The sequence below is a fragment of the Flavobacterium sp. CAN_S2 genome (assembly GCF_015752255.1).
Classification (GTDB): domain Bacteria; phylum Bacteroidota; class Bacteroidia; order Flavobacteriales; family Flavobacteriaceae; genus Flavobacterium.
This window is the reverse complement of record NZ_JADOVA010000006.1, coordinates 1-202889: the sequence shown is the minus strand read 5'-3', so window position 1 is coordinate 202889 and position 202889 is coordinate 1. Positions and strand designations below refer to the sequence as shown.

The 202889-nt window shown below is 33.9% G+C and carries 178 protein-coding genes, 1 tRNA gene and 1 pseudogene; 81 read left to right on the top strand and 99 right to left on the bottom strand.

Annotated features, from left to right (window positions below):
• Position 1: 1 nt before the first annotated feature.
• Positions 2-87: transfer RNA gene (locus tag IWX80_RS16410), tRNA-Leu, on the top strand.
• A 294-nt stretch (positions 88-381) separates the two neighbouring features.
• Here the strand turns inward: IWX80_RS16410 and IWX80_RS16405 are convergent.
• Positions 382-1593 carry an aminotransferase class I/II-fold pyridoxal phosphate-dependent enzyme gene (locus tag IWX80_RS16405; RefSeq protein WP_196854396.1) on the bottom strand — a complete coding sequence of 404 codons (1212 nt, stop codon included), beginning with the start codon at positions 1591-1593 and terminating at the stop codon, positions 382-384.
• Between the two features lie 276 nt (positions 1594-1869).
• Here IWX80_RS16405 and IWX80_RS16400 point away from each other — a divergent pair, with 276 nt between their 5' ends.
• Together IWX80_RS16400 and lpdA are read left to right on the top strand one after the other, a co-directional pair.
• Positions 1870-2328, top strand: coding sequence for an Lrp/AsnC family transcriptional regulator (locus IWX80_RS16400; protein ID WP_113634615.1), 459 nt, complete (start codon positions 1870-1872; stop codon positions 2326-2328).
• Positions 2329-2479: 151 nt separating this feature from the next.
• The gene (lpdA, locus tag IWX80_RS16395) at positions 2480-3883 is read left to right on the top strand and encodes a dihydrolipoyl dehydrogenase (RefSeq protein ID WP_196854395.1); all 1404 of its coding nucleotides are present in this window, start codon (positions 2480-2482) and stop codon (positions 3881-3883) included.
• Positions 3884-3964: 81 nt separating this feature from the next.
• On the opposite strand, the gene IWX80_RS16390 is transcribed toward lpdA, so the two are convergent.
• Positions 3965-4345, bottom strand: a complete 381-nt coding sequence (locus IWX80_RS16390; RefSeq protein ID WP_196854394.1) for a DoxX family protein — start codon at positions 4343-4345, stop codon at positions 3965-3967.
• A gap of 38 nt (positions 4346-4383) precedes the next feature.
• A complete protein-coding gene (locus IWX80_RS16385; RefSeq protein ID WP_196854393.1) occupies positions 4384-4788 on the bottom strand; it encodes a VOC family protein in 405 nt (134 codons plus the stop codon).
• A 143-nt stretch (positions 4789-4931) separates the two neighbouring features.
• Here IWX80_RS16385 and IWX80_RS16380 point away from each other — a divergent pair, with 143 nt between their 5' ends.
• Genes IWX80_RS16380 through IWX80_RS16370 form a run of 3 tightly spaced genes read left to right on the top strand, consistent with a single transcriptional unit; the run spans position 4932 to position 9589 of the window.
• The gene (locus IWX80_RS16380; RefSeq protein WP_196854392.1) at positions 4932-6218 is read left to right on the top strand and encodes an anthranilate synthase component I family protein; all 1287 of its coding nucleotides are present in this window, start codon (positions 4932-4934) and stop codon (positions 6216-6218) included.
• A 27-nt stretch (positions 6219-6245) separates the two neighbouring features.
• On the top strand, positions 6246-7556 hold the full coding sequence (gene tilS / locus IWX80_RS16375; RefSeq protein ID WP_196854391.1) for a tRNA lysidine(34) synthetase TilS: 1311 nt from the start codon (positions 6246-6248) through the stop codon (positions 7554-7556).
• A complete protein-coding gene (locus tag IWX80_RS16370) occupies positions 7556-9589 on the top strand; it encodes a protein-disulfide reductase DsbD family protein (RefSeq protein WP_196854390.1) in 2034 nt (677 codons plus the stop codon). Before tilS ends, IWX80_RS16370 begins: the two co-directional genes overlap by 1 nt.
• Before the next feature lie 142 nt (positions 9590-9731).
• Here the strand turns inward: IWX80_RS16370 and IWX80_RS16365 are convergent, their stop codons facing one another.
• On the bottom strand, positions 9732-10805 hold the full coding sequence (locus IWX80_RS16365; RefSeq protein WP_196854389.1) for an alanine/ornithine racemase family PLP-dependent enzyme: 1074 nt from the start codon (positions 10803-10805) through the stop codon (positions 9732-9734).
• 35 nt (positions 10806-10840) lie between these two features.
• Entirely contained in the window at positions 10841-11275 is a 435-nt protein-coding gene (locus IWX80_RS16360) for a GNAT family N-acetyltransferase (protein ID WP_196854388.1), read from the bottom strand.
• A 582-nt stretch (positions 11276-11857) separates the two neighbouring features.
• On the opposite strand from IWX80_RS16360, the gene IWX80_RS16355 reads away from it, so the two are divergent.
• Positions 11858-13705: a CocE/NonD family hydrolase gene (locus IWX80_RS16355; protein WP_196854387.1), complete on the top strand. Its 1848-nt coding sequence runs from the start codon at positions 11858-11860 to the stop codon at positions 13703-13705.
• A gap of 246 nt (positions 13706-13951) precedes the next feature.
• Here the strand turns inward: IWX80_RS16355 and IWX80_RS16350 are convergent, their stop codons facing one another.
• The 4 genes from IWX80_RS16350 to IWX80_RS16335 form a co-directional block, all read right to left on the bottom strand.
• Positions 13952-15268, bottom strand: coding sequence for an ammonium transporter (locus IWX80_RS16350; RefSeq protein ID WP_196854386.1), 1317 nt, complete (start codon positions 15266-15268; stop codon positions 13952-13954).
• A 328-nt stretch (positions 15269-15596) separates the two neighbouring features.
• Complete coding sequence (locus tag IWX80_RS16345; RefSeq protein WP_091171087.1) at positions 15597-15974, bottom strand: PH domain-containing protein; 378 nt, start codon at positions 15972-15974, stop codon at positions 15597-15599.
• Between the two features lie 9 nt (positions 15975-15983).
• Positions 15984-17291 carry an amidohydrolase family protein gene (locus IWX80_RS16340; protein WP_196854385.1) on the bottom strand — a complete coding sequence of 436 codons (1308 nt, stop codon included), beginning with the start codon at positions 17289-17291 and terminating at the stop codon, positions 15984-15986.
• Positions 17292-17363: 72 nt separating this feature from the next.
• Entirely contained in the window at positions 17364-20354 is a 2991-nt protein-coding gene (locus tag IWX80_RS16335) for an amidohydrolase family protein (protein ID WP_196854384.1), read from the bottom strand.
• A gap of 234 nt (positions 20355-20588) precedes the next feature.
• On the opposite strand from IWX80_RS16335, the gene IWX80_RS16330 reads away from it, so the two are divergent.
• Together IWX80_RS16330 and IWX80_RS16325 are read left to right on the top strand one after the other, a co-directional pair.
• A complete protein-coding gene (locus IWX80_RS16330; protein ID WP_196854383.1) occupies positions 20589-22124 on the top strand; it encodes a YifB family Mg chelatase-like AAA ATPase in 1536 nt (511 codons plus the stop codon).
• 157 nt (positions 22125-22281) lie between these two features.
• Positions 22282-22995 (top strand): pseudouridine synthase, encoded by a 714-nt coding sequence (locus IWX80_RS16325; RefSeq protein ID WP_196854382.1) that lies wholly within the window; start codon positions 22282-22284, stop codon positions 22993-22995.
• A gap of 268 nt (positions 22996-23263) precedes the next feature.
• On the opposite strand, the gene IWX80_RS16320 is transcribed toward IWX80_RS16325, so the two are convergent.
• The 10 genes from IWX80_RS16320 to panB all read right to left on the bottom strand — a co-directional run bounded on the left by IWX80_RS16320 (position 23264) and on the right by panB (position 35993).
• Positions 23264-23743 (bottom strand): hypothetical protein, encoded by a 480-nt coding sequence (locus tag IWX80_RS16320; protein WP_196854381.1) that lies wholly within the window; start codon positions 23741-23743, stop codon positions 23264-23266.
• 164 nt (positions 23744-23907) lie between these two features.
• Positions 23908-24534 carry a hypothetical protein gene (locus tag IWX80_RS16315; protein WP_196854380.1) on the bottom strand — a complete coding sequence of 209 codons (627 nt, stop codon included), beginning with the start codon at positions 24532-24534 and terminating at the stop codon, positions 23908-23910.
• A gap of 336 nt (positions 24535-24870) precedes the next feature.
• Complete coding sequence (locus IWX80_RS16310; RefSeq protein ID WP_196854379.1) at positions 24871-26160, bottom strand: DEAD/DEAH box helicase; 1290 nt, start codon at positions 26158-26160, stop codon at positions 24871-24873.
• Between the two features lie 168 nt (positions 26161-26328).
• On the bottom strand, positions 26329-27189 hold the full coding sequence (ypfJ, locus tag IWX80_RS16305) for a KPN_02809 family neutral zinc metallopeptidase (protein ID WP_196854378.1): 861 nt from the start codon (positions 27187-27189) through the stop codon (positions 26329-26331).
• Positions 27190-27274: 85 nt separating this feature from the next.
• Entirely contained in the window at positions 27275-31285 is a 4011-nt protein-coding gene (locus IWX80_RS16300) for a PAS domain S-box protein (protein WP_196854377.1), read from the bottom strand.
• A gap of 143 nt (positions 31286-31428) precedes the next feature.
• Positions 31429-32217: a hypothetical protein gene (locus tag IWX80_RS16295; protein WP_196854376.1), complete on the bottom strand. Its 789-nt coding sequence runs from the start codon at positions 32215-32217 to the stop codon at positions 31429-31431.
• Between the two features lie 20 nt (positions 32218-32237).
• Positions 32238-32975, bottom strand: coding sequence for a nitroreductase family protein (locus tag IWX80_RS16290; RefSeq protein ID WP_196854375.1), 738 nt, complete (start codon positions 32973-32975; stop codon positions 32238-32240).
• Positions 32966-34294 (bottom strand): aldehyde dehydrogenase, encoded by a 1329-nt coding sequence (locus IWX80_RS16285; RefSeq protein ID WP_196854374.1) that lies wholly within the window; start codon positions 34292-34294, stop codon positions 32966-32968. The genes IWX80_RS16290 and IWX80_RS16285 overlap by 10 nt, the downstream gene beginning before the upstream one ends.
• Positions 34295-34455: 161 nt before the next feature.
• On the bottom strand, positions 34456-35145 hold the full coding sequence (locus IWX80_RS16280; RefSeq protein ID WP_196854373.1) for an RluA family pseudouridine synthase: 690 nt from the start codon (positions 35143-35145) through the stop codon (positions 34456-34458).
• 29 nt (positions 35146-35174) lie between these two features.
• The gene (gene panB, locus IWX80_RS16275) at positions 35175-35993 is read right to left on the bottom strand and encodes a 3-methyl-2-oxobutanoate hydroxymethyltransferase (protein ID WP_113634592.1); all 819 of its coding nucleotides are present in this window, start codon (positions 35991-35993) and stop codon (positions 35175-35177) included.
• 101 nt (positions 35994-36094) lie between these two features.
• Between panB and IWX80_RS16270 the strand changes: the two genes are divergently transcribed.
• A complete protein-coding gene (locus IWX80_RS16270; protein ID WP_196854372.1) occupies positions 36095-36538 on the top strand; it encodes a nuclear transport factor 2 family protein in 444 nt (147 codons plus the stop codon).
• A 91-nt stretch (positions 36539-36629) separates the two neighbouring features.
• On the opposite strand, the gene IWX80_RS16265 is transcribed toward IWX80_RS16270, so the two are convergent.
• The gene (locus IWX80_RS16265) at positions 36630-36800 is read right to left on the bottom strand and encodes a hypothetical protein (RefSeq protein WP_196854371.1); all 171 of its coding nucleotides are present in this window, start codon (positions 36798-36800) and stop codon (positions 36630-36632) included.
• 84 nt (positions 36801-36884) lie between these two features.
• The gene (locus tag IWX80_RS16260) at positions 36885-38312 is read right to left on the bottom strand and encodes an L-serine ammonia-lyase (RefSeq protein ID WP_196854370.1); all 1428 of its coding nucleotides are present in this window, start codon (positions 38310-38312) and stop codon (positions 36885-36887) included.
• A 238-nt stretch (positions 38313-38550) separates the two neighbouring features.
• On the opposite strand from IWX80_RS16260, the gene IWX80_RS16255 reads away from it, so the two are divergent.
• Positions 38551-41058 carry a M14 family metallopeptidase gene (locus IWX80_RS16255; protein WP_196854369.1) on the top strand — a complete coding sequence of 836 codons (2508 nt, stop codon included), beginning with the start codon at positions 38551-38553 and terminating at the stop codon, positions 41056-41058.
• Positions 41059-41133: 75 nt separating this feature from the next.
• Here the strand turns inward: IWX80_RS16255 and tamL are convergent, their stop codons facing one another.
• From tamL to IWX80_RS16210, 9 genes are all read right to left on the bottom strand, one after another.
• Complete coding sequence (gene tamL, locus IWX80_RS16250) at positions 41134-43428, bottom strand: translocation and assembly module lipoprotein TamL (RefSeq protein WP_196854368.1); 2295 nt, start codon at positions 43426-43428, stop codon at positions 41134-41136.
• Positions 43421-48424, bottom strand: coding sequence for a translocation/assembly module TamB domain-containing protein (locus tag IWX80_RS16245; protein WP_196854367.1), 5004 nt, complete (start codon positions 48422-48424; stop codon positions 43421-43423). The genes tamL and IWX80_RS16245 overlap by 8 nt, the downstream gene beginning before the upstream one ends.
• 164 nt (positions 48425-48588) lie before the next feature.
• Positions 48589-50268: a Na/Pi cotransporter family protein gene (locus IWX80_RS16240; protein WP_196854366.1), complete on the bottom strand. Its 1680-nt coding sequence runs from the start codon at positions 50266-50268 to the stop codon at positions 48589-48591.
• 166 nt (positions 50269-50434) lie between these two features.
• Positions 50435-51244, bottom strand: coding sequence for an NIPSNAP family protein (locus IWX80_RS16235; protein WP_196854365.1), 810 nt, complete (start codon positions 51242-51244; stop codon positions 50435-50437).
• A 106-nt stretch (positions 51245-51350) separates the two neighbouring features.
• Positions 51351-52481, bottom strand: a complete 1131-nt coding sequence (gene chrA, locus IWX80_RS16230) for a chromate efflux transporter (RefSeq protein WP_196854364.1) — start codon at positions 52479-52481, stop codon at positions 51351-51353.
• 77 nt (positions 52482-52558) lie between these two features.
• Positions 52559-53119 carry a helix-turn-helix domain-containing protein gene (locus IWX80_RS16225; RefSeq protein ID WP_121365023.1) on the bottom strand — a complete coding sequence of 187 codons (561 nt, stop codon included), beginning with the start codon at positions 53117-53119 and terminating at the stop codon, positions 52559-52561.
• A gap of 104 nt (positions 53120-53223) precedes the next feature.
• On the bottom strand, positions 53224-53808 hold the full coding sequence (locus tag IWX80_RS16220; RefSeq protein ID WP_196854363.1) for a cytochrome b/b6 domain-containing protein: 585 nt from the start codon (positions 53806-53808) through the stop codon (positions 53224-53226).
• A 155-nt stretch (positions 53809-53963) separates the two neighbouring features.
• Positions 53964-54278: a hypothetical protein gene (locus IWX80_RS16215; protein ID WP_196854362.1), complete on the bottom strand. Its 315-nt coding sequence runs from the start codon at positions 54276-54278 to the stop codon at positions 53964-53966.
• Positions 54279-54282: 4 nt separating this feature from the next.
• Positions 54283-54720: an acyl-CoA thioesterase gene (locus IWX80_RS16210; RefSeq protein ID WP_196854361.1), complete on the bottom strand. Its 438-nt coding sequence runs from the start codon at positions 54718-54720 to the stop codon at positions 54283-54285.
• A gap of 261 nt (positions 54721-54981) precedes the next feature.
• On the opposite strand from IWX80_RS16210, the gene IWX80_RS16205 reads away from it, so the two are divergent.
• Positions 54982-55362 (top strand): hypothetical protein, encoded by a 381-nt coding sequence (locus tag IWX80_RS16205; RefSeq protein WP_196854360.1) that lies wholly within the window; start codon positions 54982-54984, stop codon positions 55360-55362.
• Positions 55363-55537: 175 nt separating this feature from the next.
• Here the strand turns inward: IWX80_RS16205 and IWX80_RS16200 are convergent, their stop codons facing one another.
• The 6 genes from IWX80_RS16200 to IWX80_RS16175 all read right to left on the bottom strand — a co-directional run bounded on the left by IWX80_RS16200 (position 55538) and on the right by IWX80_RS16175 (position 59976).
• Positions 55538-56437, bottom strand: a complete 900-nt coding sequence (locus tag IWX80_RS16200; RefSeq protein ID WP_196854359.1) for an alpha/beta hydrolase family protein — start codon at positions 56435-56437, stop codon at positions 55538-55540.
• A 173-nt stretch (positions 56438-56610) separates the two neighbouring features.
• A complete protein-coding gene (locus IWX80_RS16195; protein ID WP_196854358.1) occupies positions 56611-57435 on the bottom strand; it encodes a hypothetical protein in 825 nt (274 codons plus the stop codon).
• Positions 57436-57785: 350 nt separating this feature from the next.
• Positions 57786-58259: a hypothetical protein gene (locus IWX80_RS16190; RefSeq protein WP_196854357.1), complete on the bottom strand. Its 474-nt coding sequence runs from the start codon at positions 58257-58259 to the stop codon at positions 57786-57788.
• Positions 58260-58485: 226 nt separating this feature from the next.
• Positions 58486-58884, bottom strand: a complete 399-nt coding sequence (locus IWX80_RS16185; protein WP_196854356.1) for a hypothetical protein — start codon at positions 58882-58884, stop codon at positions 58486-58488.
• 203 nt (positions 58885-59087) lie between these two features.
• Complete coding sequence (locus tag IWX80_RS16180) at positions 59088-59411, bottom strand: hypothetical protein (RefSeq protein WP_196854355.1); 324 nt, start codon at positions 59409-59411, stop codon at positions 59088-59090.
• A 1-nt stretch (position 59412) separates the two neighbouring features.
• Positions 59413-59976 carry a hypothetical protein gene (locus tag IWX80_RS16175; protein ID WP_196854354.1) on the bottom strand — a complete coding sequence of 188 codons (564 nt, stop codon included), beginning with the start codon at positions 59974-59976 and terminating at the stop codon, positions 59413-59415.
• A 481-nt stretch (positions 59977-60457) separates the two neighbouring features.
• On the opposite strand from IWX80_RS16175, the gene dnaK reads away from it, so the two are divergent.
• On the top strand, positions 60458-62344 hold the full coding sequence (gene dnaK / locus IWX80_RS16170) for a molecular chaperone DnaK (protein ID WP_196854353.1): 1887 nt from the start codon (positions 60458-60460) through the stop codon (positions 62342-62344).
• Positions 62345-62433: 89 nt separating this feature from the next.
• Here the strand turns inward: dnaK and IWX80_RS16165 are convergent, their stop codons facing one another.
• Entirely contained in the window at positions 62434-63330 is an 897-nt protein-coding gene (locus IWX80_RS16165; protein ID WP_196854352.1) for a Brp/Blh family beta-carotene 15,15'-dioxygenase, read from the bottom strand.
• A gap of 112 nt (positions 63331-63442) precedes the next feature.
• Between IWX80_RS16165 and IWX80_RS16160 the strand changes: the two genes are divergently transcribed.
• Complete coding sequence (locus IWX80_RS16160; RefSeq protein ID WP_196854351.1) at positions 63443-64168, top strand: bacteriorhodopsin-like; 726 nt, start codon at positions 63443-63445, stop codon at positions 64166-64168.
• Between the two features lie 341 nt (positions 64169-64509).
• Here IWX80_RS16160 and IWX80_RS16155 read toward each other — a convergent pair whose 3' ends face one another.
• The gene (locus tag IWX80_RS16155; RefSeq protein ID WP_196854350.1) at positions 64510-67071 is read right to left on the bottom strand and encodes a zinc-dependent metalloprotease; all 2562 of its coding nucleotides are present in this window, start codon (positions 67069-67071) and stop codon (positions 64510-64512) included.
• A 342-nt stretch (positions 67072-67413) separates the two neighbouring features.
• Here IWX80_RS16155 and corA point away from each other — a divergent pair, with 342 nt between their 5' ends.
• The 12 genes from corA to IWX80_RS16095 all read left to right on the top strand — a co-directional run bounded on the left by corA (position 67414) and on the right by IWX80_RS16095 (position 88797).
• The gene (gene corA, locus IWX80_RS16150; protein ID WP_196854349.1) at positions 67414-68484 is read left to right on the top strand and encodes a magnesium/cobalt transporter CorA; all 1071 of its coding nucleotides are present in this window, start codon (positions 67414-67416) and stop codon (positions 68482-68484) included.
• Between the two features lie 54 nt (positions 68485-68538).
• Positions 68539-70632, top strand: a complete 2094-nt coding sequence (pta, locus tag IWX80_RS16145) for a phosphate acetyltransferase (protein ID WP_196854348.1) — start codon at positions 68539-68541, stop codon at positions 70630-70632.
• Between the two features lie 85 nt (positions 70633-70717).
• Positions 70718-71917 (top strand): acetate/propionate family kinase, encoded by a 1200-nt coding sequence (locus IWX80_RS16140; RefSeq protein ID WP_196854347.1) that lies wholly within the window; start codon positions 70718-70720, stop codon positions 71915-71917.
• Between the two features lie 97 nt (positions 71918-72014).
• Positions 72015-74759, top strand: coding sequence for a helix-turn-helix and ligand-binding sensor domain-containing protein (locus IWX80_RS16135; RefSeq protein WP_334682380.1), 2745 nt, complete (start codon positions 72015-72017; stop codon positions 74757-74759).
• Positions 74760-75001: 242 nt separating this feature from the next.
• Positions 75002-77983 (top strand): SusC/RagA family TonB-linked outer membrane protein, encoded by a 2982-nt coding sequence (locus tag IWX80_RS16130; protein ID WP_196854345.1) that lies wholly within the window; start codon positions 75002-75004, stop codon positions 77981-77983.
• A gap of 4 nt (positions 77984-77987) precedes the next feature.
• Positions 77988-79457, top strand: coding sequence for a RagB/SusD family nutrient uptake outer membrane protein (locus IWX80_RS16125; protein WP_196854344.1), 1470 nt, complete (start codon positions 77988-77990; stop codon positions 79455-79457).
• A gap of 85 nt (positions 79458-79542) precedes the next feature.
• Complete coding sequence (locus tag IWX80_RS16120; protein ID WP_196854343.1) at positions 79543-80925, top strand: glucoamylase family protein; 1383 nt, start codon at positions 79543-79545, stop codon at positions 80923-80925.
• Between the two features lie 55 nt (positions 80926-80980).
• A complete protein-coding gene (locus IWX80_RS16115) occupies positions 80981-81967 on the top strand; it encodes a LamG domain-containing protein (RefSeq protein WP_146779226.1) in 987 nt (328 codons plus the stop codon).
• 65 nt (positions 81968-82032) lie between these two features.
• Positions 82033-82746, top strand: coding sequence for a prolyl oligopeptidase family serine peptidase (locus IWX80_RS16110; RefSeq protein WP_196854342.1), 714 nt, complete (start codon positions 82033-82035; stop codon positions 82744-82746).
• Positions 82736-85036 (top strand): beta-glucosidase BglX, encoded by a 2301-nt coding sequence (gene bglX / locus IWX80_RS16105; RefSeq protein WP_196854341.1) that lies wholly within the window; start codon positions 82736-82738, stop codon positions 85034-85036. Before IWX80_RS16110 ends, bglX begins: the two co-directional genes overlap by 11 nt.
• Before the next feature lie 144 nt (positions 85037-85180).
• Positions 85181-87277, top strand: coding sequence for a glycoside hydrolase family 97 protein (locus IWX80_RS16100; protein ID WP_196854340.1), 2097 nt, complete (start codon positions 85181-85183; stop codon positions 87275-87277).
• A 140-nt stretch (positions 87278-87417) separates the two neighbouring features.
• The gene (locus IWX80_RS16095; RefSeq protein WP_196854339.1) at positions 87418-88797 is read left to right on the top strand and encodes a M28 family peptidase; all 1380 of its coding nucleotides are present in this window, start codon (positions 87418-87420) and stop codon (positions 88795-88797) included.
• Positions 88798-88828: 31 nt separating this feature from the next.
• Here IWX80_RS16095 and IWX80_RS16090 read toward each other — a convergent pair whose 3' ends face one another.
• From IWX80_RS16090 to IWX80_RS16075, 4 genes are all read right to left on the bottom strand, one after another.
• Entirely contained in the window at positions 88829-89923 is a 1095-nt protein-coding gene (locus IWX80_RS16090; RefSeq protein WP_196854338.1) for a PAS domain-containing sensor histidine kinase, read from the bottom strand.
• A 214-nt stretch (positions 89924-90137) separates the two neighbouring features.
• Positions 90138-90983 (bottom strand): hypothetical protein, encoded by an 846-nt coding sequence (locus IWX80_RS16085; protein WP_196854337.1) that lies wholly within the window; start codon positions 90981-90983, stop codon positions 90138-90140.
• Positions 90984-91001: 18 nt separating this feature from the next.
• Positions 91002-91820, bottom strand: a complete 819-nt coding sequence (gene kdsA / locus IWX80_RS16080) for a 3-deoxy-8-phosphooctulonate synthase (RefSeq protein WP_165151358.1) — start codon at positions 91818-91820, stop codon at positions 91002-91004.
• A gap of 211 nt (positions 91821-92031) precedes the next feature.
• The gene (locus IWX80_RS16075) at positions 92032-92481 is read right to left on the bottom strand and encodes a 2-dehydro-3-deoxyphosphooctonate aldolase (RefSeq protein ID WP_196854336.1); all 450 of its coding nucleotides are present in this window, start codon (positions 92479-92481) and stop codon (positions 92032-92034) included.
• Between the two features lie 439 nt (positions 92482-92920).
• On the opposite strand from IWX80_RS16075, the gene IWX80_RS16070 reads away from it, so the two are divergent.
• Positions 92921-93481: a YeeE/YedE family protein gene (locus IWX80_RS16070; RefSeq protein ID WP_196854335.1), complete on the top strand. Its 561-nt coding sequence runs from the start codon at positions 92921-92923 to the stop codon at positions 93479-93481.
• Positions 93482-93516: 35 nt separating this feature from the next.
• The gene (locus IWX80_RS16065) at positions 93517-93933 is read left to right on the top strand and encodes a DUF6691 family protein (protein WP_196854334.1); all 417 of its coding nucleotides are present in this window, start codon (positions 93517-93519) and stop codon (positions 93931-93933) included.
• Between the two features lie 44 nt (positions 93934-93977).
• On the opposite strand, the gene IWX80_RS16060 is transcribed toward IWX80_RS16065, so the two are convergent.
• The 4 genes from IWX80_RS16060 to prmA form a co-directional block, all read right to left on the bottom strand.
• The gene (locus IWX80_RS16060; protein ID WP_196854333.1) at positions 93978-94649 is read right to left on the bottom strand and encodes a lysoplasmalogenase; all 672 of its coding nucleotides are present in this window, start codon (positions 94647-94649) and stop codon (positions 93978-93980) included.
• A 9-nt stretch (positions 94650-94658) separates the two neighbouring features.
• Positions 94659-95930 carry a sterol desaturase family protein gene (locus IWX80_RS16055; protein WP_196854332.1) on the bottom strand — a complete coding sequence of 424 codons (1272 nt, stop codon included), beginning with the start codon at positions 95928-95930 and terminating at the stop codon, positions 94659-94661.
• A 92-nt stretch (positions 95931-96022) separates the two neighbouring features.
• Complete coding sequence (locus tag IWX80_RS16050; RefSeq protein ID WP_196854331.1) at positions 96023-96298, bottom strand: ATP-dependent Clp protease adaptor ClpS; 276 nt, start codon at positions 96296-96298, stop codon at positions 96023-96025.
• A gap of 44 nt (positions 96299-96342) precedes the next feature.
• Positions 96343-97176, bottom strand: coding sequence for a 50S ribosomal protein L11 methyltransferase (prmA, locus tag IWX80_RS16045; protein WP_196854330.1), 834 nt, complete (start codon positions 97174-97176; stop codon positions 96343-96345).
• A gap of 95 nt (positions 97177-97271) precedes the next feature.
• Here prmA and IWX80_RS16040 point away from each other — a divergent pair, with 95 nt between their 5' ends.
• A complete protein-coding gene (locus IWX80_RS16040; protein WP_196854329.1) occupies positions 97272-98495 on the top strand; it encodes a porin in 1224 nt (407 codons plus the stop codon).
• A gap of 56 nt (positions 98496-98551) precedes the next feature.
• Here the strand turns inward: IWX80_RS16040 and tpiA are convergent, their stop codons facing one another.
• From tpiA to IWX80_RS16020, 4 genes are all read right to left on the bottom strand, one after another.
• Positions 98552-99304, bottom strand: coding sequence for a triose-phosphate isomerase (gene tpiA / locus IWX80_RS16035; RefSeq protein ID WP_196854328.1), 753 nt, complete (start codon positions 99302-99304; stop codon positions 98552-98554).
• A 68-nt stretch (positions 99305-99372) separates the two neighbouring features.
• Positions 99373-99870 carry a TlpA family protein disulfide reductase gene (locus IWX80_RS16030; RefSeq protein WP_196854327.1) on the bottom strand — a complete coding sequence of 166 codons (498 nt, stop codon included), beginning with the start codon at positions 99868-99870 and terminating at the stop codon, positions 99373-99375.
• Between the two features lie 231 nt (positions 99871-100101).
• Complete coding sequence (locus IWX80_RS16025; RefSeq protein ID WP_196854326.1) at positions 100102-101202, bottom strand: BT_3928 family protein; 1101 nt, start codon at positions 101200-101202, stop codon at positions 100102-100104.
• 19 nt (positions 101203-101221) lie between these two features.
• Positions 101222-101767: a DUF1599 domain-containing protein gene (locus IWX80_RS16020; RefSeq protein ID WP_196854325.1), complete on the bottom strand. Its 546-nt coding sequence runs from the start codon at positions 101765-101767 to the stop codon at positions 101222-101224.
• A gap of 88 nt (positions 101768-101855) precedes the next feature.
• On the opposite strand from IWX80_RS16020, the gene folP reads away from it, so the two are divergent.
• On the top strand, positions 101856-102680 hold the full coding sequence (gene folP, locus IWX80_RS16015; RefSeq protein WP_196854324.1) for a dihydropteroate synthase: 825 nt from the start codon (positions 101856-101858) through the stop codon (positions 102678-102680).
• Positions 102681-102682: 2 nt separating this feature from the next.
• Positions 102683-103315, top strand: coding sequence for a hypothetical protein (locus IWX80_RS16010; RefSeq protein ID WP_196854323.1), 633 nt, complete (start codon positions 102683-102685; stop codon positions 103313-103315).
• A 32-nt stretch (positions 103316-103347) separates the two neighbouring features.
• Here IWX80_RS16010 and rlmH read toward each other — a convergent pair whose 3' ends face one another.
• The 3 genes from rlmH to IWX80_RS15995 form a co-directional block, all read right to left on the bottom strand.
• Positions 103348-103821, bottom strand: coding sequence for a 23S rRNA (pseudouridine(1915)-N(3))-methyltransferase RlmH (gene rlmH / locus IWX80_RS16005; protein ID WP_114753979.1), 474 nt, complete (start codon positions 103819-103821; stop codon positions 103348-103350).
• Positions 103822-103939: 118 nt separating this feature from the next.
• The gene (locus tag IWX80_RS16000) at positions 103940-104431 is read right to left on the bottom strand and encodes a CIA30 family protein (RefSeq protein WP_196854322.1); all 492 of its coding nucleotides are present in this window, start codon (positions 104429-104431) and stop codon (positions 103940-103942) included.
• A gap of 153 nt (positions 104432-104584) precedes the next feature.
• Positions 104585-105016: a hypothetical protein gene (locus tag IWX80_RS15995; RefSeq protein WP_196854321.1), complete on the bottom strand. Its 432-nt coding sequence runs from the start codon at positions 105014-105016 to the stop codon at positions 104585-104587.
• Between the two features lie 285 nt (positions 105017-105301).
• Here IWX80_RS15995 and nadC point away from each other — a divergent pair, with 285 nt between their 5' ends.
• The 4 genes from nadC (at position 105302) to priA (ending at position 110155) form a co-directional block, all read left to right on the top strand.
• The gene (nadC, locus tag IWX80_RS15990) at positions 105302-106159 is read left to right on the top strand and encodes a carboxylating nicotinate-nucleotide diphosphorylase (RefSeq protein WP_196854320.1); all 858 of its coding nucleotides are present in this window, start codon (positions 105302-105304) and stop codon (positions 106157-106159) included.
• A complete protein-coding gene (locus IWX80_RS15985; protein WP_196854319.1) occupies positions 106156-107064 on the top strand; it encodes a YihY/virulence factor BrkB family protein in 909 nt (302 codons plus the stop codon). Before nadC ends, IWX80_RS15985 begins: the two co-directional genes overlap by 4 nt.
• A gap of 120 nt (positions 107065-107184) precedes the next feature.
• Positions 107185-107613 carry a DUF2147 domain-containing protein gene (locus IWX80_RS15980; RefSeq protein WP_196854318.1) on the top strand — a complete coding sequence of 143 codons (429 nt, stop codon included), beginning with the start codon at positions 107185-107187 and terminating at the stop codon, positions 107611-107613.
• Between the two features lie 76 nt (positions 107614-107689).
• Positions 107690-110155 (top strand): replication restart helicase PriA, encoded by a 2466-nt coding sequence (gene priA, locus IWX80_RS15975; RefSeq protein ID WP_196854317.1) that lies wholly within the window; start codon positions 107690-107692, stop codon positions 110153-110155.
• A gap of 7 nt (positions 110156-110162) precedes the next feature.
• On the opposite strand, the gene IWX80_RS15970 is transcribed toward priA, so the two are convergent.
• Positions 110163-110858, bottom strand: a complete 696-nt coding sequence (locus tag IWX80_RS15970) for a LytR/AlgR family response regulator transcription factor (RefSeq protein WP_113634538.1) — start codon at positions 110856-110858, stop codon at positions 110163-110165.
• A gap of 165 nt (positions 110859-111023) precedes the next feature.
• On the opposite strand from IWX80_RS15970, the gene rpsF reads away from it, so the two are divergent.
• From rpsF to IWX80_RS15940, 6 genes are all read left to right on the top strand, one after another.
• A complete protein-coding gene (rpsF, locus tag IWX80_RS15965; protein ID WP_035671622.1) occupies positions 111024-111365 on the top strand; it encodes a 30S ribosomal protein S6 in 342 nt (113 codons plus the stop codon).
• Positions 111366-111370: 5 nt separating this feature from the next.
• Positions 111371-111667, top strand: a complete 297-nt coding sequence (gene rpsR, locus IWX80_RS15960) for a 30S ribosomal protein S18 (RefSeq protein ID WP_007138295.1) — start codon at positions 111371-111373, stop codon at positions 111665-111667.
• Positions 111668-111732: 65 nt separating this feature from the next.
• Entirely contained in the window at positions 111733-112176 is a 444-nt protein-coding gene (gene rplI, locus IWX80_RS15955; protein ID WP_113634537.1) for a 50S ribosomal protein L9, read from the top strand.
• Positions 112177-112313: 137 nt separating this feature from the next.
• On the top strand, positions 112314-112787 hold the full coding sequence (locus tag IWX80_RS15950; protein ID WP_196854316.1) for a DUF6495 family protein: 474 nt from the start codon (positions 112314-112316) through the stop codon (positions 112785-112787).
• A 75-nt stretch (positions 112788-112862) separates the two neighbouring features.
• Positions 112863-114881 carry an NAD-dependent DNA ligase LigA gene (ligA, locus tag IWX80_RS15945; RefSeq protein ID WP_196854315.1) on the top strand — a complete coding sequence of 673 codons (2019 nt, stop codon included), beginning with the start codon at positions 112863-112865 and terminating at the stop codon, positions 114879-114881.
• A 241-nt stretch (positions 114882-115122) separates the two neighbouring features.
• Positions 115123-115590 carry a hypothetical protein gene (locus tag IWX80_RS15940; protein ID WP_196854314.1) on the top strand — a complete coding sequence of 156 codons (468 nt, stop codon included), beginning with the start codon at positions 115123-115125 and terminating at the stop codon, positions 115588-115590.
• A gap of 31 nt (positions 115591-115621) precedes the next feature.
• Here IWX80_RS15940 and IWX80_RS15935 read toward each other — a convergent pair whose 3' ends face one another.
• Together IWX80_RS15935 and IWX80_RS15930 are read right to left on the bottom strand one after the other, a co-directional pair.
• Positions 115622-116533 carry a bifunctional metallophosphatase/5'-nucleotidase gene (locus tag IWX80_RS15935; RefSeq protein ID WP_196854313.1) on the bottom strand — a complete coding sequence of 304 codons (912 nt, stop codon included), beginning with the start codon at positions 116531-116533 and terminating at the stop codon, positions 115622-115624.
• Positions 116534-116674: 141 nt separating this feature from the next.
• Positions 116675-117454 carry a 5'-nucleotidase C-terminal domain-containing protein gene (locus IWX80_RS15930; protein ID WP_196854312.1) on the bottom strand — a complete coding sequence of 260 codons (780 nt, stop codon included), beginning with the start codon at positions 117452-117454 and terminating at the stop codon, positions 116675-116677.
• 47 nt (positions 117455-117501) lie between these two features.
• Between IWX80_RS15930 and IWX80_RS15925 the strand changes: the two genes are divergently transcribed.
• The 12 genes from IWX80_RS15925 to IWX80_RS15870 all read left to right on the top strand — a co-directional run bounded on the left by IWX80_RS15925 (position 117502) and on the right by IWX80_RS15870 (position 129420).
• Positions 117502-118020, top strand: a complete 519-nt coding sequence (locus IWX80_RS15925; protein WP_196854311.1) for a DUF6913 domain-containing protein — start codon at positions 117502-117504, stop codon at positions 118018-118020.
• A 7-nt stretch (positions 118021-118027) separates the two neighbouring features.
• Positions 118028-118915, top strand: a complete 888-nt coding sequence (gene dapA / locus IWX80_RS15920; protein WP_196854310.1) for a 4-hydroxy-tetrahydrodipicolinate synthase — start codon at positions 118028-118030, stop codon at positions 118913-118915.
• A 128-nt stretch (positions 118916-119043) separates the two neighbouring features.
• Entirely contained in the window at positions 119044-119838 is a 795-nt protein-coding gene (locus IWX80_RS15915) for an outer membrane protein assembly factor BamD (RefSeq protein WP_196854309.1), read from the top strand.
• Positions 119839-119846: 8 nt separating this feature from the next.
• Positions 119847-120164 (top strand): DNA-directed RNA polymerase subunit omega, encoded by a 318-nt coding sequence (locus IWX80_RS15910; RefSeq protein WP_035671643.1) that lies wholly within the window; start codon positions 119847-119849, stop codon positions 120162-120164.
• An 8-nt stretch (positions 120165-120172) separates the two neighbouring features.
• Entirely contained in the window at positions 120173-121390 is a 1218-nt protein-coding gene (gene coaBC / locus IWX80_RS15905; RefSeq protein WP_196854308.1) for a bifunctional phosphopantothenoylcysteine decarboxylase/phosphopantothenate--cysteine ligase CoaBC, read from the top strand.
• 63 nt (positions 121391-121453) lie between these two features.
• Positions 121454-122338 (top strand): type IX secretion system protein PorD, encoded by an 885-nt coding sequence (locus tag IWX80_RS15900; protein WP_196854307.1) that lies wholly within the window; start codon positions 121454-121456, stop codon positions 122336-122338.
• A gap of 53 nt (positions 122339-122391) precedes the next feature.
• Entirely contained in the window at positions 122392-124044 is a 1653-nt protein-coding gene (gene recN / locus IWX80_RS15895) for a DNA repair protein RecN (RefSeq protein WP_196854306.1), read from the top strand.
• Positions 124045-124139: 95 nt separating this feature from the next.
• Positions 124140-125330: an enoyl-ACP reductase FabV gene (gene fabV / locus IWX80_RS15890; protein WP_196854305.1), complete on the top strand. Its 1191-nt coding sequence runs from the start codon at positions 124140-124142 to the stop codon at positions 125328-125330.
• A 127-nt stretch (positions 125331-125457) separates the two neighbouring features.
• Entirely contained in the window at positions 125458-126459 is a 1002-nt protein-coding gene (locus IWX80_RS15885) for a glycosyltransferase (RefSeq protein ID WP_196854304.1), read from the top strand.
• 1 nt (position 126460) lies between these two features.
• Complete coding sequence (gene coaE / locus IWX80_RS15880; RefSeq protein ID WP_196854303.1) at positions 126461-127057, top strand: dephospho-CoA kinase; 597 nt, start codon at positions 126461-126463, stop codon at positions 127055-127057.
• Positions 127058-127116: 59 nt separating this feature from the next.
• Positions 127117-128700, top strand: coding sequence for a sensor histidine kinase (locus IWX80_RS15875; protein ID WP_196854302.1), 1584 nt, complete (start codon positions 127117-127119; stop codon positions 128698-128700).
• Positions 128701-128703: 3 nt separating this feature from the next.
• Positions 128704-129420 carry a response regulator transcription factor gene (locus tag IWX80_RS15870; RefSeq protein ID WP_113634522.1) on the top strand — a complete coding sequence of 239 codons (717 nt, stop codon included), beginning with the start codon at positions 128704-128706 and terminating at the stop codon, positions 129418-129420.
• 55 nt (positions 129421-129475) lie between these two features.
• On the opposite strand, the gene IWX80_RS15865 is transcribed toward IWX80_RS15870, so the two are convergent.
• From IWX80_RS15865 to IWX80_RS15830, 8 genes are all read right to left on the bottom strand, one after another.
• A complete protein-coding gene (locus IWX80_RS15865) occupies positions 129476-130216 on the bottom strand; it encodes an acyl-[acyl-carrier-protein] thioesterase (RefSeq protein ID WP_196854301.1) in 741 nt (246 codons plus the stop codon).
• Between the two features lie 58 nt (positions 130217-130274).
• Complete coding sequence (gene miaA, locus IWX80_RS15860; protein WP_196854300.1) at positions 130275-131192, bottom strand: tRNA (adenosine(37)-N6)-dimethylallyltransferase MiaA; 918 nt, start codon at positions 131190-131192, stop codon at positions 130275-130277.
• Positions 131193-131352: 160 nt separating this feature from the next.
• The gene (locus tag IWX80_RS15855) at positions 131353-132183 is read right to left on the bottom strand and encodes an ion transporter (RefSeq protein ID WP_196854299.1); all 831 of its coding nucleotides are present in this window, start codon (positions 132181-132183) and stop codon (positions 131353-131355) included.
• A 24-nt stretch (positions 132184-132207) separates the two neighbouring features.
• Complete coding sequence (locus IWX80_RS15850) at positions 132208-133569, bottom strand: exonuclease domain-containing protein (RefSeq protein WP_196854298.1); 1362 nt, start codon at positions 133567-133569, stop codon at positions 132208-132210.
• A gap of 93 nt (positions 133570-133662) precedes the next feature.
• Entirely contained in the window at positions 133663-134325 is a 663-nt protein-coding gene (locus IWX80_RS15845; RefSeq protein ID WP_196854297.1) for a YggS family pyridoxal phosphate-dependent enzyme, read from the bottom strand.
• Between the two features lie 23 nt (positions 134326-134348).
• Positions 134349-135569, bottom strand: coding sequence for a DUF1015 domain-containing protein (locus IWX80_RS15840; RefSeq protein ID WP_196854398.1), 1221 nt, complete (start codon positions 135567-135569; stop codon positions 134349-134351).
• A gap of 79 nt (positions 135570-135648) precedes the next feature.
• On the bottom strand, positions 135649-136536 hold the full coding sequence (locus tag IWX80_RS15835) for a 3-hydroxyacyl-CoA dehydrogenase family protein (RefSeq protein ID WP_196854296.1): 888 nt from the start codon (positions 136534-136536) through the stop codon (positions 135649-135651).
• Positions 136537-136618: 82 nt separating this feature from the next.
• Positions 136619-137584 carry a Gfo/Idh/MocA family protein gene (locus IWX80_RS15830; RefSeq protein WP_113634514.1) on the bottom strand — a complete coding sequence of 322 codons (966 nt, stop codon included), beginning with the start codon at positions 137582-137584 and terminating at the stop codon, positions 136619-136621.
• Between the two features lie 144 nt (positions 137585-137728).
• Between IWX80_RS15830 and IWX80_RS15825 the strand changes: the two genes are divergently transcribed.
• Complete coding sequence (locus IWX80_RS15825; RefSeq protein WP_196854295.1) at positions 137729-138370, top strand: protein-L-isoaspartate(D-aspartate) O-methyltransferase; 642 nt, start codon at positions 137729-137731, stop codon at positions 138368-138370.
• A gap of 39 nt (positions 138371-138409) precedes the next feature.
• Here the strand turns inward: IWX80_RS15825 and IWX80_RS15820 are convergent, their stop codons facing one another.
• The 3 genes from IWX80_RS15820 to IWX80_RS15810 form a co-directional block, all read right to left on the bottom strand.
• Positions 138410-139459, bottom strand: coding sequence for a Fic family protein (locus IWX80_RS15820; protein ID WP_196854294.1), 1050 nt, complete (start codon positions 139457-139459; stop codon positions 138410-138412).
• 79 nt (positions 139460-139538) lie between these two features.
• On the bottom strand, positions 139539-139991 hold the full coding sequence (gene smpB, locus IWX80_RS15815) for an SsrA-binding protein SmpB (RefSeq protein ID WP_113634511.1): 453 nt from the start codon (positions 139989-139991) through the stop codon (positions 139539-139541).
• A 40-nt stretch (positions 139992-140031) separates the two neighbouring features.
• A complete protein-coding gene (locus IWX80_RS15810; RefSeq protein ID WP_196854293.1) occupies positions 140032-140517 on the bottom strand; it encodes a SixA phosphatase family protein in 486 nt (161 codons plus the stop codon).
• Positions 140518-140566: 49 nt separating this feature from the next.
• Between IWX80_RS15810 and IWX80_RS15805 the strand changes: the two genes are divergently transcribed.
• Positions 140567-140797, top strand: coding sequence for a VF530 family DNA-binding protein (locus IWX80_RS15805; RefSeq protein ID WP_196854292.1), 231 nt, complete (start codon positions 140567-140569; stop codon positions 140795-140797).
• Between the two features lie 3 nt (positions 140798-140800).
• Here IWX80_RS15805 and IWX80_RS15800 read toward each other — a convergent pair whose 3' ends face one another.
• From IWX80_RS15800 to IWX80_RS15790, 3 genes are all read right to left on the bottom strand, one after another.
• Positions 140801-141352: a DUF3575 domain-containing protein gene (locus IWX80_RS15800; protein WP_196854291.1), complete on the bottom strand. Its 552-nt coding sequence runs from the start codon at positions 141350-141352 to the stop codon at positions 140801-140803.
• Between the two features lie 137 nt (positions 141353-141489).
• Positions 141490-142038 carry a GNAT family N-acetyltransferase gene (locus IWX80_RS15795; protein WP_196854290.1) on the bottom strand — a complete coding sequence of 183 codons (549 nt, stop codon included), beginning with the start codon at positions 142036-142038 and terminating at the stop codon, positions 141490-141492.
• A gap of 15 nt (positions 142039-142053) precedes the next feature.
• Positions 142054-142905: an aldose 1-epimerase family protein gene (locus tag IWX80_RS15790; RefSeq protein ID WP_196854289.1), complete on the bottom strand. Its 852-nt coding sequence runs from the start codon at positions 142903-142905 to the stop codon at positions 142054-142056.
• A 173-nt stretch (positions 142906-143078) separates the two neighbouring features.
• Between IWX80_RS15790 and IWX80_RS15785 the strand changes: the two genes are divergently transcribed.
• The gene (locus IWX80_RS15785) at positions 143079-145346 is read left to right on the top strand and encodes a M1 family metallopeptidase (protein ID WP_196854288.1); all 2268 of its coding nucleotides are present in this window, start codon (positions 143079-143081) and stop codon (positions 145344-145346) included.
• Positions 145347-145433: 87 nt separating this feature from the next.
• On the opposite strand, the gene IWX80_RS15780 is transcribed toward IWX80_RS15785, so the two are convergent.
• Positions 145434-146474 carry an agmatine deiminase family protein gene (locus IWX80_RS15780; RefSeq protein ID WP_196854287.1) on the bottom strand — a complete coding sequence of 347 codons (1041 nt, stop codon included), beginning with the start codon at positions 146472-146474 and terminating at the stop codon, positions 145434-145436.
• 2 nt (positions 146475-146476) lie between these two features.
• On the bottom strand, positions 146477-147364 hold the full coding sequence (locus IWX80_RS15775; protein WP_091170395.1) for a carbon-nitrogen hydrolase: 888 nt from the start codon (positions 147362-147364) through the stop codon (positions 146477-146479).
• Between the two features lie 293 nt (positions 147365-147657).
• Here IWX80_RS15775 and IWX80_RS15770 point away from each other — a divergent pair, with 293 nt between their 5' ends.
• Positions 147658-147939 carry a hypothetical protein gene (locus tag IWX80_RS15770; RefSeq protein WP_196854286.1) on the top strand — a complete coding sequence of 94 codons (282 nt, stop codon included), beginning with the start codon at positions 147658-147660 and terminating at the stop codon, positions 147937-147939.
• Positions 147940-148174: 235 nt separating this feature from the next.
• Here IWX80_RS15770 and IWX80_RS15765 read toward each other — a convergent pair whose 3' ends face one another.
• The 5 genes from IWX80_RS15765 to IWX80_RS15745 all read right to left on the bottom strand — a co-directional run bounded on the left by IWX80_RS15765 (position 148175) and on the right by IWX80_RS15745 (position 152213).
• Positions 148175-148369 carry an FUSC family protein gene (locus tag IWX80_RS15765; protein ID WP_196854285.1) on the bottom strand — a complete coding sequence of 65 codons (195 nt, stop codon included), beginning with the start codon at positions 148367-148369 and terminating at the stop codon, positions 148175-148177.
• A gap of 204 nt (positions 148370-148573) precedes the next feature.
• Entirely contained in the window at positions 148574-149125 is a 552-nt protein-coding gene (locus tag IWX80_RS15760; protein WP_196854284.1) for a MepB family protein, read from the bottom strand.
• 163 nt (positions 149126-149288) lie between these two features.
• A complete protein-coding gene (locus IWX80_RS15755; RefSeq protein ID WP_196854283.1) occupies positions 149289-149912 on the bottom strand; it encodes a hypothetical protein in 624 nt (207 codons plus the stop codon).
• Positions 149913-150067: 155 nt separating this feature from the next.
• The gene (locus tag IWX80_RS15750; RefSeq protein WP_196854282.1) at positions 150068-150850 is read right to left on the bottom strand and encodes a hypothetical protein; all 783 of its coding nucleotides are present in this window, start codon (positions 150848-150850) and stop codon (positions 150068-150070) included.
• Positions 150851-151343: 493 nt separating this feature from the next.
• Positions 151344-152213: a DUF808 domain-containing protein gene (locus tag IWX80_RS15745; protein WP_196854281.1), complete on the bottom strand. Its 870-nt coding sequence runs from the start codon at positions 152211-152213 to the stop codon at positions 151344-151346.
• 199 nt (positions 152214-152412) lie between these two features.
• Here IWX80_RS15745 and IWX80_RS15740 point away from each other — a divergent pair, with 199 nt between their 5' ends.
• Both IWX80_RS15740 and IWX80_RS15735 read left to right on the top strand, forming a co-directional pair.
• Positions 152413-152874 (top strand): OsmC family protein, encoded by a 462-nt coding sequence (locus tag IWX80_RS15740; protein WP_196854280.1) that lies wholly within the window; start codon positions 152413-152415, stop codon positions 152872-152874.
• Positions 152875-153298: 424 nt separating this feature from the next.
• A complete protein-coding gene (locus IWX80_RS15735) occupies positions 153299-153862 on the top strand; it encodes a hypothetical protein (RefSeq protein ID WP_196854279.1) in 564 nt (187 codons plus the stop codon).
• A gap of 88 nt (positions 153863-153950) precedes the next feature.
• On the opposite strand, the gene clpB is transcribed toward IWX80_RS15735, so the two are convergent.
• Positions 153951-156554, bottom strand: a complete 2604-nt coding sequence (gene clpB, locus IWX80_RS15730; RefSeq protein ID WP_196854278.1) for an ATP-dependent chaperone ClpB — start codon at positions 156552-156554, stop codon at positions 153951-153953.
• A gap of 145 nt (positions 156555-156699) precedes the next feature.
• Here clpB and ytxJ point away from each other — a divergent pair, with 145 nt between their 5' ends.
• Complete coding sequence (ytxJ, locus tag IWX80_RS15725) at positions 156700-157089, top strand: bacillithiol system redox-active protein YtxJ (RefSeq protein ID WP_196854277.1); 390 nt, start codon at positions 156700-156702, stop codon at positions 157087-157089.
• 104 nt (positions 157090-157193) lie between these two features.
• Here ytxJ and IWX80_RS15720 read toward each other — a convergent pair.
• Positions 157194-157478 (bottom strand): annotated as a pseudogene (locus IWX80_RS15720) (argininosuccinate lyase); the annotation flags it as partial.
• A gap of 150 nt (positions 157479-157628) precedes the next feature.
• Here IWX80_RS15720 and IWX80_RS15715 point away from each other — a divergent pair.
• Positions 157629-159233 (top strand): energy transducer TonB, encoded by a 1605-nt coding sequence (locus tag IWX80_RS15715; protein ID WP_196854276.1) that lies wholly within the window; start codon positions 157629-157631, stop codon positions 159231-159233.
• An 87-nt stretch (positions 159234-159320) separates the two neighbouring features.
• On the opposite strand, the gene argH is transcribed toward IWX80_RS15715, so the two are convergent.
• From argH to fahA, 12 genes are all read right to left on the bottom strand, one after another.
• Positions 159321-160601, bottom strand: a complete 1281-nt coding sequence (gene argH / locus IWX80_RS15710; protein WP_196854275.1) for an argininosuccinate lyase — start codon at positions 160599-160601, stop codon at positions 159321-159323.
• A 183-nt stretch (positions 160602-160784) separates the two neighbouring features.
• Positions 160785-161855, bottom strand: coding sequence for a M20 family metallo-hydrolase (locus IWX80_RS15705; protein WP_196854274.1), 1071 nt, complete (start codon positions 161853-161855; stop codon positions 160785-160787).
• Positions 161852-162637, bottom strand: coding sequence for an acetylglutamate kinase (gene argB / locus IWX80_RS15700; RefSeq protein WP_196854273.1), 786 nt, complete (start codon positions 162635-162637; stop codon positions 161852-161854). Before argB ends, IWX80_RS15705 begins: the two co-directional genes overlap by 4 nt.
• Positions 162627-163574 (bottom strand): N-acetylornithine carbamoyltransferase, encoded by a 948-nt coding sequence (locus tag IWX80_RS15695; protein ID WP_196854272.1) that lies wholly within the window; start codon positions 163572-163574, stop codon positions 162627-162629. Before IWX80_RS15695 ends, argB begins: the two co-directional genes overlap by 11 nt.
• 73 nt (positions 163575-163647) lie before the next feature.
• On the bottom strand, positions 163648-164418 hold the full coding sequence (gene proB, locus IWX80_RS15690) for a glutamate 5-kinase (protein ID WP_196854271.1): 771 nt from the start codon (positions 164416-164418) through the stop codon (positions 163648-163650).
• Positions 164402-165598 (bottom strand): glutamate-5-semialdehyde dehydrogenase, encoded by a 1197-nt coding sequence (locus tag IWX80_RS15685; RefSeq protein WP_196854270.1) that lies wholly within the window; start codon positions 165596-165598, stop codon positions 164402-164404. The genes proB and IWX80_RS15685 overlap by 17 nt, the downstream gene beginning before the upstream one ends.
• A gap of 163 nt (positions 165599-165761) precedes the next feature.
• Complete coding sequence (locus IWX80_RS15680; protein WP_196854269.1) at positions 165762-166898, bottom strand: aspartate aminotransferase family protein; 1137 nt, start codon at positions 166896-166898, stop codon at positions 165762-165764.
• An 82-nt stretch (positions 166899-166980) separates the two neighbouring features.
• Complete coding sequence (argC, locus tag IWX80_RS15675) at positions 166981-167958, bottom strand: N-acetyl-gamma-glutamyl-phosphate reductase (RefSeq protein ID WP_196854268.1); 978 nt, start codon at positions 167956-167958, stop codon at positions 166981-166983.
• Entirely contained in the window at positions 167951-169144 is a 1194-nt protein-coding gene (locus IWX80_RS15670) for an argininosuccinate synthase (protein ID WP_196854267.1), read from the bottom strand. Before IWX80_RS15670 ends, argC begins: the two co-directional genes overlap by 8 nt.
• Positions 169145-169148: 4 nt before the next feature.
• Positions 169149-169766: a GNAT family N-acetyltransferase gene (locus IWX80_RS15665; RefSeq protein WP_113634484.1), complete on the bottom strand. Its 618-nt coding sequence runs from the start codon at positions 169764-169766 to the stop codon at positions 169149-169151.
• A 473-nt stretch (positions 169767-170239) separates the two neighbouring features.
• Positions 170240-171424: a hypothetical protein gene (locus IWX80_RS15660; RefSeq protein ID WP_196854266.1), complete on the bottom strand. Its 1185-nt coding sequence runs from the start codon at positions 171422-171424 to the stop codon at positions 170240-170242.
• A 153-nt stretch (positions 171425-171577) separates the two neighbouring features.
• Complete coding sequence (gene fahA, locus IWX80_RS15655) at positions 171578-172861, bottom strand: fumarylacetoacetase (RefSeq protein ID WP_196854265.1); 1284 nt, start codon at positions 172859-172861, stop codon at positions 171578-171580.
• A 108-nt stretch (positions 172862-172969) separates the two neighbouring features.
• Between fahA and glyA the strand changes: the two genes are divergently transcribed.
• From glyA to IWX80_RS15620, 7 genes are all read left to right on the top strand, one after another.
• On the top strand, positions 172970-174244 hold the full coding sequence (glyA, locus tag IWX80_RS15650; protein ID WP_113634481.1) for a serine hydroxymethyltransferase: 1275 nt from the start codon (positions 172970-172972) through the stop codon (positions 174242-174244).
• A 160-nt stretch (positions 174245-174404) separates the two neighbouring features.
• Positions 174405-174998 carry a tRNA-(ms[2]io[6]A)-hydroxylase gene (locus IWX80_RS15645; RefSeq protein ID WP_091170678.1) on the top strand — a complete coding sequence of 198 codons (594 nt, stop codon included), beginning with the start codon at positions 174405-174407 and terminating at the stop codon, positions 174996-174998.
• 172 nt (positions 174999-175170) lie between these two features.
• The gene (locus tag IWX80_RS15640; RefSeq protein WP_196854264.1) at positions 175171-175734 is read left to right on the top strand and encodes a helix-turn-helix domain-containing protein; all 564 of its coding nucleotides are present in this window, start codon (positions 175171-175173) and stop codon (positions 175732-175734) included.
• Between the two features lie 24 nt (positions 175735-175758).
• Positions 175759-176211: a response regulator gene (locus IWX80_RS15635; RefSeq protein WP_196854263.1), complete on the top strand. Its 453-nt coding sequence runs from the start codon at positions 175759-175761 to the stop codon at positions 176209-176211.
• Between the two features lie 340 nt (positions 176212-176551).
• A complete protein-coding gene (locus tag IWX80_RS15630; RefSeq protein ID WP_334682378.1) occupies positions 176552-177610 on the top strand; it encodes an efflux RND transporter periplasmic adaptor subunit in 1059 nt (352 codons plus the stop codon).
• Positions 177610-178866: an ABC transporter permease gene (locus IWX80_RS15625; RefSeq protein WP_196854261.1), complete on the top strand. Its 1257-nt coding sequence runs from the start codon at positions 177610-177612 to the stop codon at positions 178864-178866. Before IWX80_RS15630 ends, IWX80_RS15625 begins: the two co-directional genes overlap by 1 nt.
• A gap of 2 nt (positions 178867-178868) precedes the next feature.
• Complete coding sequence (locus IWX80_RS15620; protein WP_196854260.1) at positions 178869-179549, top strand: ABC transporter ATP-binding protein; 681 nt, start codon at positions 178869-178871, stop codon at positions 179547-179549.
• A 4-nt stretch (positions 179550-179553) separates the two neighbouring features.
• On the opposite strand, the gene IWX80_RS15615 is transcribed toward IWX80_RS15620, so the two are convergent.
• The 4 genes from IWX80_RS15615 to IWX80_RS15600 form a co-directional block, all read right to left on the bottom strand.
• Entirely contained in the window at positions 179554-180123 is a 570-nt protein-coding gene (locus tag IWX80_RS15615; RefSeq protein WP_196854259.1) for a pentapeptide repeat-containing protein, read from the bottom strand.
• A 97-nt stretch (positions 180124-180220) separates the two neighbouring features.
• The gene (locus tag IWX80_RS15610) at positions 180221-180655 is read right to left on the bottom strand and encodes a DUF6526 family protein (RefSeq protein WP_196854397.1); all 435 of its coding nucleotides are present in this window, start codon (positions 180653-180655) and stop codon (positions 180221-180223) included.
• A gap of 111 nt (positions 180656-180766) precedes the next feature.
• Complete coding sequence (locus IWX80_RS15605) at positions 180767-182524, bottom strand: adenylate/guanylate cyclase domain-containing protein (protein WP_334682377.1); 1758 nt, start codon at positions 182522-182524, stop codon at positions 180767-180769.
• A 95-nt stretch (positions 182525-182619) separates the two neighbouring features.
• Positions 182620-183063: a hypothetical protein gene (locus tag IWX80_RS15600; RefSeq protein ID WP_196854257.1), complete on the bottom strand. Its 444-nt coding sequence runs from the start codon at positions 183061-183063 to the stop codon at positions 182620-182622.
• 377 nt (positions 183064-183440) lie between these two features.
• Here IWX80_RS15600 and IWX80_RS15595 point away from each other — a divergent pair, with 377 nt between their 5' ends.
• Positions 183441-184322 (top strand): YitT family protein, encoded by an 882-nt coding sequence (locus IWX80_RS15595; protein WP_196854256.1) that lies wholly within the window; start codon positions 183441-183443, stop codon positions 184320-184322.
• A gap of 143 nt (positions 184323-184465) precedes the next feature.
• Positions 184466-185509 carry an NAD(P)-dependent alcohol dehydrogenase gene (locus tag IWX80_RS15590; RefSeq protein ID WP_196854255.1) on the top strand — a complete coding sequence of 348 codons (1044 nt, stop codon included), beginning with the start codon at positions 184466-184468 and terminating at the stop codon, positions 185507-185509.
• 352 nt (positions 185510-185861) lie between these two features.
• Here the strand turns inward: IWX80_RS15590 and IWX80_RS15585 are convergent, their stop codons facing one another.
• From IWX80_RS15585 to dinB, 3 genes are all read right to left on the bottom strand, one after another.
• Complete coding sequence (locus IWX80_RS15585; RefSeq protein WP_196854254.1) at positions 185862-187241, bottom strand: exonuclease domain-containing protein; 1380 nt, start codon at positions 187239-187241, stop codon at positions 185862-185864.
• 75 nt (positions 187242-187316) lie between these two features.
• The gene (locus IWX80_RS15580) at positions 187317-190394 is read right to left on the bottom strand and encodes a DNA polymerase III subunit alpha (RefSeq protein ID WP_196854253.1); all 3078 of its coding nucleotides are present in this window, start codon (positions 190392-190394) and stop codon (positions 187317-187319) included.
• Between the two features lie 3 nt (positions 190395-190397).
• Complete coding sequence (gene dinB / locus IWX80_RS15575; RefSeq protein ID WP_196854252.1) at positions 190398-191579, bottom strand: DNA polymerase IV; 1182 nt, start codon at positions 191577-191579, stop codon at positions 190398-190400.
• 88 nt (positions 191580-191667) lie between these two features.
• Between dinB and IWX80_RS15570 the strand changes: the two genes are divergently transcribed.
• From IWX80_RS15570 to IWX80_RS15555, 4 genes are all read left to right on the top strand, one after another.
• Positions 191668-192450 (top strand): XRE family transcriptional regulator, encoded by a 783-nt coding sequence (locus IWX80_RS15570; RefSeq protein ID WP_196854251.1) that lies wholly within the window; start codon positions 191668-191670, stop codon positions 192448-192450.
• 34 nt (positions 192451-192484) lie between these two features.
• Positions 192485-193528, top strand: coding sequence for a tyrosine-type recombinase/integrase (locus IWX80_RS15565; protein ID WP_196854250.1), 1044 nt, complete (start codon positions 192485-192487; stop codon positions 193526-193528).
• Positions 193529-193691: 163 nt separating this feature from the next.
• A complete protein-coding gene (locus tag IWX80_RS15560) occupies positions 193692-194147 on the top strand; it encodes a hypothetical protein (RefSeq protein WP_196854249.1) in 456 nt (151 codons plus the stop codon).
• A 176-nt stretch (positions 194148-194323) separates the two neighbouring features.
• Positions 194324-194755, top strand: coding sequence for a DMP19 family protein (locus tag IWX80_RS15555; RefSeq protein ID WP_196854248.1), 432 nt, complete (start codon positions 194324-194326; stop codon positions 194753-194755).
• Positions 194756-195030: 275 nt separating this feature from the next.
• On the opposite strand, the gene IWX80_RS15550 is transcribed toward IWX80_RS15555, so the two are convergent.
• Positions 195031-196569, bottom strand: a complete 1539-nt coding sequence (locus tag IWX80_RS15550; RefSeq protein WP_334682376.1) for an IS1182 family transposase — start codon at positions 196567-196569, stop codon at positions 195031-195033.
• A gap of 120 nt (positions 196570-196689) precedes the next feature.
• Here IWX80_RS15550 and IWX80_RS15545 point away from each other — a divergent pair, with 120 nt between their 5' ends.
• The 7 genes from IWX80_RS15545 (at position 196690) to IWX80_RS15515 (ending at position 202521) form a co-directional block, all read left to right on the top strand.
• A complete protein-coding gene (locus IWX80_RS15545; protein WP_196854247.1) occupies positions 196690-198261 on the top strand; it encodes a hypothetical protein in 1572 nt (523 codons plus the stop codon).
• A 165-nt stretch (positions 198262-198426) separates the two neighbouring features.
• Entirely contained in the window at positions 198427-198759 is a 333-nt protein-coding gene (locus IWX80_RS15540) for a hypothetical protein (protein WP_196854246.1), read from the top strand.
• A gap of 128 nt (positions 198760-198887) precedes the next feature.
• Positions 198888-199973: a DUF3800 domain-containing protein gene (locus IWX80_RS15535; RefSeq protein ID WP_196854245.1), complete on the top strand. Its 1086-nt coding sequence runs from the start codon at positions 198888-198890 to the stop codon at positions 199971-199973.
• A 160-nt stretch (positions 199974-200133) separates the two neighbouring features.
• A complete protein-coding gene (locus IWX80_RS15530) occupies positions 200134-200577 on the top strand; it encodes a hypothetical protein (RefSeq protein ID WP_196854244.1) in 444 nt (147 codons plus the stop codon).
• Positions 200578-200740: 163 nt separating this feature from the next.
• A complete protein-coding gene (locus tag IWX80_RS15525; protein ID WP_196854243.1) occupies positions 200741-201253 on the top strand; it encodes a hypothetical protein in 513 nt (170 codons plus the stop codon).
• 216 nt (positions 201254-201469) lie between these two features.
• Positions 201470-202093 (top strand): hypothetical protein, encoded by a 624-nt coding sequence (locus tag IWX80_RS15520; RefSeq protein WP_196854242.1) that lies wholly within the window; start codon positions 201470-201472, stop codon positions 202091-202093.
• Positions 202094-202290: 197 nt separating this feature from the next.
• Complete coding sequence (locus IWX80_RS15515; protein WP_196854241.1) at positions 202291-202521, top strand: hypothetical protein; 231 nt, start codon at positions 202291-202293, stop codon at positions 202519-202521.
• The last annotated feature ends 368 nt before the right edge of the window (positions 202522-202889 follow it).

Below are 202889 nucleotides of genomic sequence, written 5' to 3'. Positions count from 1 at the left end.
TGCTCGGATGGTGAAATTGGTAGACACGCTGGACTTAAAATCCAGTGAACAGCAATGTTCGTGCGGGTTCAAGTCCCGCTCTGAGTACTAAAAAACTTCAGTTGGCTAACGCTAACTGAAGTTTTTTTATTTTTAAGTCTTTTTTTTAATGTTAAAGTGTTAATCCTAAAATCGATTAAGTTTAAAATTTGTAGATCATTAAAAAACGTTTGATAATCTGAACAAGGAAAAATCAATTTATCGTACCCTATAAATTGTGCCCTAAAAATTTAATATATGGATATAGCTGAAATAAAAAATGAATTCTAGTATTGATAATAAAATAACCAAAAAGCAGCTAAATATTTTGCTGCTTCTTGGTTGTTTAGTATTTTTTAATAATTATTTGGATCTTAGTAAATTCAATTCTATCATGCATTTCTTCATCATTTGATACGTTCTTTCAATATCATTATCTAAACCGATTGAGAACCGAATCAAGCCATCAGTCAATCCCATTTCTATTTGTTCTTCCATAGGAATCTCACTGGATGTTGAAGTTCCGGGAGCGCTAAATAAGGTTTTATAGAATCCTAAACTCACGGCAAGATAGCCAAGATTTTTGGCTTGCATCAATTCCATTAACGCATTGGCTTTCTCCAAAGTTCCTACATCCAACGTCATCATTCCGCCAAAACCATATTCATGATTGATCATTCCTGAATATAATTCATGGCTTGGGTGACTTTTCAAACCCGGATAAACCGTTTTCAGTCCGTCTTTTTCAAAACGTTCTGCAAGATACATCGCATTATGGCTGTGTTGTTTCATTCGGATATGTAATGTGCGTAAGTTTTTCATCACACTTGCTGAACGCAAACTGTCCATTGTTGGGCCCAATAACATACTAGCACCGCTATTCACATTTTTTAAACTGTCGATAAATTCTTGTGATGCACAAGTCACACCACCCACAGTATCGCTACTTCCGTTGATGTATTTTGTCAAACTGTGAATCACAATATCAGCACCTAATTTTGCAGGAGAAACGGATAATGGCGAAAAAGTATTATCGACAACCAATTTCAAATTGTGTTTTTTAGCAATTTTTGCCAAGCCTTCAATATCAGCCACTTCTAATAAAGGATTACTCACCGTTTCACAGTACAAAACTTTAGTTTCTGGAGTAATAGCTGCTTCTACAACATCGAGTTTTGTGATGTCAACAAAGGTGGTTTTGATACCAAATCTCGGAGTAAAATTCTTCAAGAAAGCATAGGTTCCGCCATAAATTGTTCTGCTCGAAACGATGTGGTCGCCCGAACCGCATAATTGCAATAGAGTAGGAGTAATTGCTCCCATTCCTGAAGCCGAAACATTAGCCGTTTCTGTTCCTTCCATTGCTGCCAAGGCTTTGTCTAAATATAAATTACTCGGTGAAGAGTGACGGGAGTACAAATAGCATCCTTCCATATTGCCTTCAAAAGTATCGAACATCGTTTTCGCCGATAAAAAAGTATAGGTTGAGGAGTCTGAAATCGATGGATTTACACCACCAAATTCACCAAAGTACTGTAAATCCTGAATGTTGTCTGCGGGATTAAAATTTTTCATAGTTGTTTTTTTTGTTATTTGAAGCTATTCCTGCTATTCGCTTTATCTTTTACTTTTTAAAGAAAAAAGTAAAAGGATGCTGCTGCTATCAGGGCTAGGGGATTCGGTCTTGATTAAATCTATTCAAAATAACAGTGTTATAGATTAATAATCAATACTATTGTTTATTATTAGATTTTAAAACTATAAAAGATAAAAAATGTAATTTAATTTTCTAAATTAGCTTCCTAAATAGGATTTATATAGATTTTATTTCAATTCAAATTCTCAATAAAAATGACATTAGACTTAGTAGATAAAAAGTTGCTTTTTTTATTACAAAAAGACTGTAAAAAAACAACCAAGGAATTGTCCTTAAAACTTAATCTTTCAGTTACTGCCGTTTACGAGCGCATTAAAAAACTGGAAAGAGAAGGTATTATCGATAAATATGTTGTGTTAGTGAATCGTTCAAAAGTCGAAAAAGGTTTTGTTGTTTTTTGTCACCTTAAACTGATTCAGCATACGAAAGAGTTTATCGCTAAATTCGAAAACGAAGTGATACAACTTAAGGAAGTAATTGAATGCCATCATGTAAGTGGAGATTATGATTATATCTTGAAAATAGTAGTAAAAGACATGGAAGCCTATCGAGAATTTTTGGTTACAAAACTCACAACATTGGAGCATATAGGCAGTACTCATAGTACATTCATGATTAGTGAAGTAAAAAACACGACCATTGTTGATATTTAGAATAAACATGGATTTAAAGTGGTATTCAATGGTAAGTAAATGTTAATTACTAAAAATTCGTAACAAAAAACCTTCTGAATTAAACTTTAAACAAAACTTAATTCCTTAATTTTGTGCAACATTTTATAAAAACACCATAAAAAAATATACTATGAGTTCATTTGACGTAGTCATTATAGGTTCTGGACCAGGCGGATATGTATCAGCAATTCGTTGTGCACAATTGGGTTTCAAAACAGCAATTATAGAAAAATATTCCACTCTTGGAGGAACTTGCTTGAATGTAGGTTGTATTCCTTCAAAAGCATTGCTTGCTTCTTCTCATCATTACAGTGAAATTGCTCATTTTGCAGATCACGGTATTGAACTTTCTGGAGAAGTAAAGGTAAACCTTGAAAAAATGATTGCACGCAAACAAGCTGTTGTCGATCAAACCTCCGGTGGTGTGAAATTTTTAATGGACAAAAATAAAATTACAGTTCTGGAAGGATTGGGTTCATTTGTGGATTCTACGCATGTTGCTGTTGCAAAAGCAGATGGAACTTCTGAAACTATCGAAGCTAAAAACATCATAATTGCAACAGGTTCAAAACCATCTTCTTTGCCATTTATCAAAATCGATAAAGAAAGAATTATTACTTCTACAGAAGCTTTGAAACTTAAAGAAGTGCCAAAGCATTTGGTAATTATTGGTGGTGGAGTTATCGGAATCGAATTAGGTCAAGTGTATTTACGATTGGGAGCACAAGTTTCTGTTGTAGAATATTTAGACAGAATCATTCCTGGAATGGACGCTTCATTGTCTAAAGAATTGACTAAGGTATTGAAAAAACAAGGCATGAAATTCTACGTTTCGCACAAAGTGAAATCAGTGGAAAGAAATGGTGAAGGAGTTGTAGTGCAAGCTGAAAATGCAAAAGGAGAAACCATTACGCTGGAAGGAGATTATTCATTAGTTTCTGTAGGACGTCGTCCATACACTGATGGATTAAATGCTGATAAAGCAGGAGTGAAAATCTCAGATAGAGGAATGGTTGAAGTAAACGATCATTTGCAAACTAATATTCCAAATATTTATGCAATTGGAGATGTAGTTCGTGGAGCAATGTTAGCGCACAAAGCTGAAGAAGAAGGAGCTATGGTTGCCGAAATATTAGCAGGTCAAAAACCGCATATTGATTATAACTTGATTCCTGGAGTTGTGTACACTTGGCCAGAAGTGGCTGCTGTTGGACAAACGGAAGAGCAATTGAAAGCAGCTGGTGTTGATTATAAATCAGGAAGTTTTCCTTTCAAAGCTTTAGGTCGTGCTCGTGCAGGTGGAGATTTAGACGGATTTGTAAAAATTCTTGCTGATGCAAAAACGGATGAAGTTTTAGGCGTTCACATGATTGGTGCTCGTTGTGCGGATTTAATTGCTGAAGCAGTTACTGCAATGGAATTTAAAGCATCTGCTGAAGATATTTCTAGAATGTCTCATGCGCATCCAACTTTTGCGGAAGCAATAAAAGAAGCAGCTTTAGCAGCAACTGATAATAGAGCTTTACATGTGTAATTAGTTAATTACATTTTCTATACAATAAAGAAACCCGTTCAATCTAAATTGAGCGGGTTTCTTAGTTTGTAGTATTTTTTTTTAGCCTTTTGCTATAAACAGACCTTTATAATTTTCCCAATGGCTGTAAATTAAAAACAGATTACCTAAAAAGAGAAATACTGCAATGGGTATTCCCTGAGGGGACAAGAAAAAATTAATAAATAATATGTTTAAGGTGATTGGTAGGATTAATAGATTCGCTAATGTAACATAGCGTCCCGTAAGAAACGATAATCCACAAAGGAATTCTATTGATTTTGCTAGAGGCAAGATGTAAGTAGATGCGACTAAACCTATATTGAAAGCTTTGAAGTTTCCTGTAACTTCAGGTTCTGGTGCTAGTTTTAGAAAAAAGCTAACAGAAGCATAAAGTAATATAAGCCCAATTAAAGTACGGATAATAATAATTGCAATTTTCATAGTATATGGTTTTTTAGAGGTTACACATTTGAGAATTATTATTTGGGAATAGTACTTTCATCCATATAGAAAACTTCCCATTGATGACCGTCTAAATCGGCAAAACTATGTCCATACATCCATCCATGATCTTGCGGCTCCATATAAATTGAACCACCGGCATCTACTGCGGTTTTTACCATTTCATCTACTTTTTCTCTACTATCAACATCAATTGCAATTAATACCTCGGTATTTTTATGGGCGTTGCAAATTTCTTTTTTGGTGAAGTCTTTAAATCGTTGCTCAGTAACTAGCATCACAAAAATATTTTCTCCAATAATCATGCAAGTGGCATGTTCATCTGTAAATTGTGGATTGAAGGAAAATCCAAGTGTAGTAAAAAAATCAATCGATTTTTTAAGGCCTTTAACAGCTAAATTGAGGAAAATTTTGGAAGCCATAACGGGAAAGATTTAATGATTTGAAAAATCTAAAACGGATTACGCACTATCAAATTTACAAAAAAAATAAGCTAATTTTAGTAAAATCAGTTATTGAAGGTTTATTTTTTGTTGTAATTTTGAATTTTAAATACCAATACTTTTTGAGAACTTCTATTTACAAGTCTATTTCTGATCCAAAACTGTTTAAAGAACAGCTTTTATTTTGGTCTCAACAGTTTCGAGAAATCATTTATTTGGACAGCAATGATTATCCACAAAATTATTCCAGTTATGATTGTGTTCTTGCCGTTGATGCATTTACTTCAATAAAAACAGATTATCAGAATGCTTTTGAGGATTTAAAACAATATCAGCAAAGTACCAAAGATTGGCTTTTTGGATATTTATCCTATGATTTAAAAAATGATATTGAGCAGTTACAATCTCAGAATTTTGATGGGCTGGATTTTCCGGATTTGTATTTCTTTCAGCCTAAAAAGTTATTTTTATTGAAAGGAAATCAACTTGAAATTCAATATCTCAATATGTGTGACGATGAAGTGGAGTTAGATTTTGAAGAAATTGTCGAAATTCGAAAGTCAAGAGTCGAAATAGAAGCATTAGTAAATATTCAACAACGGATTACGAAAGAGAGTTATCTTGAAAAGGTTTCTAAAGTCTTGGAACACATTCATCAAGGCGATATTTATGAAGCTAATTTTTGTATGGAATTTTTTGCTGAAAACGCAACGATTAATCCTGTAGAAAAATTTATCAAACTCAACGAAATTTCTCAACCTCCGTTCGCCGTTTTTTTTAAAAATAATAAACACTTTTTACTTTCGGCGACACCTGAACGTTATTTAAGGAAAGAAGGAGAACGTATTATTTCGCAACCGATTAAAGGAACCGCAAAACGATTTTTAGATGCAAATGTAGATGAAAAATCGAAAATGCAATTGGCTTTAGACCCAAAAGAACGAGCCGAAAATGTTATGATAACGGATTTAGTGCGGAATGATTTGTCTCGAACGGCACAAAAAGGATCAGTTGAAGTACAAGAGTTATGTAAAATTTACTCTTTTTTGCAAGTACATCAAATGATTTCTACTGTAACGTCAAAATTAGATGCGCAATATTCGGTTGTTGATGTCTTAAAAACCACTTTCCCGATGGGAAGTATGACTGGAGCACCAAAAATTTCGGTGATGAAAATCATTGAGCAGTTGGAAGAAACAAAACGCGGGTTGTATAGCGGTGCCGTTGGTTATTTTACACCAAACGGTGATTTTGATTTCAATGTTGTTATCCGAAGCATTTTATACAATCAAGAAAAACAATACGTTTCTTTTTCAGTTGGAAGCGCCATCACTTCGCAATCCATTCCTGAAAAGGAATATGAGGAATGTTTGCTTAAAGCAAAAGCGATGCGAGAAGTTTTAAGTTAAATCCAAACGAATTAATTAAATTTGAACATGCTACAAAAATTCCAAAACCATCTTCATCATAATTTCCAGTTCTTGAGCGGAAAAAAAATACTTCTTGCCACAAGCGGCGGGAAAGACAGTATGGTAATGTTGCATTTGTTTCAGCAATTGGATTATGAAATAGGAATCGCACATTGTAACTTTCAGTTGCGTGGAATGGAAAGTTTTGAAGATCAAAATTTTGTACAGGAATATGCTTCCGCAAATGATATTCCGGTATTTATAACACAATTTGATACTAAAGCTTTCGCAGAAGATTATAAAGTTTCTACGCAAGTTGCTGCACGCGAGTTGCGTTATAACTGGTTTTATGAATTATTAAAAACTGAAAAATTCGATTACATTCTCACAGCACATCATGCAGATGATAATCTGGAAACGTTCCTAATCAATTTGAGTCGAGGAACAGGATTAGAAGGTTTAACTGGAATTCCAGAGCAAAACGATAGGGTAATTCGTCCGCTTTTGGCATTTAGCCAAGAGGAAATGGAAGAATATGCCAAATTAAATAACATTCAATGGCGCGAAGACAGCAGCAATGCATCGGATAAATACCTTCGGAATAAAATTCGCCATCATCTGGTTCCGATGTTAAAGGAATTGAATCCCAATTTTCTTTCATCGTTTCATAAAACGCAAACCTATTTGCAAGAAGCGCAAGTGATGGTTGAAGATGCTTCGATTATGATTTATCAACAAGTAGCTAAACAAGAGGATGATACTATTTATTTTGATTTAAAAAAATTAAAAAAATTACCCAATTACAAATCGTATTTGCATCAATGGCTGAAAGAATTTGGATTTTCGGCATGGGAAGATATTTATGATTTGGTTGAAAGCCAATCTGGTAAATACGTTTTTTCGCCAGAATATAGATTATTGAAAGACAGAGATTCTTTAATCCTAAGTCCGATAAATTTCGTAAATGAAAAGGAGGAATATTCAATTGATGAAAATCAAAAAGAAGTTAATATTCCCTTAAATCTTACGTTTTGTAAAGTAGCGGACATTAGTTTAACGACGAACTCAGCTATCTTTGTTGACGCTGATAAACTTCAATTTCCTTTGGTTTTGCGTCATTGGAATGAGGGCGATAGTTTTCAACCTTTTGGGATGAATGGTAAATCGAAAAAAGTGAGTAAGCTTTTTAAAGATGAAAAATTATCCTTGCTGGAAAAAGAAAATTCGTGGCTTTTGTGTTCAAATGATCAAATAGTTTGGATTATTGGTCTTCGTCAGGATGAGCGTTTTAGAATAGAGAACACAACAAAGAATATACTTAAAATACAATTAGAATAATGAAGAAACTACTATTTATACTTATTGCTTTTTTGGCTTTTGCCAATGGATATGCCCAAATTCTTGATCCTGCAAAATGGACTACCAAAATAGAAAAGAAATCGGAGAATAATTATATTCTTACTTTTAATGCCATCATAGAAAAAGATTGGCATTTATATTCCCAATTTACAGCTGAAGGAGGATCTTTGCCTTTGGAAATTATTTTCAAAAATCAAAAAGGAAATTTTAATTTAGTTGGCAAAGCCAAAGAAAGCAAAACCACAACTGCTTTCAATGATGTTTTTGAAGTGAACGAAACGTACTTTGAGAAAAAAGCTCAAATTCAACAAGAAATCACGATAACAAACCCAAAGATTACAAAAATTGAAGTCAATTTGAATTATCAGGTTTGTAAAGAAGCGTGTATCAATTTAGAGAAGAGTTTTACGTTTGCCATTCCTGCCACTGCAAAAACAGCAGAAATAACTACTGTAGCATCAGATTTAACTACAATAGACTCAGCAAAAGTAGACACTGCTGTCACAAATACAGATGTAAATAAAGACCAAGTTGTTACTCCTGAAAAAGTTCCTGTTCTGGATACCAAACCTTCCAAGCAAAGAGGATTATGGTCTATTTTCTTTATCGCTTTTTTATCTGGATTTGCAGCGTTGCTTACGCCTTGTGTCTTCCCGATGATTCCTATGACGGTCAGTTTTTTCACGAAACAAAGTAAAACAAAAGCAAAAGGAATTAGAAATGCCATTATTTATGGAATTGCTATCATCTTCATTTATGTGGTTTTAGGATTCTTAGTGACGTGGATTTTTGGTGCGGATGCATTGAATGCGTTGTCTACGAATGTTTGGTTTAATATTATTTTCTTTATTCTGTTAGTTGTTTTTGCGGCGTCATTTTTGGGAGCTTTTGAGATTATGTTGCCAAATTCCTGGGCAAATAAAGTCGATAATCAAGCGGATAGAGGCGGAATAATTGGAATTTTATTCATGGCTTTAGCATTGGCAATTGTATCTTTTTCGTGTACCGGACCTATCGTAGGAACACTTTTGGTTGAAGCTGCTTCTAAAGGCGGAATTGCACCAATTGTTGGAATGTTAGGTTTTTCATTGGCTTTGGCCTTACCTTTTATGTTGTTTGCCATGTTTCCGGGTTGGTTGAATTCATTGCCGAAATCAGGTGGTTGGTTGAATACCGTTAAAGTAGTTTTAGGGTTTTTAGAATTGGCATTGGCATTCAAATTTTTGTCAAATGCGGATTTGGTATTGCAATTGCATTTCTTGGAAAGAGAGGTTTTCTTGGCAATTTGGATTGCTATTTTTGGAACATTGGCCTTTTATTTATTCGGGAAAATTACGCTTCCGCATGATAGCCCGATGAGTCATATATCGGTGGGAAGATTGTCTTTAGGATTAGTGGTTTTGGCCTTTACTATCTATTTGATTCCCGGAATTTGGGGAGCACCATTAAAATTAATTTCTGGTTTTCCACCTCCAATGACGTATAGCGAAAGTCCGTACGGAGTAGGAAACTCAAAAGGTGGTTCCAATGTATCAGCTCAAATTTTGCCGGAAGGTGCACATTTAGGACCGCATGATCTTATCGCTTTTGAAGATTATGAAAAGGGATTGGCTTATGCCAAATCAGTAAACAAACCCATTTTACTTGATTTTACAGGATATGCTTGTGTGAATTGCAGAAAAATGGAAGATTATGTTTGGTCTGATCCTGCGATTCTAAAAATATTACAAGACGAAGTGGTTTTAATCTCTTTGTATGTGGATGACAAAAGAGAATTACCAAAAAGCGAGCAATATGTATCTAAAGAAACGGGTAAAGAAATTGTAAGTGTTGGAAATAAATGGAGTGATTTCCAAATTACAAGATACAAAGCTAACGCGCAACCGTATTACATTGTTATAGATGTAGAAGAAAATATGTTGTCTGATAAACCTGAAAGTTATAACTCGGATATTAATGCTTATAAAGGCTGGTTGAGAGAAGGAATTGATCGCTTTAAAAAGGCTAAATAAAGCGTAGCATCAGGACAAAACAGTAAACGTAAATTGCACTAATTTCTAAGAAGTAATCTTTGGAAATTAGTGCAATTTTTTTTGAATTTAGTGTTTTTTACTAAGTGTAATTGTTATATTTTAACTCTAGACAGGAAATTTTTTATTCAATTATTTTTTCGATATAATCAGAATTTAAAAGATACAAAGCGCCCATATAGCGTATTTGAAAAGCAACTAAGTCTCCAATTTTATACGTCTTTTTAGAATTAGAAATATCGATAACCAACATATCAGAACTGGCATCTACGATAGTAATATCCGTGTCATCAGATTCAATATATTGTGGTTGCATGTCAAGCAAGCCAATATCTAGAATGGCTCTCAGGGAAGTAATTCCCAGATCAGTGACATCATTCATTGAAAACGAATTTCCGGCTACATTCTCTCCTAATTCACCTGTTGGCGTATTCGGCTTTTCAGTAATTTCGATGATTTCAGCATATAATTTGAAAACATCATGGTGCATTCCTTCAATTGTATTTCCAGTAAACAAGTCTTTCCCAAAAAAGAGCGCTTCTCCTATTCGAAAGTGATTTACGGCCATTGGTCGCGCATTTTTTAGGAGCAACGGTATTGTAACCGAAGTTCCTCCGGAGACGAACGGAATACTGATATTGAATTTAGCTTCTATTAATTGCTTGTATAAACTTAATTGAATTAGCTTGTCCTGCGTTGGCATTACGCCGCTGAGGCAATTAAAATTGGTGCCAATTCCAGAGATTTCTATATTTGGCATTTTTAAAATAGTACCATAAAAGGCTATTAATTCTTCTCCCATAACACCTTCACGAAGATCGCCCATTTCAATCATGATTATAATTTTGTGGGTCTTATTTTGCTTCATCGCTTCACCTGAAAGTAGTTGTATGGTATAGATTTCAGTATTAAAACTTATATCTGCATACTTAACAATGCTTTCAATACTTCGTTTTGCAGGTGGTTTTATATAGACGGTTTGAATTTCTGGATCTAATGCTTTAATTTTTTTCAAATTGCTCACTCTTGAATCATGAATTTCCCGAACTCCTAAAGCGATGATTTCTTGAAGGTAAATTTTATTTCCACACAACAGTTTGGAAACTACGCCCCATTCAATATTTTTGGATTTAAATGTTTCATCTAAAAACTGATAGTTTTCCTGTAATTTTTTGCGATATAATTTTATAAATGCCATTTCTGATAATTTAAAACAAGTTGTTTAAGACAGAACTATTTAGTAAGTCTCATTTCTAGGTATTTATTAGTAAAACCTAAACTTTCGTATAATTTTTTGGCAGGATTATGAGGTTCGACATGCAATGCAATATTGCCTTCGGTAATGGATATGGCTTTTTGCATCAATTGTTTTCCCAAACCTTTACCACGCTGGCTGTTGTCTACAGCGATATAAACCAAAATATTTTCTGGAATGTAATCTTTCATTCCAGTATTGTTTAAAATAACAACGCCTACAATTTTTTGATCATCTATTCCCACTACAATATTTCCTCCTTTATTGGGATTCATAACGTAATCAATACATTTTTGAATGTCTTCAATCGTATCGCCGTACTGCTCTAAATGGGTGTGAAGGAATAGTGTTATAATTTGATTGGTGTAGATTTTATCTTCTCCGGTTCTGTTATTAATTTGTTTAAATATCATTTTTAAAGTAATTTATTATTAAATATGAGCAATAATTAAGCTATTGATTTTTCTAAATAGAAAATCAAATAGTATTGTTTTTTCGGTTAGTTATTAGCCTGTAAATGGAATTCTTCCAAAAGGCAAGAGATGCAGAAAACTGCAAAAAAAAGATGATTTTTTCAGAATAATTTCTGAAATAAAGGAATCAAATTTTGGATTAAAACTTCGTAAAAAGAAACTTTATTAACCACAAAAAATAATTTGGTATTTTACAAATATAAGGCAAATTATCTGAAAATAGCTCTTAAAATGGGTAAAATGTGCTTTTTATAAGGAAAAACGATCTTTTTTTTGGTTTTTTTTGTAAATAATTCAAGGCAAAGACAAAGGAATATCTGGCAGAAAAAATTGCTGAATCGAATATATAAATGATGAATTGTTGGTGTGAAAGCGTTGAATAATGAGCTATTATGAAGAGCGTAAATTGCTACTTTTTCATCTCATTAAAGTCAATCTGTGAATTTTAAAAAAGTTGAAATAACGATATTATATTCAGTGAGATTTTTTACCTTTAAAAACTATTTTTAACTCAAAAAATTCATGAAAAAACTACTTAGTATTTCTCTTTTTTTTATTGGAGCATTATTATTTGCCCAAGACAATAAAGCCAATTATGTTTCGGAAAATTACACTAAAAAAGAAGTGCATATAAAGATGCGCGACGGGGCAGAATTATTTACATCAATTTACACTCCCAAAGACGTTTCTAAAAAATATCCGATTATAATGCAAAGAACGCCATATAATTCCGGTCCTTATGGAGAAGGTCAGCTAAAAAGAAGTATTTCTCCAAGCGAAACCATGATGAAAGAAGGATATATCGTAGTCTATCAAGATGTTCGTGGAAGGTTCATGAGTGATGGATTATACGATAATATGCGCGGTTTTATTCCAAATAAAAAAGGAAAAAAAGATACCGATGAAGCTTCTGATACCTATGATACGATAGATTGGTTGGTCAAAAATGTGGCGAATAACAACGGAAATGTTGGAACTTGGGGGATTTCATATCCTGGTTTTTACGCTACATATTCTTTGTTAAGCAATCATCCAGCTTTGAAAGCGGTTTCACCTCAAGCGTGTATTGCCGATTTCTTTTTTGATGATTTTCATCACAATGGAGCATACTTATTGAGTTATTGGAAAGTGACGCCATTATTTGGCCCACAAAAAACAAAGCGTACTACAGAACCTTGGTATAAATTTACGAATACAGGATCAAATGATGATTATCAGTTTTTCTTGGATGCAGGACCATTATCGAATCTAGATAAATATTATGGTAAAGACAATGAGTTTTGGCAACAGCTGAAAGATCATTCCAGTTATGATGATTTTTGGCAAAAACGTGGTATTTTACAACATTTAAAAAATATTAAACCAGCGGTAATGACCGTTGGAGGTTGGTTTGATGCCGAAGATTTATACGGTCCTTTGAATACCTATAGTACGATAGAAAAGAGTAGCAAGAACTACAACACTATCGTTATGGGACCTTGGAGCCATGGTGATTGGGCTAGAAATTCAGCAAAACAAGTGATTGGTAATATTAATTTTGGAGACAGTATTTCCGGTTATTATCAAAAAAACATAGAAGCTAATTTCTTTCGTCATTTCTTAAAAAATAATGGTAAAGGTGAAAATAAATTACCAGAAGCCTATGTTTTTGACACCGGAAGAAAAGAGTGGAAGACCTATGAAACTTGGCCTCCTCAAAATACTGAAAAAGAAGATTTCTTTTTGCAAGGAAATCAATTGACAAAAATGGCGAAACGAAATATTTCTTTTGAAGAATTCATCAGTGACCCAAAAAAACCGGTTCCTTATTCTGAAGATATCAAACAAGCAGGGCTTACACCAAGGAAATATATGACGGATGATCAGCGTTTTGCTGCGAGACGTCCAGATGTGATAGTTTTTGAAACAGAAGTATTGAGTGATGATACCACATTAGCAGGAGATATATTGGCTAAATTACAAGTTTCTACTACAGGAACAGATGCGGACTGGATTGTAAAAGTGGTTGATGTTTTCCCAAATGACGAGCCAGAGACTAAAGATGTTGCTCCTTATTTGAAGATGAGTAATTATCATATGATGGTGCGCAGTGAGGTTATGAGAGGACGTTTCAGAAACAGTTTTTCAAAACCGGAAGCATTTGTTGCTAATGAGAAAACACCAGTGAATATTAAGTTGCAAGATGTTTTTCATACCTTTAAAAAAGGACATAAAATCCAAATTCAGGTTCAAAGTACTTGGTTTCCGTTTATTGATTTGAATCCACAAACATTTGTCGATAATATCTTTTATGCTAAACCAGAAGATTTTCAAAAGCAAACTCATAGAATTTATAATGATTCAAAAATTGAGTTTACTGTCTTAAAATAGATAATCCGTTTACTTAGAAAAAGCATTATATTATATTTAAAAACAAAATCCCAATCTTTAAAAAAGATTGAGATTTTGTTTTTAAAAGATATTGACTAAAACTAGTCTGGCAAAAAATGTTTCTTAAAGATGTTATTTCTTGTCTAAAGATAATTGTACAGACTGCAAAAATCATCCTTCTTTAAATGACTTTAGAGCAAAAAAAAAACTCTCTGAATTCAGAGAGTTTTTTTATCTTAAGATGATTTACAAAAATTCACCATGTTGAGAAATATCTAAACCTAATTCTTCTTTTTCTTCACTTACACGAAGTGGAGTAATTTTATTTACGATAAAGAAAAGGAAATAGGAACCTACAAAAGCAAATATGGAAACAACTACTAAAGCAGTTAATTGATTAATAAATAATGTAGCGTCTCCAAAAATTAGACCTTGATTATCACCAACAACGGAGTTGATTGATTTTGAAGCAAATACTCCAGTTAGAAGCATTCCAACCATTCCGCCCACACCATGACAAGCAAATACGTCTAAAGCATCATCAATTTTTCCTTTGTGGAAACTTCTAACCACTAAATTACTAACGATACTGGCAAAAGCTCCTATGAACATTCCGTGAGGAATACTCACAAATCCTGCGGCAGGAGTAATAGCCACTAAACCTACTACCACACCGATACAAGCTCCCATTGCAGAAAGTTTATGACCAAGAATTTTGTCAAGAAATACCCAAGCCATTCCAGCTGCAGCGGCTGCAACAGTAGTAGTTCCAAGCGCTTGAACCGCTAAACCGTTAGAACCTAAAGCCGATCCGGCATTGAACCCAAACCATCCAAACCATAATAAACCAGTTCCTAATAATACATAAGTGATACGTGCAGGATTAGGTTTTTGTGCTTTTCTTTTTCCTAAGAAAATAGCTCCTGCTAATGCAGCCCATCCAGCACTCATGTGAACTACAGTTCCACCGGCGAAATCTAATACTCCCATTTTAAAGAAAATACCATCTGGGTGCCAAGTCATGTGCGCTAATGGTGTATAAATAAGTAATATAAATAAAACCATAAATAGCAAGTAAGCCCAAAAACGAATTCTTTCAGCAAAAGCACCCGTAATTAAAGCTGGGGTAATTATAGCGAATTTTGCTTGAAACAAAGCAAATAACATAAAAGGGATTGTAGGAGCAAGACTCCATGCTGTATTTGTACCTACACCTTGAAAAAATAAATTCGGGATAGGATTTCCTATAACGCCTCCAACTGTTGGTCCAAATGATAATCCAAAAGCGATAACAACCCATAAAACCGTTACAATTATCATGGCCATAAAACTTTGAAGCATGGTACTGATGACATTTTTTTTACCTACCATTCCACCATAAAAGAAACCTAAACCAGGAGTCATGATTAATACAAGTGCTGTAGCAACAATCATCCAAGCGGTATCGCCAGTGTCAAATTTTACAGCTTCGGCAGGAGCAGGGCTATCTGTTAGAAAATAATTTGAAAAAAGGGTTAATACCAAGATTGTGATTAATATCACACTTAAAATAATTTTTCTCATTGTTTTTTAGTTTTAAATTTCGATAAAAATATAAAAAACCTTAACAACCCCCTTTATAAAAGTAATTGAATGTTTTATTTTTACGATTTAAACAATGTGTACCCCTTTTTATTGTGGGTATAATATAATATGAAGTTAATATTTATAATTTGTTAAAGTTAGGTTAAAGGAATATTATGTTTTGATACCTAAAACCGCCTTTTGTACAAAAAATTAAGAATCCTATTCTGATTTGTCGCCGTCTTTTGTAATGACAAAAGAGATTAAACTAAAAAAGGCACTAATTGCATGGATTTCACTTAGTGCCTTCAAATTATAAATGATGTGTTTATTTTAGCGTATGCATGCTTAAAATTTTATAAACCTCATTGATGTTGTTTCCGCCTTTACCAAATTGTTTCACAATTGGATTATTATCGTGGTTTAACCAAATTTTTAATTCGGCATCCAAATCTAATATTCCCGCACTTTCTTTAGAGAATTTCTTAATGCTGGAATATGGAATCGACATATAATCAACTTTGCTTCCAACCAATTGTTTTTCGACTAAAATCAGCCTTTTGTTGGTGAAAATAAACATATCCCGAATAAGCTTATACGCTTTTTCAATTTTTTCTCCATCAATTAAGATTGGCTCAAATTCATTCGAAACATTTTCAATGTTAACTTCAGATGCATTGCCTAAAATGGCGTTAAATAGTCCCATTATATTAATTTATTTTTGATTGTATTTTGTTTTATATCTGTCGTTCAGCTTTGTTTGATGTGTTTCCAGACTAATCATTCTCCCTTGTATAAAGGCATTAGTCAATTTATTGGTTCTCATATCTAAGGCATCACCTTCGGAAATGAATAATGTAGCATCTTTTCCTTGCTCTAAGGTACCACATTGCGCATCAATTCCTAATATTTTAGCAGTATTTGACGTAATTAGTTGCAATGCTTTTTCTTTATCCATTCCGTAAGCAGCGCATGTTCCTGCTAAAAACGGTAAATTTCTGGTATTCATTCTTTCATGGGCACCGCTATTTTCTAAACCTACCAGAACACCTTTATCGGTTAATAATTTTGCTGCTTTGTATGGTAAATCAATATCATGGTCATCGTTTTCAGGCATATCATGAACTCTTCTTAGCAAGACGCCAATATTGTTTTTTTGTAATAATTCAGCAGCTTTATAAGCTTCATATCCGCCAACAATGACCATTTTTTTAATACCATTTTCTTTGGCAAATTGTACCGCATCTATAATTTGTTTTTCCTCATTGGCATGAACAAACAGCGTTTGACTTCCGTCATACAAACCTTTTGTAGATTCTAAAACTAAATTTCTTTCTTTCGAACTATCGCCTAAATAGGCTTTTGCATTAGATAAAAATCCAGATAATTCTAAAATTTGTTTCGAATAATCTTTATTGGCTTCAATATTTCCAGGTTCAAATCGTGATCCACCTCTTCTAAAAGTAGTGGGGAAATTCACATGAATTCCGTCATTTTCTTTTATAATTGCATCTTTCCAATGCCAAGCATCCAATTGAACAATTGACGAAGAACCAGAGATTGTTCCGCCACGAGGCGTTATTTGAGCCATCAAAATACCGTTTGGTCGTACCGTCTCTATAACTTTAGAATCGGCAGTGTACGCTATAATACTTCTTACATTTGGATTCATAACTCCAATTTCATCTTCATCGTCAGAGGATTTTACGGCATCAATTTCGACAAGTCCCAAGGTGGAATTTGGAGCAATAAATCCGGGATACACATGTTTTCCGCTGGCATCAATTGTCACATCGTATGCTCCTGCGGCTAATCGGATTACTCTGGCATCTGCAACCAAAGTTATTTTCCCGTCCACAAATCCTATGGCACTATTCTCAATTATTTCACCGTTACCCAAGTGTGCTGTGGCATTAAGAATCAAAACAGATTTTGATTGCTTAGCGGCTGGTGTTTGTTGTGCTTTTGCAAGTATTGAGATGCTGCAGACCAACACTAAAAGATATATTTTTTTACTAATCATATTTGTATGTTTTTTTAAAATTGCTTTGCTTTTTTATAAAAGCTCGGTTTTTTTGAAATTCAAATTATTCCGTTATTCTTCCATAGAATCACAGTGATATTCTGTTTTTTCTTTCTTTTTAGGTTCCTGCGTAGTCATCCCTTTATTTTTTTCTTGCAATAACTGACCTATAAGTTCGCTTCTTTCCTTAGCAATTGCTACTCTTTGCGCTTCATCTTTTTGCGCATCGTAATACACAACACCTTCAATTAAGGTTTTTTCAGCTTTTGCATAAATAGATAAAGGATTTGCATTCCATAGTACAATGTCCGCATCTTTGCCCACCTTTATACTTCCTACTTTATCATCTATATGCAATAATTTAGCAGGATTCAATGTCACAAATTTCCATGCATCTTCTTCTGAAACATTACCGTATTTTACTGCTTTTGCTGCTTCTTGATTCAATCTTCGGGACATTTCAGCATCATCAGAGTTGTAGGCAACTACAATTCCTGCATTATGCATAATTGGTCCGTTGAAAGGAATGGCATCATTCACTTCAAATTTATAAGCCCACCAATCTGAGAAAGTAGAAGCTCCAACGCCATGTTCTTTCATTTTATCGGCAACTTTGTAACCTTCAAGAATATGAGTGTAGGTATTAACTCTAAAATCAAATTTTTCAGCTACATTCATCAACATCAAAATTTCAGATTGCACGTAAGAATGGCATGAAATGAAACGTTCTTTGTTTAATATTTCGGCTAATGTTTGTAACTCTAAGTCTACTCTTGGTGCATTTCCTTTTGCTTTTTTACCACTAGCTTTGTATGCTTTCCAAGCTAAGTCATATTCTTTTGCACGTTGGAAATAATCAGTAAAAACTTGTTCAACTCCCATTCTGGTTTGTGGAAAACGAGTAGGGTTTACGTTACCCCAATTGGATTGTTTAACATTTTCACCTAAAGCAAATTTGATGAATCCGGGTTGGTTTTTATATAGCATTTCTTCTGCAGGTGCTCCCCATTTCCATTTTACAATTGCAGAACGTCCACCAATAGGATTAGCTGAACCGTGCAATAATTGAGATGTTGTAACTCCACCGGCTAAATCTCTGTAGATGTTAATGTCTTCTGAATTCACAACATCTTGTATCGTTACTTCGGCACTGGAATTGTGTCCGCCTTCGTTCACACCGTTTGAAATGGCAATGTGTGAATGTTCATCAATGATTCCGCTGGTTAAATGTTTTCCTTTAGCATCAACAATTGTTGCAGATGCATCAGTAATATTTTTCCCAACAGAAGCTATTTTTCCGTTTTTCACCAATACGTCTGTTTCTTCTAAAATACCGTCTTTTTCATTAGTCCAAACAGTAGCATTTTTAAAAAGTATTGTTTCTGCGGTAGGTTTCTTTAGGTTACCAAAAGCAACATTTGGAAATGTTGTTGGGATGATCATGTTGTTTTTTTCAATTTTAGAAGAATCAATCGCTTTTACAAATGGAGCCGTTTTCACTGCTGACCATTTCACTTCATTTCCATTGAATAAAACTGCTTTTCCAGAAAGATTTTGTGTGTCTTCGATGTATCCAATTAATCTGGTGAAGCTCGTTTTAGTAGAATCATTAGGTTTGATTACCGTCGAAATCCAATTATTAGTCATCGTCAGTTTTGACTTTATTTTTTTGGAATCTACTGTTGTGATTTCTGATTTTGGTGCAGTAATCTCCCCATCAATTTTCCATTTGTATTTTTCAGCGTTAATAGTTAAATCATAATTTCCACGGATGTCCTTCGTTGCAATGTCGTTGACAACAAATTTGTTTCCTTGAACCCAGTTTTCATACAGCACTGTTTTTTCTTCAAAAATTTCTCCGGATGTAATCACAAAGTTGGCTAAACTTCCTGTTTTCAAAGTACCCATTTCGTTGCTTTTTCCTAAAAGCGCAGCAGGAATGGTAGTCAAAGCTTCTAATGCTTTAGTTTTATCAAAACCATATTTTATGGCTCTCAAAAGATTAGGTCTGAAATCCTCCATCTTCTTTAACTTGTCTGTTGTCAATGCGAAAACAATTCCATTATCCGATAAAACTTTAAGGTTGGTAGGCGCTTGATTCCAAAAACGCAAATCTTTCAATTCCATTTGGTTCGCTTGGTTCGGATCAGAAACATCATAGGCTTCAGGGAAATTGATTGGAATAATAAATTTCGAATTCGTTTTTTTGATTTCCTCAATGCGTTCAAATTCATTTCCGTTTCCTTTTAAAACGTAATTTAAACCAAATTCCTTCGCAATTTTGGACGCTCTTAAACTGTTTAATTTGTCTTCAGAAGCAAATATTTGAACTAATTTTTCATTATTTGCCATAGCTTCTAATGACAAATCTTTGGTTGTTGAATTTCCTTTTTTGTACCAGTCTAAATCATAATACATTTGGCGTAACAATGCCATCATTCCCATTAATGAACTTGGATAGGATTGATTTGTGGTAACACTTTTAGTAAAAGCAAAATGATTGGTCACTTTATCAGATAGCAATTGATTCTTTTTTTCAAAGTTATTCAAAGCGATTAAAGTTCCTGATCCGCGGGCAATTCCGTCCGGGATATGAGTTCCCACAACACCAAATCCAGCTTTTAATAATTCTTCGGCTTTAGGTTGGTCGTATTTAAATGCTTCGTAGGCATTCAATTCTGAACGAATGCTCTCATTCCAATAAAAACCGGATCTTTTTGTATCATACAAAGGGTTTCTTTCAGTTGTTCCTTTTGGTTTTTCGATTCCAAAACTCGTGTAAATATCAATAAAAGAAGGATAAATGGATCTTCCTTCTAAGTTGATTGTGGTACAATTTTTTGGAATGGAAATGTTAGTTCCAACGCCAATAACTTTTCCGTTTTGAATCAGTAAAGTACCTTTTTCGATAATTTGTGTGGGCGTTACATAAATTTTCGCATTGGTAAAAGCGGTAAAATTGGTGTTTTTGTTTTGAACACTTTCGTTATTCGGAAAGTATTCCTGTGCGTAGGTTTTTGGCAGTAAAAAACTGAAAAAGAGTAGGAGTAAGATTTTTTTCATAGTGTGGTTTCTAATTATTTTCTAAAAGTAGAAAAATGTTAATATTATACCTTAGATTTTTTTAATTTTAACATTTGTTTTTTGCGGAAAATGGAGGGTATTGGGCTGTGCGCCAAAGTATTTAGCGTATTTTTTGAAGATTTTTTTATTATTCTCAATTTTATTGGAACTTATGTAGGATTTCTTATAATAATAAGAAAAGTTTTCTCTAATTTTAGAATCAAATAAACACAGATGCTAGTTAAAGTTTTTGGAAGTGCAGTTTTTGGAGTCGAAGCCACAACGATTACCGTAGAGGTAAATATTGATAAAGGGATTGGTTATCATTTAGTTGGCTTGCCAGATAATGCTATCAAAGAAAGCAGTTACCGAATCGCGGCGGCGCTTAAAAATAATGGGTATGCCATGCCCGGAAAAAAAATTACTATCAATATGGCTCCCGCTGATTTGCGCAAAGAAGGTTCTGCGTATGACTTGACTTTAACCATCGGAATTTTGGTCGCATCTGGGCAAATCAATGCCGAGGACGTTGATAAATACATCATTATGGGGGAACTTTCCCTTGATGGCAGCCTTCAACCAATAAGAGGTGCTCTACCCATTGCCATTAAAGCCAAAGAAGAAGGTTTTAAAGGTTTTTTTCTTCCAAAGCAAAATGTAAAAGAAGCAGCAATTGTTGCCGGATTGGATGTATATGGAATTGAAAATGTTCAGGAAGTAATTGATTTCCTTGAAGGAAAAGGAACGCTGGAACCAACAACAATAGATACGCGAGCCGAATTTTATAAAACATTAGATTTTCCCGAATTCGATTTTAGCGATGTCAAGGGACAAGAAAGCATAAAGCGTTGTATGGAAATTGCCGCTGCCGGAGGACACAATATTATTTTGATTGGACCGCCGGGAGCAGGAAAGACGATGTTAGCCAAACGTTTACCGAGTATTTTGCCGCCGATGACGTTGCGTGAAGCACTTGAAACTACCAAAATTCATAGCGTTGCCGGAAAATTAAAAGAAGTGGGATTGATGAATCAGCGTCCGTTTCGCAGTCCACATCATACTATTTCTAATGTAGCTTTGGTGGGCGGAGGGAGTTATCCGCAACCGGGCGAAATTTCTATGGCGCATAACGGCGTTTTGTTTTTGGATGAGTTGCCAGAATTCAAACGTGATGTTCTCGAAGTTATGCGTCAACCTTTGGAAGATAGAGAAGTGACAATTTCCAGAGCTAAATTTACGGTTACTTATCCGTCCTCGTTTATGCTGGTGGCGAGTATGAATCCAAGTCCAAGTGGTTTTTTCAATGATCCGGATTCGCCGCAAACTTCTTCACCACATGAAATGCAGAGGTATTTGAGTAAAATTTCAGGACCTTTATTGGATAGAATTGATATTCATATTGAAGTGACTCCGGTTCCTTTTGAAAAATTATCGGATGATCAAAAAGCAGAAAGCAGTGTTGATATTCGGAAAAGAGTGACTGCAGCACGAGAAATTCAAACCGAACGCTTTGAACAAATGGAAAACATCCATTACAATGCTCAAATGAATACCAAACACATTCGGGAATATTGCGCTTTGGATGATGTTTCCAAGCAATTATTGAAAACGGCAATGGAACGATTGAATCTTTCTGCGCGGGCCTACGATCGTATTTTGAAAGTAGCACGCACGATCGCTGATCTTGATGCCGCTCCAATTGTGGTTTCCAGTCATATTGCCGAAGCGATTCAATATAGAAGTTTGGATCGAGATGGTTGGTTGGGGTAAATTAGATTTCAGATTTTTGAGTAACGATTTTTGATTTCAGATGTTTCACGGCTGCTAAATTGAGAGTAGGATTGCACTAGAGCGAGAAAAAAGAAAAGTATAGAAATAAATACTTCAAAAAAGAGATTTCGAGAGAAATCTCTTTTATTTTTGCCAAATGTTAGAAATTCTTTACCAAGACGAATATATTATTGCAATTAATAAACCAAGTGGATTGTTAGTCCACAAATCATTTTACGCACGCGATGCAAAAGTTTATGCGATTCAAGAATTGAGAAATCAAATAGGAGGACAGCATGTTTATCCTATTCATCGTTTAGATCGCAAAACATCTGGTGTTTTGTTATTTGCGTTGGACAAGGATGTTTTAAAAATTATGAATGATCGATTTGCCACACGCGAAGTCGAAAAAAAATATTTAGCCATTTTACGTGGTTGGTCACCTGAAGAACTAACGATTGATTATGATTTAACCAATGATGATGGCATCACACAAAATGCGATAACCTACTTTCATCGATTACAAACTACCGAAATTGAGTTAGAATTTAACAATAAATCAACGTCACGATATTGTTTGGTAGAAGCGATTCCTGAAACTGGACGTATGCATCAATTACGAAAACATTTCAAACATATTTTTCATCCCATTTTAGGAAGTCGGCCACATGGTTGTAATAAACAAAATAAATTATGGCTGGAGAATTTTGAACTGAAAGGAATGATGCTTCATGCACATCAGTTAATTTTTAATCATCCTATAACAAATGAACCACTTATCTTGAATGCCAAGATTAATGAAGAGTTTAGCAGAGTAGGTACTATTCTTAATCTAGATCTGAATACGTATGAATCGAATATTAATTTGTAAAATAATGCTTTACATTATTGTTGTATTTGGAATCAACAGTTTTCAGTATAAAGAGGAGTAGATTTTAGATTTTTGATTAACGATTTTTGATTTCAGTTAACTTCTACAAAATCGATAATGCGATTGCGAGCGTCCCGCTCGTGCCTATTATAAATTTATAGTGATTTACTTTTGTTAATGTTCACGAGCGGGACGCTCGCGCTAGCGGTGGCAAAACTTACCGAAAACTTAGCAATGAAGTTTTGCGCGCTGTTACCAGTACTTGCAATTAATTCTTCATTTCGGATATTGAATCAGTAATTTCTTGTTGATTATATTTTCCAGTTAGTATTTTGAAATCACCATTTTTATTAAGAATAACTATTGCTGAGCAAGTTTTATCTTTAGGAAAAAAAATGTTGCGGATGATTTCGTTTTTGTCAACATGAATAGTATTGTTTTTAGACATTTGATTTCTTCCTACGCAGTCAGAATAAACAAATTCTTTTTTAGCATTTTTTAGATCTACATTTTTATAAAATTCACTCCAATAATCAATTGTTTGAGGAATATTTTTTTCATAATCTGAATCTGAAAAATTTATCGGTGTTATGAAGTTAATAACCAATATATTTTCATTATGCCAATTAAACTCTGTTTCAATAGATTTGATTTCTGTCAATGTAAGTTTAACAAAACGAGGAATTGAATTTTGAGCATTTGATTTTAAACCAAAAATTATAAATATTATTAAAATCCATTTCTTCATTTTGAGTTGTTTTTTCTTCTATTTCCTATAACGTTCTTGCGCTACAAGCAGTTTGGGACTAAATTAAGCTCATTATTCGGATTTGCAAAATCTTCCAAATACAAAACCAATTTCAAATTAAGCTTAAAACCCACATTGCTTGTAGCGTGTGTTAGCAACAGATTTTAATAGGTGTATGTATATTGTTGTTCAGGTAAATAAATTTTATTCTTTCCTGCAATATTTTCAATATCCATCATTATACCAAGATACTCATCGTATGTTCTCATAGAACTAAATCTTGATATAAATAATTGTTTTTCTATCGGCTTTATGTAAGGTGCTAAAATTCTAATACGTTGGTCAAAGGTATTGATAGAAGATACTTTGATATGACTTGAAACTAACTGTAAAACCATAACAACATTTATAAAAATAATAAAAAGGATTGGAAGTGTTTTTCTTAGTAAAATCAAAGTTTTATTTTTTTCTTCGGTTTCACATACATTTTCTTTTTCATCAATTTTTTCTTCAAGAAATTGATTATGTTTTGTTACTTTTCTCATTATGGATAAAGTTACAATGGAAGTAAATAAAACTATTAAAATTGTCATTAGTGTTAAAGCGTAATCAGTTTTTCCAACTGCAATTTCTACATAAAGTTTATCGATAAAATAATTACTTATTTTACTACTTAAATAGAAAAATAGATCACTAAGAATTTTCAAAATTGGATCGAGAAGATATAAAAAGATAACACTTCCTATTAAGCTTGTAATAATGCCTATTTTAATTGATTTGTCGATGGTCATATTTAGTTGTTGTTTTTTAATTTGCTGATAACTAGTATATAGGTCTGACAAAATTATAATAAGTCACCCAATTTAGGGTAGATATATATTGCAAGCGTCATACTTAATTATTTCAAATATAACAATTTTTTCTTACAAGTCATCTGGCTATTGTATATTCAAGGGATGAATTTGCAAAATGGTATTGTGAAAGTAAAAACGCTCTTAATAGCCCCGCTATACACTACAATCCTTGTTAGGGCTAGTGTTCAGCCCTAACAAGGATTGTAGTGTATAGCGGGAAATATGCTCTTAAAAAACGAACTCGTTCTGCTCCTAAAAAAGAATATAAATTAATTATCTATTAGAACGTCGGTCATTATTTTGACTCGGGCGTCTTGGACCAAAACTGTTATTGCTGCTTCGGTTTGTGGTGTCTGTTTTTGGTTTTCGCGGTGTTGAATCGCGTTGTTGTCTTCCTTGTCCTTGTTTGATTGGTTCTTTGGAAGCGTTAGGATCGGGTTCGAAACCTTTGATGTTTTCTTTAGGCAAATTCAAACCCACTAATTTTTCGATATCACGTAAAAAAACCGTTTCATCGGGACTGAATAACGAAATAGCTTCACCATTGGCTCCAGCTCTTCCGGTACGACCAATTCGGTGAACGTAATCTTCGGGAATGTTAGGCAATTCAAAATTGACCACATGTGGTAACAATGGAATATCCAGACCTCTAGCCGCAATATCGGTAGCGACTAAAGCGGTCAGGCTTCCGTCTTTGAAACCCGCCAAGGCTTTGGTACGTGCGCCCTGACCTTTATTTCCGTGAATAGCGGCTGCTTTGATTCCGGCACTAATCATGCTTTCTGTCAGTTTATTAGCGCCTTGTTTTGTACGGGTAAAAACTAAAATTTGTTTCCAGTTTCCTTCTGTAATCAATTTAATGATCAGTTCTGTTTTTTTCTCTTTGGCAACAGGATATATTATTTGAGTAATAGCATCCACGGTTGTGTTTTCCGGGGTTGCTTCTACATGAACGGGATGGTGTAAAATGCCCATCGCCAATTTCTTGATGTCTGTTGAGAAGGTTGCCGAAAACATCAAATTTTGTCTTTTTGTAGGCAATACTTTTATAATGCGTTCAATGTCTCGTACGAAACCCATGTCCAGCATACGGTCAGCTTCATCTAAAACTAAGATTTCAACTTTGGCAAGTGATATTAAACCTTGGTTTTGCAAATCGATTAATCGACCTGGAGTGGCCACTAAAATATCGACACCCTGACGCAATTGCGTTACCTGGGGATTCTGGTTTACACCTCCAAAAATTACGGTGCTTTTCAGGTCTAAAAATACACTGTATTCCTTGATGTTGGCTAATATTTGTGCGGCTAATTCTCTTGTTGGTGTCAATATTAAGGCACGAATAGGTCTTTGTCGCAATTGTTGACCCTGTGATAATATTTGTAAAATAGGTAATGTAAAACCGGCTGTTTTTCCTGTTCCTGTTTGTGCCGATGCTAAAACATCTTTACCTTCTAATATTGGGGGAATTGCTTTTTGTTGTATTGGAGAGGGAGTTGTGTACCCTTTTTTGCTGATGGCTTTAAGTAAAGCATCAGATAAACCTAATGAGTAAAATGACATAAATGGTGTTTATAAAGTAAACACTATTATTTAGGTTACTTTTTTAATTGGGCGCAAAGGTACAGTTAATTTTCCGATGTGCTTTTGATTGCCCCGATTTGTTTAAATATAGCCACAAAAAAAATCGGGAATATATCCCGATTTTTTAAATTCTTACTGATTTTAAATTTATCTTATTTCTGCAAAAGTATCGCCTTGATTGATGTCACCGGATTTATAACCTTTCATAAACCAAGCTTTACGTTGTGCCGAAGTTCCGTGTGTAAAAGATTCCGGAACAATGTGTCCTTGTATTTTAGCTTGAATTGCATCATCACCAACCGCGTGAGCCGCACTTAAAGCTTCATCAATATCACCTTCTTCCAAGAAATTATTCATTTTTTGGTTGTAATGTGTCCAAACACCCGCATAAAAATCAGCTTGCAATTCCAGAGCAACCGATAATTTATTGGCTTCGGCCTGGCTTTTTCCTTGTTGCATTTGTCTCATTTTAGCAGAAGTGCCTAATAAGGTTTGCACGTGATGGCCAATTTCATGAGCGATTACATACGCTGTTGCAAAATCGCCACCTTCAGCTCCAAATTTAGTTTTCAGTTCCTCAAAAAATGTTAAATCCATATATACTTTTTGGTCCGCCGGACAATAGAAAGGTCCCGAAGCAGAGGTAGCATTACCGCACTCCGTTTCCACAGCCTGGTTGAACAATACTAAATTTGGTCTTTCATACTGCATGTTATTCTCCTGAAATATTTTTCCCCAAACATCCTCAGTATCTACTAATATAGCTTCTATGAATTTACCCTCTTCAATTTCGGCGGCGGTTAAGTCTCTTTGTTCAGTAGGAGCTCCATTTCCTCCATTCATTTGTTCCAATATTGGCGTAAGCATTTGGACGTTTTCTCCACCAAAAGTATTTAGTAACAATATGATTATACCAATAATTCCACCTCCCACAATTGTTTTTCCACCAGAGGACATTCCTCTTCGGTCTTCAAAATTTTCACTTGAACGTCTGCCACTCCATTTCATAATCTGTTATTTTTTAATTGTTAGTAAACCTTCATGATACAAAATTACATCATTTTAGATATAATTCTTCTTTTTTAAATTTAGGTCATTGTACCCATTTCAAAAATGTTTCTTCAATAATTCCTTTGATTATTGGTTTTGGAATGTAATCATTCATTCCTGCATTAAGACATTTTTCCTTTTCTTCTTTTTCGGTACCCGCAGTAATAGCGATTATAGGTACGTACTGTCCTGATTTCAAATCCCTTATGATTTCTGTCGCTTCGTAACCATTCATTACGGGCATTTGGATATCCATAAAAATAATATCAGGATGAATCGTTTCAAATTGTTCCACTGCTAACTTACCATTTATTGCTTCATAAATTGTGGTAGGTACAGGCAAATTTTTAATAATTGTTTTCAATAATAACATATTCACTTTATTATCCTCCACAATTAATACAGTAACTTTTTTCGCCTGATGATTTGTTTTGACCACTATCTTTTTAATCGACTCAAAATCAGTGTCGAATAAACTGACTGTTGCCGGCGCTTCATTGCTTGTCTTTAATGTTAAATCAAAATAAAATGTGCTGCCTAAATCTATCGTACTTTCTAATTCTAAACGACTGTTCATTAATCCTAATAATTGGTTTGAAATCGTTAAACCAAGTCCTGTACCACCAAATTTTCTTGTCGTGGAACTGTCTTCCTGTGAAAATGCTTTAAATATTTTCTTTTTGTTTTCTTCCAAAATTCCAATTCCGGTATCAATAACCGCAAAGCGAATTGTAGCATTGAAATCATCTATTTTCTCTATCACGGATACTTCTAATTTTATAGCGCCTCTTTCTGTAAATTTCACGGCATTCGCCAATAAATTAATCAAAATTTGTTTCAATCTAACGCTGTCCAGCCAGAAATACTTGGGCATATCTGCTGCAATATTGAGTTGTAGTTTTAAATTTTTTTGATTGGATTCATATAAAATTAAATCAATTACTTGAGCGAGCATTTCATTGATATCATATTTTTCGATGTACAAATCCAGTTTTCCCGCTTCAATTTTGGAAAAATCCAGAATATCATTGATAATGTCTAGCAAGGAGTGTGCCGATTGACTGATGGTAGTCATATATTTATGCTGTGTTACTCCAAGATTAGTTTTCATCAATAAATCCGTAAATCCGATAATTCCGTTTAAAGGCGTCCTAATCTCATGACTCATATTAGCCAGGAACTCTGATTTTGCTTTGTTGGCAGCTTCGGCTAATTCCTTTTCCTGAACTACGGTTTCGGTTTGCTTTCTCTCGGTAATGTCAATGAAAATACCTTCCAAAAAGGCAATTTTGCCATCTTTGTAAATGGTATCTCCAAATTCTTCTACCCAAACGGTATGGTTGTTTTTATGTATAATTCGGTACGTTAAGTGAATGGGGATTTTACTGTCTATTGCATTTTTTTGAGCAGCAATAGTGCTCACTTTATCTTCGGGATGTATTAAATCAATGAAAGATAAGTGATGATTCAGGAATTCTGATTTTGGATAACCGGTCAGTTTTTCAATTTCATCGTTGATGTAAATTTTAGTGTTATTTTCATCATAGTTCGACAAATAAACGGTTCCAGGAATATTATTAGCCAGTAATCTAAATTTCTCTTCGCTTTCATAAATAGCAGTCTCGTTAGTAATGCGTTCAATAGATGACGAAATATTACTGGCTAATGTTTGCAGAATATTAACTTCATCTTCAGACCAGTCTCTTTCGTTTTGGGTGTCATCAAAACCTAAAAAACCATAAAATTTATTTCTCACAAAAATTGGAAACAAGATGATTGAAACTACATCAACATTATTTAATTTATCTCTAAGCGATGGATTTTCGATTTTTGGAATTATCGCTTTGTAAATTTTATTGTTTAAAAGCGGTGTCAATAGTTCCTCAAAAAAGGCATGAGGCAAATTTTGAAGTTTAATATTGTTCTCCGTCAATTTGATATTGTTGATTATCCATCGGTATTTTTGACTTATTAATCCCGTGCTTCCGTCATTTTGATAGTAATAGGCACGATGAGATTTGGTCGCTTGTCCCATAATAATAAGCACATCGGAGAAAATATCGTTGATATCATTACTGTTCAAAAATTTCTCCGTACAAAGCGCCATAGCAGACAAAAGTTCACTTTTGTATTCTAATTTTTTTTCAGTTTCATAGCGGCTGTGTGAAATCATTGTCAAGGAGATAATATCCGATATGGATCTTACAAAATTAATATCTTCATTATCCCAATTTATTTTTGATTTAGTAGCCTCAAGACACAATACTCCAATGAGTTCTCCATTAATAAAAAATGGAATATCTAACATAGACTTGATTTCATATTTTAAAAAATAATTTTCAGTAAATTCTGATAGTCCATATTTGCTGAATACGTCAGGAGCACAAATTTGTTTTCTGCTTTTTATCAGTTCAAAATAGATTGGAAAATTTTCTTTTTTAAGAACAACGCCTCTACTGAAAGAATTAGTTTCTAATTCATATTGATTTTCACACGTTAAGATATCATCGTTATATTTCCAATAACTTACACGATTGCATCTTGTAACTCTAGCAGCAGATTCTATGATTTGCATCACGCTGACATCTAGATTTTTATAATTGCTAAAGTTAGTCGTTGATAATTTTTTAATTGTTTCGTTATATTGTTCTACTTTTTCCTGACGAATTTTATTTTCAGCTTCAATATCTTTAAATTTAGTAATATCTCGGGCAATACCGGAATAAGCGACTACTGTTCCTTGTTCATTTCTACGAATAATCACTTTTTGCGAAACCCACAATTCTTCTCCGTTCTTTTTTAGTAACGGAAATTCAATAGTTGGAAAGTAATTTTCATTTTCTAACAAATTTTGATAAAAATCTCTGATGCTGCTAACATAATCTTTCCGAATGAATTCTGAATAATTCCGATCTATAATTTCGTCATTTTCATAACCTAAAGATTTGATGGTGAATTCATTCACAAATATAAAATTTCCATTAGTATCGACTTCAAAAATGAGATCGATTGCATTTTGAATTAAATTCTTGTACTGATTTTGAATTTGGATTTCATTGGTTACATCCTGCCCAATTCCAATTACTAAATCATTCGAAAATTTCTTATCATTCCATTGGATGTATTTGAATTCACCACTTTTACATTTCAGTTTTCGAATAAATATACGGTCATCTTTAAATGTTTTATGGTATTCTTCACCAAAAAATTCGCTATCTTCAGTGACTTTCCAGTAGCCTAATCCCATAACTTCGTCAACAGAATAGCCTAAAATTGTTTTTACATTTTCACTGCAAAAAACAATTTCGCCTTTTTTGTTAGTGGCCAGAATGAGCGAATTTCCTTTGTTGATAATTTGATTGTTGAAACGCATTTCAACTGCAAGATTCAGTAAGGAAATGTAATGAATGTAGTTTATAATCAAAATTATGAATGAATAGATTCCAAGCGCAATACTGGTTTCTACAGGAATCAATTTTAATAAAAAAATAACCACAAAGAATGTAAAAACTGCGGCTACGAAAAACCAATACAGTTTTGCAGGTTTTAAGATGTTGTATGAAAAGAAAAAGGAAACAATAAAACCTACAATAGGAATTGTATCTGTAGGAGAATAAATCAGATTTCTAGAAATAAAAACGAAGTACAAAAGAAATAAACTGATGAATATTTCTTTGATATATTTAAAAATAATGGCAAATTTTGTGCTTAAAAGGTAGAGAATCAGCAGAAATAAGCCAATACTACAATTAGCTAATAATAAACTTTTAGGTCTGATTTTAAAAATCTCAAAGATGATTTCAATTGCTGGAAGTATGATGCCTAAAAAAAGAAGATACAGCTGGTATTCTTTATTTTTGAAAACTGTTTCCGTACCATTTTCTAATAACTTACTCTTTAAAGTCGATTTTATTTTATAAACTTCATAGATTAAGAACACAAATAAAATGGGGATAGTAATCAATAAAAGATTACTCAGAGGAAAAAAATTATAAGCCCAAAATAAAATAAATTTTGAGTTGAGAATAGTCAGTAGGCTACAGTACCACACCATAGTAAAATTTTTATGAGGTTTCTAAAGAGTAGATTTTGGGCTCTAACTTTTGGTGTTCAATGTAGGGAAAAATTTTAAATAAAAACCAAAACAGATTTGAATTTCTGTTTTGGTCTATATTCAAAAAATGTAATTCTTAATTTTTATATTCTTTCTTGAAATTCAGTTTCGCTTTCATTTTCAAAACCTACAATTTCACTGTAAATGGCATAGTATAAGGAGTACATAAATGGTAATGTGAAAAATATCCCAATACAACATCCTATCAAACCTACCACCACTCCAATTCTCGCAATAACTATCAATCCCAGCAGCATTAATGGTTGTTTAGAAACCAATAGAATGCTGGTTTCTATTGCTTCTACCGCTTTCAAATCCCCAAAAATAATTAACGGAATCATTAATATCGTGAATAACCAGGCAGTTACGGTTACAATAAAACCAAGAGCAGGTATTTGCGCAAAATTAATCAGTGTTGCTATGATAGAACTAGTCATAGAGACCAAGAATGTTGCAATAAAAAGTTCCTTGAAATAGGGAGCTTTAAAAAATTCAAACATAGTGGAGACATGAAATTCTTCATCTCTTTCTGCGCAATAAGCCATTTTTATTAAGCCCGCAGTAAATGGACTAAATAAACTTGAAGTTAGTGCTGAAATTCCTGTAATGATAAGCAGAGTAGGTAAGGCAATTCCTTCCAGTTTTAAATTTTCTGGTTTTAAAAAATCTAATATAACTGGCGCTCCAAATATTGCCATCATTATTCCAAATCCTAAAATACTAAGCAGAAAAAAGAAGACGAAAATTATCAAACCACCATAAAGAGCAATTTTTTTATAATTTTCGAAAGCATGGTTGAAAACATTGCCAAAATCTAAGCTGTAGCCATTCTGTTTTATTTCTGAAATTCTTTTTTGTGTAGTTTTATTCATTTGGTTTATATATTGATTAATTATACTTTAAAATAAGTTTCTTCAAATGGGATTCGGAATCTTTCTCCATAAACACCATTTTCGTCTCTGACACCGCAGCCTAAAATCATATTGATTTCTGCGGAAGCCGGCAAATGTAATATTTTTTTAATTCTCAGCGAATCAAAACCTTCCATGGGACACGTATCATAATTGATTGCTGCCATACTGATCATAAAATTCTGCGCTGCGAGTCCTGCACTTTTGTGAGCAACAATACGCATGTCGCTTTGCCGCGCCTGTCTGTAAATAGGTTTAAATATTCCAATGACTTGAAAAACAACGAACTTTATCATTCCGATAATTCCTAAAAAATCAAAATAAAGTGCCGGAATAATTTTCTGATAATAATTCAATGCAAATTTCTCTCTTTTGGAATATTCTGCTTCAGGCTTATTACCGTATTGATTTTTCAAATAATCAATATTCGATTGCACTCTTTTGCGCCATAAATCCTTCCTTGCAACAACAACTACCAATTGCTGCGCTGTTTTAGATGCGTTTTGGTCAAAACTGGCTTTGGCTATTTTTTGAATTATTTCTGGGGAGACTACGTGATAAAATTCCCAAAGTTGCATATTACTGCTGGTGGGTGCCAAAGTCGCTAATTGAATACATTCTTTTACTTTTTCAGTATCAATAGCTTCATTTTTAAAAACCCGAACCGAGCGTCTGTATTTTATGGCTTCGCTTACTGATTTTTCATTGGCTACATCCATTTTAAGAGTTTTTGAATGGTTTTTAATTTGTCTTTATAAGGTGCATAACGCAGTTGTAAATCTAGCCAAGTTCCTTTTTTTACAATCGATTTTTTATGAGAAAAAATATCAAAACTTAATTTTCCGTGATACGCTCCCATTCCGGAATTTCCAACACCGCCAAAGGGAAGTCGATTGTTTGCCAGATGAATCACGGTGTCATTAATACAACCGCCACCAAACGAATATTTATGGATGACTTCATCGATAAAAGATTTGTTTTGGGAAAATAAATAGAAGGATAATGGTTTTTCGAAGCTCGAAATTATTGTATAAATGTCTGATTTTGTTTCGTAGGAAAGTATCGGAAGTATCGGTCCAAAAATTTCTTCGGTCATAACTAGACTGTCCATTTTAGGTTCATCCAGTAAAGTAGGAGCGAGGTATAGCGAATCTCGGTTTGATTGTCCTCCAAAAAGTATTTTTTGATTTTCCAGCAAACTCAATTGGCGTTGCCAGTTTTTCAGGTTGATAATTCGGGCAAAATCCGGAGATTCTTCTGGATTTGTTCCCAATGCTTTTTCAATTTCCTGAATAAGAAATTTTACCAAAGTATCTTTCATTTTATGGTGTACCAAAATATAATCTGGAGCCACACAGGTTTGTCCGGCGTTTATGATTTTTCCCCAAACAATGCGTCGGGCACTTAATTCTAAATTGGCTGTTTCATCAACAATGCAAGGACTTTTCCCGCCTAATTCTAGCGTTACCGGCGTTAGATTTTCGGCTGCAGCCTTAGCTACTATTTTTCCAACGGCAACACTTCCTGTAAAAAAGATGTAATCCCAGCGTTTGCTTAACAAATTTGCTGCAATAGTGGCGTCTCCAGTAATTACGACAACATCTTTCACCGGAAAAGTTTCAGTGATTATTTTCGCTATAATATTCGACGTATTCGGTGTTAGTTCAGATGGTTTTAAAGTCACTTTATTCCCTGCGGCAACAGCGGCAACAAGGGGACATAAAGCCAATTGAAACGGATAATTCCAAGGAGAAAGGATTAAAACATTGCCATAAGGTTCACTGTATACGTAATCAGAAGAAGGGAAATTTAAAAATGAAGGGAAAACCCTTTTTGGCTTTGCCCAAGAATCGATGTTTTTTATCGTCTCTTTTAAATCACTGATGACGTAATTAGTTTCAGTTAAAACGGCTTCAAAAGCAGGTTTTTTAAAATCATCATACAATGCCTTAATAATTTCCTCTTCATGTTTTGTGATGACATGTAATAATTTTTTAAGAGATTCTTTTCGGTATTTTATGTCAGTTTTGTGATTCATGAGATGATTTTTAAATTAAAAATACATAATTATTAATTTACAGCAACTTTCTTTAGAAGCTAAAATAAAAAAAAAACAGGATTTTATTCCTGTTTTTCTATGGTATAAGTCTGAAAGTTATGTTTTTTGTTACCGTTTTTTGATATATAAACTGCAAGATATTAGACTGCATTCCAAATCACATCATCAGGTGTTGGTGCGATGATTTCTATATTTTCTTTAGTAACAGGATGTACAAAAACTAGTTTACGAGCATGCAAATGTATTCCTCCATCGGGATTACTTCGATCAAAACCGTATTTCAAATCGCCTTTTATAGGTGAACCAATTGCCGAAAGCTGTGCCCTGATTTGATGGTGTCTTCCTGTGTGAAGATTAATTTCCAAAGCAAAATAATTGTTGAGTTCCTGAATGATTTTATAATCTAAACTGGCTAGTTTACTGTCAGGAACTTCTTTTAAATGCGCTTTTGAAGTGTTATTTTTTTCGTTTCTTTTAATATAATGAACCAACTTATCTTGGGAATTTGCAGGTTTATTTTTGACAATACACCAATACGTTTTTTGAGTTTCACGGTTACTGAACAACTCATTCATTCTTGTCAACGCTTTACTGGTTCGGGCAAAAACGACTATTCCGGTTGTTGGGCGATCCAAACGATGTACGACGCCCAGAAACACTTCACCAGGTTTGTTGTATTTGTCTTTTATATATTCTTTAACCACATCAGACAGCGGTTTATCACCCGTTTTATCACCTTGCACAATATCGCCTACACGCTTGTTGACCACAATAAGATGGTTGTCTTCGTGAAGAACTTGCAGGTTATTTTTATTGGAAACTATTTTCATTTTTAAATTCCCCTTTCGGGTTTAGGGGCTTAATATTGTTCGCTGGAATTAGGAAAATCACTTGATTTCACATCGGCAACATATTGACCGATGGCAGTTGTCATTCCTTCGTATAAATTCATATACCTTCTCAAGAAACGCGGACTAAATTCATTATTCATTCCTAACATATCGTGAATTACCAAAACTTGACCGTCAACACCACCACCAGCACCAATACCAATTACCGGAATCGAAATACTTTGGGCTACTTTTTCAGCTAAATGAGCAGGAATTTTTTCCAAAACCAAGGCGAAACAACCTAATCTTTCCAGCAATTTAGCATCTTCAATTAGTTTATGTGCTTCTTCTTCTTCTTTGGCACGAACGGTATACGTTCCAAATTTATATATAGATTGTGGGGTTAAACCCAAATGTCCCATCACTGGAATTCCTGCGTTTAATATTTTCTTGATTGAATCTTTTATTTCTTTTCCGCCTTCCAGTTTTACGGCATGACCGCCGCTTTCCTTCATGATTCGGATGGCAGAACGCAAGGCTTCTTTAGGATCTGATTGATAACTTCCAAAAGGCAAATCCACAACAACCAATGCTCTTTCTATGGCTCTCACCACAGATGAGGCGTGATAAATCATTTGGTCTAACGTAATTGGCAAAGTCGTTTCGTGACCCGCCATCACATTTGAAGCAGAATCACCAACAAGAATCACATCAATTCCGGCAGTATCAACGATTTTTGCCATGGTATAATCGTATGCGGTAAGCATGGAAATTTTCTCTCCATTGGCTTTCATTTCAATCAGTGATTTTGTAGTAATCCTTTTATAATCTTTTTTTGCGACAGACATATTTGTTGTTTTAAGATTGTAAAGGTAATAAAATGTATATTTTTAACTCAAAAATGTAACAGTAATGTTACTTGCAATACCAATTAATTAAAAAAGTAATTATGCGTAAAATAGTAGTAATGATAGTATTGTTTACAACGGCGAATTCTCAAGCTCAAAATCAAGAAATTCAAAAGGTAATTGAAACTTTTTTTGAGGCTTTTCATGCCAAAGATACGCTGAAATTAAAGGTGCTTTGTGACGAAACAATGATGTTACAGTCCATAAGTGAAAATGCAAAAGGAACTAAATTATCCAATGAAAACCCACAAGCTTTTTTTAAATCAATCGGTTCTATTCCTGCTGAAGTGAAGTTTCAGGAAAAAATCATCAGTTATTCTATTCAAGTAGATGGAAGCATGGCACACGCTTGGACACCTTATGAGTTTTTTGTCAATGGAAAATTGAGTCACAAAGGAGTGAATGCTTTTACACTTTTCAAGAAAGATACATCCGAAAAATCTGGATGGAAAATCGTTCACTTGATTGATACTAGAAGAAAGTAGTTTTGGTTTCACTTTTCATGAAATAATGAATTTTGTTTCATGAAAAGTGAAATGATTTCTGCTGGTTTTCAAAAGAATTTAACAAGACAAATTAATAAGTGTCGTCATTCAAATCTGATTCTTTTTCATCAACTTTTTTGTAATCATTGTTCAAGAAATGAGTGTACTTCTTTTTATCTTTTTGATTTTTTCTAATAAGAAATACAATCAAAATAAGCACACAAATGATTACTATACTAACTATTACCCAATTAATTTCCATTATTTTGATTTAAGAATAGGTTTTAAATTTACTGTAAATAGTTGAATTTTAGATTGCTTGTATTTTGAATTTATGTTAATAATTTTAACAATCCGCCATATTCACGGCAATCGCTAATCCGCCTTCGGAAGTTTCTTTGTACTTGTTGTTCATGTCTTTGGCGGTTTGCCACATCGTGTCTACTACTTTGTCTAAAGGTACTTTTGCATTTTTCGGATCGGTTTCCAAAGCTAGTTCAGCAGCATTAATCGCTTTTATGGCACCCATCGTATTTCTTTCAATACATGGAATCTGAACCAAACCTGCAATAGGATCACAAGTCAATCCCAAGTGATGTTCCATTGCAATTTCGGCAGCCATTAAAACTTGTTCGGGAGTTCCGCCCATCAATTCGCATAAAGCCGCTGCCGCCATCGAGGAAGAAACGCCTATTTCTGCCTGACAACCACCCATTGCTGCGGAAATGGTAGAACCTTTCTTGAAAATACTGCCTATTTCTCCGGCAACCATCAGGAATTGTTTGATTTCTTTTTCTCCGGCATTGTGGTTTTCAATTACTAAATAGTACATCAAAACGGCAGGAATTACACCCGCACTTCCGTTTGTTGGAGCCGTAACCACACGTCCTAAAGCAGCGTTTACTTCATTTACCGCAAGGGCAAAACAGGAAACCCATTTCAGGATTTGGCGAAATTTCACTTCTGTTTTTCTGATTTCTTCGAGCCAGGTTTGTGGAGAGTCATAATTAGCTAAACCGATGAGGTTTTGGTGCATATCAAAAGCACGGCGACGGACGTTTAATCCGCCGGGAAGAATCCCTTCAGAATGGCAACCAATGTACATGCATTCCAGCATAGTTTTCCAAATGCGCATCAATTCATGATCAATAACCGCTTCGGTACGCATTGATTTTTCGTTTTCATAAACGATTTCTGATATGGATTTATTCTCTTTTTTGCAAAAATCCAATAGTTCAGCTGCTTTCTCAATTGGATAAGGAAAAGCAAATTTTATTTGTGTTTTCTTCTTGGCGTTGATGCGTTCTTCTTTGACTACAAATCCGCCACCAATTGAATAAAAGGTAGAAACGTATTCGCTGTCATCAATCATATACGCCGTAAAAGTCATTCCATTGGCATGAAAAGGAAGGAAGTTTTTATTGAAAACAATGTCTTGAAGGAAATAAAAAGGAATTGGTTTTTCGTTTCCTAAATTAATTTCGTTTTTAGATTCAATGGATTTGATAATAGCATCAATATTTTCAACGGGAATGTATTCCGGATCTTGCCCGCTTAAACCTAGCATTACGGCTAAATCTGTGGCGTGGCCTTTTCCGGTCAGGGAAAGGGAACCGTATAAATCTATTTTTACCCGATTTACAACAGGAAGTAAATTTTCATTTCTCAATTCACTAAGAAAGCGTTCTGCTGCTCTCCAAGGTCCAAGTGTGTGCGAACTTGAAGGTCCGACACCAATTTTTAGCATATCAAAAACTGAGATACATTCTTCCATTTGTTGTATGAATTTTGTTGTTTGCAAATATAATAGAATGTAGCAATGATACTAATTCAAAACGGAATAATATTGTTTTTTTAATAACGAAAGTTGCTGTATTGTTAGTATTCTTCAACAAAAAATGAATTAATAAAAACTAGAGGTTTGGTAAAATCAATAATTCACTAATCCGAAATTAAGCTTGTGCAATACTTCGTAAATGGCTATTTTTGAAGTATAACTAACCCAAAACAATATGAAAAAGACTGTTTTTTCTTTTTATCTAATGCTAACTTTGGTGCTGAGTGTTCAGGCACAAGTGCAAAGTCCATCCCAGTTTTTACCCAATTACGGGAAACAAATTACCTATTATCATCAGGCCGAAAATTATTTTAAACATCTTACGGAAAAGTCCACTTTTATCAAACATCAAAAGTATGGTGTAACGCCGGAACAAAGGGATTTGAATGTGTATTTTATTTCTAGTCCGCAGAACTTAGCTAATTTGGAACAAATACGAAATAACAATTTAGCAGCTATTGGTTTATCCGAAAATAAATCGCAAATGATTGGTGATAAATTAATTGTATGGTTGAGTTTTAATGTTCACGGAAATGAATTTGCCGGAACCGAAAGTGCCATGACCGTAGCGTACGAATTGGTAAATCCTTCGAATACTGAAACCAAAAAGTGGTTAGAGAATACGATTGTAATCCTTGATCCATGCATCAATCCGGATGGATATTCCAGATACGGGAATTGGTTACGAGAAATTTCAGGAAAAAAAACGCATCCGGAACTGTCAGACAGAGAGCACATGGAAGTTTGGCCAGGCGGGAGATACAATCATTATATTTTTGATTTAAATAGAGATTGGGCTTGGCAAACACAACCGGAAACCCAGCAGCGTATTGCGTTGTATAACCAATGGATGCCTCAAGTTCATACGGATGTACATGAAATGGGATACGATTCTCCGTATTTTTTTCCACCATCAGCGGAACCTTTGCACGAATATATTGAGAAATACCAGAAAGATTTTCACTATACTTTAGGTAAAAATATTTCTAAAAAATTTGATGCTCAAAACTGGATGTACAATACCGGCGAACGTTTTGATTTGTTTTATCCAAGTTATGGCGATACCTATCCTACATACAATGGTGCGGTAGGAATGACGATGGAACAAGGCGGAATAGGCGCGGGGAGAGCAGTTACAATGAGTAACGGAATAACCCTTACAATACAAGACCGATTAACACATCACGCAACGGCAGTTTTGACCGTAGTAGAATCAGCGGCGGCACAAGCGGATGTTTTGCTAAAAGGTTTCAGAGGTTTTATGAATAATTCCCGAAAAACAGTGAAGGGAAATTATAAAATGTACGTGATGAAAAACAATCCGAAATTAATTCAAATGGCGGATTTGTTGAAAAAAAATAATGTAGAATTCAGTTATGCCGATGCCAGTCAAAAAGCATCTGGATTTAATTATAATACTAAAACTGAGAAAGGTTTTACGATTGAACCGAATGATTTAATTGTAAAAGTAGACCAACAAAAAGCTGTTTTTGCGCAGGTACTTTTTGAACCAAATCAAAAGTTGAATGACAGTTTATCCTATGATATTACTTCTTGGGCTTTGCCTTTGGCGTATGGAGTTGAAGGCTATGCGTTGAAAAACAGTTTGGCTATCAAAACAAAAGCATCCATTGAACTGCAAGAAAAAGGAATTCCACAAAATGTATATGCATTTCATATTCCTTGGAATAACAGGATTTCAGCTCAGGTGCTTTCATTATTGCACCAAAATAATATCAAAGTTAGGTCGGCGATGAAAAAAGCTGTTTTTAGCGATGTAATAGTAGAGCCGGGTGGTTTGATTGTCACCAAAGCCGATAATCCAAAAGTAGTAGATTTTGAAAAAACGATTGGAGAACTGATTAAAATAAAAACCGATTATAATTATATAGCTACAGGATTTTCATCTAATTCTAAAGATGTTGGTGGAGAGAATTTCAATTTACTAAAAGCACCGAAAGTCGTATTATTATCAGGAAAAGGAGTTGGTTCTACAGAGTTTGGCGCTACTTGGTATTATATGGAAGAAACTATTGGATATCCGGTGAGCGTAGTTGAGGTAAGCAATTTTAACAGATTAAATTTATTCAATTACAATACGCTTATTATGGCGGATGGATATTATGATTTTTCAGAAGACCAACAAAAGAAAATTGGCGAGTGGATTAAAAACGGTGGAAAAGTGATTGCGATGAATAGTGCGCTTACCCTTTTTGAGGCTAAAGAAGGATATGCGTTGAGCCCTTTTGCAACTGAAGAAGATAAATTAAGTTCTGAGAAAGAGGCTGAAGAAGAGGAATTGAAAGAGCGTTTTCTAGATTTTCAGGATTCAGAGCGCAGGTATATTTCTAAATCGATTCCGGGTGCCATCATCGAAAATCTTCTGAATAAAACACATCCAATGTCTTTTGGTTTAGGCGATAAATATTTCAGTTTAAAAACAGATGACAGACATTATTCATTGTTGAAGAAAGCCACAAATGTTGTTTACGTTCCTAAAGATTATAAAAGCTATGGTTTTGTTGGTAATGAAATCAAAAAGAAATTAAATAATACTGTAAGTTTTGCAGTAGAACCAAAAGGCGACGGATCTGTAATCTATATGGTCGACAATCCATTATTCAGAGGATTCTGGGAAAATGGAAATTTACTGTTTAGCAATGCCTTGTTCTTGGTAGACTAAAACTGGATTATATATTATACAAAAAGAGCACGATGATTTCGTGCTCTTTTTTTGTTTGATCTGAATTGTTTTATTTTAAAATGGATATCCAATCGCTAAATTAAAAACTAAATTTTCTCTTCGCCAAGGACCGCTTCCAAAATCAATTTTATCTAAAACCCAACGATCGCCGTCCGCCAAATATGGTTTTCTTAAAGGAAAGGCAAGATCTGTTCTCAAGATAAGAAAAGAGAAGTCGAAACGCAATCCGGCTCCTGCACCAACAGCGATTTCATTCATGAATTTTTTGGAGAATTTAGCTCCGGGTTTTTCCGTATTTTCATTCAACAACCAGATATTTCCGGCATCTATAAATAAAGCTCCTTTCACTAATCCGTAAATTTTAGCACGGTATTCGGAATTGAATTCCAATTTTATATCACCAGATTGATCGGGCAAAAAAGCATTGGTATTTGTTGATGCGCCATCAAAACTTCCCGGTCCAATAGAACGTGCTCTAAAAGCTCTTAAACTATTGGTTCCACCAATGAAAAACTGCTTGATAAAAGGCAATTCCCGGGAGTTACCGTAAGCAAATCCTGCTCCTGCAATAACTCTGGTGGCAATTTGGGAATCTGGTCCTAACCTGTAATAATGTCTAAAATCATTTTCAATTTTGATAAACTGGCTAAAAGGGACATCAAAAAATTTAACTGGGTCCTTTTTTTCAATGTTTGCTCCCGTAGCTAATCCGGCGATATTACCGGCTAAGTCTATGGTTCCCTTGTAATAAAAAGTATTTTTCTTTCTTCTTTGCAACGTATTAGTGTACGTATAGGAGTAGGTTGGACCAAAAATTAATTGTTTCTCAATTACTTTTTCTAATGATGGATTTACATCGATTTGTTCTTGATACAACTGCGTTACATTTTGAGGACTGGCATACGTAATTTCAGTGATATTCAATAAATGTTCTTTCTGTTCACTCTCTTTCCATAAATATCCAAAAGAGCCTTTGAATGTTTGCAACGAGTATAATTTGGTTCTGTTTTGAAACTCATAACCTAATGTTGCTTTTGTTTTTGGTACAAAACCACTTGGAGAATTGAGATTGAAAGGAGCCACTAATCTTGGCCAAATTAAATTAGCCTCGGTTCCGAAGCGATAGACATTAAATCCATTATTTTGTCCGGAAACTTGTACTTCAACACCTCCAAATGCTGATATCGTAAGCAATTCAGCACCTCTGAAAGCATTTCTGTTACTCCAGTTTAAATTGAGCTCGGTTCCTGTATAATTAGCTGAATTTGTTTTAGCCAATAATTCCAATCGGATTGATTTTTTTGGTAACGGCGTCAAATAATAGTAGGCATCAAGATAATTTCCTGTCGTATCTGAAACCCTAAATTGATTTTTTACAAATTTAAAAGTACCTAAATTTACCAATCGATTCAATGATAAGTTATGATCGGTTCTGTTGTATAAATCTTCTTTTTTAAAATACAGCGCACGGTCAAAAATGCGTGGTTTGAATAATTTCTCCGGATCTATAATCGTTAAATCATTGTACTTTTGGATAGAATCCATGTTGTTTTTTACACTGTCAATCCCAATAGAGTAATTAGGATAAACAATAATTTTATTGATTTTGTATGGTGTCTCTGCCTGACTTGGAGTTTCCTCTTTAACTTTTACAATTAAATCCACTTGATGATCCGCAACGGTACTATCAACCTGTACTTTTAAATAATCGGGGTTAAAGTAGAAAAAACCTTTTTCTTTTAATCGGGCATCAATACGAACTCTCTCTTCTTTGATGGCATCAAGGCTGTATCCTTCCTCTTTTTTTAGCAAACTTCTGCGTCTTGTATTGCGAACGGCTGTCGAAATAATGGAAGAATCTGTAGGGAATTTAACTTCCCTGATTTTGTATTGTTTTGCTGGATTTACCAGATATTCAGCACTTGCTTTTTTTCCTTTTCGTGTAGAATCCGCCGTGGTTTTGGTATTGAAATAACCGCTGTTTTCAGAGAAATTTTGTAAAACACTTTTGTTGTATTCTAAATCTACTGTACTATATAAAACGGGTGGTTCGCCTACTTTATTTTTCAACCAGTAACGCCATCCTTTTTCTTTCTTTGGCGTCCCAGCCAAATTATAAATATACAGTTTTGGCTTTAACCCAAGAATTGAAGAGTTGGGTTTGGGTCTCACAATTTCCTGTAATTGGTTTTTTAGCGCTTTGTTTTCTTTCTTGGAGGTTTGTTTTCCTTCCACTTTTATTTTTGCGCCTGTATACAATAATTCTCCTTCCGGCAAATACTTGGTATTACTGCACGAGGAAATAAACAATCCTAAAAAAAGAAAGTATAATAAAGGAGTTTTATTCATCTGATTTATTTTTTAATTCTTTTTTAGCTTTTTGCTTTGCTTTTTTAGCTTCACTTTTAGCGTATAATTCTTTGAACTTGTTGTAATTCATTGTGATAACAAAGGCGACTCCAGTTTCAACCACTTCTCCCTGAAGTGCGACTTGATATTTATTGACACGATATACTCTGATTTTATACCTTCCATCTTTAGAAAGTTGATAATCCAGCGAAACATCACCTGCAATATTATTTGCGTTCTGATTGGTTTGCTGCGGTCCTTCGATTCCAAAACTACTTCCAACAGTAACTTTCAATCGGTCATTCAGTAATTTCTTTGAAATCCCAACATTCAAGTCGGTTTTATTCTCGCGCTGACCGGTCGTATAATCGTCAGAAGTATTCAAATCAAAATTAAGTTCTACGCCTTCAATTAAATCTCCCGCAAGGTTATTAAGCTGTTGTGATAAAATTTTACTCGCACTTTCTCTCGCTAATGATGAAACATTTGTTCCTCCGGTTTCACTGGCAAATGGGTTTTCTCCAACAAAACGGTTCAATAATAACAAGGCAAAAACCTGCTTGTTCATTTCATCTTGTTGCTGACGCAATTGAGTCAATTTAGCCTGTGTAGTATTAATAATTTCGGTTGAAACACTGTTATTTCCCTCCGGTAAAACAATGTCAAACGAGATTGTAGGTTTCATTAATTCTCCTGTCATTTTTAGACGGGTTTCAAACGGAATTCTTTGTTTGTATGTATTTCTTATTTCGGCAGTAACAGCTCCTAATTGGTCGTTGACTAAATCGATTGGAGCGGCTTCCGTTTTATAAATTGCTGTGATATTGATGTCAGCGCTCGTAGGTTCTCCAGTCCACAAAATATAACTTCCAGACTTGATATCGAATTTCCTTTTGATTCCATTAAAATTCATTTCATAACTTCCCTCAGACAATTCATATCTTCCGGTCAACGTTGTTTTTCCTGAAGGATCAATTCCTCCATTCAATTGCGCTTCTCCTTTTAATTTTAAGAAATCTCCGCTTGCTTTATCGATGTTTAAAGAAAGTTCAGCCTCTTTATCGATTTCAATATTTACAGAGGCATTGATTCCTTTTATCTCCATTTCACTACTGATTTCATCAAGTGCAACGGTGCCTAAAATTTGTGGATTGTCTTGGTCAATGAACTCTACAATTCCTTCTCTGTCTGCTATTGACGGATCAGATTGTGGTAAAACAACAGTAAATTTAGTGTCTTTGTTAATTCTGATATTTCCTTCAACGACAGGATTATCTATCGTTCCGCTTACTTTTAAATGGTTGTCCAGAAACAGTTGACCATAATACAAATCATTGTCTTTCGCTTCCGAATTGACCGCTTGAAAATTATCTGCATCAATAGATAAATCAAATCCAAAATTGCTGAAATTACTACTGTTAATCGCTCCGTTTATTACTAAATCATTGTCTTTCTCGTCTTTTATAGTAAACGTGTCAAAAAGGATAGCATTTTCGGTAAAGGTGATTTTGTCATTCAGAGACTTAAATTTGGCATTAAGTTGCGTGGCTTTGAATCCAATGTCGTTGAATTGTAATTCTCCAATGACTTTTGGCTGCGTTGTATTTCCGGTAATCTTGAAATTCCCTGTTAAAAATCCGGTGCTTTCCGTAATGTTATCTAATGTAAAGCCTTGAATACTTTTCAAATTCAATTTGTCGATATCCAAATTCATATCAAAACGACTTTCATTCGCTTTGTAAAACCCTTCTAAATTCACTTGATTTCCTTGTCCGGTAATGGCAACTTTCGCATCATATTGATTTGCAATCGCATTATTGACTTTGATGCTGATGTTTCCAACGGTGTCTTTTTTGAAAGTGAAATTTTCAATATTCAAATCCGAAGTGAAAAGCGGTGTCTTAGTTATGTTTTTTACAGTTGCATTTCCATTTATTTTTCCACTTAACTGTAAATCTTTCTTCTCTACAAAACTGGTAATCGTATTGATGTCAAAATCCTTAAAATCAATTGCAATTGGAGCATTTTGATTATCCGTTTCAGACTGGATTTTGATGTTACTTCCATCTTTACTCAATTCGAAATTATCGATATAAATTCCTTTTGCGCCAATTCGAATGAGATTGTCTTGCGCAATTTTCCAAGATTCATAGTTCAATAATAAATTGTCCGGACCAAGGCTTACTTCGTTATTTCCATTGGTTGCCTTTAATGTACCAGCAATTAAATAACGCTCTACATCTTTTGCATCTTTCAATTGCAAGATGTAATCCACTAGATTTTTCTCCACTTTTCCAGTAATGCTGGTATGTGGCAATTGAATTTGTTTGTTTTGAATGTCGTCTACTATAAAGCTATACAGCAGCGCTTTGTCTTGAGTATCAATTTTTAAAGTCGCATTTGTAATAGTGTTGGCTCCGTAAACTAATTTTGGAATCGAACCATTCAAAACAATGGAATCGTTTACTGAATTATATTTTCCTGTTATATTTATTGGTTCCAGACTTTTCAGTTCAGGAATAAGTTTCAGTATAATAGGATTGTCTTTTACACTAACTTTAAAATCAAATTGCTGATTTTCAACTGCTATTTTTTTCGAATTTGGGTTGCTGTCATAATATGTCGCAATAGAATTCTTTAGTGCATTTGCAATTTTTGATAACTTATATTTTCCATTAACTTCTGCATCTAAAAATGGAGAATTTACTAGTAAGGTGTTTTTTTTAGAATTGGTTGTTGCTACAATATTTATGGAATCAATTACAAATTGTTCTTTGGAATTGACCACATTTATGCTGTGCGCATTGACGGTTCCGTTGAGATAATCTAAATCAGCTGACTGAATATCAGCATCTATAACGCCTCTTATTTTTAAAGGTCCGGCATGTAGATTCAGCTTTTCTAAATCGGCTATATCGACATTCAGTTTTAATTTTCCCGAAGGATATTTGTCTTTGAAACTTCCGCTGCTCACTAAATCAAAAGTCAAATTAGGATCTTTTGCAACAGCAGTCGCATTAAAGTTTCCATTTCGAATGGCTCCTTTTACATTCAGATTTTTGTATGTGTATTTGTTGTAATATGCTTTTAAAATACTTCCGTTTAACGAAGCCGTTGCGGTTTTAGGATCAAAACCAGTTCCTTTTATATTGGCTTTTAATGTTACTTTTCCAATCGAATCGTTTTTGATAAATTTCCCTAAATCAAAATTAGTAAACTCCGTTTGAGCATCGTATTTCTCATAATTTTTTCTGCGTTGATCAAATGCTGCTTTGATTTTTGCATTTCCAAAACTGCTGACCAAATTCAAATTGGTATTGAAATTAGCAACCGTTCCTTTAAATGTTCCTTTTGCGTTTAATTTTGAAGGCAACTGAATCGTATTTGGAATTGTTCCTTTTGGTAAAAAACCAACAAAATCCTTTGCGCCAGTTTGAAGGTTTTTGATCTTTAAGTCGAAATAAGCTTTGGTCATATCCGGTAATCCGACAATGCTTCCGCTTGCTGCTAATTTTGTAGTTCCAATGCCGCTAATCTCAATAGACGGAAATATGATGTTATTCAGTTTCCCTTTTATGGAGCCATTCAGCAACATTATAGCATTAGGATAGCTCATGAAAGGATTGGTTTTGTTCAAAGTTGGGGCAAAAAGTAAAATGTCTTTAATTCCAATTTTACTTTTCTTTAAAGAGGCGATAAGGCCTAATTCGCCCGGATTTGCAGCCAATGAAGCAATGGATGGATATCCAATTCTGATTTCATCCCTCAATTCCGTTTGTGGAGTTTTTAAATATAATTTCTTAAAAAAGGCATTTTTCTTTCCATAAAAAAACTCAGTAGTTAAGGATTGAATGTTCAAACCGCTTTTGTCTTTTATGCTCAGGGAATTAACTTCTCCGGATATATTTTCGGGATTGTAATTGAGGGCATCTACTTGTAAATTTAAATTGGTAAGATTCAAATGGTTGTAATCAATTCCTTGTTTGGTAGCAGCAACATTATTATTGTCGTAACGGAAATTAACACGTTTGAACTCCGTCGTCTTTATTTTGAATTCCCAATTGCTGGATTCGGTATTTGCAGTTTCTTTTTTTTGTATTATTTTATCTAATTTTCCAAGTGTCAAAGCACCTTCTACGCCCGTTAAATCAAAACTCTCCACGATGGCAAATTGATTGTTTAAATCAATTTTGTCAATTTTGGCAAGCAATTTTTTAACATAGAAATTAGTCTCTAGTTTGGTTTCTTCACTTTGGTAATCCACATCAATTTTTGCCAAATCAATCTCACCCAATTTTAATTTTAGGATGGATTCCGACTCATTTTTTATAACTGCGGCTTTGGTTGCATTAGAAATTTGAACGATGCCCTGTTGTAATCTGAACTTTAATCCATTAATTTTTGCTTTCGGAATTTCAAAGTTCATTTTGTCTAAATCGAAAGTTTTGATGTTGGTTTCAAAGTGATTTAGATTGGCGTACAGATTGTTTTTTGTAACAAAATCATTGTATTTAAATTGGATTCGGTCCAGTTTGATTTTTTCTACGGAAAATTGCATCGGTGGCGAATCTTTTTTCTGTTTCTCAGGCGATGCAAACGCGTCTATGATGTAGTCAAAATTAAAAACAGCTTTTGAATCTCTATTTAAATGAGCCGTAATTCCTTCTAAATGAACAGAATTGATTTCGACTTTATTATTCATTAATTGGAGTAAACTAATATCAACCGAAAGTTTTTCTCCTGCAAAAAGGGTGTCTTTTTTTTGATCTTCAAAATAAACACCTTCAAGAATTACTTTTTTGGGAAGACCAATTTCTATGCGTTTAATGGTAACTTTAGTTTTAATTTTTCCTTCCAGATACGTTACCGCTTTATCTTTAGCGTAATTTTGAACCGATGGAATTTGAATGGCTACAACCAATAGTAAGAACAACAGAAGTATAGATCCTATTATCCAAAGGAAAACTTTTAAACTTATCTTTAAGTATTTTTTCAAATGATGTGTTTTTTTAGCTAAAAATAACCAATTAAATCAGAATTCAATTTCAATCCTAAAAGGAATTACCTGCAAAGGTCGAAAATTGAAAGTAAAATACATTATAAAATACAAAAATAAAGTTGTAAAATTTTTCGGAAAATTTTTCGATTTTTTTGTGAATTTTAGGTTTTATAAATAGGGATTTCATTGAAATTTTGAGCGTTTTTTTCGTCTAATAAAACATCTTTCACGGCCATTAGCATTGCTTTATTTGATGTGAAAAGTTCCCTGTTAAAATTGATAACAGTTGTAATGTCAATACTTTCAACGGTTGTCAGTTGTACTTCTGTATAAAATGTGTTTAATGCTGTTGTATAATTTTTTTGAATCGTGTCAAAAAGCATTTCTAATTCTTCAAAATTAGTGGGTTCTTGTTTAGTCAGAAACGCATTTAATTTGATATATAAATGTTGCGTTTCGTTTTTATGATGCAGGAAAAATTGGTATTTAATATCTTTAGAAGAGCGACTCAGGTTGGTAATATTTGTGCCAATATCTTTCACGCTTTTTACTGCATGCATGGAACTTCGTGCCGCCGAAATTAATTGGCTGAGTTCTGAGTTTTGTTCACTGTTTAATTTGGTCCTCAATTTCAAATAGAAAGCCTGCATTTCCCCTTGCAACTGTTTGAGGAATTCATATTTTTCTTCGATGGATTTCTTTTCAAAATTATTTTTTTCATTGATTTCAATGTACTCGCTTTGTTTTAAAGCAATCGTATCAATTTTGAATAATTCCAGATTGAAAAGCATCGAGTTGTGAATGAAATAGTTTGTTTCTCTTCGGAATAAATCAAGCGCCGTTACAGGTTCTGCAATTGAGGCGTGGCCAATAAAAGCAGCAGAATTGCCATCCGTATTTTTAAAAAAACGTTCTAGAAATTTAGTAAAAATATCAAGAACCGGCAGAAAAAGTACAATCGCCAGTAAGTTAATCAGACTCGAAAATGTAACCAAACCGATGAGCGGATCTTTGATTTTTATGACGTCAGTAATCAACAACAGAATAGGTTTTAGCAATATAAAGGCAATGGCAGTGATGAAAACATTGAACAATAAATTGCCTAAAGCGACGCGTTTTTTTGATGCGTTGCCTCCAATTGCACTTACAAGAATTTTAATGATCGTTCCGGTTTCTCCGCCCAATACGATTGCGGCTGCCATAGGAAATCCTATTGCCCCGGCATTCAAAGCACTTAATGTGAGCGCCATGGTTACGGAACTTGATTGGACAATGAGCGTAATCAAAAAACCAATAATAAGAAAAACGATTAGCGGCATGGAAGCATATTGCGAGAAATCAAAGTGTTGTACCTGAGTCTCCATGGCGGTTTTCATAAAGGAAAGTCCGATGAACATTAAGCCAAATCCCAAAAGAAAATAAGAGATGTATTTGAATTTTTTGCGGTTACCAAGCAAAATAAGTAAAAACCCACCCAAACAAACGGCTGGGTAAGCAATAACTTCTATATCAGTTTTAAAACCTAAAGTAGCCACCAGCCAACTAGCAATTGTTGTTCCTAAATTAGCACCAAGTATGATGGCCATTGCATTTTTCATCGTAAAAACACCCGCACCTACAAACGCTAAAACCATTAACGAAACCATCGAACTGCTTTGAAGTATGCCCGTAATTATAGTTCCGCCTACAACAGCACCAATATTGTTTTTTGTAATGCGTTGCAAAAATAGTTTGAAACTTCGGCCGGAGAGATTTTTCAGCGATTCTTCTACCAAATACATGGCGAAAAGAAATAATCCTACACCTGCAGCAAGTTTTAGTATCGTATTGAGTGTTTCCATAGCTTAAATTGGTATTAAAGATACTTAAATTTACCAGTAATACCTTTTTAAAGTTTCGACTTCTATTCTTTACAAATTAGCATTTGGATTATTACTTTAAACAAAAAACTACAACTTTTAGGGTTGCAGTTTTAGTAGCTTACGATTGAAATCTGGTCTTGTAAAATTAATAATCAGAATAATCTGTTGGGTATAAAAAAGTAATGTCGATGTGCGAAATATTATTTTTATACTTTTCCATAGCTATTAATCCTTTCCATTCCGGCGAATCTACAAAGGATTTCCAATGTGCATCTCGACTTTGCTGGTCAGCAAAAGTAGTCATATACATCAAGTTCGGCATTTTGGCACCGGAAATTACTTCGCCATAAAAAACTGCGTTAAATCCAAGACGTTCAAAAAGTTTTATTTCTCCACCAGCATTGAACATATCTACTTTATTTTGGTAAATCGCTTCGGTTGCTGATTCGTAACTTCTCAATTCATAAACACGACTGGATCTAGTGCTATTCAGTGCTGGTTTTGTCAAGAAAGGATGATCTGAAAAAGCTTTTAATAAAACAGATTCCATTCGCATATAAGGCGATTGTTTGTAAGTAGCCTTCAAATAATAAGCTCCAGCAGTTAAATAGGTTTTGTCCTTGGCTAATTTTTCGTCAAGTTTCAGAAATTGATCCAAAGACGAAAATGGAATTATTACGATAATTTTTTTCAGGGAGTCTGTGGCAATTGGTTTTGGTTTGAAAACACCAATATTTTTGATTCCCAGTTTTTTCAATGCAGGTAAATAAGCTTCTTTTAAATACGCATCAGTAGTTTGCTCTTGTTGTTCGGTTTTAAGAATATAGGTTTTAATTTGGTAAAATTCCCTAGATTTTAGCATACGTGATGTTGCGATTGAATCCTTTGGAGCCCATTTAAAACTGGTCATGCTAAAAATGATCAACAGTGCAAAAAATAATTTAGATAATTTCATTCTTGGTTTTTGGTTTGGTAGTTTTATTTATTCATCTATAAAAGTATAAAAAAAAATACAACTTTATGGTTGGTAATTACTTGGGAAGCGAATTACTTTTTATTTTTTAAAGAAGAGTCAACATATAACCCAAAATGGAACTGCCCAAAACGATAAATGCACTATTAACTCTTTTGAAACCAAAAGTAATGGAGAGGCTTATTATAGCGATTAGAATGGTGCGCCAATCTGTAACGGTTTCTTTTCCCATGGCGGAACAAACCGAAATTATGATGGCCACAGAAGCTATATTAACCGCATCGAGAAATGCTGAAAAGGGTTTTGAACCTCTCATTTTCTTTACCAATGGATTCAGAAGCGCAACAAAAATAAAGGAAGGCAAAAAAATGGCAATTGTAGAAACTACGGCGCCGGACAAACCGTTGATTTGGTATCCTATAAATGTCACCGAAGAAAAAACTGGACCCGGTGTAAATTGTCCCACAGCAATCGCATCTATTAATTGCTGTCTGGTGAGCAGTCCGTTAGCCACGAGTTCAGCATCTAGAAAAGCAAAAAGTACGTAACCGCTACCATAAAGGATTGCGCCAATTTTCAAGAAAATCCAAAACAAATTCATGTTGGTGGCAGTCAAAACTGTTGTAGTGGAAACCTTCATCAGCGTTAAGGGTAGAAAAAGAGAAGTGTTTTTCACTTTTTGGTTTCGGATGAAATACCAGAACAAGGCAAATAATCCGGCTCCAAACATCAAATAGATTTCATTGAAGTCGAGTAAGGACAGGATTAAGACAGCAATTCCGATTCCGGCTAATGGTATTGATTTCAGGGATTTCTTTGCCAAAGGATAAACGGCAGCCAGAATCACTGCAATAATCGCGGGCTTTATGCCATAAATAAAGGGTTGAATTTCTGGTAACTGTCCATAATTTTTGTAACCCCATGCAAAAAATCCGGTGATGAAAACCGCTGGCAGAATAAAACAGAGTCCAGCTAAAATCAGACCTTTCCAACCGGCCCGTTCATGACCAATATGGATTGCCATTTCGGTACTGTTAGGTCCCGGAATTAAATTTGTGGCACCAATAAGATCTAAAAAATGTTGTTCGGAGAGCCATTTTCGTTTGGAAACTACCTCTTGCTGCATCATTGCAATATGTGCCGCAGGACCACCAAAAGCAGTAAATCCTAACTTTAGGAACACCTTGGCAATTTCTTTTAATTCAGAATTAGGATGCATTTTTTAGAATCTTTTTTGTTAAAGGAAATGCAATAGTAAGATCGCATTTGGTTTAAGAGATGCTGAAATGTCTTTCACTAAATGTTTTGAATGGTTATTCTTCTTTTTTCTTTTAATCGTTTAAAATGTGAAGGAGTCAGTCCGGTTGCTTTTTTAAACTGATTTGACAAATGGGAAACACTGCTGTAATGCAGTTTGAAAGCTATAGCAGAAAGAGTAAGTTCTTCCAGAAGAATCAGTTCTTTTATTCGTTCCACTTTCAGTGAAATGACATATTGTTCGATTGTACTGGCTTCTACTTCAGAGAAAAAATTGGCCAGATACGTATAACTATGATTTAATTTTTCGCTTAATAAAACGGAGAATTTGATGACTGGTTTTTCATCGGAGTTGTAAACGTAATCAATAATTACTGTTCGGATTTTCTCAATCAGAATGCCTTGTTTTTTTTCTAATAATTCTAATCCTGCTTTTTTGATTTTGCTGTTCAGTTTCTTTTTTTGGCTTTCTGTAAGCACTTCCTTAACTTCAACCTCGCCAAGTTCTATCTTTATTGGTGAGATATCGAGCTCTTCCAAAGCCTCTTTTACAAAGATTTTACAACTTTCGCAAGCCATGTTTTTGACATAGATTTTCATAAACCAATTTTTACTTTAATTATTTTGGATTAACAGTTTGCAACCAATTTACTTTTTATGTGATTCAGCTTGCATTAAAATATACTACTAAAAGCTTTCTGTTTTTAATTCTTTTCTGACTTCGTTGGTCCACTTATAATTCTGGAAATTAATCCTTTTTGGGTCGTCAATTCAGAGAAGAAAACACCCGATAAGTGAATCACGATAAATGCCAATAAATAATAAATAGAAAGGACGTGAATTCCTTCCATCGGTTCTTTTAGATTTTTTGGACCTAAAACGATAATTAAACCGGTAATAAGGGAAATTGCGACACAAACGTAAAAAACTAAATACGTCCAATATTGGAATTTTTCTTTAATTCCCAAATCTTTATTGAACGGATTAGAGAATTTCATTTGTCCAAAAAATGGAAGCGCAATCCGAATACTATACAAACCTACCAAAGCATAACCAATATAAATATGCCAGTCCCACATGGGTTTTCTTATTTTTTTGGCAAGTGTAATGAGTTGGTCTTGCGTCAACTTCTGGTCTGTAGTCGCTAAATAATCTTGAATAATTAGCGCAACATTATTTTTATTCATCCACGTCAAACGTAGAAAAATCGTGACAAGTAATAAAGTCATGCAAATGGCGATTGACCAATGCATTATTCTGTAAATGGCGGAGTATTCTCTGTTTTTCATGATTTTGAATGATAATAAGGTTACGCTTTTTATTCTTATTTGATAAAAATGAGAAAATGAATCTAATAGCCCGGGGTTTCTTTAAAGACTGACAAAGCTTTCGCTCAATGTAAAAATACGTAAGGCTTCCAGCGCAACGAAAGGATAGTTCTTTGTTATTTCAGCACTCGCACGGTCATGTGATTAACGCCTGAAATTTTAAAAATATCTCCTTTCACTTGTATGGTTTCTCCAGTTGAAACCTGTCTGTATTGTGTAGGTTCTAATAAATTGACGCGACTGATAGTCACCAGATAAATTGAATTTTCGGTGGTTGCTAATTTGGCGGTATAGCCATCTTTGCCCAGAACGATTTCCTGCACTTTTCCGGTGGTGAATTCAGTGGTGTTTGCGTTTAGCAGCGGACTGCAACTTACAGCCAGTGCCAATACGATTAGTAAGCAGCTGGTAATTTTTAAAAATTGTTTCATAAATTTAAAGTTCTAGAAAATCATTAGTTTTTGGGAAATTACGAATAGCGTCCCTCGCTATTTCGGGTGTTGGGTCGGCTATTTTGCGCAGTTTTGTGTCCATCCAGGCTCCATCCACGGTTATAGTGGCACAAAGTTTATTGTCGTCATTCATAAATTCGTGGACTATTGACCAGCGTGAGGCATCCGGTCTCATTTTAGAAATTTTGGTATGCATAACTATTTTATCTGAAAGCAGTATTTCTTTTCTAAAAACACATTCCTCCCGGAATAAGATTGGACCAAAATTTTGTGAACGCAAAACCTTCATAGTTAATCCAAGATTTTCCAGAATTTCGATACGATGTTGCGCACCAAAGTCATAATAAGCACTGTGTCGAACATGGAAATTAGGGTCAAGATCAGACCAACGAAAAGATAATTCTTTACTAAATGAAGTCATTATTATTTTAGTTTAAAGTTGTTTGCACTATTATTTTGGATTTTTAAAAACAAAATTTAGAGGCATTGTTACGGTCAAAACTACGAATAATATGTGGAATGAAAGGAACTCATGAACCTTTTAATTCTATTTTAAGGTTATGCTACCAAAAGTAGTTGGGGATTTTATGAATTCTTTTTTCTTCAAAAAAGAAATGTGGCTTGTCTTTTGTACTGGTAAAAAGTTGTGTCCAATTCCGGATCCTAATATCAAGTACTTTTTATGAAAAAAATAATGTTTTTGTTGTTGCTGTCGGGTAGTTTGTATGCTCAGGAACAAGTGTTTAATGTGCAACGCTATTGCATTGACGAGCAACCTTTCAAAAAAGGGGAATGTAATACGGTAGGGAATGAATACTCATTTGTGTTTCTTGACACTCAAAAGCGTACTGTGGTTTTCTTTCTCACGGCTACAAAAATGAAATATAAAATTGTAGACTCCGGTGTTTTTTCTCCAGATAAAAATTATGCGTTTTACACTTTAGAAAATGAGAAAGGTCAGGTAGAAATGCGGATAAATGCACAAAATACTAAAATTGAATTCCTGTATCCCAATACGCATGTTTATTTGACCGTTGGTAAGTCAACTAAGGCGGTGCGTTAAGTGATTGTATTTTATAATGTTGCTTTAAGGCTAGCGCAAAAAGTTACTATGGTTTTATAAAAATTTGCTTATAAAATTTAGCAACTAAATAAATCTAATAATTTTGCTTTAAAAAATATAAAAGTATAAGTACTGATGAAATAAATAATGTTTACTTACTATTATAGTCAGTACTTTATTTTGATGCTTTAGACTTTTTAATGTTCAAAGCTTTCTGTTTTATCCATTGAATTGAAATATCAACAGGTGCTGTAATATTGTCAGAAGAAGTATTGTGTCCTAATGTTGAAAACAAAGTATATTCGAAAGGTTTACCTTGAACTTTAAATGTATTCAATTGCTCTATGCACAATTTTACGGGAATTTGGATATCTTTCTCACCAAAAAGCCAAAGTCCTGGAATTGAAAAAGTATTCAAGTAATTTTTTGGGTCAGTAGTGGAAAATTGATACCTGTCCGGGTCATTTTTAGTATGTTCGAGAGCATCTGATTCTGTATGATTTTCCCAAAATTTATTGTTTCCATTAGTATAAAACTGAAATCGAAGTTGCTCTAAAGTTGTAATTGTTGGGCAACTAAATAAAACCATAAATTCTATTTGTGGATTTTTGCTTGCAGCAATTGGGATTATCCATCCTGCTTGACTGAAGCCAACCAATCCAATTGGTGTTTTTTTATCCTTCAAATAAGTTCGAAATGTATATACTGCTGCACTTGCATCGTGAGATAATAAATTAAGATTTGTAATGTCAATATTATTCGTGCCAACAGATGGTCCAACATATACACCGCCTGATTCTCCAACTCCACGTTTATCATATGTTAATACAGCAATACCTTCTTTGGCAAGACGTTTAGCGAACTCCATTTCTCTTTTTACAGGATCAGATCCATGAACAATTACAACTGCTGCTAATACTTTTTTAGGCGTTATAATCGAGCCTGCAAGAGTGACACCTTGACTTTCAAACTTTACATCTTGAATGGTAAAGTCAGCCGATTGAGAAAACACCATATCTGGTAAAATGATTAATAATAACCAAAGAAATAAGTTAGAAAAAAAATTAATATTCATTTTGGTTCAATATAAAAATTATGTTAGTTTCTCCAGTCTGCGTTAGCATTGCCTACAAGGTTTTGGCGCTACGGCGGGTTTATTACTAAATTAAGCCCGATTTTCTGACTTGCCACCAGAGCGACAGCGAACAGGCGAAGCAAATTCTCCCAAATACAAAACCAATTTTCCCATTAAGCCATATCCCCAAATTGCTTGTAGCGTGTGTTAGTGGCTGGCAAAATTATGAACCTTTTAAAAATTCGTGTAAACCAGTTATTTTTTAATCGAATTGTTTGAGAAGTTTCCAAAGCTCTTCTTTTCTCCAAACCTCTTTGATATTTTAGAATCATTTTGTTTCGATAATCAGAATAGTTTCGGTTATGAAGATTTACCTTGTTTTCAGCAACAAGTCTGTAATGCTTGTCAAAGTCTCTTTCAAAGGTTGCGGGAGATACAGCTAGGTCGTTAATTATTAGTGCTAACCCAATCATTATTTTTTTCTTAAGTTGTAAGCTAACTATATTTTCATCAATGATTTGCTGTGTGAGAGTAGATGAAACTGATTTCAAATTACTTGTTAGAGCAGTTCGCCATTGACCGTGGGCTATTCGGTTTCGGAGTGTAATTGATAATGAAAGGTCATTAGCAATTAAATCCATTATTTGGATATATCTTGATTGATTAACAACATTTAGTTGTTGGCCAATTGGTAAAGTAGAATTAAGAGTATACGCTTTTGTAAATGCTGATTTAACAGAATCCTCCCATTTACTTTGAAGGGTTGCACTTCTTTTTTGTAGAATTGAATCAATTTCAATTTGAGTGAAAGCATTTAATTCGTGCAAAACCTTCATAATTCTTACTTCTGCCCAGCACGTAATTAATTGAGATAAAATTTTTGTGTAAGTATATTCGTTTTTGATGTCATTCATTGATATAAAACGACGCAAATCCAATTCAATTCGATCAATACCATTTTCAACTTCAAGAAGATTTTTACAATGTTCGGCGTACATAGATTATGAATTTACGATAACTCCGACGGTCGAATATAGTCAATGGCTTTATTCGACCGCCGGGAATCGAACCCGATTAGACTCTTGCCGAAGCAAGTGTGTTTCCATTACACCATTGTCCTTTTTTTGTCGAGTTATCGTTGGGCTAATATAATAATATTTTTTATTAATGTTGTTTTTTTTACGATTTTTCTGATTGCTTCCCACTAACGTCCCGCTACTACAGCGGGTTTGGGACTAAATTAAGCCCATTACTCGGGTTTTCCAAATCATCCCAAATACAAAACTAACTTTCCATTAAACCAATTGCCCAAATCCGTTGTAGTAGCTGTTATAGGGCGGTTTAATATTTATTCTGTTATTAGTCTATCTTTAAATTTCCATTTTAAAAATGTACTAATTCCAAAAAAGAAAGGCAATCTTCCAGTTTTTAAAGTTGAATGATATTTAAAATTAAAATATATTTTTTCTTTTTTTGGAATAATAATTACGTTTAGAAATTTCAATAAATATTTGTTACAAGTGAGTTTAATTTCACCTGAATCTTTTTCATATTCCCAATTTAATTTTTTTAAAGTTTTCAGGGTTAATTCGAAGTTTTCTTCCGCTGTTAGTTTAGTATCTAAGGCTTCAAAATTATCATCTTTCCATTGATAATAAATTACAACGATTATGCAGAATAATAAGTAATAAATTTTCAAAAATTCTAATTCTAGTTTTGTCAAAATAATATTTCCAGTAAAATAAATAATTATGAAAGTTAAAATTGCTCCCATAATTATATCATACCAATAATCAGAGTTTTTTTTAACTCTTTTTTCCATATTTCATTATATTTTATTGAAATTCATTCGGTTCTTTTCGGAGCGAAAAACTGCCCTATAACGTTATGCTGCTTTGAGATGGCTGGAAGTTCGTAACCTTTCAGTTTTCGGCTTAACGAAAACTTGATGCGAAACGATAATTCCACTAAACTCCAGCTAGCTCAAAACAGCTGTTAGCAGCTGATATTTTTCATTTTGGTTATTAAATTAGTAGTGTTTTTTTTATCTAATATTTTTTAAATCTATCAAATATAAATGCATTCACAAAAACTAAAAACCACGCAAAGATTATAAATAATATTATAAAAACCATTTTTGTTAATTTTTCTCTTTTGGATTCATATTTCCACCTTTGGTCAAACTCGTCATATTTATCCTTGTAAATTTTACTGTTATAATAATCAATTCCAAAAAAGAGTAAAACAATAAATGCTAATTCATAGATGTTGAATTTTCTTTTAACTTCGGGAAAAATTGAAATGTATATTGCCAATAACAAATTCCCCAAAATTAGAAACTGACATACGGTTACGCTTATAATTGCGTTGTTTTGATTTCCATTTTTAAAATTCAATTTTGCAATTCTATAATAGAAGTATTCGAAGAATGTTTTTATTATTTGCATTTTTATTCAGATAATTTATTTCTGATTTTTGGTCAATCTAATTTTATATTTGCTGCTAACGTTCTGGCGCTTGGCGAAGTTGGGGAATAAAGATGCGAGATTTTTCGGTTAAACACAAATTTTCCAAATACAAGACCAACTTTAAATTCAGCCTAAAACCCCAATCTCGCCAAACGGCTGTTAGCGGTAGTTTTTTTTTAAGTTTAATAGCCTCCAAAAACTTTATTTTCTAAATTATCCATAATAATTGAATATTCTCCTTTATAAATAGAATTTGGAAAATTATTTTTTAATTCTTTTTTGATATGTAAATCTTTAATATCCTGTAAAGCTATTTTAACATTATAACCTTTTCCGGGAATTATCATTACCATATGAACAGTATTATGTTTATTATTGATATTTTCATCTTTTAAAAACGAGCGAATATCATTTCTCAATAAGTCAACATTGTGTTTGAGAATTCTTTCTGCAATGGAACTCTTTCTAATTTTTCCAATTCTTACTAAATCAAATTTTACTTCCATTTTATTTTCTGAATTTGTTAATTATCTCATTAAAATTTACGCCAATACCTGCGATATTAGGTTTCAACTCAAGATTATCAATATCAAAAATCTTATTCCAAAAATTTTCTTTTTCTCCTAAATTCAATTTACGTTCTTTTTTTAAACTACTTTTTATTTTGTCAAGTTTGGTTTTATATTCAGGTGTATAGTTTGGTTTTTTAAGAAAATTATTTTCAAAATTCTGCATACTTTCTATGAAAGTTAATGGGTTTTTCTCAATAATTTTTTTAGAGATTTCCATATGCAACCATATTGATAAGTTGTGCAATCTTGATTGGTAACCTGTCAATTTTATGCCACCATTTTCAATTACTAAACTACCATTCTTAATCAACAAATCGTTTTCGCCTTTTTTATCTATATCATTTATTAAATAATAAATGTCTTTATAGAGAATTTCAATGAAGTTTTCATTTTCAAGTATTAATGGTTCAAGAATTTTCCCAATGAACTCGTCAATTGATTTTTTATCAGTATTTCTGATTTCTTCAATTATCATTAAGTAATCGTCTCTTTTTATCATTTATTGTTATTGAATTGGATTACTAAATTCGTTCTTTTTTGGTAAAATTACCGCTAACTTGTATATACCCGCTACAAACTAGCGCATATTCACCCAAAATCAGGTTGCTTTACGCTACAAATAGTATTTTACAGTTCTGCTAATGTAGTTCATTTATTACGAATTACTGGTATTGAAATTGATAAAGTAATCGAACAGAAACAAATAAACTTAGGAATCAGATTTCCTAGCCCCGATAGCAGCGGCATCCTTTTCTTTTTTTCTTTAAAAAAGAAAAGATACAGCGGAGAGCGGGAGAGAGCTCCAGATTCAGACTTCCGCCAGAATGACAAACCCTCTGAAATGTCATCTTGTCAGATTTTTTTACGCCAATTTTAACATAAACTGACAATTTAATAGGCCATTTTGTATTGGCACAAAGATTGACTTATGCACTTCGAGTCATTAAAACAAGTATACAATAAAATTAAATATATTAAAAATGGGTAAAATAATCGGAATTGATTTAGGTACGACCAACTCTTGTGTTTCTGTAATGGAAGGTAATGAAGCAGTTGTTATTCCTAATGCAGAAGGAAAAAGAACAACACCATCTATCATCGCTTTTGTTGAAGGTGGAGAAATTAAAGTAGGAGATCCTGCTAAAAGACAAGCGGTAACTAATCCAACTAAGACTATTGCTTCTATCAAACGTTTTATGGGTCACTCTTTTTCAGAAATTACAGCTGAAGCAAAAAGAGTTTCTTACAAAGTAGTAAAAGGGGACAACAATACACCACGTGTGGATATTGATGGTCGTTTATACACTGCTCAGGAATTGTCAGCTATGATACTTCAAAAAATGAAAAAAACAGCTGAAGACTATTTAGGTCAAACTGTTACTGAAGCAGTTATTACTGTTCCAGCTTACTTTAATGATGCACAACGTCAAGCTACGAAAGAAGCAGGTGAAATTGCAGGTCTTAAAGTAATGCGTATTATCAACGAACCAACTGCAGCTGCACTTGCTTACGGTTTAGATAAAAAAGGTAAAGATCAAAAAATTGCTGTTTATGATTTAGGTGGAGGTACATTTGATATTTCTGTTCTTGAATTAGGAGACGGAGTTTTTGAAGTATTGTCTACAAACGGAGATACTCACTTAGGTGGAGATGATTTTGACCACGAAATTATTGACTGGTTAGCTGACGAATTTAAAGCTGAAGAAGGTATTGACTTACGTCTTGATCCAATGTCATTGCAACGTTTGAAAGAAGCTGCTGAGAAAGCAAAAATTGAATTGTCTTCTTCTGCTGAAACTGAAATCAACTTGCCATACGTAACTGCTACGGCTTCAGGACCAAAACACTTAGTTAAAAAATTAACTAGAGCTAAATTTGAGCAATTAACAGATTCATTAGTAAAACGTTCTATGGCACCAGTTGCTAAAGCGTTGAAAGATGCAGGTTTAACTGTTTCTGATATTGACGAAGTTATCTTAGTAGGTGGTTCTACTCGTATGCCAAGAATTGCTGAAGAAGTTGAAAAATTCTTTGGTAAAAAAGCGTCTAAAGGAGTTAACCCTGATGAGGTTGTTGCAATTGGAGCAGCTATTCAAGGTGGAGTTCTTTCTGGAGATGTAAAAGATGTATTGTTACTTGACGTTACACCTTTATCTTTAGGTATCGAAACTATGGGTGGTGTTTTGACTAAATTAATTGAATCTAACACAACTATTCCAACTAAAAAATCTCAAGTTTTCTCTACAGCTGCAGATTCTCAACCAACAGTTGAAATCCACGTTTTACAAGGAGACAGAGCTATGGCAGTTGACAACAAAACTATCGGTCGTTTCCATTTAGATGGTATTCCACCAGCTCCAAGAGGTGTTCCACAAATTGAAGTAACTTTTGATATTGATGCTAATGGTATCATCAAAGTTTCGGCAACTGACAAAGGAACTGGAAAATCTCACGATATTCGTATCGAAGCTTCTTCTGGATTAACAGCTGAAGAAATCGAAAGAATGAAAAAAGATGCAGAAGCTAATGCTGATTCTGACAAACTTTTAAGAGAAAGAGCAGAAAAATTGAACGAAGCTGACGGAATGATTTTCCAAACTGAAACTCAATTGAAAGAATTAGGTTCTAAATTATCTGATGAAAACAAAGTTGCTGTCGAGTATGCATTAACTGAATTGAGAATGGCACACCAATCTCAAGACATTCCTGCAATTCAAACTGCTCTTGACAACATCAACGCTGCTTGGAAAAAAGCAACTGAAGCGATGTATGCTCAAGGAGAACAAGGTCAAGGTGAAGCACAGCCTCAAGGGGATGCTGCTCAAGGAGACAATGTTGAAGACGTTGAATTCGAAGAAGTAAAATAATAATTTCACGTAGAGACGGACTGTTGTCCGTCTTTATTGTTAATTTAGAAAACCGTTCGCCATTGGTGAACGGTTTTTTTTATGTGTTTCTATTTTTTAGTCTGTTTTGTGCCAAACATATTAGTAATCACTACCGCATGAGGAAAAGTTATGGCGGCCAAAAAGGAGAAAAACAAAGCATTAAACAATTGTTCCTCTTTACATATATAATAGATCAGTGTAATTCCTATTATAGATATCAACCAATAAATCCCTGCCGCTTTGCAATAAGCAATAAAATATTTTAATGAAAACGAACCATTTAGAAATTTAATCTGGTCAATTATAGAAGGAATACTATGCCATAAAACAAAATAAATAGCAAATCCCCAAATCAGACTCGATGACTTGAAAAGGATTGCAAAGAGAAGCAAATAAAAGAATTCTAAAAGTAGTTTTTTTCTAATTTTTTCTGATTTCCAATACAAATAGGTACTTAAGCCAATAAAAGCAATTGATGAAATTTGCAAAAGCAACACAAAGTATTGACTTGGAATATTAATATTGGCGATGTTTACAATAATACTCTGTACTTCACCGGAGTGAAAAACAAATAGTAACTGTAAGATAATAAATCCGTATAAAAATTGAAATGCCATTTGGAACCATTTCGGAAAGGTATCCAATAAATCTTGCCATTGCTGTTCGCCAAAATGATAGGCGCTTACAAGAATGAATAATAGTAACGCCACTTGAGGAATTTTATAGAACAACAGAGCGCCTGTTAAAACCACTACTATATAATATCCGAGTATTTTAAACCAGGAATTGGACTGTTTTACGGTTTTAATATTTTTAATTAGAAGTAAATCGTTGGCACCATGCAGTATTCCAAAGGTGAAAATCAAGAAGAAGCCCAACATTATTTGGATTTTTGTCGATATAAAGGAATCCATCCAAAGTCCGAAAAAGCTTGCTACAATTACAATATTTGAATAATTTCTCATGAATTTTAATTATTGTTTAAAATTAGTTAAAAAATATTAAACAAAAATGATTTTTTATTGTTTAACTTTTACTATATTTGATTAAACAAAAAACCATTTAAATTATTTATTTATGACAAATTTTATGTTTATTTCAGGATTAGTCGGAAAATTATCCCCAACGGATTACGTAGGGTTTACTTTCTTTGTAGGCTGTATGGCTATGATGGCCGCTTCAGCATTCTTCTTTTTATCCTTGAGCCAGTTTGACAAAAAGTGGCGTACTTCAGTTCTAGTATCCGGTTTAATTACCTTTATTGCTGCAGTACATTATTTCTACATGAGAGATTATTGGGCATCATTTGGTGAATCGCCTACATTCTTTCGTTATGTAGATTGGGTACTTACAGTGCCGTTGATGTGTTTAGAGTTTTATCTGATACTTAAAGTAGCAGGAGCAAAGCAATCGTTGCTTTGGAAAATGATTATTTATTCGATAGTAATGTTAGTTACAGGTTACTTCGGAGAAGTAGTATTTACAGATAGCGCAGCATTATGGGGATTCATTTCCGGAGTTGCTTACTTTGCTATTGTATACGAGATTTGGCTGGGAGAAGCTTCAAAACTTGCAGCAGCAGCTGGTGGAGAAATTCAAAAAGCACACAAAATTTTATGTTGGTTCGTCCTTGTTGGATGGTCTATTTATCCTTTAGGATACATGATGGGAACATCAGGATGGTACAACGGATTTATTCCTGCAGGTAATATTGACGTGGCGTACAACATTGCTGATGCGATTAACAAAATTGGGTTTGGATTAGTAATCTACAGTTTAGCAGTAAAATCTCAAAAAGATTAATTCCTTTTTTTATTTTTTTTTAATATTTTGATTGGAAAACCGGACTAGCGATAGACCGGTTTTTTTATGGAATTACTTGAAATAAAATACCCGACTTGTTTTTGAAACAAGTCGGGTGATTTTATTTTATTATTATTATTTATTATTAAGTAGAAACGCACTGCAATGCGTTTCTAGAACGTGAGTCTCTACAATGTTGGTTTGTTTAATGCGTGTTTAAAAACTTAATAATAACCATGAGATGCATTTGTACATTTTATATAATCATACGATAAACCAACATTCATTAAAGCGCAAAAAAAAGGGAAAATGTTGTTTGAACATTTTCCCTTTTTAATCTATTATTTTGGATCTAAAGCTTCACCAATTCTAGAGATCAAATCGAGTACATGATATTTACTCATTCGGTCTGACATCCTGGCGGAAGACATTTTTAAATCGTTTTTTAATGCATTCAATTGGCCTCTTGCAATAGAAGGTAAATCAGTTTGTGCTAAGTTTACTCTTCTGGTATTGAAACCATATGTTACTCCAACAGGAACCGATCTTACAGTTGCAGTGCCTGGTTTAAGCAATTCAATCAATTTGTCTACATACAATTTTTGAACATTCCTGCGGTACATATCAATAGAACTATTGCTTTTCAATTCAGAGAAAATTCCTTTGTTCAAATCAGTCATTAATTCGTCTACAGAATAATTGTCTTTACTAACAGTTGAGGTTTCTAAAAGGCGAACCATTCTGTCACCTGCCATAAGACTTGACAACGTTGCATCCTGCATTCCTTTGATAGCTTCAACACCACTTTCCGGGTTTATTTTTGAAAGTACGTTTTGATCTAACAACCATTTTGGTGTAGTGAATAATTGTGTATTCAAGAACGCTACAGCATCTTTTTGGATACCTTTTGGTACCACTTGAAATTGATTTCCAGCCATGTCATAGGTTTTTGGAGAATCATAAATTCCACCCACGTTTTTAGTTACATGTCCCATATATCTTCTAAATTGTCCTGTAAGCGCGCTGTAAAGCTCGTCTAATTCAGTATAACTTTGACCATCTTCTTTAGTCCATTCTAATAAATTAGGAAGTATTCTTTTAAGGTTTTTAATTCCGTATTCAGAAGCTCTCATTGCATTATCACCAATATCTTCCGTTTGGTATCTTGGGTCATAAGGACTTGTTTCAGAACCAAACCACAAACGATTGTTTTTGTATGCTTCCTTAGTCATTTCATTCAACAAAGCTTTTTCCTGTGCTTCATTTTTTGTGTCTTCAAAATAAGAATATCCCCATTTGATAGCCCACTTGTCATAGTCTCCAATTCTTGGAAACAAAGCCGTAACACCATCTTCTGGTTGTGCAACGTAGTTGAAACGCGCATAATCCATGATAGATGAAGTGTGTCCGTTTTTCTCTTGGTATTCCTTATCTCTTAGTTTTTCAACCGGAGTTGCAGAACTTGCACCCATGTTGTGACGCAATCCTAACGTGTGTCCAACTTCATGAGAAGAAACAAAACGAATTAATTCTCCCATTAATTTGTCATCAAACTTTTTTGATCTTGCCGCTGGATCAACCGCTGCAGTTTGAATCAAATACCAGTTTCTTAAAAGACTCATGATATTGTGGTACCAACCAATGTGGCTTTCTAATATTTCACCACTTCTTGGATCGTGAACATTAGGACCATAAGCATTTTGAATCTCAGCAGCAAAATATCTTAATACAGAAAAACGAGCATCTTCCAAACTCATTGTTGGATCATTTTCTGGCCAATATTCACCACGAATTGCATTTTTCCAACCCGCTGCTTCAAAAGCGATTTGCCAATCGTCAATACCTTGTTTGATGAATTTTTTCCATTTTTCCGGAGTTGCCGGGTCAATGTAATATACAATTGGTTTCAAAGGCTCAATCAATTCACCCTTTTTTTGTTTTTGTGCGTCTTCAGCAGATTTAGGTTCTAAACGCCATCTAACCGCAAATACTTTGGTATCTGATTTTTGAGATTCCTCTTCAAATACACCATATTGATTTGCAAAATAACCTACACGCGCATCAAATTCTCTTTTGCGCATCGGATTTTTTGGCAATAAAATCATAGAAGTATTCATCTCCACTGTGATTACTCCAGCATCTAAAGCCGAAGGCAAATCAACTCCAATTTTTGGTGTTGGTGAAGTATTGATTTTTGGTGGCGTTGTAGTAAAGGTTTTTACACTTCTAATTTCAGTGTTTATTGGAAAACTACTTACTTTTGAGATAAATGATCTGTCTTTTTGAAACGTCTGAATGTTTAACAGTTGTTTTTTAATTGGATCCAAAGAAAAAGTTTGAACATCAGCATCGAAAGTAGTGGATAAATCAACTACATAACCTGTGATTTTTCCAGCATCATCTTTTTTGTACGCCAGAACATCATAATTTCCAATAATTGGATCTGAAGTTGAATTTTTAACCGCTTGAGCCATTGGTTTGTCTTCATCCGGAGACATAATAACGTAGGTAATAGATCTCAATAAGATATTATTATTCAAACCTTTTTCCCAACGAACGACTTGTCTGTTGATTTCTTCTCCACCAAAAATTCCTCCTCCGGCCGGAGTTTTAGAATATCGGGTGATGGTCATCATTTCACTTCCTAAAATAGAATCCGGAATTTCAAAAAGGTATTTGTTGTCTATTTTATGGACGTCGATAAGACCTCGTTGCGTAACAGCAGTTGAATCAATAACTTTTTTGTACGGTTTTGGTTCTTTCTTGGCATCATTTGCCTTGGTCTCTACTTTGGCAACAGCATTTTTATCTGCTTTTCTTTTCTTTCTACTTTGAGCAAATGTCTCCGGAGCCGAAAAAATTAACAGAAATACAATAATTAGGGTTAGTTTTTTTTTTAACATGTAGTACAACATATAATGGTTAATAATTAGTTTTTAGCAAATAAATAGGAGAATCTTCTATTTATTTGCCCTCAATCTTCAAATCTATTGATATATTTTGAAAAATAGAGTACTTAGAAATACATTTTTAAATAATTAACAAAAATTAACATTCGTTGAGTATTTAATTCTCAGTGTTACAATATGATTTTTCTCATGAAAGGATTTAGTATTTCGTGTTACCTTTGCATTTTTTAAGGAGTAAATAAAGCAAGATTTTTTCATTTCATGGAATGTCAAAAGTGCCGAAAAACGATTTATTTGTAAAAGTTTTTCGTAATATTACTTCATAAATCAGTTGGGATGAGAAAAATCAAGTACAAGAAAGGAAGGAAAATGCAACCCTATAATTTAGAATATACGGGGATTCATAAAAGCAAGGATTCAGAACTGCAGTTGTTTGTTTACGATGATTTGAATCTAACCGAATATGAGGATTTTAAGGTTTCAGATTTAGATAAACATATTGATAAACAGAAAACAAATTGGATTAATATACACGGCTTGAATAATGTTGATTGGTTAAAATCGATTGGTGATTATTTTAAAATCGATAATTTCATGTTAGCCGATATTTTAAATACCACCCGAAGAACTAAACTGGAAGAGTCTCATGACTTTTTGTTTTTTAATATAAAATCACTGTTGCCAACGGAAAATTCGGATAATATTAGTGTAGAACAAATTAGTTTTTTATTGAAAGATGGCGTTTTAATTTCTTTTCAGGAAAAAAGAAGTGATTTTTTTACCCATATTCGAGAACGTATTCGGACTCATTCTGGGCTTGTCAGAACTAAGAAAGCTGATTATTTGCTGTACATTCTTTTGGATGCCATTATGGAAAATTTCTACATCACTTTAGAAAACGAAGAAGACAAAGTAGAGGAATTGATCAATCTTACGAAGCAAAGTGTGGATCCAGTAATTTTAGAAAAAATTGAGAAACACCGTGATAATTTAAATTTCTTAAAACGTTCCATTATTCCATTACGAGATTCTTTGTATGATATTAAAAGCATAAAAGACGATACGATATTTAATGCGATGGAAGCAGATAGTTTTAGTTTCTTTGCCAGATTGCATCAAAAAAGTTTAGAACTTTTAGAACAAATTGATTCTGATATGGGTTCTTTAGAAAGTGCTTCAAATTTCTTTTTTTCGGCACAAACGCATAAGATGAATGAAATTATGAAAACGCTGACCATAGTATCGGCGATATTTATTCCACTTACTTTTATTGTGGGGATTTACGGAATGAATTTTGAATATATGCCGGAACTCAAGCGACATTATGGCTATCATACCGTTATTGGCGCTATGTTTTTAATAGTTATTGGAATGATTATTTATTTTAAAAAACGCCGTTGGTTTTAGAAAAAAAAAAGGAATGCATTCAATTGATTTGGAATTAAATTTAAAAATAGAAAGATGAACAAGGCCATATACATTGCAACAAGCGAGCAAAATAGTGGAAAGTCGATTATTACGTTGGGATTGATGAGTATGCTTATTGGCAAAATGGCCAAAGTAGGTTATTTTAGACCCATTGTTGAAGATTTTGAAGAAGGAGGATTTGACAACCACATTGAAACCGTGATTGGTCATTTTGGTTTAGATATTCAATTTGAAGATGCTTACGCCATTACAAAAAGTAAATTAATCAAGAAGAAGAACAAGGGAAAAATAGGGGAGGTTCTCGATTTGATTATTGAAAAATATAAGAAATTAGAAGAGCGTTTTGATTTTGTCTTGGTCGAAGGAACTGGTTTCAGTGGCGAAGGAACGGTGATAGAATTAGACATGAATGTTCTGATTGCTAAAAATCTGGGAATCCCAACGATTATTGTTGGTTCCGGAGTTGGCAAAACATTAGAGGAATTATTGGACAGTTTGTATCTCGCTTATGATTCTTTCAAGGTGAAGGATGTAGAGGTTTTGGCTGTAATTGCTAATAAAGTACAGCATGAAAATATAGAAATAGTGACTAATGGTTTACGAAAAAGTTTGCCTCATAGCGTTATGGTGAACACGATTCCATTAATCCATAATTTGAATAATCCGACGGTACAGGAAATCGTAAACGAGTTGGATGCTAAAGTTTTATTTGGTTCGGCACATTTGAACAACCAAACCGGAAATTTTAGTGTTGGTGCCATGCAATTGTGTAATTATTTGCTGCATTTGAAAGAGAATAGCTTGGTGATTACTCCCGGAGACAGGGCCGATATTATTTTAGGCGCTTTACAGGCTAATGAATCCGTGAATTATCCAACAATTTCCGGAATTGTTTTGACAGGGAATATCTTGCCAGAGATTAGTATTTTGAAATTGATTGAAGGACTTTCGACCATTGTTCCAATTATTGCTGTGGAAGAAGGAACCTATTTTATCACCAATAAAATTGGATCCATTAAATCTAAAATTTATGCCAATAACAAGCAGAAAATTGAAATTTCTATTACTACTTTCGAAAAATATGTCGATTTAGATAACTTGGCTGAAAAGCTAATTACTTTTGAAGCAGAAGGAATGACACCAAAAATGTTTCAATATAATTTGGTTAAAAGAGCCAGAAAACATAGAAAACATATTGTTCTGCCTGAGGGAAATGATGAAAGAATTATTATTGCCGCATCCCGTTTATTAGAAATGGATGTGGTGGATATTTCTATCATTGGCAACAAGAAGCAAATAGAAAGTAAAGTTGCGGAATTAGGCTTGTTTTTTGATTTTTCCAAAGTGCAAATCATTAATCCGATCGAATCCGAGCATTATGACGACTACGTAAACACCTATTATGAGTTGCGAAAAGCTAAAAATGTAACCTTAGGAATGGCGAAAGATTTGATGGAAGATGTTTCTTATTTTGGAACGATGATGGTGTATAAAGGCCACGCTGACGGAATGGTTTCCGGAGCGGCTCACACTACGCAACATACCATTTTACCGGCGTTGCAATTCATTAAAACAAAACCCAATTCATCAGTGGTTTCCTCAATATTTTTTATGTGTTTAGAAGACAGGGTTTCGGTTTTTGGAGATTGTGCCATTAATCCAAATCCTACTGCAGAGCAATTGGCAGAGATTGCTATTTCATCTGCGGATTCTAGTTTGGCTTTTGGTATTGAACCAAAAATCGCCATGCTTTCTTACTCATCCGGTTCTTCTGGAAAAGGAGATGAAGTGGATAAAGTGCGAACTGCAACTGAAATAGTGAGAAAAAAGCGCCCTGATTTAAAAATCGAAGGTCCTATTCAATACGATGCTGCTGTTGACATGGCCGTTGGAAAAAGTAAAATGCCAAATTCAGAAGTGGCAGGACAAGCCAGCGTTCTAATTTTCCCAGATTTAAATACAGGAAATAATACCTATAAAGCGGTTCAAAGAGAAACTGGCGCCTTAGCGATTGGTCCAATGTTACAAGGATTAAATAAACCTGTTAATGATTTAAGCCGCGGTTGTACGGTAGATGATATTATAAATACAGTCGTGATTACAGCGATTCAGGCGCAGGGATTGTAGCTTTTAATGTAAAAATTGAAATATGTAAAGATTTAAAAATTAATCCTTTACTACTTCAATTTTTTAATTTTTTAATAAAATTTAAATGAAAATAGTAATTATAAACTCAGGAAGTTCCTCCATAAAATACCAATTGATTAACATGCCGGCGAATGAAGTGATTTGCTCCGGTATGATTGACAGAATAGGACTTGAAACTTCAAACTTTACGTACGTTACGGATACAACTAAATTAGAAGAAACGTTGCCTATTGCGAACCATAAAATTGGTTTGGAAAAAATTGCCGCTTTATTGATGGATGAAAAAGTTGGGGTGATTACAAGCACTGAAGAAATAGAAGCAGTTGGGCATCGAGTGGTACATGGAGGAAGCTCTTTTTCGAATACGGTAATTATTACAAGTGAAGTTAAAGACAAAATCAGGCAGCTATTTGAATTAGCGCCTTTGCATAATCCTGCGAATTTAGAAGGAATAAATGTTGCCGAAGAAATTTTTAGTTCAGCACAACAAGTGGCTGTTTTTGATACGGCTTTTCATCAAACGATTCCTGTTGTAGCGCACAAATATGCGGTGCCAAATTATCTTTTGACGGAAAATAAGATTCGTGTTTACGGTTTTCACGGTACGAGTCACAAATATGTTTCGGAAAATGCGATTCATTATTTGGAGCAAAATTCGAAGAATAAAGGCTCTAAAGTTATTACGATACATTTAGGAAATGGTTGCAGCATGACTGCAATAAAAGACGGGAAAAGTATCGATCATACATTGGGTTTTGGTCCAATGAACGGATTGATTATGGGAACCCGAAGCGGAGATGTAGATCAATCTGTGATATTTTATTTGGTCAATTCGTTGGGTTATTCGCTTGAAGCAGTCAATACAATGTTGCAAAAACAAAGCGGAATGCTAGGGCTTACCGGTTACAGCGATTTACGGGATATTGAAGCCAATGCGGAGAACGGAAATGCAGATTGTCAATTGGCTTTGGCGATGAATGCGTACCGAATAAAGAAATACATAGGTTCTTATACGGCTGTTTTAAACGGATTGGATGCCATTATTTTTACGGCTGGAATTGGTGAAAATTCCTCTTATATTCGGAAATTAGTGTGTACGGATATGGATTACTTCGGAATAGCATTGGATGCATCCAAAAATGAAATTCGTTCAAAAGAAATTCGGGAAATTAATACATTGGAATCTAAAACCAAAATATTAGTTATTCCTACCAATGAAGAGATTGAAATTGCCAATCAAGTCTTTGAATTACTGACGAAGTAAGAAAATAACTAACCCAAAGGAGCTTCTGTATTCAGAGGCTTTTTTTATGCTTTTTATTTAATAAATCTAATTATATTTGGATACTAAACACCACATTTTGAAAGCAAGAATTACAACAATAATCCTACTCTATCTTATCTCATTTCAACTGTATGCGCAGGAGTTACTTCCTTTTGTGGAGAATTACAATAAATCTGATTATCAAGGAGATAATCAGATTTGGAATGTAGCCCAAGGAAATGATAATGCGATGTATTTTGCCAATAATTATTATTTATTGCGGTATGATGGTGTGAAATGGGAAAAAAACTCGCTACCTAACAAAACCATAATTCGTTCTATAATGGTGGATGGTGACAGGATTTATTCCGGTTCGTACAAAGAATTCGGCTATTGGTATCGAAAAAATGGGAAGATGATTTATGTTTCTATTTCTGATACCTCTAAGGTTTTTGATGAAAGTGATAATGAGGAGGTTTGGAAGATATTTAAATTTAACGGTAAAATTTATTTTCAGTCTTTCAACGGACTTTTTCAATATGATGGAAAAATAATTAAGAAAAATAAGTTCGATTTTTTGGTTTCCTATTGCTTTCCGGTTGGTAATGAATTATTTGTGGCTTCGGTAGAAAAAGGGGTTTATAAAATGAAGAATTCTAAGTTTGAAAAAATTGAGGGATCGTCAATTTTAGAGAATAATGTCATCCACGCTATTGAAAAATACCAAAATAAAACCTACTTTTTTACTAAAAAAAATGGGGTTTATGTCGAAGAAAATCGAGTTCTAAGTGCTTGGAAAAGTCCATTAAATACTATTCTGAAAGCCGCTAATATCAATGTCGCTAAATTCATTAAAAACAATAAATTAATTATAGGAACGGCAAATAAAGGAGTTTATATTTTTGATTTGAACTCTGGTGCTTACAAAAACATCAATCGAAATAATGTATTGATGAATAATTCTATTTTGAGCATTGGCTTAGACAAAGAAAATGATCTTTGGTTGGGTTTAGACAATGGAATTGCTCATATCGAAGTGAATTCTCCAATTTCTATTTTTTACGATAATTCAGGAATTTTAGGTTCCGTTTATTCCGTTGCGAATACTCCAAAAGGATATTTGATGGCTTCAAATCATGGTGTTTTTAAATATGAAGACAAGGTGCTTTCGTTAATTCCCAATACGCAAGGACAAGCCTGGAACATCAGTAAAATAAATAACAAATATCTCATAGGTCATAACGAAGGAACTTTCATTTATGAGAATGGATTGTTCTCTAAATTAAATACTATTAATGGTGGTTGGAATTTAGTAAAAAGTGGTATCAATAATTCGTATTTGCAAGCTACGTACAGCGGTGTGATTATTTATAATGATCCAAATAATTTAAGTCAGAGAAAAGTTGTAAAAGGACTTTTGAAACCGATAAAATACGTTGCGCAAAACAGAAAAAACGAAATATGGGCTGCGGATAATAATAGAGGGTTGTATCGAATACTGTATAATGATGCACACGAAACAACCAGTATCAAAAACGTTACCCAACTAAGCAAAATAAAGAATGATTTTGGGGTGAAGATTTTTGAGTTTAGAAATGAGGTCTTGTTTTTAATTAATAAATCTTGGTATACCTATAATTCAATCACCAATCAATTGGAAGAAAATGAATTGTTTAATTCTAATTTTAAAAATGCATCAAATATTGTTTCTATTGATGAAAATCATTTTTTGATACTTCAGGAAGGACTTTTATATCATATTTATGCAAATGAGAATAAATTCATCCGCAATATTATTCAAGAGAAATATTATAAGGGAAAAATAATCAATGATAATGTAAAAGTGTTTAAGAACAATGAGAACTATCTCTTGAACCTAGATGATGGTTTTATCTCCTTGCAACTAAATTATGCGAATAAAAAAGCATCAAATATAAACGTAGAGGCCTTTGTAAATAATAATTTGATCAAAAACAACTCGAAAATTCCCTATAATACGGAACTTCGTATTCATGTACTGTCGGGCGTTTTTGGTGCCACTAGGCCTAATTTATTTTATAAAGTAAATGGAACTAAAGAATTTATTCCTGTAAAGGAAGGTTTGATTGTTTTGAATAACTTGAATAGCGGTTCTAATGATATTACCGTTTATCTTCACGACGGATTGAATTATGATAAAATTTCCAGTTTCCAATTTTTAGTTTCAAAACCTTGGTATTTTTCTCCTTGGATGATTTTATTGTACTTTATTGTAATAGGAGTCATTTTGTACTTGTATTACAAATGGAATAAAATGCGCTACATTCAGAAACTGGAATTGCGTGATGAAGAATTAAAGCATCAAAAGAAAATTCTGGAAATGGAATTGAAAGCTGAAAATGAATTGAACATTCAGGAGTATGAAAAACACATTTTGGAACTGGAACTTCAAACCAAATCCTCTGAGGTTGCAGGCAAATCACTTTCGATAGCGAAACAAAGTGAAATGATTGAAAATATACAAAGTATTCTGGATTCTGATATGGATTTTAATAAACTGAAAAGTGAAATTAAAAAAGCCATAAAAATTAACGCCGTTAACAAACATGAGTGGGAAACATTTGAAACAAATTTGAATCAAATTCACAATGAATTTATAATTAACTTATCTAAAAAATTCCCCAACCTGACTTCGAAGGATATTAAGCTTTGCATTTACTTAAAAATGAATCTTTCCTCTAAAGAAATTGCACCTATGATGAATATTTCTTTTAGAGGAGTAGAACTACATCGTTATCGATTAAGAAAGAAATTAAACCTTGTACAGGATGAGAATCTCTCTAAATTTTTATTAACTGTATAAATACGCTTTATTTTTTATAGATAATTTATTATTTTAGTGTATTCATTACGGAATTACAACACATCATTACTACATCATACAGATGTAGTGCGCTATCTCATAAGCACTCTTATTAGCAGTAATACATAGATTTAGAATCTTATTTTACTGTTTTGATGTATTCATGTAGTATTTCTGTTTTAGTAACTATAACGTTGTAATTAATTACTTTGGCTCCACTAACTTTAACAAATCATTATTATATGAGAAATTTTATTTTTAGCTTTTTAGCACTCATTTTACTTCCGGCATATATGTCTGGGCAAGTAATTAAGGGAAAAGTACTGGATAAAAGCGGAATTGGAATTCCAGGAGCCATGATAATTGCAGATGATTCTAAAACTTCTGCAGATACCGACTTTGACGGTAATTTTATTATCAATGCCAAAGTAGGTGAAATATTAAAAATTAGCATGGTAGGTTTTGATGCTTTATCGATACCTGCAACTGCGAATACAATGACTGTAACCTTGAATGAATCGAAAGACACTGAATTGAAAGAAGTGGTAATCATAGGTTATGGTTCTCGAAAAAAATCAGATAATACAGGGTCAATTTCGCAACTTTCCGCAACGGATATTACTAAAACCAAAGTACTGAATGCTACACAAGCGATTCAGGGAAAAGCCGCCGGTGTTCAGGTTATAGGAACGGATGTGCCAGGAAGCGCTCCTTCATTAATCATTAGAGGTATTGGTACGTATGGTGCTGACAGAACGCCATTATTTGTTGTAGATGGTATTCCTACAAAAAATATTAATAATTTGAATTCCAATGATATTGCATCATTTGATATCTTAAAAGATGCGTCATCATTAGCAATTTACGGTAATCAAGCAGCTAATGGAGTTGTAATTATTACTACTAAAAAAGGAAAAGGTGACAAAACTACAGTCGAATATGATGGTTTTTATGGTGTTCGTACGCCACTAAAAACGGTTAAAATGGCTGGTTCTAACCGTTTTGCTTATTACTCTGATGTGGCAGAACAAAACACAAGATTCTCAACAGATCAACGTTATAATACGAATTGGTTTGATGAAATTACAAGATTAGGAATGTATTCTTCGAATAACTTATCAATTTCTGGTGCTTCTGATAAAATCAATTATTTATTCAGTTTGAACTATTATGATGAAAAAGGTGTTTTAGACGGATTGGATTTTAATCGTTTTACTTTTAGAAATAATAACGATTACAAGCTTTCGGATAAATTAAAAATCACACAAACTTTAAGTGGTTCAATCTCTAAGTCTACACCAAAACCATTATCTGCTTTTACTTCGGCTTACAAACAATCGCCATTGGTACCAGTACGATATGACAATGGAAGATGGGGAATGCCAATTATTGGGGCTGATGGACAAGCATCAACTACCGGATCTTTGTTTAATAACGTAGGTAATCCTGTGGCTCAGTTAAACTATTTTACGGAGGAACAGAAAAATCTATTGTTACAGGGAAGTATTGGATTGGAATACAAGATTTTTGAAGAATTAAAATTTACATCAAGAGTTGGAGTGGAGTACAACACTTTCAAAAGGTTTTCTTACACACCTACACGTGAATTGTGGTTGGCAGCAGATCCTTCCAGAGATGTAGCTAACTACTCGGCTTCAGAGCCAATAAATGAATTGGTAACCGGAAGAAGCGATTACTTTAACTGGAACTTTGATAATTTCTTGACCTACAATAAAAAGTTTGCCGATATTCATGATGTTGAAGTAACATTAGGTATGTCAGCTCAAGAATTTGGAAGCCGTGAAGAATTAGAAGTAAGAGGTAGAAACGTACCTGAAAACTCTAACTATTGGAGTTTAAATCAGTCTAGTGCTCCTTCTAATAATCTTGTTACACGACACGTTATTGGAAATCAAAGAAATTTAATTGGGTATTTTGCTCGATTCCAATACACATTAATGGAAAAATACCTTTTCACGGGTACGATTCGTAGAGATGGTTCTTCTCAATTTGGTTCCGACAATAAATGGGGTAATTTCCCTTCATTTGGTTTAGGATGGGTACTTTCTAAAGAAAATTTCTTGGCGGAAAGCGAAACAATCAACTTCTTAAAACTACGTGGTGGTTGGGGAAGACTAGGAAATCAAAATGTTCCTATTAATCAACAAACTTTTTCTTCCGGTGCTGGTTTAGGATATGATTTTGGAGGTTCACTTTATTCAGGAACTACTATTGGTGCATTTATTGACCCTACTTTAGGTTGGGAAATTACGGATGAGACTTCTGTTGGTTTAGACTTTAAAGCAATAGAAAATAAATTATCAGGATCTTTTGATTGGTATGATAAAAATACATCTAATGTAATTCTTAATGTTACACCACCTCTTACTGTAGGTACAGGGGCTACTCCAGCTCATGCCGGTGAAATATCAAATATTGGATATGAAGTTTCTTTGCGTTGGGATGATAACATCAATGATGATTTAAAATATTGGATTGGTGCCAATTATTCGAATAATAAAAATGAAGTTTCAAAAGTATATAACCCATTAGCAATTAGACAAAATGGAGGTTCCATAAACAACGGACAGTTTACAAAACGATTGGAAGTAGGAGAACCTTTAGGAAGTTTCTATTTGTTTGAAGTTGCAGGTTACGATGCAAATGGTAATTTCACTTATTTTGATAAAGACGGCGGAATTACTTCTAATCCAGTGGAAACAGACAGAAAATTCTTTGGATCTTCATTACCAACATATTATTATGGTATGAACTTAGGTTTTGAATACAAAAACATTGATTTTTCAGTAGATGCTTACGGAGTGGGCGGAAACAAAGTATATAACGGTAAAAAAGCACAACGTTTTGGTAACGAAAATATTGAAGCAAGTATTGCTACTGATTTTTGGACACCATCAAATACTACCGCTGGAAATCCGGCACCATTTAATTCTGTTCCGTTATCTTCAGATTACTATTTAGAATCAGGGGCTTTCCTTAGAGTAAACAACATTACTTTAGGATATACATTACCTAAAATAACAAATTCTGTTTCTGCAGTTCGTATTTATGCAAGTGCAATAAATCCATTTATATCTCAAAAATTCACCGGATATTCTCCAGAATTGAATAATGATGGTGATCCAATGGGACTGCAAGGAATTGAGTTAGATGCTTATCCTACATTGAGTTCATTCATTATTGGTGCTAACGTAAAATTTTAATAAGATGAAAAGAATATTTATACCCATAACTTTAGTGGCTTTAGCGCTACTTTCCACTAATTGTTCCAATGATTTTATAGAAGTCGCTCCGACAGAAAACATAGCCGAAGCCGATTTATTAACAATTTATAATAATAATGATGGAGCAAAAAGCTTTGTCACGGCTATTTACAGTAACGCTTTGAGCTTTAGCGCGAGTTCTTTTTCATGGAACGGATTAACCAGTATGACTTCAGATGATGCTGATAAAGGATCTGATCCAGGAGATTCAGGAACCGATAAAGACAAATGTGATGCATTGACTCTAGATGCTACTTCGTTGTCCGTTCAAGAAGTATTTGAAACCAATTATCAAGGGATAAGTAAGGCCAATATTGCCCTTAACTACCTTCCGAGATTAGACAAAGCGGATGCAGCTGTTGTGGCTCGATTAACAGGTGAAGCTAAATTTCTTCGTGCTCTAATGTATTTTAATTTGGTTAGATGTTACGGCGGTGTGCCAATTGTGGATCATGTTCCGGTACCATCATCAGCTGCAGATACGGACATGACATTAATACGCAAATCGAAAGAAGAAGTATATAAATTCATCGAAACAGATTTGTTAGCGGCAATTGCGGCACTTCCTGAAAAATCAGGTTACGCAATCTCTGATTTGGGCAGAGCTACAAAAGGAGCTGCTCATGCTTTATTAGCTAAAGTATATTTGTACCAAGGGAATTGGCAAGGTGTAAAAGACCAATGTGCTGCTGTAACAGGATATAATTTAGTTACAGATTATGCTACAATTTGGAGAGAAGTTGGAGAAGATAGTGTTGAGTCTATTTTTGAAATCCGTGGTTACGGAGGAAACCCATCTCAAGGGATTGAAGGCTATATGGTTTCTCAAGGAGCCAGAGGAACAAGTGGCTGGGGTTGGGGTTTCAATACACCAACTGCAAGTTTAGCTAATTCATACGAAGCAGGCGATGTAAGAAGAGACGCTACAATTGTTTTTGCTGGTGAAACAATGTGGGACGGCAGAGTGGTTTCTCCTCTTGTTGCTAATCCTAGATATAATGAAAAAGCGTATGTAAGTAATACCAAAGAAACATTTAATGGTGATTGGGAAACTACTAAAAACATTCGTGTTCTCCGTTATGCAGAAGTACTGTTAATGCAAGCTGAAGCAGCAAACGAAAGTGGTACTGGTGATGTTACCGGACCTTTAAACAGAGTTAGAAACAGAGCAGGTTTAGCCAATACAACCGCTGTTGGACAAGTGGCTTTAAGAGCTGCTATTAGAGCAGAAAGAAGACATGAATTGGCTTTTGAGCATGACAGATGGTTTGATATCGTTAGAACAGGTCAAGCCAAATCAGTTATGGCGGCTGATGGAAAAACTTTTGTAGAAGGTAAACATGAATTGTTTCCTATTCCTCAAAAATTCATCACACAAGCTAATGGAAAAGCGACACAAAATCCAGGGTATTAATTAATAAAATCCAGCACCTTTTCTCTTTCCTGATCTATTTCAGGAAGGAGTTAGAGGGAAGGACAAACACATAAAAAATCTAAAAATGATTAAATTTTCAGCTTTATTTATGCTCTTTACGTTTCTTGGTTGTGATTCTTCCTCACCAAGCACAGATAATGGTCCCGTAGTTACACCGCCAGTTACTGTTCCTCCGGTGGTGAAATTAACGGATGATGAATTGTTAGATGTAGTTCAAAAACAAACTTTCGCTTATTTTTGGGATTATGCTGAGTCAAATTCAGGTATGGCCAGAGAGCGATATATTCCTCAGGATCCTTCGTTTGATCAAAATATTGTTACTACAGGTGGTTCTGGTTTTGGACTTATGGCGATTGTTTCAGGAATGTCTCGTGGTTATATTTCAAAAGCACAAGGAGCAGACCGTTTAAACAAAATTGCTAATTTTTTGAACACTGCCGAGCGTTTTCACGGTGCATGGCCACATTGGATTAATGGTACCACAGGTCGAGTAATTCCTTTTGGAACTAAAGATAATGGCGGTGATTTAGTAGAAACTTCTTTTCTAGTAGCCGGAATGATAACCGTTCGCGAATACTTTAAAAACGGAACAACCGAAGAAAAGGCAGTAGCCCAAAAATTTGATGCGTTATGGAAAGGAGTGGACTGGCAATGGTACACTAACAATCAAAATAAGTTGTTCTGGCATTGGTCTCCTAATTACAATTGGGAAATGAATTTTCCACTGGAAGGCTACAATGAATGTTTGATTACGTATGTTATGGCAGCAGCTTCGCCAACACATGCAATTGCTCCGGCAGCGTATCACGAAGGTTGGGCAAGAAGTGGCGGCATAGTTTCAGCCAAAACGAAATACAATCTCCCTTTGATTTTAAAACACAACGGTGCCGAAGAATTTGGTGGCCCTTTATTTTGGGCTCATTATTCTTATTTAGGTTTAGATCCAAATCAATTGACGGACAAATATGCAAATTATTGGGATTTGAATTCCAATCATACCAAAATCAATTATTTATATGCTGTGGCTAATCCAAAAAGTTTCAAAGGATATGGTGCTAATTATTGGGGATTGACAGCTTCGTATTCTCGTAATGGCGATGGCTCTATAGGTTATGATGCGCACATGCCAAGCAATGATAAAGGCGTTATTTCTCCAACGGCTGCGATAAGCTCGATAGTGTATACTCCGCTAGAAAGTAAAGCATTTATCCGTAATTTATATGAAAATTATAAAACAGAAACTTGGGGTGTAGCAGGGTTTTATGATGCACACAGTCAGCATTATCAATGGACAGCGCAACGTTATTTGGCTATAGACCAAGGACCAGAAATGGTTATGCTGGAGAATTATCGTACGGGTTTGTTGTGGCAGTTGTTCATGAATGCTCCGGAGGTAAAACAAGGTTTGATTAATCTTGGTTTTCATTCTGGTAAATATGGTTTTTAACCAAATCCATTTAAAGAAATACTAATAATTATTTGTAATTAAAAAAATATTAAACATGAAAAATAGTATAAAAATATTTTGTCTGACTACTGTGTTTTCAATGCAGTTATTGACAAGTTGCTCAGATAATGTAGACAGTAATGAGCCATTAGAATATCCTCCAATAGGTTCATACAATACGTCTGATGATGTAAATGCAGAAAATTTAGTTGCGAAATGGAGTTTCGATAATAGCATTGCCGATACAAAAGGCGGCCTTACCGGAACTGGAAAAAATGTTGCTTATACCGAAGGGATTAAAGGACAGGCTTTTCAAGGTTCTAATGCACAGGAGCGTTATGCAGTTTACAATAATGCAACAGCTGTAGGTGCGTTAAGTAGTTTCAGTTTCAGTTTTTGGATGAAATCTGGACAAACCGTTCCTGATGGTGGTGCTCCGGGACAAGGAAAAGGAATTCAGGGAATATTTTCTTTAGTAAATCCAGCGGGTTTTTGGGGAGGATTAAACTTATTTCTTGAAAATCCGGATAATGCAAGACCTAATACCCTTCGTTTGAAAATGGGAATTGAGAATAAAAGAGTGGCTTGGGGAGGACAAGGTCCAATTTTCAATATCGATGGTGCAATTGATACTTGGATTCAAGTGGTTTTAACCTATGATGCTGTAACTTCGAGATACACCGTTTATAAAAACGGAGAAAAAGGAACAACCAGTATTTATGGAACACCTTACGGTCCTTTTACTGATGTAACTGGTTCTTGTGTTCTTTATGGTGATAATCCAGGTGGTCCTGACGGAAGCAATGGAAATCCTAACAACGCTCCATTATACGGTGCATTGGTTTTTGCAACGCCAAATTTATCGCAGGTAGTGATTGGTTCTAATCAATTTAGTACTTCACCATCGTTAACAACTACACATGGAGACGAAGGTTGGGCTACTGATTATGCCGGATTGCTGGACGAAATGAGAATTTATAAATCAGCTTTAAACGCAAGTGAAGTAGTTGCTCTTTATAAATTGGAAAAAACAAACAGATAATAATTCATAAAGTAAAAACAGATTGCTCCATCTTAAAAGCAATCTGTTTTTTTAATTCTTTTCTAATGAATCCAAAGCTTCTTTTTCTTTTCCTGATGGTAACCCAATTTTCGTTTTCACAAAATGATGTAATTGGTACCTTAAAAACCGAAATCGTTCAAAAACGTGAATTAGCGTACGCTTTACATATTCCGAAGATTACAAAAGATAAAAAGCCACTGATTGTTTTTCTTCATGGTTCTGGTGAAAAAGGAACCGATATCGAAAAAGTAAAAGAGCATGGGCCCTTCAAGTATTTAAAGAATCACGAATTAGACGCGTATGTTTTGGCACCGCAATGTCCGGAAAATGAATATTGGAATGAGGAAGTATTGTATCGTTTGATTTTAAAAATCCAGAAAGAAAATAACATAGACAGTAATAGAATTTATCTCACAGGTCTCAGTATGGGAGCTTGGGGCGCTTGGAATCTAGTTGTTGCACATCCTGAAACTTTTGCCGCTTTGGTTCCTATTGCAGGATATGTAGATCGAATCCCAATGATTGAAAATTGTAAAATCGCAACCATTCCAACTCGGATTTTTCATGGTTTGCTGGATGATGTCGTGAATGTGGAATATTCGATTGCGATGTATAAAAAATTAAAAACCTGTAATACTAATGTGACGCTGACAATTTTTGATGATGCCAATCACGACAGTTGGTCACGAGTATATGACAACCAAGAAATTTATGATTGGATGTTCAAACAAATAAAAAACAGACAAAATGAAAATTAAATTGATCATACTACTTTTTGGAATTTCTTTTTTTGGCTACAGCCAAAAAAAGACAGCTAAAAAGGAGGTTAAAATTAAACCTAAAACAGAATTCGTAGCAGAGTTACTTTCAAAAATGACTTTGGAAGAGAAAATTGGACAATTGAATTTACCAACTTCAGGTGATATTACTACCGGTGCTGCCAGTAGTTCGAATGTGGCGAAAAATATCGAAGATGGTAAAGTAGGTGGTTTATTCAACATCAAATCAGTTCAGAAAATAAAAGAAGTACAGAAAATTGCTGTCGAAAAAAGCCGATTGAAAATTCCGTTACTTTTTGGGATGGATGTTATTCACGGTTACGAAACTACTTTTCCTATTCCGCTTGGATTGTCCGCTACTTGGGACATGAAACTAATTGAGCGATCTGCACAAATTGCCGCCAAAGAAGCAAGTGCCGATGGAATCAACTGGACTTTTTCTCCTATGGTGGATATTTCTCGTGATCCACGTTGGGGAAGAGTTTCTGAAGGTTCAGGTGAAGATCCGTTTTTGGGAAGCGAAATTGCAAAAGCAATGGTGAATGGCTACCAACAAAATGATTTGTCAAAAAACAACACTATTTTATCGTGTGTAAAACATTTTGCTTTGTACGGCGCGCCAGAAGCTGGACGTGATTACAATACGGTAGATATGAGCCGAATAAAAATGTACAACGATTATTTTCCGCCTTACAAAGCAGCCATTGATGCAGGCGTGGGTTCAGTAATGGCGTCTTTCAATGAAATTGATGGAATTCCCGCTACTGGAAATAAGTGGTTAATGACTGATGTTTTAAGAAAACAATGGGGATTTGACGGATTTGTAGTTACTGATTTTACCGGAATTCCGGAAATGATTGAACACGGAATGGGAGATTTACAAACTGTATCTGCTTTGGCTTTGAATGCCGGAATTGAAATGGATATGGTGGGCGAAGGTTTCCTAACAACGTTAAAAAAATCAGTAGAAGAAGGTAAAGTAACTATTGAACAAATCGATAATGCAACGCGTCTTATTTTAAATGCGAAATATGATTTGGGATTGTTCCATGATCCGTATAAATATTGTGATGAAAATAGAGCGAAAACAGAAATTTTCACAAAAAATCATAGAGCCGAAGCACGAGCAATTGCAGCACAATCGCTAGTATTGTTAAAAAATAACAATCAGTTGCTTCCTTTGAAAAAATCCGGGACGATTGCTTTAATCGGACCATTGGCTGATGCCAAAGAAAATATGGCAGGTACTTGGAGTGTGGCTACTAATATGGATAAATCCATTTCATTAGTTGCAGGAATCAAAGACGTGGCAGGGAAGGATACTAAAGTGCTTTACGCCAAAGGAAGCAATCTGGATTATGACGCTGCTTTCGAAGAAAAAGCAACCATGTTTGGGAAAACCTTACACCGTGATACCAGAACTTCTGAAGAATTATTGGCGGAAGCCTTGAAAATTGCCAATCAATCCGATGTAATTGTAGCTGCTTTAGGCGAATCAGCAGAAATGTCTGGAGAAAGCAGCAGCAGAACAAATTTAGAGATTCCACAAGCTCAAAAAGACTTATTGCAAGCCTTATTGAAAACAGGAAAACCGGTTGTGTTAGTTTTATTTACAGGTCGTCCATTGGTATTGGTTCAGGAAAATGAAACAGTTCCGGCTATTTTAAATACTTGGTTTGCAGGAAGTGAAGCGGGAAGTGCCATTGCTGATGTTTTGTTTGGAAATGAAAATCCTTCCGGAAAATTAACAGCTACTTTTCCAAGAGGCGTTGGTCAAGTACCTATTTATTACAACCAAAAAAATACGGGAAGACCCTTAGGGAATAAAGAAGGTAAGTTTGAAAAATTCAGATCGAACTATATCGACGAAAGAAATGAACCTTTATATCCGTTTGGTTTTGGATTGAGTTATACCACTTTCGATTACTCGAATTTGAAAATTTCATCTGATAAAATGAACTACAATGAGAAAGTAAAAGTTACTGTAGATGTAACAAATACTGGGAATTATGAAGGTAAAGAAGTGGTACAGTTGTATATAAGAGATGTAGTGGGTTCCGTTACAAGACCGCTAAAAGAGTTGAAAGGATTTCAGAAGATTGCCCTTAAAAAAGGAGAAAAACAAACTGTTACTTTCGAAATTTCTGTTGAAGAATTAAAATTTTATAATTCGGATTTACAGTTTATCGCAGAACCTGGTACTTTTCAGGTTTTTGTAGGTACGGATTCGAACACGGACACAAAAGTTAGTTTTGATTTGATTAAATAGATTTGGTTTGTTTATTTATGATTGGCCCTTCAGTATTTTTACTGAAGGGTTTTTTTTTTAACAAAAAAACGGTATTTGTTAAAAGTCATATAGTCTAAAACAGCTATTTTATTTACTTTTATCAATTCAAAAAATTATCCAAATATGAAATATTTATTTTCTCTTTTTCTATTCTTTCTTTTTAATTTTGGCAATGCCCAAAGCGTTCAATCGCCATCGGGTAAAATAGCCTTAAATTTCAAATTAGGAACAAATGGTCAACCTTTTTATTCCGTAAATTACAAATCCAAAGCGGTCGTTTTGGAAAGTGCTTTAGGTATTAAATTAAAGGAAAAACCAGCTTTAGACGCAAATTTTGAAATACTGACTTCAAAAACTTCTAGTTTCAACGACTCTTGGAAACCAGTTTTAGGGGAACAAGCTAATATTATAAATCGGTATAATGAACTTAATGTTTCGCTGATCAACAAGGAAACTAAGGTGAAAATGAATATCATTTTTAGAGTTTTTGATGAAGGAGTTGCTTTCAGATATGATTTTCCAAAACAAGCGGAATTGAATTATTTTATAATCTCTGATGAGGTTACCCAATTTAATTTAATAGAAAACAATAAAGTATTCTGGATTCCAGGAGATTTCGACAGTAATGAATACGAATACAATGAAACTAAATTTTCTGATATTGATAATAGCAAAATCAATATGAACAACGGAATTGGAGTAAAATCGATTCCAGGAAAATATATGGTTCAAACGCCATTGATGATGAAAGCGCCATCAGGATTGTATCTCAATATTTTTGAAGCGGCAGTTGTCAATTATCCAGTCATGCATTTGAATGCTGATGTGAAAAATTACAAATTAAAAGCCGAATTAGTTCCAAATGCCATTGGTGATAAAGCCTATTTGCAAACGCCTTGTGTGTCGCCTTGGAGAACTATTATGATTAGCGATGATGCCCGAAATATTGTGGCTTCCAAAATGATTTTGAACCTAAACGAACCATCAAAATTAGAAGATACTTCTTGGATAAAACCTATGAAATATGTTGGAATTTGGTGGGAAATGCATGTAGGGAAATCTACTTGGGATTATGCCGGTTCTCAAAACGCTACCAATTTTGCAGATGCTCCAAAAGCGTCTGGAAAGCACGGTGCTACTACCGAAAATACCAAACGATACATCGATTTTGCTGCAAAAAACGGTTTTGATGGCGTATTGGTAGAGGGTTGGAATGTAGGTTGGGAGGATTGGAATGGAAACTGGAAAGAGGAAGTTTTTGACTTTACAACACCATATCCGGATTTTGATATTGCAGCTCTTTCGGCTTACGCCAAAGAAAAAAATGTCAAAATGATTATGCATCATGAAACATCAGGTTCTGTCAGTAATTATGAAAGACACTTGGATCGCGCTTTTGATTTGATGAAAAAATACGAATATCCAGCAGTAAAATCGGGTTATGTGGGCAAAATCATTCCGCGCGGCGAATTTCATGACGGACAATCCATGGTGAATCATTTTAATTTTGTGGTAAAACGTGCTGCGGATTATAAGATCATGATTAACTCTCATGAATCGTCAAGACCAACCGGTTTTGGAAGAACGTATCCTAATTATATCGCTGCCGAAGCAGCTCGTGGGAATGAATTCAATGCATGGAGCGTTGGAAATCCACCGATGCACGAAACTATTTTGCCTTTTACAAGACAACTGGGTGGACCTATGGATTACACACCGGGAATTTTCGAAATCAAAATGAGTTATTATGATAAAAATAAAACGGAGCAGGTTCATACCACTTTAGCCAAACAACTGGCTTTGTACGTTACAATGTATTCTCCGTTGCAAATGGCGGCCGATTTATTAGAAAATTATGAGAAATATCCAGATGCTTTTCAGTTTATCAAAGATGTTGAAACGGATTGGGATGAAAGCAAATATTTAGAAGCGGAACCAGGTGATTATGTTACGGTTGCCCGAAAAACCAAAGGAAAGGAAACATGGTTTTTAGGAGCAATCACCGATGAGAATGCCAGAACATCAGAAATAAAGTTAGACTTCTTAACCAAAGGAAAAAAATACAAAGCGATCATTTATGAAGATGCTAAAAATGCTGATTGGAAGAACAATCCAATTGCTTATAAAATAAGAACAATGACAGTGACCAGCAAATCAAAAATCAAATTGAATTTGGCTCCGGGAGGAGGAACGGCAATCAGTTTTGAACCAATCCAATAATACTTAAATCCTGCAAGAACTTAAAATTTGCAGGATTTTTTTTTGAATGTAACCTAGAATACTCGTTAAGAATTACGAAATTGCGACAGCAACCAAAACCAAAATTATAAATATAAATACCCAGAAAGCCTAAATTTATTATGAAAAAATCAATTGTTTTAGCAGCACTTTTGTTTGGTGGAATCACTTTATTCGCGCAAACTAAAGACGAAGAAGCGTTAAAAGATATTTATAAATCATCCCTGACCAATGCCAAATGTTATCCTTGGCTGGAGCATTTATCCAATACCATTGGTTCCCGATTATCAGGTTCCACAGGAGCAGAAAAAGCCGTTTTGTATGCCAAAGCACAATTAGAAATGCTGGGGTTAGACAAAGTGTACCTTCAGGAAGTAATGGTGCCAAAATGGGTTCGTGGCGAAAAGGAAATCGGATATTTACAATTGGGTAAACAAAAGATCTCATTCCCAATTTGTGCCTTAGGAGGTTCTGTAGCAACACCAAAAGCTGGATTGAATGCCAATGTGATAGAAGTAAAAAGTTTAGAAGAATTAGCCTCTCTTGGCGAAGCAAAAGTAAAAGGGAAAATAGTTTTTTTTAACAGACCCATGAATCCTGAGTTTGTAGAAACATTTAAAGCCTACAGCGGTTGTGTTGACCAGAGATCATCAGGTGCCAGAGAAGCAGGAAAACTAGGCGCTTTGGCAGTGATTGTGCGTTCTATGAACTTAAGATTAGACGATTTTCCACATACTGGAGCTACAAACTATGGCGACATTTCTAAAGAGCAACGTATTCCGGCAACTGCTATTAGTACCAACGGAGCAGAACTTTTGAGTAAAAGTTTGAAAACCAATCCCAATGCAACTTTTTACTTGAAACAATCTTGTGAAACATTTGCTGATGTTTTATCTTATAATGTTGTTGGCGAAATGACCGGTTCTGAACATCCTGAGAGAATAATGGTCGTTGGCGGGCATCTTGATTCCTGGGATTTAGGAGATGGTTCCCACGATGATGGCGCTGGATGTGTCCAAAGTATGGAAGTACTGAATATCTTTAAAAATATTGGATACAAGCCTAAAAATACGTTGCGTGTAGTTTTGTTTATGAACGAAGAAAACGGCGTTCGAGGTGGGAAAGAATATGAAACACAGTCCAATAAAAACAACGAAAACCATATTTTTGCTTTAGAAAGTGATTCGGGCGGGTTTTCACCAAGAGGATTTTCAATTGAAGCTGATGAAGCCAATTTTAATAAAATTAGCAGTTGGGCAACGTTATTCGAACCTTATTTAATTCACAAATTTGTAAAAGGACATTCTGGTGTTGATATTGGTCCATTGCAATCTAATAACATTGTAAAGGTCGGATTGCAACCGGATTCTCAACGTTATTTTGATTATCATCATGCTGCCAATGACACTTTTGATGCTGTCAATAAAAGAGAGTTGGAACTAGGAGCGGCAGCAATGGCTTCTTTACTTTATTTGATGGATCAAAACGGTATTGTAAAATAGAAACATACTTATTCTTGAAGGTGCTAAATTCTCAATATTTAAAAGAAATTGTGAATGTAGCACCTTCATTTATTTTACTCTCCACGGCGATTCTTCCGCCTAAACTAGTGATGTGATTGTACACTAAATACAATCCAATTCCATTGCTGTCTATGTTATTGTGGAATTTTTCATAGAGTCCAAAAATCTTATCTCTAACTTTATCCATGTCAAAACCGAGTCCAGTATCCGAAAAAATTAATTGATTTACTCCGTTCACTTTTCTGGATCGGATGGTAATAATGGGTGCTTGATGTGGTTTTGCATATTTAATGGAATTAGTGAGTAAATTCAAAAAAATACTTTTGATATACGCTTTGTTAAAAGTAACATTCTCAAATGCAGAGAAGTCAATATTAATAACCGCTTTTGAATCGCGGACTAAAGAATTTATGGAAGTAAGCACTTCATGAAGGGATTCATTTAAATTTATTTCTTCAATTTGAGTGTTGATACTCTCGTTTTCTACTAATTGATCAATAGAATCATTTAAAGTTTGTTTTAAATTTTCACTGGTTAATTTAAGAATTTCTACTAACTCTAACGTTTCCGGATCATTAATTTTTGAAACATCAATAAGGTTGAAAACAGAAAGCATATTGTTTATCGGAGACTTTAAATCATGTGAGGTTTTATGAGACAAAACCGTTAGTTCTTTGTTGATTTGCGTCAAATTTGCAATTAGCAAATTGCGCTCTTCTTCTATTCTTTTTTTATGGGTGATGTTTTTGGCAATTGCATACACTAATTTCTCCGACTCAACAGGCATTGATGTCCATGATAACCAGACAATTTCCCCGCTTTTAGTCAAATAGCGGTTTTCAAAATTCAAAAGCGGTTTGTTTTTATAAACTTGTTCTCTGGTTTCTATGGTAATTTGGAGGTCAGGTGTATAAACAAAACTGCTGATTGGTCGGGAATATAATTCCTCTTCAGTAAAGCCTAATAATTTTGAAACAGCCGGATTTATTCTTTTAAAAAAGCCATCAAATCCTGCTATACATATAAAATCAGCTGAGATATTAAAAAAATTATCAAAGTGATAGTCTGTTTTTAAAGAAGATATAGTGGTGTTGTTTTTGGTCATTTATAATTTTAAGGAATTATATTGTATTAAAATTAAGTAATTTGAAACAAGTAAATCCGATGGATAAATTTAACTAATTAAAATTTAAAAAAAAGAAAAAAAATCAATTAATCAAACAGTTGTTAATTTTATAAATTTTAATTTTTTTTAAAATCAAATTCACAAAAAAAGCCATCATACATGACAGCTTATTTAATTTTTGATAGAGTATGAATTAAATTCTAAAAATTCCTCCGAAGGCTATTATTCTCTGAAAAAAGAAAAAATCTTGTGAGGCACTATCTTCTGTACTTTGTGTAGTTCGTATGTCTTGCATGTTGATGTAACCTCCCTTAAGTTCTCCTTGAATATAAAAGTGTTTAAAAAAAGTAACATTCAATCCTGCTTTCAAAGAAGTTCCAAAACCTGAAACATGAAAATCATCATGACGTTCTTTTCCTAACAAGGTTGTGTTCGTTTTTGGATACAAGAGACCAAAACCAACTCCCTCAGCTAAATTGATTTGAATTTTATCGGTATTTTCAATTTTGAAAATAAATGAAATATCATCATGTCGAGAAAACTCTGTATTCACATAATTCAAACCATCAGTGTGCTCGTACTTAAGAAATTCTTCAGTCAAAAGTACTTGGTTATTCGCCAACAGTTCATCATAAGATCCAGGATTTGGATAATACCCATTGATGTCAACAGCTTTATTTTGAGCCATGACATATTTCATGTGATCCACACCAATAGCAACACTATAATGATCACTTACAAAATACCCCATTCTAAAATTAGTCTGTGGTATAGTCATTCTGGATGGATTAATATAATCAACATGCCAACCTTTTGGTTTGTCATGCGCTGGAACATTTTCTAAGGTAAAGTTGTAATCTTTACCTCGAAAAGTGATGTCTGATTTGGAGTAACTATCTCTGTTTCCTCCCCATGAAATAAAAAATTTCCCTTTGTTATGAGTGGTATACTTATTTTGAATTTCTGTAGTTTCCTGTGCAATTGTGTTATTGGTAAATAAAATAATAAGGAATGCGGAATATAATAAAAAATGCTTCAATGAATTTGGGGCCTAAATTTAAAATGTATTTATTGTTTTTCTGATAGCGACTAACTTGGTCATTAAGGATTCGAAATAATCTAAATGCAACATATTTGCTCCATCGCTTTTTGCATTGGCAGGATCAAAATGGGTTTCAATAAAGATTCCATCTACACCTACAGCAATACCAGCTTTAGCAATGGTTTCAATCATATCGGGTCTTCCACCGGTTACTCCAGCTGTTTGGTTGGGTTGCTGTAACGAGTGCGTAACGTCAAGAACAGTGGTAGCATATTGTTGCATCGTAGGAATTCCTCTAAAATCAACAATCATATCTTGGTAGCCAAACATCGTTCCTCTATCCGTAACCATCACGTTTTCATTGTGACAATCCAATACTTTTTGAACTGCATGTTTCATGCTTTCCGGACTCATGAATTGTCCTTTTTTCAAGTTAACAACTTTTCCAGTGTTGGCAGCAGCCACGACTAAATCAGTTTGGCGAACTAAAAAAGCAGGAATTTGCAACACATCAACATATTGAGCAGCCATATCCGCATCTTCATTCGTATGAATATCCGTAACAGTTGGAACGTGAAAAGTCTCTGAAACTTTTCTAAGGATTTTCAATGCTTTTTCATCTCCAATTCCTGAAAAACTGTCAATTCTAGAGCGATTTGCTTTCTTGAACGAACCCTTAAAGACGAAAGGGATTTGTAAATTATCAGTAATTCCAACTAGTTTTTCGGCAATTCGCATCGCCATTTCTTCCCCTTCAATGGCGCAAGGCCCAGCTAGTAAGAAGAAATTACCACTGTCAGTATATTTGATTTGTGGAATATGTTGTAGGTTCATAGTATGATTTTTTAAAGGTGCAAAGGTAGTTATGATTTACGATTTACGATTTATGATTTCCAAATAATTTGGGGCATTAACTTTTTTTTAGGAGCTGTTTCCTATCTCGTAATTAGGACAAGATTGCAATCTCCCTGAAAAACGGGAGGATTTTTACTAGTATCAAGGCTAGGGATTTGGTTTATAAGGATGTTTTGGGATTTGAAGTCTATTATTTTTTCAATGAAAGTCCCGTTGGAACCATCAAAATTCCTTTTTCATAGATGTTCAAGTAGAGTAGTACTGGCTTTTTTTGGCCAACCCATTTTAATTCATATACATCCAGAAACCCGGCACCCATTTCACTCCTTTTTGTTGGAAACGGACAACAGCTTTCTAATTTGGTAAACGTAATTTTTTCACCATTTGGTCCCGCTAATGCATTCAAAAACCGACCTTGATTGATTGTTTCATTTTTAGTGTTATTAAAGAAAATATTGATGGGATAATCTTTATCGTAACCATATTTTTTGTCTTTGCTGTATGCAGTAATCACAAAAGTGTTGTCTTTAGAAAGAGTAAGGTTTGGCGCATTATCATCGGTGTTTTTCAAAGTAGATTGCGTACTGGAGCAGGAAGCTAAACTAATAAGTAAAGCAATAAGAAGGATTGATTTGTTCATGTTTAAAAATAAATTTATTAGGTAAATTCGCTTAAGTCTTGAAATAACAGCATTGTGTTGAATACATATTTTTAAACATATAAGACAAATAAGTTTTTTAATTTGAATAAAATGGAGTCAAGTTATTAGTTCATTTAAGCAAAGTCATTCAATCTTAAAAAGAATATTTTTAACTTATGTTGCTTTTAACTCTAATTTGACAAACAAATTTTTCAGCTTAAATGACTTATATGTTTAAAATTAAATAATTTTCATTTTAGGACATAGCATTGAAATTTAAATAGCAATTACAATACCATGTAATTACAACACTACAAATATATACAGAAGTTTAGACCTAATACGAGTTCCAACAGTAATTTGGAGACGTTTTTTACTGATTTTATAATTTCTCTTACTATGTCATAAAATGCTTCTTATCTTTGCACAAAAAAACAATATGGATATTATTTTTCAAACATGGTCCTGGTATTTTTCTGGGTTTTTGATTGGTATGATTATGTTAGCACTTACTTATTTTGGAAAGTCTTTCGGAATGTCTTCTAATTTGCGTTCGCTTTGTTCGATGGCCGGTTTAGGAAAACGAGTCGCTTTTTTTGATTTCGATTGGAAAGCACAACGATGGAATTTAGTTGTGGTTCTTGGTGCGATGTTAGGTGGTTTTGTTGCCGTTCATTTTATGAGTGATCCTTCAAATGTGGACATTAATCCTAAAACAATAGCACAATTAGCACAAATGGGTATCGAAGCTCCAAACGGAAAATTAGTACCGGATGCACTTTTTGGAATCTCCATTTTAGAATCTCCAAAAAGTATTTTCATACTGCTTATTGGTGGTGTTTTGATTGGTTTTGGATCTCGTTATGCTGGTGGTTGTACTTCAGGACATGCCATTTCAGGCTTGAGTAATTTACAAATTCCTTCTTTGAAAGCAGTAATTGGATTCTTCATTAGTGGTTTAATAATGGCGCATTTTTTATTGCCATTAATTTTAAATTAGTTAACAATCATCATTTAAAATTTAAAATAAAAAGCATGAAAAATATACTAAAATATCTATTTGTTGGATTTGTTTTCGGAATTGTACTGACTAAATCAGAAGCCGTTTCTTGGTATCGTATTTATGAAATGTTCCAATTCCAGTCATTTCACATGTACGGAATTATCTCTGTGGCTATTTTGACGGGAATTATTGGGATTCAAATCATTAAACGAAACAATATAAAAGACATCAAAGGAGAATCTATAGAAATTCCGGATAAAGAAAAAGGATCTGCACGTTACTGGATTGGTGGATTGTTTTTTGGATTGGGTTGGGCTTTGGTAGGTTCTTGCCCTGGACCAATATTTATCTTGCTTGGGGCGGGTTTTTGGACTATTCTGATAGTACTTTTTGGAGCTCTTTTGGGAACTTATTTATATGGATTATTAAAAAATAAATTACCTCATTAATCGAAAAATATCTGATATCAAAGTAGCATTCTCGTATGGAAATGCTACTTTTTTTTGTTTAATTTCAAAATACCAATGACAATCAAGTATTGCGCAATTAGATAAGTTGCCATAATCAGAAAGGAACTGTATTGCAATGGCGCATAAAATTTATCAAAGGCCAAAAGACTATCTGAAGCTACAAAAACGATAGCGCCAATCAAAATGTATATGCTGGCAGGTTTATGCCAATTCATAAAACCTTTCAAGGCAAATAACAACATAATTGAAATTGTGAGCGCGTAAACAAAAACCGGAATTTTTAGGTCACCCAAACTTGGCAATAAAATCAGCATCATTACAATTAAATAAAAGGTAATTGCTGTAACTCCTATCCAGAAAATGATTTTACTTTTCTTTAAATAAATCTTCAATTGTTTGCTAAAAAGTATGATATAAAAAATATGCGAAAGTAAAAAGGCAATCAAACCAGCTATAAAATATAATTCTCCTTTATCAGCAAACATCAAAATAATATCACCAATCCACGACAAAGTCAAAGCTGTCAAAAGAACTTTTTTGGTGATGAATCTTTCGTGTACATAAACTGCCAGAATTAGAAACGGTAATAAAAACGGTTTGAAAAACCAGGCAATTTCCTCTTTTCCAAAAAGAATTATCAAAAGATAAACTAGACTAAACCCGATGAAACTTTTTAATATTATGTTGCTTTTCATTTTTTATTTTTAAGATTGAGCTACAATCATTGTTTCTTTTTCAAAATTACTGCTAACAAAATATACCGTTACAGCCAAGGATAAGAGGAGGTAACCACCAATAATATAACTAGCAAAAGGGAATAGTTGATTCATGCCAAACCAATCTCCAAAATAAAAAATCAGTCCAATTCCAAATACAAACCGGATACTTTCCCAAAACACAGAAATTTTTCGCGTGTCCATTAATTCCGTGTAGCTGTAAACCGTAAGGAAGATGAATGCTCCGTAAATAAATACATTTGGCAAACCTATTAACTCGATTGAATTGTAAAGGTAACTAATAAGTAATAACGTAATTATTGCTTGAAATAAAGACCAGTACATCAGTTTTTTAGAATGTTGGACGCCGTATTTTTCAAAATCATAAACATTGGTGATTTTTGTAACGGGATATCTTTCTTCAAAATTTTCTGGACGCCAGCCTGTTGGTTTAAACCAAATAGTAAATTTATCTTTCCAGTTTTCGGCGCGCCAAGCATCTGTAATCAGTAACCATAAATGTTGAAAATTTATCCGAATAGGATTCCAAGTTCTCGCTGGTCTTGTGATTCCAAAAACAGGCGGAACAGTTTCTAATTCCGCTTGAAAAGTGCCAAACAATTTATCCCAAATAATGAATATTTGTGAATGATTTTTGTCCATGTATTCAGGATTTATGGCATGATGAACCCTATGATGGGAGGGAGAAACGAGTATGTGTTCCAGAAAACCAATTTTCTTAATGTGCTTGGTATGATACCAGAATTGAAGGAATAAATGAATAGGAAGTGTTATTGCAATCACTTTGGAGGGAACTCCTAAAAGAGCCGCCGGAATTAATAAAAAGGTAAACAGATTGACAAAACTGGAAATGGGTTGGCGTAGGGCACAGGCCAAATTGAATTCTTCACTACTGTGATGAATAGCGTGTTTGTTCCATAAAAAGTTAATTTGATGTGATAACCGATGACTCCAGTAGCCATAAAAATCTATCGCGATAAATCCGATAAAGTAGGTGAAAAAGGTTGCTTGAAGATCAAATAAAGCTATTTTAGAAGCAATCCAATCGTAAGAAACAAGCGTGATGCTAAGTCCCAAAACATCTTTTAGGGAATTTACCATTCCAGAACTTACGCTCGAAACAGAATCCATATTAGGTGAAGTATCTTCCCCTTTGTAATGCCCATATATTTTCTCGATGATAATCAATATCAAAAAAATGGGCATTACAAAAACTAAAATTTTACCGTATTCTTCCATAAAAACACTTTTTATTATTCAAATATAGAATAAAAGAGAATGTTTTTGAATTATTCACAGTAATTTATTTCTAGAGGAAGTTTTTACTGTACTTAAATTATCTCCGCATTTAATCCTGCTTGTAATAATTGAGTGCATTGCGGTTTTAATTTATCATAAGGACCCGTTTTTACGGTACACTTTCCGTTGTAATGGACAATTAATGAACATTGTTCTGCTTGTTCCGGAGTGTGATCACAAACGCGAATCAAAGTTTCAATGACATGGTCAAAAGTGTTTACATCATCATTGTAAACTACTATTTCATTGTCTAAACTAATTGATTCTTTTACACTTACTCTTTCTCTTACTTTTTCTTTAGTACTCATTTTGTAGGTTTTTGTACTTTCGTAGTTAATAAAAAATAGTACTACTAATTTACATATTTTAAAGACACCCAATTGTTTCTTTCAAATTTTTTAACATAAGTTAATCCTTTTTCAGTACACGAAGCATCTATAAATGGGATGTCTTCCTGATAGAAACCGCTTAAAAGTAGCGTTCCATTAGGATTTAAACTGTCTACATAACTTTGCATATCGTTCAACAAAATGTTTCTGTTTATGTTGGCAATAATTAAATCGTATTTTTTACCGGCTAGTAATGCTGCTTCACCTTCATAAACTGTAATATGTTTACAATTATTGCGTTGTGCATTTTCAATTGAATTCAAATAACACCAGTTATCAATATCAATGGCATCAATTGGTTGTGCTCCTTTCATCTCGGCAAGTATTGCTAAAATGGCAGTTCCGCATCCCATATCAAGTGTTTTCATTCCAGTAACATCTATTTCTAATAAATGCTGGATCATCATGTGAGTTGTCTCGTGGTGACCCGTTCCAAAACTCATTTTTGGTTCGATAACAATATCAAATTCGGCATCCGTTTTAGGGTGAAAAGGAGCGCGTACGTGACAATTTCCATCAACATCTATCGCTTCAAAATTCTTTTCCCATTCTTCATTCCAGTTCACCTGTTCGATTTCTTCGAATGTATAATCGATAACAAATTCATCTGATTGTAAAATATGAATGTCATCAAGAATCATTTCATCCCATAAATCCTTTTGTACAAAAGCTGAAATCCCAGTTTCAGTTTCTGTAAAACTCTCAAATGCTCTTTCTCCCAGTTCTGCGATTAATATTTCAGAACCCAGTTCTTTAGGCTCAATAGTAAAATGGTACCCAATATATATGTTTGACATGCTTATTTTTTTTGCAAAGGTAACAATCACTATTTAAACGGCATTTGTAAATCAAATTTTATTTTACATTTGTACCACTAACACACAACTACACAATGAAAAAAATCATTTTATTTTTTGTTTTTCTGCTCAGTATTGCCGGCAATGCCCAAGTTACTATAAAGCAAAATAAACAAGATAATGACTTAAAATTATCTGCACTTCCATATTACAGCTTTGGTAAAGGGATTGGAATTACTTCTCCAGACAGTTTATACCAATTGAATATTCGTTTTCGAATGCAAAACAGAGTTACTTATACTGAAAATGAAGGAGAAGATGGCGTTTATGATGGACAAATCAGACGTTTGCGGTTGCGATTAGACGGATATGTAGGTTCGCCAAAATTTTTATATGCAGTCCAATTGTCATTTGCCCCGGGCGATGTTGGCGAAATTAGAGAAGGAGAAAATATTAATATTATTCGTGATGCAGTCGTTTTTTACAGACCTAATAAAAATTGGAATATCAGTTTTGGACAAACAAAATTACCGGGAAACCGTCAGCGTGTGAATTCATCTGGAGGATTACAATTGACGGATCGTTCCATTAATAACGCCAGATTTACAATTGATAGGGATTTTGGTTTTCAAATTCATAATATGAATGAATTCAAAGATCAGTTTTCTTATAATTTCAAAACAGCTATTTCTACGGGAGAAGGCAGGAATATTACTGGGAATGCAGATGCAGGAGTAGCTGTAACTGGTAAAGTGGAGCTGTTGCCGTTTGGAGCGTTTTCTAAAGACGGAACCTATTTTGAAGGGGATATTGTAAGAGAAAAAAAGCCAAAACTAATGCTTTCGGGAGCTTTTCAGCAAAATAATCATGCCAAAAGAACGCAAGGTCAATTAGGAAATGATTTATTTGAAGCCCGTACCATGAAATCAGTGATGCTGGATGCTATGGTAAAATACAACGGATGGGCAGCCATGTCAAGTTACATGTCTAGAACTACTTCCAGGAATGCTGTTACCATCAATCCGGACGATATTTCACAATCTAATTTTGCTTATGTAGGGAATGGATTTGATCATCAGTTGAGTTATAATTTTCCTTCAAATTATGAGATTATAGGAAGGTATTCCACTCAAAAAGTAGGTGAAGATATTAGGACTTTGGCTCCAAATTCTAAACAATATACTGTTGGTTTAACCAAATATATTTGGGAACACACTTTTAAGCTGCAAAGCGAATTGACTTTTGATACTTTAAATTATTTCGACGGAAGCACTAAGAATAATTGGTATTTACGTTTTCAGGTAGAAATAGGAATTTAAAAAAAAAAAGCGGTGAAAAACAAATCACCGCTTTTTATACTATCTAAAAATGAAATTTATATTGCATTTATAATTGCTACAAAATCATCAGCTTTTAGTGCAGCACCTCCAATAAGTCCACCGTCTACATCAGGTTTTGAGAATATTTCTTTTGCATTATCAGGCTTCACGCTTCCTCCATAAAGAATAGATACGTTATCAGCAATATCGCCTCCAAAAGCTTTACGAACTGTTTCTCTGATGAATTCATGCATTTCTTGAGCTTGTTCCGGAGAAGCTGTTTCTCCAGTTCCTATTGCCCAAACTGGCTCATAAGCTAAAACAATATTTTCCCAGTCTTTCGCTTCAATATGAAACAATCCATCTCGCAATTGGTTTTCTACCACATTAAAATGATTTTTTGTTTGGCGATCTTTTAATTCTTCTCCAAAGCAAAAAATAACTCTCATATCATGTTCCAAAGCTGTATTTACCTTGCTGGCAATCAAAGCGTCTGTTTCATGAAATATCGCTCTGCGCTCTGAATGTCCTAAAATTACGATATCTACACCAACACTTTTTAACATATCTGCTGAGATTTCACCAGTAAAAGCGCCACCTTCGGCTTGATGAACGTTTTGTGCAGCAACATCAATATTAGTAAACTCTAAATGATCTACAGCAGACGCTAAGTTCACAAAAGTAGGAGCTACAATAACCTGAACAGTAGTGTCTGTTGGTATTTTTGCTATTAGTTCATTTAATAAATCTTCAGTTTGTTCTGCATTTTTATGCATTTTCCAATTTCCTGCAACAATCTTCTTTCTCATTTTCGTTGTGTTATATTTAGTTTTTGGTTTTTATTTTATAATGGTTTGAAAAATAATAGCTAGAATAATTATTTCAAACTTTTTAAGGTTTCATTGATTTTTTCAAAATCTGTTTCAATAGCGCGGTACAATACTATTTTTCCAGTTTTGTCTACGATGATGTATCTTGGAATCCAATCGACATCTACGGCTTTTGCAAATACACCTTTCATTTGGTCATTTGCCATGAAATGTCCACCATTTAATTGATGTTTTTCAATTCCAGCTTTCCATTTATCAGCAGTTTTATCCATTGAAATAAACAAGTAAGCGACATCAGGATGGTTAGCCTGTAATTCTTTTAGTTTAGGCATTGCTTTTACACAATCGCCGCACCAAGAAGCCCAAACTTCAATTACTAATGTTTTTCCTTTGTACTGTTTCAAAATATCTTTAAAAGCAACTTGACTTCCATCAGTGGCTAAAAGAGTTTCTGATAAAGCCTCTTTTGAGAAATCAGTTTTTTGTGCAGTTGATGTGCAAGAGAATGTTGCAAACGCAATTAATAAAGCAAATATTTTTTTCATTTTAGTATTGTTTTTAACAAAGTTAATCAAACAATTTGAATGCGTTATACAGAATAAGAAATTTTGAAAGCATTATCCGAAAATGACAAAGCAATATCGTTATAGTTTAAAAATAATCTAATGATTTTGACTTAGTGATTTTTCGGGATAGCACTTGCCATTCTTTTTAAAAAAAAAGCCGTAAAGTTTCCTGTTTCGGACTTTACGACTTTATAGATTTTTATGGTTTATTTAGAATTTTAAATCTGCAATATCATTGTGATGAACTTTTTGTTTTATTGTTCCTTTTTCAATCAAAACAATACTTGGATTGGCTCTTTCGATGGTTTTTACAGTTATGGCATCGCAAAAATAGAAGTCAAATGTTATACCAAATTGTTTTTTTGCAGCAGCTATTTCTTCGGGTGAAGAGGCTGTCATTGCAATTACCTGATATCCTTTTGCTTTAGCTTCTTGATTCAGTTTTTCCAATTTTGCCATTCCACTGTGATCTGCTTTGGTTAAATCGTAAGCGGTTATCAACATCAATTTTGGTGCTTCTAAAAACTCCTCTTTATAATCAGAACCGTCTTTTTCCATTGTAAAATCATGAATAGGAGGAACGTAACCTTCTGTGATGACTTTGTCTTTTCGGTCAACAAATACAGCGCCTTCAGGAATTGCCATCAAATCTTTTTCAGTAAATTCTTTATCGACACCACCAACTTTGTAAATAAAGACCATTTCTACTACAGATTTTTCTGCTCCGTCAGGAATTCGCATTCCTTTTTGAATATTGTTTCCTACTTTATAAGGTCTGAAATCGATTATTGGCAAATGGTTTAAAACCCAAACTCCCATCAATGATGACAAAACGATGCTGGCATAAATGACTATGTTTTGAATGTTGTTGCTAAATAAAGGTTTTACTAATTTTTGATTGAAAAATAATATCAGAATAAAGAAAAGTAAAACGATATCCTTAGTAAACGATTGCCAAGGTGTTAGTTTTAAAGCATCTCCAAAACAACCACAATCTTTGACTACATTAAAATAAGCAGAATAAAAAGTTAGGAAAGTAAACAGTACAATCAGGATTAATAAACTCCAAATAGTGAATTTGGTTTTGTAACCAATGAGCAACATAATCCCCAAAACCACTTCTAAAATCACCAAAAATAAAGCGATTCCTAGTGCAAACGGAACAAAAAAGGGCATGTTGAAAACGGGTTCACTGAAATACTCAGCTAATTTATAAGAGAACCCAATTGGGTCATTCAGTTTGATTAATCCGGAGATAATGAATAGGATTCCAACGAAAATTCTAGAAAATTGAGTAATTATATTTTTCATATTTAAGTAATGCTTTTTTTTATTTATTTCCAAAACCCATTAGAATTAAGGCAAAAACAGAATAATTAATCATATCCTGATAATTAGCGTCGATTCCTTCAGAAACTAATGTTTTTCCTTTATTATCTTCAATTTGTTTGACGCGAAGTAGTTTTTGTAAAATCAAATCAGTTAGCGAACTCACACGCATTTCGCGCCAAGCTTCCCCATAATCATGATTTTTATCTTCCATTAAATCTTTGGTAAGTTTGACTTTGGCATCGTATAATTCAGTGGCTTTTGCAACGTCTAAATCGGGTTGATCCACAACGCCTAATTCCAATTGAATCAACGCCATAATAGAATAATTGATAATTCCGATGAATTCTCCTGTTTCATCTTCATCAATTTTACGAATTTCGTTTTCCTGTAAACTTCTAATTCTTTGGGCTTTAATGTAGATTTGATCCGTTAATGAAGGCAATCGTAAAATGCGCCAAGCACATCCGTAATCTTTCATTTTGTTGATAAACAGTGCGCGACAATTCGCAATAACCGTATCATATTCCTTTGAAGTATTCTTCATTATTGGTGTATATTTGTCTTGAAATTTTTTCAAAAATAAGATAATTTTTTTGAATGTCGAATTTTGAAGTCTTTAAAACTGTAAACGAATGACTATTAACTGCAAAGGAATACTTGTTGACTTATCAACTCCAAAAGTAATGGGGATTTTGAATGTGACGCCCAACTCTTTTTTTGATGGTGGAAAGTATAAAAATGAAATAGAAATACTTTCTCAAGTTGAAAAAATGTTGCTTGATGGCGCAACTTTTATTGATATTGGCGCTTATTCCAGTAAACCAAATGCAGAATTTGTCTCGGAACAAGAAGAAATTTCGAGAATTGTTCCTGTTGTAGATTTGGTTCTAAAACATTTTCCAGAGACAATAGTTTCGATTGACACCTTTAGAAGTGAAGTTGCGAGAGCTTCAATAGAAAGCGGCGCGGCCATCATCAATGATATATCAGCAGGAAATTTGGATGATAAAATGTTTGAAATTATTGCAAAATATAATGTTCCTTATATTATGATGCACATGCGAGGTAATCCGCAAACGATGCAAACACTTACGGAGTATGATGATATTGTAAAAGAAATGTTATTCTATTTTTCGGAGAAAGTAGCTGTTGCCAGAAGTTTTGGAATTAATGATTTGATTATCGATCCGGGCTTTGGCTTTGCCAAAACGATAACTCAAAATTATGAAGTTTTTAAAAAAATGGAATTGTTTAATATATTGGAACTGCCGCTTCTTGTTGGGATTTCCAGAAAATCCATGATTTATAAAACGCTTGACACTACAATAGAAAATGCATTAAACGGAACTACAGTTTTGAATACTTTGGCATTGACAAAAGGGGCTAAAATCCTCCGTGTTCACGATGTAAAAGAAGCTATGGAATGCTTTACATTATTCAATAAAATCAATTTATAAAGATGAAATATTTTACTCTGATTGTTCTTTTTACGCTGTTTTCTTGTGGAAACAAGGAAGATATTTTACTGCCAAAAGCAAATACTTCAATTGTAAAAAATGTAGATGATCTTTCGCCAATCTATGTTTTTTTCAGAACAAAAGGAAAAGATACGCTGGCAGAAGTAAACAGAAAAAACAGTATTATTTCGACTAATTGGATTCTAAATGTTGACAAACGTTTGCCCTTACGATTAGCAATACCTGAAATCATGAAGTTGCAACAAAAAAAGCGCGAAGAAAAAGCACACAAGAATGAAAAGGCCGAAAATTATTATTCCTACGCAGATACGATTGGAAAAAATTTGGCTTTTATTCCTTTTACCAATGTGTATTACAAAATGGAAAAACCAAAGTCAGGAGTTGCGGTTTTTTTTACTAAAAACAATGAAATTTTAGTAGATGATATCGTGGTAAAACAAGAAGAGTTGCAAACCTATTTGAATAAACTTCCAAGTATTACATCGAATCAGTATGTTTTTTGCTTTGATAAAAACTTGAATTTTGGAAGTTACATTCAAAACAAAATTTTCATTAATGGTTTAAAGTTGCCATCGTCGGAATTTAATATAAAACAGGAAGAGTTTGTTTACTAAACTTAAAAGAAATAACACTTCAATCGAAATAATTACTGGTGATGATACGGTTCGTTTCTTAAAATCGTAAAGCCACGATATAATTGTTCGATAAAAAATAACCGAACCATTTGATGCGAAAAAGTCATTAAAGACAGCGATATTTTTCCTTGTGCTTTAGCATAAACCGTATCTGAAAATCCGTAAGGACCACCAATTACGAAAACTAAAGTCTTCACTCCGGAGTTCATTTTCTTTTGTAATTCTTCTGAAAAGCCTACACTGGAAAAGTTTTTTCCGTTTTCGTCCAACAAAATAAGTTGGTCAGTAGGTGTAATTTTTGCCAAAATCAATTCGCCTTCTTTTTCTTTCTGTTGGCTTTCTGATAAGTTTTTTACATTCTTGATATCAGGGATAATATCCAAATCGAACTTAATATAAAAAGACAAACGTTTGGTATAATCGTCTATTAAAGATTGTAAGGCTTTGTTATCAGTTTTACCGATAGCAATTAATTTAATGTTCATTTTTGATGGATTTCAGAGGCGCAAAGATAGAGAAATTAACAGTTTTAATGTGTCTTTTTCTTTGGTAGAAATTAATAAAATGACTTTAAGTTTGTAAAGAAAAAGCTAGAATAATAATTTATTTTACCTCAATATTATCAATTAACAATCGAAATGTTTCCTCTTTTTTATTACCTATCAAGAAAGTGATTTCTTCTAAATGAGAACCGTCATAATTAGGTAGATTTAATTTTTGTCCTCTGAATGCTGGATACAATTCCGTGATTGGAATTTCAATCGTTTGCCAATCTGTGATAGTTTGAAAAGGAAACACATATGAATGGGAATCAGTTCGATGGGTCTTTACTCTGAATTGATATTGTTTACCGTCTCCTTTAATCCGAATGCAAAAATGTGTAGCATCTTTTAAAATTAGCGGCGCAAAAACATATTTTACGGCGCAAAATCCGCCATTATTTTCTAAAGAGACTTTGCCTTCAAAAGTTCCCTCTCCATTTGAATTCAGATAGAATTTACTTTCGGAGATTCCGCCCATCACAGCGTCATTTACAACTTTCCAATTGACAAGGTTGCTTTTTAAATCAAAATTAAAAATTAAGGCTGGTTTCATAATGTTGGTTTTGAATTTGTTGTTTCTGAAAATAGGTAAAACGATGTTTTTTATTTCATTAGGCTAAACGAAAAATGGGGTAACTATAAATACTAAAACTGGCATGAACTTATGAAGGTTTACGCCAGTTTTATTTTGGTGAATTTTCAATTCCTATTTTGGTAACGGAGCACCAACAGCAATATCACAGCGGTGATTTGCTTGTCCGTGTGGTGGATTCATTCCTTCGGCAGTAGGAGTAATTTCTACTGGAGCGGTCGTTACTGTATTAGCAGGAACCGCAGTGTTTTGTTGAGAAGTTGCTGGAGCTGTTGCGGCAACAGGAGAATTTAAAGGCGCTCCAACAGCGATATCACAACGATGACCGGGCTGACCATGAGCTGGATTTGCACCAGCGGCAGTGGTTGTTGGCTGTGCAGTTGAATTTTGTGGTTGGATTGCTGTATCAGCTTCAGTTTTCATTTGTCTGCCAACTTCCGTAAAAGGAACAACGTTTGTTGGAGTGGTATTTTGGGTTTCTGCTTCTTTTTTACATGAGGTAAAAAGCAGCGAGGTTACAAAAAGTAAGCTTAAAAAAGATTTCATAAACAGTGTTTTAATTACTAAATCCAAATATAAGATTTTAAATAGGATTGCCCTAAAAAAAAATAGGATTCTAAAGTTTGAATTGTATAGATAGCCCAAAGTCAAATATTTAGTGCGATTGTTGTAAGATTAATCTCCATAATTTCACACAATTTTTCTGCTTTGTGTGGTATATTTTCTAAATATTGTGGATTCGTTTTTATCTTTTTTCCAAAGAACCCGACCTACAAATTTTCAATTCCACAAAATATACCTTACTTTAGCATTCTATAAATTTCCTATAAAATGATTAGCGATATACAGTTTAAAAACGAGTTAGACATACTAATACAAAATGCCATTCGGGAGGATGTAGGGTCTGGCGATTACAGTTCATTAGCTTGTATTCCGGCTGCAGCAAATGGGAAAGCAAAATTATTGGTCAAAGAAGATGGCATTATTGCCGGTGTAGCTTTTGCTAAAATGGTTTTTGAATATGTAGATCCTAATTTGCAAATGGAAACTTTTATTCAGGATGGAACTCCGGTAAAAAAAGGTGACATCGTTTTTCATGTATCAGGAAGTTCGCAATCTATTTTGAAATCAGAACGCGTAGTTTTGAATTCAATGCAAAGAATGTCAGCGATTGCTACTAAAACTAAGGAATATGTTCGTTTATTAGAGGGAACAACTACTAAAATTCTAGACACACGTAAAACGACACCGGGATTTCGAGCTTGTGAGAAATGGGCAGTCAAAATTGGCGGAGGCGAAAACCATCGTTTTGCATTGTATGATATGATAATGCTCAAAGATAACCACAATGACTTTGCAGGTGGAATCACTCTGGCTATAGCCAAAACAAAAGCATATTTAAAAGAAAATAATCTGGATCTAAAAATCATTGTCGAGGCCAGAAATTTGGATGAGATTGAAGAAATTTTGCAGAGCGAAGGCGTTTTCAGGATTTTAATAGACAACTTCAATTTTGAGGATACTAAAAAAGCAGTAGCTTTAATTGGTGATAAATGCCAAACAGAATCTTCAGGAAATATTAATGAAAACACGATTCGGAACTATGCCGAATGCGGCGTAGATTATATTTCTTCGGGCGCGTTGACGCATTCCGTATACAACATGGATTTGAGCTTGAAAGCATTATGAGTAAAGAAATTGAATTGAAACTACGAAGAATTCCAATTATTCGGAATCTTATGTTTGGTTTAAAAAAGATAAAACTTCCTTGGTTAGAAGGCTTGTCTTTGTATGATTTAATGGAAATATATGGATTAGGAATAGTCGAAAGTGCCTTAACCTATCACGCTAGTGCGATTGCATTTAGTTTTTTTATGGCATTGTTTCCTTTTGCACTTTTCATATTAAATCTAATTCCATTTATTCCTATTGTAGGTTTTCAGGAAGATTTTTTGATGTTTGTAAAGGATGGAGTACCACCAAATACTTATGATGCAATCTACAAAATCATCAGCGATATTCTGAATAATAGTGATTCCGGATTATTATCCTCGGGATTTATATTGTCAATTTTCCTGATGGCAAATGGATTAAATGGCATTCTTGGAGGCTTTGAAACCTCTCGTCATGTCCTCATAAAAAGAGGGTTTATTCGTCAATATTTAGTCGCTTTGGGAATGTCATTATTATTGTCGTTATTGTTATTAGTGACCGTTGCAATAATTGTTGTTTTTGAAGTTTTGATACAGAAAACAGTATTCAGTGACCAAATTCAATTAATCGTTATCGGACGATATGCTTTTGTTATTTTGATGATTTTGATGACCACATCCATACTTTTCAAATTTGGTACAAAACACGACAAAAACAGAGCTTTCATCTCCATAGGATCCGTTTTTACTACTATTTTGATTATATTGGATTCCTATTTTTTTGGAATCTGGGTCACAAAATTTTCACAATACAATGAATTATACGGTTCAATAGGAACTTTATTGATCTTGATGTTTTATATTTGGATCAACTGTATGATATTGTTGTTGGGTTTTGAATTGAATGCAACAGTAAATAAATTAAAAGCTAAAAAAGAGTAAATTATTAAATCTAAATAGTTTCAAAATTAGGAGCTATTTCCTGCTATTCGTTACAATCTTTTCTTTTTTAAAGAAAAAAAGAAAAGGATTTCCACTACTATCAGGGCTAAATAAAAAAAAATGAGAAATACAATTACGAGTCTGGCATTATTAGTTTCAATGACTTTTTATGCACAATCCAATAGCGTTATTGGGAAATGGAAAACTATCGATGACGAAACTGGAAAAGCTAAATCAATCGTAGAAATCTACGAGCGTTCTGGTAAAATTTACGGGAAAATCGTTGATATCATTGATGTCGAAAAGAAAAAGAGTTTGTGTACGGCATGTTCTGGCGAGGAAAAAAACAAACCGGTTATGGGTCTTGTTATCATCAAAGGACTCAAAAAAGATGGTAAGGAGTACAACTCAGGAAAAATTCTTGACCCAACTACGGGGAAGTTATACAAATGCTTTATGGCTTTAGACGGGAATGACAAGCTGAATGTTCGAGGTTATATTGGTGTGGCATTATTTGGAAGAACCCAAACCTGGAATAGAGTAAAATAATTAAAATATTAAGAGTTATGAGTTCCAAGTAATACATAAACATAGCTCACAACTCATAACTCTTAATTACTATTAAATGTATTTTGTAGAAGTAATTTTACCACTTTCCCTAGCCAAAACCTTTACATACAGTGTTTCCGAGTCAGAGTTTCATTACATCAAAAAAGGAATGCGGGTAGCAGTTCCTTTCGGAAAAAGCAAAATATATACCGCTTTAGTTATTGAAATTCATCAAAATAAACCCGCATTATACGAAGCTAAGGAAATCCATCAAATACTAGATGAAAGACCTATTGTTACCGAAATCCAAATTGCACATTGGCAATGGATTGCTTCGTATTATATGTGCGCCATTGGGGACGTGTATCGTGGCGCCATGCCAAGCGCTCTTTTGCTGGAAAGCGAAACCCTTATTTCTCAAAAAACAGATTCATTTATTGATACCAGCCTTCTTTCGGATGATGAATTTCTGGTTTATGAAGCCTTGCAGCAGCAAAGTTCTCTAAAAGTCCACGATATTATTGCTATTTTAAACAAGAAAAATATTTTTCCTGTTATCCAAAAACTGGTTGATAAGAATATTTTGGTACTTCAGGAGGAAATACAAGAAAGCTATAAACCTAAGTTAGTTCGATACTTAAGGTTACATCCTAAATATGAATCCAATCAAGGTTTAGGCGAGTTATTGGAAACATTGAAAAATGCCAACAAACAAAAGGAAATCGTGATGCGTTACTTTCAATTGTATGCAACTGAAAAGACTCAAGGCGTAGCTAAACCCATAACCGTAAAAAAACTAATTGAGGAAGCTAATTCTTCTGCTGCGATTGTAAAAGCTTTAATCGAAAAAGAAATATTCGAGGATTATTTTCTTCAAGAAGACCGAGTAAATTTCAATGGAAAAATTAACGAAGGTGAATTGCAATTAAGCCTAGATCAGCAAACTGCTTTTGAGGAAATTAAACAAAGTTTTACTCAAAAAGAAGTGTGTTTGTTGCATGGCGTAACTTCCAGTGGAAAGACCGAGATTTATATCAAACTCATCGAAGAGTATTTGGTAACTGGGAAACAAATCCTGTATTTACTACCGGAAATCGCTTTGACGACTCAATTAGTGGGGCGTTTAAGGGCGTATTTTGGAAATAAAGTGGCTGTTTTTCATTCGAAATACAACAATAATGAGCGCATTGAAGTTTGGAATCAAGTCTTACAAAAATCGGAGAAAGCGCAAGTAGTAATAGGAGCGAGGTCCGCTTTATTTTTGCCATTTCATGATTTGGGTTTCATAATTGTAGACGAGGAGCACGAACAGACTTTCAAGCAAGTAGATCCGGCTCCAAGATATCATGCACGCGATGCAGCTATAGTTTTGGCTCATTCGCATGAAGCAAAAGTTCTTTTAGGTTCAGCTACGCCAAGTATAGAAACGTATTTTAATGCCAAATCAGATAAATTTGGTCTGGTGGAAATTTCCAAACGTTTTGGAAATGTAATGATGCCCAATATTGAATTAGTTGATTTGAAAGACAAATACTTCCGTAAAAAAATGACCGGACATTTCAGCGATGTTTTAGTTGAAGAAATTACAAATGCATTGTCACTAGGAGAACAAGTGATTTTATTTCAAAACCGCAGAGGATATTCACCTGTTGTAGAGTGTATCACTTGCGGTCACGTGCCACAATGCCAGCAATGTGATGTAAGTTTGACGTATCACAAGCATAAAAACCAGTTGCGTTGTCATTATTGTGGGTACACTATGGCAAAACCTACGCATTGTCACGCGTGTTCGAGTATTGATTTGACTACCAAAGGTTTTGGAACGGAACAAATCGAACAAGAACTGATTTCTATTTTTCCAAATTCAAAAATAGGGAGAATGGATCAGGATACGACACGAGGAAAATTTGGTTTCGAAAAAATCATTGATAGTTTCAAAAACAGAGAAATGGATATTCTTGTAGGAACTCAAATGCTGGCCAAAGGATTAGACTTTGATAATGTGAGTTTAGTAGGAATTATGAATGCGGATAATATGTTGTACCATCCTGATTTCAGGGCTTTTGAGAGAAGTTTCCAGATGATGACTCAAGTTGCAGGAAGAGCGGGACGTTCAGAAAAACAAGGGAAAGTAATCATACAAACCTATAATCCCAATCACAATACCATACAACAAGTCACTAATAATGATTATTTGGGAATGTACAACGAACAGTTGTATGACCGACAAATTTATAAATACCCTCCGTATTTCAGAATCATAAAGCTGACTTTGAAACAGCGTGATTTTGATAAGTTGAAGGAAGGTTCCATGTGGTTGTACCAAGTGATGAGCCAAAACTTGAATATGCCGGTTTTAGGACCTGAAGAACCGGCAATCAGCAGAATCAGAAATGAATATATCCGTACGATTATTATCAAAATTCCTCAAAATGTGTCTATTGGAAACACAAAAAAAACTATTCAGAAAATGCTGAATAGTTTTGAAGCGGTTGCTCAGTACAGAGCTATAAAAGTTACTTTGAATGTAGATTTTTATTGATGAGCTATTAAGAAAAGGATAATGCCCGAACTAAATCTTCTTTTTTGTGGCGGCTCAGCGGAATTTTTGTCATTCCAATTTCAGCATATTTACTGTTAAAACGTTCTACTTTATCTATGTTGATAATGTAGGATTTGTGTACTCTTACAAATTTTTCTTTCGACAAATCATTTTCAAAAGATTTCATTGTAGAAAGTACTAAATTGCTGTCTTCCTCAGTTACTACTCTCACATAATCGCCAAATGCCTCAATCCATTTTATTTTTGAAGTGAAAATTTTCAATTTTTTCAAGTTGCTTTTTATGAAAATGTGTTCACCTTCTTCTTCTTTATTCTCTTTTTTAAGCAAATGAAAATCAATAGCTCTCTTTACTGATGCATTAAATCGATCGATTGCTATTGGTTTTTGAAGGTAATCGGTAGCGTCATAATCAAAAGCTTTCATGGCATATTCAGCCTTGGAAGTGATGAAAATAATTTGTGGTTTTACTTTTAATCCATCCAAGAAATCAAAGCCACTAATTACGGGCATCTCGATATCAAGAAAAATTAAATCCACATTATGAATAGACATGCAACTTCTTGCTTCGATAGCATTAGAAAAATCACCAATTAAGTGTAAATTCTGATGATTATTAACTAACTTAGCGATAATCATTCTTTGGATAGAACTATCATCCACCACGACACAGTTTAGTTTCATAATTTTGTATTTTAGATTTGGCTACGTAAACATACTACTTTTTTATTAAAAAAAAATTAATAGAGCCGATTTTTTTTACCATACATCGAATAAAATGAAATAACTCTTGTTTGCTAAGAATTATTGATTACTTTTGCACCCAAAATAACAAATAAATATATATTTATGAATCATTATGAAACTGTTTTCATTTTAAATCCCGTTTTATCTGAAGTTCAGGTAAAGGAAACAGTAAGCAAATTTGAAGATTTTCTTACTAGTAGAGGAGCAGAAATGGTGTCGAAAGAAGACTGGGGCCTTAAAAAAATGGCTTACGAAATTCAAAACAAAAAAAGTGGTTTTTACCACCTTTTCGAATTCAAAGTAGCTGGAGAAGTTCTTATTGCTTTTGAAACTGAATTTAGACGTGACGAAAGAGTAATGCGTTTCTTGACTGTAAGTCTTGACAAACACGCTATTTCTTGGGCTGAAAGAAGAAGAACTAAATTAAAATCTACAAAAGCTTAATTATCATGGCAACATTACAACAATCGGCTTCAGGAAAAAAAGACGGAGATATCAGATATCTTACGCCTTTGAACATAGAAACAAACAAAACTAAAAAGTATTGTCGTTTCAAAAAATCAGGTATCAAATATATTGATTATAAAGATGCTGATTTCTTATTGAAATTCGTAAATGAGCAAGGAAAAATTCTTCCTCGTCGTTTAACAGGAACTTCATTAAAATACCAAAGAAAAGTTTCAGTTGCTGTGAAAAGAGCACGTCACTTAGCTTTAATGCCATATGTGGCGGATTTACTAAAATAATAATTAAACTCAGTTGTTGGTTTTCTGAAACATGAAACCTAACTTCTATAACAAAGGACAACAACATGGAACTTATATTAAGACAAGACGTTCAAAACTTAGGCTTTAAAGATGATATTGTAACGGTAAAAAATGGTTACGGTCGTAACTTTTTGATCCCACAAGGTCATGCACATTTAGCTACTTCTTCTGCAAAGAAAGTATTAGCTGAAAACCTAAAACAAAGAGCGCACAAAGAAGCTAAAGTGGTGGCAGATGCAAAAGCATTAGCTGAAGCTTTGAAAGCTATCGAAATTAAAATCTTTGCAAAAGCAGGTGGTGAAAAATTATTCGGTTCAATCACGAATATTGATATCGCTGAAGCTTTAGCTAAAGGTGGACAACAAATCGAAAGAAAATTCATCACAAGCGGAATCGTTAAACGTACTGGTAAATATAATGCTAGTGTTCGTTTACACAGAGATGTTATCGTTGAATTAGATTACGAAATTGTTGCTGAAAAAGCATAAATTTTTTAAATTTATATAATTAAATCCCGATGGAAGTCGGGATTTTTTTTTGTTTAAACTGAACCTGTTTCAGATTCGTTAATTCATAAATTAAAGAGCATTTTAAATAATAAGATGCTGAAATAAATTCATCACAAATGAAATACTCAAGATTAACAAAAGAGCAATTTGAAGAATTGAACCAAGAATTCAGTACTTTTTTAGCTACTCAAGCAATTGATAAAGCCGAGTGGGATAAAATAAAAGCTGAGAAACCAGAAGTTGCGGAACAAGAACTAGACGTGTTTTCAGACTTGATTTGGGAAGGTGTTCTTTCGAAAGCAACTTATTTAGAACATTTTTCTAAAAACCATATTTTTCTCTTTCATTGTTTTGACACGTATGTTCAATCGATAGTTTTAAAATCGTTAGTTCCTGAGGTTGATTTTTTAACAAAGGACGGATTGCAATGGCTTAGCGATAATATGTTTACGGATACTATTGAAATGAAAGTTGGGAAAAAAGAGTTTACCGAAGAGCGTAATACTTCAATTTTCGAATTGATACAACAAGGTTCGTTTTTAAGCGACGGCCTTTTATACCAGCAAATAAATACTATTATAGCGTCATAATTGTATTGCTATTTATTTTTAATTGGTTATTTTAGTACACTTTTTCAAAACTAAAATAGCCAATTTTTATTTTCTATGGATATTCAAAATACGATTCAAAAATTAAGGGAAGAATTAAATCAGCACAATTATAATTACTATGTGTTAGATAAACCTATAATTTCTGATTATGAATTTGATTTGAAATTAAAACAGCTTCAAGAGCTTGAAAGTCAATATCCAGAATACTTTGACGAAAATTCACCTACGCAGCGTGTAGGAGGAACGATAACGAAAAACTTCCAAACTGTACCGCATGAACACCGAATGTATTCTCTTGATAATTCCTATTCCAAAGAAGAATTAATCGATTGGGAGAAACGCATTCAGAAAGTTCTAGGCGATGTTCCATTAGAATATACTTGTGAATTAAAATACGATGGAGCTTCTATTAGTATTACCTATGAAAACGGAAAATTAAAGCGTGCAGTTACGCGAGGCGATGGTTTTCAAGGTGATGATGTTACGAACAATATCAAAACTATAAAATCAATTCCTTTAGAGTTGAAAGGAAATTTCCCCGATAAATTTGATGTTCGAGGTGAAATCATTTTGCCTTTTGCAGGTTTTGAAAAAATGAATCAGGAATTAATTGAAATTGGCGAAACGCCTTATTCGAATCCGAGAAATACAGCTTCAGGAAGTTTGAAATTACAAGATAGCGCTGAAGTTGCAAAAAGGCCTTTGGATTGTCTGTTATATTTTTTAATTGGAAATAATCTTCCTTTCAAATCGCAATTTGAGGGATTAGAAACTGCTAGAAAATGGGGATTTAAAGCTCCAAAGGAAGCAAAGTTGGCGCATAACTTAGATGAAGTTTTTCAATACATCGATTATTGGGACACGCACAGGCATAATCTTCCTTATGAAACGGATGGTGTCGTGGTAAAAGTTAATTCTTTTCATTATCAGGATGAGTTGGGCTTTACTGCGAAATCACCTCGTTGGGCAATTGCTTATAAATTCAAATCAGAGCAGGTTTCTACAAAATTAAATTCTATTTCATACCAAGTTGGACGAACTGGTTCTATAACTCCGGTAGCTAATTTAGAGCCTGTACAATTAGCCGGAACTATTGTAAAACGAGCTTCTTTGCACAATGCAGATCAAATTGAGAAATTAGATATTCGGGTTGGAGATACTGTTTTTGTAGAAAAAGGAGGAGAGATAATCCCTAAGATTATCGCTGTTGATTTAAGCAAACGCCCAGAAAATACAGAGCCAACAAAATACATTACAAATTGCCCGGAATGTAATACGGCTTTGGTTAGAACCGAAGGAGAAGCAAACCATTATTGCCCTAATTTTTATGGCTGTCCACCGCAGATTATTGGGAGAATCCAGCATTTTATTTCCAGAAAAGCAATGGATATTGAAGGTCTTGGAGGCGAAACAGTAGCTTTGCTTTTCAATAACGGATTGGTTCATAACTATGCTGATTTATATGAATTAAAAGTTGAGCAAATTCTTCCTTTGGAACGAATGGCCCAAAAATCTGCTGAAAATTTAGTAAACGGTGTCGCTAACTCAAAAAATATCCCTTTTGAACGCGTTCTGTTTGCACTTGGAATCCGCTTTGTTGGAGAAACAGTGGCTAAAAAACTAGCCAAACATTATAAAAGTATTGATGCATTGAGTCAGGCTAAATTGATGGATTTAATTTTAGTAGACGAAATTGGAGAAAGAATTGCGCAAAGTGTGCTTGATTTTTTTGATAATCAGGAAAATCGGAATATCATTGAAAGACTTAAACAACATGGAATACAATTTGAAATTATTGAAAAAATAAATCCAAATGCAACCAATAAACTTTCCGGTAAAACCTTTGTAGTTTCAGGTGTTTTTGAGAAATTTTCAAGAGATGATTTGAAAAAAGCAATTGAAGATAATGGGGGAAAAGTGGGGAGTTCCATTTCGGCAAAAACGGATTATCTTATAGCGGGCGATAATATGGGGCCTGCTAAATTAGAAAAAGCCAATAAACTCAATATTTCTATAATTTCTGAAGATGATTTTATGAATTTAATAAATGAAACGGATGCGGCTACTGACTAAAAAGTATAATCTTATACAGGAAAATACATTAGTATGTTTTTTGTTTTCTTTTGCAATAGTGGAAGTTTTAGCAGAATTGTTTTCATTTAAAATAATTTTGTTTGCATTTAGACCCATAGTTGCCGCACTTCTAATTTATCTCTATTGGATTACCTCTAAGGAACGAAATGTGTTTTTTTTTATAACTACCTTTTTTTTGTTGCTTACCAGTATTTTTATTATTCCGGAATCACCATTTTTTTTGAGATTAGGAGTAGCCGGAATTGTAATTCATCGACTTTTACTAATAGTTTATATTGTAAAGTTGAATAAGGTCAAAGATTTTATACCAATACTAATAGCGATAATTCCCTTTATTTTTATTTTTTCTTATTTACTATCTATTTCGGATGGAATACCAGAAGAATTTTATTATCCTTTGTTAGTCCAAAATATCTTAGTGTCCGTTATTGGAGGAGTTATCTTGTCAAATTATTTTATGAATGAAAATGCAAATACACCTTGGCTTTCAATATTTGGCGTACTATTTATAGCATTCTATTTTACAGTTTTTATCGAAAAATGTTTTTTGTACAATTTGCCATTAACCTATTTTAAACCTTTGGGAATGATTTTGTATGTAACTAGTTATTACGCTTTTTATAAATTTGTCATTGATGCCGAAAGGTTGAATGCCAATGAAAAAGAAAGTATCGAACAAATTATCTGATTTTTTTCAACATAAAAAAAATCGATTATAGTTAAACTATAATCGATTTTCCTTCAAAAGCTTTAGCTTTATTATTGTCAACATAAAAATCTATTCTACCTAAGTTAATACCGTAGCAACCCACTTGATTTACTAAAACTTCTTTGCCTACAAGGTTCTTGGCAACTGTAGGTTTGTCTAAGAACGTGTGTGTGTGACCGCCAATAATCAAATCTATATCCTGAGTCAGTTCGGCTAATTTCAAATCACAAATTTTAGCAGGCTCGTCTCTGTATTTGTACCCTAAATGCGACAGACAAATAACAATATCGCATTGCTGTTCTTTCTTTAAAATCCGCACCATATCTTGAGCTGTTTCAACAGGGTCATTGTACACGGTTTCCTTGTACATTCCTTTGTCAACCAATCCTGCAAGCTCTATTCCAAGCCCAAAAACACCAACTTTTATTCCGTTTTTATGAAATATTTTATACGGTTTTACAAAACCATCCATCACGGTGTTTTTAAAATCGTAATTGGCGGAAATGAACTCAAATTTGGCGTGTGGCATTTGTGCATGCAAACCTTCCACACCATTATCAAAATCGTGATTTCCTATTGTAGACGCATCATATTGCATCATACTCATCAATTTGAACTCTAATTCTCCACCATAATAATTAAAATAAGGCGTTCCCTGAAAAATATCACCGGCATCCAATAGTAATACATTTGGATTTTCTTTCCGAATCGTTTCAATCAATGCCGCTCTTCTTGCAACACCACCCATATTTGCATTTCTGGGATGATCCGCTGGAAAAGGATCAATATAACTGTGTACATCATTCGTGTGTAAAACCGTCAATTGTCTAGTTTTTGATGACTCAAAACTGCTTAATGATACACCTAAACCTATCAACGCTGAACCAGCAGCTGTTTTTTCTATAAATTCTCTTCTCTTCATTTTATATTTTTTTGGAGCTATTTCCCGCTTTTCGTTGCAATCTTTTTTATCGTTAAAAAACGATAAAAAAGGATTTTCACTTCAATCAGGGCTAGGGCTTTCCGTTTTCTAAAACTATTTTGTTCTCTAAATTCGAATTACTTATTCAACCGTGATTCTAACATCTTTTATCACAGGAATGGTATCCACTTCTTTAAAATAATCAATAAGGATATTTCGTAGTTTGTATTCTAAATCAAATTTCTGAACTCCTTTTTTGAAGAAATTCATGTTGTCTCCACCATTAGACAAATAATCATTGGTTCCCACATAATAAATGGTCTCTTTTTGAACAGGTTTTCCTTGAACTAAAATATTTTTGGCAACATTATTTTTATCAATAGTAAAGGTTACACCTGATAATGGATGTGGTTTTTTTTCAGCGATGAAAAAGTCGACCATTTCCATAATTTGTTCTCCTTTTAATGCAATAACCACCAAGCTGTTTTCAAAAGGCATGATTTCAAAAGCTGTTCTGGCTGTTACATTCCCTTTTGGAAGTATAGAACGAATTCCGCCGCTGTTAAGCAAACAAATATCAATATTCTTTTTTTCTCTGGCTTGAAATACAAGATTCCCTCTCATTAAGGTAACATCAGCCATCAAATTACCAATTGTAGTTTGCCATTTACCCGTGCTTTTATCCAATGTTTCAGGACAATACGCCAGAACACTATCTAAATCTTTGTTGATATGTTCCCGATACGGTTTTATGAAATTTTCAATTGCAGGAACTTGATTTTCCTTTTCAGTAATAGGAATTCGTTTTCCTTCAATTTTAGTGACGTAGTAATTTTGTTTGCTGCAAGAGGCAACAAATAAAAATGTTAAGAATATAACAAAAAGTTTAGAAACGTCGTTATACTTTTTTAGATTTACCATTTTAAATGCGACTTAATTAATTAATTTTGTAATCAAGTAAAAGTACTATGTTTTTGAATTATATAAAGAATTTTTTTCTAAAAAAAACATTAAAAAACAGCTTGCAAAATTTGAAAAATAATGTCACCGCTGATACTGTCAAATCGATTGGTATAGTGGTTGATGCCTCTGATTTTAATAATACAGAATCGCTGATTAAAGAATTGTTATCGTGGGGAATTCCTCCGGGAAATATTAAAACGATTGTTTATTACGAGAAATTTAAAAAAAGTGACGGAGAAATTCATCCTACATTTAGTGACAAACATCTTAATTGGAACGGAGAATTTTCTTCAGCTGATGTAAATGATTTCGTTAATGAAAAATTTGATTTGTTAATCAGTTATTACGATTTAGAAAAAGCAATTCTGATGCAAATTACGAATAATTCAAAAGCACATTTCAAAGTAGGTTTTTCATCCATAGACAAAAGGTTAAATCATTTCATGATTAAAACTGAGGTCAATAATTACAGTATTTTTACAAGTGAGTTATTCAAATATTTAAAATTATTAAACAAAATATAAATATAATATGCAATCATTAATAGGAACTGGTGTTGCTCTTGTAACCCCTTTTAAACAAGATTTTTCAGTTGACACCGAGGCATTAAAAAGTATCGTAAATTTTTCTGTCGATGGAGGAATTGAATATCTGGTAGTTTTGGGTACTACTGCAGAAAATGCAACTTTGTCTCCAGAGGAAAAAGAATTGGTTATTCGTACTGTAATTGAAGCTAATAAAGGTGCTTTACCATTAGTGTTGGGAGTTGGAGGTAATAATACATTAAAAGTTGTTGAAGAACTTAAGACTAGAGATTTATCAGCGTTTGCAGCGATACTTTCTGTTTCACCATATTATAACAAACCTACACAGGAAGGGATTTACCAACATTTCAAAGCAGTTGCTGAAGCTTCTCCAATTCCAGTAATATTATATAATGTACCAGGAAGAACGGCGAGTAACATGTTGTCATCAACAGTTATTAGATTGGCTAATGATTTTGAAAATGTTGTAGCTATAAAAGAAGCGGCAGGAGATCTTGTTCAGGCAATGCAATTATTGAAAAATAAACCTAAAGATTTTCTGGTGATTTCAGGCGATGACATGATTGCACTACCAATGGTTTTAGCTGGTGGAGCAGGCGTAATTTCAGTTATTGGGCAAGGTTTTCCAAAAGAATTTTCTGAAATGATACGTTTAGGGTTAAACAGAAAAGTGGATGAAGCTTTCAAAACGCAATACCTTTTAGCGGATTGTATTGATATGATTTTTGAGCAGGGAAATCCAGCAGGAATCAAACAAGTGTTTCTATCACTGGGAATTTCAGAAAATACCGTGCGTTTGCCATTGGTAAAAGTAGATGATTCTCTGGCTAACAGGATTGATGAGTTTGTCAAAAAAATCAATAAGCAAGGGTAAAGAAAGGGTCTTTTTTTAAACAAAAAATATATTTTGAAGTCGCTTAATTAATAACTAAATTTGCCACCGAAACTTCGGTATGATTTTATAGGTTGTTTCAACCAAGAAATCATAAAAAAAGTAAAAAAATGAAAAAAATAATATCTCTATTGCTTCTTTTAGTTGTGTTCAGTTCTTGTAACGAATACCAAAAAGCATTAAAAACCGAAGATGTTGCTGTTAAATTTGAGATGGCAACTAAATTATACGACTCTGGAAAATATGCTAAAGCGATTCGTATTTTTGAACAGATTGCTCCTGCTTACAGAGGGAAACCTCAAGCGGAAAAATTGTTCTACATGTTTGCTCAATCGTATTACAAAACAAAACAATATTATTTAGCTGGATATCAGTTTGAAAGTTTTGTTTCAAGTTATCCTAAAAGTGAAAAACTGCAGGAATCGGCATATTTGGGTGCTAAAAGTTACTCAATGTTGTCTCCGGTTTACAGTTTAGATCAAACAGATACTACAAAAGCGTTAGATAAATTGCAATCGTTTATTGACAGTTATCCAAACTCGGAATATTTAGCAGAAGCCAATGCTGCGGTGAATGTATTGAGTGAAAAAATTGAGAAAAAAGTATTTGAAAATGCAAAAGGATATAATACCATATCTGATTTCAAATCAGCTATTGTTGCTTTAGATAATTTTGTTGCTGATTATCCTGGAACGCCTTACAAAGAAGATGCTTTGTTTTATAAATTAGATTCAGCCTATCAATTGGCCATCAATAGTGTTCCTGCAAAAATGGAAGAGCGATTGAATGTTGCCAAAGTTGCGCAATCAAATTTGATAAAATTTAATGCAGAAACTAAATACAAAAAAGTAGCTGACGAAATGTTGGCACGAATAGATAAAGATTTACAAAAATTTACTAAATAAATAAAGTCATGGATTTAAAAAAGACGAATGCTCCAGTAAATACAATAACATACAACAAAAATGTTATTGAAGAACCTACTGGTAATGTGTATGAAGCGATAACCATTATGGCTAAAAGAGCAAACCAAATCAATTCTGAAATTAAAAAAGAATTGACAGAGAAATTGGAAGAATTTGCTACATATAATGACAGTCTTGAAGAAGTTTTTGAAAACAAAGAGCAAATTGAGGTTTCAAAATTTTACGAAAAATTGCCTAAGCCACACGCTTTAGCAGTTCAAGAATGGTTAGACGGTAAAATCTACCACAGAGATTCAAATAAATAATAGGTACTATGTCAGTTTTAAGCGGTAAGAAAATTTTACTAGGAATTTCTGGTGGAATTGCAGCCTATAAAACAGCCTCATTAGTACGACTTTTCATAAAAGCAGGTGCACATGTCCAAGTGATAATGACACCTGCTTCTAAGGATTTTGTAACTCCTCTTACGTTATCTACGTTATCAAAAAATCCGGTACACTCTAGTTTTTACAATCAAGACGATGAGAATGAAAAATGGAATAATCATGTTGAATTAGCACTTTGGGCTGATTTGATGGTTATTGCTCCTGCAACAGCAAACACTTTGTCTAAAATGACAAATGGTACGTGTGATAATCTTTTGATTGCAGCGTATTTATCGGCAAAATGTCCGGTATATTTCGCGCCGGCAATGGATTTAGATATGTACAAACATCCGTCAACGATAGCTAATTTTTCTTCTCTTACACAATTTGGGAATACAATTATTCCAGCCGAAAGCGGTGAACTGGCTAGCGGATTATCCGGTGAAGGCAGAATGGCTGAACCTGAGAATATTGTTGCTTTTATTGAAGATGATTTAAATAGTAAATTGCCGTTGAAAGGAAAAAAAATATTAATCACGGCAGGTCCTACCTATGAAGCAATAGATCCAGTACGTTTTATAGGAAATCATTCTTCTGGGAAAATGGGTTTTGATATCGCGATTAGTGCGGCAAATCTGGGAGCTTCGGTGATTTTGGTTTCTGGTCCTACAAATTGTAAGGTTTCAAATCCATTGATTAATGTTATTCCTGTAGTTTCATCAGAAGAAATGTATATTGCTTGTCATCAATTTTATGGGGACACAGATGTAGCTATTGCTGCTGCAGCCGTAGCAGATTACAAACCTAAAAACGTTTCGGTACAAAAAATCAAGAAATCAGCTGATAATTTTGTAATAGAACTTGAAAAAACGAAAGATATTTTGGCTTCATTGGGAGTTCAAAAGAAAAACCAGTTTCTTATTGGTTTTGCTTTGGAAACAGAAAATGAAATTGAAAATGCAAAGCTGAAAATTCAGAAAAAAAACTTAGATTTGATAGTTTTAAATTCGCTGCAAGATCAAGGCGCTGGTTTTGGTAAACCAACCAATAAGGTTACTTTTATTGATAAATTTTTCCATATTGAACCTATGGAATTAAAATCGAAAGAAGCTGTTGCAGATGATATCATTAATAAAGTAATGACACATTTTGGGATTCAGCGATAATAATTGTAATCGCATTCTCAAAAAGTTGTATTTATATAAAACCGATTAAATAGAAATCTACAGATGAATAGAATACTTACTTTTTTGCTGCTTTTTATTTTTGGTTTTGCCCAAGCGCAACAATTAAATTGTGTTGTAACCGTAGATTCGCAAAGATTGAGCGCCACAAATCAGCAAGTTTTTAAAACCTTAGAAACCTCAATAAGCGAGTTTTTGAATAAAACAGATTGGACAGGTCAGGCACTTAAACAAAGTGAAAAGATTAATTGTTCCATGTACATCACTGTTTCTTCAAATAGTTCGGATCAATTTACAGCCACAATCCAAGTACAATCTTCTAGACCGGTTTTTAATTCGTCCTACGCGTCACCGGTATTAAATTATAATGACAAAGATTTTAATTTCAGATATATAGAATTTGAAAATCTGATTTTCAATCCAACTACGTTCGATTCTAATTTAGTTTCCGTTCTTGCGTTTTACAGTTATATGATTTTAGCAATGGATGCAGACACATTTGTTCTTGAGTCCGGAACGCCAAATTTTGAAATCGCTCAAAATATTGCAAACGTTGCGCAACAAGGCGGATCAAAAGGATGGAGTCAAGCTGATGGAAATCAAAACCGCTATTTTTTGATAAATGATATTTTATCTCCTACATTCAAACAAGTCAGACAAACCATGTTTGATTATCATACTGGATTAGACTTGATGAGTCAGGATTTGAAAGCTTCTAAAGAAAAAATAAAAGGATCTTTGGTTAATTTGGCAAAATTAAATCTAACGAGACCTAATGCCTTTTTAACACGTGTGTTTTTTGATGCTAAATCAGACGAAATAGTCTCTGTTTTTTCGGGTGGTCCTAGTATTACTATCTCAGATTTAGTCGATAATCTGAATAAAATTTCTCCTTTGAATTCAAGTAAATGGCTTTCTATTAAATATTAATTGGTTTTCAATTCTAGTTTAATTTAAATTCTTCCAAAAAAATAATATAGTAAATGATAACGTCACTTTCGATAAAAAACTATGCTTTAATAGAAAAATTGAGTATCGATTTTTCAAAAGGTTTTTCAACAATTACTGGAGAAACTGGTGCTGGTAAATCAATAATTTTAGGAGCATTAGGATTGGTTTTAGGAAAAAGAGCTGATTTAACTTCTTTGAAAAACAAAGAAGAAAAGTGTGTCATCGAAGCTCATTTTGAAATCTCTAAATATAATTTGTTGCCTTTCTTTGAGGAAAATGATCTGGATTATGAAAACGATACCATTATTAGAAGGGAAATCCTGCCTTCTGGAAAATCTAGGGCTTTTATAAATGACAGTCCTGTAAATCTTCAAGAGCTGCAGGAACTGAGCTTGTTTTTAATCGATATTCATTCGCAACAGCAAACACAGGAACTTTCAGATGAAAATGTGCAGTTCAATATTATAGACGCTATTGCAGCTAATAAAGAGACGATTCTAGCGTATCAATCGGTTTTGAAGAGTTATAAATCAGACAAATCTAAATTGAATTCTTTACTGAAAAGACAGAACGAATCAAAGAAAGAGCAGGAATACAATACTTTTTTGTTGGATGAATTGGTGGCAGCGCAATTAAAATCAGGAGAGCAAGAAGTTTTGGAAGCTGATTTTGAGAAGTTGAATAATGTAGAGATTATTAAGGAGTCTATCGATAGATCTTTGGCTATAGCCAATGAAGAACAAATAGGAGTGCTGCATAATTTGAATGAAATTAAGGTATCATTACAAAAAATCGTACCTTTTTCTGCTGAATATCAGTCTTTATTAGAACGAATTACAAGCATAACTATCGAGTTTGATGATATTTCAAATGAAATGAATCGTTGTTCTGAAAAATTGATTAACGACCCGGAACAATTGGATTTAATCAGTCAAAAGCTTCAGGTTATTTTTAATTTGCAAAAGAAACATCAGGTTTTATCTGTGGATGAATTACTGGAAATTCAAGTTAAATTGGAAAATTCAGTTTTAGAATTGGGTAATATGGAAGAGGAGATTGCGGCATTGACTGTTGCTATCGAACAAAAAACAGTCGAGTTAGATACTTTTTCGGAAACAATCCATAATAGTAGAGTGGAAGCTGTTCCAGTTTTATCTCAAAAATTGATTACCATTCTAGAAACTTTGGGAATGCCAAATGTCCGTTTTAATATTGCTATAAATAGTACTGAAACCTATTTTCAAAACGGAAAAGATGAACTTCAGTTTTTATTTTCAGCGAATAAAGGAACTGATTTCGGATTGTTGAAAAAAGTGGCGTCAGGAGGTGAAATGTCAAGGATTATGCTGGCTGTGAAGGCGATATTGGCACAATACTCAAAATTACCAACCTTAATTTTTGATGAAATAGATACAGGTGTTTCCGGAGAAATTGCTATTAGAATGGGTGAAATTATGAAGGAAATGAGCCAAGAGATGCAAATTTTTGCCATTACTCATTTACCGCAAATCGCGGCAAAAGGAAATGCACATTTCAAAGTTTTCAAATCTACGGTTGGTGAGGATACGCAATCTGAATTGAAGCTTTTAAATCAAAAGGAAAGAATAGTTGAAATAGCGCAAATGTTATCAGGAACAATCGTTTCTGATTCGGCCTTAAATCATGCGAAAGCCTTGTTGAACTAATATTTTACTTTATATTTGTTTCCTTATAAAAGCAAGATATTTGTATCAGCAAAAAAACGATTACACGAATAAATAAAAAACGAATAACCAAGAATATGATTATAGAACCAAGAATGAGAGGATTTATTTGTACGACATCACACCCAAAAGGATGCGAACAAAATGTTAAAAATCAAATCGAATACATAAAATCAAAAGGAGCTATTGACGGTGCAAAGAAAGTCTTAGTAATAGGTGCTTCAACCGGTTTTGGTTTGGCTTCACGTATTACAAGTGCTTTTGGTTCAAATGCAGCTACAATTGGTGTATTTTTTGAAAAAGCGCCTTCTGAAGGAAAAACAGCTTCTCCAGGTTGGTATAATTCCGCTGCTTTTGAAAATGAAGCGCACAACGCAGGATTATATGCCAAAAGTATCAATGGCGATGCATTTTCGAATGAAATAAAGCAACAAACATTAGATCTTATAAAAGCTGATTTAGGTCAAGTAGACTTGGTAATCTACAGTTTAGCATCACCTGTACGTATGCATCCGGTTACTGGAGTTTTGCATCGTTCTACGCTGAAACCAATCGGAAGTACTTTTACGAATAAAACCGTTGATTTTCATTCCGGTAAAGTATCAGAAATTTCAATTGAGCCTTGTAGTGGTGATGATATTGAAAATACGGTTGCCGTTATGGGCGGTGAAGATTGGGCAATGTGGATTGATGCATTGAAAGCTCAAAACCTGTTGGCTCCAGGCGCTACAACTGTTGCTTATTCTTATATTGGACCATCATTGACAGAAGCAGTTTATAGAAAAGGAACTATTGGTCGTGCCAAAGATCATCTTGAAGCTACTGCCTTTGCCATTACTGACAGCCTTGCAGCAATTAACGGAAAAGCGTTTGTTTCAGTAAACAAAGCATTAGTAACACAAGCAAGTTCTGCAATTCCGGTTATTCCATTGTATATTTCTTTATTATATAAAATAATGAAAGAAGAAGGAATTCACGAAGGTTGTATCGAACAAATTCAACGTTTGTACCAAGAAAGATTGTATACTGGAAATGAAGTTCCGGTTGATGAAAAAGGAAGAATCCGCATTGATGATTTAGAAATGCGTCCTGACGTTCAGGAAAAAGTGGCTAAATTATGGGTTGAAGCTGTTACTGAAAATTTAGCTGAAATAGGAGATTTACAAGGATATAGAAAAGATTTTTACAATCTATTTGGTTTTGACGTCGATGGAGTAGATTACAAAGCGGAAACAAACGAAGTGGTCAACATCGAAAGTATTGGCTAATCAAATTACTGAATAAAATATTTTCAAAACCATCAATTAATAGTTGATGGTTTTTTTATGGATAAAGATTACATTTGTTAAAATTTTTTAAGTCTAAAAATACACATTAATACCACACTTTATATTTATGTTTTTTTCCCTCATTATACCCGTTTATAATCGTCCTGATGAAGTTGACGAGCTTTTAGAAAGTTTGTCTCAGACCACATATAAAGAAATATTTGAAATTGTATTAGTAGAAGATGGGTCTACTCTAGTGTGTAAAGATATTGCTCAGAAATATGGAGACCGACTTGATATTTCATATTACTACAAAGAAAATTCAGGACCTGGTGATTCCAGAAATTATGGAATGCAAAAAGCCAGAGGTGATTATTTCATCATTTTCGATTCGGATTGTATTATTCCAAAGCAGTATTTATATGAAGTTGACAAAGCTTTAAAACAAAATTATGTTGATTGTTTTGGTGGTCCAGATAAAGCTTTGGATAGTTTTTCGGATATTCAGAAAGCGATTAATTTTGCAATGACCTCTTTTTTAACAACTGGAGGAATCCGTGGTGGTTCTGAAAAAATTGATAAGTTTCAGCCACGAAGTTTTAATATGGGATTGTCACGAAAAGCTTTTGAAGCCTCGAAAGGTTTCGGAAATATCCATCCTGGAGAAGATCCGGATTTGTCCATTCGCTTGTGGAATTTAGGTTTTGAAACCAAACTTTTCCCAAATGCTTATGTTTATCACAAAAGAAGAATCGATTGGGATAAGTTTTCAATTCAGGTGAATAAATTTGGAAAAGCACGACCAATTTTAAATAGTTGGTATCCAAAATACAATAAACTGACTTTTTTCTTTCCTTCGGTTTTCATCATTGGATTTTTCATTTCAATTGTATTGCTGTTGATTTTTAATTTTGATTATTTACTTCAGTTGTATTTCATTTACTTTTTGGTACTGTTTTTGGTGTCTTCATACCAGAATAAGAGCGTTAAAATTGGCTATTTATCGTTAATAGCAGTTTGGAAACAGTTTTACGGGTACGGTTTAGGTTTTATAAAATCCTATTATAAAATTATCATTTTAAAACAAAAACCTCAAGAAGCTTTTCCTGAATTATTCTTTAAAGTGTAATATGACAAAAATAATAGGTTTAACTGGCGGTATCGGAAGTGGGAAAACTACGATTGCAAAGTATTTTCAATCCTTTGGGATTCCAGTTTATATTGCTGATGATGAAGCTAGAAAAATCATGCAATCTCCAGAAATTATAAACGCCATTAAAAATACATTTGGAGAGGATATTTTTGAAAATGGGATACTGAATCGTGAAAAACTGGCCAAAATTGTTTTTAACGATGCCGAAAAACTAGAAAAACTAAACAATATTGTTCATCCTGCCGTAAAGAAACGTTTTGAACTCTGGCTTTTGGAAAATAAAACAGTTCCTTACATTATTTATGAAGCGGCTATTTTATTTGAAAGTGGACGATATAAAGACTGCGATATAATCGTAACTATCACAGCTCCAATAGAAACAAGGCTACAGCGTGTTTTAGAGCGTGACAAAACCACTCGCGAACTTGTTTTGAAAAAAATGGAAGCGCAATGGCCCGATGAAAAACGAATTGCAAAAAGTGATTTTGTCATTGAAAATATTTCTCTAGATTCTGCAAAACGAGAAGTTGATCAAATTCTTAAAATTTTAAAGATTAAACAAAAACATACTTAGGTGTTAATGTTTGGTTAATCTATTATTTAATATATTGTTAAAATACTAAATTTGTTTCGATGAATAAACTTTTTTTTAGATTACTTGTTTTATTAATGAGCTTGTCCCTAATTGGGATTATTCTTGTTCAGGTGTATTGGTTTAATACGTCTTTTAAAAATAATGATGAGCAATTTAAATTCCATGTTAAGCAAGTGATTGGTAATGTGGCGGATAAGGTTCAAAAGCAGGAAGCGTATAATTTTTATGATAAAATAAATCATTATAAAGACAGTACAGGAAAAGTACCCAAAAAGGATGATATATTAGAATTTTATTATGTTCAAAAAAATCCGAGAACGAATAAAACAATCATATATTCAAACAGTATAATTTCTGAAGATTATAATATTTCGCCAACGTTCTTTGATAAAAAATTTGATAGTGAGAAATTCAAGAGCTTTAGTTCTAAACGCGTCACAGAAGTTTATAACAATAATTCTATTGATAAATCAGGGGTAACACAAAGTTTAATTCCTGATATCAGAGTTGAAAAAACAGGAAATTTAGATGTTTTAGATAACGCTTCATTTGAAATATTTTATAAAGATTTCGCCTCTGTTTTGCCTATTCAAGAACGAGTTTCTAAAGAAACATTGAATAAACTTATTAAAAAAGAACTGGAAGAATCTGGTGTTAATACAAAATTCGAATTTAGTATTTACAATAATAATTTGGCGACTGCTGTAAAATCGAACGAATTTAAATACAATAAAGAAGCTACGTATTCTATTCCGATATTTACTGATAATGAAGGGAACAGTAAATACCAATTACTGGTTACATTTCCTCATAAAAAGAAATTTTTGTTGTCAGAACTGGTAAGTATAACAGTGCTTTCGATCATATTTACGCTAATTATTCTTATTGCATATTCAAGTGCATTGAATCAATTAATTCGTCAAAGACAGATTTCTGAAATCAAGAATGATTTTATAAATAACATGACGCACGAGTTCAAAACGCCTATTGCTACAATTAATTTGGCTTTGGATGCCATTAGAAATCCAAAAATAATTGATGATAAAGAAAAGGTATTGCGATACCTTCAAATGATTAAGGATGAAAATAAACGAATGCATGCCCAAGTAGAAAATGTACTTCGTATTTCTAAATTAGAAAAGAAAGAGTTAGATATTACTAAAGAATCAAATAATATTCATGAAATTATTGAAGATGCAATAGATCATGTGAATTTGATTTTAGAAGATAGACAAGGAAAAATAACCTGTCATTTCAATGCTGTAAGAACTACAGTATTAATCAATGATGTGCATTTTACCAATGTTATTGTGAATATCCTGGAGAATGCCATCAAATATTCTCCAAACGTTCCGGAAATTGAGATTTTTACTGAAAATATCAAAGACATGATTATTATTAAAGTAAAAGATAAAGGTTTGGGAATGAGTAAAATTGCTCAAAAAAGAATTTTTGAAAAATTTTACAGAGAGCATACAGGTGATATCCATAATGTGAAAGGTCATGGATTAGGTTTAGCGTATGTAAAAAGAATTGTTGACGACCACAACGGTCAAGTTTATGTAGAAAGTGAAAAGGGAAAAGGGAGTACCTTCATTATAAAATTACCATTAATAAATTAGAATATGGAAAATGTAAATAAAAAAATACTTTTAGTCGAAGATGACCTTAATTTTGGTGCGGTTTTAAAGGATTATTTAATGCTTAATGATTTTGACGTCACTTTGGCGAAAAATGGAATGGAAGGATTTGAAAAATTCAAGAAAGACACTTTTGATTTATGTATTCTGGATGTTATGATGCCTTATAAAGATGGATATACGTTAGCAAAAGAAATCAGAGAAAAAAATAATGAAGTGCCTATTATTTTCTTGACAGCAAAATCTATGAAAGAAGATGTGCTGAAAGGTTATAAAGCTGGCGCTGACGATTACTTGAACAAGCCTTTTGATTCTGAAGTATTGTTGATGAAAATCAAAGCAATTATTCAAAGAAAATCATCGGATACAAAAGCAGAACAAGTACAATTTGAATTTAATATTGGAAAATTCCATTTGAATTCAAAACTTCGTTTTTTAACTTTTAACAATGAAGAGCCAATAAAATTATCTCCAAAAGAGAATGAATTATTGAAAATGTTGATTCTTCACGAAAATGATTTGATGCCAAGAGAATTAGCCTTGACAAAAATCTGGAGAGATGACAACTATTTTACTTCCAGAAGTATGGATGTGTACATCGCTAAATTGAGAAAGTATTTGAAACTGGATGAAGATGTAGAAATTTTGAACATCCACGGAGAAGGATTCAGATTAGTGGTTAAGAACAAAGTAGCAGAATAAATAGATTTAAGCCTCAAGAAATTGAGGCTTTTTTTTTGGAGCAAAATAGTGTGTTTTATTTCCAGTTCAATTGTAAAGCAAAACTGGTTTTATCTTCTTTTGTAATACTAAAAACGGTTTCTTTTTCTGAAATACTTTCGTGAATGATGACTTTATCTTTTAATGATAATTCTTTTAAGAAATTCATTTCTAAACTTTCAATTTTTTGATTTAGAATTAATTTTTCATCAACTAAGTCCAAACACCATTCTAAATATTTTACATTATTGACATGATTTACAATATCTAAATCAGATAAAAAAACGTTTTTTTCAAAAACAATTTCCTTTTCATTATTGAAATTTATTTTAGCGAAACCTTCAAGAGTAGCTCTTTTTTCGGGATACAATTCGAAATGTTCAAATGGTAGCGCCAATCCTTCCGGCCGACGCTTTTTAGTATTAAAAACCGCCCAAAAAGTCTCAGAACCCACAATTTTTTCGCCATTTACGTGCATTTCCAGCGCCCTAACGGAACGGGAGTTTTCCAGGGAATTGATCCATGTTTTTACAGTTACAATATCTCCCCATTTTGGCAATTTATTTATTTCGACACGCATTCTGCTCAAAACCCAAGCTTGGTCAAATTCCTGCATGTCCGAAAAACTGATTCCACCAACTTCTGAATGTGCAGCAGCCGTCAATTGTAGCATATTGCATAAGTCAGTATATTTTAAAAAACCGTTTGGTGCGCATTGTGTAAAATTGATTTCCCAATCTTTGCTTAATATGGAAGTGAAATTTGGAGAGATAGGCATATAAATAATTATGAATTATGAATTATGAATTTCTATTTTATAAATATTGATTTTTGGTTTACTTTTTTGAATTGATGTACTCAACAATAGTTTCATACGGGGTTTCAAAATCAAACCATTTGGTGTTTTCGTTTCTTTTGAACCAAGTCAGTTGGCGTTTAGAAAACCGTCGGGTGTTTTTCTTTATTTCTTCAATGGCAAATTCCATTGAAATTTCTCTATCAAAATAACTGAATAACTCGCGGTAACCCACTGTTTGTAATGCATTCAACTCTTTATTTGGGAATAACGTTTTGGCTTCCGCTAGTAAACCTTCGTTCATCATAATGTCAACGCGTTGATTGATTCGGTTATAAATGACCTTTCTGTCGGCTTCCAAACCTATTAAAATAGGCGTGAAGTTGAGACTGTTCTGCTTTTGATTTAAAAAAGAGGAATATGGTTTTCCAGAACCCAAGCATACTTCCACAAAACGCATCATTCGTTGCGGGTTTTGTAATGTTTGAGGATTTTCGGTAGCTAAAGTTTTGAAAAAATCAGGATCTAAAACTTCGAGTTTTTGTTGTAAATATCCGATTCCTAATTTTTCATAATTCGTATTTATTTCAGTACGAACTGAAGCGTCAATTTCCGGAAATTCATCAAAACCTTTTAGAATAGCATCAACGTACAATCCGGATCCGCCAACGAGAATTGCGTAATCATTGGTCAAAAATAATTCGTCCAGTTTTGCAATGGCTTCTTTCTCGAAATCACCAACGGTATAATTTTCGAATATGGATTTGTTTTGGATGAAATGATGAGTAGCAGCGTCTAACTCAGCTTTGTTTGGTACAGCAGTCCCAATGGTCATTTCCTTGAAAAACTGTCGGCTATCGCAGGAAAGAATATCGCAGTTAAAGTAATTGGCTAAAACAATGCTTAGGGAAGTTTTTCCGATAGCTGTAGGTCCGACAATAGTGATTAAGTATTTCATATTTTTTTAGCCCAGATGGAAACAGAAACCCCGGAGTTATGGAAGTTAGTTTTTCATGGTGTAAAAGAGCGACTGGAGGAAGCTCCTTTTATGCCTTAGAAAAACAACTAATATAACGAGGAGTTGCAGTGTACAGCTGGAATTGCTTCCAATTAATTAATTATAGTTCTGCTCCGCAATGGAAACAGTATTTTGCATTAAATTCATGTCCCTCAGTACCGCATACATTACAAGGATTGATTCTCTCAGACCTTGGTTTTTTGCGGTTGCTATTGGCAAATTCAGCTGAAACTATTCCTGTAGGAACGGCAATTATTCCGTAACCCATGATCATTACAACCGAAGCGATGGCTTGTCCCAGTGGTGTTATGGGCGAAATATCCCCGTATCCAACGGTTGTGAGCGTGACGATGGTCCAGTAAATACTGATTGGAATACTGGTGAAACCGCCTTCTTTTCCTTCGACTACATACATTACAGAACCGATGATAATACTGCTGATAAGCATAAAATAGATGAATATCAATATTTTTCCTTTGCTGGCAATCAACGCTTCTTTGAGGTGTGTAGATTGGCTGGAGAACTGCGGATGTTTCAAAATTTTGAATAATCGCAATAATCTCAGGGCTCTGACTACCGTTAATACACTGGTTCCAACAAAAAACAACGAAAAATACATGGGTATTGTGGCAATCAAATCAATTATCCCGTAGAAACTAAAGATGTATTTCCAGGGTTTTTTGATTGAAATGATGCGCAGTATGTATTCTAAAGTAAAAAAAATAGTGATAACCCACTCTAAAATAATGAGTTCTTGATGGTATTTAATATCGAAACCTTTTACGGTTTCGAGCATAACGATGATAACGCTGACTAAAATAACACCTAAAAGGACCAGATCAAATAATCGACCGGAAGCTGTATTAGTTCCGTAAATTACGATATTCGTTTTTTGTCTGAAAGCGTCAAATTTCGACTTTATTCTTTGCATACTTTTTATTCGATTAACAATCGATTAGAATTTCAAGGTTTTTAGGGTCTTATTTTTTCGGATGTGGCCTTGGATGATATTTTTAGTATCACGATTATTTTGCATCGGAATAATGATGTTTCTCAGTATTTCGATGTTGTTGATTTGATAGTTTAAATCATAAAAAGCATACCCTTTGTAAATTCCGTTTTCTATCAAAACTGCTGAACGCTCGCTGATGGTTCTTCCTTTATCAATCAAGACCATGTTTTGATTCTCGAAACTATTCTTCTCGATAAAACTGAGCACTCTGGCATTGTATTCTTCTGGAGAAATTACGCCGATACAAGCGCCATCGCACTCTTTTATACTATATTGAAAACAATTTGTTTTAGTATGATACAATCCGGTCAGTTTCTGGCATAAATTGTAATGGGAGGTGATTCTGAACAGTGCATTTTTGCCTTCCTGCAGCGAAGTAAAAGAGGTAATTTCTTTTTTTCGACCATCTGCTTTTTGAAGTTTCAGATTGATGTAACCATTTTTATCTTTTTCAGCATACAAAGCCAATTGAAAAATACTTTTTCGCTGTGCTCTGTTATATATGGGTTTATTGATTTTTATTTCTTCACTTTCTTTCAATAAAGCAATCAATTCACTTCCCGTTTCATCATAGGTTACGGTGAAAACTTCGGCTTGAATTTTTTTACATTTCGTGGAAGTTCCTGTAAAATGCTGATTGATGCGTTTTTTTATGTTTCGGCTTTTGCCAATGTAAACCAAATTCCCTTTTTCGTTGTGGATATAATAAACACCAGTTTTGGCAGGTAATTTTGCTACAATATCCAGTAATTTTGGAGCAATTCCTTTTTCGATTTCTAGTTTTATAAAATCTTTTACAATTTCTTTCTCTAAATCTTTTTCTAAAAGTATTTTAAATAATTTGACTGTTGCTAATGCATCTCCACTTGCACGATGTCTGTCTGCCATTGGGATTCCAAGGGCGCGCACAAGTTTTCCTAAACTATGGGAAGGTTGTTCCGGTAATAATTTTTTTGATAACTCAACTGTACAAAGGGTTTGGGCTTCAAAATCGTATCCTAATCGTCTGAACTCTGTTCGAAGGATTCTGTAATCAAAAGAGGCATTGTGAGCAACGACAATACAATCGTTTGTCATTTCGATGATGCGTTTTGCAACTTCAAAAAACTTAGGTGCCGATTGTAACATGGCATTATTAATACCAGTGAGTTTGACCACAAAAGGCTGAATTGGAATTTCCGGATTGACTAAGCTGATGAATTGATCCACGATTTCATGTCCATCAAATTTATAGATGGCGATTTCAGTGATTCCTTCTTCGTTGAATTGTCCTCCAGTGGTTTCTATGTCGAGTATTGCGTACAAATTTTTTGTTTAATGTTTAATGTTTCAATTTAAGAAACATCTAAAATGCTTCGCCAGTCCGCTCTCGCTATGTTAAGAAGCGTTAATCAAAAATTAATTTCGTCCCCCAAAGATACTACTTCCTATTCGAACCATAGTGCTTCCGCATTCAATTGCAAGTTGAAAATCTCCGGACATTCCCATAGATATAGTTTCCAGTTGGCAGTTTTCAGTTTTTGGTTCTTTTGTCTTGTCGAAAATTGTTTTCAAATGCAGGAATTCTTTCTTGATTTGATCTTTATTGTCTGTGAAAGTAGCCATTCCCATTAATCCAACGATTCTAATGTTTTTCATTTCATGAAATTCACTCGAGGATAGGAGTGAAGCAAGTTCTTCCTCATCAAGACCAAATTTAGTTTCCTCTTCCGCAATATGAATTTGTAGTAAGCAATCGATAATTCTATTGTTTTTGAGTGCTTGTTTACTGATTTCCTGTAGTAATTTCAAACTATCTACACCGTGAATCAAGCTCACAAATGGTGCCATAAATTTGACTTTATTGGTCTGAACGTGACCTATCATGTGCCACTGAATGTCTTTGGGCATTTGTTCCCATTTTTCGGCCATTTCCTGGATTTTGTTTTCTCCAAAAATGCGTTGACTAGCTTCATAGGCTTCCATTAAATCTGAAACAGGTTTAGTTTTTGAAACCGCAACTAAGGTTACGTGTTCCGGTAAAGTGGATTTTATTTGGAGTAAATTATTCGCTATTCCCATTTTGATATTTTGATTTTAAGGTGTTAAAGCTCATAAACGACTAATCCGCTTCTAAACTTTGGTTCAATGTACGTACTTTTTGGAGGCATTATTAAATTGGCATCAGCCAAAGCTTTTATTTCTCCTATATTGGATGGAAATAATATAAAACCGATTTCGAATTCTCCCTGGTCAATTTTATTTTTTACTTCTAATACAGATTGTTTTCCTGAAAGGTATTCTATTCGTTCATCATTACGTAAATCTTCAATGGCAAGAATAGGCAGTAACACTTTTTTGTATAAAATTTGTGTGTCTAAACTATCCAAAGCAGTTAAGAAAAATTCACTTTCTTTGCGTAAAATTAAGCTATAAAAGGCATTGTCAAGGTACATTCCGAATTCATGTTTTTTGGAAGGCTGAAAAGGTTGCTGGAATTTATTTGTAACAATAAAATTCTTTTCTAATTCCTTTAAAAAATCTTCTTTGGTAAAACCGTTTAAATCTTTTACCAAGCGATTGAATTCATATATTTTGACGTTATTTTCAGAAATTAAATAGCTCAGGATATGATTTTTGGCTGTGTTTTCTGGATTATCATTTTCTTCGGATAACAGTTTTAATGCTTCGGTACGATGGTGACCATCCGCAATATAAAGACTATCTGTTTTTTCGAAAATGTTTTGAAGCCAATTTATTTCTAAAGTATCTTCAATTTTCCACAAGTAATGAATTTCTTTTTTGGTAGTTGAAAATTCAAAATCAGCTAATTTTTGGGTACAGTTAAAAATCCAGTTTTCAATTGTTTTATTATCTGGATACGTCATCAGAACCGGTTCTGTATTGAACTCAGAATATTTCATGTAGTCTTTGAGTAATCGAACACGGAACGCAATAATATCTTCGTGTTTTTTGATGATATTATTGCAATAATCAGCTACACTTGTTCCAGCAATAATTCCAGTAAAAGAATGTGTTTTGGTCACAATTTTATGAATATAAATTGCAGGTTTTTTGTCTTTTACAAGAATGATTTCATTTTTGAAATCCTCATATTTTTGATGTACCTGTCGGTATCTTTTTTCGAAAGAAACAGTTTCCTGATTGGTGTAAGCAGGTTTGAGAATGTGCAAAAATGACAACGGATTGAAATCCAATTGTGCTGCTAATTCCGCATTTACATATTCTTCATACGAACGACAAGTGACAAGACAAACCTTATCACGAGTGGGACGAACTGCTTTGAAAGGAACTATTTTAGCCATAATTAAGTCAAAAGTCAAAAGCCAAAAGCCGATCATTTAAAGTAATTAAATTCAAACTCTCGACTTTTAAACATAGAGATTATATAAATTGTTTAGAAATTTTCTCTGCTTTTTTGCTTTCAGAATAATCGTAGAAACCTTCACCAGATTTCACACCCATTTTTCCTGCTCGAACCATATTTACAAGTAATGGACAAGGAGCATATTTTGGGTTTCTGAAACCGTCGTACATAACATTTAAGATGGCTAAACATACATCTAGGCCAATAAAATCAGCCAATTGCAAGGGTCCCATTGGGTGACCCATTCCAAGTTTCATAACCGTATCAATTTCATAAACACCAGCTACTTTATTATATAAAGTTTCGATTGCTTCGTTGATCATGGGCATCAAAATTCTATTGGCAACAAAACCAGGATAATCGTTTACTTCAACTGGTGTTTTTCCTAATTTCTCAGAAAGGTTCATGATAATTTTAGTCACTTCGTCCGAAGTATTATAACCACGAATAATTTCTACCAATTTCATAATTGGCACAGGATTCATAAAGTGCATACCGATAACGCGTTCAGGATGCGCCACAACAGCTCCAATTTGAGTAATCGAAATCGAAGAAGTGTTGGTTGCTAAAATCGTATCGTGAGAACAAGCTTCATTCAATTGCTTGAAAATGTTTAGTTTTAATTCTACATTTTCTGTGGCAGCTTCTACTACTAAATCTACACCTACAACTCCGTCTTTGATATCTGTATAGGTTATAATATTGGTGATTGTTTTGGCTTTATCTTCTTGGGTAATGCTTCCTTTTGCAATCATTCGGTCTAAATTTGCGGCGATTGTTGCCATTCCTTTATCCAAAGATTTCTCAGAAACATCTATTAATTTTACGGTGAAACCACTTTGTGCAAAAGTATGGGCGATTCCATTACCCATTGTTCCTGCTCCGATTACGGCTATTGTCTTCATATTTTTAGTTTAAAGTTTAAAAGTTTAAAATCTAAAGTTCTCGAGAGCTACTTTAAACCTTAAACTTTATGCAAATTTTTATTTATTTTTTAAAACAATCGATAATTTGGTACGCAACTCTAAGTGCTTCGGTTGCTTGTTCTAATGTCACTACAGGAGTAGTATTATTGTCAATCGCATCTGCAAAAGATTCTAATTCGTCAAGAATTGCATTGTTTTGTTCTACATCAGGATTAGAGAAATAGATCTGTTTTTTTACACCTTCTGCATTTTGTAAAATCATATCAAAATCTCCGGGAACTTCAGGAGCATCTTTCATTTTCACCACTTCACATTTCTTTTCTAAGAAATCAACTGAGATGTACGCGTCTTTCTGGAAAAAACGAGATTTACGCATGTTTTTCATCGAAATTCGGCTTGCTGTTAAATTGGCAACACAACCATTTTCGAATTCTATTCTTGCATTAGCAATATCAGGTGTGTCACTAATTACAGAAACGCCACTTGCACTAATATTTTTTACTTTTGATTTTACTACGCTTAAAATAGCGTCAATGTCATGAATCATCAAATCTAAAACTACGGGAACATCGGTTCCACGAGGATTGAATTCAGCAAGACGGTGCGCTTCAATAAACATAGGGTTTTCAATCATGTTTTTGGTAGCGATGAATGCCGGATTGAAACGTTCCACATGCCCAACTTGACCTTTAACATTATATTCCTTTGCCAAAGCGATAATTTCTTCAGCTTCTTCTACCGTATTTGAAATGGGTTTTTCGATAAATACATGCTTGCCGGATTTGATGGCTACTTTGGCGCATTTGTAGTGAGAAAGAGTTGGGGTAACAATGTCAATTACATCAACTGCATGAATAAGAGTGGCAATTGTGCTAAAATGTTTATAACCAAATTCTTTAGAAACCTTCTCGGCATTCTCTTGATTTGGGTCATAAAAACCAACTAATTCATATTTATCAGATTGTTGTAATAAACGCAAATGTATTTTTCCTAGATGACCAGCACCTAATACTCCAATTTTCAGCATAACGATGTAATTTTTACAAAAATAGCAATAAAATGATTAATCTATTATTGATGTGGAACAATTATTCAGTTAATTTAAAATTTAAAATCCAACATTTGAATTCAGAAATTCTTTGCTATTTTTACCAAAATAAAATAATAAATTTTGAAAGACACAGCCAAACATCAAGGACTTCGGAATCAATTAGTAAGCGTTTTAGAGCAAAAAGGGATTACTGATAAAAATGTTTTGGAGGCGATAAAAAAGATTCCAAGGCACTTATTTTTGGATTCCAGTTTTGAAGATTATGCGTATCAAGACAAAGCATTTCCTATTGGTGCAGGCCAAACCATTTCTCAACCGTATACTGTGGCTTTTCAGTCTCAATTATTAGAAGTAAAAAAAGAACACAAAATTTTAGAAATAGGAACAGGTTCAGGGTATCAAACTGCTGTTTTGTGTACGATGGGTGCCAAAGTATTTAGTGTAGAAAGACAAAATGAATTGTTCAAAAAAACATCGGGTTTATTTCCAAAGTTGGGAATTCGTCCTAAGCACATTTCTTTTGGAGACGGATACAAAGGATTGCCTGGTTACGCTCCTTTTGATAGTATTATTGTAACTGCTGGAGCTCCATTTATTCCTCAGCCTTTGATGGCACAACTAAAAATAGGAGGAAGGCTGGTTATTCCGTTAGGAGAAGAGGTACAGATAATGACTTTATTAATCAGAAAAAATGAAACACAGTTCGAAAAACACGAATTTGGGGAATTCCGTTTCGTTCCCTTATTAGAAGATAAAAATTAAATTAGAAACTCGTCTCGCTTAAATAATGAGACGGGTTTTTTATTGACCGATAATGTTTAAATATCGTTCTAAACTTTCTTTTTCTATTTGAGCAATAAATAACAAAAAATCTTCTTTATTATTTTTAGTTTGTGCAGTTTCCAGCGATTGATAATAGCGCATTCTATTTTCATAATCTCCTTTAATATTTGCGATAATGTATCCATGTTGCAACAAAACTAGGTTCATAACCAAACGTGAAGTTCTGCCGTTACCATCAATAAATGGGTGAATTGTCACTAAACGTTCATGCATTTCTGCAGCCAAAACTATTGGATGAAGAATTGATTTATTGGTTTCATACCAAATAAAAAAGTCTTCCATTTCTTTAGCAACGAGAAAAGGTTGTGGTGGCATGTGAGTACTTCCTTGAATCATCACTTGAACTTTTCTATAACGACCGGCATCTTCAGGTTGAATTCCTCTCAAAATAAGATTATGAATAGATAGTACTTCGCGTTCATTTATCGAGCTATTTCTTTGCATTAAATCTTTGATGTAAGCAATCGCTTCTTGATGATTAATCACTTCAAGATGTTCCCGCATGCTTTTTCCGGAAATAGTTAAACCTTCATTGATAACCAAATCAGTTTCACGTAAAGTCATTGTATTGCCTTCAATACGGTTACTTTCAAAAGTATATTCTAACTCTAAAGCTTGTGCAATGCGATAACTGTCAAACTGACGAAATCCATCTAGTTTTGTCTTCAAAGTATCTATTTCATCTAAAATTTTTTGAAGTGTAGTAGATAATTTTTTCTTTAAAGGTTTACTTTGATATCTAATTTCTTGCTCCGCAACTAATAAAGCTTTTAGAGCAAATTCATCCTGACCAATTTCATAAAGAATTTTTTCTTTAAGCCAAGCGACCATTATTGTCTCTAAATCTATTTCTAGTAGAGATGCTAATTTTATAACTTGCTCTCTGGTGGGTTTTCTGGTTCCACTTTCAAACTTACTGATTAAGGCTTGATCAATTCCTAAAAGTTGTGCCACTTCTCTAGTTTTGAGTCCTTTTTGTTCTCTTGCATTTTTGAGTAGTGTTTTCATTTTAAAAATGTTTTAAATTGTCTTGACAAATTTAGTCATTTTTTTAAAATAAAAATATTAATCCCCAATTTCTTTTAATTTAAAATGATTTTTTGATTCGGTCTAAGTCTCGTTTAGTATCTTGTTCTTTAAGAGATTCGCGCTTATCGTAAGTTTTTTTACCTTTACAAAGGCCAATTTGTAGTTTAGCTAATCCTTTTTCATTGGTAAAAAGCTTCAAAGGTACTATTGTAAGACCTTTGGCTTGAACACTTTTTAGCAAACCTTTTAATTCCTTTTTCTTCAAAAGTAATTTACGTTCGCTTCTTGCTTTGTGGTTGAATTGATTGCCAAAAGTATATTCTTCGATATACGTATTTATAGCAAAAAGTTCATTATTACTAAATTCACAAAAGCTCTCCGTTATATTTGCCTTTCCTAATCGAATGGATTTGATTTCGGTACCAGCCAAAACAATTCCAGCATTGAATGTTTCGATTATTTCATAGTCGAATTTGGCTCTCTTATTGAATATATTTATTGTTTTTAGCATAGTTTACAAAGGTAGCAAAAATTAAAGGTTTTGCAATGGTTTATGGTAATTTCAGCAGTTGGGAACTGATTATGCCGTCAATTATTGTAACGATATAAAGATTCCCAAAAGTTGCATCTTCAATATCAGAAAATAAGTTCTGATTGATAATATCATTGACAAATTTTGGTGTGGTATTACTATGTCCCACAATCAAAACTTTTTTTCCAGATGTTTCTCTTTTGAAAGAATCAATATTTAATGTTTTAGGATTATATATTTTAACCTCAATCTTTTTTGTTGTCGCAGTTGGACTTGCGGTTTGCAGGGTTCTTTTGTAATCAGTTGAGTAGATTTCATCGAAACTAATTTCTGAAAATATTTTGTTCCAAAGTTCCGCTCTTTTCAAACCTTTTTCTGATAAATCTGGATTTTGAGAACTATCCACTTTTTCAGCATGGCGAATGAAATAATAGGTTGTGGTTTTACTTTGTGCGAAACTGATATTTAAAAATAAAAGTGTAAGTAATAAGAGAAATTTTTTCATTTGAATGAATTTAAAAAATTAGTATTTACCGATTTTATATATTTGCCAAATGGAAAATTTAAAATCGAAAGATCCGCTTCACGGAATTACACTTCAAAAAATTGTTGAACAATTAGTAGCTCATTATGGATTTGATACTTTAGGTGAACTCATTAAAGTGAAATGTTTTACAGATAATCCAAGTATAAAATCCAGTTTGACCTTCTTAAGAAAAACGGATTGGGCAAGAAAGCAAGTGGAAGATTTATACTTAAAATCAGTTAGTAAATTTACAAAGTAAACGTTAGTTTAATTTATAAGAGACCATTACGCCACCTCTATATGGCAACCATTCGCCACTCTTATTATATTTTTTTGCACTGTCAGTTCGTTCTCCAGTAACTAAATCATATCCTTTATAGAAACCTTGATGCCAACCGCCACCTAAGAAGCAGTCCAGCATGAATTTATCATTAATTTTAACCTGGTAACCAATTGTTGAACCTATAAAATAACCCACTCCTTTTTCATAGTTATTGGTGTTTAAGTAATTCCATTTTTGGAAATTAAATATACTTGCACCAATATGTACTCCAGCATAAAAACCATTGTATTTTTCTTTAAAATGGTATCGGTATTCAGGTGTAAAAGTGTAAAATTCTCTGGGCTTGCCATTTACTGATTTCCAAAAAGAGCCCAAAGCATCAAAGTGAAAGGTTGATTTTTTTCCAATACTAGTTTCTATACCCACGTTTGGAATTGTCAGTAATGTTGTGAAAGCATTAGCCTTTATGTAGGTTTGAGCTTGCAAGAAAAACGAGAACAGAAGAAAAGTGGTTATAAATATTTTTTTCATAAAAATAATTTTCAATTACTTTGGGTAATTTTTAATGACCAAAGCAATTACAAATGTAAAATATTAATCTGTAAGGTTTTTATTTTATTTTAAAACTAAGAACGAATTGAAATTACAAAAGTGATTAGTAATAGTTTTTATTTATTCAAAATAGAATAAATTACTGTATCCAGAAATCGCCCTTCAAAAAATTCATAATCTTTAAAATGCGCTTCTTTGACAAATCCATTTTTTTCTAAAACTTTTGCAGAAGCATAGTTTTCAGGGTCAATTACTGCCTCGAGCGAATGCAGTTTCATAGCATTAAACCCATAATTTACAGCTTCTTTCACCGCTTCAGAAACAATTCCTTTTCCATGATATTCTGGAAGCAACATATATCCTAATTCGGCGCGATAATTTTCAGGTTTTATTCTGTAATGTCCAATAATTCCAATAAGTTTCGGATTGTCTTTCAAGGTGATTGCCCAATTAATACCTTCGTTACTATCTATTTTACTGTCAATCATAGTGATGTGTTCCAAGGCGTCTTCATCTGTTTTTAATAAAGGTCTTGGAATATATTTCATCGTATCTGGATTGGATCGCAAAGCCAAAATCTCTCTTACATCATTAGAATCTACTCTTCTCAAAAGCAAGCGTTCAGTTTCTAAATTGGGAAATGGACTGAAATTTATTGTCAACATATTTAATTTTTTTAATTAAAGTATTTCTATACTGAATTTTGAATGGAAAGTTCTATTGGATTCTAAAATTTGAATGCCTTCTTTTTCGAAGAGATTTCCTGAATTTCCATTGGTATCCGAATAACCAAACCAAGGTTCAATACAAAGAAAAGATGCATTCATTTTTGTCCAAATTCCTAAACTTGGAAAATCTTCAAAATGTACTCTTAAAACTGGATTTTCATTTTCTAAAATAGTCAACGCGTTGGATTGTAATTTTTTAAAAATTAAAGCATCGTTTTTAAACAATTCATAAGTCAGTGGAATTTGTTTATTCTGAACTTCTAATTTCTTCGTTTTATTCGAAATTAAATCACTCTCCAAAAGGTAATATTCTAAAGGTTCTTCTTTTTCAAAAGCAATTGTATAATTTTCGAAGTGATTTGGCAAAGCAAAAGCAGGATGTGCTCCAATAGAAAATGGCATCGTAGATTTTCCTTTGTTAATTACCTTATATGCAATTGATAAATTGTTTTCCTCTAATGTATAAATTAGCTGTAATTCAAATTCAAAAGGATAAACTTTTAAAGTTTCTTCAGAAGATTGTATAGAGAAAGTGGCGCTATTTTGCATTACATCTATTAATTTAAATTCCATATCTCTTGCAAATCCGTGTCGCGATAAATGATATTCCATTCCATTATATTGAAAGGAATTATTTTTTAAAGTACCAACAATTGGAAACAAAATAGGAGAGTGCTTACCCCAATATTCTGGATTTCCTTCCCAGATGTATTCTCTATTTTGATTTGTTTTTAATGAAATTAATTCAGCGCCAAAATGTTTAATTTCTGCAGAAAGATTCCCGTGTTTTATCGTAGTTGTCAAAATTATCTTTTCGGATTAATTTAATAATAGGTTTGTGGCGTAAATATATTTTATAATTTTTGATTCTAATAAAGATTAAGCTTGATTTTATTGAAATTATATGGAATCAATTCTATTTCAATAGTTCAAAATCCTCTTTTTTTTCATTAATTTGTGATATAAATCATAAGAAAATGAAAAATATTCGATTCGGAGTCATCTTACATTTGACTTTATTATTGGGAGTTACGTCTGTTTGGGCGCAACAAACCCCAACAAATGCATCTGGTAATGCAGTTTCAAAATACGATTATCATGATGCTTTTGCTCCACATTTTTACTCAAAAAATGGAACAAGTACACGTTCCGCAAGCGGGCAACCAGGCGCTGAATATTGGCAAAACAGTGCCGATTATAAATTAACGGCAAAATTGGATGAAAAAAACAACGAAATTTCAGGTACAGGAATCATAACCTATACGAATAACAGTCCAGATAAATTGGCTTTTGTTTGGATGAACTTAGACCAGAATTTATTCAAAGCAGATTCCCGTGGAAATGCAGTTGTGCCTTTGACAGGAAGTAGAAATGGGGCTCAAGGCCAAGTTTTTGATGGCGGTCATAAAATAAAATCGGTGAAAGTTATCACAACTGTAAAAGGTGTAGCTACTGAAGCCACTGCAAAATATGTGGTTACGGATACGAGAATGCAGGTTTTTCTTCCGCAGGGATTAAATCCAAAAGGTGGTTCTGTTAAAATCAAAATCGACTTTTCTTTTATAGCGCCTTTTGAAGGTTCGGACAGAATGGGAGTTTTAGAAACTAAAAATGGAAAAATTTTCACCATTGCGCAATGGTATCCGCGTATGTGTGTGTATGATGATGTTAGAGGTTGGAATACGAATCCATATTTAGGAGCATCGGAATTTTACCTAGAATACGGGGAATTTGATGTGAGTATTACAGCGCCAGCGAATCATATTGTGGTTGCATCAGGTGAATTACTAAATCCTACAGCGGTTTATTCTACTGTGGAGCAAAATAGATTGGCACAAGCAAAACAAAGTGATAAAACAGTTTTTATCCGTACTGCAGCAGAGGTTGAAAATTCATCAAAAATAGTTTCAGCAGCTACTAAAACATGGTATTATAAAATTAAAAATGCCCGTGATTTTTCTTGGTCATCTTCAGCGGCATTTATTTTAGACGCTGCAAAAATCAATTTGCCTAGTGGAAAAAAATCATTGGCTATCTCTGTTTATCCGGTGGAAAGTGCAGGCGACGCAGCTTGGGGACGTTCGACAGAATATACTAAAGCTTCTATTGAAAATTATTCTAAAAGATGGTTAGAATATCCATATCCAGCGGCTACAAATGTTGCCGGAAACGAAGGCGGTATGGAATATCCAGGAATTGTTTTTTGTAGCTGGGAGTCTAAAGGCGAGGATTTATGGGGCGTTACAGATCATGAATTTGGTCACATTTGGTTTCCTATGATTGTTGGATCTAACGAAAGAATGTTTGCTTGGATGGATGAAGGTTTTAATACTTTTATTAATTCATTAAGTTCTGTAGATTTCAATAATGGCGAGTACAAAGAAAAGCCGGTTGACATGCATCAAAGAGCGGAAGTATATACAAGTCCGAATCTGGAAACTATAATGAGTTCTCCGGATAATATGAAGGAAAAAAACATAGGTCTTTTAGCGTATTCTAAACCAAGTTCTGGATTAGTGATTTTGCGTGAACAAGTTCTTGGACCAGAGCGTTTTGATTTAGCTTTGAAAACTTATATTGAGCGTTGGGCATACAAACATCCACAACCGGACGATTTCTTTAGAACAATTGAAAATGTAGCTGGTGAAGATTTGAGTTGGTTTTGGAGAGGTTGGTTCCAAAATAATTGGCGATTAGACCAAGGAATTAATTCGATTAAATACGTGAAAAACGACCCAAAACAAGGAGTTGTAATTTCGATTGAAAACTTCGAAAAAATGGCAATGCCAGTAAGTTTAGACATAAAAACGAAAAGCGGGCAACTAACACGTGTTAAATTGCCGGTTGAAGTTTGGCAAAGAAACAAAGCGTGGTCTTTCAAACACAATTCTACAGTAGAAATTGAGAGCATTACATTAGACCCTGATCATGTTTTACCGGATACCAATACAGCAAATAATACTTGGACTTCAGATAAAGGTTTGATTGAAAAAGATGTAATTCTAGATGGTTATTTAGGAGTTTTTTCTACAAAAATGGCGCCGCTAAAAATTACTTTTTCAGAGAAAAATGGTGCGTTAAATGTTTTGATAACGAATTATCCAAGTTTTACGGTGGAACCAATTGGGAAAAACACTTTTGAATCGAAACAAGCGGGACTTAAATTTGAATTTAATGACAGTTTAAATGGATTTGACATGACAGTTCCTGAAGGACAAAAAATACCTTTTACCAGAGATAAATAGTATTTAGAAATATAATTAAAATAAAAAAGACTTGTAGCAATTAATGTTACAAGTCTTTTTTTTTATATAAGCAATTTTTTTCTAAAGCTACTTTGGAATTTGTTGGCTTAGGCAATGTAATGTTCCAAAACCCCAAATAAAATCTGTTGCGCTAATCCCGATGATTTCCCTGTCAGGAAAACATTCTGCAAGGATGTTCAACGCTTTTCGGTCATTACTGTCGTTAAAAGTAGGAACCAAAACACAATTGTTCAAAATCAGGAAATTGGCATAACTCGCTGGTAATCGCAAGCCATCAAATTCTAAACGTTTTGGCATTGGTAAAGAAACAATTACAGGTGATTTCCCATTTTCCAGTTTGGCGTTTTGCAAGCGTTTTAAGTTGTCTTGTAATGGTTTGTAGTTGTTATCCGTTGGATCTGTTTCTACAATGGTCACAATCGTATCTTCGTTTATAAATCGGCACAAATCATCAATATGACCGTGCGTATCATCGCCTTCAATTCCGTCGCCTAACCAAATCACATTTGTAATTCCAAGATATTCCTTGAAAACGGCTTCGTAATCTGCTTTGGTGAAATTTGGATTCCGAACCTGAATATCTGGATGCATCAAGCATTCTTCCGAAGTCAATAAAGTTCCACGACCGTTACTGTCAATCGCTCCGCCTTCTACAATTACCGGTTTTCCTTTGTACATGACTTGAGTCACAGGAATATTCAGAAATTCACCCACTTTGGCAGGAACAAATTTGTCCAATTGAATGTTTTTATATTTGGCCCAACCATTAAAATTAAAGTTCAAAGCTTCTCTTTCGGTTCCGTTTTTTACTATTATCGGACCCGAATCACGCATCCAACTTCTATTGGTTTTGTGTATGATGTACGAAACGTTAGTCAATTCAACATGAGCTGTTTCCAGCATCGTATTGACTTTTTCTTTTTGGTTTTCATCGGCAACCACTAAAAAAACAGTTTCGAAAGTGGCTACTTTTTTAATGAATTCCACAAAAGCCCATTGAACGGCTTCGTATTTTCCTGGCCAATCCTTACCGTTGTGAGGAAAACACAATAAAATTCCTTGTTGCTTTTCCCACTCTGCAGGGAATCTTCTATTATTTGTAGTCATAATTAGTCAATCGCTCTTTTAGTAATATCACCAAAAGCATCAATTCTTCTGTCTCTAAAGAAGGGCCAGTTCTGACGCACATTTTCTTGTAAGTCTAAATCTACTTCGGCAATCAGGATTTCTTCTTTGTCGTGTGAAGCTTGCGCCAAAATTTCGCCTTGTGGTCCAGCAATAAATGAAGATCCCCAAAACTGAATTCCCGCCGTATCAGGCAAATATTGCTCTAATCCGATTCTGTTTGCCGCTGCAACATACACGCCATTTGCAACCGCGTGTCCTTTCATAACACTCATCCAAGCGCCATGTTGGTTTTCACCGTATTGCTCTTTTTCTTGTGGATGCCAACCAATTGCTGTTGGGTAAAACAACACTTCAGCACCTTGTAAAGCAGTCAAACGAGCCGCTTCAGGATACCATTGGTCCCAACAAATTAAGGTTCCAATTTTTCCTTTTTTAGTTGGAATAGTTTTGAAACCCAAATCACCTGGCGTGAAATAGAATTTTTCATAAAAATGTGGATCATCTGGAATGTGCATTTTGCGATACAATCCCGCTTCTGAACCATCTGTATCAATTATGTACGCACTATTATGGTAAATTCCTGCCATTCTTTTTTCGAAGAAAGGAACAATAATAACCACGCCTAATTCTTTTGCCAAAGCGCTAAAAGCAATAAACGAAGTACTGTACAATGGTTCTGCCAAAGCAAAATTATCTACATCTTCGCTTTGACAAAAATAATGACTGCTGTATAATTCCGGTAACGAAATCACTTCGGCACCAAGGTTTGCGGCATCACGAACCCAACTGATGCATTTCTTCAAGTTGTTTTCGGCAATATCATTAAGATTCAATTGAATGACCGCTATTTTATATTTTTTGTTTGGCATGACTAAAATTTTAGATTGCAAAAATAGTGAATTTTATAAAGAGTAGAAAATAGGGTTACTGAGTTTTTTAGATTTTAAAATTGTCAGTCGATTTATTGTATTGCATTTTTTTCTTAACAATTCCAAAGTTGGGAGACGTTCTAAAGCAAGAGAAGTGAAAAAAATTAATATAAAATTGGCAGTTATAAACTAAGGAGGTTTTATTTTTGTATATAGTATTATGGCTAATAAAATTGGTTAACTTTTGCGTTGCTAAACTACTATATTTTATAATTAATTAAATCTTCACGATTATGACAGACGAATTCAAAAGCATTGATAAAGAAGACATCGCTCTTCTTAAATTTCCAACAACAGACGTTCTTGACGATGTTGACGAAATAAAAACCAGAACAAGTGAAATCAATAGAGCGTTATCGCTGGGGAATTTAGAGCATTCGAAAATTAAAATTTTCTTTGAGGATAGTGAATCCAAAAAAGTTGTTGATACTACCGTTTGGGCTGTTACAGATAAAAACGTACTATTAAAGCAAGGTGTGATGATTCCAATTCATAGAATTTATAAGTTGTTTTAATCGCTCCAAGTTTTGTGCAATTGTCCCGCTCGTAGTTATTATAATTAATTGTTGTTTAATTTTTTAGTGTTCACGAGCGGGATGCTCTTGCTGGGATAGGTTTCCTTGATAAGTAATTCAATTTCTTTTGAGTTCAACTTTTATTTAATTTCGTTACTAATTCAAAAAAATACTCAATCGTTGTATTTTAATCTGGCTAAAATCGATTCAAAACGTATTCAACTTTAATTATTGATTATTTCAAATTTCTTACTTTCAAAAGTTCTTCCAAGACTTTACTTCTTTTGTTTTTAGGGTCGTTAATCATTTTGTAGATAAAATACAAAGGGATTAATGTAAGCATTCCCCAACTGTTTTTAACAACACTGTAAAATATTATTCCTACTAAAACTACAATAATCAAAGCATTAGTAATCGAAAATAATTTCATTTTTTTACTTCGTCTAATAATTCTTGGTCAGTGAATTCTGAAAAGTCTTTGTTTGTCATTGTGTATTTTGATTATTGAGCAGTCGTCAGGATAATAGAAACCAACGTTTTTGCTCTCAGCTAAGGTGGGTTTTAGAAATTACAAATGTTCAACCTAGTACTAAAGCCTCACTTTTGTCAAACCCATATTAGCAGTTCGTTGTTTTTATTCGCTAATTATTTTCGTTTGTGTTAATAATTTCTTTGCTAAATCAAGGTCAGTTGAGTTGTCACTTTTAATTGTTATAAAATATTTTGTCTGCCAAGTTTGTGTTTTTTTCGCTTGTTCGTTTATTGCAAAATCCCAAGTTGGATAAACTCTAATTCCACGTTTTCCAGTTTTTCCGTTTCGTGTTATTATTCCTTTGTAAGCTAACACCGATTTCGGAAAAATAAATTGTCCGAAATTATCGTTATTTCTTGCTGTGATAATTACAAAATCAAAATTGTCTGAATTGTCTAAAGGTTCAGTAATTCCATCTTTGTTTCGTTTCCACACCGTTACAAATTGACCTGCTTTTTTAGGTGTAATTTTAGAAATTCGTTGTTGAATTTTTCTTCCGTTAAGTTCAAAAGAGCATGCTCCGTATTCTTTACTTTCTGTATTCTGTTTTAAGTTTGTCAAGTCAAACCCGCATTCGTCATAAACCAATTCTTTCACAACTTTTAGGTCGCTATGAATTGAGTTTAAAAGTGTCAAAGTGTTTTCGGTTGTCATTTTTCCTGTCAATATTTTGTTTGTTCGTATTTTGTTTAAATGTCGTTTTGCATTGACAGCTAAAGTTCGTGTACTACAGCGGATTTGCCAAATCATCCCAAATACAATACCATCTTTAAAATCCTAAAACCCCGAATCTCGCCAAACGGCTTTTAACTGCCGTTTAGTTGTTTGCAATCATTGAATATATTATTGGTATAAAAATCAAAATGCAAATTATCAAAGGTATTATTATCGATTTCTTTCTATATTTTATTTCTTTTCCAATATTGTTTTCCCAAAATACATAATGAAGAATTAATGCTCCTATTCCAGAAAAAAGCAATGTTTGACTTTTATAGACAAAATCAATTTCTTCAAGGTAATTAACTGCAAAAAGTTGAAAAGCAGTATAAAGGACACCAAATGAAATAACAATAATTGAAACTTTAGGTTTATTCAATTTTGTAAGGTTAAATGCCATTAAAAGGCTCCCAAAAATTACTCCAAAGGCAATGGAAAATCCCCAAATGGATAACTGCGAAAACAATTCAATTGCGTTACTATCTTCAACGGAATGTTTATCCCAAGATTCTTCTCTAATTAATTCTTGCTTCTCTTTTAAGCTCTTGTGTTCAATTAATTCTTGTATTCGATTAGTTTCCTCTTCAGAAAAGATTTCTCCTCTTTGTTTTAAAATATCAAATGAATATTTTATTGATTGAGCTACAAATCTGCTTTCTGGTTGAATATAAACATATAATTCATTATTTTTTTTTACTTCTAAAACGCTCTTTTTTATAGACATTCTCTTATTACGGTTTTTTTAAATAGCGGTTAACGTTTCGCCACTTTGAGATGGCTGGAAGTTCGTAACTTTTCAGTTTTCGGCTTAACGAAAACTTGATGCGAAACGCTAATTCCACTAAGCTCCAGCTAGCTCAAAATGGCTGTTAGCGGTAGTTATTTTTTTATTTGAGCTTTAAGTGCTGCAAGTTTTTGTTTCGCTTGGTCTATTTTTTCTTTTTTCCTTAGTTCATCTAGTTTTTCATCAAGAATAATTTCAATACCTACTCTTAGAGTATCGAAATTGGCTAAACAAGTTTGCTCATCTAGTTCGTGAATGCCTAAACTAAGGATTGAATACATTAATTTGTTTTCAACAAGAAAATTTGGTAGATATGATTTCAATAATTCAATTTTGTTATCCATACGTGATTTTTGAAAATCCCCTTCATTTATTGTACCTTCTTCTATTGCTTTTACAGAAGCTTCAAATATTAAATTTTCAAAAATGCGTCTTAAATATACAAAAGAACCTATTCCAACTCCATTTGCTGCAAGTCCAATAGCTCTAGTAAACTCCTTAAGTTTTTCATTAGACAATAGTTTAGAATATTGTTTAATTTCAGAAATATGAAAATCTGCAATAGTTGGATATTGTCCAATTTTCATTAAAATACTTGTGTCTGCTCTAAAATATATATAGTAAGTAAAAATATTGTCTGTTCTCTTACATTTTATATTTACAATTCCATATCCTCCATCCTTTATAAAATAATCGCCGTTTGGTATTAAATCAGTAATTACAATAAAAGTAGAGTCAATTTTTTGCCAAGGATTATAACCTTCAAATTCTTCTTTTTTAGTGCAATCAAGAATTTTTCTGAAAATCTCATTATTTTCAGCATTTATTAAAATTTTTTCATAAATGGGAATGTCAAAAAAGAATTCGGATAATGTCATAAAAATATTTTTTGTAATTGTGTTTCTATTCTGTTAAAGCCATTCTTAACTCTGAGCTATAATTACAGCTAACTAGTGTATAAGCGCTACAAACCTTCGTATATACACCCAAATATGGGTAGATTGGCGAAAGTTCGTTTCGTTTAATGTTTTATCAAATGTATTAAAATTTTCTTACAAATTATCAAAAGGATTCTTTATTGAATGCCTTTACAATTATGAAGGGTATATATTTCTTAGTTTAGTTGTAGTCATTTCTATTTTTTCTATAGAATTTAGGAAATCGAAAAGTTGTAATTTAGCCCCGATGGAAGCGTGTATCCCACGCTTTTGGGCGTGGATACTGCGGACAGCGGGACAACTCGTGCTGGAAACCTATAAATAATCTGCTCCTAAAAAAACAAAGCGCATAAAAAAACACCAGCCTTGCGACTGATGTTCTGATGCTATTTTAAAGTTTTAGGAAGCTAAAATATCATCCTTTTGGGTTTATTTACTTTTTGCCAATTATTTTTTTGACCAGGTTTACGATTCCCAAAACAAGTAATCCAATTGCAAGTCCAATAATAAATTCAGTGACTATGGATGGTAATTGAGGCAGAATTCCATGTAAAAAATCAATTTCGTGAACAAATATGCCACCTGCCACTAAAAGCAATGCAATGGTTCCAATAACGGATAAACTCTTGATGACTTTTGGCAACGCTTTAACCAAAATGTTTCCGATAGTCTTTGAGAAGCTACGCTCTTTGGTACTCATGCTTATCAGTTTTAAACCTGCTTCATCCATGCGGACAATCAGAGCCACAATTCCGTAAACACCCACCGTTGCTATTATGGCAATGATAGTGACCACTATTATCTGCGTTGGAATAGGTTTCCCCACAACGGTACCTAATGCAATAATGATAATTTCTACAGACAGGATAAAATCAGTTACGATGGCTGATTTTATTTTTTCTTTTTCGAAGGCCAGAATTTGTTCTTCGGTCAACGGTTCTAATGAAATTGCGTGTTTTGCATGCTCATGCGGAAAGAAGTATTCGTATATTTTTTCGGCACCTTCGTAGGCTAAATAAAGTCCACCAAGAACTAAGATTATGATTACGGCCATGGGCAAAAAAGCACTTAACAAAAAGGCGACGGGTAAAATGATTACTTTATTTAGGAATGATCCTTTAGTAATTGCCCATAGTACGGGAAGTTCTCGAGACGAGATAAACCCGGATGCTTTCTCCGCATTTACGGCTAAATCATCGCCCAGAATTCCGGCTGTTTTTTTTGCAGCAACTTTACTCATTACTGCAATATCATCCATAAGTACTGCTATATCATCTAATAATGCGAAAAAACCTGATGCCATTTTGATTGTTTTAGTAACCGCGCTGAACTATTTTTTTTGAACGATTTTCCGTTTTGGCGCTTTGTTTGTTTATTCCTGCGAATCTAAAACTTTTTTTATTTACTCTATTTATAAAATGTGAAAATTTTTGTTACGGTTCACCCAAAACCTTTCTGTTTTAGTCGTACTGTTTTTAGTTACTTTTGAAATAAAAATAATCATGGGATTCAAACATGTTTTTAAAGCTAAATTAGATTGGTTTTTTTCTAAAAAGGAAGCAGCGAAATATACTAAAAGTCATTCCATTTCCATTGATGGTAAGGCTGTTATACAAGTTTCGGCTGCAAAAGCTTTCAAAGGAGATCCCGCTTTGTACAATCCTGAAGACCTTTTATTAAGTAGCGTGGTTTCCTGTCACATGATGTCGTACTTATATGTTTGCAGCCAAAATGGGATTGATGTGGTTTCCTATACGGATGAAGCAGAGGCAACTCTGGAGGTTTTGGAAGACGGAAGCGGTCGTTTTATTGCCATTAAACTGAATCCTAAAGTTGGTATTATTAACAAAGAAAAAATAGAAGAAGCGATTGGCTTGCACAAAAAAGCAAATGAACTCTGTTTTATAGCCAATTCGTGTAATTTTCCAATTCTGCATTTTCCAACATGTGAAGTTGCAAACTAATTCGAAGGCGTTTTTACTTTGTTTTCGGGAATAATTATAAAATACTAAGTAAATCATCTGTTTTGTTCCTAAAAAAAAAGTTGGGCGTTAAAAAACAGCCTTCCGACTGGTTTTCATTTCTATTCACATATTTTGATTAAAAAACTAATTAAGATTGATTTTCATTAAAAACGTCTGTTCGAATCACAAGATTCATGAGGAGATATTATAGCATAATTATGTGAAAAATAGCTGTTATATTTTACGGTTTATAAGTAGGGATAGAGAGTCTCTTGATGCTCGAGATATTTTTATATTTAATTTATTTGAGAATGTTAAGTCTGAAATCACAATTATTAATAAAAATCACATTTAATTTTTAAATACAACAAAATAACTATAAGTTTTGTTGGTGAAATTATTTGATAAACAGTTAATAAATCACATGAAAAAATTACATTACACGCTTTTTTTATTCTTTTTGGTATTTAAAATATCAGGTCAGAATGTACAAGTAAATATCATAACAAGACAAAATGACACCATAAAAGAATTTAGATTAAAAAAAGATTATTTATTCGAAAATTTGATGGTTTTGGATTTAGAAAAAAAACTAGCAGTTGTTAATGCAAAAGGTGAAAAAAGAGAGTTTTTACCCAATGAAGTTAAATCTTTTAGTTTTACAAGAGAGAATAAACGAGTTGAGTTTATTGCTATTGATGATAACTTATTTGGATTACTAATGTATTCGAATAAGTTAAAATTATTGAAAGTGATAAAACCTGGTTATACCACTGTAAATTTTTATGTTATTGTAAGGCCAAATAATGGCAAAACATCATTTATGGAAGCTATGGGACTAGGCAGGCTTATCTCCAAAAAAGTTATTAGTCGCGAAATTACTGATTGTCCAATCATATTAGAAAAGGTAGAAAATAAAATATTAAAAATTAGTGGAGAAGAAGGAGTTATAGAATTGATAAAAGAGTATGAATCAAACTGTTTTTAGTTTTGGTTAAAGTATAAATCTCCTTGAATATAAATAAAAAGACTTCACAGGTTTAAATGCTGTGAAGTCTTTTTTTTATAGATTTTAATTAAGAAACTAACTCCGTTTGATTTCTAAAAACCAGTTTTCCATCAAAAGCATCTATCAAAACAATGCTGTCTGTTGATATTTTACCTGACAGAATTTCTTTGGATAATTCATTGAGAACATCTCTTTGAATGACTCTTTTCACCGGTCTGGCGCCAAATTGCGGATCATATCCTTTTTCAGATAAATAAGCAATAGCTTCTGGTGTTGCGTCCATGGTGATGCCTTGAAGCGCGAGCATTTTGGTAACACTTTTTAGTTGTAAGCCTACAATTTGAGCAATATTTTCAGTGGTCAATGGCGTGAACATCACAATTTCGTCAATACGATTGATGAATTCCGGACGCACCGTTTGTTTCAATAATCCAAGAACCTCAACTTTTGCAGCTTCGGTTGCAGCTTCAACGCTTCCTTTTAGGTTTTCAAATTTATCTTGAATAATCTGGCTTCCCATATTAGAAGTCATGATGATAATTGTGTTTTTGAAATCGGCTAGACGTCCTTTGTTATCTGTCAAACGTCCTTCGTCCAAGACTTGCAGCAAGATATTGAATGTGTCCGGATGCGCTTTTTCAATTTCGTCCAATAGGATTACGGAGTACGGTTTTCTACGAACGGCTTCCGTCAATTGTCCGCCTTCTTCGTAACCCACATATCCCGGAGGTGCACCTACCAATCTGCTTACGCTGTGGCGTTCTTGGTATTCACTCATGTCAATACGGGTCATCGCATTTTCATCGTCAAACAGATATTCGGCTAAGGCTTTTGCCAATTCTGTTTTGCCAACTCCCGTTGTGCCAAGGAAAAGAAAAGTTCCTACCGGTTTTTTCATATCCTGTAATCCGGCACGGCTTCTGCGTACGGCATCACTCACCGCCTGAATGGCTTCTTCCTGTCCTACAACTCTGTGATGCAATTCATCTTCCAGTTTCAGCAGTTTTTCTCGTTCGCCCTGAAGCATTTTCATAACCGGAATTCCAGTCCATTTGGCTACGACTTCGGCAATATCTTCTCGGGTTACTTCTTCTTTTATCAACGAAGTTCCGGATTGGTTTTCTTGTAGTTCTTTGAGTAAAATGTCAAGACGTTCCTGTGCTTCTTTGATTTTACCATAACGAATTTCGGCTACTTTTCCATAATCACCATCACGTTCGGCGCGTTCGGCTTCGTATTTGAAATCTTCAATTTCGGTTTTTACCGCTTGAATATTGTCGACAACATCTTTTTCTGATTTCCATTTGGCAAAGATTTCGTTGCGGTCTTCTTTGAGGTTGGCCAAATCCATACCTAGAATTTTCAGTTTGCTTTCGTCCTTTTCTCTTTTAATGGCCTCGATTTCGATTTCCAACTGCATTACTTTTCGATCCAAAACATCCAGTTCTTCGGGTTTTGAATTGATTTCCATGCGTATTTTTGAAGCTGCTTCGTCCATTAAATCAATGGCTTTGTCTGGAAGGAAACGATTGGTGATATAGCGTTGCGACAATTCGACAGCAGCGATAATAGCTTCATCTTTTATTTGGACTTTATGGTGTGTTTCATATTTTTCTTTGATTCCACGTAAAATCGAAATCGCACTTTCAGTATCCGGTTCTTCAATCATTATTTTTTGGAAACGTCTTTCGAGTGCTTTGTCTTTCTCAAAGTATTTTTGATATTCATCTAATGTAGTTGCACCAATAGCGCGAAGTTCTCCACGAGCCAAAGCCGGTTTCAGAATGTTGGCCGCATCCATCGCGCCTTCGCCACCGCCGGCTCCCACAAGAGTGTGGATTTCGTCAATGAATAGGACAATGTCACCTTCAGCAGAAGTTACCTCCTTCACCACCGATTTTAATCGTTCTTCAAATTCCCCTTTGTATTTGGCACCAGCAATCAGCGCTCCCATATCAAGGGAATACACTATTTTATCTTTCAGGTTTTCAGGAACATCTCCATCTACAATTCGGTGTGCTAATCCTTCGGCAATAGCTGTTTTTCCCACTCCGGGTTCACCAACTAACATTGGGTTGTTTTTAGTTCGACGCGTTAGAATTTGCAATACCCTGCGAATTTCCTCGTCACGACCAATAACGGGATCCAGTTTTCCAGACCTTGCTAGTTCGTTGAGATTTTTGGCGTATTTATTTAAAGAATTATAGGTTTCCTCGGCAGAGGCGGATGTCACTCTTTCGCCTTTTCGCAATTCTTCTATGGCGGCTTTCAGGCCTTTTCCGGTTACGCCCTGATCTTTTAATATTTGGGCAGCCTTAGTTTTAGAATCAAAAATGGCCAAAATTAAATGCTCCACAGAAACGAATTCGTCATTCATTTTTTTAGCGATAATTTCAGCTTCATTAAGCGTCGTGTTTGCAGTCCTAGAAAGCATTATTTCTCCGCCGGAAACTTTCGGAAAACTCTGAATCGTGCTGTCCAATATTTGAAGAAATAGCGGAACATTTACATTTAATTTTTTCAAAATAAAAGGAGCCACATTTTCATCGACTTCAAAAATAGCCTTGAAAATATGTTCGTTTTCTATTTGTTGCTGTCCTTGGCTTTGTGCCAATTGTTGCGAAAGCTGTATGGCCTCCTGCGATTTGATAGTGAATTTATTTATGTTCATGATGTTATATTGTTTTGTGGTTATTTGACTAACTTTGCGAATCAATATTCAATATATATTCCAATACAATAATACAGACAAATTGACAGAAATTTCATGATTTTTATCATGTTTGAAAGTCAAAATGTCTTAAAACAAGACAATTATGAGTTTTTTTAAAAATATGTTCAACAGTTCAGAAGAAAAAGATTCAAACGAGAACAAAATCAACTGGAATGAACTTACCGATTTAGGGCAACTGAATGAAATCATTGCTGTTTCGAATGAAAAACCGGTAGCGATTTTTAAACACAGTACACGATGTAGTGTAAGTAGGATGGCACTAAAACAGTTTGAAAATGAGTTTAATAGCTCAGATAAAGTTACACCTTATTTTTTAGATTTAATAGCGCATCGTGATATTTCTAATGAAATAGCGAATCGTTTTGGAGTGACTCATCAATCGCCACAATTGATTTTAATTAAGGAAGGAAAAGCTATTTATAGTGTTTCGCACAGTGATATTGATGCGGAAGAGTTGGGGACGAAAGTCTAGCAAATAGTATTGTTTTTAAATAATTTACCGCAAATTCGCTAATTTAATGTAGTCATTAGTTAGCGAATTTGCGGTTTTATTTTGTGGACAAACCGATGAGATGATTAGTAAGCGTTCATCATTTTTTCTTTTATTTTGGCCAAACAAAGGTTGTTGATACTTCCTTCGTGTGTGTGTTTGGTTTCTTTTGGAGATTTAAAAGTACCATTTTCTAATTGTTCCGAAACCGCTTTATAGGCATCTCTAAAAGGCATTCCAGCAACTACCATTTCGTTTAAGGTATCAACCGTAAACAAATAATTGTATTTTGGATCAGCAAGTATATTGTCTTTTACTTTAATGTTCTTGATTGTAAAAATGGCAATATCCAAACACGCTTTTGGGTTTTGGTTACAAAATATTTTCAAGAAATATCATAATATTTGTAAAAATATCTTTGTTGATTTTTTTGGAATTTAACTTGTTTTTTTTCTTAAATTGTTATTTTTGATTCGATTATTAACTTAATGATATTCCTATAAATAACACAAAATCCCGATATGAAAACACTTTTGTACCTGCTAGTAGTCACTTTTAGTTGCTGTATCAATGGCCAGAGCATTACAACTAATTACGAAATAGGTAGTTTTGTTGATTATAATAAGAAAATCATTAGCGGTTACTTTGATTTTGATTATGAACCTAAAACATCGCTTAATGTTATTTATTCATCCGCAGCTAGTTTTGAAAAAGGCATTTATTATGACAACAATGGATTGAAAGTAAGTGGATTGTTGAAATATTCTCAAAGTGATAGAGCATTGAAGTTTAAATTAAATGAAAAAGATGAAGAGAAATCTATTACAGCGGATGAATCTAATGGATACATAATTGGTATAGATACATTTTCTGTAGTAAAAAATGTCATGGTAGAAGGTGTTTTTGGAGATAGAATTTCAGGTAAAAGTGAATTTGCAGAAAAGATTGAAAATGTCGCCGGAATGCAATTTTATAAATTTATGGCAGAAGGAGCAAGTGGAATTTCTTACTCTAAGTATGTTGTAAAGATTAGTGATGATTCTGATTTTGTTACTTTTCCGTCTGGTGAAGGTAAATTTAAAAAGATGGCCGCCGATGTTTTTGGAAATGACCCAGTTCTGAAAACGCAAATTGAAAATGGGAAATATGATGAGAAAGATATACCCTCTATCATAAAGATTTATAAGTACAGAAAGCTTTATCAAAGAGGGCAAAATATTTTTTATAATTCTTTTAGAGATGAAACTAATAACCCAGATAAGAGTACTTATTATTCAAAAATTGTATCGGTACAAGATTCTGTTTTTCATACAGCTCATTTTTCTAAGAATGATGTGAAAATTTATGAAGGTGATTTCACTTCTTTTTATCCTCATTATAAGCAAGGTGATTTTTTATTTTATTTTCCTAACGGAGAGGTTCGAAGAAAGCTAAGCTATAAAAATAATAAACCTAAAAAAGCAGTGGAATTTTTTGAAAATGGAAAAATTCACAGGGTATATGATATTTTGGAATTTGGAACAATTGTTTATAAATTAGTTTATAATGAACATAATGTTAATGTTCTGGATGCAAAAGGGAATGGCAGTGAAATGTTTTTAGATGTAATTACAGGAAAAAAAATTACTTATGAATATAAAGACCAGAAATTAAAAAGTGCCTATTTTACAGATTTAAATGGAGAAAAAGTATATCAAGTTTGTGAAAATAATGCAGAAATTAAGAAGATTAAAAGTTTGCAAAAATTAATTACGGAGAAAGTAACTTATCCTGTAGAATCTATTCAAAATAACAGTCATGGATATGTATTGCTTAAATGTATAGTTGATCAGTCAGGAATTGTATCAGAGATTAAACTAATTAAAGGATTAAATTCAGATTGTGATAAAGCGATATTAGATTTTTTAACTTGTTTTACAACAGAAATTTATTGGAATCCTGGAAAAGTAGAGGGAAAGGCTATAAAACAAGAAATTATTTTACCGATAGATTTTTCAATCATTGAAACTTCTTCATACAGGAATCACTATTATAATTTTAACACTTTGTTTTTTCAAAATATGATGATGCAGCAAAACATGATGATGCAGCAAAATATGATGAGAGCTCCGATGGGTAAAATTTAATTGGGAAAGGAATATTTAACTATAAAAAAACCTCGTTTAATGTTTTTTAAACGAGGTTTTTTATGAAATTCCATCTTGAAAATAGTACTAAAATGCTTTAGTCATTTTTTCTTTTATTTCCTCCAAACAAAGGTTGTTGATACTTCCTTCGTGTGTATGTTTAGTTTCTTTTGGAGATTGAAAAGTACCATTTTCCAATTGTTCTGCAACGGCTTTATAGGCATCTCTAAAAGGCATTCCAGCAACTACCATTTCGTTTAAGGTATCAACCGTAAATAAATAGTTGTATTTTGGATCTGCTAGAATATTGTCTTTTACTTTAATGTCTTTAATCGCAAAAATTGCGATATCCAAACAGGCTTTCAAGTTTTGAATCGCTGGAAACAATCCTTCTTTCAACAATTGTAAATCCCTGTGGTAGCCACTTGGCAGGTTGTTTGTGATTAAAGTGATTTCGTAAGGTAACGCTTGGATTTTGTTGCATTTCCCACGAATCAATTCAAAAACATCCGGGTTTTTCTTGTGCGGCATGATGCTCGAACCCGTGGTAAGATGGGAAGGCAAAGTGATGAAATCAAAATTCTGACTCATGTACAAACAAACATCCATCGAGAACTTCGCCAAAGTTGCCGCCACGCTGCTTATAGCAAAAGCAACTGTTTTTTCGGATTTTCCACGGCTCATTTGTGCAGCAACCGAATTGAATTTTAAGGTTTCAAAACCCAATTCTTGAGTAGTGAATGTTCTGTTGATAGGGAATGAACTTCCGTAACCTGCGGCTGAACCTAATGGATTTTGGTCCACAATTTTCAAAGCGGCATTCAGCATTGTAATATCATCAATCAAAGTTTCGGCATAAGCGGAAAACCACATTCCGAAAGAAGATGGCATAGCAATTTGAAGGTGCGTGTATCCTGGCAATAAAACATTTTGGTGTTTTTCAGCTGATTCCATCAGTAAATCAAAAAGGCTTTTTACTTGCTCTTTCAACTCTTTAACGACATCTTTCAGGTATAAATTAACATCTACTAAGACTTGGTCGTTACGAGAACGGGCCGTGTGAATTTTTTTTCCGGCGTCTCCCAATTTTACTGTAAGTAAATATTCGATTTTGGAATGCACGTCTTCAAAACTGTCTTCGATTTTGAAATTACCGTTTTCAACGTCTTTTATTATTTCTTCCAAAGCCAAAACCAAAGAAACGGTTTCGGAGTCTGTTAAAAGACCAATTTGTCCCAACATTTTTGCATGTGCAATAGAACCTAAAGCATCATATTTTGCCAGAACTAAATCAAGTTCCCTGTCGTTTCCAACGGTGAAATGTTCGATTTGCTTATCGGTTGGTATTCCTTTTTCCCAAAGTTTCATATTGTTTTTTTGTTTCAGGTTTAAAGTTTCAAGTTTTGTGTTGAAACTTGTTTGATCTGTTCGTGTCGTTTTACTAGCCCCGATAGCAGTGGAAATCCTTTTATTTTTTTCTTTAAAAAATAAAAGATTGCAACGTATAGCGGGATTAGCTCCTGAAAATAATCAGGATAAATCCAAATTATTTTATTGTTTGAAAAAATCAGTTAGTATTTTGATATACAATTGAATTCCTTCTTCTATTTCGTTTATAAATATAAATTCATCTGCAGAGTGTGACCGCAGGGTTTCGCCAGGTCCTAATTTCAAAGATTGACAACTCAAAACCGATTGATCCGAAAGAGTAGGCGAGCCATACGTGGTTCTTCCCAAAGCAATTCCGGCTTGTACTAATCCGTGAGAAACAGGAATTGATGATGCGTTTAAATGCATGGAACGCGGATTAATTTCAGCAGTTAAATGTTTTGTTACGGTATCTAAAATTTCCTGATTGTTATAGCAATCATTCACCCTGATATCGACAACCAAATGACATTCTGCAGGAACTACATTGTGTTGTTTTCCAGCTGCTACTTGTGTTACGGTCATTTTTACAGGACCTAAAATCTCCGATATTTTTTCGAATTGATAGCTGTTAAACCATTTGATCACGGGTATCGCATTATAAATAGGATTATCCGGATTGTTGTGTGCGGCGTGACTGGCTGTGCCTTTTACGATGACATCGAGTACCAATAACCCTTTTTCGGCTACAGCCAGTTGCATTAATGTTGGTTCTCCCACAATGGCGCATTCCAGTTCCGGTAAATGTTTCAAAACGCTGTTTAATCCATTTTTCCCGCTGCTTTCTTCTTCGGCTGAAGCGACCATCACAATATTGTAAGGCAGATTCTCATTCGAATAAAAATGTACAAAAGTGGCTAAAAGCGAAACCAGACAACCTCCTGCGTCATTGCTTCCCAATCCAAATAATTTACCATCTTTTACGATGGCTTCAAATGGATCATTGGTGTAGCCTTGGTTTGGTTTTACGGTATCGTGGTGAGAATTCAGTAAAAGAGTAGGTTTGGTAGTGTCAAAATGTTTATTGAAAGCCCAAATATTATTGTTCTCTCTTTCGAAAGGGATGTTATTTTGTGTAAACCAATTTTCGATTAAAAGGGCTGTTTGGTCTTCTTCACTTGAAAAGGAAGGCGTTTCAATCAGCGATTTTAATAGCGCAATGGCTTCTTGTGTAAGGATTTCTATACTCTTCATAGTGTAATTGTAGTGTACAATGCGGTTTTGTCTTGCAACATTCGATGATGACCAATTTTTATTTTTTGAACTCCTTTGGATAAGCTGTTGAAACAGTTGTCTAATTTAGGAATCATACCGGAATGTATCGCTTTTTCGGATTTTAATTTGAAATATAATTCTTGATTGATGTTTTCAATTACGGAAGAATCATCTTCGGCATCATATAAAACGCCCGGTTTTTCGAAGCAATAATTCAAGGTGACATCAAAAACTTCCGATAAAGCAATCGCTAACTCACTGGCAATCGTATCCGCATTTGTGTTTAATAATTGTCCTTTTCCATCGTGCGTAATCGCACAAAATACAGGAACGATAACACTTGAAAGTAATGTTTCCAATAATTGTGTGTTCACTTTTTTCACATCGCCCACAAAACCATAATTGATGGTTGGGTGGTTTCTTTTGTCGGATTTAATTAAATTCCCATCAGCCCCAGAAAAACCCATCGCATTGGAGGAATTGGCTTGTAATTGAGCCACAATATTTTTATTGATTTGACCGGCATAAATCATCACAACTACATCAAGCATAGCGGCATCGGTGATGCGTCTTCCATCAATCATTTGAGGAACTAAACCAATGCTTTCGGCCATTTTATTAGCTGATTTTCCACCGCCATGAACAAGTACTTTATACCCTTCAATCTTAGAAAAATCAAATAAAAATTGTTTTAATTCCGTTGGATTATCAATTATGTTTCCACCAATTTTTATTAGCGTTACCGGTTTTTTATTTTCCATTATCCAATATTTTTTGCAACACTAATTGTGCAGCATAGGTTCTATTGTTGGCTTGTTCGATAACAATTGAATTTTCGCTGTCAATCACTTCATCCGTAACAATTACATTACGTCTTACTGGTAAACAGTGCATGAATTTAGCATTGTTAGTCAGTTTCATTTTGTCGGCGGTTACGGTCCAATTTGGATCTGAATTTGTAATTTGACCATATTCCTTGTAATTACTCCAGTTTTTGGCGTAGATAAAATCAGCATTTTCGAAAGCTTTGTCTTGGTCGTATTCAATCTTAGAATCTTTCGTGATTTCAGGATTCAATTCGTAGCCTTCCGGATGTGTAATGACAAAATCAGCATCTTGTAACTGCATCATTTCCACAAAGGAATTGGGAACTGCTTGAGGTAACGCTTTGGGGTGTGGTGCCCAAGTCAAAACTACTTTTGGTCGGTGTTTTGTTTTGTGTTCAGCCATAGTTATAGCATCTGCAAGCGATTGTAAAGGATGTCCTGTCGCACTTTCCATATTCACAACAGGCACAGTTGCGTATTTTAGGAAACCCATAAGAACGGTTTCAGCATTGTCTTTTTCTTTGTCTACCAATCCGGCAAAAGCTCTGATAGCAACAATATCGCAATATTGAGAAACTACCGCGGCTGCTTCTTTAATGTGCTCCGAAGCACCGGAGTTCATGATGGCTCCGTCTTCAAATTCAAGCGTCCAACCTTCGCTGGTAAAATTCATTACCATGACGTTCATTCCTAAATTAAGAGCTGCTTTTTGCGTACTCAAACGCGTTCTCAAACTCGAATTGAAAAACAACATTCCTAAGGTTTTATTTTTACCCAGTTTTTTGTTTTTTAGTGGTTTTTTCTTGATTTTCAAGGCTTGTTTCACCCATTTATCAAGTGAATCTATGTTTTGTATGGAGATGTAGTTCATTGTAGTTATGAATTATGAATTATGAATTATGAATTGTCCAAAAATCTAACAATCTAAAAATCCAATATTCGAATTAAATTATTTTAGTAAAAGGTATTTCGTTTCGTAAAGCTTTCAAAATAAAATTATCTTCCAATCCATTGACAATCCAAGTTTCGATAGTTGCGTCTTTGGCTATTGCTGAGGCTTCTATTTTAGATTGCATTCCGCCGGTTCCGTGCGAGGATTTAGAATCGCCAATCTCTTTTTCCAATACTTTCAAATCGGTTACCAAAGAAATGGTTTCAGGAACGGCATCATTAATGGATGCTTTGGTGTAAATCCCGTTCGTATTGGTAGCAATGATCAGAATATCAACATTTAATAAAACGGCCGTTAAAGCAGCTAATTTATCGTTATCACCAAACCGAATTTCATCCGTAGCCACCGTATCATTTTCATTGATAATCGGAATGTAATTATTTTTGACCAACACATTGATGGTGTTCACGATATTTACTTTAGATTGTTCTTTTTCGAAATCAGAATAAGAAAGTAAACACTGCGAAATCAGCAATCCTAAATCGCTGAAGTTTTCATGATAAATCCGCATCAAATGAGGCTGACCAATAGAAGCCAAAGCTTGTTTTACAAAAACATCTTTGTCTTGATTTTCCAATTTTACAAATTGTTTGGCTGCGGCAATCGCACCCGAACTCACAATAATAAACTCGTAATCATCTTGTAAAGCGGCTATCTGCATCCCAATATCTTCAATCTTTCCTCTCGAAATGTGATTGGTTTCTTTGGTTAACGTGTTGCTTCCTAACTTTAATAAAATTCTTTTTTTACCTGATTTGTCCATTTCCGTAAATATACCACTTATTAGTAACTAAATGTTGCAAACCAATTGGTCCACGTTGGTGTAATTTGTCTGTGCTTATCGCCAATTCTCCTCCTAAACCAAATTGTCCTCCATCAGTGAATCTTGTAGACGCGTTTTGATAAACGGCTGCTGTATCTACATTTTCCATGAATTTCTGAGCAATTGCATCATTTTTTGTGATTATGGAAGCCGAATGTCCGCCACAATATTTATTTATTTTGTCAATCGCTTCTTGATCTGAATTGGTTGTTCCAATAACAATTTTATAATCTAAAAACTCTTCGTACCAAATTAAATCGGATTCAATCTGAGGAACATTTGTTACTTTTGAAATGCTTTCATCACCTAAAACCGTAACGTTTCTTTGTTGTAATTCGGTAACTATTTTCTTTGCAAACGCTTCCCAATTGTTAAGATTTGTATCAATTAAAACTTTATCTAAAGCATTGCAAACAGATATATTTGAGGTCTTTCCGTTAATAATAATATCAAGCGCTTGATCTAAATCAGCTTCAGCGTTTACATAAACAAAATTATTTCCTCGACCACTTATAATCACCGGGCAAGTTGCGTGTTTTTTTACAAAAGCAATTAGGTTTTCACCGCCACGAGGAACGATTAAATCCACTTTTTGGGTTGGTTTCTCCAAAAATGCCTGCGTTTCTTCTCGATTATAATTCAAATATTCCACCCATTTTGTAGCAACATTGTTTGCTGCTAAGGCTTGGTGCCACAATTCCACAATTTTTAAATTGGATAGTAAGGATTCTTTTCCACCTTTCAATAGAATTTTATTTCCGGATTTAAAAGCGATTCCGCCAGCTTCAACAGTAACATCAGGTCTGGATTCATAAATAATCATTATGGTTCCAAAAGCCGCTGTTTTATTGATGATTTTCATTCCATTTTCGTGGTCGAAATTAAAACGCTCCACCCCAATAGGATCTTCTTGACTTGATAATTGTTGCATGGATAAAATCATGCCGTCAATTTTGACATCATCAACCAATAAACGTTTTTCCATGGCCAAGTCATCTCCAGAATAATTATTAATATCCTGTTGATTTATAGTCTTAAGATTAGCTCTTTCTAGTTCAAGAAGTTCGGCCATACGGCTTAAAACTGCATTTCGTTTTTCTATTGGTAATAAATGGTTCATTAGTTTTTGGTTTGCTATTTTAGAAGGAAAATCCAAACATATAAGTCATGTAAGTTTTTAGTTCATGTTTAATATTTATTTGCTTAAAATAAAAAAATCAGAGAATTTATAAATGATATTATTCATTTTTTAAAACTTAAATGACTGATATGTTAAAAAAAAATCATTTCAATTCTGCCAATGTTTCTTTTAAAGCTATAATAAAGGTATCAATTGCTTCCTTTTTGATTGTCAATGGAGGAAGAATTCTTAATAAGTTTTTATTGTTTGCATTTCCTGTAAAAATATGCTTGTCGATAATCATTTTTTTACGAAGTGTACTTACGTCAAAATCAAATTCTACACCTAACATTAGCCCTCTTCCTTTTACTTGAATTACTTCAGGGACTTGTTTGATTGCTTCTAAAAAATAGGCATAAACGTCATTTACGTTATCCATCAATTTTTTGCTTTCAATCACATCCAAGACTGCTATTCCAGCCGCACAAGCCAAATGGTTTCCACCAAAAGTAGTTCCCAATAATCCGTAACTCGCTGTAAATTTTGGAGAAATTAAGATACCGCCAATAGGAAATCCGTTACCCATTCCTTTAGCCAAACAAATAATATCTGCTTTGATGTCATGATGTTGGTGCGCAAAAAACTTTCCGCTTCTTCCGTATCCTGATTGTACTTCGTCCAAAATCAAAACGACATTGTAAGCGGCACATATTTTTTCTAATGCCTGAAAAAATTCAGTTGTTCCTTGGTCTAAACCACCAACTCCTTGAATTCCTTCAATTATAACAGAAGAAACATCTCCTTTTTTTAGTTCGTTTTCTACCAATTCGATGTTATTCAAGGGTAAAAAAGTGACAATTTGTTGTGCATTGATTGGCGCAACAATTTTTTTGTTATCTGTCACCGCAACTGCTGCCGAAGTTCTTCCGTGAAAGGAATTGTCAAAAGCAATGACACGAGATTTATTGTTGTGAAAAGAAGCCAGTTTCAAAGCATTTTCATTGGCTTCAGCTCCAGAACTGCACAAGAATAGCGTGTATTCTTCCAATCCGGAAAGTTTTCCTAATTTTTCTGCTAATTCTACCTGTAATGGATTCTGAATCGCATTCGAATAAAAACCAATATTATCCAATTGATTTTTTAATTTGGCAACATATTCCAGTTGTGTGTGTCCAATGGAAATTACTCCATGACCACCATATAAATCTAAATATTCTACTCCTTTTTCATCTGTAATAGTACAATCCAGTGCTTTTACAGGAGTGATGTTGTATAATGGGTAAACGTCAAATAAGTTCATTTTCTTTTTTTGTTTAAATGGTTTAAGGTTTCAAGTTTCAAGTTACGTGCGCAACCTTAAACTTTAAACTTGAAACAAATTTTTAGAATCCAGATGGTTTCAAATGCAATCCTGTGGCTTCATCCAATCCAAACATTAAATTCATGTTCTGTATGGCTTGTCCTGAGGCTCCTTTTGTTAAATTATCAATTACTGAAGTGATCAATAACCGGTTTTCTTTTTTCATTAAACTAATAATACATTTATTTGTTTGAACTACTTGTTTCATGTTGATTCCGGTGGTAGTAACCGTTACAAAAGGTTGGTCTTTGTAAAAAGCCTCATATTTCACAACTATATCTTCCAAACTTTCTTCGATTGTTGTGTATAATGTTGCGAAAATTCCTCTTGCAAAATCCCCTCTGTTGGGTACAAAAATCAATTCGTTATTATAATCCGCTTGCAATTGGTTGACACTTTGGTTTATTTCGGCTAAATGTTGGTGTTCAAAAGCTTTGTAATGCGACATATTATTCGATCTCCAGCTAAAATGCGTCGTTTCTGAAGGTGTTACTCCGGCTCCTGTACTTCCGGTTGTAGCATTGATATGAACGTCAGTTGTAAGCATTTCGTTTTTGGCCAATGGTAATAATGCCAATTGAATTGCTGTTGCAAAACAACCTGGATTAGCGATAAATTGAGCGTTCTTGATAACCGCTTTGTTCAATTCAGGCAAACCGTAAACGAAAGATTTATTATCGAACTCTTTGTCTTTTGTCAATCTGAAATCATTTCCTAAATCGATGATTTTGGTATGACTCGCAAATTGATTTTGCTCTAAAAACGATTTTGATTTCCCATGACCTAAACACAAGAAAACTACATTCACATTTGGATTTACAGTATCGGTAAAATTCATTTCGATATCTCCCATCAAATCATGATGCGCAACATGAAGTGGTTTTCCAGCATTTGTTGTGCTGTAAACAAAATCAAGTGTAGCATTGGGATGAAACATCAATATTCTGATGAGTTCTCCCGCTGTATAACCTGAACCACCAATTATTCCAATATTAATCATGTGTCAGTTTGTTTACAGATGAAAATATGTTTTGGGCATTCCCCAGAATTTTGATAAATCCTTTGGCATCGTCAGATGTCCAGGCGTTGTTCATTTCTCCATATTGTCCAAAACTTGTATTCATTAAATCATTTTCAGATTCAATTCCGTCCAATGTGAAGTGATATGGTTTTAGCGAAACGATAACGGTACCATTTACAGTGGTTTGTGTGTCTTCTAGGAAAGCCTCGATGTTTCTCATTACAGGATCCAAGAATTGTCCTTCATGAAACAACATTCCGTACCAGTTTCCTAGTTGTTCTTTCCAGTATTGTTGCCATTTCCCAAGAGTATGTTTCTCTAATAAATGGTGTGCTTTGATGATGATTAAAGGCGCAGCGGCTTCAAAACCAACTCTTCCTTTAATTCCGATAATCGTATCGCCTACGTGAGTATCTCTACCAATTGCATACGCGCTGGCTAATTTTTCTAATGCAACGATGTTCTTTGTTGGTGCGTCCAGAGTCCCGTTGATGCCTACTAATTGTCCTTTTTCAAATTGTAGCGTTACTTTCTCTTCACCCGTTTTTTGCAATTGAGAAGGATACGCTTCACTTGGTAAAGTTTGATTTGAGGTCAATGTTTCTTTTCCTCCAACACTGGTTCCCCAAAGTCCTTTATTAATGGAATATTGTGCTTTTTCCCAAGAATAATGAACTCCGTTTTTTGATAAATAATCAACTTCTTCCTGTCTTGATAATTTCAAATCACGAATAGGAGTAATGATTTCAATTTCGGGAGCAATGGTTTGGAAAATTAAATCAAAACGAATTTGGTCATTTCCTGCACCAGTACTTCCGTGAGCGATTGCTTCAGCACCAACAGATTTTGCATATTTAATAGCTTCAATCGCTTGAAAAACACGTTCCGCACTTACTGATAATGGATACGTATTATTTTTTAATACATTTCCATAAATCAAATATTTAATGGCTTTATCATAATATTTATCAACGATTGTGAGATTTGCATGTTGTGCACTTCCTAATTCGTAAGCTCTTTCTTCAATAGCGGCTAGTTCAGCTTCATCAAATCCTCCTGTATTTATAAGAACGGTGTGAACTTCATATCCTTTTTCGTTTTTTAAATATTTTAGGCAATATGAAGTGTCTAATCCTCCGCTGTATGCTAATACTACTTTTTTCATGATATTATTTTTTTAAGAACAAGGCTTGTTTTATTGATTTTAATCGGTTTAATATTTTGACATTAAATGGGTGTTTAGGCGGATCTTTAAGCTTTTCTTTTGGGTCATAAAGCATTCCGGTACACAAACACATTTTGTTGTCTTTACTTTTTAGGATTTCATAATTGGTACACGTTTGACATCCTTTCCAAAAACTTGGATCGCTGGTCAATTCTGAAAAAGGAACCGGTTTGTAACCTAAATCGGAGTTGATTTTCATTACCGCTAAACCAGTTGTGATTCCAAAAACCTTAGCGTCTGGATATTTTTCTAATGAATAGTCAAAAACAAATGATTTGATTTTTTTAGCTAAACCTAAATTTCTGTAATCAGGATGTACAATCAATCCGGAATGCGCCACAAATTTCCCGTGTTGCCAACTTTCGATATAGCAAAAACCTGCAAATTTTCCATTGTCTAATGCAATGACAGCATCTTTGCTTTCCATTTTTTTCTGGATGTACTCAGGAGTTCTCTTAGCAATTCCCGTACCTCTTAAAAGGGCGGATAATTCTATAGTATCGCATATTTCCTGCGAATACTTATAATGTTCTTCCTGAGTTGTTATAATAGAAATATTCATTTCAAAAGCTGAGTTTTTGAGTTATAAAATGATTTGTAATTTTGTAATTGAAATAACTCTATGCCAAATTCAGCTATAATATCAAACCAGTTGATTGTTGTGCAATAAATTGAACCACAATGTAATAGTGATGAATATATAGTTGTTTTTGGATATGAAAATCCAATAGGAAATAAGGTTGATTTCAAAACGGAAAAATGAAAAATGAATAATAAAACGAAACAGCTTTTGGGTACTATAGAGATAGCATCCGTACTTCGGGAGAAGTAGAAGGTCTGTTTGTCCGTGACAAAGAAGTTATATGTAAACTTGTTTTATTCATTGGTGCAAAAGTACACATATTTTTAAAACACAACACTAATTTTGTATTTTCTAACAAAATTTTAATGTATTGTGTGTTTTATTACAAATAAAAAACTCCTTGATAGTTTGATTATCAAGGAGTTTTGTATAATGTAATTAGATGTAAGGTATTAGTTTCTAAATTTATTTCGACTTATAATATCTTTAATTTTAGCTTTTAAGTCTTCTCCGGTATCATAAACCATTTGTTCGCTGTTAGGAAAAGCTACTGGTTTTCTGTCAAAATAAGAATAATAGTTATCGTCAGAAGCACGTCGATCTCCTTTGTAAGTGGCATAAATATTTTCGAAAATGAATTCGCTGCTTATTGGGAAAGATTGTAATAATTGATTGTTTCTAAAATTAATATAGTCAATTTTAGCTGTAATTTGGCAAGACTTAAATTGTCTGAATTCATAAATTCGGGCCGTTACTGTTCTAAGATTGTCGACCATAACTACTTTTCCTTTTTCATCCAGCACTTCTTTTCCGTTTGCATCTATTAGTTTTTTGATACCGTCTTTGATGATGCGTTCTTTTACAAATTCTCTTTCTTTTATTTGCTCTGGCGAAATATAAATTTGTCTAAAATTGATTACCATTCCATAATCATAGCTGATTCCTTTTTGTTTGTTGCTGTGATAAACAGTCCATTTGTCATTTAATCCTAAGGTGCTAAAATCCAATAAGTCATTTTCAAGTCGAACTGGAATGATCATATTCGTTTCATTTTTAGTGTAAACCGAAACATAATCAGAACCTTTGAATTTAGCTTCATCCATAAAACGTAAAACATCTTTATAACCAGGATTTATTTGGTTTAAGTAATCCAAATCATCATACGCCTTTCTGAAATTCATCTTGTCAGATGTAGCCATTAGTTTTTTTGCATTCGCATATAAATAAGCGGACAACGCATTTTTGCTGTCAATGATTTGATCGTTGTAATTATCAAATGGGAAAATCGCATTTCTTCCTTCTTTAATCAGTTTCAAAGGAAGTAAAGGTTTGATTTTTTCCTGACGGGAATTCAATTGCAAATACGTATTGTACATTTTTTCCAATTGTGCAGGATTAGCGTCTTTTGCCAACAAATTTATCGCATTCAAATCGCGTTCTTTAGCTTTGGCGAAAGCCTCTTCGAGCAAATAAATATAATCTTGCTTACCTTTTTTATCTTTATTGGTTTGCAAATTGGATACGGCATTATCAATTGCCTGATCGTAATTTCCGGAATTTAATAAATTTTGAGTTTGCTTTACGCCACAGGAGGAAATTAGGACGAAAAAGGATAATAAAAGAGTAATTTTTTTCATAAGCTTTCGATTGAAATGTGATTTTTTTGATGGCAATGCTGTTTTTTCAATCAGATTTATTGATTTTAATTTTCAAAATCCAAAAATAATGCCATAAAAAAACCTAACAAAAATAGTACAATTGTTAGGTTTTATGAAGCTGTGTTTATTTTTTTATTTTCTGACGAAAGGCGGTAATAACTTACTGGAAACTTCACCAAAACCAATCCTAACATGTCCGTTTTGACAGTGTCCTTTCATGATTACAGTATCATTATCGTTGATAAATTTACGTTCGGTTCCGTCTTTCAATTTTATTGGATTTTTTCCGCCCCAAGTTAATTCGAGCATTGAGCCAAAACTGTCAGGAGTAGGTCCGGAAATGGTTCCAGATCCCATCATATCTCCAGAATTCACACGGCAACCATTAGAGGTGTGATGTGCTAATTGCTGGCTCATGGTCCAATACATGTATTTGAAATTAGAATGAGAAATAATCGTTGCTTCGCCGTTTTCAGGCTGAATGGCTACTTCCAAATTTATGTCAAAAGAATGTTTTCCTTTTTGTTGCAAATAGGGAAGAGGCGTTGGTTCTTGTTTTGGACCTTTGGTTCTAAAAGGTTCCAAAGCATCCATAGTCACAATCCAAGGCGAAATTGACGAAGCAAAATTCTTTGCTAAGAATGGTCCTAACGGTACGTATTCCCATTTTTGAATATCGCGTGCGCTCCAGTCATTCAATAAAACCATTCCGAAAATATAATCTTCGGCTTCAGTTACATGAATGTTTTCACCCATAATATTGACATCGGTAGTGATAAAAGCAGTTTCAAGTTCAAAGTCGACTGATCGAGAAGGACCAAAAACCGGCGTAGTTTCTCCATTTGGTAACGTTTGTCCCATTGGTCTGTGAACCGGAATTCCAGATGGAACAATGGTAGAACTTCTGCCGTGATAGCCCACAGGAATGTGAAGCCAGTTAGGTAATAATGCATTTTCAGGGTCACGGAACATTTTTCCTACATTAGTTGCATGCTCTTTACTGGAATAGAAGTCTGTGTAATCACCAATAAGCACCGGTAATTGCATTTCGACATCTTCCATCTTGAAAATTATGATGTCTCTATCTTTGGCATTATCTTGTAATTTCGAATTTTTGACATCAAAAAGCTCTGCAATTCGGTTACGAACCAAACGCCATGTTTTTTGACCATCAGATATAAAATCATTCAAAGTGTCCTGCATGAACATATCATCCGTCAGTTCAATGCCTTCGAAATAATTTAGTTGTTGTAAAGCTCCCAAATCGATGGCGAAATCTCCAATTCTGGTTCCTACAGTTACTATATTTTCTTTAGTAAGAAATACACCAAAAGGAATATTTTGAATCGGAAAATCACTGTTGACAGGTACTTCTAGCCATGATTTTCTATTGGTATCGTTCGCTGTTATTGGCATATTTTGTTAATTATTTTGTTAAAAAATTACTCATCAAATATATTATAATCTAACTATTAACCAAACGTTTTTTTGTATTTTTGCATCAAATTAACGAAAATCAAAAAAATGCAACGCGACGAACAAATTTTTGACCTTATTCTGGAAGAACAAGAAAGACAAATTCACGGATTAGAACTTATTGCTTCGGAAAACTTCGTAAGTGACGAAGTAATGGAAGCAGCTGGTTCTGTTTTAACTAACAAATATGCGGAAGGATATCCTGGCAAAAGATACTACGGAGGTTGCGAAGTAGTTGATGTCGTGGAGCAAATTGCTATTGACAGAGCCAAAGAATTATTTGGTGCTGCTTACGCAAATGTACAGCCACATTCTGGCTCACAAGCAAATACAGCGGTTTACCACGCTTGTATCAAACCAGGTGATAAAATTTTAGGTTTTGATTTGTCTCATGGTGGACACTTAACGCATGGTTCACCGGTTAATTTTTCGGGACGTTTATACACTCCTTCTTTTTACGGAGTAGATAAAGAAACCGGAAGATTAGATTATGATAAAATTCAAGAAATAGCTACTAAAGAACAACCAAAATTAATTATTGCAGGAGCTTCTGCTTATTCTCGTGATATGGATTTTGAACGTTTCAGAGTTATCGCTGACAGTGTTGGCGCTATTTTATTAGCTGATATTTCACACCCTGCAGGTCTTATTGCTAAGGGGTTGATGAACGATCCGTTGCCACATTGCCATATTGTAACTACTACAACTCACAAAACATTACGTGGACCTCGTGGAGGATTAATCTTGATGGGTAAAGATTTCGAAAACCCATTTGGTTTAACCACACCAAAAGGTGAAATCAGAATGATGTCATCTTTATTAGACTTAGCTGTTTTTCCTGGAAATCAAGGAGGACCGTTAATGCACATTATTGCCGCAAAAGCAGTAGCTTTTGGTGAAGCTTTGAAAGATGAATTTTTCACTTACGCATTGCAATTACAAAAAAATGCTAATGCTATGGCGGAAGCTTTTGTAAAAAGAGGGTATGAAATCATTTCTGGCGGAACTGATAATCACATGATGTTGATTGATTTAAGAAATAAAAATATTTCTGGTAAAGATGCTGAAAATGCCTTAGTAAAAGCTGAAATTACCGTAAATAAAAACATGGTTCCATTTGATGATAAATCACCATTTGTAACTTCAGGAATCCGTGTAGGTACTGCAGCGATTACCACTCGTGGTCTTGTTGAAGAAGATATGGAAACTATTGTTGCTCTAATCGATAGAGTTTTAGTAGACCATACGAACGAAGATGTTATCGAGGCGGTAGCCAATGAAGTAAACGAAATGATGAGCGAAAGAGCTATTTTCGTATATTAATTTTTTTTAGTTTAAAGTTTAAGGTTTAAAGTTTAAAGTTTTGGAATCAACAGTTATTAAATACTATTGGGTATTTAAATAATGTATTGTTTTCTGAATTTTAATTTTAAACCTTTTTCTTTAAACCTTAAACTTTTTCAAACTTTAAACAAATTTTGTAATGTCTGTACTAAGATTAAAATTACCAACCGATCCAAGATGGGTAAATATTGTGGAAAAAAACATCGAGGAAATCTTGACTGATCATGCTTGGTGCGAACAAAAAGCAGCGACGAATGCGATTACGATTATTACCAATAATTCAGAGCATCAGGATTTAGTGAAGGATTTATTGGCTTTGGCCAAAGAAGAAATCGACCATTTTGAGCAAGTTCACAATATTATTATCAAGCGTGGACTCAAATTAGGGCGTGAGCGCAAGGATGATTATGTCAATGAATTGTACTTGTACATGAAAAAAAGCAGCGATGGTAGCAGGGTTTCCAGTTTAGTGGAACGGTTATTGTTTTCTGCAATGATCGAAGCTAGAAGCTGCGAACGATTTAAGGTACTTTCGGAGAATATCAACGATGAGGAACTGTCGGTTTTCTATAGAGATTTGATGGAGAGTGAAGCAGGACATTATACCACTTTCATAACCTATGCGAGGAAATATGGTGTAGGGATTGATGTAGAAAAACGATGGAGAGAATGGTTAGAATTTGAAGAATCTGTTATTGCTAATTATGGTAAAAATGAAACGATTCACGGATAAAGTGTTTCGATATTTTAGTGTAAGTAAATACAATGTTTGTTTTAAAATAGTTGAAAATTTTTGATTATTAAAGATTTTGATATTCTAAAGTAAAATGCAGTCTTAATAATCGGTTCGTAATCTTTAGTAGCTTTTACAAGATTAAATCAATTATTAATAATACATTCACAGTATGAAGCTTAATTACAATTACGATGGAAATATTGCCTGCCGTAGAATATTAGAAGACCATTTAGAAAAATTAAACATTGAATATCAAATTTTAGATTTAGGCCAAATTGAGATTTTAGAAGATGTTTCAATAGCTATTTTTGAAGAACTTCAAATAGCATTAAATAGATATTCAATCCATATTATAAATAATCCAAAAGGGCAATTGATACAACAAATTAAAGATGCCATTGTTGAAATTATTTATCAAAAAGATAAGTTTCCAAGTACCACAATTTCGCAATATTTATCTGAAAAGTTGAATTTTAGATATGGATACCTTACTAACATATTTTCGGAGCACACGCATACATCGATAGAGAATTTTATTATCATTCAAAAAATTGAAAGAGCCAAAAAATTAATTTTGGATGAAGAATTAAGCTTAACAGAGATTTCCTATGAGTTAAATTATAGCAGCGTTGCTTATTTATCGACACAATTCAAAAAAGTTACCGGTTTGACGCCATCTATGTTTAAAAGAATAGTGGATATAAGACGAAAATTATCAGATAAGATTGCATAAAATTACTTACACCCCAAACCAGACATGATTTCTACTTTAGATAAAATACATATTTTAATTGCAGATGACGACGATGACGACGTGGTACTTTTCAATGAGGCTTTAGCCGAACTTAAAATGGACAATAAATTGACTTCGTTTAAAGACGGAAATGATTTGATGGATTACCTTCAAAATCCGGAGATTAAACTTCCGCACATTTTGTTCTTGGATTTAAATATGCCTTGTAAAACAGGTCATGAATGTCTTAAGGAAATACGTGCAAATCCTAGGTTCAATGATGTTTCCATTGCAATCTATTCGACTTCTTCATCAGAAAAAGATATTGAAAATACTTTTGTGGAAGGAGCCAATATTTATATAAAAAAGCCAAATGATTTTTCTAAAGTTAAAAAGATAATCAAAGATGTGGTAAACATGAACTGGCAATACCAATCATCAGGATTAAACAAAGAAACTTTTTTCTACAGTTTGTAAATCTTAAGAAATGAAAATTTTATGATTGTTTAAAAATTCTCAAGTATTCAAAATTGCAATCTCAATATTAGCTGTTATTTATAGAACTTCAGTTTTGTGTGCTAAGATGCGTGAACTAAATATTTACTCTAATTTTAAATTCTAAGGAAACCCAAATTGAACTTGAAAAACTATTATCCGTAATTCGTATTTACCTTTCAGAATTATGCAGTTTTAGACACCATGAATCTACTTTAAACATGGATATTTTCGTATATTTATAGAAAGAAATTGCAACAATGTGTAAAGATAAATATAAGACGAAATGAGTTTGAAATTACAAATACAATTTTGTTTACTAATGCTCAGTTTACTTTCTTGTTCCAAAAATGAAACAGAAGAAATTAAACCAACTATAGGAGAAGTTACAGAAACGGTGTATGCCTCCGGAGTTATAAAAGCGGATGGGCAGTACACGGTTTTTGCCACCGTAAATGGTACACTGCAAAAAGTAAATGTTATCGCTGGTCAATCCATCAGTAAAGGTCAATCATTATTTGAATTGGAAAGTGATAAAGCTGAACTGAATACAGAGAATGCTCGATTGGCGTATCAATTGAGTCTGGAAAGCAGTCGATATATTCAAGATAAAATTGCCGAAATGGAAATGAAAGTCCAATCAAGCAGGGACAAATTGACTTTGGACGAATCCATTTATAACCGAAATAAAAACATCAGGAATCAAGGCGGAATTTCGGAAGTCGACTTTGAAAAAGTCGAATTAGCGTTTAAAAGTTCCAAAATTAATTACGAATCGGCTAAAAAACAATTGGCACAACTCAAAGCCCAATTGAAAAATGATCAAAGCAGAAATTCTGTCAACCTAAAAATAAACCAGAAATCCCAAAGTGATTTTAGTGTCAAAAGCGCCTTTTCCGGAAAACTATTTGATGTTCTGGTAAAAGAAGGAACATTAGTTACGCCGCAAACTCCTTTGGCAATAATTGGTCAGGAAAATTCATTTTTATTGGAACTGGAAGTGGACGAAAATGACATGGTTCGCGTAAGAACCGGACAACGAGTCTTGGTTACGATGGATAGTTACAAAGGACAGGTTTTTGATGCCGTTATTGATAAAATTTACCCGATAATGAACGAACGTTCCCGTACATTTAAAATCGAAGCGCATTTTATAAAACCACCCGAAAAACTCTACCCAAATCTTACTGCCGAAGCCAATATTATCATTCAAATAAAGAAGAATACAATCACGATTCCAAAAACGTATTTAATGGAAGGCAAATATGTTTTAGTAAATAATGACGAAAAGCGGGAAGTGAAAACCGGTTTAAGCGATTATCAAAAAGTGGAAATATTGTCAGGTATAGCGGCCGAAGAAACGATTTATAAACCCAAATAATGAACTTTAAACTCATATTAAACATTGCTTTGCATTTGCTACGAGCACGATTGAAGCAAACGATTGTTGCTGCCATTGGAGTAACGTTTAGTATTGCTATGTTCATTACTTTGGTTAGTTTTATGAATGGTTTGAATGATTTACTGGATGGATTAATGCTCAATAGAACACCTCATGTATTGCTGTACAACGAAATAAAACCTTCAGAAAACCAACCGGTTTCTATATCAGACGAATTCCAGAAAAAGACCAATTTTGTTCGATCCATTAAACCGAAAGACCGAGGAAAATCCATTTACAACAGTAAAACAATTTTGGCTGTTTTAAAACAAGATCCGCGGGTTATTGATGTCGCACCAAAAGTGACCTCGCCCGTTTTTTTTAATTCCGGGACGATTGAAATTTCAGGAATAATCAACGGAATTGATGTTTTGTCCGAAGATAAATTATTTAAAATCAGCGATTATATCATTGAAGGAAAAGTAGCTGATTTGCTTCAGAATAACAGTATTATTATCGGGAAAGGTTTGTCAGACAAAATGCTGCTTACCAAAGGAGATATTATCAAGATTACGACTTCCAAAGGAAATTTGGCTTCGCTTAAAATTGTGGGTATTTCCGAAATTGGAATTGCTGAAATCGATAATGTGATGAGTTATACCTCTTTGGCTACAGCCCAAAAAATATTGGGAGAACCTACAAATTACATCACAGACATTCAGCTGAATTTGTACGATATGACTTCAGCGCCTGCTGTTGCAAAAGAGTTTCAGGATACCTTTAATCTGGATACGATTGATTATCAAACCGCAAATTCTCAGTTTGAAACCGGAAGCACGGTGCGAAGTATCATTTCCTATTCCGTTGGAGTAGTGTTACTGATTGTTGCCGGTTTTGGAATTTATAATATTCTGAACATGATGATTTATGAAAAAATGGACAGTATAGCGATTTTGAAAGCCACGGGATTTTCCGGTAATGATGTGAAATGGATTTTTGTTTCGCTATCTATAATTATTGGACTTGCCGGCGGATTGTTTGGTTTGCTGTTTGGTTATGTTTTTTCTTCAATTATTGATGTGATTCCATTTGAGACGGCTTCGTTACCTACGGTAAAAACGTATCCTATTAATTACAATCCGTCATTTTATATTATCGGAATTACTTTTGCATTGTTTACAACGACTATTGCCGGACTTTTTCCTGCTTTAAAAGCCAGTAAAGTAGATCCGGTAGAAATTATCAGAGGAAAATAAAAATGGAAAACAATACTGTTTTAGAGACAATTGGATTGAGTAAATATTTTTACGATCCTGTAAAATTCCAAGTTTTAAAGGAAATTAGCATGCGTGTTAATCATGGTGAGTTTGTTTCTATAGTAGGGAAATCAGGATGTGGGAAATCGACATTGTTGTATTTACTTTCTACGATGGATACGGATTATGACGGTCAGGTAATTATTCATAACGAACTTGTTACGGGAAAAACCGACAAAGAATTAGCATTAATAAGAAATGAAAAAATAGGTTTTGTGTTTCAGTTCCATTATTTGTTGGCAGAATACAATGTGCTAAAAAATGTCATGCTTCCGGGGATGAAGTTAGCTAAATATTCAGATAAAGAATTAGAGCATCGCGCCATGGAACATTTAAAAACCTTAGATATGCAGGATCAAGCGCTGAAAATGCCTAATCAATTGAGCGGTGGACAAAAGCAGCGTGTGGCAATTGCACGTGCTTTGATAAACGATCCACTGATTATAATGGGGGATGAGCCTACAGGGAATTTAGACAAGAAAAACAGCGACTTGGTTTTTGATATTTTTAATAAGTTGACTCAAGAGAAAAATCAAACTTTATTGGTGGTTACACACGATACTGATTTTGCCCAAAAAACCAATAGAATTATTACTATGGAAGATGGGAAAATAATTTCTTAAAGTATTATTTTACTATGATTTCATGTTTGTATAGCAATCCTTTCAAACCTTCTAAAGCAAAAACGGCTTTTTTTAATTTTGTTGTTTTGGGATCAATTGTATAATTATAGCTGGTTCTAAAATCAGCTTTGTTGGCAATTGCTTTTGCAAATTCAGAACGGTATAAATCGCAGTTTTCAAAAACGACTTCGGTCAAATCTGTGCTCATAAAATCTACCGCAATAATACTGCAATTGGTAAATGATGTTCCTTTGATTTTTAAGGTGTAAAATTTGGAAAAATCTAAAACACAATCATTGAAAGCAATTTCGAAAATTAATTTATCGCACATCGCAAAATTCACGTCTTTGATTTCACAACGATTGAAAGTTACGGTTCTAAAGGCTACATAATTTATTTTGGCATTGCTAAAAGTGCAATCATTGAAAGTACAGTCAATAAAAGTAACTGCTACAAAGGCACATTGAGAGAAATTACAATTGGTAAATGTACAGCACTCAAATTCCTTAAAATTGACTTCTTCCTCTTGGTACGTGATGTCCTTATACTCAATATCTAGAAAATATTCTGCCATTTATGGGTTTTAAATCCAGCTTTTAGTGCTGTTTTTCGGAACAAAGAAACAAAAATCTGAATCGTTATCTAGGATAAATTAGAGTATTATTTTAGATTTAAACTCTTTCGTAGTCGCCTTTCCAGTGCTGAATCGCTTTTTTAATTTCCTTTCCCGAAAGATTTTCATGCAACGTTCTTTGCGTAAGCGCTGGAAATTCATCGTCTGGGGCAAACCGCAACGCAAATAGTTGGTCGTCATTTAATTGATGTTCAAATTCTTCCAGTCTTTTTCCTGTAATGGAAAAATAGCGATACCTCAGTTCTAGACGTACGATTCGGTTTTGTAAAGTCAATGCATAATGCTGGCGCAGCATTAAAGCCAGACAAAAAAGCACCACAAAAACAGCGCTGATAAATATCCAGATTAAAGAATCTTCTCTGGTGCAACTAAAATAAATGCTGAAAGCCAGCAATGTCATGATTATTGGATAATAAACAAAATGGTGCGGTGGATAATAGCGAATGTGATTTTTATAGGATTGTGATTTCATCATATTTTTTTTAAAGATAGTAAAAACCGTTAGCTTATGGAATTTTACTTCTTTAGAGGAGAAAAATACTTTTGAGATTGACTAAAAGTGTTTCATTTCCAATATTTAATTTTACTGTGTAATAGAATCGTTGACGAAATACATTTTCATCATTCCTTTATTTTTGACTTCAATCTCGCCTCTGTATTCACAATCAAAGTCATTTTTGATAATCTGATACGTATGTTCAGAAATATTGATTCTTCCTGGCTCCGAATTCGATTCCATACGGGAAGCAATATTTACGGTATCGCCCCAAATGTCATACGAAAATTTCTTGATCCCAACCACTCCGGCTACTAAAGGGCCAGTATTAATACCGATTCTTATTTTAAAATGAGTTTGGTTTTGTGTAATTAATTCTTCGGATATGTCCACAAACCGGGCAATTTCGAGTGCTGCGAGTGTCATTTTATAAGCATGATCTCCAGTTGGAAATGGCAAACCACCTGCGCACATATAAGCATCACCAACGGTTTTTATCTTTTCAAGGTTGTATTTTTCCATAATGGTATCAAATTTCGAGAAATAGTAATCGATGCTTTCCACTAGTTTCTCGGGAGGCAGTTTTTCAGCATAGTTTGTAAATCCTTCAAAATCAGTAAATAAAACCGTCACCGATTCGAATTTTTTAGCTTGTACTTTTCCGTTTTTCTTTAATTCAAGAGCCGTTTCTTCCGGCAAAATATTCAGCAATAGATTATTAGAACGATTTTTTTCTTCTTCAATAATGCTGTTCGTTTTTTTTACAAATTTATAGCGTCGGTAAAATCCGATTGTGATTACCAGAACTAAGAATAAAGAAATTGCTGTTATGTATATGATGTTTTGTTGTCTTTTATCTTTCAATTTCTGGATTTCCGAATCTTTTTCGAGTAAATCGACTTCAGTTTGCTTTTGTGAAACTTCATAATTTGTTCGTATATCTGCCATTTGTTGCATTGATTTTAGGTTGGTTAAGCTGTCCCTATATGCAATATGATTCTTGTAATATGAGAATGATGCCGCCATGTTTCCAGTTTTCTGATACAGTTGTGACAGTTTCAGGTTTGCATTGCTGATTTGTTCTTTAAGTCCATATTTTTGAGCCAAGTTCAGACTTCGTTTAGCATAGCTGAGAGAAGTTTTCCAATCATTTAATGCTAAATAAATGTCGGACATGTAGGTCAGATATTCTGAAATGGCATAATAATCTTTTAGTTCTTCCAGAATTTTTATGGCTTTACTAATATAGGTTTTTGCAAGATTATTGTTGCCGAGTTTTGCATGTATCATTCCAATATTTCCCAGACTATAAGCAGTGCCAATTAAATAATCGGCATTATCGAAAATGATACTTGATTCTTTGAAATATTTTAAAGCTAAATTGTATTTTTTGTTTTTGGAATATTCGTCCCCAGCGTTTAATAATGCGCTGGCTAACGATATAGAATCATCGGTCTTCCTTAATAAATGGATTGATTTGTTATAGTAAATTTCGGCATTATCAGCATTTCCCATAATCGAATATACATCAGCTATAGCCATGTAAGCGACGCCTTCACCAATAATAAATTTAGCTTTTATTGCTGCTTCAACACTTTTGAAAAAAGCATTTAAGGCTTTATCTAAATCGCCTCTAAGCCTATTTTTATTCCCTTTTTGGTAATATCCGCGATGGAGGTACAAATAGTTTTTTTCTAATTGAGAGAGCGCAATAAGTTCATCGGCATATTTTAGTGACAATTCGAGATTATTGACTTCATTAAAAGATAAATTTCTCAGTAATTCTAATTTCTCAGAATTCGCCAGGCTATTTTTATGATAGATCTTCACAAGACTATCAGCCACCTTTTGATTTTGTGCAAAAAAACTTAGGAACTGGAAAAATATAAAAAATACAGAAAATAAGATTTTGACAAAATATTTAAAATCTCTTAAAAGGATCATGGGTTTGCAGCTAATTTTGGATCGATGTGAAATGATTTAGAAGAATTTCCATCGGTATAAACACTAAAATTGATAGTATATTTGTCGAGTTTATGAACCAAATTGGAATCATTTTTAACCTTAGCAGTTGCGTTTCCTGATCTTCCGCCACTGCCGTAAATGGTCGTGACATCAAAGAAATTCAAATCTCGGGATTCCGGTTCGTTAAAAATGCTGTCAATGGCAACGGAATAGCCGTTATCATTTGTCAAACCAACCCATCTGACGTCTTGGTTGAGGTATACGTTAGATAAAAAATCTTTTAAAGTTCCGTTTTGAGATCTTCCTGAATTGTCATCAGATAAGGAACAAGCGTTATCAATATCCTCCTGTGATGGATTGCTCATTGCGTAAAGACTGCTGGCTTGAACAGTCAATGCGATTACTACTTTTTTGCCCATGATTATTATATTTAAAATTTATTAAATAGTAGCTTAAATAGACCATAATAGAATGAGGCAGCGGAAAATAATATATTGATATTTAGCAGTTAAGGGGGCTTATTTTAATATCAAATTTAATATTTTTTTTAAGATCAACATCAGTTTACTATGCATGCATCACTACTGTAATTATCCGTTTTTATATAATTATGAAATGGAAATCCGACAGGAATAAAATAGTGACCGAAACTATTTTAGAAAGATCAAAATAGAAAATTAAGAATACATGTACAAAAAGACAAATCAAATAAATATCTAAGTTATTACTAGTCAGTAAATTGAAGTTTATTTGTTACTTTAGTAGAACCAAGGAATAGTAATTAAAATAAATCGTTATGATTACTGATCAGAATTCAATCAATTGGAAAAAAATATTTTGTTTTAAAAATATTAGTTTAAATTTAGTAGGAGTAGCCTTGATAACCCTTGCCTTAAAAGGTTTTATGATACCTAATAAATTTTTGGATGGTGGAATTATCGGCATTTCAATATTGGTTCATGAAATTACAAAATGGCCTTTTGGAGTTTTGGTATTAATGTTTAATATTCCTTTTTTAGTCATTGGAAACCGAATGTTAGGTAAAACGTTTGCATTGCAAAGTTTGTTGACGTTCTTGTTAATTGCTTTCAGTATGACTTTTTTAGATGTGGATCCCGTGACTTCAGATCCGCTTTTAATTGCATTGTTTGGTGGCTGTCTTATTGGTGTAGGGATGGGTTTGTGTATCCGAAGCGGTTCTACAGCAGATGGAGTAGAAATCCTGGCGTTATTGACTACCAAAAAAATTGGACTTAATGTCTCAGAAGTCATTTTTGCCTTGAATACATTATTATTTCTTGCAGCTGCATGGTCTTTTGGAATTTCTACGGCTTTATATTCTATTGTCACTTATTTTTCAGCTGTAAAATCTTTGGATTACATATCCCATGGTTTAGAGCAATACACTTCGTTGCATATAATTTCTTCTAAAAGCGACTTGATTAAATCATTGATAGTACAGAAATTTGGAAAAGGAATCACCATTATTAAAGGAGAAAGAGGATATTTACCGGATAAATTTGATGTGAAATTAGATTGTGATATTATTGTGACCGTGGTAACCCGACTCGAATTACTCCGAATTAAAGAAGAAATCCGAAAACTGGATCCTAAGGCATTTATGTTTATTCAGTATATCAAAGAGGCCAGTGGCGGAATACTGCGAAGTATGAATTAATATTGATTTGGAACTACATATAATTAATGGTAAATGCAATCACTATTTCAACTTGGAGAAAAATAATAAGAAGTGGGAATTATGCAATAGGTTTAAAATGCAAGCTGGAATAAATTTCATAATTTTATAAAAAATTATAAAATATGATACCAACGAAGGGATACGCAGTACAGGATGCTAAGTCGGATTTAGCTCCATGGAATTTCGAAAGAAGAGAATTAGGACCGCATGATGTGCAATTTGATATTCAGTTTTGCGGAGTTTGTCATAGTGATCTTCATCAAATAAAAGATGATTGGGGAGGAGCAATATACCCGATGGTTCCTGGACATGAAATTGTAGGGAAGGTAGTCAAAATAGGAAGTCACGTAAAGAAATTTAAGGTAGGTGATTTAGCAGGAACAGGTTGTTTGGTCGATTCCTGCAGAACTTGTGAAAATTGTAAAGAGGGTTTAGAGCAGTTTTGTTTAAAAGGAAGAACAGATACCTATAATGCTTTGGGACAAGACGGGGTAACTCCTACTTACGGCGGGTATTCGGATACTATCGTAGTACATGAAGATTTTGTTCTGCATATTTCAGATAAATTACCTTTAGCTGCTGTAGCGCCATTATTATGTGCCGGAATCACTACATATTCACCATTGAGACATTGGAAAGTAGGGAAAGGACACAAATTAGCTGTTTTAGGACTTGGCGGGTTAGGTCATATGGCGGTAAAATTCGGCGTTGCTTTTGGTGCTGAGGTTACCGTCTTGAGTACATCAGCAAATAAAGAAGAAGATGCCAGAAAATTAGGAGCTCATAATTTTATAGTTACCAAAGATGAAAAGCAACTGGCAAGTGTTGCGGGTTCTTTTGACTTTATTTTAGATACGGTTTCTGCTCCGCATGATTTGAATTTGTATTTATCTTTATTAAGAGTAAACGGAGTGCATATTTGTGTTGGAGTACCACCAACACCTTATGAAATCCATGCTTTTAGTCTTATTGGAGGACGAAGAAGTCTTGCAGGTTCATTAATTGGAGGTTTGCCTGAAACTCAAGAAATGTTGGATTACTGTGCGGAACACGGAATTGTTTCAGAAATCGAAATGATTGATATCAAAAATGTGCATGAAGCGTATGACCGAATGACAAAAGGTGACGTTCGTTACCGTTTTGTTATCGATATGGCGACATTGTAATCAAGTAAAAGAGAAAGTAAAGCCCTAAACATCATTTGAACATGCCCCAAAAAGTTAGACACTATTTGGGGCATTTTTATGAAAAAGAAAAGAATTCTTTCGTCGGAATTTAAACTTGAACAAGTTTTAAAATATACAAACAATCATCAATCCTTTGTTTGTATTTCAAAAGAAGAGGGTGTTGATCATTCTTTAATTAGAAGGCAATTGTTTTTTTAGCGTAATAGCAACTTTGTTATGTTTAATATTTTTGGACTTGTTTTATATGTTTACAAGCTTTTTCAAGTACCCTAAGACTACTCGCTACGACTCTCAGATTCGTCCGTAATATTATGTTTCAGTGAAATTTTCATCATTCATTCTGGTTCTTTTTAAAAAGCACTTTACCGGGATATTTCTCAGCATAAGCAAGAATTAAATCCACACTGTATTGGTTGCTTTTGTAAGGTGTGACGTGATCTTTAATTTCAGAAGGATCCGTAAATCCAATATCCGATGCAATATATCCCATCCCATAAAAGTGACCGTTTTCAACCCAAATACAACTGCGTTCTTCAGCAGATCTTCCTTTGTCTATAATGGCAAAGCTGGGTCTGTTTTTTACTAAAAAATCAATAGCGTTTTCGACTTGTTCGTTGTGTAGTTCCACTTCAGGTAAATCGTCCCGTTTCGGTTTTGAGATAAATTCTCCGTGGTCGTCCATTCCGTAATTGCAGAATCGATTATCAATGCCAAATTGTTCGGATAAGCTGCGCAATACATTGATGCCTTTGTATAAACTATTGAAAGTTTCTATACTCGCCTGAAATTTGCCCAGCTTTCCAATGGCCAAATATCGGTAACCGCTGCGGGCTTCATACTCATACAGTCCATATTTGGGGTCAAAACGTTTGAGTGCTCTGTTGTAGGTTGGCCAGAGCTTTTTGATTTCGTTACACTCCAGTAGCAGCGCCATTAATTCGGTGGCACAAACTTCGAAGGAAATACCATGTATGTCTCTCAGAAAGTTTTGCCTTTGAGGCGTGATATTATGGCCACTGAAATGAGAAGCCACCCGTTTTTTTAAATTGATAGCCTTTCCTACGTAAATGACTTTTCTTGTCTGATCGTAAAAATAATACACACCTGCTTTATCTGGTAACTGCTCAAAATCAGCAGGTGGCAGGTTAGGAGGCAAGCGCTGATCTTGAGAAGTTTTTTTTATCATTTTTTCGATTACACCTTCAACATCCCATTCCAGCAAACGAGAAAATAGGATGGCAGTGGCATCTGCATCACCGCCTGCCCGGTGTTGGTTTATCAAAGGGATGTCTAAGGATTGGCAAAGCCTACCTAAACTGTACGAAGCCAGTCCCGACTTAATCTTTCTAGCGGCGCGAACGGTACACAATTTTGGCGCAGTCCATTTGAATCCGCTTGCTTCGAGTTGGTGCCGAACGAACGAATAATCAAAGTTCACATTATGGGCAACAAAAATACGTCCGCTAAGCATTTCTAAAACCTTTTCAGAAATGGCATCAAAAATAGGTGCGTCCCGTACCATTTCATTGTTAATGCCTGTTAGCGAAAAAATGGCAAGCGGTATTTCCTTTTCTGGGTTGACAAGCGTTTCCCAACGGTCGATTATACTAGATCCGTTATGGATAATTATGGCAATTTCTGTAATGCGGCTGCCACTGGCATTGCCGCCTGTGGTTTCTATATCTACTATTGCGTATTCCTGTTTTTTCATCTAATATTTAACGTGAATGATATTGATAATCTTGTGTAAAAGTTCAAAGTGCTCTAGTCTCCAACCGTCAAATAGTCAAACTGACTCTTTTTTTGCACCTACTTCCATTTTATGCCTCGGCAGGTTAATTTCATGTTCTTGTGGGTATGGTGCCCGTTGGGTCATGCTGACATCTTCCCGAATCTGTTGGTGTACTTTATATTGCCTGTCACTGGTGTTGGAATATCTTGGATCGGGGAGGAACGGCATTTTAGCCATTTTGGAAATGGTAATAGTAGGAAAGTGGTAATCCACTTCCACAGTTCCTAATAGCAAATAACAGCCACCGCCTTGGAACGGATATTTTTCCAAACTTTTAGTAAAATGCGCCGTGTCGAAATATTCGCCTTCGATGTCAACCCAAGTTCCAAAATACATGGCACCCATTTTGGTGGGCACGTGCTTTCTGGAAATGAGATAGGCGAGCATCTTTACCGTTTTTTTATGGTGCTTTAATAAATCTTTCGCCAGTACGTCCCCTCGATATTTGGTCTGCAACAAATCGAATGGAGTACAGGAAACCGGAAAACTCAGTAGTTCGATTTCATCAAACGCATCTTCAAAAGGGGATCGTGCAAGTACTGGAAGTTCATAGTCTTTGATAGGTTCCTGAAGGAGCATTAGATTTCTATTTTCGGGTTTGAAGTTGACCAGAATAAGTCTGGCAATCACCAGCAATTGGTTTTTTGTTTTCCCCGTAAAGCGGAATGCTCCAATAAAAATCAAAATCTGTATCCCTTCGATTCCTATCGGAATGCGGTTGATGAAATCTTCCAAAGAGATGAATTCGCCCCGTTCCTGACGTTGTTTAACTATAAAATGCGCTAGTCTACTTTCCAACCCTTCCAGATGCATAAAACCCAAATAGACATCGGTACCATATACCGTAGTTTCATAGTCGCTCTTGTTTACACAGGGATTCTGAATGGTAGCCCCCGACATTTTAGCTTCATGAACATATACTTCGGTACGGTAAAAACCACCTTGGTTGTTGATTACCGCTACCATGAATTCAATAGGGTAGTGGACCTTAAGATAAAGACTTTGGTAACTCTCGACAGCGTAAGAAGCGGAGTGCGCCTTACAAAAGGAATAGCCAGCAAAAGATTCAATTTGTCGGTATATTTCTTCACTCAACTTAAGCGGATGTCCTTTTTGGGCACAGCAGGCAAAGTAATTGTCTTTTACTTTTTGCAATGCTGATTTGGAGCGTCCTTTCCCGCTCATGGCTCGACGAAGAATATCACCATCGGCAGCCGGAAGTCCTGCATAATGCAAAGCAATCTTGATTACATCTTCCTGATAGACCATCACCCCATACGTTTCACCGAGTTGTTCCTTAAAAACGTCATGAAAATATTCGAAACGATCCGGATGGTTGTGCCTGAAAATGTATTCTTTCATCATACCCGATTGAGCGACACCCGGTCGAATAATAGATGAGGCGGCTACGAGAGTCTTATAATTATCACATTTGAGACGGCGCAATAAGCCACGCATGGCCGGGCTTTCGATGTAAAAGCATCCAATGGTTTTTCCGTGGCTTAGAAAATGATTCGCCTTAGCCTCATTTTTTGATATAGCAGTATCTCGGATGTCGACTTTAATCCCCTGATTTTTTTCAATAAGTTTCACACTATCATCGATATGGCCAATCCCACGCTGGCTCAGAATATCAAACTTTTCAAAACCAATATCTTCTGCAATGTGCATGTCAAACAAAACTATTGGAAACCCTTTCGGAGGCATTTCCAGAGGCGTGTAATTGGTAATGGGTTCTTCCGAGATTAATATACCACAGGAATGCATGCTGCGTTGGTTGGGATATTTTTCGAGTAACATGCCATATTCCTGCACTAACTTTACGATTTGATTTTTATCATGTAACGCCATTGGGTTTTTAGCCAAAGCATCTAATTCTTCCTTTGGCAAACCGAAAACTTTACCCACTTCCCGAAATATGGAGCGGTACTTAAATTCCACATTGGTTCCACAGAAAGCAACATGATCGGCACCATAAGTGTCAAAAATGTATCGGAGAATGGTATCGCGTTCTTTCCAAGACCAGTCAATGTCAAAATCGGGGGGACTCTTACGGTTCACATTCAGGAAGCGTTCAAAATACAAATCGAGTTCAATGGGGCAGATGTCCGTGATACCCAGACAGTAACTTACGATACTGTTAGCACCGCTGCCCCGACCGATGTGCAAAAAGCCTTTACTCATGCTGTATTGAATGATGTCCCACGTGATCAAGAAATAGCCGCTGAATTCCAATTGGTCAATCACCTTTAATTCTTTTTCCACTCTTGCTGTTGCTTGCGGATTAGTATCCCCATACTTTTTGAGTAAACCTTCGTGAGCCAACTTCGTCAAAAGGTGCATGTCGCTTTCGCGACTTCCGGAATAGTATTTTTTGTTTTTTGGTGTTTTGAAGTCGAATTCAAAATGACACTGCTCCATCAGTTTTACAGTGTTTTCGATAATTTGGGGATATTCCTCAAATTTAACCAACAAATCCTCCAAAGGAATCAGTATTTCAGACGTCTTGCAATAATCAGCATCAGTAAGTTTGGACAAAATCACATTGGTATCAATAGCTCGAAGAATTTTGTGCAGGTTGAATTCTCTTTTAGTTCGAAAGGTAACAGATTGTAAAATCACCATTTTGCTAAGCCAAGAATTCCATTCGGGAAGAAACAATTTGGGAAGCTGATCGGGAGCAATGCCAATATATTCATGGTCTTTTAATACTGCTGGCTTATTTTCGAAAGGGTAAATAATACAGACGTTATTAAATGAAGGAGCAGTCAATGGCAAGGCAGTGCCCTCAAAATTATGTTGGGTCAGAAAGCGGTTCATTTCGGCGAGCCCATTGGCATTTTTAGCCAAACCAATATACCGCAGTTGATGGTTGCAACGAAATTCGATACCGACGATTGGTTTTATCCCTACCTCATGGCATGCTTTTGTAAAATCATAGATACCGGTAACCGTATTGATGTCCGTTAGTGCCATTGTTTTTACCCCACAAACAACAGCTTGCTGGATAAGATCCATCAGCGGAATGGTGCCGTAGCGCAAGGAATGAAAAGAATGGCAGTTGAGGTACATGGATTATAATTTGCGTTTTAAAATTTCCGATTTGTTGTTTGGTTTGAAAGTGGCTCCGGCACACCGCATTACCGCATCAAAGCCATAGCGTGTTTTCATTTTGTCCATCGCTTGGTATAGCGACAGCATTTCTTCGGTATCTTCAAATAAGTTGATCTGATAGGTTCCACGAACCAACCCACTGAAACGAATTCCGATTAAACGGAGCCGCATGCGACGTTGGTATACTTTATCAAATAAATCAGTAACTGTTTTGGTCAGCGTGTGATCGGCTGAGGTATAGGGGACTTTGCATTGTTTGGTTTCGGTGTCGAAATTGGAATATCTAATTTTGATGACCACAGTGGAAGTCAGCCATTCTTCGGAACGCAACTGAAAAGCCAATTTCTCCACCATTCCGATCAGTATTGATTTCAGTTTTGGAATATCAATGGTATCCTGACTAAAAGTATGTTCCGTTGAAATGGATTTTCGTTCCGTGTAAGGTTCCACCGGATTGTTATCGATGCCATTGGCTTTCTTCCAAATGTCGATACCGTTCTTGCCAATCATTCGCTGTAATACTTCGGCAGGCATTTCAGAGAGGGTTTGAATGGTACGGATTCCAATTCGGGATAACAGTTGAAACGTCACATCACCCACCATGGGTATTTTTTGAATCGAAAGCGGATTTAAGAAAGACCGCACCATATTTTCGGGTATTTCTAAGTTTCCTTTTGGTTTGGCTTCGCCCGTACCAATTTTGGAAACCGTTTTGTTAACCGATAAAGCAAAGCTTATTGGTAGACCAGTTTCTTTAGTAACGGAATGTGCTAGTTCGTGGGTCCATTTGTACCCCCCATAAAATTTATCCATACCGGTAATATCGAGGTAAAATTCATCGATGCTAGCTTTTTCTACAATTGGTGCTTTTTCTTGTATGACTTCGGTTACGTCATGCGATAATTTAGAATACAATTCCATATCGCCTTTCATCACTTTAGCTTGCGGGCAGAGGCGGAGTGCCATTTTTATAGGCATGGCGGAACGCACTCCGAAAGTTCGGGCTTCATAAGAACAAGAAGCCACGACACCACGATCTCCGCCACCAATAATCAAAGGAATTCCCTCCAGTTTTGAATTCCCCAGTCTTTCACAGGAAACAAAAAAAGTATCTAAATCCATGTGTACAATTGCTCTTTCCATCTTCTTTTCTTTTTTATACGTTACAAAATTAGTACAGATACTAACAAATTTTATTATATTTGTTGTTACAAATTATAACAAAATACCTATGTCTTTATTTTCCGACAACATCAGGAACCTTAGGGTGCAACATAAAATTTCGCAAGAAAAGCTGGCTGAATCCTTAGGGATAACCAGGGGCAGGTACGTCAAATATGAAGATGGCACTTCGGAAGCACCGTATGAAATATTAAAGAAAATTGCACATTATTACCATATCAGTATAGACCTGTTGCTATCTGTGGATGTGCGAAAAATTCCGGTAGATGATTTGTTACAATTGGAAAATAACAGATTGGTGTTACCAATTACTGTAGATAATAAGGGAGAAAATTTTATAGAAGTTGTCACACAGAAAGTAAAAGCCGGGTATTTGAATGGGTATGCCGATCCGGAATATATAGAAAATCTGCAACAGATTTCATTGCCGTTTTTGGGACCAGGAAAGCACAGGGGATTTCCGGTGGAAGGAGATTCTATGCCACCGCATGAGGATGGCAGTATCATCGTAGGGAAGTACATTGAAAAGTTAGGAGATGTCAAGGATGGCAAGACTTACATACTGATAACCAAAAGTGAAGGTATGGTCTATAAGCGCTTGAATAAAAACAAAAAAAATGTACTGTTTGTGGAATCAGACAACAGTTTTTACCCAGTTTATGAAGTTAAGGTTTCTGACATTCTAGAAATTTGGGAATATGTCTGTAACATTGGATTGACAGATGAAAAACAGCAAGTACCGGAAACTGTAAGTATGACTGATATGTTTTTAGAGTTAAAAAGAGAAATTAGTGATTTAAAATTAGGTATGACTAAATATACCATCCAATAAGCAAATTTATTCTGCAAGTAACAAAATACACTTTATGAACTGGACAGCTAAATTGATGAAGCATAGAAACGAAAGTAGAATCGCAGTTTACTTTGATAGAAATGCTGATTTAATCGAACGTATCAAACAAATAGAAGGAGCGAGGTGGAGCCAGCAAAATACAGTATGGCACATTCCTGATACAATTGAAAACAGAGCACGCTTTAAATTAGAACCTTTGGCAAATTCGATGCCATCGGCGGAAGGGATAGTACAAATTGAAAAGTTCAAGCAATGGCTTCGTTCAAAGCGTTACAGCGAAAGCACTATAAACACCTACAGTGAAGCTTTGAAATCCTTCCTAGTTTTCTATCGAGAAAAACCAGTTTCTGCTATCAATAATGAGGATGTAATTATTTTTAATAACGACTTTATATTGAAGAGGAAGCTTTCAGCTTCGTATCAGAACCAAACTGTCAATGCGATAAAGCTGTTTTTTATGACAGTTAGAGGTACCAAAATGGACATCGATACAATTCATCGACCTAAAAGAGCCAAGCTATTACCCAATGTATTGAGCAAAGAAGAAATAAAATTAATCTTGGATGCCCATAGTAATATCAAACATAAAATGATGCTTTCACTGATTTATAGTTGTGGCTTGCGTTGTGGTGAATTATTGGCACTGAAGCCCATTCATATTGACTCATTAAGGAATATTGTACTGCTTAAAAATGCTAAAGGACAAAAAGATAGAATTGTACCTCTAAGTCCTAAAATATTAAATATGCTAAGAGAGTACTACTCAATATATAAACCAAAAAAATATTTGTTCGAAGGCCAAGTAGCTGGAATTCCTTATGATAGCCGGAGTTTACAACAAGTACTCAAACAAGCATTACATAAAGCCCATCTTACAAAACCAGCTACATTGCATTGGTTGAGACATAGTTACGCCACTCATTTACTAGAGAGCGGAACCGATCTGCGTTATATACAAGAATTATTGGGACATAATAGTAGTAAAACTACAGAAATTTATACTCATGTAAGTACGAAAAGTATTCAGCAAATAAAAAGTCCATTTGATAATTTGTAAGATAATAATTAAAATGTATATTTGAAAGTAATACGCTACTCAGTAGCGCCTATCTACCCCAAATAAGGTGTATATGCGCTACTTTGTAGCGCATATATACAAGTTATGGGCAAGTTAACAACGGAAATAACGAAGAACTATGAATAAATGCTTCTACATTTTATTGATTGTAGTTTTGCTAGTAAGTTGCGGAAAAGACGTTGAAATTTTTAAGCCGACAACAAAGCTCGAAAATATATTGAAAAATAAAAAGCTTGCTAAAGAGTATTATGAATTTAGGGAAGAAAATATTTATTTGACACTCAGAATTGACACGGTAAAAAGTTTTAAAAGGTTTGTGGCTGAAACATCCATTAAAGAATTAATTTCCTTAACAGAATGTGAACGACCTGTTGTCCGTTGTTTTGCTTTCAGAGCCTTAATTGAAAAAGATTATCCTGAGATTAGAAATATATTATTTAGACATAGGTATGACGAAGAAAATGTGGAAGAATTTCAAGGTCATTGTATCAGAATGAATTTTCCCGTAAAAACTTATATGCTAAATAAACTTCGACCATTTGCCAGTTACAAAAACAAAGAATACTTAGAATTGGAAAAAGAATTTATGGACAACTAAATGCATAAATAACCTGCCCATAACACACGCTACAAGCAATTTGGGTATAAGGCTTAATTTGCAATTGGTTTTGTCTTTGGAAGATTTGGCAAATCCGAAAATAGGGTTTAATTTAGTCCCAAACTGCTTGTAGCGCGGGAACGTTAGCTGTAATGGCACCGCAGAAAAACCAACATATGAAGATTAATTTATTACAACTAAAGGAAAAACTTAAAACTCTATCTGGCGACGATTTTGACTTTGAAGTAGCTGACTATTTGTTGACAATCAAATTTGACGAAAAGACTCTTAATCAAATGCAGAAGCGAGTTGTATCGACTAACATTCTTGATAATGAAGTTTTCAATGGCGGTTTTGACCAATTTTACTTGAATAACGAAGATGAATATATTGACGACGCAATTGATGGATTACGTGAATTTGGGGCAACCGAATTTCTTGAACTTGCGATTAAATCAAAAGAAATTTACTTAAGAGACAAAGAGCTTTATGCACATGACCGAAATCCTGATTTTGATCCTCTCGACGACAGATTTTATGAATTGGATCATTATGGTGAATTAAGGATTAACTATGTTAAAGCGCATCTAGACGAAATAATAAAGTGAATACAGAACTGACTGCACAATAGCCACTACAGCTAACACACGCTACAACGGATTTGGGCAATTGGCTTAATGGAAAGTTGGTTTTGTATTTGGGATGATTTGCTTCGCCTGTTCGCTATCGCTCGGGTGGCAAATCCGAAAATAGGGCTTAATTTAGTCCCAAACCCGCTGTAGCGCGAGAACGTCAGGCTGTGAAAAAACCTCTTTTTTGCGTTAAAATCTTCAATTTCTCCTTTTCTACAATCCAAAAGAAAGCCTTTTAAGAAAGGTCTTTTTTAGGCTGCTAATTTTAAACTGAAAAAAAAGAACTCTAAATTCAGCTTTAAATAACTCGTTTTTAGCAAAAACAAGACTTTTCCCTTGTAGGGTGAGTTCCATTTTTTGAGTTTAGTAATCAAATCGGGAACGCCTAGGATATTGACACTGCGTTTGATGTTATACACCAGCATAATCAAGCTATGTTCTCCGTTCACTTTTTCTAATCCCGTTAAGTTGGTATGGTTATAGCCCCATTGTCGTTTGATGGTGCCAAAAATATGTTCGTTGATTTCCTGTCGTTTGCGGTAGAGCTGTGGGTTCTCATGGTAGCGCTTGTTGTTTTCTTCTACGGCATCGGCATATTGGCTTCGGTCGATTTCTCTGCCTGCAGCTCTACTAGTACATAAATGTTTTACAGGGCATTCTTTACATTTTGGGGTTCGGTATTTTTTAAAATTATAACTATCTCTATCTGTAGTTTTCTTGTGCCAACTGCCCGTAGTTTTTAGCGTTTCGCCTTGTGGGCAGGTATAGGTATCGTTGTCTTGATTGTATTGAAATTGGGCTACCAAATAATCCTTGGTCGTACCGTTTTCGTTACTTTTCCCTTGTTCTGGCTGGGCTACAATGGTAGTGATGTTGGCTTGTTTGCAAATTTCTATTTGTTTGCCATTATGGTAACCTTTGTCCACCAATGCGGTATAGGTTTCTATACCTAGATTCTCTTTGGCTTCTATGGCAATAGCTGACAAAGCACTGCGATCATTCTTATTGATGGTGTGCGTGGCTACCACCAGATTGTGTTTGGCATCGACTGCTGCTTGAAGATTGAATGAGATTTCAACTACTTGTCCTTGCACTAATAAGGCTCTGGCATCGCTATCGGTAGTACTTATTTGAGGCTCGCCACTTGCTTTTAGTTTTTCTTCCATTAGCTCATAACGCAATTTGTTCCCTTTCAATCGGTCTAACTTTTGTTGGATATTTTGGATTTTAGCGGGGTTATCTTTGGCGTCATTTTCTTCCAAAGCATTTAAGTATTCTTGGGTTTTTACTTCAATATAATCCACATGTTTGTCGATTTTCTTTTGGTTGAAATTAGCTTTCTTACTATTGTGAGCTCGGCTTTTGGTGCCATCAATAGCTATGGTTTCACCGCCTATTAAGTCAGCATCTTTCAAGAACGAAACAAATAGTTTGAATAATTTTTTCAAAGATATAGGATTGTCTTTTCTAAAATCTGAGATGCTGTGGTAATTGGGACGAATGTCTTCTAAAAGCCATTGCATTTCCATGTTTCTCAAACATTCCTTTTCTAGATCACGACCACTTCTGACCCCGTTGAGATAACCGTATAAATACATCTTTAGAAATACCTTACTATTGAAACTCGGGCGACCTTCGGTCTTGAGCGTTTTTAAAGCAAAATCGAGTTTAGAGAGGTCAATATATTCCACAAAGGCATCTATAAATCGCACCTGATTATCGGGACTTATAGTGTCTTCTAAACTTGAAAAACGCATTTGCTGACGGGAAATACCTGTGATGTGTTGCATTCTTAAAAATACGAAAAATCTTCTTTTTATACTAGTATTTTGTTATATTTGATGATAATACAACGGAGGTTTTTTCACAGACTGACGTTACCTGCCATATTAATAAACCAAGTGCTAACAATGAACGAATCAGAAAACGTTTTTCTCTATAAACGACGATATTTATCACTGAAAGAGTTGATGGATTATAATAATGAAAGATTGAAACTTAAATTATTATTGCTATTCTACAAAAATCGTTTTTTGACTAAACACCTACATTTATTTGATCGTTTTTCTTTGAAAAAAAATAAATTTTTTGAATCTTATTCATTAGTTAGAGAATTATCTGACGATTTATCGCAATCTTATAAAGAAATTACATTATCGCAATTAAATTATTTTGAAGCTTTAGAAATCGACGATTTTGACAAATGTCGAAAAACTATAATTTCTAAGTTTTCTAAAGCTCGACTATTTACAAGCTCACGAAATCAAAAAGAGTTAAAGGAAAAATTAGCTGAAGTAAAGAGAAAATTTGATAGCATTTCTTGGGGCACGCTATTTTATATTGATTTTGAGAAAAAGAGAGATAAAAATAACGATTTGATTTCTTCGGTTGATGTAGATTATATAAAAACCAATGAATCGTATTTTATTATTAAAATTAAAATTTCACCTTCAGAAAAGTTTGAAAAAAAATTCAAACAAATAATCGAAAACAAGGACTATTCACTTTCAAAACATCATTACCATTCGTATTTAGAAATATTAAAATTGAAACGGTTTTATTCATACGAGTCAATGGGCATTAGTAGTAAAACTCTAAATATTGATAATTTACTTAGCGACTTAAATCAACAAGTAAAAAAGAATATAACAAAATATTTTAAAGGCTATTTTTACGATAGTAAAATCAGTCCATCGCTTCCATCTATAGAATATTATGAAGTTGGCGATATATCTAAATTTCATTTAGACAATTCTTTGAAGAGAAATTTTAATTCTAGTTTTAATGGTTATTATTCGAATGAAGACAATCAAATCGAAGTATATTTTTCAAATTCAAAAAACCGTTCAACAAGGTTCCAAGTTGTAAAACAAAAAGGACATGGAAGTAAAGAGCAAAAAGGGAAAGATGATACTGATTACGATAGAATTGAAACACATTATTTATTAAACAGTTTATCTTTTCCTTGTGTGTTTAAAGGTATTTTGATAGAACTTTTTGAAAAATTGAATAATTTAAAACGTGATGTGTACGATTTTGGAAACGATACAAAAAACATGAATATTTTTAAAAGTCTGTTTTTCTTTAAATATAATAATTCCTACCTAAAACTAAAACAAACTCTTGTGCATATCTTAATAATGACAAAGCGCTTTGAGAATGAATTTACAAAGAACAGTTTAGTAATATATACGGAAGAATTTGAACTTGAAAAAATTAATTCACTTAATAACAGGACACGAAAAGAAAAAACTAATTTCCTTTTTGATACCGTTGAAGAATTTAGTGAAAGTATAAAAGTTTTAAATGAAAAAACGAAAGAAATTAATGAGGTATTTAAATCAATTGAAGAGCTTAATTCATATCGGACAAGTTACCTTCTCCAAATTATTTCTCTATTTATAGGTATACTTGCTTTTATATTTGCCTTCGACAAAGTAAAAGATTATTGCTTAGATTTATTTAACTTTCTTGTTAATTAGTCAATACAGCAGGTAACAGGCGTTTGGCAAGATTGCGAATTTGTAGTAAATTCACGTTTACATTTCGCAAGAAATTTTATCTTTAACAGAAAATAATCGGTTCCGAAGTTCGCAACCTCGCCAAGCGCCGGGACGTTAGCGGCAAGCATCCAACACAAAACTTATATGAAGAAAATTATCACATCAGCATTAGTATTATTATCAATTTCTATTTACTCTCAAAATAGATATGAATTGATTGACGAAGGAAAAGATAAAGAATTCCTTTCAGACACAATTTCAAAAATGGCGACTAGAGGATTAGTTACTGACAAACCAATTGTAGTGGTTGATGGAAAACCATTTCGTTATCAAGATTTGGAGGCAAAAAAATTAGAGTTATCCAAAAAAGAAATAGCGAAGATAATTCCAATAGACAAACAGAAAGGAATTAATATATTTGGTGAGTTTGGAGAAGCAGGCGTTGTAATTATTACGACAAATAGACCAAAAAAATAAAGCACCAGGTGCTAACAGGGAAAGCATCCGCGAAACCCCAAAAAGATTAAACAATGTGCGAAAAACTAAAACGGCGGGACGTTAGCAGAGATTTTGCCATCGAGACGGACACTAAATAATTCTAAACTATGAAAATTTATTTCGACGAAGCTGGTAATTCCGGACAGAATTTGCTAGATCCTAATCAACCTGTTTTTGTAATTGCTTCTCATAATTTTTCAGAAGAGGAAGTTCGAAAAATCATAAAACCTATTGAAAGTTCTGGCGAAGAACTACATTTTAATAAAATTAAAAAATTTAAAAAGCAACAAGAACAAGTTATTAAAAGTCTAAATCACAGATTAATAACCTCGAAACGTGTAAAAATCGTTTATTATGATAAAAGATTTGCTTTAATTGCTCATTTAGTTGAACAATTAATTGAAACTTCATTTTATCATCGTGGGATTGACTTGTATAAAAAAGGGTTGAATATATCTTACGCTAATTCAATATATTATTTAGGGGAAAATATTTGGAATAAAGACTTAAATGAAAAGTTTCTCGAAAATTTTCAAAAAATGATAAGAGAAAAATCAAAGGAATCAATAGAAACCTTTTATTTATCCGCAAATTTACTTCACAACTCTGTAAAAGGATATGAAAAAGAAATTCTAGAACCCTTCTTGGTAAGTGAACTTTACATAAATTCTATTTTAGAGTCAATTAGAAAATATTCAATCGATTTAACACTGCCTTCTCTAACATTACTTTCCGATTCCTGGTTCAAAGAAATAGGCAAAACATTTGAAATTATTCACGATGATTCAAAACAAGTTGAATTTTGGAAAAATTTTATTTCTTACTTGTCAAAGGGAAATGAAAAAGTCGAAGTTGGATATGACTATCGGAAAATGACATATCCACTTGAAATCAATTCTGTTAATCTAGCATCTTCTAAAAAAATTATTCAAATTCAGTTAGCCGACATAATTGCAAGTTCATTAGCCTATTGTGTAAAAAAAATTCATATCGAAAAAGAACTGGAAAATGAATTTGCTAAAAATATTCTTAATAGTAGTATTGGACGAATTAAAGCTCATCCAATTATGCCTTCAAGTAAGTTAACTCCGAAACAATTAAAAACACAAAATGATAAAGGAATAAATCCATTAGATTATTTAGCATTTAAAGCTTTACAAAGTGGTGAAGAATTTGACCAAGCATTTGGGTAAAAAAACCTCTGCTAACACACGCTACAAGCAATTTGGGGATTAGGCTTAATGGAAAAATTGGTTTGTATTTGGAAGATTTGGCAAATCCGAAAATAGGGGTTAATTTAGTCCCAAACTGCTTGTAGCGCGGGAACGTTATATGCTATAATAAACAAAACCAATGACATCTATCTTAATCATAATAATCGTCTCTTTAATACTTGTAATTCTTTCGCAAAAAAGCAAAATAGATGATTTATCCCCGAAAAACGAGATAAGTAATTTACACTTAGACGAAAAATTTAAAACAATCTATATTAAATATGAGAGATTTGACCCAACCTCTGATGAAATTAGAGATGTCAAAAAGCAAATAGCAGATAAAGGTTATTGGTCTGTACTCCATGAATGGAAACTCATGACATCTACTGAATGCCGAATTGAACTTCAAATTAAAGACGGCAAAGAAATGTTTTTGACAACTGTAAAATGTGAACATGAAATCACGTTTCCTGCTGCTAATATTGAAAGAGCTATTCTTTTTAAAAAAATTTATGAAAGTCTACAATTTGAACTATACTATAGTCTTGGTTGGTCTTCATGGAAAAATAAAGATCATTTATGATTAAAATTACAGCACATAACACACGCTACAAGCAATTTGGGCAATAGGTATAATTTGAAGTTGGTTTTGTATTTGGAAGATTTGGCAAATCCGAAAATAGGGCTTAATTTAGTCCCAAACCGCTTGTAGCGCGGGGACGTTGTATGCCATATAACCAAACAATATGAAAACAAAAACATTTTGGACAATACTGATAAAGATTTTGGGAATATCAATATTATTTTCAAGCTTAACTGTTATTCCACAATTCTTCTCAACTCTTTACGCAACATTCAAGGATGGAAATAATAACCATCTAGAAATATCATTCTTTTTAATTTTTAGCTTACTAATATATTTATTGATCCTACGATTATTTGTCTTTAAACCTGAATGGATAATTGAAAAACTGAAACTTGAAAAAAACATTGAGGAAAAGATTGATTTGAATATCAAAGCTTCAACAATTCTTAATATTTCAATCGCCGTGATTGGAGGATTAATGTTGGCTGGCAGTATACCAATGTTATGTGAAACTCTTTTCGAATTTTTCAGACAAAAATCATTATTTATAGATTTTGAAAATTCAAAATGGATTGTTGCTTATTTTCTAAAATCATTAATTGGTTATTTACTTTTCACAAATAGTAAAGCAGTAACAAAATTTATTTTTAAACAAGCAGACGAAACACATTAAACATAAACGGCATACAACAGCTAGTAAGCAATAGTCGGGAATCAGGCTTAATGGGAAAATGGTTTTGTATTTGGGGAATTAGTGATAATCCGAAAATAATTACTTTATTTAGCCCGACCATCGCCTACTAGCAAGACGTTGTACGAAAAAAAATGCAGTGGAAATATTGATCGAAAATATTTCTAAAAATTATTAATGCAATATAAACAGCAAAAAATGAAAGTATTTTATGAATTAAATAAAAAGAAAGTTTTGTCAACATACTATCTTTTATTCGGATTATTAACATTAATATTTATTACTCTAATAATACTTGAATATGTTAATAATGAAAATCTAATATCTTTAAAATGGTTTATAATTATAACGTTACTAGTTATTGTATTGCCTATCATTTTCATAGGAGAACATTTTTATATTTGGTATAGAAAAAACAATGACAAAAATAATTTAATCTTAATTCGTCCGTATAATGAACTAAATAAACTAGGATTTGAAAATGAAACAATTTTAAAAAATTTAAAAGGCTATAAATATTATATTCAATATGCATCAATTAATGGTATTCAAGTTCTTTTTGATGTTAATAAGCCATATGTTGCTGAATTCATAATACTTTGTGACACAAGAAAATTAAACACACGGCAATTTTTAGAAAAAAATAGCGAATTTAAAAAAGAAAAGTATATTCTGGATTTAGGTAGGTTAAAAATAGAAATCAATCACAAAAAAGAAAAAGTTTCTATTCAAGAAATTACTGAAATACTTAACGAGATGACAACTATAGTAAAAATAAATAATTTTCCTCTACTGAACATAACCGAAGACGGTGAATATTAATTTTCTTCGTACAACAGCAGTTACACGAGATTTGGGTTTTAGTCATCAACTGAAACTTGGTTTTGTGTTTGAAAGTTCAGTCTTTAACCGAAAAATAAGGCATACTTTTCCCAAACCTCGTGTAGCTGCGAAACGTTAGCTGCAAGTGGCGTGCGATTCTAAGAAACAGAAGTTGAAATTCAAACATCAGAAATAAAATGACAGAAAAAGTGACAATTGAATTGACAAAAGACGAAGCATTGGTTCTCTTCGATTTTCTCGGAAGATTTAATCAGAAGGCTAATGAAAGTGATTTTGAAGACCAAGCTGAGCAAATAACTTTGTGGAATGTTGAATGCGTATTGGAAACCATTTTGGTAGAACCTTTTATGCCGAATTATGAAGATATTTTAAAACATTCGCGAGAGAAAATACGCGATGGAAAATAATTTGATTGAAAATATTGCGGACAATCCAAGTTTGCGTCTCCAGCAGCAGCTAACAGCCGTTTCTCGCAATTGCGAATTTTGTGGTAAGTTCACGTTCGCGTTTTGCAAGAAGTTTTATCTTTAACAGAAAATATAAAGTTCCGAACTTCGCAACTGCGTGAAGCGGCGGAACGTTATGTGTAATGCCACAGAAAACCGAAAAATGAGAAATATAAAATCAATTTTAGCTTTTATCTTAGCTCTGACTTTTGCTAATATTTATGCGCATAAAGTCCGAATTGAAAAACCACAATCATTCAAATTTACTTTTGAAAATAAGGAAGTAGTAAAGTTGAATGCATCAGACTCAAAATTAAAGATGTTTTGTA

What these genes read in the sequence shown, in the direction of transcription:
- IWX80_RS16405 (WP_196854396.1), bottom strand. Translation starts at nt 1,593, where the DNA reads ATGAAAAATTTTAATCCCGCAGACAACATTCAGGATTTACAGTACTTT.
- IWX80_RS16400 (WP_113634615.1), top strand. Translation starts at nt 1,870, where the DNA reads ATGACATTAGACTTAGTAGATAAAAAGTTGCTTTTTTTATTACAAAAA.
- lpdA (WP_196854395.1), top strand. Translation starts at nt 2,480, where the DNA reads ATGAGTTCATTTGACGTAGTCATTATAGGTTCTGGACCAGGCGGATAT.
- IWX80_RS16390 (WP_196854394.1), bottom strand. Translation starts at nt 4,345, where the DNA reads ATGAAAATTGCAATTATTATTATCCGTACTTTAATTGGGCTTATATTA.
- IWX80_RS16385 (WP_196854393.1), bottom strand. Translation starts at nt 4,788, where the DNA reads ATGGCTTCCAAAATTTTCCTCAATTTAGCTGTTAAAGGCCTTAAAAAA.
- tilS (WP_196854391.1), top strand. Translation starts at nt 6,246, where the DNA reads ATGCTACAAAAATTCCAAAACCATCTTCATCATAATTTCCAGTTCTTG.
- IWX80_RS16370 (WP_196854390.1), top strand. Translation starts at nt 7,556, where the DNA reads ATGAAGAAACTACTATTTATACTTATTGCTTTTTTGGCTTTTGCCAAT.
- IWX80_RS16365 (WP_196854389.1), bottom strand. Translation starts at nt 10,805, where the DNA reads ATGGCATTTATAAAATTATATCGCAAAAAATTACAGGAAAACTATCAG.
- IWX80_RS16360 (WP_196854388.1), bottom strand. Translation starts at nt 11,275, where the DNA reads ATGATATTTAAACAAATTAATAACAGAACCGGAGAAGATAAAATCTAC.
- IWX80_RS16355 (WP_196854387.1), top strand. Translation starts at nt 11,858, where the DNA reads ATGAAAAAACTACTTAGTATTTCTCTTTTTTTTATTGGAGCATTATTA.
- IWX80_RS16350 (WP_196854386.1), bottom strand. Translation starts at nt 15,268, where the DNA reads ATGAGAAAAATTATTTTAAGTGTGATATTAATCACAATCTTGGTATTA.
- IWX80_RS16345 (WP_091171087.1), bottom strand. Translation starts at nt 15,974, where the DNA reads ATGGGACTATTTAACGCCATTTTAGGCAATGCATCTGAAGTTAACATT.
- IWX80_RS16340 (WP_196854385.1), bottom strand. Translation starts at nt 17,291, where the DNA reads ATGATTAGTAAAAAAATATATCTTTTAGTGTTGGTCTGCAGCATCTCA.
- IWX80_RS16335 (WP_196854384.1), bottom strand. Translation starts at nt 20,354, where the DNA reads ATGAAAAAAATCTTACTCCTACTCTTTTTCAGTTTTTTACTGCCAAAA.
- IWX80_RS16330 (WP_196854383.1), top strand. Translation starts at nt 20,589, where the DNA reads ATGCTAGTTAAAGTTTTTGGAAGTGCAGTTTTTGGAGTCGAAGCCACA.
- IWX80_RS16325 (WP_196854382.1), top strand. Translation starts at nt 22,282, where the DNA reads ATGTTAGAAATTCTTTACCAAGACGAATATATTATTGCAATTAATAAA.
- IWX80_RS16320 (WP_196854381.1), bottom strand. Translation starts at nt 23,743, where the DNA reads ATGAAGAAATGGATTTTAATAATATTTATAATTTTTGGTTTAAAATCA.
- IWX80_RS16315 (WP_196854380.1), bottom strand. Translation starts at nt 24,534, where the DNA reads ATGACCATCGACAAATCAATTAAAATAGGCATTATTACAAGCTTAATA.
- IWX80_RS16310 (WP_196854379.1), bottom strand. Translation starts at nt 26,160, where the DNA reads ATGTCATTTTACTCATTAGGTTTATCTGATGCTTTACTTAAAGCCATC.
- ypfJ (WP_196854378.1), bottom strand. Translation starts at nt 27,189, where the DNA reads ATGAAATGGAGTGGCAGACGTTCAAGTGAAAATTTTGAAGACCGAAGA.
- IWX80_RS16300 (WP_196854377.1), bottom strand. Translation starts at nt 31,285, where the DNA reads ATGGTGTGGTACTGTAGCCTACTGACTATTCTCAACTCAAAATTTATT.
- IWX80_RS16295 (WP_196854376.1), bottom strand. Translation starts at nt 32,217, where the DNA reads ATGAATAAAACTACACAAAAAAGAATTTCAGAAATAAAACAGAATGGC.
- IWX80_RS16290 (WP_196854375.1), bottom strand. Translation starts at nt 32,975, where the DNA reads ATGGATGTAGCCAATGAAAAATCAGTAAGCGAAGCCATAAAATACAGA.
- IWX80_RS16285 (WP_196854374.1), bottom strand. Translation starts at nt 34,294, where the DNA reads ATGAATCACAAAACTGACATAAAATACCGAAAAGAATCTCTTAAAAAA.
- IWX80_RS16280 (WP_196854373.1), bottom strand. Translation starts at nt 35,145, where the DNA reads ATGAAAATAGTTTCCAATAAAAATAACCTGCAAGTTCTTCACGAAGAC.
- panB (WP_113634592.1), bottom strand. Translation starts at nt 35,993, where the DNA reads ATGTCTGTCGCAAAAAAAGATTATAAAAGGATTACTACAAAATCACTG.
- IWX80_RS16270 (WP_196854372.1), top strand. Translation starts at nt 36,095, where the DNA reads ATGCGTAAAATAGTAGTAATGATAGTATTGTTTACAACGGCGAATTCT.
- IWX80_RS16265 (WP_196854371.1), bottom strand. Translation starts at nt 36,800, where the DNA reads ATGGAAATTAATTGGGTAATAGTTAGTATAGTAATCATTTGTGTGCTT.
- IWX80_RS16260 (WP_196854370.1), bottom strand. Translation starts at nt 38,312, where the DNA reads ATGGAAGAATGTATCTCAGTTTTTGATATGCTAAAAATTGGTGTCGGA.
- IWX80_RS16255 (WP_196854369.1), top strand. Translation starts at nt 38,551, where the DNA reads ATGAAAAAGACTGTTTTTTCTTTTTATCTAATGCTAACTTTGGTGCTG.
- tamL (WP_196854368.1), bottom strand. Translation starts at nt 43,428, where the DNA reads ATGAATAAAACTCCTTTATTATACTTTCTTTTTTTAGGATTGTTTATT.
- IWX80_RS16240 (WP_196854366.1), bottom strand. Translation starts at nt 50,268, where the DNA reads ATGGAAACACTCAATACGATACTAAAACTTGCTGCAGGTGTAGGATTA.
- IWX80_RS16235 (WP_196854365.1), bottom strand. Translation starts at nt 51,244, where the DNA reads ATGAAATTATCTAAATTATTTTTTGCACTGTTGATCATTTTTAGCATG.
- chrA (WP_196854364.1), bottom strand. Translation starts at nt 52,481, where the DNA reads ATGCATCCTAATTCTGAATTAAAAGAAATTGCCAAGGTGTTCCTAAAG.
- IWX80_RS16225 (WP_121365023.1), bottom strand. Translation starts at nt 53,119, where the DNA reads ATGAAAATCTATGTCAAAAACATGGCTTGCGAAAGTTGTAAAATCTTT.
- IWX80_RS16220 (WP_196854363.1), bottom strand. Translation starts at nt 53,808, where the DNA reads ATGAAAAACAGAGAATACTCCGCCATTTACAGAATAATGCATTGGTCA.
- IWX80_RS16215 (WP_196854362.1), bottom strand. Translation starts at nt 54,278, where the DNA reads ATGAAACAATTTTTAAAAATTACCAGCTGCTTACTAATCGTATTGGCA.
- IWX80_RS16210 (WP_196854361.1), bottom strand. Translation starts at nt 54,720, where the DNA reads ATGACTTCATTTAGTAAAGAATTATCTTTTCGTTGGTCTGATCTTGAC.
- IWX80_RS16205 (WP_196854360.1), top strand. Translation starts at nt 54,982, where the DNA reads ATGAAAAAAATAATGTTTTTGTTGTTGCTGTCGGGTAGTTTGTATGCT.
- IWX80_RS16200 (WP_196854359.1), bottom strand. Translation starts at nt 56,437, where the DNA reads ATGAATATTAATTTTTTTTCTAACTTATTTCTTTGGTTATTATTAATC.
- IWX80_RS16195 (WP_196854358.1), bottom strand. Translation starts at nt 57,435, where the DNA reads ATGTACGCCGAACATTGTAAAAATCTTCTTGAAGTTGAAAATGGTATT.
- IWX80_RS16190 (WP_196854357.1), bottom strand. Translation starts at nt 58,259, where the DNA reads ATGGAAAAAAGAGTTAAAAAAAACTCTGATTATTGGTATGATATAATT.
- IWX80_RS16185 (WP_196854356.1), bottom strand. Translation starts at nt 58,884, where the DNA reads ATGCAAATAATAAAAACATTCTTCGAATACTTCTATTATAGAATTGCA.
- IWX80_RS16180 (WP_196854355.1), bottom strand. Translation starts at nt 59,411, where the DNA reads ATGGAAGTAAAATTTGATTTAGTAAGAATTGGAAAAATTAGAAAGAGT.
- IWX80_RS16175 (WP_196854354.1), bottom strand. Translation starts at nt 59,976, where the DNA reads ATGATAAAAAGAGACGATTACTTAATGATAATTGAAGAAATCAGAAAT.
- dnaK (WP_196854353.1), top strand. Translation starts at nt 60,458, where the DNA reads ATGGGTAAAATAATCGGAATTGATTTAGGTACGACCAACTCTTGTGTT.
- IWX80_RS16165 (WP_196854352.1), bottom strand. Translation starts at nt 63,330, where the DNA reads ATGAGAAATTATTCAAATATTGTAATTGTAGCAAGCTTTTTCGGACTT.
- IWX80_RS16160 (WP_196854351.1), top strand. Translation starts at nt 63,443, where the DNA reads ATGACAAATTTTATGTTTATTTCAGGATTAGTCGGAAAATTATCCCCA.
- IWX80_RS16155 (WP_196854350.1), bottom strand. Translation starts at nt 67,071, where the DNA reads ATGTTAAAAAAAAAACTAACCCTAATTATTGTATTTCTGTTAATTTTT.
- corA (WP_196854349.1), top strand. Translation starts at nt 67,414, where the DNA reads ATGAGAAAAATCAAGTACAAGAAAGGAAGGAAAATGCAACCCTATAAT.
- pta (WP_196854348.1), top strand. Translation starts at nt 68,539, where the DNA reads ATGAACAAGGCCATATACATTGCAACAAGCGAGCAAAATAGTGGAAAG.
- IWX80_RS16140 (WP_196854347.1), top strand. Translation starts at nt 70,718, where the DNA reads ATGAAAATAGTAATTATAAACTCAGGAAGTTCCTCCATAAAATACCAA.
- IWX80_RS16130 (WP_196854345.1), top strand. Translation starts at nt 75,002, where the DNA reads ATGAGAAATTTTATTTTTAGCTTTTTAGCACTCATTTTACTTCCGGCA.
- IWX80_RS16125 (WP_196854344.1), top strand. Translation starts at nt 77,988, where the DNA reads ATGAAAAGAATATTTATACCCATAACTTTAGTGGCTTTAGCGCTACTT.
- IWX80_RS16120 (WP_196854343.1), top strand. Translation starts at nt 79,543, where the DNA reads ATGATTAAATTTTCAGCTTTATTTATGCTCTTTACGTTTCTTGGTTGT.
- IWX80_RS16115 (WP_146779226.1), top strand. Translation starts at nt 80,981, where the DNA reads ATGAAAAATAGTATAAAAATATTTTGTCTGACTACTGTGTTTTCAATG.
- IWX80_RS16110 (WP_196854342.1), top strand. Translation starts at nt 82,033, where the DNA reads ATGAATCCAAAGCTTCTTTTTCTTTTCCTGATGGTAACCCAATTTTCG.
- bglX (WP_196854341.1), top strand. Translation starts at nt 82,736, where the DNA reads ATGAAAATTAAATTGATCATACTACTTTTTGGAATTTCTTTTTTTGGC.
- IWX80_RS16100 (WP_196854340.1), top strand. Translation starts at nt 85,181, where the DNA reads ATGAAATATTTATTTTCTCTTTTTCTATTCTTTCTTTTTAATTTTGGC.
- IWX80_RS16095 (WP_196854339.1), top strand. Translation starts at nt 87,418, where the DNA reads ATGAAAAAATCAATTGTTTTAGCAGCACTTTTGTTTGGTGGAATCACT.
- IWX80_RS16090 (WP_196854338.1), bottom strand. Translation starts at nt 89,923, where the DNA reads ATGACCAAAAACAACACCACTATATCTTCTTTAAAAACAGACTATCAC.
- kdsA (WP_165151358.1), bottom strand. Translation starts at nt 91,820, where the DNA reads ATGAACCTACAACATATTCCACAAATCAAATATACTGACAGTGGTAAT.
- IWX80_RS16075 (WP_196854336.1), bottom strand. Translation starts at nt 92,481, where the DNA reads ATGAACAAATCAATCCTTCTTATTGCTTTACTTATTAGTTTAGCTTCC.
- IWX80_RS16070 (WP_196854335.1), top strand. Translation starts at nt 92,921, where the DNA reads ATGGATATTATTTTTCAAACATGGTCCTGGTATTTTTCTGGGTTTTTG.
- IWX80_RS16065 (WP_196854334.1), top strand. Translation starts at nt 93,517, where the DNA reads ATGAAAAATATACTAAAATATCTATTTGTTGGATTTGTTTTCGGAATT.
- IWX80_RS16060 (WP_196854333.1), bottom strand. Translation starts at nt 94,649, where the DNA reads ATGAAAAGCAACATAATATTAAAAAGTTTCATCGGGTTTAGTCTAGTT.
- IWX80_RS16055 (WP_196854332.1), bottom strand. Translation starts at nt 95,930, where the DNA reads ATGGAAGAATACGGTAAAATTTTAGTTTTTGTAATGCCCATTTTTTTG.
- IWX80_RS16050 (WP_196854331.1), bottom strand. Translation starts at nt 96,298, where the DNA reads ATGAGTACTAAAGAAAAAGTAAGAGAAAGAGTAAGTGTAAAAGAATCA.
- prmA (WP_196854330.1), bottom strand. Translation starts at nt 97,176, where the DNA reads ATGTCAAACATATATATTGGGTACCATTTTACTATTGAGCCTAAAGAA.
- IWX80_RS16040 (WP_196854329.1), top strand. Translation starts at nt 97,272, where the DNA reads ATGAAAAAAATCATTTTATTTTTTGTTTTTCTGCTCAGTATTGCCGGC.
- tpiA (WP_196854328.1), bottom strand. Translation starts at nt 99,304, where the DNA reads ATGAGAAAGAAGATTGTTGCAGGAAATTGGAAAATGCATAAAAATGCA.
- IWX80_RS16030 (WP_196854327.1), bottom strand. Translation starts at nt 99,870, where the DNA reads ATGAAAAAAATATTTGCTTTATTAATTGCGTTTGCAACATTCTCTTGC.
- IWX80_RS16025 (WP_196854326.1), bottom strand. Translation starts at nt 101,202, where the DNA reads ATGAAAAATATAATTACTCAATTTTCTAGAATTTTCGTTGGAATCCTA.
- IWX80_RS16020 (WP_196854325.1), bottom strand. Translation starts at nt 101,767, where the DNA reads ATGAAGAATACTTCAAAGGAATATGATACGGTTATTGCGAATTGTCGC.
- folP (WP_196854324.1), top strand. Translation starts at nt 101,856, where the DNA reads ATGACTATTAACTGCAAAGGAATACTTGTTGACTTATCAACTCCAAAA.
- IWX80_RS16010 (WP_196854323.1), top strand. Translation starts at nt 102,683, where the DNA reads ATGAAATATTTTACTCTGATTGTTCTTTTTACGCTGTTTTCTTGTGGA.
- rlmH (WP_114753979.1), bottom strand. Translation starts at nt 103,821, where the DNA reads ATGAACATTAAATTAATTGCTATCGGTAAAACTGATAACAAAGCCTTA.
- IWX80_RS16000 (WP_196854322.1), bottom strand. Translation starts at nt 104,431, where the DNA reads ATGAAACCAGCCTTAATTTTTAATTTTGATTTAAAAAGCAACCTTGTC.
- IWX80_RS15995 (WP_196854321.1), bottom strand. Translation starts at nt 105,016, where the DNA reads ATGAAATCTTTTTTAAGCTTACTTTTTGTAACCTCGCTGCTTTTTACC.
- nadC (WP_196854320.1), top strand. Translation starts at nt 105,302, where the DNA reads ATGATTAGCGATATACAGTTTAAAAACGAGTTAGACATACTAATACAA.
- IWX80_RS15985 (WP_196854319.1), top strand. Translation starts at nt 106,156, where the DNA reads ATGAGTAAAGAAATTGAATTGAAACTACGAAGAATTCCAATTATTCGG.
- IWX80_RS15980 (WP_196854318.1), top strand. Translation starts at nt 107,185, where the DNA reads ATGAGAAATACAATTACGAGTCTGGCATTATTAGTTTCAATGACTTTT.
- priA (WP_196854317.1), top strand. Translation starts at nt 107,690, where the DNA reads ATGTATTTTGTAGAAGTAATTTTACCACTTTCCCTAGCCAAAACCTTT.
- IWX80_RS15970 (WP_113634538.1), bottom strand. Translation starts at nt 110,858, where the DNA reads ATGAAACTAAACTGTGTCGTGGTGGATGATAGTTCTATCCAAAGAATG.
- rpsF (WP_035671622.1), top strand. Translation starts at nt 111,024, where the DNA reads ATGAATCATTATGAAACTGTTTTCATTTTAAATCCCGTTTTATCTGAA.
- rpsR (WP_007138295.1), top strand. Translation starts at nt 111,371, where the DNA reads ATGGCAACATTACAACAATCGGCTTCAGGAAAAAAAGACGGAGATATC.
- rplI (WP_113634537.1), top strand. Translation starts at nt 111,733, where the DNA reads ATGGAACTTATATTAAGACAAGACGTTCAAAACTTAGGCTTTAAAGAT.
- IWX80_RS15950 (WP_196854316.1), top strand. Translation starts at nt 112,314, where the DNA reads ATGAAATACTCAAGATTAACAAAAGAGCAATTTGAAGAATTGAACCAA.
- ligA (WP_196854315.1), top strand. Translation starts at nt 112,863, where the DNA reads ATGGATATTCAAAATACGATTCAAAAATTAAGGGAAGAATTAAATCAG.
- IWX80_RS15935 (WP_196854313.1), bottom strand. Translation starts at nt 116,533, where the DNA reads ATGAAGAGAAGAGAATTTATAGAAAAAACAGCTGCTGGTTCAGCGTTG.
- IWX80_RS15930 (WP_196854312.1), bottom strand. Translation starts at nt 117,454, where the DNA reads ATGGTAAATCTAAAAAAGTATAACGACGTTTCTAAACTTTTTGTTATA.
- IWX80_RS15925 (WP_196854311.1), top strand. Translation starts at nt 117,502, where the DNA reads ATGTTTTTGAATTATATAAAGAATTTTTTTCTAAAAAAAACATTAAAA.
- dapA (WP_196854310.1), top strand. Translation starts at nt 118,028, where the DNA reads ATGCAATCATTAATAGGAACTGGTGTTGCTCTTGTAACCCCTTTTAAA.
- IWX80_RS15915 (WP_196854309.1), top strand. Translation starts at nt 119,044, where the DNA reads ATGAAAAAAATAATATCTCTATTGCTTCTTTTAGTTGTGTTCAGTTCT.
- IWX80_RS15910 (WP_035671643.1), top strand. Translation starts at nt 119,847, where the DNA reads ATGGATTTAAAAAAGACGAATGCTCCAGTAAATACAATAACATACAAC.
- coaBC (WP_196854308.1), top strand. Translation starts at nt 120,173, where the DNA reads ATGTCAGTTTTAAGCGGTAAGAAAATTTTACTAGGAATTTCTGGTGGA.
- IWX80_RS15900 (WP_196854307.1), top strand. Translation starts at nt 121,454, where the DNA reads ATGAATAGAATACTTACTTTTTTGCTGCTTTTTATTTTTGGTTTTGCC.
- recN (WP_196854306.1), top strand. Translation starts at nt 122,392, where the DNA reads ATGATAACGTCACTTTCGATAAAAAACTATGCTTTAATAGAAAAATTG.
- fabV (WP_196854305.1), top strand. Translation starts at nt 124,140, where the DNA reads ATGATTATAGAACCAAGAATGAGAGGATTTATTTGTACGACATCACAC.
- IWX80_RS15885 (WP_196854304.1), top strand. Translation starts at nt 125,458, where the DNA reads ATGTTTTTTTCCCTCATTATACCCGTTTATAATCGTCCTGATGAAGTT.
- coaE (WP_196854303.1), top strand. Translation starts at nt 126,461, where the DNA reads ATGACAAAAATAATAGGTTTAACTGGCGGTATCGGAAGTGGGAAAACT.
- IWX80_RS15875 (WP_196854302.1), top strand. Translation starts at nt 127,117, where the DNA reads ATGAATAAACTTTTTTTTAGATTACTTGTTTTATTAATGAGCTTGTCC.
- IWX80_RS15870 (WP_113634522.1), top strand. Translation starts at nt 128,704, where the DNA reads ATGGAAAATGTAAATAAAAAAATACTTTTAGTCGAAGATGACCTTAAT.
- IWX80_RS15865 (WP_196854301.1), bottom strand. Translation starts at nt 130,216, where the DNA reads ATGCCTATCTCTCCAAATTTCACTTCCATATTAAGCAAAGATTGGGAA.
- miaA (WP_196854300.1), bottom strand. Translation starts at nt 131,192, where the DNA reads ATGAAATACTTAATCACTATTGTCGGACCTACAGCTATCGGAAAAACT.
- IWX80_RS15855 (WP_196854299.1), bottom strand. Translation starts at nt 132,183, where the DNA reads ATGCAAAGAATAAAGTCGAAATTTGACGCTTTCAGACAAAAAACGAAT.
- IWX80_RS15845 (WP_196854297.1), bottom strand. Translation starts at nt 134,325, where the DNA reads ATGGGAATAGCGAATAATTTACTCCAAATAAAATCCACTTTACCGGAA.
- IWX80_RS15840 (WP_196854398.1), bottom strand. Translation starts at nt 135,569, where the DNA reads ATGGCTAAAATAGTTCCTTTCAAAGCAGTTCGTCCCACTCGTGATAAG.
- IWX80_RS15835 (WP_196854296.1), bottom strand. Translation starts at nt 136,536, where the DNA reads ATGAAGACAATAGCCGTAATCGGAGCAGGAACAATGGGTAATGGAATC.
- IWX80_RS15830 (WP_113634514.1), bottom strand. Translation starts at nt 137,584, where the DNA reads ATGCTGAAAATTGGAGTATTAGGTGCTGGTCATCTAGGAAAAATACAT.
- IWX80_RS15820 (WP_196854294.1), bottom strand. Translation starts at nt 139,459, where the DNA reads ATGAAAACACTACTCAAAAATGCAAGAGAACAAAAAGGACTCAAAACT.
- smpB (WP_113634511.1), bottom strand. Translation starts at nt 139,991, where the DNA reads ATGCTAAAAACAATAAATATATTCAATAAGAGAGCCAAATTCGACTAT.
- IWX80_RS15810 (WP_196854293.1), bottom strand. Translation starts at nt 140,517, where the DNA reads ATGAAAAAATTTCTCTTATTACTTACACTTTTATTTTTAAATATCAGT.
- IWX80_RS15805 (WP_196854292.1), top strand. Translation starts at nt 140,567, where the DNA reads ATGGAAAATTTAAAATCGAAAGATCCGCTTCACGGAATTACACTTCAA.
- IWX80_RS15800 (WP_196854291.1), bottom strand. Translation starts at nt 141,352, where the DNA reads ATGAAAAAAATATTTATAACCACTTTTCTTCTGTTCTCGTTTTTCTTG.
- IWX80_RS15795 (WP_196854290.1), bottom strand. Translation starts at nt 142,038, where the DNA reads ATGTTGACAATAAATTTCAGTCCATTTCCCAATTTAGAAACTGAACGC.
- IWX80_RS15785 (WP_196854288.1), top strand. Translation starts at nt 143,079, where the DNA reads ATGAAAAATATTCGATTCGGAGTCATCTTACATTTGACTTTATTATTG.
- IWX80_RS15780 (WP_196854287.1), bottom strand. Translation starts at nt 146,474, where the DNA reads ATGACTACAAATAATAGAAGATTCCCTGCAGAGTGGGAAAAGCAACAA.
- IWX80_RS15775 (WP_091170395.1), bottom strand. Translation starts at nt 147,364, where the DNA reads ATGCCAAACAAAAAATATAAAATAGCGGTCATTCAATTGAATCTTAAT.
- IWX80_RS15770 (WP_196854286.1), top strand. Translation starts at nt 147,658, where the DNA reads ATGACAGACGAATTCAAAAGCATTGATAAAGAAGACATCGCTCTTCTT.
- IWX80_RS15765 (WP_196854285.1), bottom strand. Translation starts at nt 148,369, where the DNA reads ATGAAATTATTTTCGATTACTAATGCTTTGATTATTGTAGTTTTAGTA.
- IWX80_RS15760 (WP_196854284.1), bottom strand. Translation starts at nt 149,125, where the DNA reads ATGACAACCGAAAACACTTTGACACTTTTAAACTCAATTCATAGCGAC.
- IWX80_RS15755 (WP_196854283.1), bottom strand. Translation starts at nt 149,912, where the DNA reads ATGTCTATAAAAAAGAGCGTTTTAGAAGTAAAAAAAAATAATGAATTA.
- IWX80_RS15750 (WP_196854282.1), bottom strand. Translation starts at nt 150,850, where the DNA reads ATGACATTATCCGAATTCTTTTTTGACATTCCCATTTATGAAAAAATT.
- IWX80_RS15745 (WP_196854281.1), bottom strand. Translation starts at nt 152,213, where the DNA reads ATGGCATCAGGTTTTTTCGCATTATTAGATGATATAGCAGTACTTATG.
- IWX80_RS15740 (WP_196854280.1), top strand. Translation starts at nt 152,413, where the DNA reads ATGGGATTCAAACATGTTTTTAAAGCTAAATTAGATTGGTTTTTTTCT.
- IWX80_RS15735 (WP_196854279.1), top strand. Translation starts at nt 153,299, where the DNA reads ATGAAAAAATTACATTACACGCTTTTTTTATTCTTTTTGGTATTTAAA.
- clpB (WP_196854278.1), bottom strand. Translation starts at nt 156,554, where the DNA reads ATGAACATAAATAAATTCACTATCAAATCGCAGGAGGCCATACAGCTT.
- ytxJ (WP_196854277.1), top strand. Translation starts at nt 156,700, where the DNA reads ATGAGTTTTTTTAAAAATATGTTCAACAGTTCAGAAGAAAAAGATTCA.
- IWX80_RS15715 (WP_196854276.1), top strand. Translation starts at nt 157,629, where the DNA reads ATGAAAACACTTTTGTACCTGCTAGTAGTCACTTTTAGTTGCTGTATC.
- argH (WP_196854275.1), bottom strand. Translation starts at nt 160,601, where the DNA reads ATGAAACTTTGGGAAAAAGGAATACCAACCGATAAGCAAATCGAACAT.
- IWX80_RS15705 (WP_196854274.1), bottom strand. Translation starts at nt 161,855, where the DNA reads ATGAAGAGTATAGAAATCCTTACACAAGAAGCCATTGCGCTATTAAAA.
- argB (WP_196854273.1), bottom strand. Translation starts at nt 162,637, where the DNA reads ATGGAAAATAAAAAACCGGTAACGCTAATAAAAATTGGTGGAAACATA.
- IWX80_RS15695 (WP_196854272.1), bottom strand. Translation starts at nt 163,574, where the DNA reads ATGAACTACATCTCCATACAAAACATAGATTCACTTGATAAATGGGTG.
- proB (WP_196854271.1), bottom strand. Translation starts at nt 164,418, where the DNA reads ATGGACAAATCAGGTAAAAAAAGAATTTTATTAAAGTTAGGAAGCAAC.
- IWX80_RS15685 (WP_196854270.1), bottom strand. Translation starts at nt 165,598, where the DNA reads ATGAACCATTTATTACCAATAGAAAAACGAAATGCAGTTTTAAGCCGT.
- IWX80_RS15680 (WP_196854269.1), bottom strand. Translation starts at nt 166,898, where the DNA reads ATGAACTTATTTGACGTTTACCCATTATACAACATCACTCCTGTAAAA.
- argC (WP_196854268.1), bottom strand. Translation starts at nt 167,958, where the DNA reads ATGATTAATATTGGAATAATTGGTGGTTCAGGTTATACAGCGGGAGAA.
- IWX80_RS15670 (WP_196854267.1), bottom strand. Translation starts at nt 169,144, where the DNA reads ATGAAAAAAGTAGTATTAGCATACAGCGGAGGATTAGACACTTCATAT.
- IWX80_RS15665 (WP_113634484.1), bottom strand. Translation starts at nt 169,766, where the DNA reads ATGAATATTTCTATTATAACAACTCAGGAAGAACATTATAAGTATTCG.
- IWX80_RS15660 (WP_196854266.1), bottom strand. Translation starts at nt 171,424, where the DNA reads ATGAAAAAAATTACTCTTTTATTATCCTTTTTCGTCCTAATTTCCTCC.
- fahA (WP_196854265.1), bottom strand. Translation starts at nt 172,861, where the DNA reads ATGCCAATAACAGCGAACGATACCAATAGAAAATCATGGCTAGAAGTA.
- glyA (WP_113634481.1), top strand. Translation starts at nt 172,970, where the DNA reads ATGCAACGCGACGAACAAATTTTTGACCTTATTCTGGAAGAACAAGAA.
- IWX80_RS15645 (WP_091170678.1), top strand. Translation starts at nt 174,405, where the DNA reads ATGTCTGTACTAAGATTAAAATTACCAACCGATCCAAGATGGGTAAAT.
- IWX80_RS15640 (WP_196854264.1), top strand. Translation starts at nt 175,171, where the DNA reads ATGAAGCTTAATTACAATTACGATGGAAATATTGCCTGCCGTAGAATA.
- IWX80_RS15635 (WP_196854263.1), top strand. Translation starts at nt 175,759, where the DNA reads ATGATTTCTACTTTAGATAAAATACATATTTTAATTGCAGATGACGAC.
- IWX80_RS15630 (WP_334682378.1), top strand. Translation starts at nt 176,552, where the DNA reads ATGCTCAGTTTACTTTCTTGTTCCAAAAATGAAACAGAAGAAATTAAA.
- IWX80_RS15625 (WP_196854261.1), top strand. Translation starts at nt 177,610, where the DNA reads ATGAACTTTAAACTCATATTAAACATTGCTTTGCATTTGCTACGAGCA.
- IWX80_RS15620 (WP_196854260.1), top strand. Translation starts at nt 178,869, where the DNA reads ATGGAAAACAATACTGTTTTAGAGACAATTGGATTGAGTAAATATTTT.
- IWX80_RS15615 (WP_196854259.1), bottom strand. Translation starts at nt 180,123, where the DNA reads ATGGCAGAATATTTTCTAGATATTGAGTATAAGGACATCACGTACCAA.
- IWX80_RS15610 (WP_196854397.1), bottom strand. Translation starts at nt 180,655, where the DNA reads ATGAAATCACAATCCTATAAAAATCACATTCGCTATTATCCACCGCAC.
- IWX80_RS15600 (WP_196854257.1), bottom strand. Translation starts at nt 183,063, where the DNA reads ATGGGCAAAAAAGTAGTAATCGCATTGACTGTTCAAGCCAGCAGTCTT.
- IWX80_RS15595 (WP_196854256.1), top strand. Translation starts at nt 183,441, where the DNA reads ATGATTACTGATCAGAATTCAATCAATTGGAAAAAAATATTTTGTTTT.
- IWX80_RS15590 (WP_196854255.1), top strand. Translation starts at nt 184,466, where the DNA reads ATGATACCAACGAAGGGATACGCAGTACAGGATGCTAAGTCGGATTTA.
- IWX80_RS15585 (WP_196854254.1), bottom strand. Translation starts at nt 187,241, where the DNA reads ATGAAAAAACAGGAATACGCAATAGTAGATATAGAAACCACAGGCGGC.
- IWX80_RS15580 (WP_196854253.1), bottom strand. Translation starts at nt 190,394, where the DNA reads ATGTACCTCAACTGCCATTCTTTTCATTCCTTGCGCTACGGCACCATT.
- dinB (WP_196854252.1), bottom strand. Translation starts at nt 191,579, where the DNA reads ATGGAAAGAGCAATTGTACACATGGATTTAGATACTTTTTTTGTTTCC.
- IWX80_RS15570 (WP_196854251.1), top strand. Translation starts at nt 191,668, where the DNA reads ATGTCTTTATTTTCCGACAACATCAGGAACCTTAGGGTGCAACATAAA.
- IWX80_RS15565 (WP_196854250.1), top strand. Translation starts at nt 192,485, where the DNA reads ATGAACTGGACAGCTAAATTGATGAAGCATAGAAACGAAAGTAGAATC.
- IWX80_RS15555 (WP_196854248.1), top strand. Translation starts at nt 194,324, where the DNA reads ATGAAGATTAATTTATTACAACTAAAGGAAAAACTTAAAACTCTATCT.
- IWX80_RS15550 (WP_334682376.1), bottom strand. Translation starts at nt 196,569, where the DNA reads ATGCAACACATCACAGGTATTTCCCGTCAGCAAATGCGTTTTTCAAGT.
- IWX80_RS15545 (WP_196854247.1), top strand. Translation starts at nt 196,690, where the DNA reads ATGAACGAATCAGAAAACGTTTTTCTCTATAAACGACGATATTTATCA.
- IWX80_RS15540 (WP_196854246.1), top strand. Translation starts at nt 198,427, where the DNA reads ATGAAGAAAATTATCACATCAGCATTAGTATTATTATCAATTTCTATT.
- IWX80_RS15535 (WP_196854245.1), top strand. Translation starts at nt 198,888, where the DNA reads ATGAAAATTTATTTCGACGAAGCTGGTAATTCCGGACAGAATTTGCTA.
- IWX80_RS15530 (WP_196854244.1), top strand. Translation starts at nt 200,134, where the DNA reads ATGACATCTATCTTAATCATAATAATCGTCTCTTTAATACTTGTAATT.
- IWX80_RS15525 (WP_196854243.1), top strand. Translation starts at nt 200,741, where the DNA reads ATGAAAACAAAAACATTTTGGACAATACTGATAAAGATTTTGGGAATA.
- IWX80_RS15520 (WP_196854242.1), top strand. Translation starts at nt 201,470, where the DNA reads ATGAAAGTATTTTATGAATTAAATAAAAAGAAAGTTTTGTCAACATAC.
- IWX80_RS15515 (WP_196854241.1), top strand. Translation starts at nt 202,291, where the DNA reads ATGACAGAAAAAGTGACAATTGAATTGACAAAAGACGAAGCATTGGTT.